The sequence below is a fragment of the Succiniclasticum sp. genome, from assembly GCF_056977735.1.
Genome location: NZ_DBMCWA010000001.1, coordinates 1 through 230686, shown reverse-complemented (window position 1 = coordinate 230686; position 230686 = coordinate 1). Strand labels below are relative to the sequence as shown.

At 49.4% G+C, this 230686-nt stretch carries 215 protein-coding genes, 7 tRNA genes and 2 other annotated features (1 of these 224 cut by a window edge); of the genes, 30 read left to right on the top strand and 192 right to left on the bottom strand.

The genetic code is table 11. The features are described 5' to 3' along the window. From ACZOWY_RS01110 to ACZOWY_RS01080, 7 genes are all read left to right on the top strand, one after another. A protein-coding gene (locus tag ACZOWY_RS01110) for an AIDA repeat-containing protein (RefSeq protein WP_484391842.1) crosses the window boundary here: on the top strand, positions 1–2190 show its 3' portion. It extends 2862 nt beyond the left edge of the window; the window shows 2190 of its 5052 coding nt (coding positions 2863–5052); the start codon falls outside the window, past its left edge; the stop codon is at positions 2188–2190. Between the two features lie 36 nt (positions 2191–2226). Beyond that, a complete protein-coding gene (locus tag ACZOWY_RS01105) occupies positions 2227–3120 on the top strand; it encodes a radical SAM protein (RefSeq protein ID WP_484391837.1) in 894 nt (297 codons plus the stop codon). 502 nt (positions 3121–3622) lie between these two features. Next, a complete protein-coding gene (gene nagB / locus ACZOWY_RS01100) occupies positions 3623–4426 on the top strand; it encodes a glucosamine-6-phosphate deaminase (RefSeq protein ID WP_484391833.1) in 804 nt (267 codons plus the stop codon). A gap of 3 nt (positions 4427–4429) precedes the next feature. Next, positions 4430–5092, top strand: coding sequence for an acyltransferase (locus ACZOWY_RS01095; RefSeq protein WP_484391829.1), 663 nt, complete (start codon positions 4430–4432; stop codon positions 5090–5092). Between the two features lie 2 nt (positions 5093–5094). Beyond that, entirely contained in the window at positions 5095–6441 is a 1347-nt protein-coding gene (gene glmM, locus ACZOWY_RS01090; RefSeq protein ID WP_484391824.1) for a phosphoglucosamine mutase, read from the top strand. A gap of 98 nt (positions 6442–6539) precedes the next feature. Continuing rightward, positions 6540–7649, top strand: coding sequence for an efflux RND transporter periplasmic adaptor subunit (locus tag ACZOWY_RS01085; protein WP_484391819.1), 1110 nt, complete (start codon positions 6540–6542; stop codon positions 7647–7649). Continuing rightward, on the top strand, positions 7646–10750 hold the full coding sequence (locus ACZOWY_RS01080; RefSeq protein ID WP_484391815.1) for an efflux RND transporter permease subunit: 3105 nt from the start codon (positions 7646–7648) through the stop codon (positions 10748–10750). The genes ACZOWY_RS01085 and ACZOWY_RS01080 overlap by 4 nt, the downstream gene beginning before the upstream one ends. A gap of 129 nt (positions 10751–10879) precedes the next feature. On the opposite strand, the gene ACZOWY_RS01075 is transcribed toward ACZOWY_RS01080, so the two are convergent. The 13 genes from ACZOWY_RS01075 to ACZOWY_RS01015 all read right to left on the bottom strand — a co-directional run bounded on the left by ACZOWY_RS01075 (position 10880) and on the right by ACZOWY_RS01015 (position 26348). Further along, positions 10880–12037, bottom strand: coding sequence for a S41 family peptidase (locus ACZOWY_RS01075; protein WP_484391811.1), 1158 nt, complete (start codon positions 12035–12037; stop codon positions 10880–10882). Between the two features lie 122 nt (positions 12038–12159). Next, positions 12160–13296 carry a murein hydrolase activator EnvC family protein gene (locus ACZOWY_RS01070; RefSeq protein WP_484391808.1) on the bottom strand — a complete coding sequence of 379 codons (1137 nt, stop codon included), beginning with the start codon at positions 13294–13296 and terminating at the stop codon, positions 12160–12162. 12 nt (positions 13297–13308) lie between these two features. Next, positions 13309–14196: a permease-like cell division protein FtsX gene (gene ftsX, locus ACZOWY_RS01065; RefSeq protein ID WP_484391803.1), complete on the bottom strand. Its 888-nt coding sequence runs from the start codon at positions 14194–14196 to the stop codon at positions 13309–13311. After that, complete coding sequence (gene ftsE / locus ACZOWY_RS01060) at positions 14180–14872, bottom strand: cell division ATP-binding protein FtsE (protein ID WP_484391799.1); 693 nt, start codon at positions 14870–14872, stop codon at positions 14180–14182. The genes ftsX and ftsE overlap by 17 nt, the downstream gene beginning before the upstream one ends. A 98-nt stretch (positions 14873–14970) precedes the next feature. Further along, positions 14971–16062, bottom strand: a complete 1092-nt coding sequence (gene csaB, locus ACZOWY_RS01055; RefSeq protein ID WP_484391795.1) for a polysaccharide pyruvyl transferase CsaB — start codon at positions 16060–16062, stop codon at positions 14971–14973. Beyond that, the gene (locus ACZOWY_RS01050; RefSeq protein WP_484391791.1) at positions 16055–18199 is read right to left on the bottom strand and encodes a DUF5693 family protein; all 2145 of its coding nucleotides are present in this window, start codon (positions 18197–18199) and stop codon (positions 16055–16057) included. The genes csaB and ACZOWY_RS01050 overlap by 8 nt, the downstream gene beginning before the upstream one ends. 69 nt (positions 18200–18268) lie before the next feature. Beyond that, positions 18269–19394, bottom strand: a protein-coding gene (gene prfB, locus ACZOWY_RS01045; protein WP_484391893.1) for a peptide chain release factor 2 whose coding sequence is annotated in 2 segments (ribosomal slippage) — positions 18269–19324 and positions 19326–19394 — 1125 coding nt in all. Because the reading frame shifts where the segments join, the coding sequence is not laid out codon by codon here. A 34-nt stretch (positions 19395–19428) separates the two neighbouring features. Then, entirely contained in the window at positions 19429–21966 is a 2538-nt protein-coding gene (secA, locus tag ACZOWY_RS01040) for a preprotein translocase subunit SecA (protein WP_484391890.1), read from the bottom strand. Between the two features lie 229 nt (positions 21967–22195). Continuing rightward, the gene (gene hpf, locus ACZOWY_RS01035; RefSeq protein ID WP_484391788.1) at positions 22196–22747 is read right to left on the bottom strand and encodes a ribosome hibernation-promoting factor, HPF/YfiA family; all 552 of its coding nucleotides are present in this window, start codon (positions 22745–22747) and stop codon (positions 22196–22198) included. 245 nt (positions 22748–22992) lie between these two features. Beyond that, entirely contained in the window at positions 22993–23712 is a 720-nt protein-coding gene (locus tag ACZOWY_RS01030) for an amino acid ABC transporter ATP-binding protein (RefSeq protein WP_484391887.1), read from the bottom strand. Positions 23713–23726: 14 nt separating this feature from the next. Further along, positions 23727–24383 carry an amino acid ABC transporter permease gene (locus ACZOWY_RS01025; RefSeq protein ID WP_484391784.1) on the bottom strand — a complete coding sequence of 219 codons (657 nt, stop codon included), beginning with the start codon at positions 24381–24383 and terminating at the stop codon, positions 23727–23729. A 267-nt stretch (positions 24384–24650) separates the two neighbouring features. Next, positions 24651–25427 (bottom strand): basic amino acid ABC transporter substrate-binding protein, encoded by a 777-nt coding sequence (locus ACZOWY_RS01020; protein WP_484391779.1) that lies wholly within the window; start codon positions 25425–25427, stop codon positions 24651–24653. A gap of 105 nt (positions 25428–25532) precedes the next feature. After that, the gene (locus ACZOWY_RS01015; RefSeq protein WP_484391775.1) at positions 25533–26348 is read right to left on the bottom strand and encodes a basic amino acid ABC transporter substrate-binding protein; all 816 of its coding nucleotides are present in this window, start codon (positions 26346–26348) and stop codon (positions 25533–25535) included. Positions 26349–26986: 638 nt separating this feature from the next. On the opposite strand from ACZOWY_RS01015, the gene ACZOWY_RS01010 reads away from it, so the two are divergent. Continuing rightward, positions 26987–27709, top strand: a complete 723-nt coding sequence (locus ACZOWY_RS01010; RefSeq protein ID WP_484391771.1) for an HD-GYP domain-containing protein — start codon at positions 26987–26989, stop codon at positions 27707–27709. 44 nt (positions 27710–27753) lie between these two features. Here ACZOWY_RS01010 and ACZOWY_RS01005 read toward each other — a convergent pair whose 3' ends face one another. Beyond that, positions 27754–28884, bottom strand: coding sequence for a CaiB/BaiF CoA transferase family protein (locus ACZOWY_RS01005; RefSeq protein ID WP_484391767.1), 1131 nt, complete (start codon positions 28882–28884; stop codon positions 27754–27756). A 223-nt stretch (positions 28885–29107) separates the two neighbouring features. Here ACZOWY_RS01005 and ACZOWY_RS01000 point away from each other — a divergent pair, with 223 nt between their 5' ends. Next, a complete protein-coding gene (locus ACZOWY_RS01000; protein WP_484391763.1) occupies positions 29108–29584 on the top strand; it encodes a YbaK/EbsC family protein in 477 nt (158 codons plus the stop codon). A 186-nt stretch (positions 29585–29770) separates the two neighbouring features. Here the strand turns inward: ACZOWY_RS01000 and ACZOWY_RS00995 are convergent, their stop codons facing one another. The 6 genes from ACZOWY_RS00995 to ACZOWY_RS00970 form a co-directional block, all read right to left on the bottom strand. Next, the gene (locus tag ACZOWY_RS00995; protein ID WP_484391760.1) at positions 29771–31246 is read right to left on the bottom strand and encodes a tripartite tricarboxylate transporter permease; all 1476 of its coding nucleotides are present in this window, start codon (positions 31244–31246) and stop codon (positions 29771–29773) included. Positions 31247–31256: 10 nt separating this feature from the next. Then, the gene (locus ACZOWY_RS00990; protein WP_484391757.1) at positions 31257–31727 is read right to left on the bottom strand and encodes a tripartite tricarboxylate transporter TctB family protein; all 471 of its coding nucleotides are present in this window, start codon (positions 31725–31727) and stop codon (positions 31257–31259) included. A gap of 68 nt (positions 31728–31795) precedes the next feature. Then, positions 31796–32758 carry a tripartite tricarboxylate transporter substrate binding protein gene (locus ACZOWY_RS00985; RefSeq protein WP_484391752.1) on the bottom strand — a complete coding sequence of 321 codons (963 nt, stop codon included), beginning with the start codon at positions 32756–32758 and terminating at the stop codon, positions 31796–31798. 70 nt (positions 32759–32828) lie between these two features. After that, positions 32829–33980: an exo-alpha-sialidase gene (locus tag ACZOWY_RS00980; RefSeq protein ID WP_484391750.1), complete on the bottom strand. Its 1152-nt coding sequence runs from the start codon at positions 33978–33980 to the stop codon at positions 32829–32831. A gap of 116 nt (positions 33981–34096) precedes the next feature. Next, on the bottom strand, positions 34097–35182 hold the full coding sequence (serC, locus tag ACZOWY_RS00975) for a 3-phosphoserine/phosphohydroxythreonine transaminase (protein WP_484391745.1): 1086 nt from the start codon (positions 35180–35182) through the stop codon (positions 34097–34099). A gap of 103 nt (positions 35183–35285) precedes the next feature. Further along, positions 35286–36539 (bottom strand): DUF1015 domain-containing protein, encoded by a 1254-nt coding sequence (locus ACZOWY_RS00970; protein WP_484391741.1) that lies wholly within the window; start codon positions 36537–36539, stop codon positions 35286–35288. A gap of 304 nt (positions 36540–36843) precedes the next feature. Between ACZOWY_RS00970 and ACZOWY_RS00965 the strand changes: the two genes are divergently transcribed. After that, entirely contained in the window at positions 36844–37539 is a 696-nt protein-coding gene (locus tag ACZOWY_RS00965) for an AzlC family ABC transporter permease (protein WP_484391737.1), read from the top strand. A 75-nt stretch (positions 37540–37614) separates the two neighbouring features. Next, the gene (locus tag ACZOWY_RS00960; RefSeq protein ID WP_484391732.1) at positions 37615–37944 is read left to right on the top strand and encodes an AzlD domain-containing protein; all 330 of its coding nucleotides are present in this window, start codon (positions 37615–37617) and stop codon (positions 37942–37944) included. 122 nt (positions 37945–38066) lie between these two features. Here ACZOWY_RS00960 and ACZOWY_RS00955 read toward each other — a convergent pair whose 3' ends face one another. Then, entirely contained in the window at positions 38067–38282 is a 216-nt protein-coding gene (locus ACZOWY_RS00955; protein ID WP_484391728.1) for a hypothetical protein, read from the bottom strand. A 38-nt stretch (positions 38283–38320) separates the two neighbouring features. Between ACZOWY_RS00955 and ACZOWY_RS00950 the strand changes: the two genes are divergently transcribed. Then, on the top strand, positions 38321–39592 hold the full coding sequence (locus tag ACZOWY_RS00950) for a serine hydrolase domain-containing protein (RefSeq protein WP_484391724.1): 1272 nt from the start codon (positions 38321–38323) through the stop codon (positions 39590–39592). A gap of 119 nt (positions 39593–39711) precedes the next feature. Here ACZOWY_RS00950 and ACZOWY_RS00945 read toward each other — a convergent pair whose 3' ends face one another. Beyond that, positions 39712–41553, bottom strand: coding sequence for an HAD-IC family P-type ATPase (locus ACZOWY_RS00945; protein ID WP_484391720.1), 1842 nt, complete (start codon positions 41551–41553; stop codon positions 39712–39714). 240 nt (positions 41554–41793) lie between these two features. On the opposite strand from ACZOWY_RS00945, the gene amrA reads away from it, so the two are divergent. Together amrA and amrS are read left to right on the top strand one after the other, a co-directional pair. Next, positions 41794–43185, top strand: a complete 1392-nt coding sequence (gene amrA, locus ACZOWY_RS00940) for an AmmeMemoRadiSam system protein A (RefSeq protein WP_484391716.1) — start codon at positions 41794–41796, stop codon at positions 43183–43185. A gap of 84 nt (positions 43186–43269) precedes the next feature. After that, positions 43270–44097, top strand: a complete 828-nt coding sequence (amrS, locus tag ACZOWY_RS00935) for an AmmeMemoRadiSam system radical SAM enzyme (RefSeq protein ID WP_484391711.1) — start codon at positions 43270–43272, stop codon at positions 44095–44097. A gap of 19 nt (positions 44098–44116) precedes the next feature. On the opposite strand, the gene ACZOWY_RS00930 is transcribed toward amrS, so the two are convergent. The 79 genes from ACZOWY_RS00930 to recD2 form a co-directional block, all read right to left on the bottom strand. Next, positions 44117–46021 carry a fructose-1,6-bisphosphatase gene (locus ACZOWY_RS00930; RefSeq protein WP_484391707.1) on the bottom strand — a complete coding sequence of 635 codons (1905 nt, stop codon included), beginning with the start codon at positions 46019–46021 and terminating at the stop codon, positions 44117–44119. A gap of 292 nt (positions 46022–46313) precedes the next feature. Beyond that, entirely contained in the window at positions 46314–46751 is a 438-nt protein-coding gene (locus ACZOWY_RS00925; RefSeq protein ID WP_484391703.1) for a hypothetical protein, read from the bottom strand. Between the two features lie 145 nt (positions 46752–46896). Beyond that, positions 46897–48081 carry an MFS transporter gene (locus ACZOWY_RS00920; RefSeq protein WP_484391698.1) on the bottom strand — a complete coding sequence of 395 codons (1185 nt, stop codon included), beginning with the start codon at positions 48079–48081 and terminating at the stop codon, positions 46897–46899. Positions 48082–48250: 169 nt separating this feature from the next. Next, a complete protein-coding gene (locus tag ACZOWY_RS00915; protein ID WP_484391694.1) occupies positions 48251–48706 on the bottom strand; it encodes a hypothetical protein in 456 nt (151 codons plus the stop codon). Between the two features lie 107 nt (positions 48707–48813). Further along, positions 48814–48890, bottom strand: a tRNA-Val gene (locus tag ACZOWY_RS00910). 82 nt (positions 48891–48972) lie between these two features. Further along, entirely contained in the window at positions 48973–49365 is a 393-nt protein-coding gene (gene rpsI / locus ACZOWY_RS00905) for a 30S ribosomal protein S9 (RefSeq protein WP_484391690.1), read from the bottom strand. 19 nt (positions 49366–49384) lie between these two features. After that, a complete protein-coding gene (rplM, locus tag ACZOWY_RS00900) occupies positions 49385–49822 on the bottom strand; it encodes a 50S ribosomal protein L13 (protein ID WP_093729224.1) in 438 nt (145 codons plus the stop codon). 188 nt (positions 49823–50010) lie between these two features. Beyond that, positions 50011–50754 (bottom strand): tRNA pseudouridine(38-40) synthase TruA, encoded by a 744-nt coding sequence (truA, locus tag ACZOWY_RS00895; protein WP_484391685.1) that lies wholly within the window; start codon positions 50752–50754, stop codon positions 50011–50013. A 152-nt stretch (positions 50755–50906) separates the two neighbouring features. Next, positions 50907–51716, bottom strand: coding sequence for an energy-coupling factor transporter transmembrane component T family protein (locus ACZOWY_RS00890; protein WP_484391683.1), 810 nt, complete (start codon positions 51714–51716; stop codon positions 50907–50909). Then, on the bottom strand, positions 51717–52574 hold the full coding sequence (locus ACZOWY_RS00885; RefSeq protein WP_484391680.1) for an energy-coupling factor transporter ATPase: 858 nt from the start codon (positions 52572–52574) through the stop codon (positions 51717–51719). It abuts the gene before it with no gap. Between the two features lie 18 nt (positions 52575–52592). Next, positions 52593–53426: an energy-coupling factor transporter ATPase gene (locus ACZOWY_RS00880; RefSeq protein ID WP_484391677.1), complete on the bottom strand. Its 834-nt coding sequence runs from the start codon at positions 53424–53426 to the stop codon at positions 52593–52595. A gap of 213 nt (positions 53427–53639) precedes the next feature. Continuing rightward, positions 53640–53978: a 50S ribosomal protein L17 gene (gene rplQ, locus ACZOWY_RS00875; RefSeq protein ID WP_093729229.1), complete on the bottom strand. Its 339-nt coding sequence runs from the start codon at positions 53976–53978 to the stop codon at positions 53640–53642. A 15-nt stretch (positions 53979–53993) separates the two neighbouring features. Next, a complete protein-coding gene (locus ACZOWY_RS00870; RefSeq protein ID WP_484391672.1) occupies positions 53994–54983 on the bottom strand; it encodes a DNA-directed RNA polymerase subunit alpha in 990 nt (329 codons plus the stop codon). A 69-nt stretch (positions 54984–55052) separates the two neighbouring features. Then, positions 55053–55646: a 30S ribosomal protein S4 gene (rpsD, locus tag ACZOWY_RS00865; RefSeq protein WP_484391668.1), complete on the bottom strand. Its 594-nt coding sequence runs from the start codon at positions 55644–55646 to the stop codon at positions 55053–55055. Between the two features lie 19 nt (positions 55647–55665). Further along, positions 55666–56058, bottom strand: coding sequence for a 30S ribosomal protein S11 (gene rpsK, locus ACZOWY_RS00860; protein ID WP_093729232.1), 393 nt, complete (start codon positions 56056–56058; stop codon positions 55666–55668). A 24-nt stretch (positions 56059–56082) separates the two neighbouring features. Further along, entirely contained in the window at positions 56083–56445 is a 363-nt protein-coding gene (rpsM, locus tag ACZOWY_RS00855; RefSeq protein ID WP_093729233.1) for a 30S ribosomal protein S13, read from the bottom strand. Between the two features lie 17 nt (positions 56446–56462). Then, entirely contained in the window at positions 56463–56576 is a 114-nt protein-coding gene (rpmJ, locus tag ACZOWY_RS00850) for a 50S ribosomal protein L36 (RefSeq protein ID WP_009015366.1), read from the bottom strand. A 28-nt stretch (positions 56577–56604) separates the two neighbouring features. Further along, the gene (gene infA, locus ACZOWY_RS00845) at positions 56605–56823 is read right to left on the bottom strand and encodes a translation initiation factor IF-1 (RefSeq protein ID WP_093729234.1); all 219 of its coding nucleotides are present in this window, start codon (positions 56821–56823) and stop codon (positions 56605–56607) included. 6 nt (positions 56824–56829) lie between these two features. Continuing rightward, on the bottom strand, positions 56830–57486 hold the full coding sequence (locus tag ACZOWY_RS00840; protein ID WP_484391664.1) for an adenylate kinase: 657 nt from the start codon (positions 57484–57486) through the stop codon (positions 56830–56832). Between the two features lie 17 nt (positions 57487–57503). Beyond that, positions 57504–58760, bottom strand: a complete 1257-nt coding sequence (secY, locus tag ACZOWY_RS00835) for a preprotein translocase subunit SecY (protein WP_484391660.1) — start codon at positions 58758–58760, stop codon at positions 57504–57506. A 2-nt stretch (positions 58761–58762) separates the two neighbouring features. After that, entirely contained in the window at positions 58763–59203 is a 441-nt protein-coding gene (rplO, locus tag ACZOWY_RS00830; protein ID WP_093912283.1) for a 50S ribosomal protein L15, read from the bottom strand. 19 nt (positions 59204–59222) lie between these two features. Then, positions 59223–59408, bottom strand: coding sequence for a 50S ribosomal protein L30 (gene rpmD, locus ACZOWY_RS00825; protein WP_321125368.1), 186 nt, complete (start codon positions 59406–59408; stop codon positions 59223–59225). 17 nt (positions 59409–59425) lie between these two features. Continuing rightward, positions 59426–59944, bottom strand: coding sequence for a 30S ribosomal protein S5 (gene rpsE, locus ACZOWY_RS00820; protein ID WP_484391655.1), 519 nt, complete (start codon positions 59942–59944; stop codon positions 59426–59428). Positions 59945–59961: 17 nt separating this feature from the next. After that, positions 59962–60321: a 50S ribosomal protein L18 gene (rplR, locus tag ACZOWY_RS00815; protein WP_484391650.1), complete on the bottom strand. Its 360-nt coding sequence runs from the start codon at positions 60319–60321 to the stop codon at positions 59962–59964. A gap of 21 nt (positions 60322–60342) precedes the next feature. Continuing rightward, positions 60343–60891: a 50S ribosomal protein L6 gene (gene rplF / locus ACZOWY_RS00810; RefSeq protein WP_484391645.1), complete on the bottom strand. Its 549-nt coding sequence runs from the start codon at positions 60889–60891 to the stop codon at positions 60343–60345. Between the two features lie 24 nt (positions 60892–60915). After that, positions 60916–61314, bottom strand: a complete 399-nt coding sequence (rpsH, locus tag ACZOWY_RS00805; RefSeq protein ID WP_093912288.1) for a 30S ribosomal protein S8 — start codon at positions 61312–61314, stop codon at positions 60916–60918. 30 nt (positions 61315–61344) lie between these two features. Further along, on the bottom strand, positions 61345–61530 hold the full coding sequence (locus ACZOWY_RS00800) for a type Z 30S ribosomal protein S14 (protein ID WP_093729243.1): 186 nt from the start codon (positions 61528–61530) through the stop codon (positions 61345–61347). Positions 61531–61547: 17 nt separating this feature from the next. Further along, on the bottom strand, positions 61548–62093 hold the full coding sequence (gene rplE, locus ACZOWY_RS00795) for a 50S ribosomal protein L5 (RefSeq protein WP_484391640.1): 546 nt from the start codon (positions 62091–62093) through the stop codon (positions 61548–61550). A gap of 27 nt (positions 62094–62120) precedes the next feature. Further along, on the bottom strand, positions 62121–62450 hold the full coding sequence (rplX, locus tag ACZOWY_RS00790; protein ID WP_093729245.1) for a 50S ribosomal protein L24: 330 nt from the start codon (positions 62448–62450) through the stop codon (positions 62121–62123). Positions 62451–62487: 37 nt separating this feature from the next. Continuing rightward, entirely contained in the window at positions 62488–62856 is a 369-nt protein-coding gene (rplN, locus tag ACZOWY_RS00785; RefSeq protein WP_484391636.1) for a 50S ribosomal protein L14, read from the bottom strand. 42 nt (positions 62857–62898) lie between these two features. After that, positions 62899–63159: a 30S ribosomal protein S17 gene (rpsQ, locus tag ACZOWY_RS00780; RefSeq protein ID WP_093729247.1), complete on the bottom strand. Its 261-nt coding sequence runs from the start codon at positions 63157–63159 to the stop codon at positions 62899–62901. 32 nt (positions 63160–63191) lie between these two features. Further along, positions 63192–63386 (bottom strand): 50S ribosomal protein L29, encoded by a 195-nt coding sequence (gene rpmC / locus ACZOWY_RS00775; RefSeq protein ID WP_093729248.1) that lies wholly within the window; start codon positions 63384–63386, stop codon positions 63192–63194. Further along, positions 63383–63838, bottom strand: a complete 456-nt coding sequence (rplP, locus tag ACZOWY_RS00770; RefSeq protein ID WP_484391633.1) for a 50S ribosomal protein L16 — start codon at positions 63836–63838, stop codon at positions 63383–63385. Before rplP ends, rpmC begins: the two co-directional genes overlap by 4 nt. Before the next feature lies 1 nt (position 63839). Beyond that, on the bottom strand, positions 63840–64511 hold the full coding sequence (gene rpsC / locus ACZOWY_RS00765) for a 30S ribosomal protein S3 (RefSeq protein WP_484391629.1): 672 nt from the start codon (positions 64509–64511) through the stop codon (positions 63840–63842). 27 nt (positions 64512–64538) lie between these two features. Next, positions 64539–64871, bottom strand: coding sequence for a 50S ribosomal protein L22 (rplV, locus tag ACZOWY_RS00760; RefSeq protein WP_484391624.1), 333 nt, complete (start codon positions 64869–64871; stop codon positions 64539–64541). A 10-nt stretch (positions 64872–64881) separates the two neighbouring features. Continuing rightward, positions 64882–65163 carry a 30S ribosomal protein S19 gene (rpsS, locus tag ACZOWY_RS00755; protein WP_093912292.1) on the bottom strand — a complete coding sequence of 94 codons (282 nt, stop codon included), beginning with the start codon at positions 65161–65163 and terminating at the stop codon, positions 64882–64884. A gap of 25 nt (positions 65164–65188) precedes the next feature. Beyond that, complete coding sequence (gene rplB, locus ACZOWY_RS00750) at positions 65189–66019, bottom strand: 50S ribosomal protein L2 (protein ID WP_484391621.1); 831 nt, start codon at positions 66017–66019, stop codon at positions 65189–65191. 13 nt (positions 66020–66032) lie between these two features. Continuing rightward, positions 66033–66323: a 50S ribosomal protein L23 gene (rplW, locus tag ACZOWY_RS00745; protein ID WP_484391616.1), complete on the bottom strand. Its 291-nt coding sequence runs from the start codon at positions 66321–66323 to the stop codon at positions 66033–66035. Beyond that, the gene (gene rplD, locus ACZOWY_RS00740; RefSeq protein ID WP_484391612.1) at positions 66323–66952 is read right to left on the bottom strand and encodes a 50S ribosomal protein L4; all 630 of its coding nucleotides are present in this window, start codon (positions 66950–66952) and stop codon (positions 66323–66325) included. Before rplD ends, rplW begins: the two co-directional genes overlap by 1 nt. Before the next feature lie 29 nt (positions 66953–66981). Then, on the bottom strand, positions 66982–67620 hold the full coding sequence (gene rplC, locus ACZOWY_RS00735; protein WP_484391609.1) for a 50S ribosomal protein L3: 639 nt from the start codon (positions 67618–67620) through the stop codon (positions 66982–66984). A 13-nt stretch (positions 67621–67633) separates the two neighbouring features. Next, complete coding sequence (gene rpsJ / locus ACZOWY_RS00730; protein WP_484391604.1) at positions 67634–67945, bottom strand: 30S ribosomal protein S10; 312 nt, start codon at positions 67943–67945, stop codon at positions 67634–67636. Positions 67946–68135: 190 nt separating this feature from the next. Further along, the gene (gene tuf, locus ACZOWY_RS00725) at positions 68136–69329 is read right to left on the bottom strand and encodes an elongation factor Tu (RefSeq protein WP_093729258.1); all 1194 of its coding nucleotides are present in this window, start codon (positions 69327–69329) and stop codon (positions 68136–68138) included. Positions 69330–69390: 61 nt separating this feature from the next. Beyond that, on the bottom strand, positions 69391–71499 hold the full coding sequence (gene fusA / locus ACZOWY_RS00720; RefSeq protein WP_484391599.1) for an elongation factor G: 2109 nt from the start codon (positions 71497–71499) through the stop codon (positions 69391–69393). Between the two features lie 38 nt (positions 71500–71537). Then, positions 71538–72008 (bottom strand): 30S ribosomal protein S7, encoded by a 471-nt coding sequence (rpsG, locus tag ACZOWY_RS00715; RefSeq protein WP_484391596.1) that lies wholly within the window; start codon positions 72006–72008, stop codon positions 71538–71540. 60 nt (positions 72009–72068) lie between these two features. Continuing rightward, positions 72069–72449 (bottom strand): 30S ribosomal protein S12, encoded by a 381-nt coding sequence (gene rpsL, locus ACZOWY_RS00710; protein WP_484391593.1) that lies wholly within the window; start codon positions 72447–72449, stop codon positions 72069–72071. Between the two features lie 64 nt (positions 72450–72513). After that, entirely contained in the window at positions 72514–72765 is a 252-nt protein-coding gene (locus ACZOWY_RS00705; protein WP_484391589.1) for a L7Ae/L30e/S12e/Gadd45 family ribosomal protein, read from the bottom strand. A 239-nt stretch (positions 72766–73004) separates the two neighbouring features. Further along, on the bottom strand, positions 73005–77036 hold the full coding sequence (rpoC, locus tag ACZOWY_RS00700) for a DNA-directed RNA polymerase subunit beta' (RefSeq protein ID WP_484391586.1): 4032 nt from the start codon (positions 77034–77036) through the stop codon (positions 73005–73007). A gap of 18 nt (positions 77037–77054) precedes the next feature. Then, a complete protein-coding gene (gene rpoB / locus ACZOWY_RS00695; RefSeq protein ID WP_484391581.1) occupies positions 77055–80819 on the bottom strand; it encodes a DNA-directed RNA polymerase subunit beta in 3765 nt (1254 codons plus the stop codon). Positions 80820–81170: 351 nt separating this feature from the next. Beyond that, on the bottom strand, positions 81171–81545 hold the full coding sequence (gene rplL, locus ACZOWY_RS00690; protein ID WP_484391576.1) for a 50S ribosomal protein L7/L12: 375 nt from the start codon (positions 81543–81545) through the stop codon (positions 81171–81173). 60 nt (positions 81546–81605) lie between these two features. Then, positions 81606–82136 carry a 50S ribosomal protein L10 gene (rplJ, locus tag ACZOWY_RS00685; protein WP_484391573.1) on the bottom strand — a complete coding sequence of 177 codons (531 nt, stop codon included), beginning with the start codon at positions 82134–82136 and terminating at the stop codon, positions 81606–81608. Positions 82137–82174: 38 nt separating this feature from the next. Then, positions 82175–82319 (bottom strand) — a sequence feature (ribosomal protein L10 leader region). Between the two features lie 18 nt (positions 82320–82337). Further along, the gene (gene rplA, locus ACZOWY_RS00680) at positions 82338–83042 is read right to left on the bottom strand and encodes a 50S ribosomal protein L1 (protein WP_484391569.1); all 705 of its coding nucleotides are present in this window, start codon (positions 83040–83042) and stop codon (positions 82338–82340) included. 57 nt (positions 83043–83099) lie between these two features. Beyond that, complete coding sequence (gene rplK, locus ACZOWY_RS00675) at positions 83100–83525, bottom strand: 50S ribosomal protein L11 (protein ID WP_484391565.1); 426 nt, start codon at positions 83523–83525, stop codon at positions 83100–83102. A gap of 18 nt (positions 83526–83543) precedes the next feature. Continuing rightward, positions 83544–84149, bottom strand: coding sequence for a transcription termination/antitermination protein NusG (gene nusG / locus ACZOWY_RS00670; protein ID WP_484391561.1), 606 nt, complete (start codon positions 84147–84149; stop codon positions 83544–83546). Between the two features lie 39 nt (positions 84150–84188). Next, positions 84189–84413: a preprotein translocase subunit SecE gene (gene secE, locus ACZOWY_RS00665; protein ID WP_484391558.1), complete on the bottom strand. Its 225-nt coding sequence runs from the start codon at positions 84411–84413 to the stop codon at positions 84189–84191. A gap of 40 nt (positions 84414–84453) precedes the next feature. Continuing rightward, the gene (rpmG, locus tag ACZOWY_RS00660; RefSeq protein WP_093729277.1) at positions 84454–84603 is read right to left on the bottom strand and encodes a 50S ribosomal protein L33; all 150 of its coding nucleotides are present in this window, start codon (positions 84601–84603) and stop codon (positions 84454–84456) included. 163 nt (positions 84604–84766) lie between these two features. After that, positions 84767–84843 (bottom strand) — tRNA-Met (locus tag ACZOWY_RS00655). Positions 84844–84849: 6 nt separating this feature from the next. Further along, a tRNA-Thr gene (locus ACZOWY_RS00650) sits at positions 84850–84925 on the bottom strand. Between the two features lie 13 nt (positions 84926–84938). Beyond that, positions 84939–85014, bottom strand: a tRNA-Met gene (locus tag ACZOWY_RS00645). A 6-nt stretch (positions 85015–85020) separates the two neighbouring features. Further along, positions 85021–85105, bottom strand: a tRNA-Tyr gene (locus ACZOWY_RS00640). A 12-nt stretch (positions 85106–85117) separates the two neighbouring features. Further along, positions 85118–85193 (bottom strand) — tRNA-Thr (locus tag ACZOWY_RS00635). 128 nt (positions 85194–85321) lie between these two features. Beyond that, positions 85322–86425 (bottom strand): 6-phosphofructokinase, encoded by a 1104-nt coding sequence (locus ACZOWY_RS00630; RefSeq protein ID WP_484391556.1) that lies wholly within the window; start codon positions 86423–86425, stop codon positions 85322–85324. Positions 86426–86440: 15 nt separating this feature from the next. Continuing rightward, on the bottom strand, positions 86441–86899 hold the full coding sequence (brxF, locus tag ACZOWY_RS00625; protein ID WP_484391552.1) for a BREX-3 system P-loop-containing protein BrxF: 459 nt from the start codon (positions 86897–86899) through the stop codon (positions 86441–86443). A 176-nt stretch (positions 86900–87075) separates the two neighbouring features. Further along, complete coding sequence (sigH, locus tag ACZOWY_RS00620) at positions 87076–87816, bottom strand: RNA polymerase sporulation sigma factor SigH (RefSeq protein ID WP_484391547.1); 741 nt, start codon at positions 87814–87816, stop codon at positions 87076–87078. 147 nt (positions 87817–87963) lie between these two features. Further along, positions 87964–88476, bottom strand: a complete 513-nt coding sequence (locus tag ACZOWY_RS00615; RefSeq protein ID WP_484391543.1) for an NYN domain-containing protein — start codon at positions 88474–88476, stop codon at positions 87964–87966. Next, on the bottom strand, positions 88473–89222 hold the full coding sequence (rlmB, locus tag ACZOWY_RS00610) for a 23S rRNA (guanosine(2251)-2'-O)-methyltransferase RlmB (protein WP_484391540.1): 750 nt from the start codon (positions 89220–89222) through the stop codon (positions 88473–88475). The genes ACZOWY_RS00615 and rlmB overlap by 4 nt, the downstream gene beginning before the upstream one ends. A 122-nt stretch (positions 89223–89344) precedes the next feature. Beyond that, a complete protein-coding gene (gene thyX, locus ACZOWY_RS00605) occupies positions 89345–90070 on the bottom strand; it encodes an FAD-dependent thymidylate synthase (RefSeq protein WP_484391536.1) in 726 nt (241 codons plus the stop codon). A gap of 56 nt (positions 90071–90126) precedes the next feature. Continuing rightward, complete coding sequence (locus ACZOWY_RS00600; protein WP_484391532.1) at positions 90127–90606, bottom strand: Mini-ribonuclease 3; 480 nt, start codon at positions 90604–90606, stop codon at positions 90127–90129. Further along, positions 90591–92036, bottom strand: coding sequence for a cysteine--tRNA ligase (cysS, locus tag ACZOWY_RS00595; protein ID WP_484391528.1), 1446 nt, complete (start codon positions 92034–92036; stop codon positions 90591–90593). The genes ACZOWY_RS00600 and cysS overlap by 16 nt, the downstream gene beginning before the upstream one ends. A 20-nt stretch (positions 92037–92056) precedes the next feature. Continuing rightward, complete coding sequence (gene gltX / locus ACZOWY_RS00590; RefSeq protein WP_484391524.1) at positions 92057–93529, bottom strand: glutamate--tRNA ligase; 1473 nt, start codon at positions 93527–93529, stop codon at positions 92057–92059. 141 nt (positions 93530–93670) lie between these two features. Further along, the gene (ispF, locus tag ACZOWY_RS00585; RefSeq protein WP_484391519.1) at positions 93671–94150 is read right to left on the bottom strand and encodes a 2-C-methyl-D-erythritol 2,4-cyclodiphosphate synthase; all 480 of its coding nucleotides are present in this window, start codon (positions 94148–94150) and stop codon (positions 93671–93673) included. A 108-nt stretch (positions 94151–94258) separates the two neighbouring features. Next, complete coding sequence (ispD, locus tag ACZOWY_RS00580; RefSeq protein ID WP_484391515.1) at positions 94259–94975, bottom strand: 2-C-methyl-D-erythritol 4-phosphate cytidylyltransferase; 717 nt, start codon at positions 94973–94975, stop codon at positions 94259–94261. Then, positions 94972–96174, bottom strand: coding sequence for a PIN/TRAM domain-containing protein (locus ACZOWY_RS00575; protein ID WP_484391511.1), 1203 nt, complete (start codon positions 96172–96174; stop codon positions 94972–94974). Before ACZOWY_RS00575 ends, ispD begins: the two co-directional genes overlap by 4 nt. A gap of 188 nt (positions 96175–96362) precedes the next feature. Beyond that, positions 96363–96851 (bottom strand): CarD family transcriptional regulator, encoded by a 489-nt coding sequence (locus ACZOWY_RS00570; RefSeq protein WP_484391507.1) that lies wholly within the window; start codon positions 96849–96851, stop codon positions 96363–96365. 166 nt (positions 96852–97017) lie between these two features. After that, entirely contained in the window at positions 97018–98382 is a 1365-nt protein-coding gene (radA, locus tag ACZOWY_RS00565; RefSeq protein ID WP_484391503.1) for a DNA repair protein RadA, read from the bottom strand. Then, positions 98375–100945, bottom strand: a complete 2571-nt coding sequence (locus ACZOWY_RS00560) for an ATP-dependent Clp protease ATP-binding subunit (protein ID WP_484391499.1) — start codon at positions 100943–100945, stop codon at positions 98375–98377. Before ACZOWY_RS00560 ends, radA begins: the two co-directional genes overlap by 8 nt. Positions 100946–101006: 61 nt before the next feature. Further along, the gene (locus ACZOWY_RS00555) at positions 101007–101414 is read right to left on the bottom strand and encodes a CtsR family transcriptional regulator (RefSeq protein WP_484391496.1); all 408 of its coding nucleotides are present in this window, start codon (positions 101412–101414) and stop codon (positions 101007–101009) included. A 470-nt stretch (positions 101415–101884) separates the two neighbouring features. Further along, entirely contained in the window at positions 101885–103327 is a 1443-nt protein-coding gene (locus ACZOWY_RS00550) for a glucose-6-phosphate isomerase (RefSeq protein ID WP_484391494.1), read from the bottom strand. A gap of 57 nt (positions 103328–103384) precedes the next feature. Next, the gene (locus tag ACZOWY_RS00545; RefSeq protein WP_484391491.1) at positions 103385–103993 is read right to left on the bottom strand and encodes a ComF family protein; all 609 of its coding nucleotides are present in this window, start codon (positions 103991–103993) and stop codon (positions 103385–103387) included. Between the two features lie 168 nt (positions 103994–104161). Beyond that, complete coding sequence (gene recD2 / locus ACZOWY_RS00540) at positions 104162–106312, bottom strand: SF1B family DNA helicase RecD2 (RefSeq protein ID WP_484391487.1); 2151 nt, start codon at positions 106310–106312, stop codon at positions 104162–104164. A 202-nt stretch (positions 106313–106514) separates the two neighbouring features. On the opposite strand from recD2, the gene ACZOWY_RS00535 reads away from it, so the two are divergent. Beyond that, complete coding sequence (locus tag ACZOWY_RS00535; RefSeq protein WP_484391483.1) at positions 106515–106967, top strand: S-adenosylmethionine decarboxylase family protein; 453 nt, start codon at positions 106515–106517, stop codon at positions 106965–106967. A 129-nt stretch (positions 106968–107096) separates the two neighbouring features. Here ACZOWY_RS00535 and ACZOWY_RS00530 read toward each other — a convergent pair whose 3' ends face one another. The 12 genes from ACZOWY_RS00530 to ACZOWY_RS00475 all read right to left on the bottom strand — a co-directional run bounded on the left by ACZOWY_RS00530 (position 107097) and on the right by ACZOWY_RS00475 (position 122102). Then, positions 107097–107552: a hypothetical protein gene (locus tag ACZOWY_RS00530; RefSeq protein ID WP_484391480.1), complete on the bottom strand. Its 456-nt coding sequence runs from the start codon at positions 107550–107552 to the stop codon at positions 107097–107099. Between the two features lie 134 nt (positions 107553–107686). Further along, on the bottom strand, positions 107687–108238 hold the full coding sequence (gene pyrR, locus ACZOWY_RS00525; protein ID WP_484391476.1) for a bifunctional pyr operon transcriptional regulator/uracil phosphoribosyltransferase PyrR: 552 nt from the start codon (positions 108236–108238) through the stop codon (positions 107687–107689). A 123-nt stretch (positions 108239–108361) separates the two neighbouring features. Beyond that, positions 108362–109273 carry an RluA family pseudouridine synthase gene (locus ACZOWY_RS00520; RefSeq protein WP_484391886.1) on the bottom strand — a complete coding sequence of 304 codons (912 nt, stop codon included), beginning with the start codon at positions 109271–109273 and terminating at the stop codon, positions 108362–108364. An 83-nt stretch (positions 109274–109356) separates the two neighbouring features. Beyond that, positions 109357–109800, bottom strand: a complete 444-nt coding sequence (lspA, locus tag ACZOWY_RS00515; RefSeq protein ID WP_484391472.1) for a signal peptidase II — start codon at positions 109798–109800, stop codon at positions 109357–109359. A 120-nt stretch (positions 109801–109920) separates the two neighbouring features. Further along, positions 109921–111060, bottom strand: coding sequence for an acyl-CoA dehydrogenase family protein (locus ACZOWY_RS00510; protein ID WP_484391467.1), 1140 nt, complete (start codon positions 111058–111060; stop codon positions 109921–109923). Positions 111061–111288: 228 nt separating this feature from the next. Further along, positions 111289–113193, bottom strand: a complete 1905-nt coding sequence (locus tag ACZOWY_RS00505; RefSeq protein WP_484391462.1) for a type I glutamate--ammonia ligase — start codon at positions 113191–113193, stop codon at positions 111289–111291. 215 nt (positions 113194–113408) lie between these two features. After that, positions 113409–114509 carry a DNA polymerase III subunit delta gene (holA, locus tag ACZOWY_RS00500; protein ID WP_484391460.1) on the bottom strand — a complete coding sequence of 367 codons (1101 nt, stop codon included), beginning with the start codon at positions 114507–114509 and terminating at the stop codon, positions 113409–113411. 53 nt (positions 114510–114562) lie between these two features. Continuing rightward, positions 114563–116899, bottom strand: coding sequence for a DNA internalization-related competence protein ComEC/Rec2 (locus ACZOWY_RS00495; protein WP_484391458.1), 2337 nt, complete (start codon positions 116897–116899; stop codon positions 114563–114565). 153 nt (positions 116900–117052) lie between these two features. Then, positions 117053–117706, bottom strand: coding sequence for a ComEA family DNA-binding protein (locus tag ACZOWY_RS00490; RefSeq protein WP_484391457.1), 654 nt, complete (start codon positions 117704–117706; stop codon positions 117053–117055). Positions 117707–118214: 508 nt separating this feature from the next. Further along, a complete protein-coding gene (gene leuS, locus ACZOWY_RS00485) occupies positions 118215–120701 on the bottom strand; it encodes a leucine--tRNA ligase (RefSeq protein ID WP_484391455.1) in 2487 nt (828 codons plus the stop codon). Between the two features lie 359 nt (positions 120702–121060). Continuing rightward, complete coding sequence (locus ACZOWY_RS00480; protein WP_484391450.1) at positions 121061–121543, bottom strand: hypothetical protein; 483 nt, start codon at positions 121541–121543, stop codon at positions 121061–121063. A gap of 88 nt (positions 121544–121631) precedes the next feature. Then, positions 121632–122102, bottom strand: coding sequence for a low molecular weight protein-tyrosine-phosphatase (locus tag ACZOWY_RS00475; RefSeq protein WP_484391444.1), 471 nt, complete (start codon positions 122100–122102; stop codon positions 121632–121634). Positions 122103–122393: 291 nt separating this feature from the next. On the opposite strand from ACZOWY_RS00475, the gene ACZOWY_RS00470 reads away from it, so the two are divergent. Next, the gene (locus tag ACZOWY_RS00470; RefSeq protein WP_484391441.1) at positions 122394–122888 is read left to right on the top strand and encodes a hypothetical protein; all 495 of its coding nucleotides are present in this window, start codon (positions 122394–122396) and stop codon (positions 122886–122888) included. Positions 122889–123294: 406 nt separating this feature from the next. On the opposite strand, the gene ACZOWY_RS00465 is transcribed toward ACZOWY_RS00470, so the two are convergent. Beyond that, entirely contained in the window at positions 123295–126261 is a 2967-nt protein-coding gene (locus ACZOWY_RS00465; RefSeq protein ID WP_484391437.1) for a YadA-like family protein, read from the bottom strand. Between the two features lie 358 nt (positions 126262–126619). On the opposite strand from ACZOWY_RS00465, the gene ACZOWY_RS00460 reads away from it, so the two are divergent. The 4 genes from ACZOWY_RS00460 (at position 126620) to ACZOWY_RS00445 (ending at position 131750) form a co-directional block, all read left to right on the top strand. Continuing rightward, on the top strand, positions 126620–127669 hold the full coding sequence (locus ACZOWY_RS00460) for an ABC transporter substrate-binding protein (protein ID WP_484391433.1): 1050 nt from the start codon (positions 126620–126622) through the stop codon (positions 127667–127669). 155 nt (positions 127670–127824) lie between these two features. Beyond that, on the top strand, positions 127825–128916 hold the full coding sequence (locus tag ACZOWY_RS00455; protein ID WP_484391429.1) for an ABC transporter ATP-binding protein: 1092 nt from the start codon (positions 127825–127827) through the stop codon (positions 128914–128916). Beyond that, positions 128913–130637 (top strand): ABC transporter permease, encoded by a 1725-nt coding sequence (locus ACZOWY_RS00450; RefSeq protein WP_484391425.1) that lies wholly within the window; start codon positions 128913–128915, stop codon positions 130635–130637. The genes ACZOWY_RS00455 and ACZOWY_RS00450 overlap by 4 nt, the downstream gene beginning before the upstream one ends. Positions 130638–130640: 3 nt before the next feature. Then, positions 130641–131750, top strand: a complete 1110-nt coding sequence (locus tag ACZOWY_RS00445) for an ABC transporter ATP-binding protein (RefSeq protein ID WP_484391421.1) — start codon at positions 130641–130643, stop codon at positions 131748–131750. Positions 131751–131891: 141 nt separating this feature from the next. Here ACZOWY_RS00445 and ACZOWY_RS00440 read toward each other — a convergent pair whose 3' ends face one another. Further along, positions 131892–133196: an ATP-binding protein gene (locus tag ACZOWY_RS00440; protein WP_484391881.1), complete on the bottom strand. Its 1305-nt coding sequence runs from the start codon at positions 133194–133196 to the stop codon at positions 131892–131894. A gap of 260 nt (positions 133197–133456) precedes the next feature. Here ACZOWY_RS00440 and ACZOWY_RS00435 point away from each other — a divergent pair, with 260 nt between their 5' ends. Both ACZOWY_RS00435 and ACZOWY_RS00430 read left to right on the top strand, forming a co-directional pair. Next, on the top strand, positions 133457–133894 hold the full coding sequence (locus tag ACZOWY_RS00435; protein ID WP_484391417.1) for a hypothetical protein: 438 nt from the start codon (positions 133457–133459) through the stop codon (positions 133892–133894). After that, positions 133873–134091: a type II toxin-antitoxin system HicA family toxin gene (locus ACZOWY_RS00430; RefSeq protein ID WP_484391414.1), complete on the top strand. Its 219-nt coding sequence runs from the start codon at positions 133873–133875 to the stop codon at positions 134089–134091. The genes ACZOWY_RS00435 and ACZOWY_RS00430 overlap by 22 nt, the downstream gene beginning before the upstream one ends. A 353-nt stretch (positions 134092–134444) precedes the next feature. On the opposite strand, the gene tnpA is transcribed toward ACZOWY_RS00430, so the two are convergent. The 9 genes from tnpA to ACZOWY_RS00385 form a co-directional block, all read right to left on the bottom strand. Continuing rightward, on the bottom strand, positions 134445–134603 hold the full coding sequence (tnpA, locus tag ACZOWY_RS00425) for an IS66 family insertion sequence element accessory protein TnpA (protein ID WP_484391409.1): 159 nt from the start codon (positions 134601–134603) through the stop codon (positions 134445–134447). A gap of 661 nt (positions 134604–135264) precedes the next feature. Continuing rightward, positions 135265–135702 (bottom strand): hypothetical protein, encoded by a 438-nt coding sequence (locus tag ACZOWY_RS00420; RefSeq protein WP_484391404.1) that lies wholly within the window; start codon positions 135700–135702, stop codon positions 135265–135267. Between the two features lie 180 nt (positions 135703–135882). Continuing rightward, entirely contained in the window at positions 135883–136545 is a 663-nt protein-coding gene (radC, locus tag ACZOWY_RS00415) for a RadC family protein (protein ID WP_484391400.1), read from the bottom strand. Between the two features lie 65 nt (positions 136546–136610). Further along, positions 136611–137636 carry a YqaJ viral recombinase family nuclease gene (locus tag ACZOWY_RS00410; RefSeq protein WP_484391396.1) on the bottom strand — a complete coding sequence of 342 codons (1026 nt, stop codon included), beginning with the start codon at positions 137634–137636 and terminating at the stop codon, positions 136611–136613. A gap of 69 nt (positions 137637–137705) precedes the next feature. Beyond that, entirely contained in the window at positions 137706–138182 is a 477-nt protein-coding gene (locus ACZOWY_RS00405) for a hypothetical protein (RefSeq protein WP_484391395.1), read from the bottom strand. 35 nt (positions 138183–138217) lie between these two features. Beyond that, the gene (locus ACZOWY_RS00400; RefSeq protein ID WP_484391394.1) at positions 138218–139054 is read right to left on the bottom strand and encodes a hypothetical protein; all 837 of its coding nucleotides are present in this window, start codon (positions 139052–139054) and stop codon (positions 138218–138220) included. Positions 139055–139074: 20 nt separating this feature from the next. Next, entirely contained in the window at positions 139075–139353 is a 279-nt protein-coding gene (locus tag ACZOWY_RS00395; RefSeq protein ID WP_484391393.1) for a hypothetical protein, read from the bottom strand. A 66-nt stretch (positions 139354–139419) separates the two neighbouring features. Next, positions 139420–141228 (bottom strand): ATP-dependent helicase, encoded by a 1809-nt coding sequence (locus ACZOWY_RS00390; protein ID WP_484391392.1) that lies wholly within the window; start codon positions 141226–141228, stop codon positions 139420–139422. Between the two features lie 19 nt (positions 141229–141247). Next, on the bottom strand, positions 141248–141466 hold the full coding sequence (locus ACZOWY_RS00385) for a hypothetical protein (protein WP_484391391.1): 219 nt from the start codon (positions 141464–141466) through the stop codon (positions 141248–141250). 319 nt (positions 141467–141785) lie between these two features. Here ACZOWY_RS00385 and ACZOWY_RS00380 point away from each other — a divergent pair, with 319 nt between their 5' ends. The 4 genes from ACZOWY_RS00380 to ACZOWY_RS00365 all read left to right on the top strand — a co-directional run bounded on the left by ACZOWY_RS00380 (position 141786) and on the right by ACZOWY_RS00365 (position 144809). Further along, a complete protein-coding gene (locus ACZOWY_RS00380; protein WP_484391390.1) occupies positions 141786–142019 on the top strand; it encodes a hypothetical protein in 234 nt (77 codons plus the stop codon). Further along, positions 142006–142608: a hypothetical protein gene (locus ACZOWY_RS00375; RefSeq protein WP_484391389.1), complete on the top strand. Its 603-nt coding sequence runs from the start codon at positions 142006–142008 to the stop codon at positions 142606–142608. The genes ACZOWY_RS00380 and ACZOWY_RS00375 overlap by 14 nt, the downstream gene beginning before the upstream one ends. Next, positions 142589–143086: a hypothetical protein gene (locus ACZOWY_RS00370; protein ID WP_484391388.1), complete on the top strand. Its 498-nt coding sequence runs from the start codon at positions 142589–142591 to the stop codon at positions 143084–143086. The genes ACZOWY_RS00375 and ACZOWY_RS00370 overlap by 20 nt, the downstream gene beginning before the upstream one ends. 424 nt (positions 143087–143510) lie before the next feature. Beyond that, positions 143511–144809, top strand: a complete 1299-nt coding sequence (locus ACZOWY_RS00365) for a hypothetical protein (protein WP_484391387.1) — start codon at positions 143511–143513, stop codon at positions 144807–144809. A 109-nt stretch (positions 144810–144918) separates the two neighbouring features. Here the strand turns inward: ACZOWY_RS00365 and ACZOWY_RS00360 are convergent, their stop codons facing one another. Beyond that, the gene (locus ACZOWY_RS00360; protein ID WP_484391386.1) at positions 144919–145131 is read right to left on the bottom strand and encodes a hypothetical protein; all 213 of its coding nucleotides are present in this window, start codon (positions 145129–145131) and stop codon (positions 144919–144921) included. Positions 145132–145266: 135 nt separating this feature from the next. After that, positions 145267–147663, bottom strand: coding sequence for a YadA-like family protein (locus ACZOWY_RS00355; RefSeq protein ID WP_484391385.1), 2397 nt, complete (start codon positions 147661–147663; stop codon positions 145267–145269). A 1041-nt stretch (positions 147664–148704) separates the two neighbouring features. On the opposite strand from ACZOWY_RS00355, the gene ACZOWY_RS00350 reads away from it, so the two are divergent. Next, positions 148705–148941, top strand: coding sequence for a hypothetical protein (locus tag ACZOWY_RS00350; protein WP_484391384.1), 237 nt, complete (start codon positions 148705–148707; stop codon positions 148939–148941). A 322-nt stretch (positions 148942–149263) separates the two neighbouring features. On the opposite strand, the gene ACZOWY_RS00345 is transcribed toward ACZOWY_RS00350, so the two are convergent. The 6 genes from ACZOWY_RS00345 to ACZOWY_RS00320 form a co-directional block, all read right to left on the bottom strand. Further along, complete coding sequence (locus ACZOWY_RS00345; RefSeq protein WP_484391383.1) at positions 149264–149713, bottom strand: very short patch repair endonuclease; 450 nt, start codon at positions 149711–149713, stop codon at positions 149264–149266. Beyond that, positions 149713–150900: a type II restriction endonuclease gene (locus ACZOWY_RS00340; RefSeq protein ID WP_484391382.1), complete on the bottom strand. Its 1188-nt coding sequence runs from the start codon at positions 150898–150900 to the stop codon at positions 149713–149715. The genes ACZOWY_RS00345 and ACZOWY_RS00340 overlap by 1 nt, the downstream gene beginning before the upstream one ends. Before the next feature lie 24 nt (positions 150901–150924). Then, complete coding sequence (gene dcm, locus ACZOWY_RS00335; protein WP_484391381.1) at positions 150925–152061, bottom strand: DNA (cytosine-5-)-methyltransferase; 1137 nt, start codon at positions 152059–152061, stop codon at positions 150925–150927. 214 nt (positions 152062–152275) lie between these two features. Next, positions 152276–152545 (bottom strand): HIRAN domain-containing protein, encoded by a 270-nt coding sequence (locus ACZOWY_RS00330; protein WP_484391380.1) that lies wholly within the window; start codon positions 152543–152545, stop codon positions 152276–152278. A 121-nt stretch (positions 152546–152666) separates the two neighbouring features. Beyond that, complete coding sequence (locus ACZOWY_RS00325) at positions 152667–153971, bottom strand: tyrosine-type recombinase/integrase (protein ID WP_484391379.1); 1305 nt, start codon at positions 153969–153971, stop codon at positions 152667–152669. Then, positions 153971–154198, bottom strand: a complete 228-nt coding sequence (locus ACZOWY_RS00320) for a helix-turn-helix domain-containing protein (protein WP_484391378.1) — start codon at positions 154196–154198, stop codon at positions 153971–153973. The genes ACZOWY_RS00325 and ACZOWY_RS00320 overlap by 1 nt, the downstream gene beginning before the upstream one ends. A gap of 148 nt (positions 154199–154346) precedes the next feature. On the opposite strand from ACZOWY_RS00320, the gene ACZOWY_RS00315 reads away from it, so the two are divergent. Further along, positions 154347–154901, top strand: coding sequence for a helix-turn-helix domain-containing protein (locus ACZOWY_RS00315; RefSeq protein WP_484391377.1), 555 nt, complete (start codon positions 154347–154349; stop codon positions 154899–154901). Between the two features lie 162 nt (positions 154902–155063). Here ACZOWY_RS00315 and ACZOWY_RS00310 read toward each other — a convergent pair. Both ACZOWY_RS00310 and ACZOWY_RS00305 read right to left on the bottom strand, forming a co-directional pair. Then, positions 155064–155140 (bottom strand) — tRNA-Arg (locus ACZOWY_RS00310). A gap of 151 nt (positions 155141–155291) precedes the next feature. Continuing rightward, positions 155292–156005, bottom strand: coding sequence for a metallophosphoesterase (locus ACZOWY_RS00305; protein ID WP_484391376.1), 714 nt, complete (start codon positions 156003–156005; stop codon positions 155292–155294). A 390-nt stretch (positions 156006–156395) separates the two neighbouring features. Between ACZOWY_RS00305 and ACZOWY_RS00300 the strand changes: the two genes are divergently transcribed. After that, a complete protein-coding gene (locus tag ACZOWY_RS00300) occupies positions 156396–156770 on the top strand; it encodes a TM2 domain-containing protein (protein WP_484391375.1) in 375 nt (124 codons plus the stop codon). 152 nt (positions 156771–156922) lie between these two features. Here ACZOWY_RS00300 and dtd read toward each other — a convergent pair whose 3' ends face one another. The 6 genes from dtd to leuA form a co-directional block, all read right to left on the bottom strand. Then, complete coding sequence (gene dtd, locus ACZOWY_RS00295; RefSeq protein WP_484391374.1) at positions 156923–157366, bottom strand: D-aminoacyl-tRNA deacylase; 444 nt, start codon at positions 157364–157366, stop codon at positions 156923–156925. A gap of 78 nt (positions 157367–157444) precedes the next feature. Then, positions 157445–158275 carry a MetQ/NlpA family ABC transporter substrate-binding protein gene (locus ACZOWY_RS00290; protein WP_484391373.1) on the bottom strand — a complete coding sequence of 277 codons (831 nt, stop codon included), beginning with the start codon at positions 158273–158275 and terminating at the stop codon, positions 157445–157447. Positions 158276–158501: 226 nt separating this feature from the next. Next, the gene (locus ACZOWY_RS00285) at positions 158502–159149 is read right to left on the bottom strand and encodes a histidine phosphatase family protein (protein ID WP_484391372.1); all 648 of its coding nucleotides are present in this window, start codon (positions 159147–159149) and stop codon (positions 158502–158504) included. Positions 159150–159151: 2 nt separating this feature from the next. After that, on the bottom strand, positions 159152–160342 hold the full coding sequence (locus ACZOWY_RS00280) for an anaerobic nitric oxide reductase flavorubredoxin (protein WP_484391371.1): 1191 nt from the start codon (positions 160340–160342) through the stop codon (positions 159152–159154). Positions 160343–160446: 104 nt separating this feature from the next. Further along, positions 160447–161796, bottom strand: coding sequence for a pyruvate carboxylase subunit B (locus tag ACZOWY_RS00275; RefSeq protein ID WP_484391370.1), 1350 nt, complete (start codon positions 161794–161796; stop codon positions 160447–160449). Between the two features lie 192 nt (positions 161797–161988). Beyond that, positions 161989–163686 (bottom strand): 2-isopropylmalate synthase, encoded by a 1698-nt coding sequence (gene leuA / locus ACZOWY_RS00270; protein ID WP_484391369.1) that lies wholly within the window; start codon positions 163684–163686, stop codon positions 161989–161991. Between the two features lie 209 nt (positions 163687–163895). Between leuA and ACZOWY_RS00265 the strand changes: the two genes are divergently transcribed. Then, positions 163896–165179, top strand: a complete 1284-nt coding sequence (locus ACZOWY_RS00265; protein WP_484391368.1) for an HlyC/CorC family transporter — start codon at positions 163896–163898, stop codon at positions 165177–165179. A gap of 13 nt (positions 165180–165192) precedes the next feature. On the opposite strand, the gene ACZOWY_RS00260 is transcribed toward ACZOWY_RS00265, so the two are convergent. From ACZOWY_RS00260 to ACZOWY_RS00005, 52 genes are all read right to left on the bottom strand, one after another. Next, the gene (locus ACZOWY_RS00260) at positions 165193–167835 is read right to left on the bottom strand and encodes a calcium-translocating P-type ATPase, PMCA-type (protein ID WP_484391367.1); all 2643 of its coding nucleotides are present in this window, start codon (positions 167833–167835) and stop codon (positions 165193–165195) included. A gap of 232 nt (positions 167836–168067) precedes the next feature. Next, positions 168068–168604 carry a histidine kinase gene (locus ACZOWY_RS00255; protein ID WP_484391366.1) on the bottom strand — a complete coding sequence of 179 codons (537 nt, stop codon included), beginning with the start codon at positions 168602–168604 and terminating at the stop codon, positions 168068–168070. A 146-nt stretch (positions 168605–168750) separates the two neighbouring features. After that, on the bottom strand, positions 168751–170487 hold the full coding sequence (locus ACZOWY_RS00250; protein WP_484391365.1) for an ABC transporter ATP-binding protein/permease: 1737 nt from the start codon (positions 170485–170487) through the stop codon (positions 168751–168753). Positions 170488–170645: 158 nt separating this feature from the next. Next, entirely contained in the window at positions 170646–173792 is a 3147-nt protein-coding gene (locus ACZOWY_RS00245; protein WP_484391364.1) for an efflux RND transporter permease subunit, read from the bottom strand. A 12-nt stretch (positions 173793–173804) separates the two neighbouring features. After that, positions 173805–174968, bottom strand: a complete 1164-nt coding sequence (locus ACZOWY_RS00240; RefSeq protein WP_484391363.1) for an efflux RND transporter periplasmic adaptor subunit — start codon at positions 174966–174968, stop codon at positions 173805–173807. A gap of 223 nt (positions 174969–175191) precedes the next feature. Then, positions 175192–176691, bottom strand: coding sequence for a hypothetical protein (locus tag ACZOWY_RS00235; protein WP_484391362.1), 1500 nt, complete (start codon positions 176689–176691; stop codon positions 175192–175194). A gap of 115 nt (positions 176692–176806) precedes the next feature. After that, the gene (locus tag ACZOWY_RS00230; RefSeq protein WP_484391361.1) at positions 176807–177562 is read right to left on the bottom strand and encodes a C39 family peptidase; all 756 of its coding nucleotides are present in this window, start codon (positions 177560–177562) and stop codon (positions 176807–176809) included. A gap of 88 nt (positions 177563–177650) precedes the next feature. After that, positions 177651–179459, bottom strand: coding sequence for a CCA tRNA nucleotidyltransferase (locus tag ACZOWY_RS00225; protein ID WP_484391360.1), 1809 nt, complete (start codon positions 179457–179459; stop codon positions 177651–177653). Between the two features lie 141 nt (positions 179460–179600). Beyond that, the gene (gene leuB, locus ACZOWY_RS00220) at positions 179601–180674 is read right to left on the bottom strand and encodes a 3-isopropylmalate dehydrogenase (RefSeq protein ID WP_484391359.1); all 1074 of its coding nucleotides are present in this window, start codon (positions 180672–180674) and stop codon (positions 179601–179603) included. A gap of 100 nt (positions 180675–180774) precedes the next feature. Further along, positions 180775–181257, bottom strand: coding sequence for a 3-isopropylmalate dehydratase small subunit (locus ACZOWY_RS00215; protein ID WP_484391358.1), 483 nt, complete (start codon positions 181255–181257; stop codon positions 180775–180777). Continuing rightward, positions 181254–182516, bottom strand: a complete 1263-nt coding sequence (leuC, locus tag ACZOWY_RS00210; protein ID WP_484391357.1) for a 3-isopropylmalate dehydratase large subunit — start codon at positions 182514–182516, stop codon at positions 181254–181256. Before leuC ends, ACZOWY_RS00215 begins: the two co-directional genes overlap by 4 nt. 57 nt (positions 182517–182573) lie before the next feature. After that, positions 182574–182786: a binding site (T-box leader), on the bottom strand. A gap of 77 nt (positions 182787–182863) precedes the next feature. Continuing rightward, positions 182864–184252, bottom strand: a complete 1389-nt coding sequence (locus tag ACZOWY_RS00205) for an NCS2 family permease (protein ID WP_093912373.1) — start codon at positions 184250–184252, stop codon at positions 182864–182866. A 9-nt stretch (positions 184253–184261) separates the two neighbouring features. Next, positions 184262–184729 (bottom strand): CBS domain-containing protein, encoded by a 468-nt coding sequence (locus tag ACZOWY_RS00200; RefSeq protein ID WP_484391356.1) that lies wholly within the window; start codon positions 184727–184729, stop codon positions 184262–184264. 162 nt (positions 184730–184891) lie between these two features. Then, positions 184892–186109 (bottom strand): cytosine deaminase, encoded by a 1218-nt coding sequence (gene codA / locus ACZOWY_RS00195; protein WP_484391355.1) that lies wholly within the window; start codon positions 186107–186109, stop codon positions 184892–184894. A 27-nt stretch (positions 186110–186136) separates the two neighbouring features. Next, positions 186137–187366 carry a cytosine permease gene (gene codB / locus ACZOWY_RS00190; protein ID WP_484391354.1) on the bottom strand — a complete coding sequence of 410 codons (1230 nt, stop codon included), beginning with the start codon at positions 187364–187366 and terminating at the stop codon, positions 186137–186139. Positions 187367–187612: 246 nt separating this feature from the next. After that, positions 187613–189190: a phosphoglycerate dehydrogenase gene (gene serA / locus ACZOWY_RS00185; RefSeq protein ID WP_484391353.1), complete on the bottom strand. Its 1578-nt coding sequence runs from the start codon at positions 189188–189190 to the stop codon at positions 187613–187615. A gap of 506 nt (positions 189191–189696) precedes the next feature. Next, entirely contained in the window at positions 189697–191016 is a 1320-nt protein-coding gene (locus tag ACZOWY_RS00180; protein WP_484391352.1) for a 3-deoxy-D-manno-octulosonic acid transferase, read from the bottom strand. A gap of 272 nt (positions 191017–191288) precedes the next feature. After that, positions 191289–191717: a type II 3-dehydroquinate dehydratase gene (gene aroQ / locus ACZOWY_RS00175; RefSeq protein ID WP_484391351.1), complete on the bottom strand. Its 429-nt coding sequence runs from the start codon at positions 191715–191717 to the stop codon at positions 191289–191291. A 119-nt stretch (positions 191718–191836) separates the two neighbouring features. Continuing rightward, on the bottom strand, positions 191837–192346 hold the full coding sequence (locus ACZOWY_RS00170; RefSeq protein ID WP_484391350.1) for a shikimate kinase: 510 nt from the start codon (positions 192344–192346) through the stop codon (positions 191837–191839). Beyond that, positions 192343–193146 (bottom strand): shikimate dehydrogenase family protein, encoded by an 804-nt coding sequence (locus ACZOWY_RS00165; protein WP_484391349.1) that lies wholly within the window; start codon positions 193144–193146, stop codon positions 192343–192345. The genes ACZOWY_RS00170 and ACZOWY_RS00165 overlap by 4 nt, the downstream gene beginning before the upstream one ends. Before the next feature lie 75 nt (positions 193147–193221). Next, the gene (locus ACZOWY_RS00160; protein WP_484391348.1) at positions 193222–194361 is read right to left on the bottom strand and encodes a bifunctional chorismate mutase/prephenate dehydratase; all 1140 of its coding nucleotides are present in this window, start codon (positions 194359–194361) and stop codon (positions 193222–193224) included. After that, positions 194343–195464, bottom strand: a complete 1122-nt coding sequence (gene aroC, locus ACZOWY_RS00155; protein WP_484391347.1) for a chorismate synthase — start codon at positions 195462–195464, stop codon at positions 194343–194345. The genes ACZOWY_RS00160 and aroC overlap by 19 nt, the downstream gene beginning before the upstream one ends. A 71-nt stretch (positions 195465–195535) precedes the next feature. Continuing rightward, positions 195536–196846 carry a 3-phosphoshikimate 1-carboxyvinyltransferase gene (aroA, locus tag ACZOWY_RS00150; protein ID WP_484391346.1) on the bottom strand — a complete coding sequence of 437 codons (1311 nt, stop codon included), beginning with the start codon at positions 196844–196846 and terminating at the stop codon, positions 195536–195538. Positions 196847–196868: 22 nt separating this feature from the next. Further along, on the bottom strand, positions 196869–197939 hold the full coding sequence (gene aroB, locus ACZOWY_RS00145) for a 3-dehydroquinate synthase (RefSeq protein ID WP_484391345.1): 1071 nt from the start codon (positions 197937–197939) through the stop codon (positions 196869–196871). Positions 197940–198066: 127 nt separating this feature from the next. Beyond that, positions 198067–198939: a prephenate dehydrogenase gene (locus ACZOWY_RS00140; RefSeq protein ID WP_484391344.1), complete on the bottom strand. Its 873-nt coding sequence runs from the start codon at positions 198937–198939 to the stop codon at positions 198067–198069. A gap of 9 nt (positions 198940–198948) precedes the next feature. Then, positions 198949–199962, bottom strand: a complete 1014-nt coding sequence (gene aroF, locus ACZOWY_RS00135) for a 3-deoxy-7-phosphoheptulonate synthase (protein WP_484391343.1) — start codon at positions 199960–199962, stop codon at positions 198949–198951. Positions 199963–200486: 524 nt separating this feature from the next. Continuing rightward, positions 200487–202544 carry an LTA synthase family protein gene (locus tag ACZOWY_RS00130; protein ID WP_484391342.1) on the bottom strand — a complete coding sequence of 686 codons (2058 nt, stop codon included), beginning with the start codon at positions 202542–202544 and terminating at the stop codon, positions 200487–200489. 22 nt (positions 202545–202566) lie between these two features. Beyond that, on the bottom strand, positions 202567–203514 hold the full coding sequence (locus tag ACZOWY_RS00125; RefSeq protein WP_484391341.1) for a diacylglycerol/lipid kinase family protein: 948 nt from the start codon (positions 203512–203514) through the stop codon (positions 202567–202569). Between the two features lie 77 nt (positions 203515–203591). Next, complete coding sequence (locus ACZOWY_RS00120) at positions 203592–204635, bottom strand: glycosyltransferase family 9 protein (protein WP_484391340.1); 1044 nt, start codon at positions 204633–204635, stop codon at positions 203592–203594. Further along, complete coding sequence (gene waaC, locus ACZOWY_RS00115) at positions 204632–205645, bottom strand: lipopolysaccharide heptosyltransferase I (protein ID WP_484391339.1); 1014 nt, start codon at positions 205643–205645, stop codon at positions 204632–204634. The genes ACZOWY_RS00120 and waaC overlap by 4 nt, the downstream gene beginning before the upstream one ends. A 39-nt stretch (positions 205646–205684) precedes the next feature. Next, positions 205685–206218, bottom strand: a complete 534-nt coding sequence (gene gmhB, locus ACZOWY_RS00110; RefSeq protein ID WP_484391338.1) for a D-glycero-beta-D-manno-heptose 1,7-bisphosphate 7-phosphatase — start codon at positions 206216–206218, stop codon at positions 205685–205687. 39 nt (positions 206219–206257) lie between these two features. Further along, positions 206258–207244 carry an ADP-glyceromanno-heptose 6-epimerase gene (gene rfaD / locus ACZOWY_RS00105; RefSeq protein ID WP_484391337.1) on the bottom strand — a complete coding sequence of 329 codons (987 nt, stop codon included), beginning with the start codon at positions 207242–207244 and terminating at the stop codon, positions 206258–206260. Between the two features lie 61 nt (positions 207245–207305). After that, complete coding sequence (rfaE1, locus tag ACZOWY_RS00100; protein WP_484391336.1) at positions 207306–208787, bottom strand: D-glycero-beta-D-manno-heptose-7-phosphate kinase; 1482 nt, start codon at positions 208785–208787, stop codon at positions 207306–207308. Further along, the gene (gene gmhA, locus ACZOWY_RS00095) at positions 208780–209343 is read right to left on the bottom strand and encodes a D-sedoheptulose 7-phosphate isomerase (RefSeq protein WP_484391335.1); all 564 of its coding nucleotides are present in this window, start codon (positions 209341–209343) and stop codon (positions 208780–208782) included. Before gmhA ends, rfaE1 begins: the two co-directional genes overlap by 8 nt. 45 nt (positions 209344–209388) lie before the next feature. Further along, complete coding sequence (locus tag ACZOWY_RS00090) at positions 209389–211272, bottom strand: hypothetical protein (RefSeq protein WP_484391334.1); 1884 nt, start codon at positions 211270–211272, stop codon at positions 209389–209391. Between the two features lie 192 nt (positions 211273–211464). Next, on the bottom strand, positions 211465–212409 hold the full coding sequence (locus ACZOWY_RS00085; RefSeq protein WP_484391333.1) for a hypothetical protein: 945 nt from the start codon (positions 212407–212409) through the stop codon (positions 211465–211467). 212 nt (positions 212410–212621) lie between these two features. After that, positions 212622–214031, bottom strand: a complete 1410-nt coding sequence (locus ACZOWY_RS00080; RefSeq protein WP_484391332.1) for an Rne/Rng family ribonuclease — start codon at positions 214029–214031, stop codon at positions 212622–212624. Positions 214032–214118: 87 nt separating this feature from the next. Next, positions 214119–214823 carry a TIGR03936 family radical SAM-associated protein gene (locus tag ACZOWY_RS00075; RefSeq protein WP_484391331.1) on the bottom strand — a complete coding sequence of 235 codons (705 nt, stop codon included), beginning with the start codon at positions 214821–214823 and terminating at the stop codon, positions 214119–214121. Next, a complete protein-coding gene (locus ACZOWY_RS00070; protein ID WP_484391330.1) occupies positions 214820–216793 on the bottom strand; it encodes a TIGR03960 family B12-binding radical SAM protein in 1974 nt (657 codons plus the stop codon). Before ACZOWY_RS00070 ends, ACZOWY_RS00075 begins: the two co-directional genes overlap by 4 nt. A gap of 113 nt (positions 216794–216906) precedes the next feature. Further along, entirely contained in the window at positions 216907–218007 is a 1101-nt protein-coding gene (gene rodA / locus ACZOWY_RS00065; RefSeq protein ID WP_484391329.1) for a rod shape-determining protein RodA, read from the bottom strand. A gap of 18 nt (positions 218008–218025) precedes the next feature. Beyond that, positions 218026–219801, bottom strand: coding sequence for a penicillin-binding protein 2 (gene mrdA, locus ACZOWY_RS00060; protein WP_484391328.1), 1776 nt, complete (start codon positions 219799–219801; stop codon positions 218026–218028). A gap of 132 nt (positions 219802–219933) precedes the next feature. After that, on the bottom strand, positions 219934–220434 hold the full coding sequence (gene mreD, locus ACZOWY_RS00055; RefSeq protein WP_484391327.1) for a rod shape-determining protein MreD: 501 nt from the start codon (positions 220432–220434) through the stop codon (positions 219934–219936). Further along, on the bottom strand, positions 220431–221303 hold the full coding sequence (mreC, locus tag ACZOWY_RS00050; RefSeq protein ID WP_484391326.1) for a rod shape-determining protein MreC: 873 nt from the start codon (positions 221301–221303) through the stop codon (positions 220431–220433). The genes mreD and mreC overlap by 4 nt, the downstream gene beginning before the upstream one ends. A gap of 110 nt (positions 221304–221413) precedes the next feature. Beyond that, complete coding sequence (locus ACZOWY_RS00045; RefSeq protein ID WP_484391325.1) at positions 221414–222448, bottom strand: rod shape-determining protein; 1035 nt, start codon at positions 222446–222448, stop codon at positions 221414–221416. A 103-nt stretch (positions 222449–222551) separates the two neighbouring features. After that, positions 222552–223214, bottom strand: coding sequence for a RadC family protein (gene radC / locus ACZOWY_RS00040; protein WP_484391324.1), 663 nt, complete (start codon positions 223212–223214; stop codon positions 222552–222554). Positions 223215–223353: 139 nt separating this feature from the next. Continuing rightward, positions 223354–223824, bottom strand: a complete 471-nt coding sequence (locus ACZOWY_RS00035; protein ID WP_484391323.1) for a SoxR reducing system RseC family protein — start codon at positions 223822–223824, stop codon at positions 223354–223356. A 15-nt stretch (positions 223825–223839) separates the two neighbouring features. Continuing rightward, a complete protein-coding gene (locus ACZOWY_RS00030) occupies positions 223840–224133 on the bottom strand; it encodes a hypothetical protein (RefSeq protein WP_484391322.1) in 294 nt (97 codons plus the stop codon). Between the two features lie 72 nt (positions 224134–224205). Further along, complete coding sequence (locus ACZOWY_RS00025) at positions 224206–224706, bottom strand: hypothetical protein (RefSeq protein ID WP_484391321.1); 501 nt, start codon at positions 224704–224706, stop codon at positions 224206–224208. 265 nt (positions 224707–224971) lie between these two features. Beyond that, a complete protein-coding gene (locus tag ACZOWY_RS00020) occupies positions 224972–226231 on the bottom strand; it encodes an S-layer homology domain-containing protein (RefSeq protein ID WP_484391320.1) in 1260 nt (419 codons plus the stop codon). Between the two features lie 320 nt (positions 226232–226551). Continuing rightward, positions 226552–227121, bottom strand: coding sequence for a hypothetical protein (locus ACZOWY_RS00015; protein WP_484391319.1), 570 nt, complete (start codon positions 227119–227121; stop codon positions 226552–226554). A 279-nt stretch (positions 227122–227400) separates the two neighbouring features. After that, positions 227401–228651, bottom strand: coding sequence for a porin (locus tag ACZOWY_RS00010; RefSeq protein ID WP_484391318.1), 1251 nt, complete (start codon positions 228649–228651; stop codon positions 227401–227403). A 428-nt stretch (positions 228652–229079) separates the two neighbouring features. After that, positions 229080–230315 (bottom strand): porin, encoded by a 1236-nt coding sequence (locus ACZOWY_RS00005; RefSeq protein ID WP_484391317.1) that lies wholly within the window; start codon positions 230313–230315, stop codon positions 229080–229082. Positions 230316–230686 lie beyond the last annotated feature (371 nt).

Sequence of the window (230686 nt, the reverse complement as noted above, 5' to 3'; positions counted from 1 at the left end):
GATAACACGTCCATCAGCGCGGAAAAACTCAGTTTTACGTTTGCAGAGGAAAGCCAAAAGGCTTCCCTTGCCTCCGGCAGTACCATGACACTGTTTGCCAACGCCACGGGTTTACCGGCGGGGATAGCCGTCAATTACGGTGTCGGCAAGACAAGCGTTGTGCAAAGTATTGAATACAAGGCGCCCAACGGCGCAGCACTGACGGGTACCTTAACGGGTACGGCAGCCACAACGGCGGAAGCAGGTGTGGGTGCGGTAAAATACACCGCCGGCAGCATGACCCTGGACAGCGCGGACCTGGCTGGCTGGGACGGCACTGCTTCTTCCACGGTTCCGGATGGCTGGACGGCGAAGAACGGGACGGCGGTCACAGTTTATACTGACAACATGAAAAACCTCCCGACAGATATACCGGCCGGCGAATCCAAGGCGATTCTTACGGCAGCCGCCGGGAACTTTTTCCTTGATAATAGTATCAGTGGCAGCAACAAGTATGGTACTAATCCGGACAGACTATTTACGGAAACCGATACACTGCAGAAAGCTGTCGTCATCAAAGGTATCCAGGACAAGGGCGTTAAGGCTGCCGACACGGGAAAGAGCCTTGTATACGCAGTGGGTACAAAAGACGTGACTGCCGTCAGCCTTGGCGCCGTAACCTGGCAGAAGGATGCCGTGCTTTTAGATAGAAGTGACAAAGCCTATAACTATTCCGCCGTAGCTTCATTGGACGACGGCGGATTTGACGTGGCGTTTGAAGCCGGCGTGCCGGAAACGGTGGCAGCCGGTGATTCCATGACGCTGCTGAAAGCAAATAAAACGCTGCATGATATGGCCGCGGTTGAAAAACAAAAACAGTATAAGGTTACCAGGCAGTCAGACGATTTGCCAATGTATACTGTTGACGCCATTCTTACCGGGAACCTGACTGCCGGCAGCGGCAGGGTTGCTTTTACGGCAGCCGTGAACCAGGCCACGAAACTTACCTTTGAAAATGTGAACTGGCTTGACAGCGGCGCGCTGATTGACCACAAGACAACCCTGGCCAATGTCTCCTTTAATGGTGCAGACGTGGACACGTCGAAGATTAATTTCATCAATAAACAGGGCCTGAAGGCCAATCAGCAGATGACTTTGGTTTCTGATTTCGGCGACAGGCCAGGAACGATTACCGGTACCAGATATAAGGTTGGCACGGCGTTCGAGGGCGAAGGTGCTGCAGAGATGTCCGGCAACGACCTGATCTTTAAAACAAAGACCGGCGCAGGCCATGTATCCGATGAGACCCACCATGCCGTGATGGCCGTAGAAGCCGGCATGGCGCTGCTGGCGGCCGGCGGTGAGCATGTGGGCAGCGTAATGAACGGCATAGGCCTGACGGATAATACTGGTTCTGATGGTACATCCGTCGCAGTTTCCCTGGGCGGCGGCGCGTTCCATTACGAAACGGGCAGCCATGTGAACTCCCACACCTGGAACGCGTTGGTAGCAGCAGGCGCAAAAAAGGAACTGGAAAAAGGCTCCTTGCAATACGGTCTTTTCGGGGAATACGGGAAAGGCAATTACACGCTGCACAGCAAGGCAGGCCGCGGGGATGGCGACGCCCATTACGCGGGCGGTGGCCTGCTGGCCAAGTGGACGAACAAGCATAGCGTATATGCGGAAGCCAGCATCCGTCAGGGCCGCATGAGCGACACCGCGACCGATATCCTGCATGATGGGGCGGGCAACGGGTACGGATATAATGTGCACACCAATTACTTCGGAGTCCACCTGGGCCTTGGCAAAGTGTTCTGTTATAATAGCGGACGCAGCCTTGATGTATACGGAAAGTATTTCTACACAAAACGCAACGGAGCAAGCTTCGAAGCAGGTACCGATCATTACGATCTGGACAGCGTAGCCAGCAGCATTCTGCGGATTGGCGCCAGGTACGGAAACACGGATAAGAAGTGGAACTGGTATGGCGGCCTGGCTTACGAGTACGAATTTGACGGCGAGGCCAACGGTACGGTAAACGGCAAGGCGATCCGTTCTGCCAGCGTGAAAGGCAGCAGCATCCGGGGCGAGATTGGCCTGCGAATGGATGCCACGAAGGACAACCCCTGGAAAGCCGATATTGCGATCTACGGATACGGTGGCAAACACCGGGGCTTCAGCGGCAGCGTGAACGTAGCGTATACGTTCTGATAATAAGGTTTTTTAAGGGAAAGGAAGTCATCCATTATGTTATGTTACGTTTGTCCTCACCGCTGCGGTGTTGACCGCCCCGACAGCATCAACGATACCGGAGGCATGTTCGGCTGCTGCGGCGTGGGAATCCTGCCTGTTGTTTCCCGGGCCGGTGTCCATATGTGGGAAGAACCCTGTCTCAGCGGCACCCGGGGAGCCGGTACCGTGTTCTTCACCGGTTGCAATCTGCACTGTTGTTACTGTCAGAATTACGAGATCAGCTGCCTGAATAAGGGAAAAGAAATCTCCGTGGCAAGGTTAAAAGAAATCTATCACGAACTGATTGCCAAGGGCGTACACAATATTGATCTGGTCACCCCTACACATTTCGCTTATTCCATCCTGCAAAGCCTGGATGAAAAGCTTCCTGTTCCCGTGGTGTATAACACCAGCGGTTTTGAAGCCACGGACACGCTGCTGAAATTCGAAGGAAAGATACAGATCTGGCTGCCGGACTTGAAGTACAGCGACGATATGCTGGCACTGAAATACAGCAACGCATACGATTACTGGAACATCACCCGGAAAGCCATTCTGGAAATGTTCCGGCAGGTCGGCCCCTACAAACTGGACGCGGACGGCATCATGCAGAGCGGCGTAATAATCCGCCATCTGGTATTGCCGGGTTTTATGGACAACACGAAACGCGTCATTGACTGGGTGGCTCAGACCTTTAAGCCCGGAGATGTGATGTTCAGCCTCATGCACCAGTATATACCCTGTGGCCGTGCGTCAGAATACCCGGAGTTAAACCGCAAGGTTACTATGGAAGAGTACAAAGAAGTGGAAGATTATCTCTTTGCCAGCGGCATTGAAGACGGCTTCGTGCAGGAAGAAGAATCTGCCTGCGGCGAGTTTATTCCCTGTTTTGACGGGACCGGAGTGTAATGCTCCGGTTTTTCGCTTCAGAGAGCACCTTCGGAAAGTTTTGAAATGTTTGTAAAAACAGTGATTTTTCATTGACTGCATTGCGATTTCTTACTATAATTAGTAGTGGTTTGTATGTTACCATTCAACATATGGTTTTGGAAACGTTGCAGTGTTTCTGACAGAATCATTGCCTGACCAAGTTCCTTAACAGTAAATGGAATCTCCTATCAGGGAGGCTAACCGGAGATTCTATAGCGCCAGGCCCTTACATGGGTGACGAGGATTGGCAGTTGTCGAAAGACTCGGCGGATGCTGCCACGGCGTAACGTGCGTCGTCAGAGGGAAAGCAAAAAGCGGAATCAACACCGTAACAGAGGTTCCCTCATCACTGCGTCTGTTCGTTTCAGGTTCGCCAGGCTCATATGCGCCCGGCGTTTCACCAAAGAAACATGACAATCAAAAAAACGCGGCGTAAGCCGCAAAGAAAATTTATAGAAAATGTTAAAAGGAGATTTGTAAAATGAGAGTCGTTATTCAGGATAATTATGAAAAAATGTGCCTGTGGGCCGCTAACTATATCGCAAAACGTATTAAAGAGCACAACGCAGGTCCCGAAAAGGACCGTCCCTTTGTACTGGGTCTGCCCACCGGTTCTTCCCCCATCGGCGTGTATAAGGAACTGGCCCGTATGAACAAAGCCGGCGAATTAAGCTTTGCCAATGTGGTGACCTTCAACATGGACGAATACCTGGGCCTGCCCCACGAACATGATCAGTCCTACTGGTACTTCATGCACGACAATTTCTTTAACCATCTGGTGGACATGAAACCGGAAAACATCAACATCCTCAACGGTATGACCAACGATCCGGTGAAAGAATGCGCGGATTACGAAGCTAAAATCGCTTCTTACGGTGGCATCGACCTGTTCATGGGCGGCATCGGCGTTGACGGCCACATCGCATTTAACGAACCCTTCACCAGCCTGGCTTCCCGTACCGGCCTGCGGAACCTGACCACGGACACCCGTATCGTCAACTCCCGGTTCTTTGATAACGATCCGGAAAAAGTACCGTCCCAGGCCCTGTCCGTTGGCGTTGGCACCGTAACCGACTCCAAAGAAGTGCTAATCCTGATCAACGGCCATAACAAAGCGCGGGCTCTGGCCCACACGGTGGAAGGCGGCATGTCCCACAAATGGACCTGCAGCGCCCTGCAGATGCACAACGGAGCCATCATCGCCTGCGATGAAGCAGCCTGCGGCGAACTGACCGTAGACACCTACAAATACTTCCTGGATATCGAAAAGAAAGAGAGACTGTAATTCATGTATACGATTAAAGACTTGTATGACCTGGATCATACCCTGGCTGCCGATTACCTGAAAGGCTTCACCTATCCCTGGGAAGCCCTGAAAGGCATCAAGGAACTGATCCTGCAGCTGGGCCCTGCCCTGGGTGACGACTACGAAGAAGTGAAACCCCAGGTCTGGGTACATAAAACCGCAACCGTGTTCCCGACTGCGTATCTGGGCGCCCCCTGCATCATCGGGCCCAACACGGAAGTCCGTCACGGCGCTTTCATCCGCGGTTCCGCGTTAGTAGGCGCGGACTGCGTGGTAGGCAACTCCGTGGAACTGAAAAATGTAATTTTATTTGATCACGTACAGACGCCCCATTACAACTATGTGGGCGACAGCATTCTTGGCTATTACAGCCATATGGGCGCCGGCAGCATCACCAGCAATGTAAAGGCGGACAAGAAACTGGTCATTGTCCATAACGGGACGGAACAGATTGAAACCGGCATTAAAAAATTCGGAGCCATGCTGGGAGACCATGTGGAAGTAGGCTGCAACGCAGTCATGAATCCGGGTACGGTCATCGGCCGGAACAGCAACGTGTACCCCACCTCCTGTGTGCGGGGCGTTGTGCCTGCAAATTCCATCTACAAGAACAGCGGGGAAATCATCCATAAGGGGGAAATGTAACAATGGGTAAATATTTCGGTACTGACGGTTTCCGGGGCGAAGCCAACAAGGACCTGAACTTTGAACACGCCATGAAGATCGGCCGCTTTTTGGGCTGGTACTATGGCGCCCGGTTGGGCAAAAAAGCCAAAATCGTTATCGGCAAGGATACAAGACGCAGTTCCTACATGTTTGAATCGGCCCTGTGTACGGGCCTGGTAGCTTCCGGCGCGGACGCATACATCATGCACGTGACCACGACCCCTTCCATTTCTTACATTACCCGGGTAGACGACTTCGACTGCGGCATCATGATCTCCGCCTCCCACAACCCGTTTTACGATAACGGCATCAAACTGCTGAACGGCGACGGCGAAAAGATGGACGAAGAGACGATCTTAAAGGTAGAAGATTATATTGACGGCAAACTGGAAGTACCGGTTGCCGAACGGGAAGCTATCGGCCGCACGGTGGATTACGTGGCGGGCCGCAACCGTTACATCGGGTACCTGATTTCCCTGTCCAAATACAGCTTCAAGAACGTGAAGGTCGGCCTGGACGTGGCCAATGGCGCCGCCTGGCAGATCGCCCCGGCGGTGTTTGAAGCCCTGGGAGCCAAGGTTTTTGTGATGAACAACCATCCGGACGGTTACAACATCAACACGGACTGCGGCAGCACCCACATCGAACATCTGCAGAAGTTTGTAGTGGACAACAAGCTGGACATCGGCTTTGCTTTCGACGGCGACGCGGACCGCTGCCTGTGCGTAGACGAAAAGGGCAACGAAGTCACCGGCGACCATACCCTGTACATCTACGGTCTCTATATGAAAGAGCGGGGCAAGCTGATCAACAATAAAGTCGTTACCACCATCATGTCCAACTTCGGCCTCTACAAAGCGCTGGATAAGGTGGGCATCGAATACGAAAAGACCAAAGTAGGCGACAAGTACGTATATGAAAACATGGTACAGACCGGCAACCGCATCGGCGGCGAACAGTCCGGCCATACCATCTTCATCAAGTACGCCAACACCGGCGACGGCATCCTCACTTCCCTGAAACTGATGGAAGTCATGCTGGCCAAGGAAAAACCCATGAGCGAACTGGCAGCTCCCGTCGTGTTCTACCCCCAGGTACTGAAAAATGTACGGGTAAAGAGCAAACCGGACGCACAGAATGATCCGGACGTGCAGGCAGCCGTTGCCAAAGTTGCGGCAGTATTAGGCGACACCGGCCGCATCCTGGTACGGGAAAGCGGCACCGAACCGGTGATCCGCGTCATGGTGGAAGCGGAAAGCGACGAAGTCTGCGAAAAGTATGTGGACGAAGTCATCGAAGTCATTAAAGCCAAAGGACATTTTGCGTAAAAATCTTATTCATATTTTCTTACATAAAGGGCTGGACATTTTTGTCCGGCCCTTATGTTACCCAACAGATACGTTACAATTGAAAGAATGGTGATACCATGAGCCTGCCTGAAATACGCCTGACAAAAACACATTATATACTGCTGGGAGCTGTCGCTGCCGTTTTTATCGGCTGGCGTCTGTATGATGTACTGAAAGCCCCGGTTGTTGAAGATCGTCCCGTACCCGTAGTCCGTACCATGACCATTGGGGAAACGGCTGCCAGCGATACATCCGTTTATCCCGGAGAGGTGCGGGGCAGGTACGAAAGTAATCTGGCGTTCCAGGTCGCCGGCAAAATCACGGCCCGCCATATCAGTCTGGGCGACACAGTCCGTGCAGGCCAGGTGTTGATGGAACTGGACCCGAAGGATGTGCAGCAAAGTTATGACGCCGCCAAAGCTGCGTATGAAGCCGCACGTTCCAATTATGAACTGGCAAGGGATAACTACAAACGTTTCAGCGCGTTATACGAAAAAGGCGCAGTGAGCACCATGGCAAGGGATCAGTATAAGACCCAGCTAGATGCGGCGGAAGCCAGCCTCAAGAGCGCCCAGGCGCAATGGACTGCCAGCCAGAACCAGCTTGGCTACACACAGCTGACAGCCGATCATGACGGAACCGTTGCCGCGATTTCCGGGGAAGTCGGACAGGTCGTGGGCGCCGGAACACCGGTAGCTACTATCGTACAGGACGGCAGCCGGGAGATCCAGATCTTTGTACCGGAAAACCGGCTGGGGCAGATCAAGCCTGACCAGCCTGCCACGATCACCTTCTGGGCGCTGAATGATTTGACAGCTTCCGGTCACATCAGCGAAATCGCCCCTATGGCAGATGCCGTTACCCGCACCTATAAAGTCAGGGTTGCTGTAGATACCATGCCGGCACAGGCAAAACTGGGCATGACTGCAAAGGTCATGCTGCATGCCGGCCAGGAAAATAAAATCACCGTTCCCTCCGGTGCAATCTACCAGACCGGGGATCAGGCACAGGTCTGGGTCATCCGTGATAAAAAAGCAACATTGGTCAATGTAAAAACAGCAGGCTATGAAGGCAGCCATGTCATCATTACCGGCGGTCTCTCGAAAGGCGACGTAATCGTTACCGGCGGCATCAAAAAACTGGCAGAAGGACAGGAAGTCCGTCTGGAAGGCAGTGAAGCAAAATGAACCAGAACTGGGCCGAATGGGCAATCAAACATAAACAGGTCGTTTACTTTTTTGCCGTCCTGCTGACGGTGATGGGTATTTATTCCTATTTTATTCTTGGACGGCAGGAAGATCCCAGCTTTACCGTCAAGCAGATGGTAGTATCCGCCGCCTGGCCGGGCGCTACCGCCAAGCAGATGGAAATGCAGGTGACTGATAAAATAGAAAAAATCGCCCAGACTGTTCCGGATGTGGATTATATCACCAGCTATTCCCGTCCGGGCGTCAGCGTGGTCAACGTATACTTAAAGGAAAACGTTTCTGCAGAAACAACGAAGCTTCGCTGGCAGGAAGTACGTAACCTGGTCAGCGACGGAAGGCGTTCCCTCCCTTCTGATTTGTATGGGCCATACTATAACGACCACTTTGACGACGTATACGGAAACGTATACGCCATAACTTCCGACAGTTTTTCCTATGAGGAGATGCGGAAAGTCGCCAGTAAAATCAAAGACCGGTTTGTGCAGGTGCCCGATGTAAAGAAAGTAGAACTGTTAGGCGTCCAGCCGGAAAAAATCTATATCCAGATCGACAATGCCAAACTGGCCCAGCTGGGGATGAGCGTAGACCAGCTGGCAGCGGTGATCCAGGCTGAGACTTCCGTTACCCCGGCCGCCATGAAACACGATGGCCAGAGTAATATCTATCTTCGGCTTACCGGCATTCCGGATACGGTAAAGAACATTGAAAACCTGCCTGTCAGCGGCAACGGGCGTACACTGCGGCTGGGGGATCTGGCAGCGGTCAAACGCGGGTATGCCGACCCTGCCGAACCCAAAATGTATTTTAACGGTAAGCCTGCTGTGGGTATTGCCATTTCCATGGTGGATGGCGGCAACAATCTGAAGCTTGGCGAGAACCTGGATAAAACCATTCAGGAAATCCGGAAAGACCTCCCCCTGGGATTTGAATTGAATCAGGTACTGAATCAGCCTCAGGTAGTAAAAAATTCCATCAATGAATTTATGGAAAGCCTGATCGAAGCGATCCTGATCGTTCTGGTGGTCAGCCTGATGACGCTGGGCCGGCAGAGCGGTTATGTTATTTCCGTCTGCATCCCGCTGGTACTCATGTGCAGTATGGTAGGCATGTATATGGCAGGCATTGACCTGCACAAGCTGTCCCTGGGCTCCCTGATCGTGGCCCTGGGCATGCTGGTCGATGACTCCGTCGTCGTCGTGGAAATGATTGAAACCAAAATCAACGAAGGCTGGAACCGGATCAAAGCCTGCTCCTTCGCCTTTGAAAGCTGTGCCAAACCGTTGCTGACAGGTACCATGATCACCTGCGTCAGCTTTATGCCCATTGCGTTTGCAAAATCCAATGTGGGCGAATATGCCGGCAGTCTGTTTACCGTGATCACGATCACGTTGATGAGCAGCTGGCTGGTTTCGGCCACGGTGGCTCCGGTTCTGGCCCATGAATGGATCCGTCCAAAGGACGGTGAAGTATCTCCGGCCGCTGCTAAACCGAAAAGCCCGGATCCGGCAGTTCCGTCTTTGGAAAACAACGGAGAAAATCCCATGTACCAAAGCGGTTTCTATGTACTTTTCCGAAAACTGCTGAACTGGTCGTTGCTGCACCGCATTGCGGTAATTCTGATCACGTTGTGTGTGTTTGCCTCGACCCTGCTGTTAGGTAAATTGCTGAAGCAGGAATTTTTCCCTGCCTCCGTGCGTCCGGAACTGCTGGTGGAAATGAACCTGCCGGAAGGCTCCAGCCTGCAGGCCAGCGACGAAGCGGCACGTAAGCTTACAGAAATGATACTGAAAGAAGACGGTGTGGCAAGCATCTCAACCTATGTAGGCGAGAGCAGTCCCCGCTTCGTACTGGTCATCGACCCCGTCCAGCCCCGCAATAATTATGCGCAGCTGGTAGTGGTGGCGAAAGATCTGAAGTCCCGTAAAGATCTGGAAAAGAAAATCAAAGTGTTGGTAGAAGAGCAGCTTCCCAATGTGCAGAGTTACTCCCGGTCCATTCCACTGGGTCCGCCGACACCGTACCCGGTCATGATCCGGATCAGCGCTCCCACCGACGCCCTGGCGAAGGAATATGCGGGAAAGCTGAAACAGGTCATGCTGGAAAACAAAAATGTGACCATGGTACGCTACGACTGGATGGAAAAAGCCCCTGCCGTACGGGTCGAACTGGATGACGACAAACTCCGGCAGATGGGACTGACCCGTAAAACAGTCGCATCCGCTCTGTACGCGGAAATCAGCGGGTACAGCATCAGCCAGTATTATGAAGGCGACCAGGCCATTGATATTGTCTTCCGGCTGGAACCTAAAGATCACCAGAGCATCAGTGATCTGGGAACCATGAGCATACCGACTGCAAAAGGCGCAGTGCAGCTGAACCAGGTGGCTTACCTCAATTATGAAAACGAAGACGGCATGATTTGGCGGCGCAATCTGCTTCCCACCATTACTGTCAACGCGGGGATCGCGGACGGCGTAACCGGCAACGATGTAACCAATCAGATTATGGAAGCTTCCAAAGAAATGCGGAACAAACTGCCCGCCGGCGTAACCATCGAGATAGGCGGCCCTTCGGAAAAAAGCGAAGATTCACTCCGCTCCCTGTTAGGACCTGTCCCTGCGATGCTGGTCATCATGCTGATTTTGCTGATGACTATGTTAAAAGATGTCAGGAAAGTGATCATTGTCGTCTGCACAGCTCCCCTGGGTATCGTGGGTGTAATTCTGGGCCTGTTCCTGTTCAACACGCCGCTGGGCATCATGGCAGAAATCGGTGCACTGGCACTGATTGGCACTATCATCCGGAATTCCACTGTGCTGGTAGACCAGATCGACCAGCATCTGGCCCAGGGCATGCCCCGCCTGAAAGCCGTAACAGAATCCGTCATCGTGCGTTTCCGTCCCATCATGCTGACAGCCCTGACTACGGTGCTGGGGCTGATTCCCATGTTCCCCAGTGATTTCTGGCGGGGACTGGCCATTGCCATCTCCTGCGGGCTGACCGTGGCAACTCTTATTACGCTGATCGTTATGCCGGTTATTTACTGCTTGATATTTAATGTTGGAAACGAAGAAAAATAATCATCTTAAAAAAGTGTACCGGATTTGTCCAATTGGATAAATCCGGTACATTTTTTTCTTCTTATAATTCTTATATTTATGATTCTTTTATTTGATCAGCGTTTCCTTAACTTTGGCTCTGTCTGAATTCTACTTGCTTTTCACTAATTCTTCCCTCAAATATTCTTCCGCCTTTTTCAGCTGCACATCCTCGGTCGCCTTTTCCGGCAATTCAATTTCCACATCGGGTTCCACGCCCACTTTGTGGATAGACCGGCCGGACGGTGTATAATACATGGCTGTCGTCAGCTTGAGCCCGGTGTCTTGCGTAATATGGAACACCGACTGGACACAGCCTTTCCCATAGGTTTTTACACCGAACAGTTTACCGGCTTTGGTATCCTGTACCGCACCGGACACGATTTCCGAAGCACTGGCGCTACCGTGGTCAATCAAAACCGCCAGCGGGTATTTAACTTTTTCCAGTTTCGATTCGTAGACCTGCGTTTTCCCTTTTTTATCTGTAATAGAAACCACCGGGCCTTTGGGTACGATGAAGTTGGCAACTTTAACACATTCGCCTAACAGGCCGCCGGGATTGTGCCTGAGATCCAGCAGGGTGGCCTGCATCCCCTCCTGTTCCAGTTTTTCGTAAGCCTTTTTAAATTCTGTTCCGGTATTTTCATTGAACATGGAAATGCGGATATAACCGATTTTGGAATCCGGCAGCATTTTTCCCGCTACCGACTTAATCTTGATATCGTCACGTACAATATCCGCTGTATACTGTTCGCCATTCTTATGCTCCAGCAACAGCCTGACGCTGGTTCCTTTTTTGCCGCGGATGGTACTCACAACATCTTCCAGGGACCGTCCTTTCGTGTCCTGGTCGTTTACCTTCAGGATCTTGTCGCCGGCTTCAATGCCAGCCTTGGCCCCGGGAGAGCCTTCCATAGGCGAAACTACGACAAACTCTTTATTGCGCTGGCCCAACACCACGCCGATGCCGCCAAAGGTTCCGTCCGTCATCTCGTTCAGCTGGGCAAAGCCTTTTTCATCCAGATACTCGGAATAGGGGTCGTCCAGACTTTCCACCAGCCCGTGCATGGCACCTTCAAATAATTTCTTGTCTGTGTATTCTCCTACATAACTCGACTGGATCTTTCCCAGCGTATACAGGAACTGTAGCGCACCGCCCGTATTACCTGTCAGCTTCTGCAGGCCCCAGGCTATACCGATGACCATCATGGATACGGTAAGTATCACGACCAGAGGAATCACCCATATACTGACCTTTTTGTTAAACACCTGATTCCCTCCACTGCAAAAAAAAATAAAGCGTACTATCAAAAGGAGGACCAGGGCCAAGCCCCTTCCTCCTTTAAACGTATCCGTATAGTCAGAAGCAAATCACCGTTGTAAAGTCCTTCTTAAGGCAGGTAATTCAACGGTTCCGTCACTTCACCGTGCAGGCGTACTTCAAAATGGCAATGAGGACCGGTGGAATAGCCGGTACTGCCTGCATAAGCTACCAACTGGCCCTGAGAAACACGCTGCCCCTCGCTGACCGCCAGGCTGGAATTATGTCCATAAATCGTAACCAGGCCGCCACCGTGGTCAATCATGATGGCATACCCATAACCACCCATCCAGCCGGAATACACCACCACACCGGTGGCTGCCGCATGGATCGGCGTACCGTAATCAACCGCGATGTCCATACCGGAATGATATTTCCGTGTCCCAAAGATAGGATGCACACGCCATCCGTAATACGATGTGATCGGGCCGGAGCAGGGCCATACAAAAGAGCCGTTGCCACCGCCGGAAGGCATCTGGGAAGCGGCTTCCATCCCCTGCAACATGGCTTTGATGTTATCGGAAATCGCAAGCATACGGTCGTATTCTTCGTCCGACTTACGCTTTTCTTCTTCTGCCATGTACAGTTTCTGTGCACGCTGCTGCCTCATGCTTTCTGCATCGCTGCGTTTTTGTTCCAAAGCAGCCCTGTCTTTTTTGATTTCCGCCATCTGGGCATCCAGCTGATCCTGGCGCTTCTGGATTTCCCCTGCTTCCTGTTCAATCACGGCAATCAGATCCAGATCGCTGCGGATGATTTTCTGCAGCAGGTACATACGGGAAGCAAAATCCCCAAAGTCCTTCGCTCCCAGCAATACGTCCAGATAATTGATCTGCCCGTTCTCATAAATATCGCGGAGCCGGTGGCGGTATATTTCCATCCGCCCTTCCATTTCCTCTTTCTTTTTATTCAGTTCAGCCGTATTTTTATCAATATCTTTCTGCAGGGCATCCGCCTTTTTCTGAAGAACATCTATATCCTTCTGCAGGCGGCTTAATTTTGCAACGATTTCCCCCAGGCTTTCTTTCGCTTCAGCGACTTTTTGTTTTGCCTGATCCTTTTTTTCTTCGGCCACCTGCACATTATGCTGGGCCTGATTCAGCTCCTCCTGCTTCTTTTCCATCTCACTGGCAGCAAAAGCAGGCAGCACATTAAGTAAAAAAAGCCATAAGGCAAGGAGCGCCGTTAAAACTTTGCGAGATTTCATTGGACAGCCTCCTTATACCCGAAGGAACTTTTTCAGGGAAAGGTAACTGCCCAGCGCGCCGATCAGCGTGCCGCAGGCCAGGATAAAAAGGTCCGCGTACAACAGGGTCGGCCATGACGGTAACACCGGGAAGAACGCAAAGGTCGTATGCAGACGTCCGCTGAGGCTCACATAAATCAGGTCCACTACAGCACAGGCAATGACACCGCCGCCCAGCCCCAGGGTCATGCCTTCCAGCATGAAAGGCCAGCGGATGAACCAGTCGGTCGCGCCTACATATTTCATGATAACCACCTCGCGCCGCCGGGCAAACACGGTAAGACGTATGGTGTTGATAATAATAAACAGAGTTGCAAAACAAAGGAATACGATCAGGACTGCACCGCCGATACGCATCACCTTGGTCAGGGCGAACAGGTGCTCTACTACCTCCTGCCCGAATTTCGCGGTCTCTACCTTCGGCCAGTGTTCTATCTGGGATACCAGTGCCTTTATTCGCTCCGGCCTGTCTACCTGTACTTCAAAAGAAAAGGGGAACGGGTTGTCCTTGCCCAGCGCCTTCAGCAAAGTGGCCTGATCACCCAGCCGGTTCTTGAATCGCTCCATGGCCATGGCCTTGGTCACTTCTGTAACCTGGACCACGCCTTCCATTTTTTTCAGTTTATCCCGCATTTCGGCTACTTCTTCACCGGTAGCGGTATCCTCCAGGTAGACTGTCATCTCTACCTGGCCTTCCAGATATTTTGCCAGATTATCCGTATTCAGGTACATCAGCAGGAACAGTCCCAGTACCAGAAGGGAAACGGCAACCGTAGAAACAGAAGCAAAACTCATTATGCCGTTTCGTTTAATGGATTTGCCTGTCTCACGGATAAAATATTCTTTACTGCTCAGACTCATATCCGTATACTCCGTTCAATTCGTCGCGAACGATTTCACCGTTTTCGATTGCAATGACCCGCTTGCCCATAGCGTCGACGATTTCCTTGTCATGGGTCGCCATAATAATGGTCGTCCCGGTATTATTGATCTCCTGGAAAATTTCCATAATTTCCATGCTGGTTTCCGGATCCAGGTTCCCTGTGGGTTCGTCCGCGATTACCAGGCTGGGGCTGTTGACAATAGCCCGGGCAATCGCAATTCGCTGCTGTTCACCACCCGACAGCTCATTGGGTTTTGAATAGGCCCGGCGGCGCAGACCTACCAGGTCCAGCACATTCATCACGCGCCGTTTGATTTTGCGGTACGGCGCTTCAATAACCTGCATGGCAAAGGCAACATTATCATACACCGTACGGTCCGGCAACAGGCGGTAATCCTGGAAAATGATTCCCAGCTGCCGCCGCAGGTACGGTACTTCTTTAGCTGTTAAATTCAAAATATCCACATCGTTCAGACGAATACTGCCGGAAGTGGGGAGCACTTCCCGGAACAGTAATTTGATAAATGTGGATTTGCCGGCTCCGCTGGGGCCTACGATAAAAACAAACTCGCCCTGCTCGATCCGGACATTAATATTACGCAGCGCCACATTCCCACCGGGATATGTTTTGCTGACATCTGTCATTTCCAGCACAGATAAAACTCCCTCCAAGATGATTTGGAGACGTAAGTTCTCCACTAATACTATACAACTTTTTACGTACACCGTTTGCAAAATTATTGCGAATTATTTTACCGGCGCAGCAGATCAAACGCTTTTGATACGGTGCTCTGCGCCAGTTCGCGCATTGCGACAAGATGCTCTTCCTGCATCTGCGGTTTTTGTCCCCACAGTTCCCCCGCAGCGTTTTCAACTTTCGCGGCGTTCAACGTTTCCACCGTACCTACTGCCTGGGCGCCTATGGCTTTCAGAAAGCTGTCCACTTTGGGATCATAGGAGATAGCCATCAGGGGCACTTTCATCACGGCGGCAAAAATCAGCGCATGCAGCCGCATACCGATCAACAACCGGAAGCTCCCAATAATGCTGAGGAATTCCTCGGTAGAATAATCTCCCTGCAACAGGGCGACTTTGTTTCGGATATCGGGAAGGTAACTTTGCAACAGCTGGCTGTCTTTCAAATCCATAGAAACCTGCAATGGCAAAATAGCAATTTGGGCATTGTACTTTTCGCTGAGTGTTCCCAATGCTGCCGCAAGCTGTTTCAGGCAGCGCTGGTTGTCCGGCCATACCCGGACAGAAACGCCGATAATCGGTTTGTACGGATCCAGGCCTGCTTCTTTCAGGATTGTTTTTCCTGCCACCCTGGATTCAGGGTTCAACATCAGCACCGGATCTGCCGTAACGTCAACTTTTACTGCAGAAACACCCATGCGCTCCAGTTCTTCTGCCGAATCCCTGTCCCTAACGGTAATCAGGTCCGCCTTGTTCACTACCATGCGGGTCAGCACCCGCATAAACCGGTTTCGGATGGGCCCGATGCCCTGGGCAAACAGCATGACCTTACGGCCTTTCCATTTTGCCGCTGCAATAATGGAAAGATAATACAGCAGGCTCCTCATACTGGTCACATCCTGCAACAGACTGCCGCCGCCGCTGATGACCAGATCCGCTTCGCCGATGGCCCGCAGAAGCCGGACTGCCGCAAAACGGTATAACGATTTTACCTGATGTTTTGCAATTGTATTTCCCGGATTCCCGGAAATTACGGTAATATCCGCCTTCGGCTCAACAGCACGCAACGAGGCAAGGATTGCCGTCAGCAGCGCCTCATCACCGGCATTATTAAATCCGTAATACCCGGAAATAACAATTTTACTCATTAACAGAAAATCTCCTTAGCCACGGCTTTACATATGGCATCAAAATTGAAACTGCGATCACTGCAATAATACCCAGTACAGACCCCAGCAGATAGCCGTCTGCCGCCCGGATATAACTCATCATGGCCGGCGTGCGCATATGACAGAATGTCTGCACCAGGGAACCCTGCCCGATCACCGCCCCCACTACCAGCGCCAGTTTACACCAGTTAGGCGCCATACGGTATGCAGCCAGCACGGCCAGGAAGAAAGCCGGGTGACCAATCATGAACTCTTTTTCTCTGGGGCGGGCGTACATGATTTCTTCCAGGAACAGGCGCAGTTTGATCTCAATCGCAGGCACCGGCACCCCGCCGGTATGTCCGCTGCGTCCAACAAAGATATAGGCAACGAACAGCAACACGCCTAAAATCACAAAATGCCCTAACGTAAGACGGGTCTTACAGATTTTGACAAGCTGGGAAAACAGCTCTGCCGGCCTGGCCCCATCCTGGGAAAAAATGCTGTATTGCCGTAAAAACAAAAGCAACATCAACAGCACAGGCATAATAAATGTCAGCTTTACGCCACGGTAGATATCTGCTTCCAGAAAGAAACGTGTATCCCCCATAATGGCCGCATTCAATGTTGCGCCAACCAGCGAAAGAACAATCGCAAGGGCAAGCTGCCATAAAGCTGTAATAATTACGCCGCCCGTTGATTTTATGTCTGTCTTACTATTTTCCCACAGTGTTAAAATCACACTCATCGAAAGAACAGGATACAGGACAGCCGAAAGGAACGCCAGACCCTGCCGCAACGACAGGCCGCGTCCCATAAACAGGCAAAAAGCAGTTACCAGCATGCCGGCGCCAACCAATGCGTATTGTTTCCAGCCCTTCAGGGAAGGAAGAATCATTCCCAGGTATAACGCCAGCGCAGCCCAGGCCCCCAGCGCAACCAAAAGCAAAGACCAGCGGCCCGGTTCATAGGAACCGGCAAAGCCCGGGGTGCCGTTGGCTGAGGCAGATGCCTTTTCACCCGGTTTCTGGAACACACCGGCCACACCGATCTTGTATCCGCGGGCCTTCACCTGCTGGGTGATCTGCTTCATATAATCCAGGTTCAGATCGATAATATCCACAGCGTTCTGGGGTTTCAGGAACAGGCGGACGTAATTGACACGGATGTTCCGTTCCTCGTCTGCCAGCGCCCAGCGCCGCAGGGCATCCGGCATCATCAGCTTGCTGTTTTCCTGGGCGTCAATATTCAGCACCCGTACCGCATTGTTGTCCACACTGTGAAGCAGGGCATCCAGTCCGTCAAACCTGGCAAATTGCAGCTGGGTCACATGTTCCAGCAACCCCAGCCGGATATTCCGTTCCTCCAGTTTTTTCCCCATATAGCCGATGTCATTGGGAAAACCGATTACATCCGTGCCGCAGGGAATATAGGTTGTCACCTGAACTCCCGACTTGTCAATCCGGGAAAACAGGCTGTCCGTTGCCTTCCGGGAATACGGAAGATAATTCTGTGGACGAATCGCTGTCAAAAAACCGGCGGCTTCCACTTCTTTCAGTTCTTTCACAGAAAGTCCCAACGGAGCCTGCATCATCGGGGTTTTAGCCCGATAATCCGGCTCCAGCAGTAAACGGGAGTCACCTTTAATCTCCAGTATCTCCGGCGTCTGGCTTACCGTACGGAGTCGTTCCGCGCCATACCGCAGAAGCAGGTCTTCTTTTACTTCCGTCCAGGCTTCTTCATCCTCTCCACGGGTTACATAGACAGCATCCGGATTGATCTGTACAGAAGAAAGGACCACATCAAAATCCCCATGATGGATTCCCTTTGCCGCCTTTTGTAACACATCCCCCGGCATAGCAGAAATCCGGCCTTCCCGGTCCAGCCGTTCCAGCGTCGTATCATATACGATCAGCGTGGTAACACCGGCGTCCTTAAACTGTTGCAACAGTTTCTCACTGCTGCAGCCTTCCCGCCGGGCCATCATCAGGATCGCCTGATAATCCAGCGTCTGTTCCACAGTGTCATTCCGCTTTTCAATCTGGATACGAGTCTGTACCAGCCACAGCGCCGCACAAAATGCAACGGCGATGCAAAATATTATAATGGGATTATAACGGTCTTTCCATTTCTTCATATTCATATCATCTCAAAAAAAGCATAAAACACAGCGGCGCATACCAAAAGATATGCGACGCTGCGCATGTTATATCTGTTTTGCAGCCAGTCGTTTGGCTTCATATTCCTGACGCAGGTACGCTTCCACAAAGGGGCGCAGATCCCCGTCCATCACGCCGTCCACATTCGAGGTTTCAAAGGAAGTACGGTGATCCTTTACCATCGTATACGGCTGGAACACATAGGAGCGAATCTGGCTTCCCCATTCAATAGCCTGGTAATCCCCGGCCAGATCACTGATCTTGGCGTCCCGCTTTGCCTTTTCAAACGCATACAGCTTACCGCGTAACATCTGTAACGCTTTTTCACGGTTCTGAATCTGACTGCGTTCATTTTGGCACTGTACCACGATACCGGTAGGAAGGTGGGTCATACGTACGGCGGAAGAAGTCTTGTTGACGTGCTGGCCTCCGGCGCCGCTGGCCCGGTATACATCCACACGCACCTCATCCATGTTGATTTCCACATTGACCGTATCGTCCAGTTCCGGCATCACATCCACCGCAGAGAAAGACGTGTGACGGCGGGCATTGGCGTCAAACGGCGAAATACGGACCAGGCGGTGCACTCCTTTTTCGCTGCGGAAAAAGCCATAGGCATTATGTCCGTTGATCTGTAAGGTCGCACTCTTGACGCCCGCTTCATCCCCGGCCAGATAATCCAGCATTTCTACCTGGTACCCGTTCCGCTCCGCAAAGCGGGTGAACATACGCAGCAGCATAGAGGTCCAGTCCTGGGCTTCCGTCCCGCCGGCACCTGCATGGAGAGTCAGGATGGCGTTGTTGGCGTCATACTCTTCCGACAACAGCATCCCCAGTTCCAGATGGTGGAGATTTTCCCTGATCTGGTTTAACGTTTCGTCCAGTTCCGGGATCAGGGACTCATCCTGTTCCTCGGCCGCCATCTCCTGCAGCACTTCCAGGTCGTCCAGTCCCGTTTCCAGATCTTTGTATTCATCAACTTCTGATTTTAACGCGTCCACCTCTTTGGAAATCCTGGACGCTTTTTCCGGATCATCCCAGAAGGACGGTTCCCCCATAAGATGTTCCAGTTCCCCAATTTTTTCTTCTTTGCTGGGGATGTCAAAGAGATCCCCTCATTTCGTCCAGTTTTTTCTTGAGGCTTACGATCTCAGGTTTGTATTCTTCAAGCAGCAACTTTCTCACATCCTTTACTGGTTATTTTTAATTACTTTCCTTTTCCGCAACAGTTTTTATACTTCTTTCCACTGCCGCAGGGACAGGGATCGTTCCGTCCGATTTCCGGCCCGTTATTGACCACCGGCTGTTTTACCGCTTCCTCCTCCGGCGTATCTACCGTCGGGTTGTTCATCGTGGCATTTTCCAGCGGATCGTCCATTTCCATCATGGGCTGTGAAACCACATTGACCCGGTACATGTATTTGACCACGTCGTCCTCAATCGCTTCAATCATGGCTTCAAACATGTCAAAGGCTTCGAATTTATATTCCACCAGCGGGTCTTTCTGGCCGTACGCCCGCAGACCTACGCCTTCACGCAGCATGTCCATGGCGTCCAGATGTTCCATCCAGTGGTTGTCTACCACCTTCAGCATAACCAGGTTTTCCAGTTCCCGCATGATCTCCGGACTGATTTCTTCCTCCCGGCTGGCATAAATATCATCCGCCAGCTTATGCAGATACTCGCCGATTTCTTCGCGGCTCATATCCGCCAGATGTTCTTCCTTCAATTCTCCGTAAGGTGCAAAGAATTCTTCACAGTATCGCACCATGTTTTTCAGATCCCAGTCTTCGGAATAGGCTTCCGGCGGGCAGTACATGGTCATGGCCCGGTCTACGATCTTGTGGGTGAATTCCATCACGGTAGAACGTAAATCTTCCTGGTCCAGCACCTTACGGCGTTCTTTGTAAATAACCTCGCGCTGCTGGTTCATGACATCGTCATACTCCAGTACCATCTTACGGATGTTGAAGTTGCGTTCTTCCACTTTCTTCTGGGCGTTTTCAATGGAACTGGTGACGATTTTGTTTTCAATCGGTTCATCTTCGTCCATTTCCAGATGATCCATGATTTTCTTGATCCGGTCACCGCCGAACAGGCGCATCAGATCGTCTTCCAGGGACAGGTAGAAGCGGGAAGAACCCGGATCACCCTGGCGGGCGCAGCGCCCACGCAGCTGGTTATCGATACGGCGGCTTTCATGACGCTCCGTACCCAGAATGTGCAGACCGCCCTTCTCAGCCACACCTTCGCCCAACACAATATCGGTACCGCGGCCTGCCATATTGGTAGCGATGGTGACCTGACCCGGCTGACCGGCGTCCGCCACGATCATGGCTTCTTTTTCGTGATACTTGGCATTCAGTACGTTATGGGGGATGCCCTGTTTCTTCAGTAATGCACTCAGGTCTTCCGACTGGGTGATGGACGTGGTACCTACCAGCACCGGCCGGCCGTCCTTATGCAGATTCACGATTTCATTTACGACCGCCCTGTATTTGGCAGCCTTGGTCTTGAAGATTACGTCCGGGTAATCGGTTCGGATCATGGGCTTGTTGGTAGGAATTACAACAACATCCAGACCGTAAATCTTCTGGAATTCCTGTTCTTCCGTCTTGGCTGTACCGGTCATGCCGGCCAGCTTGTTATACATACGGAAATAATTCTGGAAGGTAATGGTGGCCAGCGTCTGGCTTTCACGCTGCACTACCACGCCTTCCTTGGCTTCGATCGCCTGGTGCAGGCCTTCGGAATAACGGCGCCCGTACATCAGTCGTCCGGTAAATTCATCAACGATGATAACCTCTCCGTCTTTCACCACATAGTCACGGTCACGGATCATCAGTTCCTTGGCCTTGATGGCGCACATAATATGGTGGGAGAAGTCCACGCCGTGTTCCGTATCGTACAGGTTGGTAACACCCAGCGCCTTTTCCGCCTTGGCAATACCCGCTTCCGTAGGTGCAACCTGCTTCTGCTTCTCATCAACGGTGTAATCCTCGCCTAATTTCATGTTAGCGACAATGCGGGCGATGACTTTATACAGATCAGCCGATTTTTCACCGGGGCCGGAAATGATCAGCGGGGTACGGGCTTCATCGATCAGGATGGAGTCTACTTCGTCCACGATGCAGTAGTTCAGCTCCCGCTGCACCATCTGGTCCTTATCTACCACCATGTTGTCGCGGAGGTAGTCAAACCCGAACTCGTTATTCGTGCCGTAGGTAATATCAGCCTGATAGGCAGCTTTCCTTTCAGGGAAATCAATGTCATGTACAATCAGCCCGACAGACAGGCCCAGGAAATTATAGATACGTCCCATATCAATGCTGTCACGGCGGGCCAGGTAATCATTGACGGTAACCACATGAACGCCCTTTCCGGTTAATGCGTTCAGATATACCGGCAGCGTTGCTACCAGGGTCTTGCCTTCACCGGTACGCATTTCCGAAATTTTGCCCCGGTGCAGCACCACACCGCCGATCAGCTGCACGTCAAAATGCCGCATCCCGGTCACGCGTTTGGACGCTTCCCTTACTACCGCAAACGCTTCCGGCAAAATGTCGTCCAACGTTTCTCCCTTTTTAAGGCGCAGCTTGAACTCATTTGTCTTGGCCTGCAGGTTGGCAGAACTCATCTGTTCCATTTCGGGTTCCAGGGAATTGATCTTATCTACAATCGGTTTGATATTTTTTAATTCCTTTTCATTGGGATCTCCGAATATTTTCTTTATTAAAGATTCCAGCAAATTCATCACTCCTTAACCTGGGATTTGTCAACTAAAAGTCTGGTCATTCCACTTGTTCTGAACAAACAAATATCCATTATTGTCTATCATAAAATTTTAACAGAAAGAATGGTAAAAGTCAAAGAAACACGGACGTTTCTATGCAATACTTTGTGAAGTTTACGTGAAGAATGCAAAACAAAAAACGCAGGACTTTCATCCTGCGTTTGATAGGTATTTGAGGAAATCACTCCACTTTGGGCTCCAGCAAGCCGTAATTCCCGTCTTTACGCCGGTACACCACACTGACCCCGCCAAAATCCGGATCAAAGAACACGAAGAAATCGTGATTCAGCAGATTCATCTGTAAAATTGCCTCTTCCGGAGTCATGGGATTCATGGTAAAACTCTTGCTGCGGATAATCTTGAAATCTTCCTCGTCATCTGCCTGAACCGGGGCCGGTTCCACAACCGAAGCAGTTTCTGCCGGAATTTCCCGGAAATTACCGTATTTCCGTTTCATCAGTTTGGTCTTGTATTTATGTACCTGCCGCTCAATTTTCTCTACTACAAGATCAATGGAAGAGTACATATCTTTTGTGGATTCCTGGGCACGCAGCAGGATCCCTTTTGCGGGAACGGTAATTTCTGCGATATGGTTCCCGTTTTCTACTTTAAGTACTGCGGTAATATCTCCCACTGCCTTAAACTGCCTGGTAACTTTGTCAATTTTCTTTTCAACATAGGCTTTTACTGCCGGTGATACAACGGTATTTCTTCCTTTTACGATAACTGCCATACAGAGTCCTCCTTGATCGTCCAAGGTCACTTGGTTATTACAGGCTCCGGATCAGGAAACTGCGGCCCGTTCTGCAACTGATCTGTAATGCCTCCTCTTTGTGTAGTCCACAGGATTTCCTACCCGTTGTCCGTTGCTTATTCATTCGACATATCCTGTTTAATTCCTGTATAGGAGACAAGATTTCTCATTTTTGTCACTTTTTACTGCAAAACTGCAAAATTCGTTACATGTTAATACAGTAATTATAAAATCTTGGACAGGAAACTCCGGGTCCGGGGATTCTGCGGATGGTCGAACACCTGCTCCGGCGTCCCTTCTTCCAGAATATACCCTCCGTCCACGAACAGCACCCTGTCGCCCACCTCCCTGGCAAACCCCATCTCATGGGTGACTACCACCATGGTCATGCCGTCCTTTGCCAGCTGCTTCATAACCTCCAGTACTTCGTTGATCATTTCCGGGTCCAGCGCCGAAGTAGGTTCGTCAAACAACATGGCCTTGGGTTTCATGCACAGGGCCCGGGCAATGGCCACGCGCTGCTGCTGCCCGCCGGAAAGCTGGTCCGGGTAATTGTCAGCTTTCATTTCCAGCCCGACTTTTTTCAGATACATCCTGGCCAGTTCTTCCGCTTCCCTGCGGCTGGTCTTACGCACTTTCATAGGGGCCAGCACCAGATTTTCCAATACAGTCATGTGGGGGAACAGGTTGAAACGCTGGAACACCATGCCCACTTCCTTACGGACTTCGTTGATATTCGCTTCCCCGTTTAGAGGGATATTATCGAAAATAATCTCTCCTGCGGTGGGTTCTTCCAGATAATTGATGCAGCGCAGCAGGGTAGACTTGCCGCTGCCGGAAGGGCCGATGATTACGACAACTTCCTTTTCTTTGATCCGCAGGTCAATGCCTTTCAGTACATGCAAATCGCCAAAGCTCTTTTCCAAACCGGTAATTTTAATAATTTCCTGCCGCTCTGTCATTTCGTGTCAAACTTCCTTTCCAGCAGACCGGTAAGCCGGGCTACCGTGAATGTCAAAATCAGGTAGATGATCGCCACAGCCATCCAGATTTCAAAGGACGCATAGGTACGGGCGATAATCAGCTGCCCCCGGCGGGTCAGTTCTTCAAACCCGATAACGGAAACCAGGGAGGAATCTTTCAGCATGGCAATAAATTCGTTACCCAGCGGAGGAATAATACGCTTGAATGCCTGGGGCAAAATAATGTAACGCATGGTCTGCCACCATGTCATACCCAGGCTTCGTCCGGCTTCCATCTGACCGACATCAATCGACTGGATGCCGCCCCGGAATACTTCCGCCACGTACGCGCCGCTGTTGATGGAGCAGGCAGAAATTGCCGCAAAGAACGCATCCACCCGGTGTCCGATGATACTGGGCAACGCGAAATAAACCAGAAAGATCTGAATCAGCAGCGGTGTGCCGCGGATAAAATCCACATACACGTTGCCTATCCAGCGCAACGGTTTAAAATCAGACATGCGCACCAGCGCCACAATGATACCGATCAACATACCAAAGAAAACACTGAGGGCCGTAATTTCAACTGTAATACCGGCGCCCGCCAGCAGAAGCGGGAATGCGCTTTTCATTAACTCAAAATTTACATCCATAAGGCAAATCCTTCTTGCTTTTTGTATTTTTTTTCACAGCTGTAAAACAAGTCCGTCCAAAAGAGCAGCTAACCCCGGAACGTTGTTTGCTTTCAGATATCCTCTATTTCACAGCACAGAATCAATGCGGACTGAATCAGCTTTGCATTCATTATACTACATAAATAAAAAATACAAAAGGGAATTTTATGCAAAACTCCCTTTTGTTAACAATATTCATTAAATTGCCTGTACTGTCCTCACGGTCAGCATCCAAAAATTACCTGTTTATTTTTTTACAGCGCCAAACCATTTCGTATACAGTTTGTCATATTCGCCATTTTTCTTCAGGTCCAGCAGGGCTTTATTGATTTCTTTGGTCAGCGGGCTGTTCTTCTTCATGGACAGGCCGTAGGATTCTGCTTCCATGGTGTCGCCAACGATCTTGGCAGAATCTTTGCCGCCGCCCTGGGCCAGATAATATTCCGCAACCGGTTTGTCGATGATGACCGCGTCAACGCCCTTGTTTTTCAGTTCCAGGAAAACTTCTGCGTTGGTATTAAAGTTTTTCACTTTAGCACCGGGAACCTTGGCCGCTTTTTCCGCACCGGTGGTACCGATCTGCACGGCAATGCCTTTGTTGTTTAATTCATTGATACCCTTCACTTCGGCATTGTCTTTATTTACCACAACAACCAGACCGGATACATAATAGGGATCACTCATGTCTACGGCTTTCTGACGGTCCGGGGTAATGCTCATACCGGCAGCCGCTACATCGATATTGCCCGCATTCAGTGCGGGAATCAATGCATCAAAGCCCATATTCATGATTTCCACTTTCATGTTCAGCTGCTTGCCGATCGCACGGATCAGGTCCATGTCAAAGCCGTCAAATTCCTTACTTCCCTCTTTCTGGAATTCAAAGGGTGCAAAAGTGGGTTCCGTACCTACCCGCAGTACTTTCGGAGCCTGTGCAGCTTTTTTCTCGCCACCGCCGCCGCAGCCTGCCACCATCATAACCGCCATGATCATCGCCATCAACAGCATAAATGTTTTTTTCATTGAATTATAGCCTCCTGAAATATTTAAATACAAACTTAAACTGCCTTGATAAAAGAACCTCCGGGCAGTTAAAAACTGAATAATACTCCGATACGTTGCCGGGAATTATTTTGCAGGCTTACTGCCAAACCATTTCTCATACAGCTTGTCATAAGTTCCGTTCTTTTTCAGGGCATCGAGAGCCTTGTCAACTTCTTTGGCCAGTTCCGGTTTCTTCTTGGAAATTACAATGCCGTAATCTTCCGCAGTCAGGGGTTCGCCTGCCAGCTTGGCATATTCGCTGCCGCCATTCTTCAGGAAATACTGCAATACAGGCAGATCGCTGACAACTGCGTCCGCGCCCTTGTTCTTCAGTTCCATGCAGGCCAGGTCGCTGGTGTTAAATGTCTTGACTGTGGCTCCCTTTTCTTTCAGCTTTTCAGCGTACAGAGCACCGGTGGTACCCATCTGTACGGCTATGGTCTTATTTTTCAGGTCTTCAAATTTCTGAACATCATTTACATCCTTACGCACTACAAAAGCCAGACCGGATTTATAGTACGGCTGGGAGAAGATGACCTGCTGTTTCCGTTCTTCCGTAATACTGAAACCTGCGATGGAAACATCCAGGTTGCCGGCATTGATTGCCGGGATCAGGGCATCAAAGCCCATGTTCTTGATTGTGCATTTCTTATAGCCCATCTCTTTGGCAATGGCACGGATCAGGTCCATGTCAAAACCGGTGAATTCCTTGGAATCCTTTTCAGGAAATTCAAAAGGCGCAAAGGACGGTTCCGTCCCTACGATCAGTTCTTCTTTAGCAGCAGGAGCCGGGGCTGCCGCCTTCTTGCCGTCAGCTTTTTTGTCTCCGCCGCCGCACCCTGCAGCCAGGATCCCCAGAGCCAAAACAAGGATACTTAACAGTACAGTGATCTTTTTCATTTCTTTCTCCTCCAAACCCAATATAAAACAGTTAAACCTGCATGGCATGCACTTTCCCTACAGCCTGTGCCTTCTCCTGACACGTAAGCACATGTCATAATAAAAACGCCCCGGCTGACCTGGTTTTCGCCCCCACACCCGCCTGCTGGAAGGTTCGCTCCTAAGCAACTGCTCCCCACTACTGCTCCTCTCGTACTTTTACGGCAGGACTTACTTCTAAGCTGCACCGTGCTCACAGTAAATTTTACTGCTTACGTGGATCGTTTCGCCTGCAACTGGCATCGACTTTCAACCACAGACCCGGATTGTTTTTATTTTTTTAATATAACACACCAAATTGATTATTTCAAGCATTTCGCAGTGCTATTTATAACTTTTTCATTCTACTTTAAAGATGTTTAATTCGTAACATTTTACGAATCTTTTTTTTGCGAATTTCAGTTTGTCTTGACGTTTTCTTTTAAAATCACTATACTATACTTACCTAAATAAATCGAAACCATAACCGGATGCGTTCCGGTTATATTTATCTGGAAAAGTAACGATACAACCAAGGAAACGCCGATTCCGTCAGTCAGGAGGTTGACAGATGACGAATCGCGGTTCATACAATACATTGAAGTACGGACGTGATTACTATGCTTTCTATCCCTCAGTATCTTGATTTTGCCTATACTGGGAAAACGAAAGAGATTTGTTCTTTTTTCCTGGAGCTGTTAAAGCGGAAGAACGAATTTCTGTATCTGCATTCACAGCAGGTCGCCAATTACTCAGCCAGCGTAGCTGCCAAGCTCGGGCTCTCGCGCAAAGAAATCAGCATCATCCGGACAGCGGCATTAATGCATGATATCGGTTTACTGAGCGTGCCAAACAGCATCCTTAACAAATATCCTTACCTGAGTACCCGTGAACTGGCTCAGTACAAACGGCATTGTATAGCCGGGTGCAGTATGCTGGAAAATATGGAAGAATTCTCCAGCATTATTGATCTGATCCGCAGCCATCATGAAAAATGGAACGGAACCGGTTATCCCAAGCGGCTGAAAGGTGTTAATATCCCGTTAGGCGCACGTATAATCGCAGTGGCAGATTACTATGACAGCGTAATCAATCCCTGCACCACGCAATGGCAAAAAAGCCATCAGGAAGCATTGCAGGAACTGTTAGGAGCCATCGGAACCGATTTCGACCCGGAAATCGTACGGGCCTTTATGGAATCCATCGTTCCCGGCAACAACATCAAGCCGGTTCCGGTTTACAGCAAAAAGGGAGCCAGGGTAAAAACAAAAACAGCTGCCGCAATGTTATCTTCTGTTGCGACGAAAGTAGCTGAGACCGCGGAATCAAAAGATTTTGCATAAAAAACACAACAGGTTACGAATTATTTCGCAGCCTGCTGTTTTTTTTATTTATTCAAAATTTCTTCCAGCACTTCTTCCGTGTTTTCACCCAGACGGGGCGCCCGCCGGTAAAATGCGCAGGGGGTTTTGGAAAACTTGGGTACAAAGCCCATGGTCTTATAATTTCCCAGTTCCGCGTCTTCAATCTCCAGCACCATCTCGTCTGCCTGCGCCTGTTCCGTCGCCAGGGCTTCATCATAATTCAGCACCGGGGCCAGGCAGGCGTCCGAACCTTTGGCCAGCTCCATCCATTCTTTCAGGGGCCGTTCCGCAAATATAGCTGACAGTTCGTGTTTGATATAGATGAATTCACTTTCGTCCTGAATCAGCGGGATCAGATCAGGCCGCTCCAGCAGATTGCACAGGTTTGCCCAGAACTTCTCCTCCAGACAGCCCACACTTACATATCGCCCGTCTTCTGTCTGATAAATATTATAGTTTGGATTGCCGCCGCTCAGCCAGTTGTTGCCACGGACGTTTACAAAGCCGTTCCCGAAATAGGTAGCGCTGACGCCTGGTACCAGGGCCAGGCAGGTATCAAAGAGGGAAATGCTGATCTCCTGTCCTTCCCCGGTCTTTTCCGCATGGTGCAGCGCAGCCAGGATCGACATGCCCGCCATAGCGGAAGCCTGCATGTCCGCAATCAATACGCCGGGAATGGCAGGTCTTCCGTACCGTTTTCCACTTAACGAAACCAGCCCGGCAAGACTCTGGTAACCGATATCGTGATCCGCCTGTTGGACCAGCGGTCCTTTTGTGCCGTAACCGGAAATAGAACAATATACGATTTTCGGATTGATCTGGCTGACCGTAGCAAAGTCAATCCCCAGCTTTTTCAATACGCCGGGGCGGAAGCTTTCTACAACCACGTCCACCTGTCTGACCATTTCCAAAAACACATTTTTATCGGTTTCCTGCTTCAGATCCAGCGCCACACTTCGCTTGTTACGGTTCACTTCCATGAACCAGCAGGCAAAATCGCCCCGGCGGGGCACAAACTCACGGGCGTAATCCCCCTTTACCGGTTCTTCAATTTTTATTACGTCCGCACCCATATCCGCAAACATGCGGGTACAGAACGGTCCGGGCAGCAGCCGGGATAAGTCCAGAACTCTGACACCCTGTAACGGTCCCATGGTATCACTCCTTTTACGTTTAAAAAATAATAACATTATGAAATTGGTAAAAGGTCTCGCAAAACCGTGTACGATATTTTGCTCAATCCTTTTCCCAGTTTATATACTGACTGTCCTTACTCTTATTTTAATCTGTTAAACTGAAGTTGACAAGTGTAACAGAAAAACGTACACTTTAAGAGATACTGATTCAGTAATTTTAAAAGACGAAGGAGCCTTTACCATGTCTGTAGAACGCGTCAGAAACTATCTGTCCCGGTTTGGTATGGCAGATAAGATCATTACTTTCAAAGAGTCCAGCGCTACGGTAGAGCTGGCTGCCAAAGCGGCCGGAACGGAACCGGCCCGCATTGCCAAAACGTTATCTTTTGCCGGGAAGGACCATCCTGTGCTGATTGTAACTGCCGGGGATACAAAAATCGACAATGCGAAATTCAAGCACTTTTTCGGCATCAAGGCCCACATGCTTCCCTTTGCCGAAGTAGAAGCACTGGTCGGCCATGCGCCCGGCGGTGTCTGCCCCTTCGGCGTAAACGAAAATGTCAAAGTGTATCTGGACATTTCCATGAAACGCTTCCCCACCATGTTTCCCGCAGCCGGAGAAGAGAACAACGCTATTGAACTGACTCCGGAGGAACTGGAAAAATATACTGACAATGCAGGCTGGGTCGATCTCTGCAAAGGCTGGCAGGAAAACTGAGACAGCAGCTGCCGGCTTGCCCGAACACAGCTATGGCTGCTCTTTCAGTACATTTCCCTGTCAGCACAAAAGAACATCAGACATCTTGCAAGCTCATATAATCAGCCTTTCCTCATAATCGCATAACGCCGTAAAAAAGCCGTAATGCTTCCGCGTACAGTACGCGGAGCCTTACGGCCTTTTTAATTATTTTTTCTTTTTCATGACCAGGGGCGCAAGCAGGGAAACAGCAGCCGCTGCGAGGAAAAACAGGCAGATGGGACGCGTGAAAAAGATTGCGGGATTCCCGTCGCTCATAATCAGCGAACCCACAAAATTCTGTTCCGCCATGCCGCCTAAAATGATACCGATGATGATGGCGCTCATGGAAAACTTCAGCTTGTTTAAGAAATACCCGATAAATCCGCTGGCCACCATGACGTACACGTCCGTCATAGAGTTTCCGTAGCTGTAGGTACCTACAAAGGTCATCAGCATAATAATAGGCAACAGAATCTCATTCGGTACATTCGTCAGTTTCACAAACAGGCGGATAAGGGAATAACCCATGCAGGCCATGATGATATTGGCCAGTAACAGGCCGATAAAGATCGCATACACATCCGGCGCTTTTTCAATGAACAGAAGCGGGCCGGGCTGCAGGCCCTGCACCATCAGCGCGCCCATCATAATAGCCGTAGCGCCGTCCCCGGGAATGCCCAGGGTCAGTACGGGGATAAAAGCGCCGCCGCTGACTGCGTTATTGCCAGCTTCCGGCGCCGCCACCCCTTCCGGTTCGCCGTGTCCGAAATTCTCGCTGTGTTTGCTCCACCGCTTGGCCTGATCGTAGGAAACAAAACTGGCAATATCCCCGCCGGTGCCGGGGATACAACCAATAAATGTACCTATCGCACTGCTGCGCAGCAGGGTTACAAAACAACGTTTCAGGTCCGCCATGGACGGAAGCACCTTCGTAATCGTAACATGCTGTTTAAGCTGCGATTTCTGCCAGCAGTCCTCCACGCTCTGCAGCATCTGTGCCAGCGCAAACACACCGATCAGGATCGGAATAAAGCTGACACCGCCCAGCAGGTACGTCGTATCTAACGTAAAGCGAATCGCGCCGCTCATGGCGTCAATGCCCACCGTCGCCAGGAAGAGTCCCATAACACCACCCATGATCCCTTTGAGCACATTGCCGCTGGAAACGCTGGTAATAATGGATAACCCGAACACAGCCAGCGCAAAATATTCCGGTTTGGAAAACTGCAGGGAAATTTTGGCCAAAAGAGGCGCGCAGATGATCAGGCAAATGGTGCTGAAGATTCCGCCAAAAGCACTGGCCGTTGTGGAAAGGCCAAGGGCGCGGCCTGGCTGCCGTAATTCCACGGCCATGGGGTAGCCGTCCAGTGTCGTAGCCACACTGGCAGGAGTGCCGGGGGTCTTTAATAAAATCGCGCTGATACTTCCTCCGTAAATCGCGCCGCAGTAAATACCCAACAACATCAGTATGCCGGCCATACCTTTAAACGCAAAAGCCAGCGGCAACAGCAGCGCCAGCCCCATATTCACGGAAAGACCCGGCATGGCGCCGAACATGATTCCCACGCCCACACCAAAGATCAGGCACACAAAATTGAAGGGATCTGCAATCATTCCTAATGCTGCAATAATATCTGCCATCTTTGCCCTCCTATTCTAAAAATACAGAGGACGGCAGCGAAGTATGCAGCAGCTGTCCGAACACCAGGTAAATAAACAACGTCACACAAAGGGCCGTCAGCAGCATCCGTTTTTTATTCCGGCATTCCAGCCGGTACATGATACAGGGAATCAGGAGCAGAACTGCCGGATAAAAACCAATCAGGCGCACCAGCACACAAAATGCCGCTATCATCCCCATTATCACATAAACCTGCCGGTTGGCTGCAGTACCTAAAGCCACTTGTTCCTCCGCCAGTTCCTGCCGGTGGAACAGTGTATAAACGGCCAGGACAACTGCTGCAATCGCCAGAGCCAAACCCAACAGGAACGGCCAGAAACCGGGGCCAGGCCCCTGTTCTGTAATCTCCATGGGAAAGCGGGCAGACGAGCCCATAATGCCGCCGCCCAGGAAAATTCCCACTATAAAAACCACAAAATTACACGCCTTCATGGAAACCATATAATAACTCCCCTGTAAGAAGAAGCCGTAGCGGCATACACCGCTGCGGCATTGTTACAGTTTACAAATTACTTTTTCAGGAATTTTGCGTACATGGCATCGTCATCCGCCATCATCTTATCACAGGCGTCGCCAATAATCGCTGTGGGATCGATCCCCTGCTTTTTGAAGTAGTCTTTAAACTCTTTGCTGTTGCAGACTTTTTCAGCAGCTTTGCGCAGCACATCCATCTTTTCTTTCGGCGTATCTTTCGGAGCCACTAACGCAGCCCAGGCGCGAATCGCCATAGGATGTCCCAGTTCCTTAAAGGTCGGAACATTGGGATAGAATTCGCTGCGGGTATCTGCCATCACGGCCAGGATTTTCAGCGTACCTGCATCAATCTGGCTCTTGAATACACTGGGATCCGCCAGCGTCGCTTCGATGTGTTTGCCGGCCAGCGCGGCTGCAATGTCAGCGCTTCCTTTTGGATACGGAACGTGTTTGAATTTTACGTTGAATTCCTTTTCAAAATTCAGCGCGGCAATATGCCAGATAGCGCCGGTACCGGAGTTCCCCATGGAAACCTTTCCTTCATTCGCTTTTGCATATTTTACAAATTCATCCAGCGTATTATACGGAGCTTCCTTCGTAACGATCAGGGCAGCCGGGGCTGCGATAGGCGCACAGACAGAAACAAATTCCTTATTGGTCACAGCAGCCTTGCCCTGATGAGGGAACATGGCCAGTTCGACCGTCACCATGCCTAATGTATGTCCGTCCGGTTTTGCCTTGGACAATTCCACCATACCGGTAATGCCGCCTCCGTCCGGCTTGTTCACGGGAACGAACTTACTGCCCTTTAACTCCTTCTGTAAAAACGAGATCAGCCCACGGGCACTGGTATCCGTACCGCCACCCGGCGCTTTCGGAATAATAACTGTAATATCACCGTCCGCCGGATACGCCGCTTTCTTTTCTGAAGTGCCGCCGCAGCCAACCATCCCCAGCAACATGGCCGTCAGCATCAATATTGTTAATAATTTTTTCATTGTGTTTCCTCCTATGTTTGCTTTTTGTAGTTTATTTTATCACTTTATAATTCATCCTGCCAACGAAAATTCACAGTTTTTCCCGGTTCCTGAATTTACGGCATTGGGCAATCTCCCGCCAGGACAGAAAAGCGACAGCAATATTCTCCCGGTTATAGGTATAAGAAACCCACAACCCGTGGAACGAATAGGTCAGGGACGGGTAACTGAATTCCCCCTCTCCCTTTTCCAGACGCAGGAACATCTCCCAGTGGCTGCCGTCTTCCCGGCCCATAAACAGGGCCAGCGGCGTACGGGCGCCCCAGTTGCCCCGTACCGGATTACAGGCCAGAAAAAGCCGGCCCCCCGGCGTGCGGATCACATCAAAGCCGCTGTTGTTATTGTAAAGCTCCGTAGGCTGCGGATCGGTCCAGTGTTTTCCCTCATCTTCCGAAACACTGCTGTAAATAAAGCCTTCCGTACTGCGCATATACATGTGCAGCTTACCCTTATCCTGCCAGAGAACCGGCTGGATGACGCCACGGCCGTTAAAGCTTTGGGCGCTGAGAGGCGGCAGGGTCGAAGTATCCGGTGGCGTCTCAGGCAAGTCCCCTCCTGCTTTCGGCAAATTAAGAGCCAGCAGGTTCAGTCCCAGTAACGCGGTACGGTTCCATGTGATGCCGTAATTATCGCTGTAATCACAGAAGCACTGCCAGTCACCACGCTCGATACTGCCACCGGCACAGATACGTCCGGAAGGAAGTATAACCGGTTTTGTCCGCACCGGTCCCCGTCCTCCGGTAGCGTCTCCCGGCACAAGCGGCCGGGGATGTCCCCAGTACACCGGATCGGTACGGCTCAGCATCACCATGGTCTTCCAGTCCGCAATTATATTCCCGGTTTTAAAAAACAGCAGCACATGTTCATGCTGTACCAGCAATACCGGATTCCAGCAGGCCTCCGGCATACTTGTGATGCAGACCGGTTCCGTCCATTCGCAGGAAACCGCTACCGAGTCCTGCACACGTCCGTCATGGATATGCTCCCGGCCACTGTCCTTCTTTTTCTCTTTCACTGCCGTATAACGGGGCCTTCCTACAGAGAAATAAATCTCCGTGTCCGCCGCACCTTCCCGGCTGCCGCCGAACCAGACGCAAAGCAGGGAACCGTTTGGCAGCGCCGTCAGACAGCTGCCGTGGCACATGGCAGTCGGCAGCGTTTTGCATATCATCTGCTTAAACAAAAAAGGTCACACCTTTCCTTGTTTGTTGATAGTTATATTTTATCATTTCCCCGGAAATTACGCAAAAAAAGCAATGAGCTTCCACCAAATGGCAAAAGCCCACCGTTTAATCTTTTCTATTTGTTTTCCTGATAAAACTCTTCCATAAACCGCGCCAGCGTTTCGCAGCCTGCCAGCGGCATAGCGTTGTAAATGGAAGCGCGGATACCGCCCACGCTGCGATGGCCCTTCAGTCCGCCCAGCCCGCGCTGTTTTCCTTCTTCTACAAATCTTGCTTCCAGCTCTTTGGAAGGCAGGTTAAATGTCACGTTCATAATAGAACGGCTTTCCTTTGCCGCCCGCCCTTTATAAAACTCCGGATACTTATCCAGCAGGGCATACAACAGGGCTGCTTTTTTCCGGTTCACGGCTTCCATGGCCGCCAGGCCGCCCTGCTTCTTCAGCCATTTTGCCACCTTGCCTACCATATAGATAGCAAATACCGGCGGCGTATTGTACAGGGAATCCTTGTTCAGGATGGTTTCATAATTCATCATGACAGGCAGCTTTTTGTCACGTCCTGCCACGAAGTCTTTTTTTGCAATAATCAGCACTACACCGGCCGGTCCGATATTCTTCTGCGCCCCACTGTAGATCAGGGAGAATTTCTCTACCGGGAAGGGACGGGACAGGATTTCCGAAGACATATCCGCAATCAGCGGCACATCGCCTGTTTCCGGATACGCAAAGTACTCCGTACCTTCAATGGTATTATTGCCGGTAATGTGCAGGTACGCGCAATGTTCCGGCAGCTTCACCTCTTCCGGACGGGGCACCCGGTCATAGCCCCGGTCTTTGGAACTGAACACCTTCACCGCCTTGCCGACTTTTTCCGCTTCTTCAAAGGCTTTGTCGGAGAAAGAACCGGTGTCGGCATACGCCGCCGTCATTCCTTCTTTTAAAAAGTTGCAGGGCACGCAGCTGAACTGCAGACTGCCGCCGCCTCCCATAAAGAAGATACCGTAATCGTCCGGCAGGTTCAGCAGATCCTTAATATCCTGTTTGGTTTCTTCCAGCACTTTTTCAAAGGCAGGGCTGCGATGGCTGATCTCCAGGATGGACATCCCGGTATTGTTAAAATCCAGCAGTTCTGCCTGTACCTCTTCCAATACTTCCAGGGGCAGGGCCGCAGGGCCCGCGTTAAAATTATAAATCCGGCTCACGTTTTCTACTTCCTTTCGCTAAAAATCGTATGTTGATACCCTGTTGCCAGCTTGCTGTTGCCGGCGCAACTGCCGCAAAGAAAAATATAACACATTTCATGTCTTATTGTAAATCTTCCAGCAGATGCACCACCATGCCGTCCCGCAATTTGGGTTCGAACCAGGTAGACTTAGGCGGCATGATCTGACCCGCATCCGCAATCGCCATAACCTCCTGCATCAGGGTAGGATACATGGAAAAAGCCACGGCGAATTTGCCGCTGTCCACTTTACGTTCCAGTTCTTCCAGCCCCCGGATGCCTCCCACAAAATCAATACGGCCGTCCGTACGGGGATCCCCGATCTTCAAAACAGGAGCCAGCAGATTGTTCTGCAGAATGGAAACATCAAGCGAAGCGATAATATCCTTCGGATCAAAGGTTCCTTCTCTGGCTTTTAACTCATACCAGCGCCCTGCCAGATACATACCAAAGGTATGACGTGACTCGGGATGATACGCCTTCCGTACAGGCTTGATCAGGAATTTTTCTTCTACAGCTCTCATAAACGTGATTTCACTATAGCCTGCCAGGTCTGTCACAAGGCGGTTGTAATCCAGGATCTCCATCATATTATCGGGGAAGATGACCGCCTGGAAATACTCATATTCTGCATTCACATCCTTCGCGCCGGCTTCTTTTTCCAGCTGGTCAGCCACGCGCATGGCGCCAGCGCAGCGGTGATGGCCATCCGCAATGTAAAACGCAGGCACAGCCTTAAACAGGCGGATGATCTCCTGAATCTGTACCGGGTCGTCCACTACATAGAGGGTATTTCGCACACCGTCTTCTGCAATAAAGTTGATGACCGGTTCCCGTTCCGCCATCAGCTTCAGAATATACGAACTGATTTCCGGACGCTGCCGGTACGTCAGAAAGACCGGACCTGTCTGCGCCTTTGTCTCCGTAATGTGACGTACCCGGTCCTGTTCTTTTTCCGTACGGGTCAGCTCATGCTTCCGGATAATCCCGTTCCGGTATTCATCCACAGAAGCCGTGGCCACCAGCCCGATCTGAATGTGCTGGTTCATACGCTGCCGGTAAATATAAAAGCAGGGCTTGGAATCCTGTTTCATTTTTCCGTTTTTTACATAGTTTATCAAATTCTCCCTTGCTTTCGCATAGACTTCATCACTGTAGGCGTCCACCCCTTCCGGCAGGGTAGCTTCCGATTTCGTTACCGTCAAAAAGCTGTATGGGCTTTCCGCGATCTTACCGCGGGCTTCTTCTGTATCCATTACGTCATAGGGCAGCGATGCGATTTTTGCTGCCAGTTCCGATTCGGGTCTTAAGCCCCTGAAAGGTCGTACAACTGCCATAATTAAAACCTCCTGTATAAAAACTATAAACGCTGTTCTGTTCCCGATGTTTTGTTTGTTTCTTTTCCTGATATGCAGTTCTCTATTAACTTAGCTAGTAACTAATTATAGTAGTAAAAAGAAATGATTGTCAATATATGTTGTGTATCTTTCACAATTACATCTGACTTTTTCACAAATCTGTTTTTGTATTTGTAAAAACTTAGACACAATCAAATTTTATTTTCCGTACAGAATTGCAGAAAACAGGAACTCGCTATATAATAATTAAGTATTATTACCATTTTAAAGGATGGTCTTTATCTTGCATTTTAATAAAAAAGTGATTCAGCGGGCCATGCCGATCTATATCGGCTACCTGTTCCTGGGACTGGCCTGCGGTATTCTGGGACAACAGGCGCACATCGCACCCATCGAAGCGTTTGTCATGAGCATTCTCGCCTATTCTGGAAGCGGGCAGTTCATCTGTATCGCCATGCTGATGGATCACGCGTCCCTGTTTTCCATTCTGGTTACTAATTTTATGGTAAGCCTGCGGTACATGTTCTTTTCCACTGCCATGTACCCTCATATTAAGCATTGTTCCCTGCCCTACTCGGTCCTGTTCGCCCAGAATATTACCGACGAGACTTTCGCAGTCAATTTGGACAGTTTCAGTAAGGATAAGGAGTGGGACGTGAATCAGGGTCTGGCGTTGGGATTTTCCCCCTGCCTGGTCTGGGCCAGCGCTAACTTCATCGGCTGCGCCGCAGCTGCATACCTCAATCCGCCAACGGAACTGGTGTCGTATATTTTAGTCGCCATGTTCCTGGGCATCTGGAGCGGTTATCTTCACGACACAGCCCTGCTGATCGCCGGTCTGGCAGGCGGCATCCTGTCCGTCTTGTTATCCTTCATCGTTCCCTTCAAGCTGCATATCGTGCTGGCCACGCTCATCGTATCCTGCATCGCCTGCTGGCTGGAAGTGAAGCACACGAAAAAGCAAAACGCGAATTCCTGACCATAAACGAAACGTCCTTGCAGCTTGCAATACAAATCGCTTGCCGGAATACAGACGGCAGACTGGAGAAGCAAAATGAACAGTGAATCCTTATATATATACGGCGCTACCCTGATGATGGTGATCGGCACTTTTTCCTGCCGGGAACTGCCCCTGCTTTTACTGCGGGGCCGCAAGCTGCCGGACTGGTTCAACATCTGGCTGAAGTACATACCCACCGCCATCTTCGGCGCGCTGATTTTTCCCGATATTTTTCTGAAAGAGAATGTACTGAACTTTTCCCTGCAGAACTACGGCCTGTGGGCCACCGTCTGCGCGTTCCCCATCGTTTACAAGACACAGTCACTGCCGGTGGCGCTTGTCGCGGGAACGATTTTCTTCTGTGTTTTTAAATATGTGATTTAAAAAAAGTCTTTCAAAATTAAAACTCCTTTTTTTCTTGGTTTATTTTGGAGGTCTCATGATGTTTCCTGCAAACAAAAAACGAATCAGTACAATTACCGTTGCACTGATTTTTTCTTTTTATACTATGCTGGCGTCTGCTGCGCCTGTTGCGCCGACGGTACGTACACCCGGCAGCGTGCCAACTGTTCCCCGGCAAACTTCTGCGCAATCCACTGCAACCACCCAACAGCCTTCTGCGGAACCAGTTCAGGCATCGCAAACTGCAACAGAAAAACAGGAAAACGAACCTGTTGCAACAGCACCAGCCGCAACATCACAACCAAAAGAAACCAAAACATCCAAACCTGCCGCAGCTCAAAAACAAAGTGCCGCCGTTGTGCCCGGCCATCCCTTCCGCATCCAGAACAAAGAGGAAAACTATAACTCCCTCTTATCCAAAACCGCAACACGGAAGCTGGACGACGCACTGGCCGGCATGATAGGCGGCTATGGAGAAAAAGTGCCTGGCCTGGCGGTCATCGTGTTCAAAGATGGCAAAGAAGTGTACCGCAACATGATGGGCAACCGCTTCCTCAGCCCCCGGAACAAAAACTGGAACCTGCCCGTCACCTCCGACAGTTTCTTCCGCGTGGCTTCCATTTCCAAAATCTTCACCGCCACCGGATACATGCAACTGGCAGAGCAGGGAAAAATCGATCTGGATGAAGACGTGAGCCGTTACCTGGGCTTCGCCCTGCGTAACCCCAACTACCCCAATCGCGCCATTACGTCCCGGATGCTGTTGTCCCACACTTCATCCATCCGGGACTACCCCACCCCCTATGTTCCCTTTAAGAGTAATGTCAAATCCTTTTTTACCTCTGCTGACTGCTGGACAAAGGGGAAGGCCCCCGGCACGTACTTCAGCTATTGCAACCTGAATTACGTACTGCTGGCTACCATTATAGAAAAAGTATCCGGACAGCGTTTCGACAAGTATATGACAAAGAATGTGCTGAAGCCGCTGGACATCAAAGGCAGCTTCAACCTGCGGGACTTTTCCTCATCAGATTTGCAGAAGATGGGAACCCTGTATCGCAAGACAAAAGGAGAGTCCGGGCGTTACTACGCACAAATCGATGACCGCCCCATCGACCTGCCCAGCACCTCGCTATTGGCCAATTACCGTCCCGGGACCAACGCGGGCATTTTTTCCCCACAGGGCGGCCTGCGGATTTCCCCGGAAGAGCTGTCCCACATGCTGGAGATGATGATCGGCCGCGGTAAATATAAAGGCAAACAGATCCTGAAACCGGAAACGGTACAGCAGATGGAAAAGCAGGTCTGGAGCTACAATCCCTCTCCGCCCAACGGCAATATTGAAAACGATGCCATCGAAAGCTACGGCCTGGCCCTGCAGTATTTCAGCGGCAGCGGTTCCACCAGGCCCGCCCCTGACCGGCCTGACTTTGACCTTTTGGGGCATCTGGGAGAAGCCTACGGTTTCATCGGCGGCCTTATGTGGCAGCCCGGCACGAAGAACGGCTTCCTGTTCCTCCAAAACGGCTTCGCTGCCGGCTACAAACAGAACAAAGGCCGTTACAGCCGCAACTACCGCTGGGAAGAAAACTTCATGAAAACTATAATCGAAAACGTGTTCCCAAAATAAAGGATCCGGTCACAAAAGTGACCGGATTTTTTTCGCAACTTCAGTCGCAGAGCGGTTTTTGCGCCTGCTCTCTGTTAATAAATTTAGACAGTCTCTATGTCTTGTATCCAGGTAACATATCATACCTGCATTTTATTGGTTTGTTCGGGAGAGCTGCCACTGAGCCGACCCGCTAAATCCAGCTTTTTCAGTTTCCATGTATTGTGCGCCACCAGCACCGCCGCCACAAGGGTAGCGGCCAACAGCATCCAGGGCTGCAGCATGGGCCCACCGAACAGCGGGACGATGCCTAAAGCGAAAGGCAGCCATACCAGATTGCAGATACAGACAATGCGCAGATTATGTTTTATCGTGGCCACGCAGGCGCGGCTCAACGTAAAGGTAGCCGCCACATTACACAGATTGTTGTCGGTCAGTACAACCTGGGCAGCTTTCCACACGGTTTTGGTACCGCTGCCCACGGCAAAGCCGAAGTCCGCGCACTCCAGCGCCGGGGCATCGTTGTCCCCGTCGCCAACCACCGCCACCACTTCTCCGCCTTTGCGGAAGGTCTGCACCAGCTGCGCCTTATGGGTAGGCAGCAGCTCCGCCGCCACCCGGTCCGCCCGGGAAAGCCTGCCTAAATACAGCCCGGCCCGCTTGTTATCGCCGGTCATCACCGATGTGGTAATTCCCATGGTTTTTAACCGTTGCATGGTTTCCGGTGTTTCTTCCCGCAGTTCATCGGAAAAACCAAAAATGGCATACAGGGTACGTCCCACCGACAGATACCACACGGTCTTGCCCGCATCGGACATCTGTTCCACGTATCCGTTGGCCTCCGCCGGGATCCGGGCATAGCGTTTTACATATTCCAGAGAACCCAGCCGGATGTTTTCCTTAAAGCAGCGGGCGCTGTGCCAGCCTTCCGGTGTGGACCGGATCTCTGTACAAAGAGGCAGCTTACATCCTTCCGCCGCATCACGCACCGCCGCCGCCTCCGGCAGGTCGCTGTCCTGCAGCATGGCTGCCGCCAGACTCAGAAGCCCCGGTTCAGAGCCGTTGTTGAAGATATGGATGTCCGTCAGTACCGGGTGCCCGATGGTCAGGGTTCCTGTTTTGTCAAAAATAATCAGCGATGTTTCACCGGCATCCCCTAAAATGGTTCCATCCCGCAACAGGATTTTCTGCGCCGCCGCTTTCTGCACCGCTGTAAAGGACGCCGCACTGACAGCAGGCCACAACAGGATGGGGCAACAGCACACAAAAACAGACATGGCAACCTGCCAGATGGGGAATGTTGCTTTCCCGGTAAAAAAGAAGCTGAGACAGGCAACAATGGACAACAAAATGGAACCGCTCACCAGCCACATGGAAGGCAGATCCATAAACTGCGGCAGGGGCGCCTTGCACCAGCGATCCAGATAAACGCTTCCCAACGCTGCCGTCACGCACAGGCCGATGTAAGCCAAAAACAACGGCGGCAAATTCCCGTAAGGCTGCCCCAGTACAAGCCGGACAGCAGTATATAATCCCCCTGCCACGGCAGCAATGGTGCTGATGAGCAGCAATACCTCCGCGGAAGGGATCCGCTCCTGTAAGTCCTGCAGGGCCTGCAGGAAAAACTGACGGCCTGCGTAGAGGATGGGGATTAGCAACACCAGTTGAAGCACGCCGCGCAAGTTGACTGCGTCATATGCTCCCGGCAGATCAAACAGGCTGGCCCGGATACCGGCAGACACCAGTAACGGCGCAACTTCTGTCCAAACCGCAACCACCAGCAGGGGAACCAGACACAGCAATGCCAGTTTCAACCGGGAAATCTGTCCGGCAACCGCACGCCTTTTTTGTTTAGGCCTCTGCCGACGTTTCGGCTGAGGCGCTGCATCCTGTTCCGCAGCATTGATAGAAGCTGTGTCAACTTCCTGGACTGCAGAGACGTCTTTTTTTATTTCATTCTCTGTTACGTTTTCTGATTTCATGCACACAAGGCTCCGAATTTTAGTATGGTGATTCACTTCATATTAATCTTAACAAGGCAAACATTTCTTGTCAATTTTGCTGATACGTTTCTTCGCATTTTGCTGTATAATATATGGTAGAAAGAACAGTTACACAATAATGCCTGTAATGTTTTCCGTTGTTTTAAATTCACCAAATCCTCCACAGATTCAGGCAGAGCATCTGACTGATAAACCGCAATTCAGAAAGGAGTCCTCATCATGGCAATCCTCGGCGCAGTACAGGTCCCCCATCCGCCCCTGATCCTTCCGGAAGTAGGCCACGGAGAAGAAAAACGTATCCAGTCCACCATCGACGCATTTGAAACTGCCGCAAAATTCATAGCGGAACTGCAGCCGGACACGGTCATCATTTCCAGTCCCCATTCCATTTTGTACTCCGATTACTTTCATGTTTCACCGGGTGCCTCCGCAAAAGGGACCATGGCCCAGTTTGGCGCGCCCCAGGTTAAATTTACCGTAGCTTACGATGAAGAACTGGTGAACGCCATTGATGTTGCCGCCAAAAAGGCAGGCATCCCTGCAGGCACCCTGGGCAACCGGCAGCCGGAACTGGACCACGGAACCATGGTACCCCTGTATTTTCTTGCCAAGTACTGCAAAACCTGCAAAATCGTACGGCTGGCCCTTTCCGGTTTCTCTCTGAAAGAGCATTACCGGGTGGGCATGCTCATTGCTGAAACCGCAGAAAAGCTGGGGCGGAAAATCGCCTGGATCGCCAGCGGCGACCTGTCCCATAAACTCACAAAAAGCGGTCCTTACGGTTTTAACCCCGCAGGTCCCGAATATGATAAAAAGATTATGGACGTGATGGGAAACGGTAACTTTGCTGAACTGTTTTCCTTTAACGATACATTTCTGGAAGAAGCCGCCGAATGCGGTCACCGCTCTTTCGTTTTAATGGCCGGCGCTTTGGACGGGCTGGCAGTGAAAGCGGAAAAGTTAAGCTACGAAGGGCCCTTCGGCGTGGGTTACGGCATCACCCTGTTCACCCCGGCCGGTCCGGATGAAAGCCGGCACTTCCTGAATGCCTATGACGTGATCCGGGGCAGGATGAAAGCAGAACGGCTGGCCAGAGAAGACGACTATGTGAAGCTGGCAAGAGAAGTCATTGAACATTACGTAAAAAGCAAAGGCGGCTACCTGCGTTCCCCGCAGCATATTACCCCGGAGATGACAGCGCAGAAAGCCGGCGTGTTTGTTTCGTTAAAGATCCGCGGCGCGTTGCGGGGCTGCATCGGCACCATCGGCCCCATGTACGACAACGTAGCGGAAGAGATCCGGCACAACGCCATTTCCGCCTGCAGCCGCGACCCCCGTTTCACCCCGGTGCTGCCTGACGAACTGGAAGAACTGGAATACAGCGTGGATGTGCTGGGACCCATGGAACCCATCAGTTCCCCGGCCCAGCTGGACGTAAAACGGTACGGTGTGCTGGTGACCAAAGGCAGCCGGAGCGGTCTGCTGCTGCCCAACCTGCCCGGCGTGGATACTATCGAGCAGCAGATTGATATCGCCAGACAGAAAGCAGGCATCCATCCGGAAGAAAGCGGATGTGAACTGAAGCGCTTTGAAGTAATACGGCATTTCTAATTTTTTATAAAGCGGAGAAGCATCCTGCAGATGCCACCTTCACATCGTGATCTTTACCGGTTTTACACACGAGGAGTAACAATCATGTCATACACCTGTCCTTACTGTCATCACCACTGCCAGTTGCAGGAAGGCAAGACGGGCTTCTGCCGCGTCCGCACGCTGAAAGACGGTAAAAATGTCTGCGGCAATTATGGGTTCCTGACCTCACTTGCCCTGGATCCTATCGAAAAGAAACCGTTAAACCGTTTTTATCCCGGCACAACCATTCTCTCTTTGGGCAGTTACGGCTGCAACCTGCGCTGTCCCTTCTGCCAGAATTTTACCATTTCCCAATGTGGGCGCGACGCGTTCCAGCCTGTCATCGCCACGCCGGAACAAATCGCGGCCAAAGCACTGGAACTGAAATTTCGCAACAACATCGGTGTCGCCTTTACTTACAACGAGCCGCTGTTAAGCTGGGAATTTATCCGTGACACCGGTAAGCTTGTACATAGCAATGGGCAGAAAAACGTGGTGGTCACCAACGGGAACTTTTCTGTGGAAATCGCAAAAAATCTTGCAGGCATCGTGGACGCGTACAACATTGACCTGAAAGGTTTCACTCCGGCATGGTACAAAAAGCTGGGCGGTAATCTGGACATGGTGAAAGCATTTATCACCGAAGCGTGCAAAACCGCCCACGTGGAACTGACAACACTGATTGTCCCCAAAGAAAACGACAGCACGGAAGAAATGGAAGCCATCGCCCAATGGATCGCCGGGCTTTCGCCGGACATTCCGTTGCATGTCAGCAAGTTCTTCCCCCGCTGGAATATGGTGGACAGAAATGAAACGCCTGCCGCCCGGGTGTACCGGCTGGCAGACGTAGCGCGCAACTATTTAACATATGTTTATACAGGAAATTGTTAAGGAACCGCTGGTTAATTCCTTATCTTTTCTCCATAATCTTTCCGTCTCTGTATGCCTTCAGCAGATCCGTCAGGTCGGCGATCTGCTGTTTTAAATTCTGTCCGTTATCCGTGTCACCGATCATCACGCGCTTGGGTTCCATCTCCACCTGGGTGGTGACGGAGTCGATGTCCGCGTTGGTAGTGAGAACGTGCTCAATATCCTGGAAGGGATAATGAGCCTTGATGCGGATGCCGTGGGAATTGAAGATCAGCGTATAGCCCGCGATGCCGGTGGATTTCTGGTACGCCTTGCAGAAGCCGCCGTCAATGCAGATTTCCTTGCCGCCTGCCCGTACCGGGGTATCCCCCTGGGCCACCTTCACCGGCGTGTGCCCGTTGATGATGTGGGATTGCGGGGAATCTAACCCAAACTCGTGCAGCACCTTTTCGCAGATTTCCTTCTTCCGGTGCAGCTTGTAATACGGATCCTGAGGTTCCGGCCAGGTACTTTCGTCATCAATGTAACTGCGCTCAAAGGTCTTGATCGTACGCCCGGTCACCGGAGAATCCGGATGGATCCACAGGAACCAGAAGAAGTCCTGGTCCTCCAGCTTACGCCGCCGATAGCAGATACGGCTCAGGTGATCCACCCAGTCCATATAGGCCCGGCCTTTCAGGGTCTTCCCCCGCAGCCGGATCTCCCGGAAGCTGCCGTCTTCGTGCATAGGCAGGCCGCCGTGGAACATCAGGTTGCCGTTCATGACCTTGTACAATGAGCCGTGGCTGAAGAAAAAGTCCATATGCCGCTGCAGGGCCTCGCTATGCAGGAAATCCCACTGCCAGTCTTCAATGATTTTGGCCTCTTCCGGCGAATAGTCATACGGATGTTCCGGGTCGTACGTAGGAAAGTCCGTAGTGTTCATTTCATACTTTTTCCCATCGTACAGGGTAGCGATGCCCTTCACCGGGTCAATTTTATCAAACAGCAGCCGGTCTGCCATCTTAAATTCCGGATGCCGCAGCATGGCCTGGCCTTCCGCCTTAAACAGCATCACGTTGATTGCTTTTACCAGAGCGTTTTTGCTTTCTTTCTTCTGGTAATTCTCCGCTGCGAAGGTCACAAAGTCGCGCATGCTGATGCCGTACCCGTTTTCCAGAATTTCCCAGTTGTTATAGCGTACGTTATTACGGATCACGTTGATGATGCAGGGCACGCTGCCCGCCGCCGCCCCCATCCACAGTACATCGTGGTTGCCCCACTGGATGTCCACGGAATGGTGCTTCATTAACTGGTCCATAATCTTATGGGCATAGGGCCCCCTGTCATAAATGTCGCCAACAATATGCAGGTGATCCACCGCCAGCCGTTTAATCAGAGAGGTGAGCGCATACACAAAAGGACGGAAGCTGCCGGTCTCCCAGATGGTATCCAGGATTTTGGCATGATACACATACCGGTTCTGGTCTTCGTCCGGCTGGGCATGGAGCAACTCATCCAGCACATAACGGAACCCTTCCGGCATGGCCTTACGAACCTTGGACCGGGTGTACTTGGAAGACAGCAGCTTAGCCAGCCGCAGCAGACGGCGGAGGGTAGTCTTGCCCCAGGTCTCCGATATCAGGCCCACTTCCACAAGCATATCCAGTTTTTCTTTGGGATAATAAATAAGGGTACAGAGATTTTTGCGTTCCCGGTCATTCATGCTATCGGTGAACAGCATGTCCACCTTTTCCCGGATGACTCCGGAACTGTTGTTCAAAATGTGGTAAAAGGCTTCGTACTCCCCATGCAGGTCGCTCATGAAATGTTCCGTTCCCTTGGGCAGGTTGATGATGGCCTGCAGATTGATGATCTCCGTTACCGTTGCTTCCTGGGTAGGGAACTGCCTCGCCAGCAATTCCAGACATTTTTTATGTTCCTCAGACCAGTTGTGCATTTCCATAACGTTTCGCCCCACCTTTCGCAAAATGCTCTGCCCTTTCTCCTGCCGCCTTCAAGAACCAGGACACTTATACCGGCGACAATCACAGGGCCGAATAAATAAAGTACAATGCAGCGTCTTATTTGTTATATATATTATACATTAAATCACATTTTTTGTGCACATGTTTTTATAAAAAACACCTTATCAGGAAAAGTATCTGCGAACATCATCCCGTTTATACAAGGAACATATTAATAAAACAATTCCCGAATGCACTTTCATCATGCATCCGGGATTAAAAAAAACTATCTCACTTATCTCCATTCCCTAAGGTCTTCACCCGCTGGGCCAGACGATCCAGCACGGTTCCCTGTTTGATGGGCTGCGGATTGTATTTCAGTTTGTCATAGGACTTAACCGTATTCAGATTCTCATCCTGCACTGCGCCCTTTTCCATATAAGCCGTATAATTATCATAGTTAATACCGTACTTCACGTACACATAGTGCATACCTTTGCCTAAAGCATCATCCACCCACGTGTAAGTGCAGACCCATACTTTTTTTTCATTTTTTCCGGGAACTGTTTCCACAGACGTATAATCAAAAAATGTTCCCTGGTAATCCGTAGAACTGAGCCACAACCACTTGCTCTGATCCAGCTTACAGTAATTTGATACCGGTTCCGCACCGCACACGGATGCAAATAACGTAACAAGCAACGCACAAAGAATAAAAATCTTTTTCATTTTACTTCCCCCAGAATATTTTTGAAATACAAACGTGAATTATATATCTGCATCTAATGACACAACATTTTTGCAGACCATGTCATGAGATTAAATACGCAATTATTATATCAAATCACCCGGAAAATGTAATTGAATTTTACTGTTATGCTTTTGTTCCAATCACTTTATAACACAGTCCCGCACTGGCCAACAGCATGGCAGCCGCCATGAAAAACAAAACAGGGATACCCAAATGTTCCGCAATAAAACCGCCAAAGACAGCGCCAGTACTCATTCCGACAAACTGGAAGGACTGGTTGATACCATACATGCGGCCCAAAAACTCCTGAGGCACAAACTCTTTGATCAGGTGATTCACAGAAGGCATCAGCCCTGCTACCGCAATACCGTGTACAAAACGAAGCAGACCCAGTTGCCATGGAGCTGTCACAAAAGCCTGAGGAACCGAAACCAGACAAGCCGTCAACAGCGAACAGAACAACACCTTCTGAGCACCGATGCGGTCGGAGAGAGAGCCTAATCGTGAGCCAAACAAAGCGCTGGCGAATCCGGCACTGGAGAAGACCGCTCCGGAAATCAAAGCGATGTGGTCCGACTCCGGCACCAGTCCGGCAATATACACAGTAAGGATTGGCTGAATACACATCAGGGAAAACTGAAGGGTAAACGTGGTAACAAAAACACCGTAGAGCGCGTTCGGTTTGGGCAAAGAGCCAAACACGTCCCGGTTTGAAATTTTTACTGCAGCTGTGTTGAAAGACTTTCGGGTCTCATGGATTCCCATGATAGCCAGGCTGCTCAGCAAGCAGAACCCCGCTACTATAAAATAGGTATTGCGAAAACCTACGGTTTCCGACAACCAACCCCCCAGCAGCGGGCCAATCAGCGTACCACTGATCTGTCCTGTATAAAACACCCCCAAAGCCCAACCTGCCCGATGGGTTGGAGACTCTGAGGAAACGAGAGGAATGGCAGTAGCCAGAAAGCCGCTCAGCGCTCCCTGCAGCAGGCGCAGTACCACCAGATGGTATACGTTTTGCGCCATGCCCATGCCGAAGTTGATAACAGCCAGCCAGATGACGGCTCGCAGACACATAACCTTGCGTCCGTACCGGTCAGAAAGCCTTCCCCAGATTGGTGAAAAGATGGCCAGCGTGACGAAATTCATGGCAAAGACTATACCGGCCCATCGTGCTACTTCGCCTGTATCCTCCACACCAAGCGACTGAATATACAGCGGCAGCATAGGCGCCAGCTGGCTCATGCCGACCGACGTGATAAAAGCTGCCAGTGTGCATATATATACGTTACGCTTCCACCGTTCCATACAGCAACACTTCCCAGAAAAACAGGTTGCAAAAATGATTTTTCTGCATTTAAATTATATCACTGAATCTTTCCGTTGTGTACGCTCAGTAACAATACTCATGTAAAAAACATCGGACGTTCCATCGGAAGGAACGTCCGGTGATAATTTACATTTTCAGTTTTTCAAATTATTTTTTGGCAGGTTCGGTTTTCTGCGGTTCAATCGGTGTTACCTGGAACGCTGTTACTTTCGGTGATCCATTTTCTTCCACAAAGGAAATGTAAATTCTTGCGAATTTGTCTTTTGATACAGTACCGAAATATACCAGTTCATCCACTCCGCTATATCCCTTTTGCAAATCGTATTGCTTGTTCAGGAGAACCAGGTTAGTATTTTTAATCGTTCCGATTTGTTTTTTTACTCCGTTTTGGACGGCAGTAAAATTTTCTGCGGTAAGCTTCTCTTTCAACGCCCGACTAAAGCTTTTGCTGACCTGTGCATATGTCGTCTCACCACCGGTAAGAGCAGCTACTAACGCATCCGCGGCCTTTTCTTCTGCATTGAAACGTCCTGCAGCTCCCGCAGCAAAACAGCTTGCACTAATTGTTAATGATAACAGCAACGTCATTAAAAACTTTTTCATCTTAACGTTTCCTCCAATACTAATAATTTGTTATTTTAACATATGTTTAAATTTTTAACATATGTCATTAGACAACTTTGCCATAAGTTCGATGTTCAAATATCAATTGGTGCGCAGAGTGGGGCTCGAACCCACGACCTCCGCCATGTCAAGACGGCACTCTGACCAGCTGAGCTATCCGCGCAATACTATAAATATATTATACAACAAATAAATAATCCCTGCAACCTTTTGATTGCAGGGAATTTTTTTGCAAATCGCAACAATTAACGCTTGCTGTACTGGGAAGCTTTGCGGGCTTTCTTTAAGCCGTATTTGCGACGTTCCTTTTCGCGGGGGTCGCGGGTCATCAGGCCTGCTTTTTTCAGTGCCGGACGGTACTCTTCGTCCACTTTGCACAGGGCACGGCTGATGCCATGACGGATAGCACCGGCCTGGCCGGAGAAGCCACCGCCGATTACGTTTACAAGAATATCATATTTGTCTTTTGTCTCGGTCAGTTCCAACGGCTGGTTTACAATCAGCTTCAGGGTTTCCAGACCAAAATAATCATTCATTTCGCGGCCGTTGATGACCACTTTGCCTTCACCCGGTACCAGGCGGACACGGGCAACGGAAGATTTGCGACGACCAGTCGCGCTGTATACTACTTCTGCCATGATGTTTTCCTCCTCCTGATTACCGTACGTTGATTTCTAATACTTCGGGCTGCTGTGCTGCATGCGGATGTTCCGGACCAGCATATACGTGCAGTTTCTTGTAAATCTGGTCGCCCAGACGGTTTTTCGGAATCATACCGCGTACTGCGATCTCAACCATGCGGACCGGATTGTTGGCCAGCATATCTTTCGCCAATACAAAGCGGTCACCGCCCAGATAACCGGTATGATGGAAGTAGGTCTTCTGGGTCAGCTTTTTGCCGGTCAGAACTACTTTGTCAGCGTTTACAATGATTACATTGTCGCCGGTGTCCATATGCGGGGTAAAGGTCGGTTTGTGTTTACCGCGCAGGACTTTGGCAACTTCCGCGGCCAGACGGCCCAGCGTTTTATCAGTGGCGTCCACTACGAACCATTTCCGTTCGATATTGGACGGGTTTGCCATGAAAGATTTCATTTCAATGTCCCTCCCAGGAATATTTCTTGAAGCATTTACATATTAATAAATAGAAAACGTGAATGTGATGATGAGTCTTTGCATTCCTTTCATCGGGGCTAATCGAATTCAGGGCGCAAAATCACGTAAATATATTTTAATCACTTTTGAAGTGTTTGTCAACATGATTCACAGGTTTTTTGTAAAAATTATTCGTACTCAACTTTTGCCAGGTACAACCCCTGCGCCGGCGCAGGTGCGTTTTCAAATCCCCCCCGCTTTTGCGTCAGTTCTTTTGCCATGGCCTGCGGCGGCTTTTTCCCCAGCCCGATCTGTACCATGGACCAGACTAAGTTGCGCACCATATGATATACGAAGCCGTTGCCTGCAATATGATAGACCAGCGTATTATCTGCTTCCGGTTCCCAGCAGGATGTGTCAATCGTTTTAACCGGAGAAACCTGCGTACTTCGGGTGCTTTGGAAACCGCTGAAGTCATGCGTACCGATAATCAGGGCAGCCGCTTTATTCATTTTCTCCACGTCCGGCATTTCTTTCATCTGCCACACATAGTTGCGCGTAAACGGATCCGGTTCCGGTGTAAAGCGGATGCGGTACTCATATTCTTTCCTGCAGGCATCCTTCCGGGCATTAAATCCCGGTCGTACTTCTTCAGCCCGCAACGCCCGGATGTCTTCCGGCAGGATGCTGTTCAGCGCCCGCGGCATGTTTGCTGTGGGAATCGTTCCCCCTGTTGCAAAGGAAACCACCTGGCAGCGTGCGTGCACTCCCGCATCTGTGCGTCCGCTGCCGGTAACGGTTACAGGCTCACCGCAGATGCGCGCCAGCTTTTCTTCCAGTATCTGTTGTACAGTTATTTCCCTTGTCTGCCTTTGGAAGCCAAAGTAATTGCTTCCGTCGTAGCAGATGGTAAGTTTTATGGTTCGTTTCATTTTATATCCTGATTTGTTGCAATATTTGTCAGAAAACAGTGTGGGTACTTGTGCTGTTACAACCGCAAAACAAAATGTGCAACATTATATTGTTTTAATCGTTGCTCCATTTCCTTTCACACTTCTGCCGCCGGACTAACCGCACAGAACGCCTACACCAGCTTCGGTCCCCAGCGCAGAAACGCCAACAGCCCAATCATGGCAAAAGCAAATATAAAGGCCATCACATCACCGGAGCGGTAGGCCAGCTGATGCATCCGGGTGCGTCCTTCCCCGCCCCGGTAACAGCGGGCTTCCATGGCAACGGCCAGGTCATCCGCACGGCGAAAGGCGCTGATGAACAGCGGCACTAAGATCGGCAGCATGTTTTTGGCCCGGGCCAGCAGGTTGCCTCCGGAAAAATCAGCGCCCCGTGCTGTCTGCGCCTTGATAATGCGGTCCGTTTCTTCCATTAAAGTTGGAATGAAACGCAGCGCGATAGTCATCATCATGGCCAGCTCATGAGCCGGTACGCCAATGACGCGGAACGGACGAAGCAATGCTTCGATGCCATCCGTCAACACAATGGGCGAAGTGGTAAAGGTCAGTATAGAAGAAATCATCAGCAGAAGGATCAGGCGCATGGCCATCTGCACACCCAGCCGCAGCCCTTCTTCCGTAACTTTAACAATTCCCCACTGATACAGTACGTGATCCCCCTGCCCCATCAGCGAGTGCAACACCAGTGTCAGCACGATGATGAACAGCAGCGGTTTTACTGATTTCAGAACCAGCATAAAGGGCAGACCCGATATGGCAATAATGAACAGCACCATAGCGCAGAGCGCGCCGTAGCCGATGGCCGAATTTGCCAGAAAAACCGCTACGACCAAAATCAGGGTCGTCAGAATTTTTGTCCGGGGGTCGAGTCGGTGGATGAAGCTATTGCCCGGGTAATACTGACCCAGTGTAATATCCAGCATCTACTTCAGCCCCTTTCTTCGTTTCACTTCTGCCAGCAGCAGTTTCGCATCTGTAATCTCATACGGAAGACGCAGGCCTTTGGCCCGCAGGGCGTCTGCCAGCTTATACACTTCCGGTATATCCATCCCTGCCTGCGTCAGGCGTTCTTTTTCTTTTAGAAAAATTTCGGCCGGTTTGCCATCCAGGATAATCTCACCTTTATAGATCACCAGCATCCGTTTGGCAAATTTTGCCGCGTCTTCCATGCTGTGGGTCACCATGATGATGCCGATGGACCGCTTTTTATACAGTGCCATGATCTCGGCGAACACCGCGTCCCGGGAACCGGGATCCAGTCCGGCGGATGGTTCGTCCAAAATCAGGTAGTCCGGGTTCATGGCCACCACGCCTGCAATAGCTGCCCGGCGCATCTGGCCACCGGACAACGAAAAGGGAGAGCGACGGGCATACGTCTCATAGTCCAGCCCTACAAATTTCATGGCTTCCCTGACACGCTGATCCACTTCTTCGGGGGCAAGACCAAAGTTCCGGGGACCGAATGCAATGTCCTCATACACGGTCTCCGCAAACAGCTGGTGTTCCGGATACTGGAATACCATACCGATACGACCCCGGGCCGTTTTGGCTTCCTGCGTTTTACCGGTGAGATCCGTACCGTCCAGGGTTGCGGTTCCTTTTGCAGGATGAAGCAGTCCGTTCAGGTTTTGTACCAGGGTGGACTTGCCGCTTCCGGTGTGACCGATGACTGCCACAAACTCACCTTTTTTTATTTCCAGGGAAACATCCTTTAACGCTTTTTTCTCGTAAGGCGTCCCCGGCATATAAGTATAGGAAACATGTTCCAGTTTTATTGACATTTTTTCTTGTTCCCGCCTTTAGTTCGCCAGCGCTTCAGCCAGTTCTTCGTTAGTTATAATACCTTGCGGCAACTTTATTCCGCTTTTGCGCAGTTCAAACGCAAATTTTGCAGCCAGCGGCGCTTCCAGCCCCAGTTTTTCCAGTTCATCCACGCGGGAGAACACTTCTTTGGGCGTACCCTGAAACATAACACGTCCATCGCTCATCACGATGACCCGGTCTGCCCGCATTGCTTCCGTCATGAAATGCGTTATATATACAACAGTGATATGCTGTTCTTTGTTCAACTTCAGAACAGTATTGAGGATTTCTTTCCGTCCTTTCGGGTCAAGCATGGCAGTAGGTTCATCCAAAATGATGCAGTCCGAACCTAACGCCAGCGTGCCGGCAATGGCGACCCGCTGTTTCTGACCGCCAGACAACAGGTGCGGGGCGTGTTCGCGGTATTCCAGCATATCCACTGCCCGCAATGCATCTTCCACGCGTACCCTGAGTTCCTCTGCGGGAACGCCGATATTTTCGGGACCAAACGCTACGTCCTCTTCCACAACCGCAGCGACAATCTGGTTATCAGGATTCTGAAATACCATACCGGTGTTCTGCCGTATCGTCCACAGACTGTTTTCATCCAGCGTATCCAATCCGTGAACCTCCACGTTTCCCTCCGTAGGCAGCAACAGCGCGTTAAAGTGACGCGCCAGCGTACTCTTCCCGCTTCCGTTGGCACCAATTATAGCTACAAATTCACCGGGCATGATCTGTAAATCAATCCCGTCCAGCGCTGTGACCTGGTTGTTGTCGGCATCTATATATACATGTTTAAGCCCCTGGGTTTCAATTACCGGCTCCATAGTTCCCCCTGAAGGTTTCATTGCATTAAATAATGTCTCATCGTATTAAAATGCAAAACCGTAATATAAAATAAGCAGTTATATTATAACTTCACTGCCCGCAAACGTCAACCTTATTTGCAAAAAGAGTTAACAAAATTAGCAGATTATCTTTGCCTGAAAAGGAAAAAACTGCTTACCTTATTGCAGATAAGCAGTTTTGTATTGAAACTTTTACAGAAGTTCAATAATTGCCATTTCGGCTGCATCGCCACGACGAGGACCAACCCGGTAAATACGGGTAAAGCCGCCCTGTCTGTCCTGGTATTTGGGAGCCAGTTCGTCAAACAGCTTTCTGGTAGCAGTTTCATCTACCAGCGTTGCCAGCACCTGACGGCGTGCATGTAAATCACCAACCTTGGCCAGGGTGATCAGCTTTGCAACATTTTTGCTGGTCTCTTTAGCTTTGGTAATCGTGGTTTCAATTCTGCCATTCATAATCAAGGCGCTGGACAGGCTGCGGAACAGAGCTTTACGGTTACCGGACGCGCGGTTTAATTTTCTGTATGCCATTTTCCGTCCCCCTTATTATTCTTCATCGTCCTTACGTAAGGACAGGTCTAAATCAATTAATTTTTTAATAATTTCTTCCAACGATTTGGTACCCAGGTTACGAACCTTCTTTAAATCATCCTCGGACTTGTTGATCAGGTCGCCTACTGTATTGATACCGGCACGGCGCAGGCAGTTGTTGCTGCGGACAGACAGATCCATTTCTTCAATAGACATGGACAGTTTCGGATCCGGCAACGAATCCTGAGGCACATCATTTACTGCCGGTTCAACAATCGGACTGGGCTTAGGTTCTACAATAGTGCCATTTTGGAAGAGGCTCAGATAATCAATCAAAATCCCGGACGCACGGCTTATCGCATCCTCAGGATTGATACTTCCGTCAGTCCATACTTCCAAAGTCAGTTTATCGTAATCGGTCACATTACCTACACGGGTATCGGTTACGCCAAACTTAACACGGGTAATGGGGGAATAGATGCTGTCAACAGGAATCCAGCCAATCCCCATATCGTCCCTCTTATTCTTATCGCTGGGAACATACCCCCGCCCGTTATCGACATAGATATCGATTTTCAGGTTGGCATCTTTGTCCAATGTTGCAATATGCAATTCCGGATTCAGAATTTCTACATCGCTGTCAGGTTCAATATCGGCAGCCGTAACATCCTGCTCTCCTGCAACATTAATATGTAAAACTTTCATCTCATTTTCCGGAGAATGGAGTTTCATGCACAGAGCTTTAATGTTCAGAATGATATCTGCTACGTCTTCACGGACACCGGGAATCGTAGTAAATTCATGCAGGACCTTGGTACCTTCCCCATATTCGATCATAACACCGATTACTGCCGACCCTTTCAGGGAAGATAACAGAACCCGGCGCAAGCTGTTTCCTAACGTAATACCATAGCCACGTTCCAGCGGTTCCCATACAAATTTACCATAACGTTTGTCATCAGAAACCTCAGACGTAACCAATTTCGGATCAATAATTTCAATCATGCGGAAAGCCTCCTTCTCTTGCGTATTACCACAATACGCCAACTGGTTGGTGGCAAAAGATGCTCATCATTACTTGGAGTACAGTTCGACAATGGACTGTTCCACTACCGGAACATCAATTTCCTCACGAGTCGGGAAACGGTCAACCTTTGCACATAACGCTTCAGCATTGATTACAAGCCATGCCGGAGCCGTTACAGCTGCCAGCTTTTCATTCATACCCTTAAAATAATTCTTAGCGCGGCTGTTTTCCATCACAGACACTTCATCACCGACTTTGACCAGTGCGGAAGGAATATCAACGCGTTTTCCGTTTACGGATACATGGCCGTGGGTTACAAGCTGACGAGCCTGACGGCGGGTGGTAGCCAGTCCCATGCGGAACACCACGTTGTCCAGTCTTCTTTCCAGCAATAACAGCAGGTTTTCACCAGTAATGCCGGGCATTTTTTTCGCTTTTTCATAGTACAGGCGGAACTGCTTTTCCAGTACGCCGTAAATGAATTTTGCTTTCTGTTTTTCTTTTAACTGTGCGCCATATTCACTTACCTTATGGTTCGCATGATGGGGCTGGCGGAAAGAACTTTTAGCCAGACCTACAACTGCGGGTTCGATACCCAGTGAACGGCAGCGTTTCAGAGCCGGTACTCTATCAATTGCCATCTGTGTTTTACACCTCCTGTTATACTCTGCGACGTTTCGGCGGACGGCAGCCATTATGCGGAATCGGAGTTACATCTTTAATGGAGTTAACTTCGAGACCGGTAGCCTGTAAAGCGCGGATTGCAGCTTCACGGCCGGCGCCGGGACCTTTTACATATACTTCAACGGTCTTCATGCCATGTTCCATTGCAGCTTTGGTTGCCGTTTCAGCTGCCATCTGCGCAGCAAACGGAGTGCTCTTGCGGCTTCCACGGAAGCCCATTTCACCGGCAGAAGCCCAGCTGATTACGTTGCCATTCAGATCGGTGATCGTAACCAGCGTGTTGTTAAAAGTGGATTTAATATGCGCAGCGCCGGCAACGACGTTTTTGCTTACTTTCTTTTTGTTGCGAACTACTTTTTTTCCTGCCACTTCTTATTTACCCTCCTCTACTGATTACTTTTTGCCCTGGCCCTTTTTGGGACCCTTGCGGGTACGGGCGTTGTTTTTGGTATTCTGGCCGCGAACGGGCAGACCTGCACGATGTCTTCTGCCACGATAGCTGCCAATTTCTACCAGACGTTTGATGTTGAGGGATTCCTCACGACGGAGGTCGCCTTCCACCTTGTAATCTCTGTCCACGACCTCACGGATCTTCGCAACTTCGCCCTCGGTCAGATCGCGAACACGGGTATCAGGATTGATACCGGTCTTTGCCAGGATCTCACGGGATAAGGTAAGACCGATACCGAAAATATAAGGTAACGCGTATTCTACACGTTTGTCATTCGGTAAATCGACACCAGCAATACGTGCCATTCAAGTATACCTCCTTCTTAACCTTGTCTTTGTTTATGCTTCGGATTTTCGCAAATGACCATGACACGGCCCTTGCGTTTGATAATTTTGCATTTTTCGCAAATACGTTTTACAGACGGTCTGACTTTCATTTTCTACCTCCTCAGTGTCTGTGCCGGTTTATTTATACCGGTAGGTAATTCTTCCACGGTTCAAATCATAAGGTGTCAGTTCCACTGTTACTCTGTCACCGGGTAAAATCTTGATGAAGTTCATGCGGATCTTTCCGGAAATATGAGCCAGTATCTCATGATTATTCTGTAATTTCACCTTGAACATTGCGTTGGGAAGCGACTCCAGAATTGTGCCTTCCACTTCGATTACATCCTGCTTTGACACAGATCCTTACCTCCCTGCCCGCTTTTCAAGGCTTGCCTGTACATCGGCATAAACTTTGTCGATAGCCTGCGTTCCGTCAATTTCCAGATAAACACCCTGTTTCTTATAATACTCAATCAGAGGTTCTGTCTGGGAATGATATGCCTTCAGGCGGTTTTTAACAGTCTCTTCTTTATCATCATCTCGCTGATAAAGGCTGCCGCTGCATTTATCGCAGACACCTTCCACTTTCGTGGGATTGAAGGAAACATGGTAGGTTGCGCCACAGGCCTTGCAGATGCGCCGGCCCGTTACACGGGCTACCAGTTCACCATCCGGTACGACAATATTTACTACACCGGTCAGTTTGATACCCAGATCGTTCAGGATCCCATCCAGTGCAACAGCCTGTTCTTCCGTACGGGGAAACCCGTCTAAAATGAAACCTTTTGCACATTCCGGTTTAGACAAACCTTCCCGTACAATTCCGATTGTTACAACGTCCGGTACCAGCCCGCCGGCATCCATATATCTTTTTGCTTCTTTACCCAGTTCCGTGCCCTGCTTCACAGCGGCCCGGAACATATCCCCTGTGGAGATATGGGGAATTTTATACGAATCGACAAGCTTTTCAGCCTGAGTACCTTTTCCGGCACCAGGAGGTCCCATTAAAAGAATATACATCTGTTTATCCTCCTCAATTACTTCATAAAGCCCTGGTAATGACGTACCAAAGCCAGCGACTCAATCTGTTTCATTGTATCTAACGCAACACCGACGACGATCAGAAGAGATGTGCCGCCGATATAGATACCCTCAATACCGGTCAGGTACACGATAACATGCGGCATCATGGCAATCAGGGCCAGGAATATGGCGCCTGACAGCGTAATGCGTGTCATGACCATGTCCAGATAATCGGTAGTCGGTTTGCCGGGCCGCAGCCCCGGGATAAACCCGCCCATCTTCTTGATATTCTCGCTCATGTTCTTGATATCCAGCGTAACCGCGGTGTAGAAGAACGTGAAGAATATAATCAGGATGACATACAATGTCGTTTGCAGCGGCGTACCCCACGCAAAATACCCTGCAATTTTCTGAACCCAGGGTACTTTTACAAACTGTCCGATCGTAGCCGGAAGCATCAGAAGAGACGAGGCAAAAATAATGGGGATAACGCCTGCCTGGTTCACCTTTAAAGGAATGTAACTGCTGTGACCGCCGTACATCTTACGGCCTACGATACGTTTCGAATATTGCACGGGAATCTTGCGGATACCCTGAGAAATTGCAACTACGAAGACAATCATGGCCAGCGCGATGAGCAGGAACAATATAACGTTCAGGATGTTAATCGTACCTACATTCAGATATTTTGCCAATGTGGAGATTCCGTCAGGAAGGCGGGAAACGATACCCGCAAAGATGATCAGGGATATACCATTACCGATGCCTTTCTGGGTAATCTCTTCGCCGATCCACATCAGCAGGCAGGTGCCTGCCGTTAAGGATACGACGATCATCAATACCGAGAACAAATTGGGGTTATTGATGGCAGATCGCAGACCGAACGCCATGCCAAAGCCCTGTATCACTGCAAGGACCACGGTCAGGTAGCGGGTCGTCTTATTGATCTTCTTGTAACCTTCCTGCCCTTCCTTGGACCATTCTTCCAGCGTCGGTATGACCACTTTCAGAAGCTGCAAAATAATCGATGCGTTGATGTACGGTGTGATACTCATCGCAAAAACGGAGAACTTACTGAGAGCGCCGCCGGAGAACAAGTCCAGCAGGCCAAACAGGTTTCCGTTGTTAAATAACTGCTCTATCATCGCGGCATTGACCCCGGGAACCGGGATATGGGTTCCCAGGCGGAACACCGCGAACATTACTAAGGTGAAGATGACCCTCCGCCTCAGTTCGGGGACCCGAAAAACATTAGCCAAAGCAGCTAACATTATCAGATCACCTCTACTTTTCCGCCGGCAGCTGTAATCTTTTCTTCAGCAGTTTTGCTGAAGCCGTTTGCCTGCACTGTCAGCTTTTTAGTCAGCTCGCCGCCGCCTAAAATGCGCAGCCCGTCGCGAATATTCTTGATCAGACCACATTCAATCAGCATTACAGGTTCTACTACAGTACCGTCTTCAAAGCAGTTCAAAGTACCTACGTTAACTTCTACATATTCTTTACCAAATTTGTTATAGAAGCCGCGTTTCGGAAGACGCAGGTATAACGGTCTCTGGCCGCCTTCAAATCCAGGGCGTTTTACACCGCCGGAGCGGGATTTCTGACCCTTCTGGCCTTTACCGGAGGTCTTACCCAAACCGGAACCCAGACCACGGCCTACACGTACGCGGGCTTTATGGGAGCCCGGTGCGGGATGTAATTCATGTAATTCCATTGTGCTGCACCTCCTTGTTTTAAGCTTCTACTTCTTCAACCTTCACAAGATGTTCCACTTTGTGAACCATCCCGCGAATCGTCGGATTATCTTCCTGCACTACAGAAGTGCCGATTTTTCCCAGACCCAGAGCTTTTACGGTCGCGCGTTGATCTTTTTTATAGCCGATCAAGCTGCGGGTCAGCGTGATTTTTAACTTTTTCATCAGGCTTCCTCCTTAGCTTAACCTAAAATTTCCTGCGGGGTCTTGCCGCGCAGGGCAGCTACAGACTGAAGGTTCTTCAGACCTTTTAACCCTTCCAGGGTTGCGCGTACCATGTTATTGGGGTTATGGGAACCCTGGCATTTCGTCAGGATGTCACGGATACCTGCCAGTTCCAGAACGGCACGCACCGGACCGCCGGCGATTACGCCGGTACCTTCGGAAGCCGGACGCAGGAATACGCGGCCTGCACCGTACACACCGATAATTTCATGAGGAATGGTATTGCCTTTCATAGTTACTGTAATCAGATTTTTCTTAGCGTCGTCAACGCCTTTCCGGATTGCTTCCGGAACTTCAGCAGCTTTGCCCAGGCCCATGCCTACATGGCCTTTTCCATCGCCAACCACAACCAGTGCGGCAAAGGTGAAGCGACGGCCGCCTTTAACAACTTTCGCAACGCGATTAATGAATACAACTTTTTCGGTAAAGCCGTCATCCGGTTTCTCGCGTCTGTCGCGCTTATCAAAATTAGCCAAGATACTTCCTCCTTCCGTTAGAATTGCAGTCCAGCTTCACGAGCTGCTTCTGCTAATGCGGCAACACGCCCATGATAGAGGTAACCGCCGCGGTCGAATACAACTTCTTTCACGCCTTTGGCCATTGCTTTTTCAGCAATCGCTTTACCTACAGCTTTGGCAGCTTCCACGTTGCCGCCGTAGTTTTCAAAGGTCTTTTCTACAGTGCTTGCTGCCGCAATGGTCTCGCCGGTCTCATCGTTGATGACCTGTGCATAGATGTTGCTCAGGGAACGATATACATTCAGGCGGGGTCTTTCGGCAGTGCCAATAACATATCTGCGGGAACGAATATGACGTTTCTGACGTTTTTCGTTCTTGTTTGCTTTGTTAAACAAGAGGTTTCACTCCTTCCTTAATTACTTCTTAGCCTTTGCGCCTGCTTTACCTACTTTGCGACGAACATGTTCGCCTTCATAGCGGATGCCTTTTCCTTTATAGGGTTCAGGCGGACGCAGGTTGCGGATGTCAGCTGCCACAGCACCGACTTTTTCCTTATCCGGACCGCTTACGATGATTTTGTTCGGAGACGGTACTTCAAAGGTGATGCCGGCAGGCGGCTCTTTAACAACCGGATGGGAGAAACCCAGTGTGAAGTTAATGTTATTTCCCTGCTTCGCAGCACGGTAGCCTACGCCCTGGATTTCCAGCGTTTTGCTGAATCCTTTGGTTACGCCTTCTACCATATTGTTGATCAGGGTACGGGACAGGCCGTGCATGGCCCGGTTTTCTTTTTCATCATCAGGACGTTCCACGGTCAGTACGCCGTTGTCCATGGTGATCTTCATTGACTGGCTGATCTGGCGCTGCAGTTCGCCTTTAGGGCCTTTTACAGTTACCAGATTGTTTTCAACCGTAACCGTTACGCCAGCGGGAACGGTGATCGGTTTTTTACCAATTCTAGACACTTAAACGGTACCTCCTTTATCGTATTACCAAACGTATGCCAGAACTTCGCCGCCCAGACCAGCTTTGCGGGCTGCTTTATCGGTCATCAGTCCCTGAGAGGTGGAGATGATGGCGATACCCAGGCCGCCGAGAACCTTCGGCAGCTGATCTTTCTGGGAATATACGCGCAGGCCAGGCTTGGAGATACGTTTGAGGCCGGAAATTACTTTTTCGCGGTTAGCGCCGTATTTCAGGCTTACTTTGATAACATTCTGTTTGTTATCTTCGATTACTTCAAAATCTTTAATGAACCCTTCGTCTTTCAAAATCGTGGCAATTGCCTCTTTGATTTTGGAACCGGGGATTTCAACTTTATCATGATGAACCGAGTTTGCGTTACGGATACGGGTAAGCATATCGGCGATCGGATCAGTCATTACCATTATTCAATGGCCTCCTTTCTTAGATGGTTGTTACCAGCTTGCTTTTGTTACACCGGGAATTTCGCCTTTATAGGCATATTCGCGGAAGCAGATACGGCACATACCGAACTTACGTAAGTAAGCATGGGGGCGGCCGCAGATTTTGCAGCGGTTGTAATGACGAACTTTAAATTTCGGTTCTTTACTCCATTTTTCAATCAGTGCTGTCTTAGCCAAAATTCTTTCCTCCTTACTTAAGCTGCGAACGGCATTCCCAGGAGCCGCAGCAATTCGCGGGCTTCTTCGTCGGTCTTGGCAGTAGTTACGATGATAATATCCATACCATGAACTTTGTCGACCCTGTCATATTCGATTTCCGGGAAAATCAGCTGTTCTTTCAGGCCCAAGGCATAGTTGCCGCGGCCGTCAAAGGAAGTTGCGCTGACACCGCGGAAGTCACGTACGCGGGGCAGTGCCACGTTCATCAGTTTGTCAAGGAAATAGTACATACGGTCACCGCGCAGGGTAACTTTTGCGCCGATCGGCATGCCGGCACGCAGTTTAAAAGCAGCGATGGATTTTTTTGCTTTGGTAACAACCGGTTTCTGACCGGCGATGGTTACCAGTTCGGAAACAGCGGTTTCCAGCGCTTTGGCGTTTGCAACTGCTTCGCCTACGCCCATGTTGATAATTACTTTTTCAATCTTAGGAATTTCCATTACGTTTTTATACTGGAATTTATCAGTAAGTCCTTTAACGACTTCAGATAAATACTTTTCTTGCAGTCTGGTCTTGGCCATTTACAATGTTTCCTCCTTTCCCGGATATTATTTATCGATTACTTCGCCGCAGTGCTTGCAGACTCTCTTGGACTTTCCGTCTTCAATCTTATGAGCAATACGGGTCGGTTTCTTGCAGCTGGGGCAAACCAGCATTACCTTGCAGGAAGCAATGGCTGCTTCTTTCGTCACGATACCACCCTGGGGGTTGGTCTGGGACGGTTTGGTATGACGTTTTACTTTATTGACGCCTTCTACAATAACTTTGCCTTTTTTAGGCAGCGCGGTCAGAATTTTCCCTTCCTTGCCTTTATCTTTGCCGGACAGGACCTGAACGGTATCGCCTTTTTTAACATGCAGCTTTACAGCAGTACTCATGTCTTAAGAACACCTCCTAATGTGCTTTTCTGATTTCTTACAGCACTTCCGGTGCCAGAGAAATAATCTTCATAAAGTCTTTTTCACGCAGCTCGCGGGCTACTGGCCCAAAAATACGGGTTCCGCGGGGGCTCTTGTCGTCTTTGATCACTACTGCGGCATTTTCATCAAAGCGGATGTAAGAACCGTCTTTACGATGAAGTCCTTTGGTGGAACGAACAACAACCGCCTTTACAACGTCACCTTTCTTAACAACGCCTCCGGGTGCTGCATCCTTAACAGAACATACGATGATATCGCCAATGTTTGCATATTTGCGGAAAGAGCCACCCATAACGCGGATGCACATAACCTTCTTAGCACCGGTGTTATCGCCGACATTAAGAATCGTCTGTTGTTGAATCATGTTTAACCTCCCTTGCCAGATTCACTGTAATCTGGCAATACATTATTTAGCACGTTCTAAAATTTCAACCAGGCGCCAGCATTTATCTTTGGACAGCGGACGGGTCTGGGTAATTTTTACCAGGTCACCGATATGCGCTTCGTTGTTTTCATCATGTGCCTTGAATTTGATCGTGTTCTTTACGCCTTTTTTGTAGAGCGGATGCTGAACAAAACGTTCAATAGCAACAACGATGGTCTTCTGCATCTTATCGCTGACAACTCTGCCTACACGGCTGACACGTGCGTTTCTTTCTACGGTCACGACTGTTTCCTCCTTAATTAAGCTTCAAAACCTTACGCGTTGATTTCGTTCTGGCGCTGAACAGTTTTGATTCTGGCAATGGATTTCTTAATTTCGTGGATCTTCATGGGATTCTCACATTGTCCGGTTGCCATCTGAAAACGTAAGTTGAACAGTTCTTCTTTCAATTCTGCTAACTTTTTGTCTAAATCTTCAGCAGATAACTCTCTGATTTCATTGATTTTCATTCAGCTTCACCACCCTTTGCTTCTACGGCAGTTTCGGCTTCCAACTGAGCCTTCGTCATGAATTTTGTCTTGATGGGGAGCTTGTGGCCGGCCAGACGCATTGCTTCTTTTGCTTCTGCTTCTCCTACGCCGCCCATTTCAAACAGGACACGGCCGGGTTTTACTACGGCTACCCAATATTCCGGAGAACCTTTACCGGAACCCATACGGGTTTCAGCCGGTTTTGCGGTGATCGGTTTATCCGGGAAAATCTGAATCCATACCTGACCGCCACGTTTGATGTAACGGGTCATGGCAATACGGGCCGCCTCGATCTGGCGGTTGGTGATCCATGCAGGCTCCAATGCAACCAGACCAAAATCGCCATGGCAGATGGTATTGCCGCGCATAGCACGGCCTTTCATACGGCCTCTGTGTTGTTTACGGTGTTTCACTCTGTTCGGTAATAACATGTTACTTTGCCTCCTTTGCGGATGCGGGCTTTGCTGCCGCTTTGGTGCCCGGCAGTACTTCGCCTTTGTAGATCCAGACCTTTACGCCGATACGGCCATACGTGGTATGGGCTTCTGCTGTACCGTAATCGATATCAGCACGTAACGTGTGCAGAGGAATGGAACCTTCACGATAGCTTTCGCTGCGGGCGATTTCTGCACCGCCCAGGCGGCCGCCGACTTTTACTTTGATGCCTTTGGCTCCCATGCGCATGGTACGGCCAACGCACTGTTTCATGGCACGGCGGAATGCGATACGACGTTCCAGCTGGCTGGCAATATTCTCAGCTACCAGCGTGGCATCCATATCCGGCTGTTTGATTTCCTGGATATTGATGTCAACATTGGCGTCGGTCATTTTCTTCAGGTCTTTTTTCAGCAGTTCGATATTGCTGCCCTGACGACCGATAACCATGCCCGGTTTTGCGGTGTAGATCGTAATACGGGCCTTGTTGGAGGCACGTTCGATATCTACCTTGGAAATTCCGGACAGGAATAATTTTTCTTTAATGAACTCACGGATTTTAATATCTTCCAGTAAGAATTTTTCATAGTCTTTGTCAGCGAACCAGTTGGATTCCCAACCTTTGATCACGCCAACACGAAGACCATGCGGATTAACTTTCTGACCCACTATCATTACCCTCCTTATCCGGGATTATTATTTCTCAGAAACACATACGGTCACGTGGCTGGAATGCTTCAAAATTTTGAATGCCTGTCCACGGGAACGCGGATGAATACGTTTCAGTGTAGGACCCTGGTCTACATAGCAAGTAGACACATACAGGTTATCTACATTCATATCGTTATTATGTTCAGCATTGGCAACCGCGCTGCGCAATACCTTTTCCACAACTTCAGAGCCGACTTTCGGGGTAAATTTCAAAATTGCGAAAGCTTCAGACACTTTTTTACCGCGGATCAGGTTCATCACAATGCGCAGTTTGCGAGGAGCAATGCGGATATATTTTGCAGTAGCGTTAACTTCCATTACTTATTCCTCACTTTCCTGTAGTATCTGCTTTCTTATCCTGATGACCCTTAAAAGTACGGGTCGGAGCAAATTCTCCTAATTTATGGCCTACCATATCCTCGGTAATGAATACCGGAACATGTTTGCGTCCGTCATGTACCGCAATGGTATGTCCTACAAACGAAGGTAAAATCATAGAAGCGCGGGACCAGGTCTTTACAACCTTCTTATCATTCGCGGCATTCAGCGCATCGACTTTTTTCAACAGACTGGGATGCACATAAGGTCCTTTTTTAACTGATCTAGACACTGATAAGCCTCCTTTCTCTCAACGATTATTTCGTTCTACGGCTTAAGATTAATTTAGTTGAAGATTTCTTGTTCTTGCGGGTACGAACACCAAACGCAGCTTTGCCCCAGGGGGTAACAGGACGTTTACGTCCTACCGGGCTGTGACCTTCACCGCCGCCATGCGGATGGTCGTTCGGGTTCATAACTACGCCGCGGTTAGCAGGACGGATGCCCAGCCAACGGGAACGGCCGGCTTTACCAATGGTGAGGTTTTCGAATTCCAGATTACCAACCTGGCCTACAGTAGCGCGGCAGTTGATATGTACTTTACGTACTTCGCCGGAAGGCAGGCGCAGCAGTGCGTAGTCGCCTTCTTTAGCCATCAGCTGTACAACAGCGCCGGCAGAGCGTGCCATCTGACCGCCTTTACCGATTTTCAGTTCCACGTTGTGAACCAGGGTACCAACGGGAATGTTTTTTAAAGGCAGGCAGTTGCCAATTTTGATATCGGCATCCGGGCCGCTTTCTACTTTATCGCCAACCTTCAGGTCCAGAGGAGCCAGAATGTAGCGTTTTTCGCCGTCTGCATAGTTCAGCAGGGCAATGCGGGCATTGCGGTTCGGATCGTACTCGATGGTAGCAACTTTAGCAGGAATGCCATCTTTGTTGCGTTTGAAGTCGATGATACGGTACTGTCTCTTTGTGCCGCCGCCCTGATGACGGACAGTCATTTTACCGGTGTTGTTGCGGCCGGCATGTTTGTTCAGCTTCTCAAGAAGCGGACGATAGGGTTTATCAGTCGTAATCTCTTCGAAGGAAGACGTTGTCATGAAACGTCTCGAAGGAGAATACGGATTGTAGCTTTTAATCGCCATTGAGCTTACCTCCTTACATTCCTTCAAATATCGGCAGTGTCTGGCCTTCAGCCAGTCTTACGATTGCCTTTTTATAATCTGACGTCCGGCCAACATTTCTGCCCATCCGTTTCATTTTGCCGCTGACACGGATCGTGGTTACGGACAAAACTTTTACATTCCAGATGGATTCTACAGCCTGACGGATTTCGGTCTTGTTCGCGGTTAATGGAACTTTAAAAGTATATTTGTTGTCCTGCATCATTAAGGAAGTTTTTTCCGTAATGAGCGGGCGGATCAATACGTCGCGAGGATTAGCAGCCATTATGCAAGTACCTCCTCAATCTTTTCTACAGCATTCTTGTCCAGGAACACTTTATTATTGTGCAACAGGTCAAAGCAGTTCAGGCCGCCGTTGTTGATGACGGTAACTTTGCGGATGTTGCGGGCGGACAGTTCAACATTTTCGTTTTCACCGTTGGTGATGATCAGGGTTTTATTATCTGCAGCTTCGAACGCATCCAGCATCTCAACAGTGCGTTTGGTTTTGAAATCATCAAACGCAATATTGTCGATGATAACCAGCTGGCCTTCTGCAACTTTTGCGGATAATGCGCAGCGGATTGCAAGACGGCGTGCCTTACGGGTCATTTCTTTTCTATAGCTGCGCGGCTGCGGTCCAAACGTTACACCGCCGCCTACCCACAGAGGAGAGCGGGTGGAACCTACACGTGCATGGCCGGTTCCTTTCTGTCTCCAGGGTTTCCGGCCGCCGCCGCGTACCATGCCGCGGGTTTTGGTAGCGGAAGTGCCCTGACGCTGGTTAGCCTGCTGCATTACGATTGCCTGATGTACAACAGGTTCATTGAACTCAACGCCAAATACTTCTTCATTTAATTCGATTTCTTCGCCGGTTGTTTTGCCGGCCATGTTATATACAGATAACTTCGGCATATGAAGCATCCTCCTTTCTGTCGTTTACATTACTTACCTTTAACGGCTTCTTTGATTACTACGCAGGTACCGTTGGCACCCGGAATAGAACCGTGTACAAGGATAAGGTTGCGTTCAGTGTCAACCCGGGCAATGGTCAGAGACTGAACAGTAGCATTCTTGCCACCCATACGGCCAGGCAGCTTTTTGCCTTTGATAACCCTGCCGCCAGGGCCGGAATGCATCGGTCCCATAGAACCCGGTTCACGATGCGATTTAGAACCGTGTTTCATAGGGCCACGGCCGAAATTGTGGAGCTTAATGGTGCCTGCAAAGCCTTTGCCGCGGCTGATCCCGCTTACATCTACCAGATCTCCGGCAGCAAAAATGTCGGCTTTGATTACGTCACCCGGTTTTAAGTCGGACGGAGCGTCCAAACGTAATTCCTTAACAAATTCAGCAGGAGCAACACCTGCTTTTGCGAAGTGTCCTTTTTCCGGTTTCGTTACTTTCTTTTCACTTACTTCGCCAAAACCAACCTGGATCGCATTGTATCCGTCGGTTTCTTCCGTTTTATTTTGAATCACTGTGCAAGGGCCTGCTAACACAACCGTAACAGGAATGAACTTGCCATCAGCTTCAAAAATTTGGGTCATGCCCAGTTTTTTGCCAATAATTCCTTTAGCCATCGTTAGCACCTCCTCACAGTTTGATTTCGATGTCTACGCCGGCCGGCAGGTCTAAACGCATCAGCGCGTCAACCGTTTTCGGAGTCGGCTCCAGAATGTCTACCAGACGTTTGTGAGTGCGCATTTCGAACTGCTCACGGGAATCTTTGTTGACATGAGGGGAACGCAGAATCGTATAAATGTTCTTTTCGGTAGGCAGCGGAATCGGACCGGAAACCTGTGCGCCGGTACGTTTCGCAGTGTCCACGATCTTTGCAGCGCTCTGATCCAGAGCGGTGTGGTCATACGCTTTCAGGCGTATTCTGATTTTTTGTGTCTTAGCCATTAATTTTTCCTCCAATCGCCCAGTTTCTAAGAACGGACATACTCCGTGAAAATCTCCCCGTCTGCAAGGCAGGACAGGCAAGCAACCTTTCACATCATCGCAGGTACCAATAAACATAAGAATATGAGGGGCTTATCTTACGCCCCTCATACCGGGATCTAAGATCAATATTATAACACTATTTCAGAAATTAATCAATGATATCGCCAACAACGCCGGCGCCTACGGTATGACCGCCTTCACGAATAGCGAAGCGCAGGCCCTGTTCCATAGCGATCGGGGTGATCAGGGTGATTTCCATGTCTACGTTATCACCAGGCATTACCATCTCGGTGCCTTCCGGCAGTTTTACGGAACCGGTTACGTCGGTGGTACGGAAGTAGAACTGCGGACGGTAGCCGTTAAAGAACGGGGTATGACGGCCGCCTTCTTCTTTCTTCAGTACGTAAACCTGGCCAGTGAAGTGGGTGTGCGGATGTACGCTGCCCGGTTTCGCCAGTACCTGGCCGCGTTCGATTTCCTTGCGGTCAACACCACGCAGCAGAGCGCCTACATTGTCGCCTGCCAGGGCTTCGTCCAGGGTCTTGCGGAACATTTCCAGACCGGTGATTACGGTTGCTTTCTTCTCGTCTTTCATACCAACGATTTCTACGGGGTCGCCTACATGAGCTGCACCGCGTTCGATACGGCCGGTAGCAACAGTGCCGCGGCCGGTGATGGTGAATACGTCTTCTACAGGCATCAGGAACGGTTTGTCAGTCGGGCGTTCCGGAGTCGGAATGTAGTTGTCTACTTCTTCCATCAATTTCAGAATGCTGCCTTCGCCGATTTCGCTCTTGTCGCCTTCCAGCGCTTTCAGAGCGGAACCTACAACGATAGGAATGTCATCGCCGGGGAATTCATAGCTGCTCAGCAGGTCACGAACTTCCATTTCTACCAGTTCGATCAGTTCTGCATCGTCAACCATGTCAGCTTTGTTCAGGTATACTACCATGGCAGGTACGCCTACCTGACGGGACAGCAGGATATGTTCGCGGGTCTGGGGCATCGGGCCGTCAGCTGCGCTTACAACCAGGATCGCGCCGTCCATCTGGGCAGCACCGGTGATCATGTTCTTTACATAGTCAGCGTGGCCCGGGCAGTCAACATGCGCATAGTGACGGTTGGCCGTCTCATATTCTACGTGTGCGGTGTTAATGGTGATACCGCGTTCTCTTTCTTCCGGAGCCTTATCGATCATGCTGTAATCCATGAACTGTGCGCCGCCTCTTTCTGCCAGCACTTTGGTGATAGCAGCGGTCAGGGTGGTTTTGCCATGGTCAACGTGGCCGATGGTGCCGATGTTTACATGCGGTTTTGTTCTTTCAAACTTTGCCTTTGCCATTTTTTCCTTCCTCCTTAGAAGTAAAATATATTTAAAATTTATTTAGGATCAGCATTACTGATTATTCAGCTTTGGTGCCTTTGTTTTTAGCAACGATTTCGTCCGCAATACTCTTGGGTACTTCTTCGTAGTGGTCAACCTGCATAGTGTAGGTGCCGCGGCCCTGGGTCTTGCTGCGCAGGTCCGTTGCGTAACCGAACATGGATGCCAGCGGTACGAAGGAGTGGATAACCTGTGCGCCGTTACGCGCTTCCATACCCTCAATACGTCCGCGGCGGGAGTTCACGTCACCGATAACATCGCCCATGTATTCTTCCGGCACGGTGATATCTACTTTCATGTACGGCTCCAGCAGAACCGGGGAAGCTTTTTCCGCACCTGCCTTGAAGCCCATGGAGCCGGCAATCTTGAATGCCATTTCCGAAGAGTCAACTTCATGGTAAGAACCGTCATATACGGTAACGCCAATGTCTACCATCGGGTATCCGGCTACAACGCCGCTTTCCATCGCTTCCTTGACACCGGCTTCAATCGGAGCAATGTATTCTTTCGGAATCGCACCGCCCACAACCTTGTTGTCAAAGGTAAAGCCCGCGCCCATTTCCAACGGGGTGATTTCCAGCCAGCAATGGCCGTACTGGCCTTTACCGCCGGACTGACGGATGAACTTGCCTTCCGCTTTAACTGCCTTGCGGATCGTCTCACGGTACGCAACCTGCGGATTGCCTACGTTGCAGCCTACCCGGAATTCACGGAGCAGACGGTCAACGATGATATCCAGATGCAGCTCGCCCATACCGGAGATGATGGTCTGCGCGGTCTCGGGATCCGTATGCACCTTGAAGGTCGGATCTTCTTCCGCCAGTTTCTGAAGGGCAATGCCCATCTTTTCCTGGTCTGCTTTTGTCTTCGGCTCTACCGCAACGGAGATAACCGGCTCAGGGAATACCATGGACTCCAGAATAATCGGAGCTTTCTCATCGCAGAGCGTGTCACCGGTCGTTGTAAACTTCAGGCCTACAGCCGCTGCGATATCTCCGGAATATGCTTCCGGGATTTCTTCCCGGTGATTGGCATGCATCAGCAGGATGCGGCCCATGCGTTCGCGTTTATCTTTGGAAGAGTTGTAAACGTAGGAACCGGCAGTAATCATACCGGAATATACACGGAAGAATCCAAGCTTTCCTACAAAGGGGTCGGTTGCAATCTTGAATGCCAGCGCGGAGAACGGCTCGTTGTCGGAAGTCGGACGGAAATCTTCTTCGCCGGTTTCCGGGTTGATGCCCTTAATACTCTCGATATCCGTCGGAGCCGGCATGTAATCCACAACCGCGTCCAGCAGGGGCTGAATACCTTTGTTCTTATAGGAAGAACCGCAGAATACCGGATTCAGTTTACATTCAATCGTTTCTTTGCGGATCGCTGCTTTCAGTTCTTCGTTGGTGATTTCTTCACCTTCCAGATATTTCATCATCAGGTCGTCGTCGCCTTCGGCAACGGTTTCTACCAGGATGCCGCGATATTCTTCAGCCTGTTCTTTCATATCGGCAGGAATCTCAACGAATTCTTCTTCCTTACCCATATCATCGCTGTAAACGATCGCTTTCATCCGGATCAGGTCAACCATGCCCTGGAACTGGTCTTCGCATCCGATAGGAACCTGAAGGGCAACCGGGTTTGCGTTCAGCCGGTCGCGCATCATGTCCATAACATGGAAGAAGTCAGCACCGATGATGTCCATCTTATTGACATATGCCATACGCGGTACTTTGTACTCGTCAGCCTGGCGCCATACGGTTTCAGACTGGGGTTCTACACCGCCCTTGGCAGAAAATACTGCAATTGTTCCGTCCAGCACACGCAGGGAACGTTCAACTTCAACCGTGAAGTCAACGTGACCCGGAGTATCGATGATGTTGATACGGTGCGTATCGTACTGCTTTTCGGAACCGTTCCACATGCAGGTCGTTGCAGCGGAAGTAATGGTGATACCACGTTCCTGTTCCTGAACCATCCAGTCCATGGTGGCTGCGCCGTCATGAACTTCACCGATCTTATGGGTCTTACCGGTGTAGAACAGGATGCGTTCCGTGGTAGTCGTCTTACCGGCATCGATGTGAGCCATAATGCCGATATTTCTTGTTCTTTCCAGCGGAATTAGTCTGCCCACTCTTTTATCCTCCTCAATAATTCAACAGGACCGGGCCATTACCAGCGGTAATGTGCAAACGCTTTGTTTGCTTCTGCCATCTTGTGGGTATCTTCACGCTTTTTAACAGCAGCGCCGGTACCATTGGCGGCATCCATGATTTCGCCGGCAACGCGTTCGCACATGGTTCTTTCACCACGGAGGCGAGCATAATTTACCAGCCAGCGGATACCCAGGGTGGTTTTGCGCTCTGCACGAACTTCTACAGGAACCTGGTAGTTTGCGCCGCCTACACGACGAGCCCGTACTTCCAGCAGGGGCATCACGTTCTTCATAGCGGCATCAAATACTTCCAGCGGATCTTTGCCCGTCTTGGAACGGATTACGTCAAATGCATCATATACGATGCGTTCAGCAACGCCTTTCTTACCGTCCAGCATTACTTTGTTAATAAATCTGGTTAATAATTTGGAACCGTACACCGGATCCGGCAGTACGTCTCTTTTTGGAACTGCGCCTTTTCTCGGCATGCTTTTCACTCCTTTATATCAATTCGTAATTTCTCAATTAATTTTGGTTTTGCGCAAGAATTATTTCTTAGCTTTTGCGCGTTTTGCACCGTACTTGGAACGGCCCTGATTGCGGTTTGCAACGCCGGCAGTATCCAGAGAACCACGAATGATATGATAACGCACGCCAGGCAGGTCCTTTACACGGCCGCCCCTGATCAGAACAACGGAATGTTCCTGCAGATTGTGACCGATACCCGGAATATAAGCTGTTACTTCAATGCCGTTGGTTAAACGTACACGAGCAACTTTACGCAGTGCAGAGTTAGGTTTTTTCGGTGTGGTGGTGTATACACGGGTGCACACACCACGTTTCTGCGGACATTCTTTTAATGCCGGCGCAGTGGATTTGGTTCTCAGCACCTCTCTGCCCTTACGGATCAGCTGATTAATTGTTGGCATATCGGCACCTCCTTTCTGTCAATTAGATTTAGTATTTATAAAAACCCCGTTTCCGGGATCCCTATCAGTTGTTCAGTATCGCCGCTGCAGAAGCACCCGCATGGATGCCGCAGGCCTTGCCTAACACCTGCATGCTTTCCACGATCAGGCAGGATATATTTTGCTTTTCGCATTCCGCCTTGATGGGAGCCGTGATATGTTCCTCCGCATCTGCCGCGATATAAACTTTCGAAGCTGTTTTTTTCTGCAGGGCTTTTGCTGTCTGCTTAACCCCTACAACCTTAGCCCCGGCTGTCTTCAGCTCGTCCAGACTCATTGAATTCACTCCTTCAAAATGAGCGCACTTATCCCGTGAGACTTGTGTATTGTAACATCTTTTACATAGCGTGTCAACACTTTTTTAATAATTTTTATCACGTCAAGCTATGTTTTTAAGCGGTTCTGTTTTTACACGTATCCTGGTGTATCATATCTGCCAATAAAATAACCATGATACTTTTAATCGTACCATGGTTATTTTTTCACTCATTGTGCTTTCTTTTCAGATCGGACTGCTTACTTGTCTCCACTTTCCGGCCCTTCGCCCTGGCCGGCATCAGTCAGGTACTTAACCTTCACGTCACGGTAACGGCTCATGCCGGTACCTGCCGGAATCAGCTTACCGATAATGACATTTTCCTTCAGACCCAGCAGCGGATCAACCTTTCCTTTAATTGCTGCATCAGTCAGAACCCGGGTTGTTTCCTGGAAGGAAGCCGCAGACAGGAAGGAATCCGTAGCAAGGGAAGCTTTGGTGATACCCAGCAGGATCGGTTTCCCTTTTGCCGGTTCCTTGCCTTCAGCCACAGCCGCCGCATTCTGTTCTGTGTACTCACCGATATCAATATATTCACCCGGCAGCATGGATGTATCTCCGGCATCTTCAATGCGGATCTTGCGCATCATCTGACGCACCATAACTTCAATGTGCTTATCATTGATACCTACGCCCTGAGACTTATAGACGCTGAGCACCTGCTGTACGATATACCGCTGTGTTGCCTGGGGTCCCAGAATCCGCAGAATGTCATGAGGATTCAGTGAACCTTCTGTCAGACGGCTGCCTACTTCAACCTCATCGCCTTCCACAACCGAAAGCTTGGCGCCATACGGAATACTATAAGTCTGTTCCACCACTTCATCATCAGGATTTCCTGTAATGATGACCTTGCGCTGTTTCTGACCGGCTTCTTCCACAATATGGACTGTACCTGCATTTTCTGCCAGGATACCCGGATGTTTAGGCTTACGGGCTTCAAACAGTTCCTCTACACGGGGCAGACCCTGTGTAATATCGTCTGCACCGGCAACGCCGCCCGTATGGAAAGTACGCATGGTCAGCTGGGTACCCGGTTCGCCGATAGCCTGGGCAGCAATCGTGCCGACTGCTTCGCCCACGTCCACGTTATGGTCTGTTGCCAGGTTACGGCCGTAACATTTACGGCACACGCCGAATTTGGACTTACAGGTCAGCACCGTACGGATTTTGACTTTATCGCGCATCACAGCGATCTGATCTGCCATATCTTCCGTAATATAATCATTGATGTGGAACAGCACGTTGCCGTCCGCATCTTTGATATCTTCTGCCAGAGTCCGGCCTATGATACGGTCATGCAGTGATTCGATCTCAGTCCCGTTTTCTGTGATTGCTTCAATTTCAATTCCGTCAATTTCATTGTTCCGGACAGAAATCTCACTCACTGTTCCATCTTGGAGAACCCTGTCAATATCCTCCTCTGTCAATGTCGCACCTGCACCGACCAGAACTTCACCGTTGCCGTTGACAACATCTTCCGATACTTCTTTATTTGCATAATGATGCATCAGGAGTTCTTTGATCTTGCTGTTTGCAAACTCTTCCGGTATGTTAATGACAACATCTTCACGTGCTTCTTCAGTACCGTCGCCATCCGGAACATAGATGCTGATGGAAGTAACCTTGGCATCCATCAGACGGTTATAAACTTCATTGGAAATAATCGTATCGGATTCGGCAATAGGAGCGCCCGTCTCTTCATTAATAATCGTTGCGGCAAGCATACGGCCTATCACTTTAGAACGGATCTTTTTCGCACTGGCTCCCAATTCGGCCTTGCACAGACGGTTCCGTTCTTTTACCAGGTTACAGGTATGGATATCACAGTCGTCTTCGCGGACGATGACATCCTGCGCCACGTCTACCAGACGGCGGGTCAGGTAACCGGAGTCAGCCGTACGCAAGGCAGTATCTGCCAGACCTTTACGGGCGCCATGGCTGGAAATAAAGTATTCCAAAATCGTCAGGCCTTCACGGAAGTTGGATTTTACAGGCCGGTCAATGATACGGCCGGAAGGATCCGCCATCAGACCGCGCATACCGGCCAGCTGTTTGATCTGGTCAATACTGCCGCGGGCGCCTGAATCGGCCATCATGGCAATCGGGTTAAATTTATCCGCTGTGTTAGCTTCTTTCAGCAGCTCTGCTACATCATCCGTTGCCTTATTCCAAATGTCAACGACCTTTTTATAACGTTCTTCATCGGTCATCAGGCCGCGGCGGTACATTGCTTCCGTCCGGTCAACCTGTTTTTCAGATGTCTGGATGATCTCCTGCTTACCCTGAGGAACGTGGATGTCGGAAACTGCAATGGAAATACCGGAATTGCAGGCATTGTCGTAACCCATTTTCTTCACAATATCCAGTACATTGGCAGTGCCCAGATTGCCGTAAAGCTTATGCGCTTTGGCAACCAGCTTGCCCAGTTCCTTTTTGGTGATCAGTTGGCCCAGATGCCAGTACTCTTCGCCGGTTTCTTCGTTTTTCCGTTTGCTGAAGAAGCGCAGTTCTTTCGGCAGTTCTTCATTGTAAATCGCATTGCCTATCGTAGTCTCTACCAGACTCTTCCCCTCATTCTGCGGTTCATTCACAATATCTTTGTTGGGGATCAGGATCCAGATTTTTGCCTGCAGGTCAAGATATTTATGATAGTATGCCATTAAAGCTTCATGAAGGCTGCTGTAACGGTTGCCTTCGCCCTTGGCACCGGGCCGTTCGATAGTCATATAATACGCGCCCAGAACCATATCCTGAGTAGGCACGGCTACAGGCTTCCCGTCTTTCGGGGCCAGAATATTATTCACAGACATCATCATCAGGCGCGCTTCTGCCTGTGCCTCTACGGAAAGCGGCAGATGAACCGCCATCTGGTCGCCGTCAAAGTCAGCGTTATAAGCAGTACATACCAGCGGATGCAACGTGATGGCACGGCCTTCGGTCAGAACAGGCTCAAATGCCTGGATGCCCAGGCGGTGAAGCGTCGGTGCACGGTTCAGTAATACCGGATGTTCCTTGATTACTTCTTCCAAAACATCCCAGACTCCCGGGGTAGCCCGTTCCACCATACGTTTTGCCGCACGGATATTAAGGGAAGGATCTTTGTCCTGGAGGCGTTTCATAACGAAAGGCTTGAAAAGTTCCAATGCCATTTCCTTCGGCAGGCCGCACTGGTGCATTTTCATTTCAGGCCCTACCACGATAACGGAACGGCCGGAATAGTCAACGCGTTTGCCCAGCAGGTTCTGACGGAAACGTCCCTGTTTGCCCTTCAGCATATCGGATAACGATTTCAGAGGACGGTTGCCGGGGCCTACGATCGGACGACCGCGACGGCCGTTATCGATCAGCGCGTCTACGGCTTCCTGCAGCATACGCTTTTCATTACGGACAATAATATCCGGCGCATGCAGTTCCAACAACCGTTTCAAACGGTTATTACGGTTGATGACACGACGGTACAAATCATTCAGATCACTGGTAGCAAAACGTCCGCCGTCGAGCTGTACCATGGGACGCAGGTCAGGAGGGATAACCGGAACCACATCCAAAATCATCCAGGACGGTTTGTTACCCGATTTTTGGAACGCTTCCGCAACTTCCAGCCTGCGCACGATACGGACCTTCTTCTGGCCGGTTGCTTCTTTCAGTTCCTCCCGGAGTTCCGCGACCAAAGCATCAACGTCAATTTCCTCCAGCAGTTCTTTAACAGCAGAAGCCCCCATCTCAGCGCGGAACTGATCGCCGTATTTGTCCCGGTTGCTCATGTATTCTGCTTCTGTTAAAAGCTGTTTTTTCTGCAACGGCGTATCGCCCGGATCCAAAACAATGTAGTTCACGAAATACAAAACTCTTTCCAGGCTCCGGGGAGATACATCCAGAATCAGGCCCATCCGGCTGGGAATCCCCTTAAAATACCAGATATGGGAAACAGGCGCCGCCAGTTCAATATGTCCCATACGGTCACGGCGGACCTTGGAACGGGTCACTTCAACGCCGCATTTATCACAGACGATTCCCTTATAACGGATCCGTTTATACTTTCCGCAATGACACTCCCAGTCTTTGATGGGGCCAAAGATTCTTTCACAGAACAGACCGTCTGTTTCGGGTTTTAATGTTCTGTAGTTGATGGTTTCAGGCTTTTTTACTTCCCCATAAGACCATGACCGGATCAGTTCCGGAGAAGCAAGTCCAATGCGCATGGAATTAAAATTGTTAACGTCTAACAAGAACCCCTCGCTCCCTTCTTAATTAAACTCATCATCAGAACCGGACAGTTCTTCCATCGTTGTTTCGCTTAAATTACCTAAATCGGCAATGCTGTCGTCTTCCTGCTCTGTACCGTTATATTGTTCTTCTTCATTATAGGCGGTAGATTCTTTCGAAGCCTCCGGAACGACAACCGGAGCATCCCCCTGCAGTTCTGCCAGGGTTTCCGGAGAAGCTTCCACTGCCTCATCTTCTTCATCCTGCAGGGAAATATCTTCACCGTCTTCGTCCAGCACGCGAATATCCAGCCCGATGCTCTGAAGCTCCTTCACCAAAACTTTGAACGATTCGGGAACGCCCGGTTCCGGAACATTTTCGCCCTTAACGATAGATTCATACGTCTTGACACGTCCAACCACATCGTCAGATTTTACGGTCAGGATTTCCTGCAGCGTGTATGCTGCGCCATAGGCTTCCAGTGCCCAGACTTCCATTTCACCGAAACGCTGTCCGCCAAACTGGGCCTTGCCGCCCAAAGGCTGCTGGGTAACCAGGGAGTACGGACCGGTGGAACGGGCATGGATCTTGTCATCTACCAGGTGGTGCAGTTTCAACATATAAACGCAGCCGACGGTTACGGGGTTGGCAAACGGCTCACCGGTACGTCCGTCGTACAGGATCGTCTTGCCCATCGGGCTTACACCGGATAATTTCACCATGTTCTGAAGATCTTCTTCATTAGCGCTGTCGAATACAGGAACGGCCATCTTAACCGCACTCAGCTTCGCATTGCCTGCATATCCAATGTCTGTCAGCTTGGGCATGCCATATGTGTCTAATTCATAACCGGTTTCTTTCAGCTGTTCCCCAATACCGGGTTCTTTACGCTGTATCTTCATACCAAGAGCCAGAGCGGCCCATCCTAAATGAGTTTCCAGAATCTGGCCAATGTTCATACGGGAGGGAACGCCTAACGGGTTCAGAACGATCTGGACCGGTTCGCCATTGGGCAGGAACGGCATATCTTCCCGGGGTAAAATACGGGATACTACGCCCTTATTGCCGTGACGGCCGGACATCTTATCGCCCGCACGGATCTTACGTTTCTGCGCTATATGGATACGGACCTGTTCGTTTACTCCCGGAGGCAGTTCGTCACCGTTTTCACGGGTAAATACTTTAACACTGACAATAATGCCTGTTTCACCGTGGGGAACACGCAACGAGCTGTCCCGTTCCTCACGGGCTTTCTCATTAAATACTGCCCGTACAAGGCGTTCTTCCGCAGATAATTCGGTTTCACCTTTCGGTGTAACTTTTCCTACAAGAATATCGCCGGGGCGTACTTCCGCACCGATCCGGATGATACCGCGTTCATCCAGGTCTTTACGGGCCGCTTCGGAAACATTGGGAATATCCCTGGTAATCTGTTCCGGTCCCAGTTTGGTGTCGCGGGAATCACAGTTATATTCCTCAATATGGATAGACGTATAGGTATCGTCCCTTACCAGATCTTCTGACAGCAGGATCGCGTCTTCGTAGTTGTAGCCTTCCCAGGGCATATAAGCTACGATAACGTTATGGCCTAACGCCAGTTCCCCGCGGTCCGTAGCAGGACCGTCCGCCAGAACCTGGTTCGCTTTAACATAGTCACCCTTGAAAACGATCGGCTTCTGATTCACACAGGTACTCTGGTTGGAACGTTTGAACTTCAGTACTTCATACGTATCAATATCGCCGTTTTCCGTGCGGATCTGGATCTCATCGCCGGTTACCCGGATGACTTCACCGGCATGCTTTGCCAATATACAGTTACCGGAGTCAGTCGCGACTTTATATTCCATACCGGTGCCGACAACAGGAGCCTGCGGGGTCAGCAGAGGTACTGCCTGACGCTGCATGTTGGCGCCCATCAGCGCGCGGTTGGCGTCATCGTGTTCCAGGAACGGAATAAGGGCTGTTGCAATCGATACTACCTGTTTCGGCGAAACGTCCATATAATCAGCACGTTCCGGCCTTATGCTCAGTACGTCATTCTTGCGGCGGGCCGTAACGCGTTCACCAAGGAAATATCCCTCGTCATCCAGCGGTTCGTTGGCCTGCGCAACAATATATTTATCTTCCTCATCAGCAGTCAGATATTCAATTTCATTGGTAACCCGTTTATGTTCTTTATCTACTTTGCGGTAAGGCGTTTCAATAAAACCAAACCTGTTAATTACCGCAAAGGTAGAAAGGGAACCGATCAAACCGATGTTAGGACCTTCAGGGGTTTCAATGGGGCACATGCGCCCGTAATGGGAGTTGTGTACGTCACGGACTTCATAGCCGGCACGTTCCCTGGACAGGCCGCCGGGTCCCAATGCAGAGAGACGCCGTTTATGCGTCAGTTCCGCCAGCGGATTGTTCTGATCCATAAACTGGGACAGCTGGCTGCTGCCAAAGAATTCCTTGATTGCCGCAACGACCGGGCGGATATTGATCAATGCTTCAGGTTTGATAATGTACACATCCTGAATGGTCATGCGTTCTTTTACCACACGTTCCATACGGGCCAGACCGATACGGAACTGGTTCTGCAGCAGTTCGCCTACGCAGCGGACACGACGGTTGCCTAAATGGTCAATGTCATCTTTTTCACCATGCCCGTCCATCACATTCAGCAAATAGCCAAAGGAAGCGAAAATATCTTCTTTTGTGATCGTACGGAGCGTTTCGGGAATACCGGAGGTAAAGACGATACGGAGTACTTTTCCGCTTAACTCCTTAATTTTCAGCTGGTAAATGCCATATTCTTTATAGACCTGGCTTTCTTCCACCTTGTCCAGTACTTCATCGGTCATCAGGGTTCCTTCCGGAACGATGATCTCGCCGGTTTCCTTATCAACCAGCGGTTCTGCCAGTACGCAATCCTGAAGCCGGTTTCTCCAGCCCAGTTTTTTGTTCAGTTTATAACGGCCCACATAAGCCAGATCGTAGCGCTTGCTGTCAAAGAATGTCTGTTCAATCAGCTGTTTGGCATTTTCAAACGCAGGCGGTTCACCGGGACGAAGCTTTTTATACAGTTCGATCATTGCTTCTTCGCAATTGGTCGTGCTGTCCTTTTCCAGTGTTGCTTTCACTGCTTCAATAATTTCCGTCCCGTCTTCCGTATGGTTTTCAATCTGGGTATCGCCAAAGAATTCCAGAATTTCTTCATTGGTTTCCATACCCATGGCCCGAAGCAGTACTGTAGCCGGCACTTTTCGGGTCCTGTCCACACGCGCATAGATCACATGATTTAAATCTGTTTCAAATTCAATCCAGGCGCCACGGTTCGGGATTACCGTCGTTCCATATAAGAAGATAGCACTGGGATCCATTACTTTATCATAATAAACCCCGGGAGAACGAACCAGCTGACTGACAATGACACGTTCCGCCCCGTTGATCACGAAGGTCCCCGTCGGGGTCATTAAGGGAAAATCACCCATAAATACACGGGATTCCTTGATTTCTCCCGTATCTTTATTCAGCAGCAGAACATTCACATTCAACGGAGCAGAATATGAAGCGTCCCGTTCTTTACATTCTTCGATGGTATATTTAGGTTCGCCGATTTCGAAGCGCTGAAAAGAGAGTTCCAGATTCCCGTTAAAATCTTTAATCGGGGAAATATCACGGAAAATCTCATCTAATCCATCGCTCATGAACCACTCATAGGATTTCCTTTGCAGGTCAATCAAATGAGGCATTGGCAAAACTTCTTTAATTTTGCCAAAGCTATACCGGGTCCTGTCACCTGTCTGAACCGGTTTAAACATGTAGGTCCTCACTCCTTGTTATATAAGTCAGGCAATACAAAACTATGCACGTTGTCTAAAGCCAAAAAAAACAAGGGTCTTACCGCAAGATCACCCTGTTATTCAGATCAGACGAACGTACTTCATCCCTACGATATGGCAGCCGATGTGAACCACTACACTATCTGGCCGTTGTAGTCAAGCCTGCATTTTGGTCACAAACACAAAAAGCATAATTGTGGTAAATAATGATACCACAACACCAGATACTTTGTCAACACTTATTTTGCAATAGCAAAAGTCATTCCGGTGTGTATATAAAAAAATAAGACCGGCCTACTGTAGACCGGTCTTGATATCGCAAAGCGAAAATTATTTAATTTCAACAGTTGCGCCAGCAGCTTCCAGTTTTGCTTTTGCTTCGTCAGCATCAGCTTTGGAAACTTTTTCTTTAACAGCTTTCGGAGCGCCGTCAACCAGAGCTTTAGCTTCTTTCAGGCCCAGACCGGTGATTTCGCGAACAGCTTTGATTACATTGATCTTGCCCTGACCAGCTTCTTTCAGGATTACGTCGAATTCGGTCTGTTCTTCTTCAGCAGCAGCAGCAGCCGGAGCAGCACCAGCAGCAGCAACGGCAACAGGAGCAGCAGCGGATACGCCAAATTTTTCTTCCAGAGCCTTTACCAGTTCAGCCAGCTCTAATACGGTCATTTTCTCAATAGCTTCAATAATCTGATCTTTATTCATTATAATTTCCTCCATATCAGTTAATTTTTTTAATAATTTAAAATCTGTTTCAGCCATGCCTTATGCAGACTGTTTTTCTTTTTGTTCGCGTACAGCGTCCAACGCATATACGATTTTTGCAACGGTTCCGTTGAGAGTACGTACCAGACCGGAAATAGGAGCGTTCAGGCTGCCCAGCATTTTGGCAACCAGCACTTCTTTCGGCGGCAGTGCTGCAACGGCCTTAACTTCATCAACCGTAACAACTTTGCCTTCTACAACGCCGGCTTTCAGCTGCATCTTTTTATGATCTTTAATAAAATCACACATTACTTTGCAGGCTGCTACAGCGTCCTGGGTAGAAGAACAAATTGCAGTATTCTTCTCCAATACGGGAGCCAGGTCATCCAGGCCGTATTCTTTTGCTGCCAGAGCAATTAACGTGTTTTTGTAAACGGTATAAGAAGCACCGGCTTCGCGAACCTTACGACGCAGTTCCGTGTCTTCCGCAACAGTCAGACCGCTAAAATCAACCAGTACGGCTCCTTTAGCTTCAGCAAAAACATTTTTGATCTCAGCTAACTGAGCCTGTTTCTCTGCTTTTGTTTTCAATGAGTTGCACCTCCTTCTTTCAGATTTTTGACTTACTTTTATAAATCAAAAAGACCTCTCGGCCGAAGCAGCCGGAGGTCGTGAAAGAACTAATCTATCTTTAACGTCTCCAGCCTCGGCAGGCGTGCTGTTCTGCACTTGCGCATCCGCACCTGCTGTCTGTGGCCCGATTATCTTCTGATTTAAAATTTGGGTTCCGGATTATTTCGCGCTGTCTGCTTTGAGGACATCAATCTTGATGCCAGGGCCCATGGTGGTAGATAAGGTAACAGACTTAATGTACTGACCTTTTGCTCCGGAGGGCTTAACTTTGATCAACGTAGTAACTAACGCAATATAGTTATCCAGAAGAGCTTCTTCCGAGAAAGAAGATTTGCCGATCATCGCCTGTACGTTACCGGCTTTGTCCGCACGGTATTCAACTTTACCGGCTTTGATCTCATTGAGAGCCTTGGTCACGTCCATGGTTACGGTACCAACCTTCGGGTTCGGCATTAAGCCTTTCGGGCCTAACAGCTTACCAAGACGGCCAACCTTACCCATCATGTTCGGGGTCGCTACGCAGACTTCAAAGTCAAACCAGCCACCCTGGATTTTTGCAACCAGATCGTCTCCGCCAACATAATCCGCACCGGCAGCCTTTGCTTCTTCAGCCTTTGCGCCTTCCGCAAATACCAGGACCTTTTTGGATTTACCGGTTCCATGGGGCAGTACCATCGCACCGCGAACCTGCTGGTCAGCATATTTCGGGTTGATGCCCAGACGGAAAGATGCTTCAACAGAACTGTCAAACTTGGTAACGGTAGTTTTCTTTACCAGTTCTACTGCTTCTTTCGGAGAATACAGTTTGTTTTCTTCAATCAGTTTTAACGCGTCAACATACTTTTTGCCGTGTTTTTTTGCCATAATAAATTCCTCCTTGTGGTACAAACGGCTTCCGCCTCCCACTTCTTACAACTGATATTAATCAGTAATAACAATTCCCATGCTGCGGGCAGTGCCTTCAATCATGCGGGTAGCTGCTTCCACATCCGCTGCGTTCAGATCCTGCATCTTGCTTTCAGCAATCTCGCGTGCTTTCGCCCGGCTCAGGGTAGCAACCTTTTTCTTGTTCGGTTCGCCGGAAGCCTTTTCCAGACCGGCAGCCTTTTTCAGCAGCACTGCTGCAGGCGGGGTCTTGGTAATAAACGTAAAGGAACGATCTTCAAATACCGTAATCTCAACAGGGATGATCAAACCAACCTGCTGCGCAGTACGGGCATTGAAATCCTTTACAAAGGCCATAATGTTAACGCCAGCCTGGCCCAGTGCAGGACCAACCGGAGGTGCCGGAGTAGCTTTACCGCCAGGAACCTGTAACTTAACAACCTTAGCAACTTTCTTTGCCATGTTTCTTACACCTCCTTATCATTCAATTTCTTCCACTTGGGTATAATCAATATCAACAGGAGTTTCGCGCCCAAACATATCAACCAGTACCTTCAATTTGCCGCGTTCTCTGTCAATTGCCGAAACAACGCCTTCAAAATTGGCAAACGGGCCTGTTTTTAGGCGGACTCTCTGTTGTAATTGCAAATTAATCTGAGGCTTCGCCTTCGGCTGAACAGTATCATCCTCTTCCTGCAGCCCCTGACCGTTTACACTGGCAGCCAGGATACGTTTCACCTCTTCGTCGGATAACGGAACCGGCTGTTTGTTATCAGGCCCGACGAACCCGGTAACGCCAGGTGTGTTCCTGACCACATACCAGGTGCGGTCATCTATGATCATCTCAACCAGCACATAACCCGGAAAAACCTTACGGGTTACGATCCGCTTGGTACCATTTTCATCAGCTACAACTTCATTCTCCATGGGGATCATAATATGAAAAATCTTATCACTCAGCCCCAGAGAATCAACCTTGCGTTCCAGATTTGTACTGACCTTATTCTCATAACCGGAATAAGTATGGATGACATACCAATGCCGTTTTCCTTTTTCCAGCGTTTCAGCATTTTTATTTTCGTCCATTTTTTCAGCGGGAGCGGACTCCCTTCCTCCTTATACGCCTTACCGCAAAATGGTTCTGATCAGAACAGAAAAGACTGTGTCGGCTATCCAGATACAAACCGCAACCAATACTACCGCAACCAATACTACAATAGTATTCATGAACAGTTCCTGCTTTGTCGGCCACGTAACTTTCTGCAGTTCTGCTTTCGATTCCTTTATGAATCCCGTAACCTTTCCCACCGTACTTATTTCGTTGGTTGAAGTAGTTTCCGGAACGGTCATTATTTCACATCCTTGCTATCCAGACACCGCCAAACCAAATTTATTTGGTTTCTTTATGAGTAGTATGCTTTTTGCAGAACTTGCAGTACTTTTTAATCTCGATGCGGTCGGGATCGTTCTTTTTGTTTTTGTTGGTCTGATAATTTCTCTGTTTGCATTCAGTGCATGCCAAAGTAATTAACGTACGCATTCTTGCCACCTCTTTCGAACTCTAAAATACAGGTAAACTAAATTGTCACTGAATGATAATACCACAGTTACCTTTTTCTGTCAATAAATTTACGTATTTTTAAAAAATGCAAATACAAATAAAAAACTCATGCAACCGTTTCTGCATGAGTCTTTAAGCAAATTGGTGGCGGCACACGGATTTGAACCGCGGACACAGCGGGTATGAACCGCTTGCTCTGGCCAACTGAGCTATGCCGCCTTATAATGGAGCTGATGACCAGGATTGAACTGGTGACCTCATCCTTACCAAGGATGCGCTCTACCATCTGAGCTACATCAGCATCATTAACAATATGGTTGCGGGGGCCGGATTTGAACCAGCGACCTTCGGGTTATGAGCCCGACGAGCTACCAACTGCTCCACCCCGCGATAAAATGGTGGAGAGGGTTGGATTCGAACCAACGAAGCGAAACGCGGCAGATTTACAGTCTGCTCCCTTTAGCCACTCGGGAACCTCTCCATTAAAATCTTCTGGAGCTGACAATAGGAATCGAACCTACAACCTACGGTTTACAAAACCGTTGCTCTGCCTGTTGAGCTATGTCAGCATGATTTCAGTGACAGTAAGTATAATACATGAAACGGCAGAGTTTGTCAACTGTTTTTTATAATTTATTTGACAAATTTCTCAAAAAATCAGGACGCATCCATTCAGACAGGTGCGTCCTTCGATTTTTTACTTTTCATCGCCAAAGCAAATCCCAATAGCTCTGGCAGCTTTTACGATTTCATTATCCAGCGTAACCGACCTGGGTTTTCTCCCGGCATCCTGCAGCGGAACTGTCACAATGGAATCATTATGCAGGGAAACCATCACATCATAATTACCCGCTATACACGCTTCAATCGCCGCTACCCCGTACCGTGTGCATAACACCCTGTCAAAGGCTGTCGGCGAACCGCCCCTCTGCAGATAACCCAATATTGTGCAACGGGCTTCGATCCCTGTCAGTTCTTCCAACTGCTGTGCCAGTTTATTACCGACCCCGCCTAACCGGATTGGCTCAAAGCTGTCCTTGACAATGCGGGCAACTGTCATTTCACCGCCTTCCGGCTTTGCGCCTTCCGCCACAACAACGATGCTGAACATTTTTCCGTCCTGCTGGCGTTTGAGGATTTTTCTGGCAACCGCATCCAGGTGATAGGGAATTTCCGGAATCAGAATCACATCAGCTCCGCCTGCAACACCAGAATGCAGGGCAATCCAGCCGGCATAGCGTCCCATGACTTCCAGAATCATGATACGGTGATGCGATTCCGCCGTGCTGTGGAGCCGGTCCACCGCTTCCGTCGCCACTGCCATGGCCGTGTCAAATCCGAAGGTCCGTTCCGTGCATGGCAGATCGTTGTCTATCGTTTTGGGCACCCCAATCACTTTTACACCGCATTCCCGGGAAAGCTGTGCTCCAATTGCCAGGCTGCCGTCCCCGCCGATAACAATCAGCGTTTCAATACCGCGTTTTGACAGATTCTTTACGATCGTTTCGCTTTCGTCCGTATACGTGACAGACCCGTCCTTCTCCACGTGCGCGAATTTAAACGGATTGTCACGGTTAGTCGTACCTAAAACTGTACCACCCCGCGGCAATATGCCGGAAACATCATCATAAGTCAGGAGTTTCATCCTGTTCTTTATCAATCCGTTAAAGCCGTTTTCAATGCCGTAAATCTGATACCCATGTCCCAAAGCTGCCTTAACGACAGCGTTCAGTACGGCATTAAGCCCCGGGCAGTCGCCGCCCCCGGTCAGGACAGCCAATGTTCCTCTGACATTTATCATACATTTCCCCAGTAATCAATCAACATTCCAAATGGTAAAACCATCCTGCGGGATCCGGATGGATTCGGTCCCGTCAAATTTATCATAACACAGCATACCGTCTTTTACATATCCGGGCCAGGCGGCAACCAGAACAAACTGCTGCCCCAGTTCTTTAAGCAACGATGCAACATCAAGATTAAATACCGGCACAAATAAAGTCTGTAAACGATCTAATAAGATAACATCTGAATTATAACTGGCAAGCGCTTCTGCCATCATAGCCGGCGCTTTTACATTCCGTTCTTCTTTCGGAACTGCCAGGAACTCTTCACTGATCAGCAAACGGCAATCAACATAATCCCACTTCTTGTCCTCGGCAGCTTCGCGCAGGACCTTGCTTTTACCGCTGCCAGGCTTGCCGGTTACAAAAATAACTCCTTTTGCTTCTTTTGCTGCCTCTACAATCTTTACGAATTCTTCTGTCTGACTCATTTTAATTACCTCCTAAATCTGTTAGCAGATCAATATTTGGAAATGCCGGAACCATTTAATATCTATAACAATCCAATTCGTTGTTTCCGGATAAAATCCTTTAACGCTAATTATATTTTATACTATTCTTCACTTCAATACAACAGTTTGTTTCACATTTATCAGTTTCATTCACTTCAGCTTTTCTTTTTGCCTTCCCGCTTACGGGGTTCTATGGAAAGTATACAGGAACATACCGTCTGTATATCAGAATCTCCCGTATGGGCCTCCTTATATTTTTCCACCTTTCTTTTGACACGCTGCAGCGCATTGTCAATCGATTTAATATGCCGGTGCAGTTCCCTGGCTGTTTCCTGATAGGATTTACCATCCAGATAATTCATGAACACTTCCCATTCCAGACCGCTGAGAACCGTGTTCAGCTTATTCTTAATTTCAAAAAATTCTTCTCTCCGGATAATCATCTCTTCCGGATTCACGACTTTTGTTCCGTTGGATATCACATCCAGAAGGGTCCGGTCCGAATCCTGTTCGTAGATAGGTTTATTCAAAGAAACATACGAATTCAACGGAATATGTTTTTGCCGGGTGGCGGTTTTAATCGCCGTAATGATCTGCCGGGTCACACATAATTCCGCAAAAGAACGAAATGAAGCCTGTTTATCCTTTTTGAAATCGCGGATTGCTTTATATAAACCAATCATGCCTTCCTGAATAATGTCTTCCCGCTCCGCACCGATCAGGAAATAGCTTTTTGCTTTCCCCCGCACAAAATTCCGGTACTTGTGCAACAGGTACTCCTGGGCTAATACATTATTCTCCGTATTTGCCAGCTCAACAATATCTTCATCCGGCATATCGGAAAATCTTGCATAGGGATCGCCGGTTACCCCGTTCATCTGTCTTTCACCTTCCATTAACCTGATAATGATTACTATAATCTTCCCCGGACAGGCAGCAAAACTTTCTTCAGGATATCTTATTATACACGACAGGCTCTGCTAACGTCAACAAAGGGTGATCTGACGTCCGCTATCTTCCATGAAAAATATCCCGAAGCAGGATTATCCCCGCCTTATCTTTTCCAGATGCGAAGCTACTTCGCCGCCAATACGGCCGCCTAATTCCCGACGGCTTGTATTACCCGGCAGTCTGTCTATTTTTTCTTTTATTTCCTTTTTCGTTTTATAATAGATTTCCCGAAACTCACGGGCAGAGATTCGAAATGCCCCGGAACCAAGCACGTTGTCCTGCTCGGCCTTGTCACTGGTCACAACAAAAACCTTCATGCCTTTTCTGGAAATCCGGTATGTTTCCCGTTCAATCCAGCTGTCAGCCGTTTCCTGCTCAGCAGTATAAACTACCGTGCAGCCGCCGGTCTGTTCTGTTGCTTCCGGTCCTTTTGCGTCCATCGCATCAAATACGACTACCGCATCGTACCCATGAAACGCAGCAAACTCCGCCACTTTATCCGTCAGAATTGCACGGGCATGTTCCAGATCTTTTTCCCGTACCCCTGCAAAATCTGGCCAGTTGTTGATGACATTATATCCGTCAACCAGATAATATTCTTTCATTTCGCAGCCTTCTGCATCCGCTGCCTTACAACTTCATACATCAGGATCGCCCCCGCCGCCGAAGCGTTCAGCGAATTTACACCACCCTGCATAGGCATCCGGACCAGCATGTCGCAATTTTCTTTTACCAGGCGTCCCAGTCCTTTTCCTTCCGCGCCAATTACTAACACAACAGGGCGGTACAGATCCGCATCAAAATACAGGCATTCCCCGTCCATATCTGCCCCGGCAACCCAGAACCCCTGTTCTTTAAGACTTTGCAACGTCTGGACAATATTACCGATCTGCACCACAGGCACATAGTTAATTGCCCCGGCTGAAATTTTTGCCACAACTGCATTCAGCGGACAGCTTCGCCGTTTTGGCAATAAGACACCATGTACCCCGGCAGCGTCAGCGCTGCGAATCAGGGCACCCACATTCTGAGGATCCTGCAATTCGTCCAGCAGAAGCAGAAACGGCATTTCGTTCCGGGACGCAGCCCGTTCCAGAACCGTCTCCAAAGAACTAAAAGCTATAGGAGACGCCAGCGCCACAATCCCCTGGTGACGTATGCCCGGAGCCATCCTGTCCAATTTTTCAGGCTGTACATATTCTACCGGAACCGCCGCGTCCTGTGCCGCCGCGATAATTTTTACCAGGGTTCCGCCCTGCGGCCCCGTTTTAATGAAAATCTTATTGACCGGACGTTTGCTGGACAATGCCTCAAACACTGCATTACGCCCGGCAACGATTTCTTCTTTCATAAACGCTCCTTTAAGGGAAAACTGGCTGTTCCATCGGACAAACCGGTTTAATCAGTTTCTCCTTAATCAAACCGGAAGCAGAAATACCGCCGGATAAAAAACATGAACCTGCACTATATTAACTATTTCCCCGGTAAAAACAATTCCGCAACATCTTTGCCTTCCGCCTGAAACTCTTTTACTTTCGGCAAAATACCGCAGCTCATCTTTCCTTCTTTACAGGTACCTTTGGCTACACAGTCAGGGCCCGCTTTTTCAAACAATATGGGGGCCACTTTACGGCATTCCGTCAGCATCTTCCAGGCCAGTTCACGGATTTCCCACTGTGCCCGGTTGCAGCAACGCAGGTTAAAGAAATTATAGAGCGAACGGGCATTGAACGTGCAGACGATCTTGGTTTCCGCCGCATTCGGCAGCACATAACGGGCATCCTCATTGGCGATACCGTAATTGTCAGTCAGATCATTATACAGATCCTGCAGATTCTGCATGCATGCTTCAAATTTAGCCTTCGCTTCCGGAATTGCCGCAACTGCAGGCGGCATAATTGTTTTAAAATTATGTGCTTTTACATATCGCTGGGACTGTTGTGAATAGGAAGCGATCCTGTGGCGGACCAGCTGATGCGTCAGCACGCGGGAAACCCCTTCAATCGCAAAAGTAAAGGTCACATGTTCAATCGGCGAAAAATGTCCCATGCGGACCAGCATGCGCACCAGCCGGGCCGCTTCTTCATCACTCATCTTTTCCTGCAGTTCTGTTACTCCGACAGGAGAATAACATAAGCGTGCGCTTAAAGCCACTGATTTGTCCGGATCCGGAGTATGTCGTATCAATACAACCTTCATGATAGTCCCTCCCCTTACTAATTATTGATTCTGTATTTAAAAATTAAAACTGCGATTCACTTTGTTGTCTGTTCCTGCATTTCCCGGGAAATCACCTGAAATGCCTGTTCCACGAACCCTTTCAGGCGCTCTTCCTGATCTGTCAGGAGAAGCCAGCCGCACAATGCCTCAAATGCAGTAGCCGCGCGGTACTCACTGACACTGGCGCTTTTAGGGACCATCGACTTGGCGTTGCGCCCCCGGTGCACGACCGCCGCTTCCTTCTCAGACAAGCCGGCTTCCAAAACGTGCATTGCTTTAGCCTGCATCACAGCAGATACCATTTTGGCAGCAATCGTGTGGATCACCTGCACATGACTGGACACCGGCAGCAGGCGCATGCGGACATAAAACGTAAACACACTGTCTCCGATCAGCGCCAACACGATGGGATTCATCTGACCTGGGTCAGGCAGCGGTCTTCCTTCTTCCTGACAAATTGCCAAAGCCTGCTGTTTTAATTGTTGAAAGCGGATAAATTTCACTGCTTTTTCCACCGTGCGCCCTGGGGCGTATCTTCAATCACGATGCCCAGCTCGCCCAATTTATTGCGGATGGCATCCGCCTGGGCATAGTTTTTAGCCTTACGGGCATCCTGGCGCAATTCCAGCAGCAGCTGCATCAGCTGTTCCGTCAGTCCGCCATCATCATCATTCCCTGCAGCTTCCGCTTCGCCTTCCAACACGCCGATAATGGAGCAGAATTCCGCAAACACTTTGGTCATCATGTCCACTAATTTTCCGTCCGGGGCCACATCGCCGGAATCGGTCTGCGCTTTATACACATTGATTTCTTTTGCCAGGGCAAACATATGGCTGATGGCAAGCGCCGTGTTAAAATCGTCGCGCATGGCTTCCATGAAATCATTGCGCAGTTGTTCCACCTTGCCGCGAAGCGCCATGCTTTCGTCTGTGGGACCTCCGCTGATCACCTTGCGCAGGGCTGCCAGATTTTCCTTTGCCGTACGCAGGCGCTGTAAGCTTGCATCTGCTTCTTTCAGACGGGCATCGCTGAAGTCCAGCGGGCTGCGGTAATGGGTAGAAACAATAAAGAAGCGTAACGTTTCCGGAGCAAAATGTTCCAGAATATCTTTTACCGTAAAGAAATTGCCAAGGGATTTTGACATTTTTTCTTCATTAACAGTGATAAACCCGTTATGGAGCCAGTAACGCACAAAGGGATGGACACCGGTGGCTCCTTCCGACTGGGCGATTTCATTTTCATGGTGCGGGAAGATCAGATCGCTGCCGCCGCCGTGGAAATCAAAGGAAGAGCCCAGATATTTCATGCTCATGGTAGAGCATTCAATATGCCAGCCGGGCCGCCCTTTACCCCAGGGGGAATCCCAGGCCGGTTCACCGGGTTTGGCCGCTTTCCACAGGGCAAAGTCCATGGGATTCTGTTTCCGGTCGTCCACATCCACCCGGGCCCCTGCCAGCATGTCATTCAGGTCCCGGCCGGAAAGGCAGCCGTAACGCGGGAATTTTTCCACGCTGTAATACACATCGCCGTCCACGACGTAAGCAAACCCGTTGTCGATCAGCGCCTGTACCGTATTGATAATGTCCGGGATATGCCGGGATACCCGGGGATAGATCTGCACACGGCGGACATTCAGCTTGTCCATCACTTCAAAATAGGACTCAATATAACGTCCACAGATATCGCTCCACTGCACGCCTTCCGCATTTGCCGTATTGATGATCTTGTCATCCACATCGGTGAAATTCTGGACATGCAGCACGTCATACCCTTCATGCTCCAGAAAACGGTGAATCACATCCCATGTCACAAAGGGACGGGCATTGCCGATATGGGGATGGTTATACGGAGTTACGCCGCAGACATAAATGCTTGCTTTCCCCGGAACCTTAGGAACAAATTCTTCTTTTTTGCGTGTCATCGTGTTATACACTTTGATTGCCATTCTGTATTACTCCTTGTCAGTTATAAAGAAACTCCTGCTTTTTCCAGACTCTTTAAGATTCGTTTTTCCGTGCGTTCCAGTCCGAACAGGGGGATCATCTCCGCCAGTTCCGGACCGTGCTGGTTCCCTGTCAGGGTAACCCGGATCGGCATATAGACCTGTTGTCCTTTCAGCTTGTTGGCTTTCTGGACTTTCTTAAACGCTGACTTTACCGTATCCCGGTTCAGTTCCGGCAATGCTTTCAATTCTTCCAGCAAAGCCTTCATGACCATGGGCGCCGTTTCTTCCTTCAGTACCGCAGCGGCTTCTTCGTTTTCAAAATCAAAGTCATCACTGAAATACATAGCAACTTTTTCCGGAATCTGGGCGCCGTAATCAACCTGGGTCTGGGCGGTAGCCACAACCTTCTTAAGCCATTCCAGTTTTGCGCCGTCCTCTTCGCCGGTCATATAGTCAGCCTCTTTCATAAACGGCACAGCCAGTTCCCAGAACGCTTCAGGTGTCATTCTGCGGATATGCTGGCCGTTGATCCAGTCCAGCTTCTTAAAGTCGAAAACTGCCGGATTTTTGGCTACGCGGTCCAACGAAAACTCCTGGATCGCCTCTTCCATGGTAAAGATTTCTTTTTCCCCGGGAGGAGCCCAGCCCAGCAGCGCAAGGAAATTATTCAGACCGGCCGGAATATAGCCTTTCTGACGGTACGCATCCAGAGACGTTGCGCCATGCCGTTTGCTCATCTTCGTATGGTCGGTTCCCAGAATCAGGGAAACATGGCCGAATACCGGTTTTTCAAAGCCCAACGCGTCATAGACCAGCAACTGCCTGGGCGTATTGGATAAATGTTCCTCCGCACGGATTACATGGGTCACATGCATGAGGCTGTCATCAATTACCACCGCATAGTTATAGGTAGGAATCCCGTCAGACTTGACAATGACAAAATCCCCGATTCCGTTGGAATCAAATTCCACATCGCCCCGGATCAGATCGTGGACAACGATCTTTTCATTGGGCGGTACACGCAGACGGACGGAAGGCTTGCGGCCTTCCGCTTCATATTTTGCAATCTGTTCCGGCGTCAGTTCCCTGCATTTTCCCATATACCGGGGCATCTTTCCTTCTTTCAGAAGACTTTGCCGCTCTTCCTCCAGTTCTTCCGGCGTACAGTAACAATAGTAGGCTTTCCCTTCCGCCAATAACTGGTCTGTATATTTTTTGTAAATATCCAGCCGTTCCATCTGACGGTACGGGCCGTACGGGCCTCCCACGTCAACGCCTTCATCCCAGTCCATGCCCAGCCATCTTAATGAGTTTTTAATATTTTCCTCAGATTCCGGCGTAGAGCGTTTCCGGTCCGTATCTTCAATACGAAGAACCATCTTGCCGCCCAGTTTTCTGGCCAGCAGCCAGTTAAACAAAGCGCTCCGGGCGCCGCCGATATGGAACGGCCCCGTCGGGCTTGGTGCAAAGCGTACACGAATTTCCTGTGACATTGAAAATCCCTCCAAAAATGATATTCAAACTTTTTCTATATTTATTTACTATATTAGTAATCTGTTATAAGCCTTATGCAGACAGCCTGACAGAAAACGTACCCGGCTGTCGTAACTTACATCGCAAAAGCCACGCAGACCTCAGGCCCTTATGATACTGGCCACTGCCTCGGCAGCAATACCTTCGCCTCTTCCGGTAAAGCCGAGTTTTTCCGTAGTCGTCGCTTTTATATTCACCGCATCTTCCGTTACGCCCAGGTCACTCGCGACCAGTGCCCGCATAGTTGCAATAAACGGCGCCAATTTCGGCCGCTGCGCAATAATGGTTACGTCTACATTATTGACCTGCCAGCCGTCTTTCTTCAGCAGCTCAACAACCGAACGCAAAAGACAGCGGCTGTCAGCGCCTTCAAATCTGACATCGGTATCAGGAAAATGTTTTCCTATATCCCCCTTGCCTGCCGCGCCCAGCAATGCATCCATCAGCGCGTGCAGCGCCACATCCGCATCACTGTGTCCCAACAGGCCCTTTTCATACGGTATCTGTACACCCGCCAGAATCAGAGGCCTGTTCTCCACAAGAGCGTGAACATCAAAACCGGTTCCTATCCGAAACTGCATTAAAAATCACCTTGATTCGAAATTATTTATACAAAGTCCTTTAAACGAAAAGCAAACACTGCAGGAGACACAGCTTAAATGAGTTTGTTTGCTGACAGAGCAGATGAATTAAGCAGTGTTGCCTTTATTCTTTTCCAAAATCTTCTCTGCCAACAGCAGGTCCTCCGGCGTTGTCACCTTAATATTCTCATAATCTCCTTCCGCTACCGCCACCGGATGACCAACAGCCTCTACCAGTGAAGCATCATCTGTTACCGCAAACGGATGCTCTTTTAAAAACGCATAGCCCCTCCGTAACACATTGATCTCAAAAATCTGGGGGGTCTGCACGGCGCATAACGAAGACCTGTCCGGGGTGGAAACAACAAAGCCGCGGGAATCTGTGATCTTTACCGTATCTTTCATGGGTACTGCCGCAATCGCCGCGCCACATTCTTTTGCTTTTGCAAAAGTACGGGAAAAAACTGCCGGTCCCGCAAACGGCCGGGCGCCGTCATGCACAGCCACATAACCTTCTGCATCGGTTATCAGCGCAAGCCCATTGGCAACCGAATCCTGCCGTTCTTTTCCCCCCGCCGTAACCTGACAGGAAAGCCAGGGAAAATAATCAGGCTGGTATTCCCGGAGCATCTTTTCCGTATCTTCAATCTCCCCGGCGCCCACAACAACAATGGCACGTCGTACCAACTGTGTCTCTGACAGCATTTTCAGACACAGAACCAGCAACGGGATCCCACCGACTGTAACAAATGCTTTATTTTTACCCAGCCCCATGCGCCTGCCTGCCCCGGCGGCGGGGACGATCACGGTCAGCAACTCTTTCATTTTCCCTCCGCAGCGGCTAGCACATCACGCACTTCGTGATTCTTTGGTACCTTTGCAAAAATCATCCGCCCGGCAGAAGTCTGCAGCACAGAAGTAACAGCCACGCGAATCTTGTTTCCAATATATTTGCGGCCACCTTCTACGACGATCATCGTGCCGTCCTGCAGATAGGCAATTGCCTGTCCGCTTTCTTTTCCTTCCCGAAGCAGGTACGCCGTCATCTCTTCCCCCGGAATGACTACCGGTTTCACCGCATTGGCCAGATCGTTGATATTCAGCACCTGGATTCCCTGAATAGACGCAACCTTATTCAGGTTAAAATCATTAGTTACAATGACAGAACCCGTGTCCTTTGCAAGGGCAATCAGTTTGCTGTCAACATCCTGATATATTTCATATTCCAAATCCTTAACAATAACAACATGACGGAACATTTCCTGCAGTTCATGGATCAGGTCAAGTCCCCGCCGGCCTTTTGCGCGCTTCAGATTGTCTGAAGAATCCGAAAGACGCTGCAATTCATCCAGAACAAAATGGGGAATTACAAGATTGCCTTCCAAAAAACCTGTTTTCAAAATATCCGCAATGCGTCCGTCAATGATTACACTGGTGTCCAGAAGTTTGTTGGACGACACCAGCGTAGCAGGCACAGAATCCGTACCAACCACGGTCTCTTCCTGCAAAACCTGTTCTGTTTCTTCCCCATTACCGGAAAAATCTGTTCCCGGATGCCGGGAACGGTAAAACAACCCCAGAATATCTTTGCTTTTGTACAAGGCAACTTTCGCGCCCGTTAACGCCAAAACGATACTTAAAATAATCGGGATATAGGAACCTATAATCGGGAGACGCGAAAACGGGGCGCCGATCAGGTTAGCGAGAATCAGACCCACCAATACGCCAATCAGCGAAACAATGATATCAGCAGAAGGTGCTTTGGCAAGTACGGAAGCTACAATTTCCGAATACTTCAAAAGATACTTGATCAGGAAAGGCGTAATAATCCAGCCGATCCAGCTGAAAAACAGTACGCTTAAAATAGCAAAGAACCAGTGAATATAAGAATAACCCAACAACCCTTTGGAATGGACGTTATAGCCGATAAGAATAGAAATTTGCGGAAGCAGCTGTTCCATAAGTATAAGTCCGGTGACAGTTAAAACCACGGCTATAGCGGCAGTGAGTATTCTTCGCAGCATGGTCATCCTCCTTTCTTCAAAAGTCATATACATATGAAAAGATAATACTACTCCATCATACTTATTTTTATATTTTACTACAAATTCCAATTTTATAACAGTATGCAGATGTTTTTTTCACAAAAAAAATGCCAGAATCTCCGTTCTGACATTATAATTGAAGACCTGAATGTATTTTTTGCCGGCGCTCATGCTATATTCAGCGCTTTATCAATCCATTTTTCCGCAGACTCTATATTGCTGTTCCTGACGATCATTATCTCACTGGCCAGAATCTGCCGGGCATTCCCCAGCAGGCGGCGCTCTCCCGTAGAAAGGCGTTTTTCTTTATCCTGACGCGCCAGGATACTGATTACCTCTGCCAAATCCAAAACATCCCCGCTTTTCATTTTATCAATATAAATGGTAAAACGGCGGTTCCATGTAATGCTCTTCAGGTTATTGGCCACTTCCGTTTCCAGTACCTTTTTAATTTCTTTCATCTTTTTTTGAGGAATAATCGGGCGCAAGCCAACCTTTTCCAGATTACAGACGGGAATACGCACTTTCATATTACCCAGGAACATGGTAAGCACTAAATATTTTGTTGGCTGCTCTTCGTACATCCGCTCTTCTATGGCTTCTATCTGCCCCGCACCGTGCATCGGATATACTACTTTGTCACCAATTGAGAACATTGGCAACCTCCATACAGAACACCGGGAAATGCTATAAATACTTTCGTGTATCAAAGCATATTGAATACATATACATTATAGCATGATTTTTTACAGCCGTCAAAGTTTTTTATTATACATCAGTGTCTGTATACTGTCAACACTATTTTACTTTAGAGTGCAAAAATTATTCAAGCATGGCGCGTATCGCCTCTTCAACGCTTTTTACCCTGATTATTTTTCCTTTAAAATCCGCCGGCATATGCAGCCTGGCATCAGGCACTACAAACTTCACAAAGCCCAGCTTTGCCGCATCGGCAATACGGCGTTCCATGGCAGGCACGCGCCGCACTTCCCCGGTAAGTCCAACTTCTCCGAAAATTACCGTTCCGGCAGAAACCGGACGGTTCCGGTAACTGGAAAACAGAGCCGCCAGCACAGGAAGGTCGGCCGCCGGTTCATTTACCCTGATACCGCCTACCACATTCACATAGGCGTCATAGGTGCCAAAATCCAGTCCCATCCGCCGTTCCAGTATAGCTATCAGCATGTTGACCCGGTTATAGTCAAATCCGACAGCAGTCCGGCGGGGCATTCCGTATGGGGTACGGGCCGCCAGCGCCTGGAACTCTACCATGACAGGCCGGTTTCCTTCCAGACAGCCGCCAATCACCGCACCGGTCACTTCCTGCTCCCTCGCTTCCAGAAACAGTCCCGCCGGATTGGGAACTTCTATCAGCCCCCCCTGCTCCATGGAAAAAATACCGCATTCCTCCGTGGAACCAAAGCGGTTTTTCAGCGCGCGCAGCACACGGTAGGCATAACTGCGGTCGCCCTCAAACTGTAAAACCACATCCACCATATGTTCCAGCAAACGGGGACCGGCAATATTCCCGTCTTTTGTCATGTGCCCGATAATCAGAACCGCAGTTCCGGAAGTTTTGGCGTACTTCAGCAGGCGTGCCGTACACTCCCTCACCTGCCCCACGCTGCCGGCCGCTGTTTCCAGATCGCCGGTATACATCGTCTGGATCGAATCGATGACCAGCAGACCCGGCTTTTCATGTTCAGCCTGCAGGAGAATACTGCCGATTTCCGACGCAGTCATGATTAACAGTGCATCAGTACAGTTCCCCAGGCGCCTGGCGCGCATAGCCGTCTGCTCTTCTGATTCTTCCCCCGATACATACAATACTTTTATCTGTTTCTGGCTGAAGCGCATAGCGGCATCCAGAAGAATCGTGGATTTCCCGATACCGGGATCACCGCTCAGTAAGATCAGGCTGCCGGGAACGATTCCGCCCCCCAACACCCTGTCAAATTCATGGATACCCGTTTCCATACGGTGTACCGGCTTTGCTGCCACACTGCTGATGGTCTTAGGCTTACAGCTTTCATTAAAAGATACATATCCCTGTTCCTTCACTTTTGTTTCCAGCTGTTCCGCAAAAGAATTCCAAGTTCCGCATTCCGGGCATTTTCCCAGCCAGGAAGCTGTCACATACCCGCAATTCTGGCAGACATAACTGACTTTTGCCTTTGCTTTAGCCATAATTCTGTTCCTCTTGTACCGGTATCATGTTTTCCGTTTCAGCCTCTTTCAGACGGGAAAAACTGAAGTCCCCGCCCATCACATCAATCAGAATTTCATCTCCGGCGGTAAAGGTTCTTTCCAGATACAGGTCGGCCAGTTTATCCTCAATTTCTTTTTGCAGAGCCCGGCGCAACGGACGGGCCCCATAGCGGACATCCATCCCGGCCTGCAGCAGTTTATCCCTGGCAGCAGCCGTCATACGCAGGTTCATCCCGGTATCCTGCAGCCGTTTCCTTAGTTCATCCAGCATTCTGTCCACGATCAGTGCCAGTTCTTTCTTGCCCAGCGGGTCAAAGACTACGATCTCATCCAGCCGGTTTAAAAACTCCGGACGGAAAATATCTTTAATTCCCTGTAATACATTCTGTTTCTGATTGCTGACAGCGGTGTCCGCGTCTGCTGCAAACCCGAGGCTGTGTTTATCACTCATCAGCTCCGCACAGGCATTGCTGGTCATCAGGATCACACAGTTTCTGAAATCTACCGTCACGCCCTGCCCGTCAGTCAGGCGTCCGTCTTCCATGATCTGCAGAAGCAGGTTAAAGATATCAGGATGGGCTTTTTCAATTTCATCCAGCAGTACGATGGAATAGGGACGGTGTTTCACTGCGGAAGTCAGACGTCCCCCCTCCTCATAGCCTACATAACCCGGAGGCGCTCCGACCAGACGGGAAGCCGTATGTTTTTCCATATATTCGCTCATGTCAAAACGCAGCAGCGCTCTCTCATCCCCAAAGAGATTTTCTGCCAGTGCTTTTGCCAGTTCCGTTTTGCCAACACCTGTAGGGCCAAGGAACAGGAACGACCCAACTGGCCTGCGCGGGTCTTTCAACCCGGCACGGGCACGCCGGACTGCCTGGGCTACGGCCTTTACCGCGGTATTCTGACCGACGATGCGCTCATGAAGGGCCTTTTCCAACTGCAGTAAGCTGCTGGATTCCGCCGCATTCAGCCGGGTAAGCGGTATATTGGTCCACTGGGAAATAATATGGCGTACCGTATCTGAATCCACCACCGGATCCCCTGTCTCCCCGGAATAATCCCTGGTACTGTGCAGCCTGACGGATGCGCAGGCCTCATCCAATATATCAATTGCTTTGTCAGGCAGATTTCTGTCCGTAAGGTACCGGTCTGATAATTTTACAGCGGCTTCCAGCGCTTCTTCCGTCACATGGACATGATGATATCGTTCGTAGCGCCCGCACAGACGACTTAAAATCTTCAGTGCGGTTTCCGTATCCGGCGCGTCTATCCGAACCGGCTGGAACCGCCTTTCCAATGCCGCATCCTTTTCCACGCTCTTGCGGTAATCTTCCAATGTGGTAGCGCCGATTACATGAAGCTCTCCTCTCGCCAGGGCAGGCTTGATGATATTCGCAATATTCATTGTACCGTCGCCGCCGTTCATCAGCATCTGCAGTTCATCCATAAACAGAATGATACGGGGGCAGTGTTTGACAGCCTCAATAATATTCCGCAGCCGTTCTTCCAGTTCCCCCCTGTACTTGGCTCCGGCTACGACGTAGCCCAATTCAAGGGAAAAGATGATTTTATCACGTAAAAACTCCGGTACTTCCTGGTTCGCGATCCGCTGCGCCAGACCTTCGGCAATTGCCGTTTTCCCAACGCCGGACTCCCCGATCAGGACCGGATTATTCTTGGTACGGCGGCATAAGATCCGCATCACATGCTCCAGTTCCCTTTCCCGGCCAAGCATCGGATCCAGTTTATCCTGGGCAGCCAGTTCATTCAGGTTACGCCCGAATCCTTTCAGCAGTTTTAGGGCTTTCTTCATTTCCGCTTCAGCTTTTTCCTTTTTTGCCTGCGATTTGAATTTATTCTTTTCCGGCAGGGAATGAGTCTGGATAAATTCTTCATGCATCATGACCTGCACACGGTTCATATCAATATTAAAACGCGCCAGGACACGGGACGCAACACAGCCTTCCGTTGCCAGAAGTCCCAACAGGATATGCCCTGATCCAATCAGGTACAGACCGTCCGCATCCGAAAACGATTTGGCGTAATGCAGGGCAGTTGACGCATTCTTTGTATAGGTGACAGGGTTCGCACCTTCCGCGGTTTTCCCCATCCAGGTTTCCAATTCCCCTAACAATGTGTATTTGTCTACGCCGCAACGCAGCAAAAGGTGTGCTGCCTGACTATCCGGTTCCTGCAGCATGGCCCATAAAATATGTTCCGTGCCGATTTCTTCCTGCTGGCGCTGGTTCGCCGTACGGCGCGCAGCTGCCAGGACCCTTTCCCCTAACTCGGTATAGAAATGATCTTTTTGCCCGGCTGCATCTTCATAATAATTATTTTCTGCCAGTCTGCGTAACGGCTTGAAAATTTCTTCCAGTATATTGCGGGCTCCTTCTCCTTTTTGTCCGGCTAAAACCCCTTCCGCCGCAAACTCCCGGGCGCAGGATTCACAAAGCCATTTACTGACCCTGGTATCATTGACTACACAGACTACATTTACCGTGGCTTCCCGTTTGCCACACCGTTCACATAACATCATATCCTCCCTGCCGGGAAAAACACTGTCCCGGCACACGATCCTTCACTCTGTTTTCCTTTTGTCAGCCTGCATCCACCATGCGTTGCACCGCCTGGCGGAGAACATGGCGTTTTTCCCGTTCCGGGATATCCATAATTCCCATCAGATAATGCAGCAGTTCAAATTCCCTGTCGGTCAGCATACGGTTTTCATGCCAGTAATGCAGGATTTCATCCACAGTCGGTTCCTCCTGCTGTTCTTCTACCGGCAATATCCTGACGATGCGGATAAAGCCTCCGCTGCCACGGCGTGATTCCACCAGATAACCTTTTTCCGGTGTAAAGCGCGTGCTCAATACATAACTGATCTGGGACGGCGCACATGACAACCGGTCCGCCAGTTCATTGCGCTGTACCAATACTGTATTCTTGCTCGCTGCCAGTAATTGTCCTACAATAAAGCTTTCTATCGCGTCTGCCATGTTTTTCATAATTTAACCTGCTTTCTGATTTACTGCCTGTTTGCATTTCTGGCACAGGGTAACAAATACTTTTTCCGTCCAAAAAAAATCTTTATAATCAAATTCCCAGTATATTGTTATATATGATATTATATTTGACTTTTTGACTTTACGCAAGTATCTTCCTCATAAATTCACAAACTCTTTGCAGAACTATATGAAATGTTACAAAAATGACAGATTAAAACAGACAAATAAAAAACCAGCAGGGGAAAGACTTTGCAAAACCGTGCCCGTTTGCTATTTCATAGACTCATTCGCCTGTGGCTTCGAAACTCGGGGCTTCGCCCCTCAGACAGTCTCGCCACAACGGCGAATTTCATCGTATGAAATTACGCAAACGCTCACGACGTTTTGCGCAGTTCTTCTCCCTGCTGGTTATTTCAACTTATCTTTTACAATATAACTTGTGTATCAAGTCCTTTGTTCTATATTCTAATTTATGCTTTGGCAAGCTCCGCTTTCATGATGCGCTTGTAAGCTTCCACTCCGGGCTGGTCGTAAGCATCAACGTCCGCCAATTCGCCTTCGTACGCGATGCTGTACATCAGGAACATGAGCAGCTGTCCCACATAACGGGGTGCCAGTTCTGGCAGTACATAACGGGCGTTCAACCGTCCGTCTTCCGTCAGGGCCGTTTCGTTGGCCTTCAGCGCAGCCTGCAACAGTACATTCATTTCCTTCCCCGCATACAGCGCAAATGCTTTTTCCTGCGGGAACGGATTCGTTACGGTAATGCTTTCCGCCGGTTTGGCAACTTCCAAAAACTGGATCACTTTATTGCGCTTCCCGTCCTGATGCTGCTGGGTCATGGAATGCATATCGGTCGTTCCTACCGCTACCACCGGCGTCCTTCCGTAAAACGCAGTCTTCCCGTTGCGGTCCAGCCGTTTTCCCAGCGATTCCGCCAGCAACTGCACATACCAGGCTCCCAGGCACTGGAGCGTATCGCCGTACCCCATCAGCACTTCAATATCCGCTCCCAGCTTTTCCGCCGCCAGATATTTCAGAGACGCGTTCAGCAATGCCGGGTTATCCGTGCCCTCTGTGGCAAGGCACAGTTCGGACATTTCCCGGGCACCATCCAGCAACGCGCGGATATCATATCCTAACGCGGCACACATTAAGAGACCCGGATTGCTTAAGATACAGAAACGCCCGCCGATTCCTTCCGGAATGCTGTAAGCCGGCCAGTTGTTTTCCTGCGCCAGCCGGTACAGCAGCGATTCCTTCGCATCCAGGCCAGTCACTGCCGTCACATCTACGGTAAACCATTCCGGATGTGACTTCATATAGTTGAGCAACGCGGCAAAGCTTGTCAGCGGTTCCATCGTAGTACCTGATTTGGAAATCGGCACCAGCTGGATATGGAGCGGATGTTTAACATGCTGTGCCTGTAAGGTCAGCTGGCGCATCAGCCCCTGTAAAGCAACTCCGTCTACATTGTTGCCTGCAAAATATATTTGCGGATACCCGTTCCGTTCTTTTTGGGGAAGCTGGTTCCAGTAAGGCTTGGCCGCCAGATCAAAAATAACCTTATCCCCTAAATACGAACCGCCGATCCCGATAAATACGGCTGCATCTACCGTATCTTTCCAGGAAGCCCCCAATTCTTCCAGACGACGTACCGATGCCTCGTCATTGGGATTGCCTTCTGCCAGATAGGCCTGACGGGGAAAATACACATGCTCTGGTGTTCCGTCTTTGGACAGGTGCGCTTTGGAAAAGCCTTCGCTGCGTATGGCCCGGACCGCCTTCGCCGCCTTGTCCATGGCAGGCTGCAATGCCTGCAGCGCTTCTTCGGTAACCCGGCCTTCTCCCACCAGATACCGATACTGGAACTGGAATCCATCCCTGATTCCGATACTACCAGTCAAATCCATCCTCTCTCCCTCCAATTCTTTCAGACAATTTATCATTATTCCAGATATGATTATTCTTTAACGTAAATTTTCGACCGAACCACAAAACGCCAACCCGGTAACTGTTACAGCACCTGCCTCTTTCAATACAGATGCAGCTGCCGAAAATGTGGCGCCCGTCGTAAAAATGTCATCCACCAGCATGACAGATTTACCACGGACATTTCCCGTCACCGCAAAACAATTCTGCAGATTCCGTCTTCGTTCTTCCGGAGATAACCCATACATCGGCAGCGTTCTCCGTGTACGGCATAGAATCTGCCCCCATTTCCCTCCAAACTCCTGCGCTCTTTCGGAAAATAGTTCTGCAGGCAAATCAAATCCGCGCTCCCGCAGCCGGACCGGGTCTGTCGGTATTCCGCTCCAGAGCCATATGCTATTTCCTTCACGGTCACTCCGTTTTTGTTCTGCTGTCTGAATTATTATTTTATCTTTATATTCTTTTTCTGCACAGGAACAGGATACTCCTGCCTCTGAAATAAATTTTGTAAGCGTTTTCAGTATGCGACCGTCTGAAAAAAGATTTTCCACATCTTCGGATAACAGACCGGCCAGGTCTTTATTATGGGCAAATTTGATTTTATGAATGGCATCCCTTATATGATTTTCATAAGTGAAAAGAAACATTCCGCCGTCCAGACTGTCAACAGGCGGAAACAATTTCATCTGTAAAAGCCCTTTCCTGCATTCACTGCACAGAAAACCTGTTTCGATTTCCGTTCCACAGCCTGCACAGCAACGCGGAAATATAAATTCTTTTATTAGCTCCAGAAACAGTCTGTTCTCCCTCCTTCCTTACAACTCTCCATTCTCCTGCAGCCGTTCCTTTAACAGGGAATACCGGCGGCGGGTGCGGTCATTGGCAACAGCCGTCTGTAAGGCAGCTTTCGTCCCTACAAGCATGACCTTTTCCCGGGCCCGCGTCACTGCCGTATACAGCAGGTTCCGCTGCAGCATGATGTAATGACCGGGCACCAGCGCCAGTACGATCCGGGAATACTCGCTTCCCTGGGACTTGTGCACGCTCATGGCATAGGCCAGCTGCAGTTCATCTGTCTCCCCTTCTTCATACGTTACGTATTCCCCGTCAGCACGTTCCGGATAGCAGACCCTGACCGTTTTCCCCGCAATATGCACTACCTGACCGATATCGCCGTTATACACGTCCTTCTCATAATTGTTGCGGATCTGCATCACCTTGTCCCCCAGACGGAGGACTACACCGCCTGGCTGCTGGATCTCTTCTTTCCCGGAAGCCGGCGGATTGACACGGGCCTGCAGCAGTTTGTTCAGGTTCTGCACACCACAGGCGCCTTTATGCATCGGAGACAAAATCTGCAGGAACTGCCATCCACCCGTTTCCGTTTCACCGGCATACAAATCTGTAATATACGCCGCCGCCTGTTCTTCATCCGTAAACTCTGTCAGGGAAAAATCACTTTCCGGCACACATTCCGGAAGCATGCCGCGGTTGATGCGGTGTGCATTCCGTACGATCGGGCTGACTTCAGCCTGACGGAATACCTCATGCAGCCGGACCACCGGCATCTTACCGCATTGGATGATATCCTTAAGAACGGACCCGGGCCCTACAGAAGGCAGCTGGTCCACATCTCCTACCAGTATCAGTCTGCAGCCCAGAGGCAGTGCATCCAGCAGGTGATAAAACAGCGAAATATCCAGCATGGAGGCCTCGTCCACAATCACTGCCTGTGCTTCCAGCAAGTCCTCCGCATTCTTGCCAAATTCCCCCGTCACCGTATATTCCAGCAGGCGGTGTACCGTCTGCGCCTTTTCCCCTGCCGCCATTTCCAGCCGCCGGGCAGCCCGGCCGGTGGGCGCTGCCAGTAATACCGTACAGCCGGCCCGTTTCAATACCGAAAGAATGCCTTTTATAATAGTAGTCTTGCCGGTACCGGGACCGCCGGTCAGCGCAAAGACACCAAATTTTAAGGAAGAACGGATGGCCTCCTTTTGGGCATCTGCCAGTTCAATCCCGGCTTCCGCTTCCCATTCTGTGATTATTTTTTCCACATTCACTTTGCCCAGACTGTCCGGATTGTCACGCAACGCACGGAGCATACGGGCTGTACCGGTTTCCGAACGGTACAGGTATTCCGGGTAAATGAATCGCTGTCCGCCCCAGTCTTCCGTCCGGAGCAGGTCGTTGGCAATCATTTTCCGGAAAACCGTTTCCACATCCGCGTACCCAACCTGCAAAATCTGTCCTGTATACCGCAACAGTTCTTCTTCCGGCACACAGGTGTGGCCGCCGGACGCAGCCAGTGTCAGCGCATAACCGATGCCTGCCCGGATCCGTTCTTCCGAAGACGGTTCAAATCCCAGTGACAGGCCGATCCGGTCCGCTGTTTTAAATCCGATCCCATCAATATCCATGATCAGCCGGTACGGATTCGCTTTGATCCGGGTAATCGCCGTATCCCCGTAGGCCAGCTGCAATTTAGCTGCATAATTTCCGCTTACCCCATGCTCTTCCAAAAAAAGCATAATCTCCCGTAAATCAGAAATTGCGTGGTAGGCTTCTCCGATACTTTTTGCTTTTTTCGCACCGATACCGGAAATTTCCGCCAGACGCTCCGGCGCTTTCCCGAGTATTTCCAGCGTATCCCTTCCAAAATGTTCCACGATGCGGGCAGCCATCGCTTTACCGATTCCTTTTACGGCTCCGCTGGCCAGAAAACGTTCAACGCCCTCGGCCGAATTCGGCTTAACCGACTGATAACCGGCCATCACAAACTGACGGCCAAAGCGCGGATGCTGTGTCCAGTTGCCGGATGCCTGCACGGTTTCCCCCAGGAACGGAGACGGGCCCCTGTAGACAGCTGTAACAAGACCCAGGGCAGCGCTCCGGATTCGGAAGACAGAAAATTGTTGATTATCACTTTGAAATACAATTGTTTCAACGGTTCCTTCAATTTTTTCCATGCGATCCCTCAGCATTGTTTATTATGGCTGACACTATTATATCACAAATTTCAACAGACTCATTTCCCAGTAAGTCCGGCCTTTTGACAACCTTGTCTGCCTCTGTTATAATAAACCTGCAAATCAGACTACTTCAAAAGTGGTAGAAAACACGGAACGGACAGGTATATCCCTGTCGGCAGTTTTAAAAAGGAGACTTATTTTGAAAACAGGATTGTTGGTTGCCGCCGATCTGTACGGCTGTGCGGAAGACGCACTGGCACAGAGTGCATTAAAAAGCGTGTTGGAAGAATTTGCTAAAGCTGCCCATATGTATATGCAAAGCATACGGACAGAACAGGAAGATGAATCCAATTACGGTATTTACAGTATTTGTAAGGCCGGTCATATTATTTTACATGTAAATTACGAGAAAGGATTTGTATCTATTGACGGTTTTTCCTGCAGCGAAGAGGCCGATCCGGAAAAACTGGTGCGTGAGCTTTGCCGGTTCCTTTCCCCTGACAAAATGAAGCTTACGTATGTTGACCGGGGCGATTTCGGTAAAAAAGCAGACATGAAACCGCGGCACCGGAACAAATCCCGTAAAATCACCCAAATGCGCAACATGACCAAACGGTTTGGCAAACTTTTGATCAAGCCGAAATCGTTATGATTTTTTCTTTAACAATCTGATATAACTATAATGCAACAGAGCCGGACAGCAGTGTCCGGCTCTGATTTTTTTATCCCAGCTACAGGCTTTTTATATTAAGAAAACACCGATTAATTTGTCTGTGTCTCCTTAATTACCGCGGTAACTCATAAACGCCTGGTCCCCATATTTTACGATAACGTTCCATAAAACGGTACCTTTACGCACGTCCAGCTTGTCAATATTATTGACCTGGGCGCTCCCCTGCACCGGCAAAATCTTTTTATCGTAAATTACATGATGGATATAATACAGCTCCGAATTCTTTACATCAAACTGGACGATGCCCTTCTCATCCGCTACACCTTCCAGTCCTCTTTCTTTCGTAGTATTGTACAGCATAATAACTCCCGGTAAAGGCACATTTTCCCGTGTCATAAACTGAAAGACTATTTTTGCCGTCCCCTGTTTACGGATTTCCTGAGCCGCTTTTACATAACGGTTTTTATAAGGGTTTTCGTCCTTGGACGCAGCGAAGGCAACCATTGACAGCGACACAAGAAATACAGTTAATAAACTTAATAACAGCAACGATCTTTTTTTCATGAGAAAACCTCCCCAAAAATAAACTTTTTACAGAATGCCGGCAAACAGTTTCCGTTCTTCATGACAAAAACCTGCAACACGTATTATAACACAGAACCGGCAAAACTTTATGAAATATATGAAAACTCCTGCGATTATTCGGCAATCTCGCCTAAAATAACCTCGTCCTCTTTCCCTTCTTCCTGCAACGCCACTTCAATGGTCTCACGGCGGGAAGTCGGAACATTCTTCCCCGCGTAATCGGCACGGATCGGCAGTTCCCGGTGTCCGCGGTCAATGAGAACGGCCAGCTGGATCGAATTGGGCCTGCCCATATCAATAATGGCATCCAGGGCAGCACGGATCGTACGTCCGGTATAAAGCACGTCATCCACCAGAATAATATGTTTGCCTGTAATATCAAAATCAATTTCCGTCCCGTGGATTACCGGGTTATACCCCATCGTAGTGAGGTCATCACGGTACAGGGTAATATCCAGTGAACCGGTGGGCACCTTAACATTCTCAATCTTCTCAATCTCATCCGCAATCCTGGCTGCCAACGGTACGCCCCGTGTACGGATGCCAACCAGAGCGACATTCTCCACGCCCCTGTTCTTTTCCGTAATTTCATGAGCGATACGGATCAATGCACGGCGGATGCCGTCCGCATCCATAATCGAAGTTTTTTTAATAATACTCTTCATAGTTTTCACCTCATATTTATATTAACCCAAATTTTTGTCTTTTCATAGTCATTTAAAAAAAAACATTCTGTAAATCCTTAATTAAATTACAGCACAGAGCGAAACATGCGTCACGCCCTGCTGTCAAAACTGTCCGTTATGCAGACGGGTTATAATTTTTTGCAGATCCTCCGGCAGGGGCGCTTCAAAATGCATCGGTTTCCCTGTCCGCGGATGGATAAAATCCAGGGTCTGGGAATGCAGCGCCTGCCCTTTTATGGAAAACGGCGTTTTCATAGGGGAATATTTGGGATCGCCCACCAACGGGTAACCCAGATACTCCATATGCAGACGGATCTGATGGGTGCGCCCGGTCTTTAAACTGCACCTGACCACAGTAAACCGTCCAAACCGTTCCAGCACCTCATATCCCGTAATGGCCTCGCGACCGCCTTCTGCCACAACCGCCATCCGTTTCCGGTCATTTTTATCCCTGTCCATCCGGGTTTTTATCTCACCGGAATCCGTTTTTATATTCCCTCTGACCACACACAGATAGGTACGCTTTGCCGTTTTATCCTGGATCTGTTTTGAAAGAGATACATGCGCCTCGTCATTTTTGGCAACGATCATAATTCCGCTGGTATCTTTATCCAGCCGGTGGACAATGCCGGGCCGAATCACCCCGTTGATTCCCGACAGGTTCTTACAGTGGAACAGTAACGCATTGACCAGGGTGCCTGTATAATGTCCCGGCGCCGGATGCACCACCATACCCCTGGGCTTATTCAGCACGATTACGTCGTCATCTTCATAAAGGATGTCCAGCAGAATATTTTCCGGTTCAGCTTCCAGGGGAATAGGCCTGGGCAATGTGATCTGGAACATTTCGCCCGCTTTGATCCGGTAATTCGGCTTAAGCGTTTTTCTCCCTTTGGAAACACGGCCTTCATCCAGCAAAATCCGGACATGGGAGCGGGTACTTTCCAGGACTTCGGCAAAAAACACATCCGCCCGTTTTCCGGAGTCCGCTGCGTCTGCAGTCACTTCCCGCAGATCTTCCGCATCCTGCGCGGCAACATCCGGCTCCTCCCCTGTGTCATTCCAGACACCGTCAGCAACCGGAGCCTCCGTTTCATTTAATTGTCCAGAAATCCGTTCTGTACCATTCCCCATAAAATCAGTCCTACTCCTGCGCATATGGCAATATCCGCCACGTTAAACACCGGCCAGATACGAAAATCAAAAAAATCGATGACCAGCCCTGTCTGTATCCTGTCCCACAAGTTTCCCAGGGTACCTCCCAGAAACAATGCGGTTCCGCTCCGTATCCGCCACCCTTCAGCCAGTATATCTTTCCGCATCCACCAGATGACAGCAACTGCCGCAACACCGATTACCAGAAAAAAAGCACGGTTATGAGGCAGCATGCCAAACGCGGCGCCCGGGTTCAAAACATATGTTACATGAAAAATATTTTCAAAAACCGGAAAGCTTTCTCCTTCCGCCATTTTTGAAACAACAGCCAGCTTGGTGACCCGGTCCAGGAACAGCACCAGCAGCGATAACCATAATATAATCATAGCGGCTCCCAGAACTCTTTTCAGAAACTGCTGCGAAGGGTTTCCGCAACAGATCCTTATACAGTATTATAACAAAAACCCCGCTGCCTGTCAGCAGGCAACGGGGCAGCTTCGCATAAATCAGTACATAACTTTGTTGGCGATGACCAGCCGCTGGATCTGGTTGGTGCCTTCATAAATCTGCATGATCTTGGCATCACGCATGCGTTTTTCCGCCGGATTTTCCTTGGAGTAACCGTAACCACCCATGATCTGTACGGCATTGGTGGTAACTTCCATCGCAGTATCCGCCGCAAAGCATTTGGCCATGGCAGCTTCCTTGGTGAATACAACACCTTCGTCACGCATAGCGCAGGCACGGTACACCAGCAGGCGGGCCGCATCGATCTTCATAGCCATGTCCGCAACCATTTCCTGGATCATTTCAAAAGAAGCAATGGGCTGGCCAAACTGTTTGCGCTCTTTGGCATAGGCAACCGCAACATCCAGAGCAGCCTGAGCCAGGCCTACGGAAACCGCGCCCACGAACGGACGGGCGGAATCCAGCGTCTGCATGGCAATCCGGAATCCCTGGCCTTCCCGGCCTACCCGGTTTGATTCCGGGATCACAACGTTATCCAGAATCAGTTCACAGGTATTGGAAGGACGGATACCCATCTTATCCTCTTTACGGCCCACTTTGAAACCGGGGGTTCCCTTCGGTACGATAAACGCGGTCAGACCGCGGATACCGCCGTCTTTACGGGTGTTGGCAAAAATCAGGTAAATATCCGCAATACCGCCGTTGGTAATAAAAGCCTTGGTACCGTTTAAGGTATAGGTCTTGTCCTCTTTGTTATGTACGGCACGGGTGGAAACACCGCCTGCATCGGAGCCGGCGCCCGGTTCCGTCAGGGCGAAAGCAGCCAGGCCGCCTTCGTTCAGGATATCGCACCACATGCGTTTCTGTTCATCGTTACCTGCAATCAGAACCGGAGCCGTAGCCAGCGCATTAGCCGCCATAGAAGTCGCTACGCCGGCGCAGCCCTTGCCCAGTTCTTCATACATCATGGCAACGGTCACACTGTCCAGACCCAGTCCACCGTATTCTTCAGGAACGATAACATTCAGCAGCCCCATGTCAGCAGCCATCTTAAACAGTTCCGGACGGGTCGCGTTTTCCGCATCCATCTCACCTGCGATAGGGGTTATTTCCTTTTCAACAAACTCGCGCACCATTTCCTGCAATTCGAGCTGTTCTTCCGTAAATCCAAAATTCATTGTCATCCTCCTAAATACGGTGTCTATTTTTTTATAAATAAAATTATCTCAAAACTGAACGTCCAGTCAACACTTGTTGTATTTTACCACATGTCTACTTATAATACAACAACCCTCTGAAGAAAATTTCACAAAGTTCACAATACAAACAGGTCTCAACGGCAAAACGCACCATTTCCGGGTCCTGTTCCGGTGATTACCATGAATTCACTTGAAGGATCACCGCTTTTAATCAATGATGTTCTGTCTGTAATCGTGATACAACCCATAGAGTTCGTCTTTCAGTTTCTGCATCTCCTGGAATTTCGCGGATACCGCATCGTAATCCCCGGCCTCTATGGCATTTTTAATTTCCGTAAACGTGCTTGTCTCTTTTGCGGAATCTTTCGCCAGTTTATTACGCACGGCCTGTATCTTTTTCCATACAGCATTATCATACGCGGTTCCGTTTCCGGCATCATGCAGTTTTTTCGCAGCCACCACATCGGCCCGGACTTCCGGAATCAGCCGGTTCAGCAGTTCCGTCTTCCAGCGGATCATAGCGCCTTCCGCGAAGGAACGGATCACTGCTTCGTCGAAGATGCCGCCTTCCATGATAACCTTCTTCTTTTCCGGATATTTTTCCCAGTTCCGGATATTTTCCCACACGGTAGCAGGCGGCTCGCCAAAGAGCTTGGCACGTTCTTCCGCCGTAAAGTCTTCAAACACATCGGCTTCGGTACGGTATTCCCTGTCTTTTTCCAGATAGAAGCCCTTCTGTCCGGCCTTTTTGGAAATTTCCTTTTCCAGCTGGGCCAGGGATTTCTTACTGGTCACACAGGCTTTGATGCCGTCCAGGGCGCCCAGATAGAACGCCGCGATGGCGATATAGGTATTGGTATAGGGGTTCGGGGAACGCATCTCGATGCGGGTCGCCAGCGGATTGTCCAGATCGCGGATCAGGCCGGCCAGGATGGTACGGTTCCGGGACGGGATGTCCGGGGCAAGGCCCAGGGACGTCACGATGCACACCGGCGCCTCAAAGCCCGGTTTCAGCCGGTTAAAGGCATCTGTGGTGGCAGAGATGAAGGGATTGATGGCTTCATAGTTCTTCATAATGCCCATCACAGCGCCATACCCTACCGCGGACAGGAAATCCTTATGCATATCCGCCGGGGCAAACAGATTGACCACCTTGCCGTTTTTCAGTTTGGCCGCAATGCCCACATGGGTATGTTCGCCGCTGCCGGCCACGCCGGGGATCGGTTTCGCCTGGAAGGAAATGTCCAGACCGTTCTGGCGGAACACTTCCTTGACGACGATGCGGGCCAGTATTTCATTGTCGGCCGTCTGCAGGCCCACATTATATTTCCAGTCCACTTCCATCTGTTCGTTGATATGGGTCATATGGCCGGAGGAATCGATCTGGCCTTTGACGCCGCCGCATTCTTTATGTCCCATTTCCGGTTCCAGTCCGTACAGTTCCAGCATCTCAATGGTCTGTTCCAGTGCCGTACGCACGTTGCCCCGGGTACGCTGCCAGTACATCTCCTGCATCACCTGGGAGGAAGATAAAGCTTCGATGGGAGAATTTTCACGGGGCGATTTCACCCAGAATTCCAATTCGGTAGCCGTAGTGAAAATCAGATGGTCGATCTCGTTTACATCAATATTCTCCAGCCCCGGGATATGCGGATATTTTTTCATCAGGGCCAGCAGTTCAGTTTCCACATACTGCAGGGACTTCTTCAAAATAGAACGAGAATCCACATAGTCCCCGTTATGGGTCAGGAAGCAGGGCATGCGGAGCGTGCCTACCATGCGTCCCTTTTCATCAAAATGTTCGTAGTTGTAATCCACGTACCAGTTTACATCCCGGTCCACTTCCATATCCACACGGGCATCGTTCAGGGTGGCGATGCCGGGCAGCACCACGGAGGAACCGTCTGTTTGGGCAGCGCTGCCGGTGAGGAATTTATCAATGTCATGCAAAAAAATATTGACCGGGATCTTTTCGTCCGTATCGTTTCCTGCCAGGTCCACGCCCATCAGGGAAACAAACTGTACCTCTTTATGGTCGGCCAATAACTGCAGTAAGGTTTCTTTTGTCTGTTGTGAAGGTTTAATCACATAAAGCAATTCATTTTTTCCCATGAAATTCCGGCTGTAAGCCGCTTCCCCCCTTTGTGCTGTCTGATAAAACAATAAAATTCACAATATAATTTATTTTATCAAATACATTCATAAATGTCTATAAAAGCCGGCGGCAAAGCTGTGTATACATTTTTACCGGGCCTACTCTGTTTCAAAGTTCGCAATTATTTCCAAAAACAGCTTTTGAAGCAGAACAAAACAGACCGGCCGCAAACTCATCCCGCGCACAATATGGCAATAATTTCTTCCAGACGGTCATACTGCCGTCCCCCCAGGCTGATTTCTTCCACCATCGTATCCAGCGCCTGAATACCGTTGCGCAGACGGGTCTCGCTGAACCGGGCTCCTTCTTTCTGCCACATGGAAATCAGAAATGGCGCCTTGTGGGATTCCGCCGCGATCTGACTGGCGGAACGCCCCAGCCGTTCCCCTTCCTTTACCATCAGTATGCTGCGCAGATGGGTCAGCAGTTTGGCCGCTAACAGAGGCATATACGTATTTTTCTTTTGTTCCTCTGCCAGCAGCTGCAACGCCAGTACTGTATTTTTGGCCGTGATGGCATTGTATAGAGCAAATACCCCAATCTCCGGCAATGAGGAGAACAGCAGATCCACATCTGCCGCAGTCCAGCTTTTCCGGTCTCCCGCATACACGGCAATCTTTTCCACCTCTGCCGCCAGCAGCTGCAAGGGCGGATTGTCCACGGTCGCCAGATATTCCTGGATGCGCTGCACCGCGCCCCGGTCCAGACGTCCGCCCCGCTGTTCTGCCTGCCGGGCCAGCCAGGCCGGCAGATACCGGGAGTCCACGGGAGAACAGTCCACAAACACCGTTTCCTTCTGTAAGAACTTCGTAAATTTTTGGCGCCCGTCCATCTTTTCCGCCTGCAGGATCACGGTACAGAAGTCCGGCACATCCCCCAGCAGTTTCTGGAACTGTTCCTGCCTGGACAGGCTCGATTCCTTTGCCTTTTCTTTCGCTTTCCCTTTCCCGCCGGACTTTGGTTTTTTCCCTTCCGCTTCCGCCTTGGGAGTCAGCAGCTCTTTATCCGTAACGAGGATGACCGTCCTGCCACTGAAAAACGGATAGGTGTTGATCAGCGTGTCCAGCTTTTTCATATCCGTTTTTTCTTCAAACACCGTGATATCCCGGCTGTCCGGCGGCGTATCCGTGAAGATGGCGTCCAGCAGGGTGCGGCGGACCAGGTCGCGGTAATAGGGTTCTTCCCCCACGATGCAGACCACGTTGGGAATGGTTCCGTTTTCAATTTGTTTTATAAATACGTCCGGGGCCAGGCCGGAGGATTTTGGTTTCATGGTGCAATTCTCCAATGAATAATATGTTTTATTATATCATGAACGTTGCTGAATTAAAATTGGTTTTCGTGATAACGGCAGCTGTACCAGTGCATTTGGTCATTAGTAAAAACAATCTTGATCGCGCCCAGTTCGTCCGTCCGCAGTGGGATGATATTACTGGAAGCCAGGCGTTCCAGCGTGCCCTGTGCCGGATGACCGTAACGGTTGTGTTTTCCACAGGAGATTATACCAAATCGCGGTTTAATATGGTCAAGGAAATGCGGGGAGGATGAGGTTTCCGAACCGTGATGGCTGACTTTCAGCACGTCTGCCGGGCGCAGTAATGACATGGCGTTTTCTTCCGTGTCCCTGTCGGCGTCTCCTGTAAACACCAGGGAATGCCCCTCGCAAAACAGCTGCAGGATTAACGAAGAAGCATTGGTTTCTGTCGCAGCGGCAGAAGATTTTCCCGAAGACGCAGAAGCAACTACGATCCTGCAGTCTCCCACGTTCCACTGTTCGCCTTTTTGCAGTTTGTATACGTTTGCCTTATGGTCCACAATTTTCAGCAACGCCTGCACAGCAACCGATTTTTCTGCGCCGGCGCCTAAAAACACATTCTTTACCGGCATCCTGGCTGCCAAACCGGCCGCGCCCCCGGCATGATCATGGTCGCCGTGGCTCAGGCACAGGGCATCGATCTGTTTCACACCGAGGTAACGCAGATATGGCAGCAGCACCATACGGGAAATATCCGCCCCGCCCTGCAGGCCGCCCGTATCGATCAGGATGTTCTTTCCCGCCGGTGTCCGGATCAGTGCCGCGTCGCCCTGTCCCACATCTATAAAGTGAACAGTTAAATGCTGAGGCAGAAGATAACGTGTAACACTAATCAGGAAGAAGATACAAAACATGACCCCAAGCCAGCGTTTCCGCTGCCGGGAAGACAGGCGGCTGCACAATCCCAGATCAAAAAAGGCTGCGATAAACCCTATATAACAGAAATACTGCACCTTGTTCCACCCGGCAACATCCACTGTAGCAAAGGGTAAGTCCGCTAACAGTTTTCCCGCGGCAACTGCACCCTGCAGCAGATGTTCCGCGACAGCAAAGGGAAAGCCGGCAATCATCGCAAACATAGTACCACCCTGTTGCGTATCACCGGCAAAAGAAACGAAAAGACCATACAACATGCTTCCTGCGGATCCCAAAAATAATACGCAGAGTCCTGCCAGAAATAACAGCACCGCCAGTTCCAGCGCCGGAAGCAAAAGGAGGTTGCTGACCAGCCCGATCAGGGAGACTCGGTGAAAATAATACACGGAAAATGGAAAAGAAAAAATCTGGGCCGTCAGCGTCACGCCCAGCACCGTCCGGAGCCAGTCCGGCAAATTCCCCGGAATGCGCGCAGTCACTTTCGGTCCCGCCAGCAATAATCCCGCAGTGGTCGCGAAGGAAAGCTGAAAGCTGATATCGAACAGCCAGAAAGGATTTGCCAGCAGCAGAATCCAGGCTGTCAGCAATAATAAACGGACACTGTCCGCCTTCAGTTTTTGGCTGCGGCCCCAGAGCAGAACGCAGGCCATGGCCACGGCGCGCAGCACCGCAGGCAGCAAACCGCAGAGCAGCGCATACAATGCCAAAAACAACTGTATAAAAACGATGCCCGTTTTTCCGGCCGGACGCAGCAGGGCCTGCAGTATCAGCACCAACACGGCCACATGGGTTCCGGATACAGCCAGCAGATGCGCTATGCCGTTATCCCGGAACACGTCCGCCTCTTCCGGCGCCACGTCCTGATACCCGCCCAGCACCATCCCCGGCAAAATCGCGCCCGTGCCGGTATGCAGCTGCACAAGAGCTTTTTCCCGTACCTTCTGTGCAAGAGCCGTACACCGGAACCGCAGCGGGAGCGGTTCTCCCAGTTCCTGTATCTGGGTGGGCGAAACGGTCAGATTGCCATGGATTCCTTTAATTATATTAAAAAGATAGCCGTCGTACGTTCCCGGATTGCACAGAAAAACCGGTTCCTGCAAAATACCCTTCACTCCGATTCTTCCGGACCGCAGCTTCCGCATGACCAGGTCAGCATTTTGGGGATCCGTTTTCACAAAAATCCTCACCTTGCCATGCAGGGGATACGCTGCCGCAAATACTGCACTGATGCCCAGCTCTTTTCTGCGTATGCTTTCCGGTTCTACGGCGCCCTGCAGGATGACCTGCTTTCCGGAAAATGCCTGCCATCTCTTTTGTGTTTCCATCTTTCCCGTCCCTGCCAGAAATCCGCCCGACAAAACAAGAACACAGCAAAGCCCGCACAGCAGATACTCTTTCTTACATTTTTTGTACAAACAGCTTACTATAAAAAGAAAAATCATTCCGGAACAACACCAGAACGCTTTTTGCATTTCGTAAAACGATAAAACATCTCCCAGGCAAAACAGGAAAAACGCCAGGAGCAGCCAGTAGGTGAACAAATGCCATCCCCTTTCTGTGTATATAACATATAACTAAATTTATAACTACATTTAGAACTATATGACCTTTCAATGATTACTGTCTTATAACACCAGATAAGGTTTCATCTTCGCGAATTTTGCCGGGCCGATGCCGGGGATTTTCATTACATCTTCCACACACTGAAACCCCTGCCGGTTACGGAAGGAAATGATACGCCGGGCCGTCGCCTCCCCCACTCCGGGAAGCCGGGCAAGCTCCGTTTCCGATGCAGAATTCAGGCTGATCAGCATTTCCCCGGAAATACTCTTGTACGAACCATGATTCTGATTTGAATCCGCCACATTTGTTGGATCGCCCGCCTGATTTGAAACGTTGACCATAGCATTTTCTTCCATTTTCTTTTTCATTCTTGCTTTGGAAAGCCGCGGCACTTTGATATGCCCGCCATCCTTGCACAACTGGGCCAGGTTAACCCTGTCCATGTCCGCTTCTTCTGTCACGCCGCCTGCCAGTTCGATGACCTGCTTAGCCCGACAGCCTTTTGGCACTTCATAAAGCCCCGGTTTCGCCACCGCTCCGCTGACACACACTGTGATTTTAATTTCCTGTACCTGTTCCACGACTGGCTGTTCCGCCAGCTTCTGCACCTGCCGGTCCGCTTCTTCATTATTATTACCGTTCCACCAGGAAGCGGCGCTGCACAGGGCCACGCTGGTACAAAGAAGACCAAGTTTTTGCAACGTTCGTTTTTCCATTATAATCCGTCCTTTCTATAGAAAAATGATGATTAAGTTCAGGAAGAGAAATTGTAAAACCGTACACGATTACTATTCCATTGATTCATTCGCCTGTGGCTTCGAAACTCGGGCTGCGCCCTCAGACAGTCTCGCCACGACGGCGAATTTCATCTAATGGAATTACGTAATCGCTTCCGATGTTTTACTTCTTTCTCTTCCTGAACTTCATACTACAATTTTTTTACAACAAAAAGACGAATGGAATTTCTGCAACATACTGTTTCCGGTATGCCGATACAGAAATTCCATTCGCCTTATTTTATTACGTGAAAAAATATTCAAAACCACTGTGTGCCTCTTTTTCCCTTTACCCATCCTGCCCATGAAGAGAAGGTACTGACGCCACGCAACCGTTTGCGCAGGAATCTGATACCGCTTCCCGTCATCAGCAAAATCGGTAAAGAACAAAAGTGTGCAGGGAGACGCTCCACGACCGGCGTCTCCCTTATTTCATTTTAATTCAAAACTATTTTACAACAATATTTACCAGACGGCCCGGCACCGCGATTACTTTACGGACCGTTCCGTCGCCGATCAGGGATTTGATCCGCTCATCGGCCAGGGCCACTTTTTCCAGTTCCTCTTTGGATGCTTCGGAGGGCACCACCAGACGGCCCCGCACTTTGCCGTTGATCTGCAGCACGATTTCCACATTGTCAACTTTCAGCGCCGCTTCATCGTAAGCCGGCCAGGACTGATCGTGAACGCTGGTGTTCTCATCGATTACGCCATGCCACAGTTCTTCCGCCACATGAGGCACAAAGGGAGCCAGCAGCAGCAGCAGGTCTTTTACGATCTCGTAAACCAGGCCTGCGTTGTATTCCTTCTTGGCGTCTTTATAGGCATACATGGCATTCACCAGTTCCATGAGGGAGCTGATGGCCGTATTGAAATTGAAACGCTGTTCAATATCTTCCGTAACTTTTTTAATAGATGCATTCAGGACACGGCGCAGTTCCTTATCCGCTTCGTCCAGACCTGCAACATCGCAGGAAGCGGCTTTCTGCGCCACAACATCTTTGTAATGCCAGATGATACGCCATACGCGGTTCAGGAAACGGAAGCTGCCTTCCACGCCCTGGTCGCTCCATTCCAGTTCGCGTTCCGGGGGAGCGGCGAACAGGATGAACAGGCGGGCCGTATCGGCGCCGTATTTTTCCAGAATTTCTTCCGGGGAAACCACGTTGCCTAGGGATTTACTCATCTTGGCCCCGTCTTTGATGACCATGCCCTGGGTCAGCAGGTTGGTGAAGGGTTCATCGTAATCCACCATGCCCGCGTCACGCAGCACTTTTAAGAAGAAGCGGGAGTACAGCAGATGGAGAATGGCATGTTCGATGCCGCCGATATACTGATCTACCGGACCCCAGTAAGCATTGGCTTCTTTGGCAAAGGGAGCCTTGTCGTTCTTCGGGTCAGTATAACGCAGATAGTACCAGGAAGAACACAGGAAGGTGTCCATGGTATCCGTTTCCCGGGTAGCATCCGCGCCGCACTTCGGGCACTTGCAATGCAGGAAGCTCTCGCTGGTAGCCAGCGGGGACTTGGCGCCGGCGTCAAATTTTACATCTTCCGGCAGCATGACAGGCAGCTCTTCTTCCGGTACCAGCACTTCGCCGCAGTTAGGGCAGTAAATGATAGGAATGGGAGCGCCCCAGTAACGCTGGCGGGAGATCAGCCAGTCGCGGAGGCGGTAATTGATGCGGCGTTTGCCAGCGCCGATGCGCTCGATCTCATCGCTGACAGCAGACATGGCTTCCGTATTGGTCATGCCGTCGAACTTGCCGCTGTTCACCATGATGCCGTCTTCTTCGTAGGCATCCGTCATATCTTCCAGCTTCAGTTCTTTGTCTTTCGGCTGGATGACCAGGATCTTGGGAATATTGTATTTTGTAGCGAACTGCCAGTCACGGGAATCGTGGGTCGGCACGCCCATAACCGCGCCGGTACCGTAATCAAACAGAACATAGTTGGTGATCCAGATCTGCACCGTGTGTCCGGTCAGGGGATGCACGCAGTCAAAACCCGTGTACATGCCCAGCTTTTCGCTGGTGCTGGAAGTACGCTCGATATCGCTGGTGTTGCGTACTTTATCACAGAACTCACGCAGCTCTGCCTCACGGGGATTGCCCTGCAGCATTTTTTCTACAATGGGATGCTCCGGCGGAACCACCACAAAGGTAACGCCCTGGATGGTGTCCGGACGGGTGGTGTAAACCGGCAGTTTTTCGTTCAGCGCCGGCACGTCAAAGCTGAATTCCAGACCTTCGCTGCGGCCGATCCAGTTTTCCTGCATTACCTTAACGCGTTCCGGCCAGCCGGGAATCTTTTCCAGATCCTTTAGCAGTTCGTCCGCGTAATCGGTAATCTTGAAGAACCACTGGCTCAGCTGTTTCTTGTGCACTTCATGCTTGCAGCGCCAGCATTTTCCGTCTTCTACCTGCTCGTTGGCCAGCACCGTGTTGCAGTGGTCGCACCAGTTTACGGAAGAATTCTTTTTCACCGCCAGGCCGCGTTTGTAGAACAGTTCGAAGAACCATTCCGTCCATTTGTAATAATCAGGCTTACAGGTAATGGCTTCCCGGTTCCAGTCATAGGACAGGCCCAGCTGTTTTAACTGGCGTGTCATGTTTTCAATATTTTCCAGCGTCCATTTCTTGGGAGGGATCCCATGTTCGATGGCCGCATTTTCCGCCGGCATGCCAAAGGAGTCAAAGCCCATGGGGTGCAATACATTAAAGCCCCGCATGGTGCGGAAACGGGCAACCACATCGCCAATGGAATAGTTGCGCACATGGCCCATATGCAGATTGCCGGAGGGATACGGGAACATTTCCAGCACATAGGATTTGGGTTTTGCCGTATCAATCTCGCGTTTAAAGGTGTCGTGCTCTTCCCAGTACTGCTGCCATTTCTTTTCTATGGCATGGGGAGCATATTTTTCTTCCATCATATTTATAACCTCCCGGGTTTAAGTAACTGAATAAAATCTTTTTGTTTTTTCCGTCCCATAGCATTGTTCCATCATATTCGAATGAATATTCCCGAACATTGCTGTAACTATTAAATTATACAACCCAATGCAGTATTCGTCAATTTAATGGAAGAAAAAAGAAAGCCTCCGATTCCAGAAGGCGCAATGACAGCCATTGACGCTTGCCAGTCCGCTTACACCGACCAAAAAAGATACCGGAACCTGGCTGGCTCCGGTACCGTAAATGGTTACACCATATGAATGTGTATTTGTATCATGTCCGCCTGTATCCTTGCATCAGGTATTACCTTGCAATATCCGCTTCAAGCTGAGGCGGTTTATTTATTTTCATACCCGTGGGAAGCATCATAATCCTTATTGGCTTTCAGTGCTTCTTCCTGGGTTGCTTTATCTTTCGCTACAGCTTCTTTCCAGCTTTCATCAGCCGGCGCTGCCTTTTCCACTGCCGGTGCTGCCACCGTTTCAGCCGGAGCCCCGTTGGTATATCCGTGGGCTTTGTCGTAATCTTTGTTTTCCTTCAGCGCTTCTGCCTGGGTCGCCTTATCCTGTTCCCACGCAGCATTCTTTGCAGCAACTGCCTGTTCCGCTTTCTTTTCCGCAACTTCTTCTTTCATTACGGCCGGAGCTTCATTTTTATACCCGTGGGCTGCATCATAATCTTTATTTTCCTGTAACGCCGCGGCCTGGGTCGCCTTATCCTGCTCCGGAGTTGTCGTAACCGTCTGCGCAAAAGCGGAAGAAGCAAATAAGCAGGCCAGAACTCCTGCAACTACTACAGATTTTTTTAATACATGTTTCATAAAGAGCACCCCTTTCTCAATTAATCTGGTACCATAATTATAACACCAAATTGCAATTTTAGTTATAGAATTTTTCCATGTTATGATTTTAACACTGCAAACCGCTTGCCGCTTTCACAACCCGCAGCAGCCCCGCGCACCCTTTCACCACATCTTCATAGGTTTCGTCAAAGTTGCCCGTGTACCAGGGGTCTGCCACTTCCCGGTTTTCCCCGGCAAAGTCCAGCAGCATCGTAATCTTTTTATCCGGATCGCCGCCAAACAGCCGCAGCATGTCGCGCACATTTTCCCCGTCCATGGCAATCAGGTAATCATAGGCGGCATAATCCGTTTTGCTGAGCAGCGTGGCTTTGCGTCTGGCAAACGGAATCCCCATCTGACGCAGCTTGGCTTTTGTGCCGTAATGGGTATCGTTGCCCAGCTCATCCCGCCGGGCCGCTTTGGAGTCAATCACAATCTTTTTTTCCAGACCGGCTTTGCGCACCATATCTTTCATCACAAACTCCGCCATGGGTGAACGGCAGATGTTGCCGTGACAGACAAAAAGTATTTTAACCAAACTCAACCACCTTCCTGAAAAGCCGTACTATGCCCGGTTTTGCTGCCGTCAGAGTAACGAGGCCCTTAAGCCAAAAGCGTTATAACACTATTTGCATTATTATATCACCTTCTGTCAAGGAACGTTTTACCATGTGATTGAAGCGGTGTTCCCAGTCCCCCGATGGATTCCTGGGTTTGTCCCGGAAACGAAAGAATTTTTCAAAGAACCGGAACATACGACGCCTCGTTTTCTGAAATCGTGATATAATTATTTTATAGTTTCAGAAATCTGTTCTCATGGAGGCCCTTTATGAAAAAACTCATTTTATTGGTCACGCTTCTGCTGACCGTCTGTTCTTCCGTTTTTGCCGAAAGCATGGAGGATGTTTTGAAAGACTGTAAGCTGGACAGGAGTCGCTGGAAAATTGTGGAATGGTCCGAAGCAGATAATTTCGTACGGTTCTATGATCCCGGGTCTGTTTCTGTTACGGGCCCCGGTCAGTTCGATGTAACCATCAATGATTATTATTACGGCGCAACCTGCCGTAAAAACAGTTGCTCTCAGCTTGGTTCCAAACACTACCACATCGAAACATGGGGGTTCAATACAACCAAATCAACCGGTACACTACGTTCCTTTTCTTTGGAGGATGCAAATCAGGACACAGTAGATGCCTACGACTATCCTCTCAGCATGCAAATCAAAACAAAAATTAACAAAAAAAGCATCGAAGCAAAGACGATTCTGAAGATAAAGGATTCGCTAAAAAGCGATGAGGAGTTCAACAAAGAAGACCGAGGCTAAATACCCCGGTCTTTTTATATCATCAATATTCTTCTTGCACTTTATTGTACAAAACTCAGGAAAAAAACATGCTATCTACGTTTGCGGAGTTGTTGACCAAACACTAAATAATAGTATCATCAAGCAGAAAATTGATTACACCCATCTCCTTTTTTTGTGTGGATACACAATTTTGTAAGATAATTATAAAAGATTATTCAAGACCTGTCCATAATTTTTTGTAAACGCGCAAAGAATAAAACCTCCTGCTTTACAATGGAGATACCCCATGCCGCTAAAACATCACGATTACCGGGACGTAAGACGATAAGAACTGCAAACTCCCCTGCCTGCCGCTTCTGACGTTGCGACAGACAGGGGTGTTTTTATATTGAACAAATGCAACAGCAATCCTTGTTAAATTTTGTTATTTTCCCAGCTTCGCCTCAAGCGCTGCCAGCCTGGCTTCCAATGTTTCAATCTTTGCTGCCTGCTGCGCGTTTTCTTCCGTAAGAGTGGCAATCTTTCTGGCCATGGCTGCCTTACTGGTGTTCAGTGTGTTTACGCCTTTATCTAAGGCAAAGGTCACGCCAGCGTTGATCATGTTCTCACCGTTGCCCATGGCACCGCCAATATTGACCATCACATTGTCCTGGGGGCGATAGAAAAAGCCTAATGCCATAGCGTTGGCATTCCGGTAATGGCCTAAACTTAATCCCATACTTAACTTTCCGTCCGCTTCAATAGGATGCAGCGCCGCCAATGCAGCCGCACCGGCGCCTACCTTGTTCAACTTTCTGTCCACTTTGTTGATGCGGCCATCCAATGCGCCCAAGCCCGCACCTGTTCCAGCTGCCAACTCTTTCAACTGAGCAACATTCACGGCATCGGTATCCTTCGAGCCTGCCGCCACGCCGGTAATCTGCCGGGTCACAGTATCGTCGTCACCCACGGCAATGGCATTGTGGGTGGATATCCACGCATTGCCAGTGTTGCTTTCTTTCAGATAAGCGTTCGCATCGCCCGCCACCCGGCTCGCCATAGAATCGCTGCCCAGAGCCACTGTATCCGGGACTGTAACTTTGGCTCCGTAACCGATGGCCGCCGAATTTTCCGCTGCCGCTTCCGTAATACCGCCTAAAGCAGCTAAAGAATTCTTACCTGCCGCTTCAGATTCTAAACCAAACGCCGTAGCTGTTTCTCCGCTGGCAGCCGAATCACTGCCCCAGGCCGTAGCTCTTTTGCCGGAGGCCTCTGTCTGAAAGCCCCAAGCCGTGGCCGTGTGGCCGGATGCCGTTGATACGGAGCCAAATGCTGTGGAATTTTTGCCGGTTGCCTTTGTGGATACGCCCCAGGCCGTTGCGTTTTCGCCTTCTGCCGTTGTTTCGTGCCCCCAGGCTGTGGACCGTTTACCCCCCGCCGTCGTGGCTGAGCCCCAGGTCGTGGAATAATCACCTTTCGCTTCTGTTTCATAACCCCAGGCTGTAGATCTTCTGCCGGAGGCCGTGGTCCCTACACCCCAGGCCGTAGCCTCTTCGTTAGACGCCGTCGTGCTGTCACCCCAGGCCGTAGCATCGTAGCCGATTGCATTAGTCCTAAAGCCCCAGGCCGTGCTATAGTCAGTATCGCTCGTTCCATCCCCGGCTGTTGTATAATAGCCCCATGCGGTGGAACCTTCAGATTTGGCTTCTGTTCCAACCCCAAATGCCGTGGACATATCACCACTTGCCGTGCCCCCCACATAGTAATCGTCATCGCCGCTGCTGTAGCCGCCGCCCCAGGCCGTGGCACTGTAGCCACTGGCAACCGAATATTCGCCCCAGGCCGTGGCTCTTCTGGCAGAGGCTTCTGTCTGAAAGCCCCAGGCCGTGGATGTATGACCGGATGCCGTTGTTACGGATCCCCAGGCTGTGGAATTTTTACCTTCGGCCGTTGTTGATACGCCCCAGGCCGTTGCGTTTTCACCTTCTGCCGTTGTTTCGTGCCCCCAGGCTGTGGACCGTTTACCTTCCGCCGCCGTAGCTGAGCCCCAGGTCGTGGAATAATCACCTTTTGCTTCTGTCTCGTAACCCCAGGCCGTAGCTCTTCTGCCGGAAGCCGTAGTACCTACACCCCAGGCGGTCGCCTCTTCGTTAGATGCCGTCGTGCTGTCGCCCCAGGCTGTTGCATCGTAGCCGATTGCATTAGTCCGAAAACCCCAGGCCGTACTAAACTCTGTATCGGCCGTTCCGTCCCCGGCCGTTGTATAATAGCCCCATGCTGTAGATCCTTCAGATTTTGCTTCTGTTCCTACACCGAACGCCGTGGAACCTTTGCCGCTGGCCGTAATTTTACTGTCTTCGCCGGATGCATAGCCAAATGCGGTAGCGCCTTCGGCTTCTGCAGAAATGCTTCCGCCTTTTTCAGCATAGCCAAACGCTGTAGCGCCTCTCCCGCTTGCAGAAATGGCTCCGTCATCATAAGTGCGACCAAAAGCCGTTGCGCCCCACTCTTCTGCTGTAATGGATCCGTCGCTGGCAGAGCCAAAGGCTGTCGCACCCATTTCCGTTGCTAATATCTGACCTTTTTTTCCGTAAGCACGTCCAAAGGCTGTAGCGCCTTCCTTATCATTCGCCCCTCCTCCGGTTCCGGCTGATATCTTTCCGCCCATCGTAGCGCTGCCAAAGGCTGTAGCGCCTCCCCCTTCTGCCGAAATGGCTCCGCCTAACGTAGCATATCCGTAAGCCGTAGTGCCGATCTCGGCTGCTTTTATGCTGGGCGCATCATAACCACTTTCTTTTGTCCCGACATAACCGAACGCCGTGGCAGCCATGCCGCCGGCTTCTGCCCCAACTCCAAATGCCGTAGAAGCTATGCCGCCGGCCATACCGCCAGCATAATATTTCGCATCTTCCCCTGTTCCCTCTATATAACCGCCCCAGGCTGTGGCTCCGTAAGCGCTGGCCGTTGAGCCCTGCCCAAACGCAGTAGCAGCCTTGCCTTGGGCCTCCGTATTCAGTCCAAAGGTCGTGGAATAATCAGCCCTGGCCCTTGTATTGGCTCCAAATGCGGTAGAACCCGAGCCAATAGCATTATTGTTTCTTCCGAAGGCAAGGGAATTCTCGCCCTGGGCTTCCGCGTACCATCCGAAGGCCGTAGCGTCCATGCCGCTGGCAGCGGCAAAATTGCCCCATGCAGTTGCGTGCTCACCGCTAGCTTTGGCATAATGGCCCCAGGCAGAAGACTCCGTCCCGGACGCAGTAACTGAATTGCCTTGAATTTTAGCCCCGTCACCGGCAGGCGCTCCCCACGCCACAGGCAGGCTGTATGCTCCGGTCAGATACGTACTTAACAGCAGCCCACACAATACCCGTGCTGCCAGTTGCTTTTTATTGGTTGTCCGTAATTTTGCCATGGCTGTACCTCCTGTCATTTGAAAAAATATGCTACATAATAATTATGAATATATACTTCAATTTAATTATATTTTATCTTCACAAATATCACAATTTTTTTAACATTTTCCCGGAATTTTATCGATTTCTTTCAAAATTCTGTTTCGTATGTGACAATTCTTTAAGCGGAGCCTTTTTCTTACTGCGCATGATTCAAAGAAAAAGTTTACAGGAAAAGTTTTCCAAACCTCACACAAATTATTGAATCATTTTCGGGCATGCGTTATAATTATAGAGTAAGCTTTCATAAGTTTACATTACCCTTATGATAATTTTAAAATCGTATTAAAATTTTAAAAATCAAGGAGGAGAAGTTTTATGAAAAAAACGTATGTTGCTGGTTCCCTGATGCTGGTTATGGCTCTCATGATGGCCGGTTGCGGCGGCGGGGACAAAAAGGCTGACGCCCCGAAGAAAGACGCTCCGAAAGCGGCAGCTGCCACCGATACCGTAATGCTGTATTCGTCCATGCAGGAAGACCAGCTGAACGCGGTTAAGAAAGCCTTTGAGAAGAAATATCCCAACATTAAGATGGATTATTACTTCGCAGGCACCGGCAAAGTTAAAACCAAAATCTTCACCGAAGCAAAGGGCGGCCAGGTTGCTGCTGACGTAATCTGGGTTGGTGACCCTGCCGACTATATCGGATTCAAAGCCGACGGGAAGATCCTCCAGAAATATGAATCTCCGGAAGCCAAGAACATCGATAAGGCGTTTATCGATCCGGAAGGTTTCTACACCGGCGCCCGTATGATGAACATGGGCATCGCCTACAACACCACCAAAGTAAAGAAGGAAGAAGCCCCCAAGACCTGGAACGATTTACTGGATCCGAAATGGAAAGGCCAGATTGTTATGACCGACCCGGGTACTGCCGGCACCACCAAATACGCTGTTGGCGCATTGATGGCCAGCAAGGAATACGGTCCTGCTTTCTTTGAAAAACTGAAAGCCAACGGTACGGAACTGCAGTCCGGCACCACGGCTTCCCACAACCAGATTGCGGCTGGCGCTTACAAAGTCGGCATGTGCCTGGACTATGTTACCAACAACCTGAAAGCCAAAGGCTCCACCATCGACTTCGTATATCTGGACAAAGATATCGTTTCCATTTTCAGCCCCGTGGCTCTGGTTAAAGGCGCCAAGAATGAAAAGAACGGCAAACTGCTGATTGACTTCATCCTCTCCAAGGAAGGCCAGGAAGTTCTGGTTGCCAACAACCTGCTGTCCGTCCGCAAAGACGTAAAACAGAAGGGCGAAAGCGCCGAAACCATTGCCAAACGCGCTATGAAGGTTGACCTGCAGGCACTGGCAACCGGTTCCAAAGATATGCTGAAACAGTTTGACGGCATCTTCAAGAAAAAATAATCCGTAACGTTAATTGCAAAAGGCAGCAATTTAGTTGACGCCTTTCCGATTCTAAGGAAGCACTGATCTAACAAGTGTCTCCTGAAACCTCATGGTGAAGACAGGGGATAACCTGCCTTCACCATTTTTCTATTTCACCATCAGGAGGAAGACCTATGGCTGATGTCCGTTTTGAAAACATCACGTTCCACTACGGGGATAAATGCATCCTGAAAAATTTTTCCCTCACCGTGGAAGAAAGCCAGATTATGTGCCTGGTAGGTCCTTCCGGCTGCGGCAAGACCACCCTGGTGCGCTGCCTGCTGGGGTTTATCAAACCCGAGACAGGCGCCATCTATGTAGGTGACCGCTGCGTGTTCAGCGCCAAAGACCGGATCGACGTGCCCCCCGAACGCCGCCACATCGGCGTGGTGTTCCAGGATTACGCAGTCTGGCCCCATCTGACCGTTTTGGAAAATATTCTGTATCCTATGAAGAAGATGCGGATGAACCGGGACGAAATGGCCCGCCGGGCCAAACATGCCCTGGAACAAGTCCGCATGGTAGGATATGAAAATCATCTGCCCAGCCAGCTTTCCGGCGGGCAGCAGCAGCGCGTGGCCATCGCCCGTGCGCTGGTAAGCAGCGACGAAGTTATCGTCATGGACGAACCCATCACCAACCTGGACGCCAAACTCCGGGAAGAAATGCTGCAGGAGATCCGGGTGATCCAGCACGATATCGGCACCACCATCCTGTACATCACCCACGACCAGGAAGCGGCGTTGCAGCTCTGCGACAGAATGGCGATCATGGATTACGAAGGCAATCTTTGCCAGCTGGGCGCCGACGAGGATATCATCCTGCGTCCCGCTAACCGTTTTGTCTTTGAGTTTATCGGCGTGTCCAATTTCCTTTCCCTGGTGCAGCAGAACGGCCGCGCCTATATCGACGTAGGCGAAAAGTATCCGCTGGATGACTGCCCCATGGACATTTTCGCCGGCGGGCAGAAAATGGAAATGGGCGTACGTTCCAACGATATCGCCTTCGACAACACGTCCCCCATCCGCGCGAAAGTCCGCAGTTCTGTCTTTCTGGGCAGCGAGTACAACTACTTTATCCAGTTGGGCAACCGGGACCTGCGGGTACAGCAAAACGCCCTGGACGTAATCCAGCACGGCGAAGTGAAGGAAGGACAGGAAGTCGGCCTGCGTTTTCTGCAGCCCCGTTATTATCCGGCTAAAGAGCAGAAAGGAGGCAACGCATGAATATCGGCAAATCACGCAAACCGTCAGACTTGGCTGCTCTGGACGGCGCAACCTTCGGACTGGATAAGGCCATGACCCTGGTCAGCTTTGTCCTGCTGTTCGTCATCGTATTCATCCCCATCTTCATGATCGTGTACAATGCGTTCTTCTTTGAAGGACGGTTCGACATTGAAATGTTCCAGACCGTCGTGTTCAGCAAAGATAATGTGGAGGCCATGACCAACACCGTCATCATCGGCGTTGCTGTGACCGTCTTCGGCACCATCGTGGGCCTGTTCTACGCCTGGCTGCTGGGCCGTAGCGACATCCCCTGCAAAGGCCTCATGCGGGCCCTGTTCATGATCCCTTACATGTTCCCGCCTTTCTTCGGGGCCATGGCCTGGGATATGCTGCTGTCCGGACGCGGCGGCTATGTGAACACCTGGCTGATGAACACCTTCGGTTTTGAAACCGCCCCGCTGAACATCAACTCCCTGTGGGGCATCATCTTCGTGGAAGTTTCCTACTATTTCCCCTTCGTGTTCATGCAGGTGGTTTCCGCGCTGGAACGCATGGACCCCACCCTGGAAGAATCCGCCCGTATCGCCGGCGCCTCGCAGGGTACGGTTATCCGTAAGATCACGATCCCGCTGGTAACCCCGGCCATTTCCGCCGGCGCCCTGCTGATCCTGATTTCTTCTCTTGCACACTTCGGTGTTCCGGCCATCCTGGGCTTCTCCAAACAGATCTACACACTGCCTACCGTAATTTACGCCTGCATCGACCGGGCGGGCGGCAGTTTCGAAGGCATCCGTCAGGGCGCGGCCCTCTCCATCCTGCTGGTATTTGTCGTAGCCATGGCGCTGATTTTGCAGAAGATCGTCCTCAGCTCCGGTTCCTACGACATCATCAAGGGCAAGAGCATGCGTCCTACCCTGATCAAACTGCGCGGCGCAAAATATCCGCTGCTGTTCTTGTCGGTCATCACCCTGATCGTCATCGTACTGGTGCCTCTGGTCATGATCTTCCTGGAAGGCCTGGTCAAAGCCTATGGCCTGCCGCTTATACCGGAAAACTTTACGCTGGAAAACTTCCAGAATCTGGCAACCAGCAAGGCGACCATGGATTCCATCCGCAATTCCCTGTTCCTGTCCATCTCCGCCGGTGTCATCTGTATGTTCCTGGGCGTTATGGTGGCGTATGTTGTTATTAAGATCAAACCCAGAGGGAAAGAAATTCTGGAAATGCTCTCCGTACTTCCGTACTCCATTCCCGGCACCGTACTGGCCATCGGCGTAATCCTGGCCTGGTCCGGCGCGCTGTGGGGCATCAGCCTCTACAACACCATCTGGATCATCCTGGTAGCCTACATGGCCCGTTACCTGTCCTTCTCCATGAAGAGCGCTTCCGCCTCGCTGCAGCAGGTGCATCCTTCCCTGGAAGAAGCGGCAAGGGCCTGCGGCGCGTCCCATACGGAATCCCTGAAAGACGTAACACTGCCGTTGATCCGTCCCGCCATGGTGGCAGGCTTCTTCCTGATTTTCCTGCCCTCCATGCGCGAGCTGACCACGTCCATCCTGTTGTACGGTCCTTACACCCGTACCCTGGGCGTGCAGATCTTCGCACTGCGTGACTCCGGTCAGATTCCCCAGGCATCCGCGCTGGCTGCCATAGCAATCCTTATCATTATCGTCTGCAACTTTATCGTAACCCAGATTACCAAAGACAGAAAGGGTGTGTAAAACATGGCGGAAGATCAGATTATCTTAAAACATGTAACCAAACGTTTTACCACCAAGACCCTGGGCACGGTAACGGCGGTAAACGATTTTAACCTAAACATCCACGAGGGCGAATGCTTCTCGTTCTTAGGCCCCTCCGGCTGCGGCAAGACCACGACCCTTCGTATGATCGCGGGCTTCGAAGACTTGTCGGAAGGTGAGATCCACCTCTGCGGCCAGCCGGTTTCCATCAAAGAAAAGAACCTCTACGTTCCTCCCGAAAAGCGGGGACTGGGCATGGTGTTCCAGGCTTTCGCCGTCTGGCCCCACATGAATATTTTTGACAACGTGGCTTTCCCCCTGCAGATTAAAAAGGTTCCTCACGACGAGATCCGCAAACGGGTAAAGGAAGCGCTGCATCACACCAGCCTGGACAACATGGAAGACGTGTATCCTTCCGACCTGTCCGGCGGACAGCAGCAGCGTATCGCCTTAGCCCGGGCCATCGTCACCAACCCCAAGGTCATGCTGCTGGACGAACCGCTGTCCAACCTGGACCCCAAACTGCGGGAAAGCATGCGTTTCGAAATAAAGGCCCTGCAGCGCAAATTCGGCTTCACCGTTATCTTCGTAACCCATGACCAGAGCGAAGCCATGGCCATCTCCGACCGGATGATGGTCTGCGACATGGGCAACATCATGCAGGTGGACACACCGTCCAATCTGTACAACAAGCCCGTCAACCGTTTCGTCCACAACTTCCTGGGTCAATCCACCTTCCTGCACGTGGTGCTGGATCACGGCCAGGTCTACGCCCGGGGTGACATGCAGAACCCGCTGCCGCTGACCATTCCGGAAAAGGCCGACCGGGAAATGGTGGTTGCCACCCGGCCCAACGCCATCGACCTGAACCGGGATCACGGGTTTAAGACCCACATCTACAGCCGCGTGTTCCTGACCGATACCACCGAATACCTGGTGCCCATCGGGGATCAGCTGCTGAAGATCCAGACCCCGCACCGCATCACCTTCGGCAAAGGGGAAGAATGTTATGTAGACTTCACCCACGTGATGTGGTACCCCGAAGAAGACGAAAGCGCCGAAGCGGAACGGGCGAAACGGCAGCTGGTGTAAGTGCTTGCAACCGTATCCGGCTTCCGCAGCAGCAAACTGTAATTTAAAAACATTAAAAGAATCAGCCGCAGTCAGGTTTAAATTTCCCGACTGCGGCTTTTCTTTAGACTTCTATATTTACTGACATATCGGAGCCCCATATTATTGAATACAAAAAACAGCATATAAAGGAACCGATTTAATATTGTTCTCAAAGCCGAAATTCTTTTCCGATATCCGGATAGAATAACTAGGTTTATAACATTTTACATAATCGTTCAGACTTGCTGCTTTCACCCGCTCGCTGCGTTTCGCCTCCACTGGAATCAGTTTCCCGTTCTGATGGATAATAAAATCGACTTCTTTCGTTCCCGTTTCGTTCCGCCAAAAGTATGGCTTGAACCCGGAACGGACCAACTGGACCAATACATAGTTCTCAATCATACCGCCTTTAAAGTCTGTAAGCTCTTCTTCCATATATAAGATATCTTCTGCCCGGATGTCCTTCTGGGCACAAAGCAGTCCCGTGTCAGACAGATAGATTTTAAAATCATCAATGTCTTTGTAATTATCCAAAGGTTTCATTATCTGCCCGGCCCTGTATATCCTGATGATCAGATTCGCTGAAGCCAGCCATTCAATCGCGTTCTCATACTCTGCCGCCCTTGCGCCGGTTTTGATTATTTTATATTGAAAACGGGTATTCTTTTTGGAAAGCTGTACCGCCACCGTCCCATAAGCAAGACGGGTTTTCTTAATCTCGTTGCTGCTTTCCTGATATTTGCTCATATCGTCCAGATAATCCATCTGTATCGTTTCCAATACGTGCCGGACCTGCGTAAAATCCCCGGTATCTATGTATCGCGCCACAGCCTCCGGCATACCTCCCACCGCAAGGTAGCTGCGATATAATCGCAGCCCCGCTTCATGCAGCGCCACAGGCATAGGCGTATCCGTAGCAAAGCAACTGTGAATCCGCTTTACGAGTTCCGTTTCCCCCATAGCCAGCAGGAACTCTTCCATATCCATGGGATACATGGTATAGCGGTCAACCTTGCCAACCGGAAACGCAAACTTCTTCCGATTGACTGCAACGCCAAGGAGACTCCCGGCAGCAATCACATGATATTCCGGCGCTTCTTCGCAGAAATATTTCAATGAAGTGACCGCCCGCTCGCAAAGCTGGATTTCGTCAAAGACAATCAGCGTATTTCCTTTTGTAATGGTCTGTCCACTGATATGCGACAAAACCGGCAAAAGATAGGAAGGGCTAAGATTCTCTTCAAACGTTGCGGCAAGTGAAGAGCTGGTCTGGAAATTAAAATAGGCAACATTATCGTAATTCTTTTTCCCGAACTCCAAAATCGCATACGTCTTCCCAACCTGGCGGGCACCCTGAACAATCAGTGGCTTTCTATATTTATCGGATTTCCAACGTTCCAGATAATCGGTAATTTTTCGGTACATGAACATGGCCATGCTCCTTTTTCAATTTTAATGTGATTTTATTATATAATATGACATTAAATAATGCAAGTTTTAGAATAAATTCACATCAACTTTGTCTCAATGATTAAAGAATGGGTATGACGAAAATATTACAGCCTTGGTGTATTTAAACTTTAGTTATCCTTAACAACCGTTTCATTAAGTTAACGGTTTACTTTATTTTTTCAATATGATACAATATGTACGGAATGTACATATTGTATTTTAGGAGGTTTATTATGCTTGCAGCGGAACAATTAAGCCGTTCGTCTACTGAAGTCCGTAAGGAATGGAGCAGCGCGATTGACGCTACGGTACGGGTACGGCCGCAGTTCGTACAACGCACGCATGACAATATAACGATGTTGAACACAATTATGCTTGCAGAACTTATGAGCAACTACAAATTACATGCTGTTTTATATCGGGAACCGGACGGGTCGTATACTGCCTCCGTAGATGAAATGGACGTAGTTGAGAACGGAGATACCAAGGAAGAATGCCTGGACAACCTGCTTATCGCATTGAAAGAGTATGCACGTGATTATTATGACGAGTTTGATTATTGGTCTGTAGCGCCAAACCGCCGGGCACACCTGCCATATGTAATTAAGATCTTGACCACGCCGGATAAGGTAATGCGGAGGGATATCTTATGCCACGATGGAAAGAGCTGAAACGCTTTTGCGAGCGGGACGGTTGGGAACTGTATAAGGATACTGACCATTACTACTACCGCAAGATATTACCGGATGGCACAGTGTTACGAACAAAGGTGTCCAGGGGCAGCGGAGAAATCCGTCCACATATGTGGCAGGAGATACTGAAAAAACAGCTGAAGGTCACTCAGGAGTATTTTAATAGCAAGATTTGATAAAAACAGGAAAGACTACGGGCTGTAACACAATAGCCTTTAAATCAGAATCGGTATTCGGATACGGATGCCGATTTTTCGTAAGCGCAAAATAATCCCCCGTTCATAGTAAAACGGGCAACAAAAAACCACCAGGCATCAGCCCGGTGGCAATTTCCCATCAGTTTTATTAGCCATTTTCCTGTATTTCTGGTACCTAAGGAAGAAATCGTTCAAATATGCTGGCCTCGCTTCGGAAATCCAACTGGGAAAGTTTTTCAAAAAGGTATGTTTAATTTGTCGACTGTTGTTGAGCCGACGAGTTGTGCCAGACAAAAATATCGGCAGCTTTACACCATTAAGTATGGCACAATTCAGCCGATGAGAAAATCCGATATTTTATTTTGCGCTTGCGCAAATCCGTTTTGTTTGCACCAGGCTGCCACGGAAAGCCCGCTGGCTTCACGGTCCCGGATGAAGTTCTTCCATTGCTCTTTCCGGAAACGCATCTTGGTTCCTGTTACAATGTCCATGAGTTGTTCACCTCGCAGCATGGAGTAATTTAAAAACTACAAAAACTCTACTCCAAAATATCTACGGTAATTTTCTCATGGGTTCTTGAAATTGATGACTTTGCCGCACAGCAAAAACAGTACGGTTCTCACATGTTTGACTATTTACGAAAAAAACACATGACCGATGATTTCCAACGGCTTGTCTGGAGAACAGTCGAACGGCCAATTTATACCATTCCTTACTAAAAACAGCCCTGCTTCTATGGAGGCAGGGCTGTTTTAACGATTCACGGATATTCGATCTACTATGTTTTAGGACAGATGATTTCGTTGGCTTAGGTTATCTTTTTAAACATTACACAAACAGGACTATCACACAACTATCACAAAAACTATCACAAGATGAAAATCGGCACAAAAAAGAAAAAACGCCATGCAGGCCCAAAACCTGTATGGCGTCTTGATTTTTAATTGGTGGCCCCGGAGGGATTCGAACCCCCGACCTTTTGGTTCGTAGCTTCAACCGAAGATTTTTACCCTGTTTATGGTTTACACATTTTACAAAACGAACAGCTAAAAACATATATTTTTGGGAAAATGTTTACAGAATTAACAGGGTAAAAACCATTGAAAATATTGAATTAGAAAATAAGCAACGTTTTAAGCAACGTTATAGGTATCAGGAAATAAACATTTTTACCGCCGATCGCACAGCCCTAAGCATGGCAATCTGTAAAATTGTATTGTTGCAATTGATGCCACCAGCTTTCAAAAATCTGTTTTCAGAACTGCAGCCAGCTCCTGCAGATTCGCAAGCGACCCGACCGTCGCTGTCAATAAGAGAAGCCTTGACTACATAACTGACAGCCTGTTTTTCAGGTTCAAAAGTTGAACTGATTACCTGTATCCGGGCGCGCAAATTCAAAAAACGCAATACTTTAATAATTCCCGGTTTTTGAAGTACTACTGCCTTATTTGGAAGTATGCAATAATCCAAATCTTTACGGAAAGTTTTACGCATATACATATGTAAAGCTTGAATCTTTTCTTCCTGCAAATCTTTTGCCGGCATAGTTTGTGTCTGTTGTACGGTCGGGGACGTTGTTGCCGATGCCATGTTCTGGTTAAGGCTGGGCGTAGCGGTTGGCAGAGGAATGACCGGTTCCGCTACCTTTAACGCGTTGTTCCCGTATGATGCCGTCGGTACGTTATTCTTCTGTGCAGCTGCCGCCTGAGCCTGGATTAAATTTTTAATATCATTTATGCGTGCCATAGTATTTTACCTACCTTTCCTTTTTTATAAATCGCCATGTTCTTTAAAACTGTAATAACGGTCGTCTCCGATTACAAGATGATCCAACAATGGGATTCCCAGTACGTTGCCAGCTTCTTCCAGCGCACGCGTCAGGTTACGATCTTCTTGGGAGGGGTACGGATCACCTGATGGGTGATTGTGAGCTACCAATATTGCCGCTGCGTGAAGAGCTACCCCCGGCGCAAAAATTTCTCTGGGATGTGTTACGGCCGAGGACAGTGAGCCCTTTGCAATGGTTACCGTTTTCATAATCCGGTTCTTTGTATTCAGTAAGACCACAACGAAGATTTCAGTCGGGCAGTATCGGAGTTTTTTCAGGTAACGGAATCCGTCGCCCGGGCTTGCAATATGCACTGCTGATGTAGTAGTCGCGGCTGCTGCGCGCTTTGCCAGTTCCAGACCGGCGACCAGCTTGATTGCAGAAGCTTTTCCCATACCCAAATACATCAACCCGTCTACATCCATCCTGGCCAGGCAGCTTAATTCTCCGGTCTCTCCACTGAATAGATCGATTTCAGGAGTAATCAGCTTTTCTGCCTTATCTTTGGAGCCAATGAATACCGATAACAGTTCTTCTGAACTTAAATACTCTGTTTTCCCCTCCAAAATATTATTCATACTTTCTGCTACACGATAATCTTTCATTTTTCTTCCTCCTGTTTTTATAAAAAATAGCCCGGCCATTTAGGCGCGGGCCTTGATAAAACGTTCTATTTCGCTTTGTTTTTGATGGTACTGATGGAGAACCTTCTGCTGGACGTTACGCTGGTACACTGGGCAACCTGGTCTTCGGAAAGGAATCGACGGGCAATTGTGGCAGATAATTTTTTGGTTTCCACCGGCTTCCAACTGATTCTCTGATTACCAACAATGGCTGTATCGCCATTATCTTTCATCATTTCCTTGATATGAGCTTCTGCAAGGTCTTTCTGTTCCTGCCAGCGTTTGATTTCCTGAGCGGCTACCAGATAGTCTGCAACCAGTTTTTCCGCACTTTCTGGCAGCTTAATCTCCTTGGATTCTGGTTTACTATATATGCTTGAAAGAAGGGATGCATCCTGTCCAGTTACCGACGGCGCGATATTTTTCTGCAGATAGTTGTAATAAAAATCGTGTTCAAGTTCTATTAGCGCGTTTGCAGTTGCATCATCATATTCTATAATCTGATGGATCAGCTTCTGGCCCGAAATACACGCGCAGAGCACCATCTTGCGACAGCCCACCAAGATTGCATAATGATAACACTGCAAAACATGACTGGGGCTCGCATAGCCGGCTGCGTCACCATTGGCATACTCTGTAGAACCGGTGTATGGGCCAAGATTTTTGATTTCCAGCACAGCCCATTCTCCTGACGGGAGACGAACCGCGCCGTCCAAATTCCCGGCCATCCATGGATATTTTGTAGAAGCCAGCATATACGGAATTTCCTTAACTTCATAGCCAGTTTCTTCGACGTAGGCCTGGCGAATTACTGATTCCATTCGCTTTCCCCAGATCATAGCGCTGGTCGCTGGTTCACGTTTTACGAGACCTTTCTTTTCCATGTAGAGCTGATACGGTGTCTGATACTTGTTAACGCCGGCAATCGTCCCGGCGTCCGTACCCGTAATATATCTGGTGCGACATTCTAACCAAGATTCGAAAGAAGCCTCTTTGACCCTGAAGAGCGGCCGCCAGGCCTTCTCCTTTGTTTTCTGTTTTGTAATAGTTGCCGTTGTTGAATTTTGTAACATAATTATTCCTCCCTAGAATTAAAATCCGGAACAGTCTGTATGACTGCTCCGGTTATTAATATGGTTTAATCAAAATAAAGATACCTGTTCAAACTGCGTCATCGGCTCAAACGCCATCTCAATTTCAACCTGCTTATAATTATTCCGCTGTGCCTGTAAAGCCTGTAGTACAAACGGCTTCCGGTCTTTATCTTGTAATGCTTTCTCAATACGATCTAACTCTGCCGTGATTGCTTCCTCTTTCGTGTCGAATTGGGGATCCCATATGGAACAGGCGCTGCCGTATCCGTGCATTGGGCATGTTAAATCAGAGGCCGCAACCCATCTTTTGTTGGGGAGCTGACAAAACTCAATACTGGCTCTGTAGCCCTTTTTATCAAATACGGTCAGTGTTTCCACTGGATGATGCAGTCGCAAAACAGGGACGAACCAACCATATTCATTTACAGGAATCTCGCCCTTCTCGCCCTTAAATCCACAGGCCAGCCATTTCCTGAAATATTCTTCATTTTCTCTTTTCTGCCGATCTTCAAAAGTCTCGTCCATTTTTTTCGCCTCCAGTTCCTTAAAAAAAATTAAGCCTAGTCCTGGATATCAGGAACAGGCAGTGTTTCTTTAACTGAAATGATTTTGCGCACGATTGCCTCTGTGTCGGCTAAAATTTCGCCAATCTTCCTCAGGGCTTCCTTCGGTTCTGCTTTCCGGACATGGAGGAACGCTTTGACATATTGAACAGATTGCTCTTCCGTTCCTGTAAACCCATAGATTTGGCAAAGCACCTGGGCAGATAACTCCGCACTGGCTTCCAGTACGTCGTTGGAGCGGGAGCCTTCCATGCTAAGCAGATGCTGTGCATGGTGCGAGAGCTCGTGAGTTATAGTAACAACCGCACCGGCGCCTTCATTCACTCCTAACACTATTTCGTGTCTGCCTGGGCTATAGTAGCCATAGCATCCGTTTAAGGGTCTGTACCTGACATCCAGGCCCATCTTCCGACAGACATCTTCAAAGGGAACGACTTCTTTTGGGGAATAATCCCGCATTTCCAGTTCAGGCGGATTATCCAAATCTTCATACCGGTACACATTAACCCATCTAAACCCGTGAAGAATCCTACGTTTTTCCTCTATTCCGGTATCAGGGTCTGTAACCGTTCTGATTTTTACCAGCGGCGCCAATATCTTTACGGCATGGCTTCCGGGCCTAATCTTAGCGCCCATTTTATTCCATGTTTTCATACCCCGTACGTCCTGACTTCCGGCAAAAGCTACAAGCATTCGGTTCAACAGGGAGTACGACCAACAGGGCGGTGCCTCGTCATCCGGTGCCCTCCGGATACATTCAATGGCCAGCTGATTTCCAAAATTTTCGGATTCGATCATCTTCATAATTTTCTCTACTGCTTCACTAAAGTTCATAATATATGCCTCCCTTTTATTTAATATTTGATCTGGTCTAAAATGGCGTACCAGTCAGTGTTGGCTTTTGCAGCAGCTGTGCTTTTTATTGCCTGGATCTCCCTGAACGGAACGCCAGCGATTTCAGCTGCGTCACATATCCCACTGAGGTAGCCATAGCGCTCTCGTGCATAGCCTTCCAGCACGTCATCCCCGGTATACGGATCGACCGGGGTAGGATCGTTAAGCGCCTCCGCCAGTTTTACTACCTCTTCCTCGATGATTTTTTTCAGTTCTTTTTTAATTGTTGCGATTGTCATTGCCAATTTCTCCTTTCTTTGATTGAATAATAAAAAATTTCCGGCAGCAGTTTCCTGCATGCCGGATTATTTTGTTTCTGCTACCCTGGTTGCTTCCATGAATGTGTTTTTTTCATAACCTTGGAAATATCTCTCGAAAAACCGGGAAGGCTTTTGCGGCTCCCGTGACCGTTCTGACCGAGCCGCATATGAGATATAAACTCGTTCACGTCCGCGGGTGATCGCAGTATAGCTCAGATTCCGCTCCTCGGTAAGGTTGATTTCCTCGTGGCTGGTATCAGGGAGAATCCCGTCAGCACATCCGCAGAGGAAAACATAACGGTACTCCAGGCCTTTTGCGGTATGTATAGATTCCATACTGAGATAATTGCTGTTCGGTTTCGCTACCAGCTTCGCCATCGCTGCCATCTGCTTTTCCATCTTCCTTATATGGATCAGCAGATCATCCAGCCCTGAAAATTTTTGCGTTGCCGACAGGCAGCTGTCCAGTATGCTGTCATCGTCCGCTTCAAAATAAGTACGCAAAAGAAGATCCCAAACCCGGCAGATTGTTTCCCGTAACGGTATGGTCTTCACGTTCAGCTTCAGCAATTCAGTCAGCCTGTGCAGTTTGTCCCGCGTTCCTTCTGCATCATCCTGATCAAAGTCGTTCTGGATTAGGAACGCAAGAAGATTGGACAGGCCAGCTTCTTTAAATTCAGGCTGCCGGGCGATGTTGCGGATGATGGCAGCGTCGATACCGAACAGTCTGCTGCAATATTGGAACTCCCGGATGGACGGGGCTGCCAGCAGATTCAGTAATGACCGTAGTTCCCGGAATGGACTGTTTCCCCAGCGGTAGAAGGAATAACCGACCTTGACCACGGGCAGCCCTGAATCCAGCAGTTTTTCAAAAACCGTTACAGCTGCTGGCATGGATCGATAGAGAACAGCAATATCCTTCGGGCGGGCGCCGCTATTAATAAGGCCGCGAATCTCCTGTACGATAAAATCTCCTTCTGCTTCTGGGTCAGGAGCCGTATGGAACACAGGGCGAAGATCCATGGAAGGCCTGGTTGCAATAAGCGGCGTGTATTCCGACTGCACCTCATTGGCCAGACTGATAATTTCCGGGGATGATCTGTAGTTCAATTCCAATTCATAGACATCGGCTTTGTAGTCTTCCTGGAATTTTTCGAGTACATTACCGACGGCCCCCCTCCACGACATTATCGCCTGGCGCGGATCGCCCAGAAAATCCACGTTTGTGCGGTTCCCCGGGAACAGCAGACGGATGATTCCGTACATAATTTCATTCAGATCCTGTGCCTCATCTACAATCACATACTTATACATTGCCTGGTACTTACGGCAGATTGCCGGATTGTTCTTCAGCATTGACAGCGCAAAATAGCTGACAGCATTAAAGTCCAGTTGCCTGGATTGTTTAAGCATGCGGAAATATTCGGCGGCCGCCTTCTTTACATCACCGGTAAGCTTACATGTATCCATTGCGTCCAGCAGAGCTGTTTCATCAATCTTCTTTGTCAGGCCGGTTCCGGCAATAGCAAGTGACGCCAGCGTCATCCGGGCCCTTTCGTCCGTTATGATCTGATAGCTTTTAAAACCATGCTGCCTGAGAATACTCAAAAAGAAAGCACATAGATTGGTTACCCGCACATGGGTATGATCCCGGATACGTGATTCAATCTCCTTAACAGCCCGTTTCGTAAATGACAGTGCCAGTATGCCGGGATAGTTGCAGTGCTGCTGAAGAAAAGCAATTTTTTCTGCTACACAGGCCGTTTTTCCTGTCCCTGCCGGAGCAATTATCAGGCTGCTGTTCTGGATTCCCTGTACTGCCTTCAACTGTTTTTCGTTCAATTTTACTTCCATTTCCATCAATCCTTTCCCTTTAATTTTTCAGCAGAGCCATCATCGCTCCAGCCATACCAATCAGAAAAACAGACGAAGCCATCAGCAGCAAAAATACTGCTATACTTATGGGTTCTCCGTCGTCACCGAGCATGGATCGCGCCTCGTCTGTAAAGGACACGGCTACATCTTTGACTGTCAGTAACAGCAGCCATGCCATAGCCACCAACAATAAAACTGTGCTTCTGAATAATCTCATTTCTTTTCGCTCCTTTCTTTCTTTACCGGTTTCCGCCGGAAATAAAAAATGGCCCGCCTGCAAATGCAGACGGGCAAAGTCAAAGTACCGTGGCCTCCATTATTTTTCATAAGAGAGACCCATTGCAATTAGGTATCGTCGGCGGGTCGAAGAGGTTTTGTTCCCTAAGTGATCGATTCTCTGATTCAGATATATACATACATAAAAAATATTTAGATGGTCGGAAAAATGAATATATCGGAAGACTGAACGTAATACGAAGATAGCAGACGCGAAGCATGGTGTTCCGCGGCTGACTTTTACTGATGAGGTACAGCGAATGACAAAGAGTATAGAAGAACGCCGTCAGGCGTTAGGTATCAGTATCCGAGAACTCTCCAGAGCAACCGGTTTGGGGTACGGTACATGCTGGGCGTACTCTAGACGGACTGATGACACAGAAGCTGGTTTTATTTTCCAAAAGTATATCCGGGTATTGGATTATCTGTCAAAAAAGGAAAAGGAAAAAGAAGAAAAAGAAAGACAGGAGAAAAAGAACCATGCTGAATCCTGAAGCAACAGCATTATCGCATCAGGCCCTGCCTCTGCAGCTTGAAAATCTGAAAAGGGCTTACCCGTACTTCCGGGTGATCCATGTCACGGACTCCAGCTATGACGGCAAGTTTGCCGAATGCGTAAAGATGGACTATTACAATTTTATAGATGCTGTTGGCCTTGATGTCGAAGGCCGTTCTGTCAATATCCAGTTTAAGGTAAGAGAGCCCGGCAACAATGATTTGGTCTTTATCTGCCGTAGGATCACTGATGAAGATATAGTACGAAACCCCCATATCGGCTTTATATTTGGCGGCAAAAAATATTCATTCATTTTGAACAGCGTGGATATTTTCTGCGAAATGGTTAACGGAAAGATATACAACGTGCGGGCTACGGATCTGATGGCTCTGGAGTTTGATACAGAAGGCGCAGACAATCCATTTATTACAAACATCTGCCCTCAGGAGTATATTGATTCCTGCGGGAAGAAGTTCCTTTCCGGAAATTACTATGCCTTTATTTCCGTCGATAATATTATTGAACTGAAAAGGCGTCTGCTGATAGCAGAGAACCGGGAGTATTACGATGAGCATCCGTACCAGTAAAAATTCAAAACAGCAGATCCTGTCAGGCCGGTCGCCTGTCAGGACATTATTGGAAAGCATGCTGGCGGCAGCCATGGCATGGGTCGCCCGCAAGAAAGATAAAAATACCGGTAAAAGGATCGGAAAGGTCACCCAGGTTGAAGATATCGTGAAGTACGGCAAAGATACATTCAGTCTGTACGGCCGCTGCGGGGAAAAGACAATCAGCATAAACGATATTCGCGGGAAGGCAGTCTACCTCCGGGTCCTTCCTTCCGGCAGACTGGATACTGCAGACTATTTCATTTTCTGCATCGGCGTCGGCAGATACATCCTGACTGACTGGATGACAGTTTGGCGTACATTGAGCCAGATGTATCATCATAAAGGTACGGTCATATATAAGGATTGCTGGAGACTGGATCGAATCAGGTTTGTAACCTTGCTGCAAAAGGAAACATCTGATAAAATACATAGTATACATAAGGGCGATTTATAGGTCGAAAAACAAAAGGAAGAACTGGCGCGAAGCGTAAGCGGAGTGCCAGTTCGGACTACCTGAAAGGTTGTCCTAGGAATGAAATGACATTTGTTTTTTGTCCCAGAAATCGCCCGTTCTACCACTTCCCGGGATCAGACACCGGCGGGTGCATCGGGAAGGATCGGAGGAAGCTATGGTTCACACCTTTGAAATACTATACATACTTAACAGAAGAGAAGCAGCATATTGCGCCTTGAGGCTGAACCAACGCGTCAACGATGCAGAAAAGATCAGCAGAGAAGAGATACAGACATTCCTGCGTCCGATCCAGCTACGCAGAAAGAGTACAGGTATAAATTTCAAGGGACTCCGCATTCCTGGTATACACCAGATTAGTCTCGTAAAATATAAGGATGCCCCCGGTTGCTTCTTTTTATACATTATGATCGAACCGGAAGTTCTGCTAACAGGCGAGAATACGCTGGACGTTTTCTATTGTTCAATCCCCAACCTGAAAGAGTTACAGCAAAAATATGCCCAGGCTATTTTTCTGCTCTGGCCAAAAGCTTTCGAGGGCAGACCCCATCTGTCCCAGGTACGTTACCACGATCAGAAGCATGTACAGCCTGTGGAATGGAGCCTTGGCAGACTGTTTATGACCCCTTACCTGGGTCTTGCCTTACTGAGCCGCATCGACTTCTGCATTAATTGCAAACTGGATAATGCCAATCTGTACGTAGAAATGGTTAAGAGTTCCTACTACCATTCCCGGAAGAAAAACAAAAAATACAAAAATCTGAATCCGTTTTCGGAAGATAAAAGTTACGACGCTCTCTTTTACGATAAGACGTCCGGCTTCTGCATCTACAATAAGTTTAATAAGATGATGGATCCGGCAAAAGACAACATGCATAACATTGACCAGATCAGGGAAGATGCCAGAGATGTGATCCGGATTGAGCGGCCATTTTATAAGATTACAAAAGAAAAACTGTACAGGATGAGCGGTCTGATCGTGCCCAAAGCCCAGGATGGACAGGAGGCGCCATTAAAAATGGGCCCGCTGCCCCTGTTATGGAATGAGCGGATTGGCCTTTACAGCATTTTCAAAGAGTACCAGCAATGTGTCCTCGGAATCAAACGAAAACAATGGCACGATATTGTTGACCGTCCGTCTTTCAAATGGGTATCGACAAAAAGCAAAAAATTTAACCGCAAGCTGGATTCCCTCCTGGAAGAAGGACGGATAACGCGCCACCAGCACGATACCTTACTGAAAATGGCCTATGCCACGTCAGAAGCCCGCTCCGTAAAAAGAGCCGTCCATAACTGTAACGCCGGCACCGAAATCTGGTGGGAACACGACGAAGAAGGGAATAAAATACGGATTCCATTCCACCGGTCGGCTGGCAGCTTTATTGATACCTGGCACGACATGCACGAATTGGGTATGATGCTTTTCCGGATTCCGGGCGAACAGCCCCCGGTTGATGAACTGGATGCCAATTTTATCTTTGATACGGACAACTGGACCGGTATCGGAACAATGCTGGAAAAAGAATATTCCTCGCATTATGATTTCCTTCCGTACAAGGTCATCCGTGCATATGACAGCCCGGATCCGCTGGAGTTGCAGTACAATTATGAGGAAATAACCCGCATCATATACCAGCGCTTTCTTAAATATATTGAAGACAGCGAAAAAGCATATCAGGAACGCATGCGCAGAAGAAGAACGTAATTAAAAACGCCACTGTCACTTCCCATGACAGTGGCTGTTTTAGTATCTGGGTTATCTGTTCTACATTTTATCCGGCGGCGCTTATTATGTTTTTACGGTCATTCCTTTTTTACATATGCGGATTTCCTGTACCGTGCCAGTGATATCCATCTTCGTGACTGCTGCTGCCTCCTCCGCTGCCTCCAGAACTGCCTGTAATGCCTTTAAAAAGCATGTAAAGGAAAATATATATACCAGCCGTTAAAACGGCGCCTAAAATCAATTGCGGTGCTATGGAAAGGAATATCAGTCCGGCGATAATGTAAATAATCGTTTTCATCATGCTAGTTCTCCTTCTGGCTTAATTATATAATTTAAATAGTTATCCGTTTAATAAAATAGCCGCGCGCCGGATTTTGACGTTCCGACACGCGGCATTGCTTATTATAAGATATTCATATTATTAGGGTACGGTATTTTATTTTCCCAGTTTCGCTTCAATACGGGCCAGCGCAGCTTTCAATTCCTGTATTTCTGCTTTTTGCTCAGCGTTTTCTGCTCGAATGGCTTTGTTTTCTTCCAAAAGATTTGTAATCTGTTTCGCCATGGCTGCCTTGCTGGTGGTCACGCCTTTATCCAGCGCGAAGGAAACGCCGACATTCAGCAAATTTTCTCCGTTACCCAGGCTGCCGCCCATGCTGAACATCACCTTATCCGTAGGACGGTAGAACATGCCCAGTGCCATAGCGTTGGCGTTACGGTAATTGCCGAAGCCCGCCGCCATGGTGAACTTGTTATCCGTATCCATCGGATGGAGCGCTGCCAGTGCCGCCGCGCCGGCGCCCACTTTGTTGATCTTGCTGTCCACGTTGTCGATGCGGTGGTTGACTTCAGCTAGGCCTGTGCCGGTACCGGCTGTCAGTGCAGCCAATTCCGCATCCAGCGCCCCCAGGTTTTCACCTACGCTGTCAGATGCTTTCACATAGTTACCATCTGCAGTGGTACCGACAGCGGTATCCAACGCCTCCAGATTCTTTGCCGCGCTGTCAGCTGACTTAATATAATTGCCGTCAGCACTTACCCGGGTCTCCGTAAATACCTTGCCGCCGGTCATAATCCCCTCATCACCGGATTCCACTTTGCCGTCTGTCTTAACCGAAACAGTGTATGTGTCGACACCGCTGACATCCGATTTCGCAACGCTTACCGGACCGTCACCAACCACGTTGACAGCGCCTTTAGCAAGGTCTTTTATAACCGTTTTGCCGTCTTCTTTAATATTATCTAACGCTACATTTGCCTTGCCGGCCAACGCGGCCTTTGTATCCGCTTTATCCGCTTCATAAACGGCTTTGTCAAGTTTGTTGGTTTGTAAATCGCTAATATCATCCGCATTCTGTGTAATTGCGTCTTGCATCAGGCCAAGTGTTACAGCGGTTGCGGCTTTGTAGTCATTGAATACAGTTTTGTCAAGCTTCGCATCTGCCGCCGCTTTCAGCTGGGCCACATTGACAGCGTCGGTATCTTTGGATCCTGCCGCCACGCCGGTGATCTGGCGGGTAACAGAACCGTCCGCCGTGCCGATGGAAATCGCCGCATGGGTGGATGTCCACGCACCGGAACTATCTGAGGTAGTTGCGCCCGTTGCCGGATCGTAACCAGCCACGCCTTTGTCAACCGAAGCTACGGCTTCGCTGCCCAAGGCCACGCCGCCTACTGCTGTCACCAAAGTGTCGTTACCAATAGCAATGGCATTTTCCGTTTTGGCATCCAACACCTTGGCGTTTTTACCGATGGCATAGGTATAGGACGCTTCGGCAGTAGCGCCTTCACCGATTGCAACAGCACCTTCACCGGTACCAGGCACAAAGTTGACCCAAGTCACACCGTCAATGCTCGCTATGCTACCGACGCCTGTAATTCCGCCCAAGGCCGCCAGCGAATTATCGCCGAAAGCCCGGCTCTTTTTACCGAATGCAGTTGAAGATTCACCATGCGCCAGGGTGATGCCGACGCCTTTTTCTCCTACACCCCAGGCAACAGCACCCTTACCAGTAGCCTCCGTATAAATACCAAACGCTGTAGAAGCATCGCCGCTGGCCGTTGTCCCACTGCCAAACGCAGTGGAAGCGAACCCGCTGGCTGCTGTCTCAATACCAAACGCCGTGGAAGCAGTACCGCTGGCCGTGCCGCCTTTATAAGCTTTAGCTTTACCGCCATCGAAATACCCGCCCCAGGCGGTAGCAGATTCGCCGCTGGCTTCCGACTTCTGACCGAACGCCGTTGACCTTTTGCCGCTGGCAATTGTTCCATAACCGAACGCCGTAGCATGCCAGTCAGTAGCTTTTGAACCGCTGCCCCAGGCTGTAGCCTGGTCTGCCTCTTTCACATCGCATTCTTTGTAAGCTTCCCCGTATGAACTAAAGCCGTCTTTTAGCGTCGTTTCCGGGTTATTCAAATCTACAATCTTATATTTTTTTGTTCCTCCTTCTGTATAGTCGACGATGTATGCCACTGTTTTATCCGATCCGTAAAGAAGTTGTCCCGCCTGTGTCTCATAACCCCAGGCCGTGCTGTAGAATCCGAGGGCCATGGCTCTTCCCCCGAAGGCCGTAGCCCCGTTGCCGCCAGCTAATGTATTATATCCGAACGCCGTGGAATTTTGCCCATACGCTCTGGATGAACTGCCCCAGGCAGAAATATTGGTTGCTGTCCCAAAATCATTACTGGTTCCTGAAACTTTGGCAGTACCTTCATTATCTGCCCCCCACGCTACCGGTTCGCCATATCCCCCTACAAGATACGTGCCCAGCAATAACGTGCACAACACCCGCGCCGCCAAATACTTTTTGTTGGTTGTCCGGAATTTTGCCATGTCTATACCTCCTGTCCTTTAAAAAAATAACTATGCTACATTATAATTCAGAATATAATACTTCAATTTTATTATATATTATCTTCGCAAGTTGTACAAATTTTATTAACATCGATTTATTTCATTATAACAAAACAGCCGCAGAATAATCTACGGCTGTATCATTCTGTTCGTAATCATTTGGGACAACTCATATATGCTTATGAACTCGTTTCTGATTTTCATGATTGTCTATTCTATTCCCGCTATTAAGGCTGACGTTAAACCATAAAAAGATAACCGCGGCCGGCCCTCTGCCGCGGTTATCATGTATTATCTATACCCTCGTTGTATCAATTTTTGGTATATAAATATATCGTATAGTTGTATTTTGTTAAAGTCACCTGAATATAAATAAGGCCGGGTCCAGGAGTTTACCCTCTTGGCCCGGTCTTTTATAATACCCGCGCGCCGGACATATATGTTTCGACTTTTCTTTTCTGATTCCCTATGTTATAATGAACATAAGTTTTATATAATATAATGAAGGTGATATCACTGAAAGCGACATACAAACCCGGCCAGCAAGTTTACTTTCTTATCTGTGGACGATACGTCACGAAAGCGTCCGTAGTTACGGCGTCACCATCGTTCGTCACGATCAGGTTCAGCAAGAGGACGGAGGACTGTATTATCCGGTTGCCATACAGCCGGATTTTTACTACGGAAGAAGAAGCACGTAAACATATCCACCCAGATCTGCCGCCGACGCAGCCAGCAGTACGGGAAGAAAACGGCGAGTATATCTGTACCCGACGATGGGACCTGTGGGAATAAAAAATGGCCGCGCGCCGGACATATATGTTCCGAACTGCGGCAGTATTGAAAATGTTCAGACAGCATGGTATAATATGTAAAAGTAGTGCTTCGCATAAGTACTACCTTCCGTGTGTGCCGCCGGTCCCGCCAGTTCCGGCGGCATTTTATTTCCGGTATTCTCTTACATATCCATTTCCCTTATGATATAATACCCAAAACAATAACAGAGGAGATATCAGCTATATGAATAATCCCAAATTTTTAAACCTGTTTAATTCGGAAGAAAATGAAGTATTCGAATTTGATATGGATACGGTCGATCGTATTATTATAGCGCCCGCGCGCGAACTTATAAGTCCGGACATTAGAAAATCCGAAGATATAGACGCTACGGATATGGCTGTACGTATCCAATTCAAAGAAGACAGCTCCAGGGAATATTCACTCCGGCGCTATGAAATGGAATTCATCTATCCGTAACACATAAAAAAAGAGTACCCAGGGCGGCGTACCAGCTGCTCTGGGTATTTTTACTATCCTAATATCGAAGTCTCGATATTGTTCCCAACAGAACCCGTACAGGGGTGGTGGCGCACGGAAAAGCAGACATAACGTACTATCTGATAAACGAATATTTCGCCGTACTGATTGATGCAGAAGCCCTGTATTTATGTGGTTTTCAGAATTAACTTGTATGGGAAATGACGATAGTTTTATGATTGTCGAATATTTGTTCGTAATAAATCATGTCTGTAGAAATCCGGTTAATAAAAACTCAGGATTTTTTGAATCCGGAGGAAGGTTACAGCTCACAGTAAAGCTGCTCTGAATTAAGAAACTGAATACAGTCTCTGAAGACCTGGCCTGCAATTGCCGCAGAGCGGGCCATTTTTTTTACCGTACATTCCCAGACAACGAGGCATTTAATGTTATTTTCCGCCAGCATTTCCGCAACAGTACGATCGCGGACAATGTTACTTTCAAACTTTTTGTTCCAGAATTCCTGTCTGCTTTTCGGAACGTAAGCGTATTTGCATCCGCTGTGCCGGTGCCAGAAACAGCCGTGTACAAAGATTGCGGTATGGTATTTCGCCAGGTACAAATCAGGATGCCCCGGAATGTTGCCGACGTTCTTTCTGTACCGCAGACCTTTTGCAAACAGGAGCTTCCGGAAGAAGATTTCAGGTTTTGTGTCTTTACTACGTATGGCGGCCATGTTACGGCTTCGTTCTTCGCTGGATTTGATGTCCATTATTCCGTTTCTTTCTCCCGCACATAATCAATAAACTTCTTCACGCTCCAGATATGTTCGCGCCATTCACTGGGATATGTCGCCAAGTACTCGCCCGGTACTACCAGCGTAACCTTTTCCGCTGTCATTTCTTCCATTTGTTTGGAAGATATTCCCTGTTGCAACGTACACAGGTACTTTGTTTCGTCTCGCAGACGATCGGCTTCATTCAATATCTGCCGCCAGCGGTCTTTACAGGTGGTTTTTGCTGCCAAAGATGTCAGGTTTCCGGTTGAAAACGACGGGTTATGATAAGCGGCGCCTGATGGAAATATAAAATCCGGTGTCTTATTTCCTTCGGTCACGACTTGACCTTCATATGATATGCCGTTGCCATCAAAGAGGGCTGCCAAATGGTGTTCCAGGCTCTTTCCTGCACGGCTTTTGCGCCGGTTAATCAATGATTTAGCAAGGTCAATAAACTCGTCTATACTGCTGAATCCTCGCTCAATTGAGGGCCATTCCAAAGCGTGTTCTACTGCTTTGAACAATCTGTATTCTTCATTCGTCCAGTCAATCAGTTTGCTGTCTGGATTGGTACGGATGTATTCATCGTGATCGTATACCTCGCCTTGGATTCGCCTGGCCGCCTGTGCCATGACCTTTGTCTCTGGGAATTTTGCATCCGGCCCCAGACCGGCAATAAACCGGTTGATGGCAGCTTCCTCCCTGGCTTCAAACTGCATGGAGCCGGTTTCGATCAGGGCATTGGTCTGGGTAGGACTCATACCAAAAGCATCCAGGAACTGATCAATCAGGTCTGCGTTATCAAGGACAAACGCCTCGTAATCTTCTTCGGAATATTTCACCAATACAAACAGGGAACCGGTGTATTCAGGCCGCAAAAATTCAAAGCCACGTCCAAAGTTTGTAATCCGGTATTCGTTACGCGTTCCACGCCCATAATATATGAACCGGGTATCCGTTACCTTGCCGTCTTGCCAGGCAATCTTTACCCAGCGTTCCTGATTCTGTCCTTTATCAAAATACTGATTAAACAGTATTGGAACAGCTGGCTTGGATATGTACAGACCGGCCTGATGGGCCCCGGTCTTACCGGTATCGTTGGCTGCCAGAAACTTGCAGAAAGCCATTTTGCCGCCTATTACTGAAATTATCGCCTGCGATGCCAGATTCTGCATATCCATAATGGTATCCTTTCCTGAAAACAACTACGATTCAACAAGTGCTGATGCTGATTCCAGTTCGTTCAGCTTCGCTACAATCAGCTGTGCAACATTACTCATCAGCGGAACGACGACAGAATTGCCAAACTGTTTATAAGCCTGTGTGTCAGATACAGGTATCTTAAATGTATCCGGGAAGCCCTGTAGCCTTGCACATTCTCTGGGGGTCAGTTTACGTGGATTACGTCCTTTCTGTTCGATCAGCACCTCGGATCCGTCTTTATAGTATCTGGCGCTGAGCGTCCTTGCTATGCCGTTTACTGGCGCTATGCCGTAGCCAAAACCATTACCGGCTGCCTTATGCTTGGCGGCATAATCCTGAAGGTACTGCCACAGCTTGTCTGACAGCGTGTACTTATCGGAGACGTTATCCTGAAGTATGTCCGCAATTACCGGCTTTGGAGATACGGGAGTAATAGCGAAATCAAAATTAACGTTATCGCCGAAGCGTTTTTTATCAAAGCCAACGATAATAATACGTTCCCGGTGCTGCGGAACGTAATGCTGGCCGTCGATCACCTGGTAAAAAATATTATATCCCAGTTCAATCAGTGATTCCCTGATGACTTGGAATGTGTGGCCCTTATCGTGGCTGCAAAGATTCTTTACGTTTTCCAGCATAAATGCTTTCGGCCGTTTCTCTTTCAGAATCCTGCATACATCAAAAAACAGCGTGCCCTGTGTTTTGTCTTCAAATCCTGTAGCCCGGCCCAGGCTGTTCTTCTTCGATACGCCAGCAATCGAAAACGGCTGGCATGGAAATCCAGCTACCAAGATATCGTGATCCGGAATGTTATTCGCATCCACCTTAGTTATATCTCCGTCAGGTACTTCGCCAAAGTTGGAAAAATAAGTACGCTGACAGTATTTGTTCCATTCATTGGAATACACACAACGTCCGCCGGCCGTTTCAAAGGCAATACGCATACCTCCAATACCGGCAAACAGGTCAATAAAAGTAAAATTGCCGTTTTTCAGGCTGCGTTTCTGCTTCTGCTGTTCAAAAAGATCCATGAGGGCAAAAGATATGCATTCCTGAACGCTCTGCCCAGAGTATTTTGCATATTCGCCCAGTTCTTCATAAAGGACATCATCTAATCGTATATGTATCTGTTTAGCCATTATAACGCCTTTCGTTAATATAATTTCCTATCTGAAAGTATAGCACTTCCAAATGGAAATTACAACGAAAAGGGACATAAATGGTATATTATTTTTCCCGCTGGTTGGATCCGCCGGCATTACATTTTAAAGCCGGTGATTTGAGACTCCTGCCAAATAGTTAAAATCCCGGAAGTTTTTTATGATTCCTTCCGGGATAATTTATCGAAATGACTTACCTGCTAACAGTTTTCACCCAAAAATACATGCCGACGTTTTGGCCTTCATCAACATTGCCGTACAATGTTGTACTGGTAATTGTAGCCGTCCCTCCTTGATCCATACAGGAAGCTATCCTCGGTGCGTTTTCTTTATTTACGTTGCCGATCTTGGCATTGATGCCGCCGTGCCTGTATCGCACCTGTACACAGTTCTTATCCTGCTTACAACTGTGATCACGTACCAGAATTAAATCTGACGGCTGCATGTCCATATTGCCTGACATGATTCTTCGCAGTATTATCTGCCCGTCGCAAAATGTACTTCCTTTAAGCTGACAGTTTATATTCATCAGGTTATCCTTTCTCCCCGTATAGCCGATAGGTCAGCTGTAATTAAAACCGTTTTTATGACACTGATTTACGTATCTTCTTGCCTGCAAGTATGGCGCCCATGGTATCTGCCGCAGCCCGTTCAACATCTTCTACCACATGAACGTAAGTTTCCAGGGTAAACGCCACAGACGCGTGACCAAGGCGGTAGCTTACAGTTTTTGCATCCACACCGGCGGCCAACAGCTGCGTAGCATGGGTATGTCTTAACGAATGCATCGTAACGGTATCTGCAAGCCCAGCCTCAGCAACCATACGGTCAAAGACCCGTTCTCTGAAATTATCTAGCTGAACCGGATTCCCATATATTCCTGTAAACACAGTATTTAATCTGTTATGGAATAAATCGCCCAGGTCAAACCCATATTGTTCCTGGTAGTTTTTCCACTCCTGCAATTTTCCCATACTGTCGGGATCAACACTGATTGTACGAACGCTGTTTTTAGTCTTGGGCGGTTCCAGCTTTCCGTTCCGCAATTTATGCCTGATGCTTATAGTTTTGTCACTGAAATTAACTGAATCCCAAGTAAGGCCGAATACTTCTCCACGCCGCATGCCCGTTGCCAGTGTAAGCCTGATAACCGTAGCCCACTGCCTGATCAGATACTGCATGTCTTCATTTTCCAGGCCTTGCTCATCAAGTTTATAGTATTTACCGCTGTCTGCTACAGCCAGCAGCCGCTGGATTTCATCATCATTAAGAAAACTGATTTCACGGCGTCCGTTATAACGTGGCGGTTTCGTCTTCTTTGCAATATTGTCGGTCAGAAGTCCGTTATCAACTGCAGACTGCAAGCAAGATATGAGCGTTCCTCTGATGTTACGCACCGACTTTACTGACAAGCCCTGTCCGTCCGACTTCCGGCCATGCTCCCTGAGATGTGTAATTATCTGCTGTACATCTACAGGAGTAAGGCTGGAAAGTTTTTTCCGGCGGAATTCTTCCGGGATATAACTCAGTAAGAATTTATAGTTGTTAACCGTTGAATCAACAACAGTTTCAGGTATGACTGCGGTGCCCCACCTTTCACACCATTGACCAACAGTAACTGCATCACCGCAATTATCAGTGTTTGCACGCATCTGTTCAACACGTTTTTCCAGCGCTTTGCGGGTTTTTGCCTGCAGAATTTTCCGAACCGATTCGCCATCAATACCCCGCACGTGGTACTGGTACTTCCAACATTCCTTCCGGTCACGCTTGCTGCATTTAGAAGCGGGGTCCAGTCTTTTAGTACAGCTTTTAAATTCCTTGCACTTTTCGCATTTTACAGGTACAATGTGAAGGTAGGAACCTTCACCCTTTGATCTTCTTGCCATTAGGTTTCCTCCTTGATTTTATGAACTTTTTTTACTAAGATGCACGGCTGGTCAATGAAAGCCTGAGCCCAGGAAGCCGGGATGGCAATTTTTCTGCCAATCTTACGGGTTGGGATTTCGCCGCCTGCTATCATCTTATACACCATGCCCTTGCTGACGATACCGCCTAACTCGGCGTGAAATTCTTTAACGGTATAGAACCGTCTGGTTAAACTTGCTTCGTTCATTGTTTTTCTCCTAGTTATTGATTCCTGTCTTTTTTCTTTTTAATTATTAGGATCAGCGACAGATGACCTCGTTTCTCTGTCCATAGATATAATACATCTCTTTTTGTAGATTTGTCAACCCCTTTTTTGGGCTTTTAGGTGATTTTTTATGAATTTTTTTATGAAAACATTACAAAACCGTTTACAATGCCTTCGCCTAGCCTATTCTTTGCCTGTATTGGATGCAGAGTGGGTATGCGGTATCAGTCATTCTTCCATCAATTTCTGGGAGCGTGGCAAGCGTATTCCGTCTGCAGACGGTTTATTGCAGATTGCTTCTTCTTTTGGTGTGTCTACTGACTGGCTCTTTGGCATTAGCGATACTGCCTATACGTCTGATTCAATCCGGTGCAGTGAAAGCTTACACCTGGTTAAGAACAACCTGCTCCACCAAACTCTTGCCAGCATTTTCGATGATGACAAATACGCCGCAGAATTGTTTTTTCAATACGGCAATAATGTTGAAGCGTTCTCTCTTCAGGCCAGAGCAGACGTAATTGTTTCCTGTTTATATTTGCGGGGCTATGATAACTACTTTGCCGCTGATGCAAAACGTACTCCTGTTGCCCAGCAGAAGGCCAGAATGTATGAGATGCGTGATGGACTGCTAAAGGTACTGAAAACAAAGGAACCATTTAGTACCTTACGGTCACCGTTAAATTAAAATAGCTGCTCCGACAGTCTTGTCGATGCAGCTTTAGCATTTAATGGTTCGTTTATATTCATTTTTAGCATAAGCAACGTATAAGCAACGTCTTGAATAAATTAACAAAAAACAAAAACAGCCATGTGGGCTTCAAACCCGCATGGCTGCTTGATTTTTAATTGGTGGCCCCGGAGGGATTCGAACCCCCGACCTTTTGGTTCGTAGCCAAACGCTCTATCCAGCTGAGCTACGGAGTCACATCATCGCTGTTTTCAACAGCAAAGCTATTATAACTAAAACGGAATGGATTGTCAATACTTTTCGTTGAAATTTAACGGATTTTTATCAATTATTCTATTTGTCCTTTGGCCTCCTGATTCTTTTCCAGGCAAATCGTACCGTCAAAGGTTATCGCAGCAATACCGGTGTAAAATCCTGTGTATCGCAGGAGACCAGTTTATACTTACAACCGTCCCGTTCCCCTTCAAAAATGGATGCAGCTCCTTCTGCTCCGTGGATATGCCCGAACACACAGGTTTTTATCCCGTATTCCTCAATCATCTGTTTAAACACAGAATTTTCTTCCTGTGAATAAAAAGGCGGATAATGCAGCGCTAAGATGATGTCTTCAAAGCCTTCCTTCTTCGCCGCGTCCAAAGAAGCCCTGATCCGCAGCTCTTCGTGGCGGAGAATGCTGTCGTCCGTTTCCGGCTTATAGCCTTCGCACGCAGGCGTCAGCCATCCCCGGGAACCGCAGATGGCAAGTTTCATATCTACAGTGTTTACAGGATAAAAATTATTTTGCAGAAAAAAGAACGCGTTGTCTGTCGCCTTCTTCATTTTGGCCAGCGTGGTCCACCAGTAATCGTGATTCCCCCGGAGCATAACTTTCTGTCCCGGCAACGCAGCAATTTCCTGTAAATCGTCTTCGGCAGCCGCCTGCAGTTTCATTGCCCAGGAAATATCACCGCACAGGATCACAAGGTCTTCGGGCGATACTGTCTGTTTCCAGTTTTCTATCACGCGCTGCCGGTGCTTCAGCCAGTGTTCACCGAACACCGTCATGGGTTTTGTTTCAGGGACGCCGGAAAAATGCAGGTCCCCGATGGCATAAATGTGCACGTTTCTCGCCTCCGCTAATAAGATTGATCCGCGTTTCCCCTGCCTCATAAAATCCTTTGTACAGATAAAATCCCGAGATTCTATCAGCAGTATTATTGTATCACAAACCGGTTCGAAACAAAAATACTTTGCAGTTGCTGAACGTGTTTTCTTCCGGCATCGCAACGGTTACATTTTTTTCACATTTTTGCCTGACTTTTGTTACAAACTTTTTCACACATTCCTTATAATAAACTTGGTCCGGCAGAAATGCTTGTCCGGTCCCTCTCGATAACACATTGCAGTATGCGCTCTCACACGGAAAGCGGTTGCAGCCCGCAGCATCTTCGCAGCCGGATATCCTGTCACAGCCGGCTTTCCGCTCATTGTAACGATTCAGGAGGAACAACAATGGACGCTCAGACCAGAATGGAAATTCAGAACCTGACGGAACAGCAGCAGCAGTATGTAATACAGACATTGCCAGCAAAAGAAAAATCCCTTTCCTCTGCTTACATTTTCTGGGTACTGTTCGGGGCACATTATTTCTATTTGAACAAACCGTTTAAAAATCTCTTTTTGTGGGCACTATGTTATATTTACATCGGCTTTGTCTGGTGGTTTTTCGATCTTTTCCGTATGAAAAGCCTGGTTGCCGACTGCAACCGTGAAATTGCCAGAAAAGTAATCCACGACGCAATCCTGCTGTATCCGAAACCGAAGAAGGTACACGGCGAAACGATTGACGCGGAATTTGAAGAAAGCACAAAAGAAAATGCATCCTGAAAAATTGAAACAGAACGGTACACTTACGACAAACCGGCATCAGCTTTGGGCTGATGCCGGTTTTCATTGGTTTTGCAACAGACATTGGTTTTGTACCAGACATTGGTCTTGCAGCAGAAACAATAGGTTATCTGTCTGCAGCCGCCTGCCGGTCACATTTCCGCACTGTCAAACAGCAGGGTTACCGGTCCGTCGTTTATGGAATGTACCTGCATATCGGCGCCGAATTCCCCGTGTTCCACGGCAAAGCCTCTGGCACGGCAGGTCTCCATAAATTTTTCATACAGGGGGATGGCCAGTTCCGGTTTGGCCGCGTGGGAAAAGCCGGGACGGCGCTTTTTCAGATCAGCATACAGAGTAAACTGAGAAATGACTAACAAAGCCCCGCCCACCTGATCCAGGCTCAGGTTCATCTTGCCGTTCTCATCCTCAAACACCCGACAGTTACAGATTTTTTCCGCCAGCTTATCCGCTATGGCGTCCGTATCTTCGGGACCGATGCCCAACAGGATCAGAAATCCCTGTCCGATTTTACCTGCTGTTTTTCCTTCAATCACTACTGACGCTTCTTTTACTCTGGTTACTACTGCCCGCATAAATACACTCCTGAATAGTATGTTTAGTTTAGAAAAAAGAGCTTTTGTCCTGCTTGTCAGACAAAAGCTCTGTCCTGATTACCATGCGCTGAGAATGCTGCCTTTGAAGTGGTCCAGGATAAATTTCTTGTTTTCTTCCGAACGGTACACTTTCTCAATCTGTTTGATCCGTGGATCGTTAACATTCTTTTCCGTTGTAACAAAAATGTTTACATAGGGATTGTCCGCACCTTCCACAATGATGGCGTCCTTTAACGGATTCAGCCCTGCAGGCAGCGCGTAATTCACATTGATGCAGGCGATGGTCACGTCTTTGATGCTTCTGGGAATACCGGCTGCGTCCAGTTCCTGAAATTTAAAATTGTGTTTGTTTTCAACAACATCTGTTAATGCGGTCACCGAATTGGTTTTATCTTTTACTTTGATCAGCCCCGCATTATCCAGCATCAGCAGCGCGCGGCCGCCGTTGGACGGATCGTTGGGAATCGCTACCGTAGCGCCGTCGGGAATCGCCTCACCTTTTTTCACTTTGGTGGAATACACAGCCATCGGGAAAATAACGGTCTTAAAGCATTCTTTTAATTTAAAGCTGGGTTCTTTTTTCAGGGTAGCTGCCAGATAGGGCGCATGCTGCATGCTGTTGGCAAACAGTTCCCCCTGGTTCAGGGCTACGTTGGGCGTTACGAAGTCGTTAAACTCCACAACTTCGATTTTCAGGCCCTGCTTTTCCGCCAGTTTCTTTACGTTATCCATGATTTCAGCATGGGGCCCTGCAGTTACGCCGATTTTAATCGGTTTCTCTGCCACCGGCGCCTTCTTTTCTTCTTTCTTATCTCCGCCGCCGCAGCCCGTCAGGCTGAACGCCAGAAGAGCCGTTGCCAGAATCAGTGAAACTTTTTTCAAAAACATGCTAAATCCCCCTCTGTTATCCTATTTTTCTCATATCATATTTAAAAAGTATGATATAGAACTATTATTTCAAATTATAACCAACTTTGCCTTTCTGTCAATAAAATTTAATATTTCGTATACGGTTTTTCTGCAACAAAGCAGAATTTCGGAACAGAATGTACAGTAAGTTACACTAAAAAGGCTTCCTTGCTGGAAGCCTTTTATTTTGCACGATTCGTTATCCTCAGACTCTGCCAAACGGCTGCTTTAACCGGAACTTTTCCGGGATGTGGTCATCCTTACTCCAGGCTGCAATGACCGCATGACCATTTTCATCGATCTCCACAATGTTCAGGGCGCCGTTGCTGATGGGATGCTGCCAGATTTCATCCAGCGGGATTCCCGCAACCGTCAGCAGGATGCTGCTGATACACATCATGTGGGATACGATCAACACAGTTTTTCCCTCATGCTTTTTTACGATTTCCCAGAATGTTTTCCAGGCCCTGCGCTGTGTTTCCGTAAACGGTTCCCCGCCTTTAAGGCGGATCTTCGTGGGAGCGGTACGCCAGACATCATACCAGCCCGGATATTTTTCGTCAATTTCCGAGACCAGCAGTCCTTCCCACTCTCCTACGCCCATTTCCTTTAGCCCGTCTGTGGGACAGATGGGGATATCTCTGTCGCCCCGGATGATCTCCGCTGTTTCCACCGCACGCTGCAAAGGGCTGGTATAAATCGCATCCAGCTTCATATCCCGCAGTCCGTTTCTGGCAAAACCGGCCTGCTGTCTTCCCGTATCATTCAGGGGTATATCTGAAAGTCCCTGGAAACGATGCAGCACATTCCATTCTGTTTCCCCGTGACGAATTAAGATCACTGTTGTCTTCATGGTCACTTTACTGTTTCCGCAAAAGCCCGGCCATACTGACGGCATTCTTCCATGTGCGCTTCATCAGGCACCCACTGGCAGCGGATGCCGTCATTGACAATGGCAAAACCTGCGCCCTGCAGCAGTTCCGTCATCTGCTTTACCGCCTCGCCGCTCCAGCCGTAACTGCCAAAGGCCGCCGCTTTTTTGTTTTTAAACTTCAGGCCCCGGATCAGTTCCAGCATGCCGCCGATGGAGTACGCAAACCCGTAATTGATCGTAGGCGAACCAACCAGGATCGCTTTGGACTTAAACACTTCCGTGGCAATATCGCTTTTGTCTTCTTTGGCCGCGTTCATCAGCTTAATGACAACATCCGGATCTGCCTGGCGGATTCCCTCAGCGATGCACTCCGCCATACGGCGGGTGGACTCCCACATGGTGTCGTATACAAAGGTAATCTGGTTTTCCTGATAATTGGCCGCCCATTTCTGATAGGTCTCCACGATCTGCATGGGGTTATCCCGCCAGATGATGCCGTGGCTGGGGCAGATCATATCCACCGGCACGTTCATGGCCAGGATCTCTTTGATCTTCCGGGTCACCATGGGACTGTAGGGATTTAAAATATTCACGTAGTACTTCATGGCTTCGCTGTACATTTCATGGGCATCCACCTTATCGTTGTACAGCTCTTCACTGGCAAAGTGCTGGCCGAAGCCGTCGTTGCTGAACAGAATGTTTTCCCCGGTCATGTAGGTGAACATGGTGTCCGGCCAGTGCAGCATTGGCGCTTCGATGAAGATAAGTTTGGAATCGCCCAGGTCCAGGGTGTCTCCAGTCTTTACGTTTACAAAGTTCCAGTCCTGATGATAGTGCCCCCGGATAATGCCCTCGCCCTTTTTGGTACAGTAAATGGGAACATCCGGAATCTCCCGCATCAGAGCAGGCAAGGCGCCGCTGTGATCTATCTCGTTGTGGTTCATGATTACATAATCGATCTTCGTCAGGTCGATTACTTCTTTTAAATTGTTCACATACTCTTCATCATAGGGCTTCCAGCAGGTATCGATCAGTGCGGTCTTTTTGTCCTGCACCAGATATGAGTTATAAGAAGACCCTTTATAGGTAGACAGTTCATGCCCATGGAAATACACTAATTCCCAGTCGATCTTTCCTACCCAGGTCACTTTATCGGTAATTTTTTTAGCCATGCAACGTCTCCTTTCAGACTTATCCGCCGGCTATCGATAAAATCAGTCCGGTTGTTTTTCTTAGGGAAGCACTGTTTAAATGCGAAACCGTGTTGGCTTCCCGATTATCTGTGACTGCGGAAATAATTTAAGGCTACATCCGGGAACAGGGCGTAAGACAGTACGTCTTCCACGCTGAGACCGGGATATCCCGCCTCATCCAGACGGTCCCGCATCGTCGAAAGCTGCGGCTTAATGTCATCGGCAGGACGGTGGTCGATAACCGGTTCGTCGCCGATGGCCAGCCTCTTAACTTCCGGGTCGATGGGGCCTGCCGTTTTGCCGTAGCGGCCCCGGATCAGTTCTTTTACTTCACGGGGGATCATCTTGTAGCGGCCCATTGCCACGTTCATAACCGCCATGGAACCTACGATCTGGCTGGTCGGCGTAACCAGGGGCGGATAACCCAGATCTTTCCGCACCTTGGGCATTTCCTTCAGCACTTCATCCAGTTTGTCGCCGATTCCCATGCCTGCCATCTGGCTGCGCAGGTTGGAGAGCATACCGCCGGGAATCTGGTACAACAAAACTTTTGGATTTACGTTAAAGTTCGGGTTCACATGGAACTCATTGACTATTTTGCTCTTTACGCCGGTAAAATATTCCGCCAGGTCATTCAGGACTTCCAGATCCAGTCCGGTATCCCGTGGGCTTTCCTTCAAGGTCGCCACCATGGCTTCCGTACAGGGCTGGCTCGTCGTTCCGGAGAAGGGGGCCAGCGCCGTATCCAGAATATCCACACCGGCTTCCGCCGCTTTCATGGCCGTCATGTGGCCCAGACCGGTGGTGCAGTGGTTATGCAGTTCCAGCGGAACCGTAATTTCCTTTTTTAACGCTTTGATCAGCTTTTCTGCGCCATAGGGGCTCAGCAGGCCGGCCATGTCTTTAATGCAGATGGAATCCGCCCCCATCTGTACCATTTCTTTTGCCAGCCGCACAAAGTCTTCCGGTTTATGGTAAGGACTGGTGGTATAGACCAGCGCGCCCTGCATATGGGCTCCCGCCTGCTTTCCTGCTCTGAAGGATGTTTCCAGATTTCTCGTATCGTTAAGGGCATCGAACACACGGATAATGGACACGCCATTCTCCACGCTCTTCTTGATAAACTCTGTTACCACATCGTCTGCGTAATGATTATAGCCTAATAAATTTTGTCCGCGCAGCAGCATCTGGATTGGTGTTTTCGGCATACGGTGCCGTAAAATGCGCAGGCGTCCCCAGGGATCTTCGTCCAGAAAACGCAGGCAGGCATCAAAGGTAGCGCCGCCCCAGGCTTCAATGGCATGATAACCGACATTGTCAAGTTTTTCCAGAACCGGAATCATATCCTGCACCCGCATCCGGGTCGCAACCAACGACTGCGGACCGTCCCGCAATACAGTTTCTGTAATTTTTAACGGTTTTACTTCTGTCATCGTAACACTCCTTTACCGAACTATTTAAAATGAATCGTATTGCCTGTGAAAGATTGTTATGCAGAATCTTACTCCCATATTATAACACAGAAAGACCTGTATGTATACAAAATACAATGCGAATCAGTCCTGATTAAAACGCAAAAAGACTGCGGGATCACCACAGTCTTTTTTATAAAAAATATTGAAATATTATGCCTTTTGCTTTTCCGCCCGGTTGATGGCGCAAAGGATTCCCAACAGAGAAGCCACAACGATACCGCTGTGGATACCTACGCCGAAAATGTGATTCCCATCCGGTTTCTGGAGCTCAATATAGCAGATTGCTTTCGCATTGGAGCCGACGCTGATTGCATGTTCGTCGTAGTTAATAAACTTGTAGCCGGTAACGCCTACTTTAGCCAGCGCATTAAAGAACGCATCGATGGGGCCGTTCCCCCGGCCCATCATGTCCATGTGTTCGCCGTCCACGGAAATGACGCCGGTAAAAATCGTCGGATTATCGTTATCCTTTTCTTTATGCTTTTCGTAAATAAAATGGCGTTCGATCAGTTCGTATTTGCCTTTCAGCTCAATAAACTCTTTATTGAACAGGGAAACGATCTGCACCTCATTCAGTTCATCGCCGTAGGCATCGGCTGCGGCTTTGACAATATCTCCGAATTCCGGCTGCATGGCCTTGGGCATGCGGTACCCTTTTGCCTGCTCCAGCACAAAGGCCGCGCCGCCCTTGCCGGACTGGCTGTTAATACGGATGATCGGCTCGTACTGCCGGTTAATGTCTTCCGGATTGATGGGCAGGTACGGAACCTCCCAGTAGTCCGTCCCCGTATTCTTCATATAATCAAAGCCCTTTTTAATGGCATCCTGATGGGAGCCGGAAAAAGCGGTGAAGGCCAGACTCCCCACATAAGGCTGCCGGGGCGGTATTTCCATCTTGGTACACTCTTCATATACTCTGCCGACGGATAAAATATCGTGGAAATCCAGCTTCGGATCCACGCCCTGGGTGTACATGTTCAGCGCCACCGTCACGATATCCAGATTGCCGGTACGTTCCCCGTTGCCAAACAGGCAACCTTCGATCCGGTCCGCGCCGGCCAGCAGCCCCAGTTCCGCGCAGGCCACGCCCGTGCCCCGGTCGTTATGGGGATGCAGGCTGATGATGGCCGCTTCCCGGTTGGGCAGGTGCTTGATAAAATATTCGATCTGGTCCGCATAGGTGTTGGGCGTACACATTTCAACCGTCGCCGGCAGATTGATGATGACCGGATTTTCTTTCGTAGCGCCCAGCGCTTCCATCACTTCATGGCAGATACGAACAGCAAAATCCTGTTCCGTTCCCGTATAGCTTTCCGGAGAATATTCGTAGCGGATGTTCATGCCGCTGCGGGCTATTTCCTCTTCCGTCAGCTGGCGGATCAGCTTCGCGCCCTGCACGGCAATGTCCACAATGCCGTCCATGTCTTTCTGGAAGACGATTTTGCGCTGCAGGGTAGATGTGGAATTATAAAAATGAATGATAACATTTTTTGCGCCTTTGACAGACTCAAATGTTTTTCTGATCAACTCCGGTCTTGCCTGCACGAGAACCTGCAGCGTCACATCATCCGGCACCATGTCCTGTTCGATCAGGGTACGGATAATTTCATATTCGGTTTCGGAAGCAGAAGGAAATCCGATTTCAATTTCCTTAAAACCTATATCTATCAGAGTACGGAACATGCGCAGCTTTTCATGCAGCTGCATAGGCGTAACCAGCGCCTGGTTGCCGTCCCGCAGATCTACGCTGCACCAAACGGGTGCTTTGTCAATAATATGGTCAGGCCATTCACGGTGTTCCAATGGAATCTGCGCAAAGGGAATATATTTCTTTGCCGGTGCTTTCATTTTCGACTCCCCTCTTCCTGCTTGCTTATTATACAATAATATAATACTGTAATTGTGTCGATAATTATAACAACAAGCTACTAATAAGTCAAACCGATTTATTTGACCTGATACATTTTTTTTCATATAATTTATAGAAACAATATTACAGTGCGCGCAACATTTGCACGGCCACTGCCAATCACTGTATTAAGGAAGTGTTACGTTTTATGGTGGATGAAAACGAACTTTATCAATATCTGATAATCCTTTTCATTTTTCTCTGCGGTTCTGCTTTTTATTCTGCTTCAGAAACCGCTCTCAGCACTGTCAATAAGATACGCATCAAGAACCTGGCCCGTAACGGAGACAGGAACGCAGCCGGAATTTTGAAACTGGTGGAGCATTTCGACGAGGTCCTGTCAACCATTTTAGTTGGCAACAATCTCGTGAACATCGGCACGGCATCCATCGCCACCCTGCTTTGTATCAAGCTGGTAGGAGATGAAAACAGCGTTTCCGTCGCTACTGCCGTCACCACGATCGTCATCCTGATCGTAGGGGAAATTTCCCCAAAAAGCCTGGCCAAGGAATATCCTGAAGCCTTCCTGTTATCGTTCCATAAGTTGTTATGGTGGAATACCCGGTTGTTTACGCCGCTGAATCTGTTCTTCAAAAAGCTGAAGGACGGGCTCAGTCATATCGTTTCCGGCAAGAAGGAAGCAAAGCCGACCATCACGGAAGCAGAATTGAAAGTCATGGTAGACGAAGTAGAAAACGAGGGAACCATCAGCGAAGATGAAAGCGACCTTATCAAATCGGCAATTGAATTCAACGATATCCGGGTCAGGGAAATCTACACGCCCCGGGTAGATATGGTCGCCTGCAACATCACTGACAGCAACGCGGAAATCTACCGGCAGTTTACCACAAATCATTTCACCCGCTTACCGGTCTATGACGCGGAAGAAAACACCATCATCGGCCTGTTGCACGCCAAGGACTTTTACAATTCGTATTTAAAGAATCCGAAATTCAACCTGAAAACCATTATTAAGAATATTGCGTATGTACACCGTTCCACCAAAATATCCCTCTTGCTGAAAAACCTGCAGCGCAACAAACTGCAGATGGCTGCTGTCATTGACAGTTACGGCAGCGTGGCCGGTATTGTTACGATTGAAGATATCATGGAAGAACTGGTAGGCGAAATCTGGGACGAACACGATGATGCTGTTTCCGTTTTCCACAAGCTGGGAAACAACAAATATCTGGTTTCCTGCGACAGCAACTCCCGAAATGCCAACCTCCGGGATCTTTTTGATTACATTCAGCTGGATTTCGATCTGTACAATCTGGAAAACCAGTCTATCAGCGGCTGGGTCATCGACTCATTGGGTGAAATTCCCAAAAAGGGAGACTCTTTCACCTATCAGGACCTGCATGTAGAAGTTACGAAAGTGGAACAGCATCGGCTAAAGAAAATTATCGTAACACATATGGTGAATAGCTAGAATAAAGAAATTTTTACTTATTGGTTGGCGTCTTATACCCAAAATGCTGACGGAACAGTTTCCGCAGCCCGTCCACAACAAGGATGGATACGGCACAAAGCAGAACGAAGCTCCATTCCTGCCCATTCAGCGGAGCCGTCCGGAGTACGCTGCCGCCAAACAGCGTCAGCAGGAACTGGATCAGGATGATACCGCCCATGACCTGCAGAAATCCCGGATTCTTCCCTATATGGTCCAACAGGTCCAGACCTTCCACCCTTACATTGAACCCGTTGGCAACCGCCATGAAAATATAGGCACAGAAAAATCCCGTATAAGTATAAATGTGATCCGGGGCATCACGGAAAATGGAATCCACCCAGCTGCATTTATAAAAGGCAACCGCCACGAGGGTCATCCACAGACCGCTCAGCACAATGGTTGACATCATGCCCCTGGATACCAGCGGCGCGCTGCGTTTCTTCGGTTCTTCCCTCATGTAACGGTCCAGGGCCGGCTCCCCGCCGAAGGCCAGCGCAGCCAGCGTATCCATCACCAGGTTGATCCAAAGAATCTGAATGATGGTCAGGGGCTTTTCCACACCGATAAAAGGCGCGATAAAATTGATCAGTACCGCAGAAAAGTTAATGGAAAGCTGGAACGCGATAAACTTGCAGATAGAATTGTAAATCGTCCGTCCGTACAGGATCGCCTGTTTGATGGACAGGAAGTTATCGTCCAGAATGACAATATCGCCTGCCTCCTTGGCCACCTCTGTTCCGCTGCCCATGGCAAAGCCTACATCGGCCCGCTTCAGAGCGGGGGAATCATTTACGCCGTCACCGGTCATGCCCGTTACCAGGTTCATTTCCTGGGCAATACTGACAAGACGCAGTTTGTCCAGAGGCAGTGCCCGGGATACCACCCGAAGATCCGGCAGATTTAATTTTACCTCTTCATCGGACATGGCCGCCAGTTCCTGACTGGTCCAGACCTGATCCTGAGGATTCCGTAAAAGTCCGGCGTCTCTGGCAATGGCCACCGCGGTTTCTTTCCGGTCCCCGGTGATCATGACAATCTGCACACCGGCTTCATGCACTCTTTTAATAGCTTCCACCGCTTCCGGACGCACCTCGTCCCGGATTGCCAGGATTCCCGTCAGGGCCATTCCCTTTTGCGGAAGTTCCGGCCCGTACACGGCTTTTGGGAAGGTACATAAGGCCAGCATGCGGATGGCCCGTCCTGCCAGTTCCACCATCTTCTCATCCAGAGATTGCTTCATGTCCTCCGTGAAAGGAAGGCAGTGCCCCTTATCATCCCAGTAATAATCGCAGTACTGCAGCAGTTTTTCCGGCGCGCCTTTGGCCAGGGTATATTCACTGGCGCCCTGCACTCCCGCAAAGGAGTATTTTGTGGCGCTGTTAAAAGGAACAAATGTATTCCGTAACGGCATCTGCAGCTTGCGGTAGTCGCCAATATACCGGGTCAGGGCCCGTTCCGTAATATTGCCGCCCACAATGGCGCCTTCAGCAACGGCGGCCGAGGTATTGAGGACCACGTTTTCATAGGCCATTTCCCGGATTGGGACAGGCAGCTGGTCAAAGGCTGCGTATTCCTTCAGGTCGCCGGTGATAAAGTCCACAACCTCCAGCTGCCCTTTGGTAATGGTACCGGTTTTATCTGTAAACAGCAGGTTCAAACTGCCCGCCGTCTCAATCCCTGTCAGTTTGCGAACCAGCACGTGATCGTTCAGCATCTTCCGCATGTTCAGGGAAGAAACGATGGCAATCATCAGAGGCAATCCTTCCGGCACTGCCATCACGATGATGATGACAGCCAGGATCAGCGCCTGTACCACATCGCTGAGGACCTGGGCAGTGTTTGCAGCATAGGCAGCCCAGCCTCCGGCCATGAACAGTTTGTGCAAAAGCACCGCAAAAAATATCAGAATGCCTCCGGCATAACCGAAGCAACTGATTTTGTCTGCCAGGTGCTTCAGTTTCAGTTTCAGCGGACTGTCCCGGTCCACTTCTTTCAGTTCCTGGGTCAGCTGGCCGTATACGGAAGCGTCTCCAATCTTTTCCGCCCGCATCAGACCCTGCCCCTCCACTACGACAGAACCACGGTACAGGCAATACGGATTCAGAAAATCCGTTTCCCCGCCCCAGGAAAAATCAGGAGGAGCCGGTTTTTTTCCTGCTTCTTCACTTTCCCCGTTCAACGCCGCCTGATCCAGCTTCAGGGATCCATCTAGCAGCACACCGTCAACCGGGACCTTATCCCCGCTCTCCAGCTGCACCGCGTCCCCGACTACGATGTCATCGATGTGCAGTTCCACAGGCTGCCCGTCACGCCACACTTTACAGGTAATACGGCTGGCTTCTTCCTGCAGTTTCTGAAAGGCGTTCTCATTGTTATATTCAGACAACGTAGACACAAAAGTTGCTAATAGAATTGCCACAAAAATGCCCGCTGTCTCGATCCAGTCCGCATGCCCCATGTAAACAAAGACCACATTGACGAGCAGTGCCACAATGAGGATCCGGATGATGGGATCCTGAAAATTATCCCAGAGTTTTTCCCAAAATGTCTGGCGGGGTGGCTGGCTTAATGCATTGTTGCCGTATTTTTTTAATGACTGTGCAGCTTCTTCGCTGGTCAGGCCAATTTTCGTCATGAAATCTCCTAATAGTTAAGACAAATTGTTACTGTGCATAAAAATAATGCGGAAAGGATAAGACATCGCAAAACCGTCCGCGATTGCTATTCCATGGATTCATTCGCCTGTGGCTTCGGAACTCGGGACTTCGTCCCTCAAACAGCCTCGCCACGACGGCAAATTTCATCTCATGGAATAGCGCAATCGCTTCCGATGTTTTGCTCATGTCTTGTCCTTTTCCGCATCATTATTAATGTACAAGATGAATCGGGCTTTCATCTTTTGCTTCTTCTTCCACATTTACACCTACCGGGCCGCCAACTACGGCAGGCAGACGAAGCAACTCGCTTTCCAGATGGGGTTGGATCACATTCAGCAGCATGACCATGATCACTTCCGGATCAAAGGTTTCATCGTTGGCGATCAGGCTGCAGTCCAATTCCAGGTTCCCGTCCGGGGTCACGATATATTTGAAGGCACCGAAGCGGTGATTGAGCTGGTTCAGATATTCCAGGACTTTAGCCTGGTTCTGCTCATTCACGACTTTATGACCCACCAGCACTTTGATCATACCGTAAATCGAATCGTTCAGCACTACCTGGACGAACTGCTGCTGTCCTGCAGTCTGCAATCCGCTGAAATACACCACCGTACGGAACTGATCGTCGTATGCTTCTTTATGGAAGCCGCTTACCTCACGCTCCTGCATAAACTTATCAAATTTTTCCGCTTTCACTCTGGGCGGATTTGCGTTTCCCATCTGATCCTGTAAACTTTCCAATGCCATGTTAAACACCTCTCAACATATTAAATAGTTTTAATAAAAATTTATTGTCCGGCTGCCACAACTGTCATCCGGTTTAAAGGAACCGCCGATCCGCAGCAGTTTCTTATAAAGCATGATCTGTACCACATACAGTAATATTTATTATATCATAAAGAAGCTTTTTCCTGCCAGTACAGGGAATGGATTTCCTTATCCAGATACAGTACTTTCTGATGATATTTGTTAAGGGTACTGCGGTGACCTACGCTCACCAGCGTAGTCCGCTGCGCCTCTTCCATCAACAGCGTGTAGACCTTTGCTTCTGTTTCTTCATCCAACGCGGATGAGGCCTCATCCAGGAACAGCCACACCGGTTTGTAGATCAGCGCCCGGACAAAGGCCAGCCGCTGCTGTTCGCCTACGGAGAGCACGTGGCTCCAGTCCGCCTCAATATACAGTTTATCGTACAGGTAACCGATACAACAGTCTTCCATCAGCTGTTTCAGTTCTTCGTCAGTGCGGGTTTCCGTTCCGGGATACAGGAGGGATTCCTTCAATGTACCCAGGGGAAGATAGGGCCGCTGGGGGATAAACATCAGCTTGTTCTCCGCCGGGATTTCCAACGTGCCTTTTACATAAGGCCAGATTCCCGCCAGCGCCCGCAGCAGCGTACTCTTTCCGCTGCCGGACACACCCTTGATCAACACATTGGTTCCGGGCTCCAGCGTGAAAGAAACGTTGTGCAAAACAGCAGATCCGTCAGGCAGGGTCACATCCATGTCCGCAGCTGTAATCGCATCAGTTGCGCCGGTTCTGCGTTGCAGGTCCTGCTGCGCGTTTTCCTGCTTCACCTGCCGCATATGGAGACCGAAGCCGGTGAGACGTTCTACCACAGCCTGCCACTCCGCTATGGAGGAATACATATCCACGAAATAGGAGAGGCTGTCCTGCACCCGCCCAAATGCACTGGATATCTGCATCAGGCCGCCCAGGGTGATCTCTTTGGCCAGATAACGGGGCATGGCCACTACCAGCGGGAAAATGATGGCGATCTGGGAATACCAGCTGTTCAACCAGGTCAGCTGCTTCTGTTTCCTGATGATGTTCCAGAAATTGTTCAGCAATAACGTAAAACGTTTTTTAAAGACACTGCCTTCATGGCCTTCCCCGCTGTAAAAGGCCACGCTTTCCGCGTTCTCACGCATGCGCATCATGGCAAAACGGAAGTCCGCTTCGTATTTCTGCTGCACAAAGTTAAGGCCTACCAGCTTATTGCCCACTTTATAGGTCAGCCAGGTCCCGACCATGGAATACAACAGCGCCGTCCACACCAGATAACCGGGAATGTGGATATCCATTCCGGCAAGCTTAAACTGCAGGGGACCCGATAAATTATACAGGATGACTACAAAAGATGCAAATGTAGTAAATGCCTTTAAAATACCGATGCCAAAACGCAGGGTATATTCCACAAACATGCGGACGTCCTCACTGATACGCTGGTCCGGGTTATCCGTCGCCGTACCGAACATCTGCAGACGGTAATAGGTTTTATGGTTCAGCCATTCATCAATATACTCATTGGTCAGCCAGCGGCGCCAGTTGATGATCAGCACCTGCTGCAGATAAAAAGCATAAACAGCCAGTATAATATAAATGAAGGCCAGCCAGCTGAAATGGAACAGTTCCGAAAAGATTTTTTCCTTTTCGTAATTCTGCAATGCGCTGTAAAAAACATTATACCACTGGTTGAGCTGCACAAGCATAAACACCACGCCCAACGTCAGGGCAATGATGGCCAGCAACAGCAGATAAGCCTTTTTCTTTTCTTCGCTCTGCCAGTACGATTTGGTCAGCGCCCAGACGTTTTTTACAAAGCGGACGCTTTCATCCATTTTTTTCATCCAAAAAACACCTTACCACGTTACAATTTATGAATTTATTTTAATAAATAAACTACATTCCTATTTTATAAGAAAGAAAAACGTCTGGCAAGTATTTCATACCTGCCAGACAACATAAATTTTCAAGTTTTTACAATTTTTCATAAATGATTCACAAATCATGCTTCCATTGTTTCTTCCTTATGCTTTCCGCGGCTGAAGAAGCGTTCCACCACAACAAACAGCACCGGGATCAGGAATATGCCGACAAAGGTGTTGAAGGTCATACCGCCGACAACGGCATTACCCATGGACACACGGGAACCGGCGCCGGGGCCGGTAGCAATTGCCAGAGGCAGACAGCCCAGAATAAACGCGAAGGATGTCATCAGGATGGGACGCAGACGGAGATGGGCCGCATTGATGGCTGCCGTCACCACGTCCTGCCCGTTCTCCAGATTCATCTTGGCGTATTCTACAATCAGGATCGCGTTCTTGGCTGCCAGACCAATCAGCATGATCATGGCGACCTGCATATAAATATCGTTCTGCTGGCCCCGCAGGAACTGGGATCCCAGGCAGCCCATGACCGCCGGCGGAACCGACAGCAGTACGGCGATGGGGATGGTCCAGCTTTCGTACAGGGCGCACAGCACCAGGAATACGAACACCAGGGAAATCGCGTATAAGCCATAGGCCTGGTTGCCCGCTTCCCGTTCGTCGCGGCTCTGGTCGGTCCATTCATACGTATACGTGGTAGGCAGTACTTCGTGTGCCACTTCTTCCAGCGCCGCCATTGCCTGACCGGTGGAGTACCCGTCTGCCGGGGAACCGGCAATCTTGAACGCGCTGGCGCCGTTGAACCGGGTAATGGAAGGTACCGTCATCTCCGGTTCTACGGAAACCAGGGAATCCAGCGGAACCATTTCGCCGTTGTTGCTGCGCACAAAGAAGAACCGCATATTCTTCACGTCATCGCGATACTGGGGCTGGGCCTGCATAACTACTTTCCAGGTACGGCCGAAGTTATTAAAGTCGTTCACTTCCATACCGCCCAGGAATGTCTGCAGCGTCGTAAAGACGCTGGCGACAGGCACGTTAAGGGATTCTGCTTTTTCACGGTTCACATTGAATTTGTAACCGGGCGTATCCGTATTAAATGTCGTGTACGCTACGCCGATTTCCGGACGCTGGTTGGCTTTCATAACAAACTGGCGGGCGTATTCATTCATCTGGTTAATAGAGTCGCCGCCCAGATTCATAATGTACATACTCAGAGAACCTGTACTGGACAGGCCCGGCAGCGCCGGTTCGTTAAAGGCCATGATATTCATTTCCGGCGTTTCGGCAGCCATGGCATAGGTCCGTCCGATCAGCTCAAAGGTGCTGGTGGAACGTTTGTCATACTCTTCCATCATAACCGGAATGATACCGGCGCTGGATTTCGGTGCCATACTCAGCACGTCGAACCCATTTACAGGCATAACATATTTTACGCCTGGTAATTTAGCCAGTTTCCGTGAAAAGTCTTCCATCTGCTTCATACCGCGGTTGGAAGACGCGCCTTCCGGGAGATTGTAGGATACCAGGTACATGCCCTGGTCTTCGTCTGGCACGTAACCGGTGGGCGTAACCTTAAACAGGAAACCGGTGAGGATACAGATCACCAGCAGCCCGCACATCATCAGCTTGGAATAGCGGATGCATTTTCCCACCTGGTTTGTATATTTGGCCAGGGTATTGGCATACCACACGTTAAAGCGGTAAATGATCTTACCGATAAAACCCTTATTGGCTTCCTCGCTGGCTGCGCTGGCGTGGGGCTTCAGCAGCTTGGCGCAGAGGGCCGGCGTCAGAGACAGGGCAACGACAGCCGACAGCATCATGGATACGGAAATGGTCAGCGCAAACTGCTTATACAACTGGCCGGTGGAACCGCTCATAAAAGAAATGGGTACAAATACCGCCGCCAGCACGCAGGCAATCGCTACGACAGGCCCGGATACTTCCTTCATGGCCCGGTAGGTTGCTTCCTTCGGACTCAGTCCCGTTTCCTGAATGTGATGCTCTACGGCTTCCACCACAACGATGGCGTCATCGACAACCAGGCCGATGGCCAGGATCATGGCGAACATGGACAGGGTATTGATGGAAAAGCCCAGCAATACAAAGGCGCCAAAGGTACCGATCAGGGAAACGGGGACCGCCAGCATGGGAACCAGCGTGGCCCGCATATTGCCTAAGAAAATATACACTACGATCAATACCAGAACCAGCGCTTCAAAGAAGGTATGGGCCACTTTTTCCAGCGATTCACGGATGAACTGTGTCTTATCCGAAGCAATTACCAGCTTCATATCCGGCGGGAAACGGGTTTCCGCATCTTCCAGAACCTTACGTATTTCCGCTACGGTTTCAATCGCGTTAGCATCGGTAGTCAGAGAGATTGGATAAATAACGGATTCGCCGCCCTCGCCCTGATCCAAAAACAGGGAAGAAGGCGTATCCATACGTTCGCCTTCGTAAATCCTGGCAATGTCTTTCAGTTTCATAATCTGCCCGTTCGCAGCCCGGACAATAATGTTGCCAAATTCTTCCGGGGTTTTCAGACGACCCTGGGCGCTGGCGGAATATTTGAACTCCTGATCTTCCGCCGTAGGTTTGGCACCAATGGAACCAACCGGCGCCTGAATGTTCTGGCTCTGGATCGCGGCCGCAATATCGGCAGCCGTCAGTCCCAGCTGGGCCATCAGGTCCGGCTTCACCTCCACACGCATGGAGTATTCCGGGCCGTATTCGCCAACGGAAGAAACGCCCTTAACACGCTTGACAGGATCGACTACGTTGGATGCGCCATAGGCTTTCAGGAACATACCATCGTAGGTCTTGTTGGGAGACGTCAGCGCAAAATACATGATTGTCTGGGAAGACATCTTGGCCGTCGTGATACCGTACTGGGCAACCTCGGTAGGCATGGAAGCCTTGGCCTGGTCTACACGGTTCTGCACTTCTACAGAGGCAATGTCGCCGTTCTTTTCCAGATTGAAGTTTACGTCCAGCACGTAACGGCCGGTATTGGTAGAGGTAGAGCGCATGTCGCGCATGTTCTCAACGCCGTTGACCTTCTGTTCAATGGCCTGGGCGATGGATTCTTCTACCGTGGAAGCATTGGCACCTACATAGTTGGTCTCCACTTCGATCTGCGGTTTGGTAATATTGGGATACTGTGCAATCGGCAGGCTGAACCCTGCAATAACGCCGGCAAAGACGATAATCAGGGACAGGGCGATTGCAAATATCGGTCTGTCGATAAAGAACTTAGCCACTTGGGTTACCTCCTACTGCTTGCTTTCGTTGCTCAGGTCGGCTTCCGTCATGGCGGCCGGTTTTACTTCGGATCCTTTGTTTACTTTCTGGACGCCTTCCACTACCAGCGTCTCATCACCGTTCAGGCCCTTTTCTACCAGCCACAGTTTACCCACGCGGGCACCCAGGGTAACTTCTTTCATATCAACCTTATTGTCGCTGCCCACCGTGAAGACAAATTTCTTGTACAGCATTTCTTTCACCGCGCGCTGGGGGATCAGCATGGCATTCTTAATCGTTCCCGCATTGGCCTGCAGACGGGCGAACATGCCCGGCATCAGCACATTGTTGTCATTGCTGAATTTCGCTTTTAATGTTAACGCGCCGGTACCGCTGCCAATTTCCCGGTCAACCTGGTCTACGGTGCCTGCGCCGGTATAAACGCTGCCGTCAGACAGAACCAGTTTCAAATTTTCCAGCGCTTTGGCGCCGGAATCAGAATGGGCTTTGGAAAGCTGCAGATATTCATTTTCAGACATACTGAACTTGATCCGTACCGGATTGGTGTTGCTCATGGTGGCCAGTACGGTCTGCCCGGCTGCCACAAAGTTACCTACGGACAGGTCGCTGGTGCTGATCCTGCCGGAGAAGGGAGCCTTTACTTCCGTATCGCCCATATTGATCTGCGCGTTTTCCAAAATCGCTTCATGGGCCGCTACCTGTGCTTTGGCAGAATCCCGCTGGGCGACTGCCAGATCAAACTGCTGCTTGGATACGGCATTCTGCTCGTACAGCTTTGCATACCGCTCCGCGTCCGCGTTCAAGCGGTTATATTCCGTCCGTGCTGCCGCAAGACCGGCCTGCGCATTCAGCAGGTTTGCCTGGTAGGTGCGCTGGTCAATCGTAAACAGTACCTGACCCGCTTCCACCCAGTCTCCGCCGTTAAAGTTCTTGCTGGTAATTTTACCGGACACGTTGGCCGTCAGCTTCGCTTCCTGCTGGGCTTCCACAAAACCGGTAAACTCGTGCACATTCGGTGTATCCCTCTTTATGACCTGCATGGTCTTGACCGGCACAACCGCCGCCGCCTTCTGCTGGGCCTGCTTATTTCCGCAGCCGGCAAAAGCCAGCAGTCCGGAAACCGCCAGCGCAACAGCAAAACTTTTTCCCCATTTCCCATGGAAATTACGTAACATAAAATATATCCTCCCTGAACCCGATTGTTTGCATCTTCTTAAAAATAATAACCGGTATAACTGTTGAATACATCTATATTTAAAGAGACTATCCAATTTTCAGCATGTGTTTTATTATAATTGAAAATACGCCAAAATGCAAATCTGATCAGGCCGATTTATTTCACAATTTCTTTGTTTTTCTCCAATTTATTCCGATTTTCTTTAAAAACTGACCAATCAGTCAGTTTATTTGTTCTTCTATTATTCTTTTATCCTTCAAAAACGGAAGCAGGTCAGCTTTTTCTACGACTGCCAAATGGATAGCCTCTTCATCCTGGAACCCTTCCCCAAGCAGCCGGTCCTGCAGTACAAAGTGTTTTCCGGTAAAATGCCAGAAAACCGGTTTAGCAGCAAGAAAGCAGTCCTTTGGCCTTCCTGTCAGATTAATCACTTTAAGAAAATCAGTATTTTTGGTATCAAATAAATCATTTAATTGAATCAGTTCACCGTTCCGCATATCAAAATTGTACAGCGTACGGATCACTTCCCCGTTTTTATTCCGATGGCCCAGTTCCAGACTCAGCAGGTTCGGACCGGCAAACTTGACCTGAAAAGCTCTTTCATCCTCTTCCGGTGCTTTAGCATACCAGGCATACAATTTTTCATTTATCTTGTTCTGGAGCTCCGGCTTTTCTTCAACAGCCACCACCGGGCGCCCGATGACCCGGTCTCCGATAAATGCCCTGCGGGAGAACAGCTTCCAGTTTCCTGCCCCTGACGGCTGGTTGGGATCATCTGCAGACAGCAATTCGCCCAATGTATCGGTCAGCACAGCTTCCTCCGGTATCCACCTGTCTTCTTTCTGTACCCACCTTACGGCAAGATGCCCCAGCAGATCCCGGCCGTTGGCTGCCAGCACATTTTGCTCCGTAAACAGCCGTCCCCCCAGTTTGGTAAGAGACGCAACCTCTGTTACCAGGGGATGCAGATGCGGTTTTGCAATACTGCCGTCGTCATTATAAAGTCGCAAAACATTTTTTGCTTTTCCGGAAAAAGATACGGTTCTTGAGGAACCGTCCGCTTCAGGAAGGTTGCTTTCCACCGTAAACTGGTTGTCCGGTTTATATTCCGCCCTGGCCGGCAACCCCATACTGTCCGCGCCGGAAAAAACTTCCAGAACCTGTTTCCGGTTGGAAAAGTCCAGTATCCTCCAGTTGGACGCAGCATTTTTTCCGCCTTTGTCTGCCATAAGAACAATCTGGTCATGGGGCTTATTGGAAATTATACTGTCGTCCCTGGATTTTCCGTTATTATCTTCGCTCTTTAATGCTTCCAAAAGCTCTTTGAAGCGTCTTTCTGATTCCTCTTCATTTTTGGCGGTTTCCTTTTCGACTTTTCCCGCGCTTTCTCCTGTTTTGGTTTTTTTCTGCTCTGACTTTTCAGTTTTCTGTTCCGGTACGGCATTGACCGGCATTTTTTCCAGCAGGCAGTAATAGCCGCCGTCCAGATCCGCTTTCCATGCCGTCAGCATCTTCCCGTCTGCATTTTTTACCATAATCCACAGGTTGGAATAATAATTGCTGCCCGGTATCTTCTTTTCCCCGGTCAGCTCTACTGTTTCTTTCTGACCGCTTCCATCCACATCTGCTTCCACTTTGGCCAAAAGCGCAGCCTGTACAGAAGATACCGGTGCTGTCAGCAGCAACAGTACACCTAATCCCCCCAAAACACGTTTTAACATTGCCATCCTCCGTCTATCGCTTCTACATCTAAAGGTGTCTTGCACTTCGATCCGGGTATCTGTCCGCCCGGTTTTTATGTCGTATACAAGCATAATATATTAATTATATCATATTTTACTTTTCCTGTTTATTCATAAAATCCGGCGGCACTGCCGTCAGCCATTGCCGTTCCTTTTCATTTTCCCGGAACAGGTGGGCGTCGAACCACATATAGTAAAACCTTTGCGCCGAAATAACGTTATATCCGTCCTGGTCATGGTCTGTGGTATCGTAGGGATCTGCCAGAATCAGCACATCGTTCATCCCGATGGTATCACCCAGAGTGTCATGGCCAATGATAACGCGCCAGTGTCCGCCCCAGTCCACGTTCTCCACCATAATGGGAATACCCATTTTCAGGTTATCATCAACGAATTCAATAAACTTTTCATAGGTTTCGGGAGAGCCATCTTTCAGGGCGTTTCGGACCTTCCAGCCTTTTTGTTCAAAATAACGGCTCATGCCCCGGGTATTGGTTCCCGGATCTTTTACCCCGGCAGGATGAGTTCCCATGATTTTGGCCATTTCCATTTCAGAATCAGGAGCATTGCCAAGGAAATACTGCACAACCGTCAGCGCAGCTGCCGGGCCGCAGGTATAGTACGCATGCTGTTGGTATGTCCTGTATTTTTCCAGCAGCAGTAAATTCCCGCCGGATTTCATGTTGTAAAAATCAACCCTTTTGAAATACGGAGATTCTTTTACATCTGCCTGACCCTGAACTGAAGCGGACCCACCGTCTTTTTTCAGCATAAGAACAAGTTTGGCTGCCAGATTGCCGACCGGTTCCGCCTGCCCGTCAGATGATTTATCTGTATAAAAGTTTAACATTGCTACTGCAAAAACTGCAATTGCTATCAGTATAGCTTTCTTTACCACAATATTATCATTCCTTTACCCTGTCATCAGAATATGGATATCATTCTATATTCTCCGTTTTCAACTTTTCCAGCTTTTTCCCTAACGCCTGCAACAATGCGCCTCTTTCGTTGGGAATACTGCCGCTCTGCACGCGGGCCAGCAGATATTTCATAGCCTCACCCACGGTCAGCGGTGGTAAATCCCGTATCGTTGGCAACGTCTGTGCTGCAGAGCCTCTTTTTTCTTCAGCACATGTTTCCGAAAAAGTTTCTTTCTCTTCCGTCAAACCGCATACATTTTTCTGTGCCAGCAGTTTCTGTATTTCGCTGCCACGCACTTTTAAATCCGAAGTATGTACCGGCATCTGGTCGCGGGCAATCCGGATCGCCTCTTCTCCCAGCCTGCGCCCTTCTTCCATCACAGGCTCCTGCAGCACACCGGCCCAGGTCGCCCCCATATCTGCAAGAAAAATCTCTACCAGCCGGGAAAAAGCCTCCGCCATTTCCTGTTCCGTACGAAACGCCCCACTTGTCGCTTCACTGCGGATCCAGCGCAGCAACGTATTGTTTTTATGGATCAGCATGGGTGCAAACCGCATGTGCTTGGCCACCAGCCAGCGGACCTTCCGCACAAAAGTCCGGGGATAGTGCAGCCGCATCAGGATTGCTTCCGCCATTACCGCACTCTCTTTCTCATGCCCGTGATCGTTAGGATAACCGTCCGGCGTCGTACCCCGGACTCCCGGCAATCCCTTAGCCACATCATGGAGCAGAAGCGCCCACCGTAAGACCAGGTCACGGGGACCGTTATCCACCGCTGCCAGGATATGTTCCCACACATTATAACAGTGAAACCGGATGTTTTGAGGCAAGCCGGGCAGATGGGTCAGTTCCGGCAACACATCCACGAACATATCGCTTCCCTTGTCCCGTACCTTGCACTGTGCATTCGCCAGCCCACTGGAAAGAAACAGGGCCAGCCCTTTGCCGGCAGCTTTTCCCAGCAGCATTTTATCCAGTTCCGTTTTGACACGTTCCAGAGAAAGATAACGGCACCGACTGATATCAAAGAGATAACGCTTCTTCCGATAATACTTCGTCCCCGGCTGGCCAAAAGACAGACCGGTTCCTCTGCCGGTTTCCTGCGGTCCGCATTCTGAAGTATTCACTGCCAGGCCACAGGTCAGTTGGGCATCCGGCCCCATGGTTTTCATATCGTCCGGCACTGTTTTTCCTGCATTACCCATTGCGATGCGCAGGTTTTGTTCTACCGTCAGCATTTCATCGTAATCACCCAGCACATCTTCCGCGGTATCATTACCTTCCACGTAAGTAAAATCTAACTGCGCCACAAAACGGCAGGCCCGGTACATGCGCAGGGCATCTTCCGCAAACCGTTTCCGGGGATCTCCGACGGTGCGCAGCAATCCGGATTTCAAATCTTCCCTGCCGCCATAAAAATCATATAGCTTCCCGGAACCGTCCATCGCCATGGCGTTCACCGTAAAATCACGCCTCGACAAGTCTTCTTCCAGCGTATCGCAATACCATACTTCTTCCGGACGGTGGGCATCCTGCCCGTAGACGTAACGTTCGTTGCGGAAGGTTGCAATTTCCAGCGAATGTCCTTCTGTCACAGCAACCGTCACCCCATAATTTTCCCCCAGGTTTTCCGCCAGCACATAACCGGCAGCCCGAAGCGCGGAAGCGATCTGTTCCGGACGGGCATTGGTCGCAATATCGTAATCACCGGGCTCGGCGCCCAGCAACAGATCCCGCACTGCGCCGCCTACCACATAGGCCTCATACCCGGCATCGTTTAAAATATATAAAGTTTTGGAAACATAATCCGGAAAACGTATTTGCATGACAGTTTTTTCCTTATTAACTATTATCGTTTAATTATAACACAAAAACGGGACTGCAAAACAATTTTGCAGTCCCATTCATATTTTTACTCATTTTTACATAGTATTCATTTATACTGATGATTCATTCCCTGTTCAGGTTCAGGCTTCCAACAGGGCTTTTGCTACCAGCTCGCCCATTTCCTGTGTATTGACTTTCGTCATGCCTTCCCCGTACAGGTCGGGCGTGCGATATCCGGCTTCGTACACCTTATCCACAGCCGCTTCCACCGCATCTGCCGCCGCCTGCTGGTCCAGGGAATACCGGAACAGCATAGCAGCGGAAAGGATGGTGCCCGTGGGATTGGCAATACCCTGCCCCGCAATGTCCGGTGCGCTGCCGTGGATGGGCTCATAGAGGCCGGTGCCGTCGCCCAGGCTGGCGCTGGGCAAAAGGCCGATGGAACCACCCAGGACGGACGCTTCGTCCGACAGGATGTCACCGAAAATGTTATTGGTCAGCACCACGTCAAACTGGCCGGGATTCAGCACCAGCTGCATGGCACAGTTATCTACATATAAATGGTTCAGTTCGATCTCGGGATAATCCTTCGCCTGCATTTCCGTAACAATACGGCGCCACATGCGGGATTCCGCCAGCACGTTGGCCTTGTCCACCGAAGTCACCTTACCCCGGCGCACTTTGGCCGCTTCAAAGGCTTTTCGTGCGATCCGTTCCACTTCCGGACGGGTGTAGAGGTCAATGTCCGATGCAGTTTCCACACCGTCCACCATAGCCGCTTCGTTATGGGTGCCGAAGTAAATGCCGCCGGTGAGTTCCCGGACGATCAGCAGATCCGTATTGGCTGCCCGTTCCGGTTTCAAGGGGGACAGATGTGCCGTAAACTTGCTTACCTTCATGGGGCGCAGGTTGCAGTACAGGCCTAAATCTTTACGGATGCGCAGCAGGCCTTTCTCCGGACGGATGGCCGGATCCACGTTGTCCCACTTGGGGCCGCCTACCGCGCCTAACAGCACGGCGTCCGCCGCCTTGGCGGATTTTTCCGTAACTTCCGGATAGGGATCATTATACGCGTCAATTGCACAGCCGCCCAGCAGCTGGTGGTCGTATTCCAACGCAAAGCCGAATTTTTTGGCCGCCGCGTCCATGACTTTTACAGTAGCAGTTACAATTTCCGGGCCGATGCCGTCGCCCGGCAATAAGGTGATTTTCATGCTAGACAGTCTCCTTGTCTTTGTACTTTATGTATTCGGATAAACAGCGTAAGGCGAAGCCGGGACGGCTTTACCTAAACCTTCCGCTGTGTCTTTACTTTCATTGCGCCTGTGTTTTTGCGTAATTGACCAGGCCGCCGCAGTCCGCGATTTTCTGGCAGAAATCCGGCAGCGGTTTTGTTTTGATGACCAGGTTTTTATTCACAATTCTGATTTCGCCGGTCTTCAGGTCCACTTCCACATCGTCGCCCTTTTTAATCTTTTCCACCTCTGCGCCAATCTCCAGAACCGGCAGGCCGATGTTGATGGCATTGCGGTAGAAGATACGGGCGAAACTGTCCGCGATGATGCACTTGATGCCTTTTACTTTGATCACCACGGGTGCGTGCTCACGGGAAGAGCCGCAGCCGAAGTTCTTGCCTGCCACCATGATTTCATCTTTTTTCACATTGGGGGCAAAAGTTGTGTCAATATCTTCCATGGCGTGTTCCGCCAGTTCGTTGAAATCAGAAATATTCAGGTAACGGGCCGGGATAATAACGTCCGTATCCACATGATCCCCATAACGCCAGATCTTGCTCATCCTAATACCTCCTCTGCCGAAGCAATGTAACCTTTTACCGCGCTGGCTGCCGCCGTGTAGGGACTGGCCAGATACACTTCACTGTCCACATGACCCATACGCCCGCGGAAATTCCGGTTGGTGGTGGAAACACAGCGTTCGCCTGCCGCCAGGATTCCCATATAGCCTCCCAGGCAGGGACCGCAGGTCGGTGTGGAAACCGCCGCGCCTGCATTGATGAAAATATCCACGTAGCCTAAGCGGATGGCTTCCTGGTAAATTTCCTGGGTCGCCGGGATGATGATGCAGCGGACGTTCTCGTTCACTTTATGGTCTTTCAGCACTTCCGCAGCCTGGGCGATGTCTTCCAGCCGCCCGTTGGTACAGGAGCCTACAACCACCTGATCGATCTTGATATGGTGGGATTCACTGACGGGATGGGTATTTTCCGGCAGGTGCGGATACGAAGTTACGGGTACCAGTTTGGACAGGTCAATCTGTACGACCCGGTCATATACTGCATCCGGATCCGGTTCTACCGCAGTCCAGGGGCGGGTCACCCTGCCTTTCAGGAAGGCTTCCGTCTTGGCATCCACCGGGAAGATGCCGTTCTTGCCACCGGCTTCGATGGCCATATTGCAGATAGTAAAACGGTCTGACATATCCAGTTCCGCTACACCGGGACCGGTAAATTCCAGGCTCTGGTACCGGGCCCCGTCTACACCGATCATGCCGATAAGGGTCAGGATCAGGTCCTTACCCTTTACATATTTCGGCAGCTTGCCGGTAAGTTCTACTTTAATGGCAGCAGGAACCTTGAACCAGGTAGTACCGCTGGCCATGGCGCAGCCGATATCCGTCTGGCCCATGCCGGTAGACAGAGCATTCAACGCGCCGTAGGTGCAGGTGTGGGAATCCGCGCCGATGACGATCTCGCCGGGAGCCACCAGACCCTTGTCCGGCAGCAGCGCATGTTCGATGCCCATGCGTCCTACTTCAAAGTAATTGGTAATATTATGCTTTCTGGCAAAATCACGCATCTGTTTGCACAAGGTAGCGGATTTGATATCCTTGCAGGGAGAAAAATGATCCGGCACCAGCGCGATTTTGTCTTTATCAAACACCGGGCGCCCGATCTTTTCAAACTCATTGATCGCCGGCGGGCCGGTAATGTCGTTTGCCAGAATCAGATCAACCTGGGAAACCAGCAGGTCCCCGGCCTCCACAAATTCCCGTCCAACATGCATGGCGAGAATTTTCTGTGTCATTGTCATGCCCATAAGAAACCCCTCCTCAAAAATTATAATTAAAAATTGAAAAGCCCCTGCCTGTTTCCAGACAGGGGCGAATTGTATCGCGGTACCACCCTGATTTATCACTCATTAGGTTCCGGTCTTTTCAACCGGGCGGTTAACGCACGCTGACGTTGCCCGCTACTTTTTTCACAGGCACAGCTCCCGGACGAGATGGTCTTTATCCGGGAAAAGCTCGCACCAGCCGCTTTTTCTCTGAACGCCTTCCAAAAACCAATTTCCGTTCATCGCATTTAACACATTATTCATGTTAATGTACTATTTCATTATCCTAAAAATGTAATAATAAGTCAAGGCTTTTTTAGCAACGCCGGTTAAATCAGCACATATTTCGCGATAAAGATAACAGCCAGTATATACAGCAGCGGGCTGACACGGCTGGTATGACCGGTCAGCGTATTCACGATTACGTACGAAACAATGCCAAAGGAAATGCCCTCCGAGATGCTGTATGCAAAGGGCATGGCGATGATACACATGTAAGCAGGGATTGCTTCCGGCAGATTACCGAAATCAATCTGGGCAATGGAGGAAACCATCAGGAACCCTACCATGACCAGAGCCGGAGCTGTCGCAAACGCGGGGATCGCCATAAAGAAAGGAGCCAGGAACAGCGACAGGAAGAACAGCACAGCCGTGGTAACGGCTGTCAGTCCGGTACGCCCGCCTTCGCTGACACCGGAAGCGGATTCCACAAACGTCGTAACGGTACTGGTGCCCATCAGCGCGCCGGCCACCGTGCCCAGAGAGTCAGCCATTAAAGCGCCTTTAATGTTGGGCAGCGTGCCGTCTTTGCGCAGCATATTCGCTTTGGACGCAACACCCATCAGGGTACCGAGGGTATCAAAAAAGTCCACAAACAGGAAGGACATGACGATAACCAGGAAATCAACGGAAGCTACCTTACTGAAATCCAGTTTCAGGAATATGGGGGACGGATCCGCCGGCAGGAAAGAAGCCAGGCCTGCTGAAAAATCCGGCAGTACACTGAAGGCCCCCACTTTGGGATCCGGCACGTACAGACCGGTCACTTCACAGAGTATGCCCAGAATCCAGGTAGCCAGGATACCCCACAGAATACCGCCTTTCACGTCCCTCGCCAGCATGATGCCGGTGATGACGATACCGATCAACGCCAGCACTACAGTAATACCTACCGTATGGAAGGTTCCTCCCAGGACAGACTGTTTAAAGTTAAACAGGGCAATTTTGGTTGCCGGGTTGCCCACGATGATCTGCGCATTGAACAGGCCGATCAGGGCGATGAACAGACCGATGCCTACGGATACAGCCCGTTTCAGGCTGAGGGGAATGACATCAAATACCGCCTGCCGTATATTTGTCAGGGACAGGACAATAAAGATGATGCCTTCCACGCAGACGGCAGCCAGCGCCATCTCCCAGGAATAACCCATCTGTTTGACCACTGTAAAGGCAAAAAAGGCATTCAGACCCATGCCTGCGGATAACGCAAAGGGATAGTTGGCAAATGCGGCCATCAAAAGCGTTGCAAAACAGGAGGCCAGCGCCGTAACTGTCAGCAGCGCCCCCTTGTCCATACCAGTCACGCTCAGAATCGACGGGTTAACAGCCAGAATGTAAGCCATCGTCATAAACGTAGTAATACCGGCCATGATCTCTGTTTTTACCGTGGTGCCGTTTTCCCGCAGATGAAATAGCTTTTCCAATGTTCCGTCCTGCATAATGACCTCCTATTCCCGCAAAAGCAGTTCCACAAAAACAGAACGGCTGATTACTCCCAGAAGATGCCCTTCTTCCGCCACAAAAACACGCTTCACCTTATCGTCAAGCATAATCCGTCCAACGTTTTCAATCGTATCCTCGGGACTTACACAAATAGCGGGAGCCGTCATGGCGTCCTCTGCAGTTTGCGCATTCCAGCGGGCCAGCGCCTGCCGGTATTCCAGGACTTTATCGCTTGACGCAAGGGCCGCATGGTACAGTAAGGTCATGATTCCCGGTTCATGGGGTTTGACAATCTTATTGATCAGATCGTTTTCACTTACTACGCCCACGATTTCATTATACTTGGTAACCACAGGAATGGCTGAAATTTTATTGTCAATCATAAGACGGGCAACTTCCTTTACCGGTGTCTCCGGCAACACGGAAATAAGTTCGGTTTCCATTACGTCTTTTGCTAAAGTATTTGAGTCCATAAAAAAGAACCTCCTTTTAATATAAAAGACAGCATTGAAAGCAAAAAGATATGAATCGAAATCCTGGTTTATTATAACATTTTATAAAAATCCTGTGAACTGCATTTTTCAGTTATAAAGACAGTAATAAAATGGTATCGCAAGTCAATAAAAACGTTGCCTTTACCACCTTGCGACCTTCCTAATACAATTGCCATTTTTATATGAAAGAATTACAGGCGAATTGTAATTCAGCGCCTCGTAATAATTTTTGGCATCCAGTACAATAAAGCTGGCCGGTTTTCCTGGCTCAAGGCCATAACGGTCTTGCACATGCAGCGTTTTTGCCGCATTTGTCGTAATCAACCGGAAACTGTCCATGATATCCTGATACCCCATCATCTGGCACACATGCAGTCCCATGAACACCACATCCCGCAAATTGCCGTTACCCATCGGATACCAGGGATCGCAGATATCATCGTGACCGAAAGATACGTTGATACCTTCCGACAGCAGTTCTTTTACGCGGGTAATCCCCCGCCGTTTCGGATACGAGTCTGCCCTTCCCTGCAAATGCGTATTCACCAGCGGATTCGCCACAAAGTTGATGCGGCTCATTTTCAGCAGCCGCATCAGCCGCAACACATAGGCGTTGTTATACGAATGCATGGCGGTGGTATGGCTGGCCGTAACACGGTCATATAGTTCCAGCTCCAGGGCGCGGGCAGCCAGCGTTTCCAGCCCCCGTGAAGCCTCATCGTCAATTTCATCACAGTGTACATCCACCAATAGTCCATGTTCCTCAGCCAGCTGCAATGCGAAATTAAGGGATTCCACGCTGTATTCCCGGGTAAACTCAAAATGCGGAATGGCACCTACCGCATCGGCTCCCATGCGCACCGCGTCCTGCATCAGCTGTTTGCCGTTGGGATAACTGAGGATTCCCTCCTGAGGAAACGCCACTATCTGGATTTCCATTAAGTCCTTTAAGTCTTCCCTGAGTTCCAGCAACGTTTCCAAAGCCATAAGCGAAGGATCGGTCACGTCAACATGGGTGCGTATATACTGGACTCCGTGATCCGCGTACATGTGAACCGCACGGCTGACCCGCTCCCGTATATCTGTCTTATTCAGCCTGCTTTTCCGCTTCGCCCAGCATTCAATCCCTTCAAACAGGGTGCCTGACCGGTTCCAGACCGGATCGCCCGCAGTCAGGCAGGTATCCAGATGGACATGGGATTCGATAAACGGAGGCAATACCAGCCTCCCCTGCAGGTCCGTCACGTCTTCGCCCGCCTCCGGCCGCAACTTTGTTCCTATTTCCGCAAACAGTCCGGTTTTAACCCGAATATCCTGTAATGTTGTTTTGTTTTCAATACACGCATTGATAAATAGCATGGCAGTCTCCTGTTTTATCAAATCACCTCATCGTCCTGCGATCTTATCATACGCAAGGTAGCAAAAACATCCTGCAATCATAGCATTGATACTGGCAATGCCGGCATGTAAAAAATTCCCGGTCAATGCGCCGGCAATAACGCCTGCCACTGCGCCCCAGTGAACGCCCGGTGCCGCTTCCGCCCCTTCTTTGTAATGCTGCGGATGTCCAAAATAGTCAACGATGATAATAGCGCCTATCGGCGGCAGCGTTGCATTTAAAAAGCTGAGCCAGCTCACAAAGTTATTGTAAAGATAGATGGAAGCCAACGTACCAATCACGCCGCTTACAATTACCAAAGGGCGTTTACGGATCCCTGTTATATTCGAAAGACTGAGGCCCCCGCTGTACAGTGCGTTGTCATTCGTCGTCCAGATGTTAGCTCCCAGCACAATAAGGGCCGGAAACAGAAGCCCCTGGGCCATCATCACATAAAAAATATCGTCTTTACCGGTAAAGGCTCCGCCCACGGCGCCGAAAGCAAACATCAGCGAGTTACCAATCAGAAACGCAACAACCGTAGTGAACACGGCTGTTCTTTTATCTTTGGCAAAACGGGTAAAATTCGGCGTCGTCGTTCCGCCGCTGACAAAAGAACCCACCACCATCCCGATAGCGTTAAACACAGTGATACCGCCTACACTTCTGGCAAAAACCGCCGCAAGTCCGCCGCCATCATGAGTAGCCGTAATCATTGAGTAAGTACCCAGAACAAGAATCAATGGAACGGAAACCCAGCTGACAATTTCCATACCCCGAATACCAAAATACGCGGAAGCTGTCATACAGAAGCCTCCGACAGCAATCAGCAGCAACGGATTTACATGGAGCGCTTCGGCAGCAGGAAACGCAAACATGGCAACCCCCACGCCGAACCATCCGATCTGCGTAAGACTGATCAACAGGGACGGGAGGCGGGAACCGGTCACGCCAAAGGAACGCCGGGCCAGCAAGTCAAACGAAAGGCCGGTGCCGCAGCCGATATATCCTAAAACGCCAGTGTACACAGCAAGAATAATGCCACCGGAAAGGATAGAAAAAATAAATTCATAAAAATCCAGTCCGTTGCCCATCGTGGCGCCTACCGACATGCTGGCAGAAAAAAAAGTGAAGCCCAGCATGATAAAAAACATGGACCAAAAGGCTTTTCTGGCATATAACGGAACCGGTCCAAAGCTGTAATCCTTGTCTATATGTACCTGCTTATTTGATGACATGGCAAGCTTCCCCCTCAAATCCTCTTGTTTATCTCATCTTTTGCCTGTCTTGTGTTCTAATATTTTACCAATTTGCATTCATTATAACAAAACAGCCGTAAAAAAATCTACGGGTATAAGAAAAATTCGTAGTTATATACAAACGAGCATATACAATAATCCTGCTCCCCGTATTAAGAAAACATTGATTAAAAAAAGGAAACGCAGATTTCCCCACGTTTCCTCTTAATATCGTACGGATACAAATCAAATTTTAATCAGCCGTACCTTGCTGATGCCGTCCAGCCCCTGTAACAGACGGATGGTTTCCTTGCCCACTTCGCTGTCTACAGTAAGGAACATCATGGCCACGCCGTTCTGCTGGTTGCGGCTTACCTGCATGGTCGCAATATTGACCTTGGAAGCACCCAGCAGCGTTCCGATCTGACCGATCATACCAGGCTTATCTTCGTTGTTAACTGCCAGCATGAAAGCAGCAGGTTCTATGTCAAACTGATAGCCGTTGATATCTTTGATACGCACTTCCCCTTCCGGATTTACATTTCCGGCCGCCGTAAAAATGCCTTTCTTTGTATGCACTTTTACTTTCAGCAGATTCACAGGACTGTTTTCCTTGCTTTCCACAACTTCAACGCCGCGGCCTTCCGCTGTCAGCTCCGCATTGACATAATTGACACGTTCTTTCAGGACAGGCTCAAACAGTCCTTTCAGGAAGGCGCGGGTCACCATATCGGTTTCGATTTCCGCTAAAGCGCCGCTGTAGATCACTTCCACCTTTTCTACAGCGTCATGCTCCAGCTGGTAGTACAACTTGCCGAGGTCTTCGGCCAGGACCATGATTTTCTTCACTTCATCCAGTTCGCTGGCCTGCAGTGCCGGCAGATTTACCGCATTGGGCACCATTTCGCCCCGCAACGCGGCAATAACTTCTTCCGCAATGGCAATACCCACGTTATCCTGCGCTTCCTGGGTGTCAGCGCCCAGATGGGGGGTCAGCACGCACTGAGGCAGGTCAATCAGCGGGGAGATGGGCTTCGGTTCATCTACCAGCACATCGATACCGGCGCTGGCTACAATCCCTTCCCGAATTGCGCGGGCCAGATCCTGTTCATTGTACAGACCGCCCCGGGCGCAGTTTACGACGCGAACACCCTTTTTGCATTTCTGCCATTCTTTATAGGTGATCATGTTCATCGTTTCTTCGGTTTTCGGGGTATGGATGGAGATTACGTCGGACTCTTTCAGCAGTTCGTCCAGGGTCTCGCATTTTTTTACATTATATTTTTTGAAACGTGCATCCGCAATGTACGGATCGTACGCAATAACCTTCATACCGAAAGCCTGCATACGGGTAGTCAGCAGCCCGCCGATACGGCCCAGGCCGATAATACCCAGGGTCTTGCCCAGCAGTTCCATGCCTTTCAGCCCGTCCCGGTTCCAGACACGGCTTTCAATCATCTTATGGGCTTTTACCGTATTCCGGCAGGAGGCCAGCAGCAAGCCTACCGTATGCTCGCAGGCAGAAACGATATTGGATTCCGGTGTATTTACTACAATGATACCGCGTTTCGTAGCCCCTTCCATCTGGATGTTATCCACACCGTTGCCGGCGCGGCCTACCACCTTCAGGTTAGTGGCGTGTTCATAAAACTCTTCATTGATTTTCGTTACGCTGCGAACGATGATGGCATCGTATTCGGGAATGCGTTTCAGCAGTTCTTCCCGGGGCAGATTCATCTCCACATCGACCTGCAGATCTTTCTGCGCTTTTAACAGGGCAACGCCTTTGTCCGAAATTTTCTCCGTAACAATAATTTTTTTCATTTTCTTTTCCTCCTTTTCGTTTGCGGCGCATGGCAATCATATTGTGCCGCCGGTAAGGAACTGCCATGAAACAGTTCCGAAGGACCGAAGCAAAAGCAATTAAAAACTCCCGTCCCTTCGTAAGGACGGGAGTTCGTATTTTGTCGTATGAGCTCGCGTGGTGCCACCTTAGTTCACTGCAACCGTACATAAAAGCCGGTTCACCTGCATCTGCGCAGCCTCTTCCCTGCCTTCACTGTAACATATTACAGCCTCATTCCCGGGATATCGGCCGGAACCGGACAGGTTGCAACCCCTGCCTTCTCCAGAGCGGAATTCAATCTTCGACAGGACGGTTCGCACTGACCACCGTCTCTCTGGACAGTCTGGGATTTACTTTTCTCTTTCATAAAATTGCATTTTGCTTTTATAAATGAGATTATAGGCGTTTCATCGCAAAAAGTCAAATAGAAGTTTTGTAATATTTGAAACAAAAACAGCATCTGCCTGATGCTGTTTTGCTATTATTACTTCCCAGCCAAATCTTTCTGATTCAAAAGATCTGTCAGATAGTGTATGGTCTTCAGGGCAGCGCCGCGGTTCTCCCGGATGATATTGATGGAGGCTTCCCCCATTTTTTTACGCAGGTCATCATCCCCGGCAATTTCCAGAAAAGCTTCTGTCAGGCCGCCTGTATCAGATACCATGCGGCAGGCGCCTGCCTTACTTAACAGGGAATAGGAATCTTTAAAATCTTCCATGCTGGGACCTACAAGAATAGGTTTGGCATGGGCCGCCGGCTCCAGCACATTGTGACCACCGTAACGCACAAGGCTGCCGCCGACGAATACAATGTCCCCTACGGCATATATGCGCCCCAGTTCGCCAATGGTATCAAGCATGAGGACAGGAAACTCTGGCCGCTGCCCTTCCATCTCCTTCAGTTTGGAACGAAAGCCCATCTCATAACCGAATTTGGCATTCACCTTTTTGATTTCTTCAATCCGGTTCAGTTTACGGGGCGCAATGATCAGACGGGCATGGGGATATTTTTTGCGCACGGCCGCAAAGGCAGTCAGCACGGCTTCTTCTTCCGTACGGTGGGTGGAACCTGCCACAATGACCGGCCAGGCATCTTTTCCCAGTCCCAGTTCTTTTTTATAGGCTGCCATGTTCTCCGGGGAAACTTCTGCATAGGTCTGGTCAAATTTCGTATTGCCGGTCACAATGATCTTTTCAGGATCCGCGCCCAGCTGGGTAATATATTTGGCGTCAATGCTGGACTGCATACAGAAAAGGTTTATAGTATCCAGCATATCGCGAAGAAGACCGGACAGATACCGGTAACTTTTTGCGGATTTTTCCGAGATACGGCCATTCATCATCATCGCAGGGATATTCCGCTCCCGGATGGCGCGCAGAAAGTTAGGCCATAATTCCGTTTCTACCATTATAAAGATACCCGGACGGATGCGGCTTACCATGGATGACGCCACAAATGGAAGATCCAGCGGGAAATTGATGATGGCATCTGCCTCCGGCATAATCTGCCTGGCCATATCGTAACCGCCCACAGTAACGGCGGAAGCCAGCACTTTCCGTTCCGGCATCAGGTTTTTGATTTCTTTTACCAGAGGGCTGATGGCCACCATTTCACCTACCGAAGCACCATGAAGCCAAATGCAGTCAGTATCCGCCACAGGAGCGATTTCTTCTTGGCGAACCAGCCCCATGCTTTGCCGGAAACGGTTTCCGAATCCCTTTTCCTTGACCAGCCGGTACAGGAAGTAAGGCAGCACCAGGATGATAAATACTAACGTAACTAAAATATTGTAAAGAATATACATAGATGATGATTAACTCTCTTCCCTGTTATTTGGTACTGAAATCACTTGCTTTTCATTTTATCATGCTGTATTTTACTTTGCAACACGATAAACTAAAAAAGGGAGAAACGCATGTGCCACTTACCTCACATGGTTTTCTCCCCTTTGAGTTATTTAAATTAAAGCATAAAATAATGGAAATTGCAAGTGAAATAAGCAGGTGCTGATTCAATGATTGTGTACAATGACAGTGGGCTTTTTGCGACTATGACGACAATACATTCTAAATCGCGCTACTTTCCTGCCAGATATTCTATTGCCAGCAAATATCCCTGCAGTCCCAGGCCGCAGATCTGACCGGTACAGCCTGCCGTGGTCACACAACGGTGACGGAATTCTTCCCGCTGGTGGATGTTGCTGATGTGCACTTCCACTGCAGGTATATTCACAGACTTCAACGCATCCAAAACCGCCACACTGTAATGGGTGTAAGCACCGGGGTTGATTACAATACCATCCACTTTCCCATAACATTCCTGGATCCAGTCAACCATCTTTCCTTCAGAGTTAGTTTGCCTGATCTCCACTTCGATTTGGAGCGCATCCGCTTTTTCCCGGATCATTTTGCAAAGATCCTGATAGGTCAGCGTTCCATATACATTCTTTTCACGGATACCCAGCATATTAATGTTAGGTCCGTTCAGCACTATAATTTTCTTCATCTTTGTACTACTCCTTCAAACTTCTCAGTCAGTCACAAAAAGCACCGGTCAGCGTGCATACAAATTATTCAGTATTTCCTTAAGTGTGTCCCGGCAGGGTTATTCCGCCAGATCATCAATTAAACTAATTCATACTGCTTTTTCTTTACGGCTTCTGTCAATTGCAGCAGTACATCCTTCATGCTGCCTTTATTCCTCACAGTTACATCTGCCGCAGCACGGTACAGCGCTTCCCGCTGTGCATATAACTCATAGACACGCTGCCGGCCTTCCGTCAGCAACGGACGCGTTTCCGTATCCACATCGCCCACGATATCCCCGGGAGAACGGTCTAAAAAAATGATTACTCCGTTTTCTTTTAAGCAGGCTATATTCTCCTGTCGCAGTACTACGCCGCCGCCCATAGCCAGCACTTTACCCTGCAACTTTGCCAGACGTTTGGTGGTTTCGGTCTCCTGATTACGGAAACAGTCTTCACTTACAGCAAACAGCTCCGGTATCGTTTTCCCGGCATCTTTTTCAATTTCCGAATCGGCATCGATAAAATCCCTGTTCAGTATTTCCGCCAGATAACGTCCCAGCGTACTTTTCCCACTGCCGGGCATGCCAATCAGCACAATGTTTTTCATAATAGTTTCCTGACTTTTTCTGTTACATCTGCAATAATTCCAACGTTTAGTTTACGCTCCAGCCAAATCTCATCGGCCGCCACCGCCTGAGCCACCAGCATAAACAGACCGTTCACCGCCGGTTTCCCCTGCAACCGCGCCAATTTCATAAACTGCGTTTCCGCCGGATTATATACAATATCCACTGCCGCCGCAAAATGTTCCATTACCGCGCCGTTTACCGGTGAAGCATCTGTTTTCGGGAACATCCCCACCGGTGTGCAGTTGATCAGCAAATCGCCGTCCATTGTTTTTAAATCTTCATACGTTTTGACAAGATAATGCGACCGGATATCCTCCGGTGCGGTTTCGATTGCCCTGGAAATGACCGTGATCGTGTCCGCCTTCATATCCTTCACACATTGCATAACCGCCCGGCTGGCCCCGCCGGTACCCAGAATGCAGACTTTCTTACCTTCCGGGACCAGCCCATTGTGTTCCAGCAGGCGGGCAAAGCCGAAATAGTCTGTATTAAAGCCTTCTGCCCTTCCATCTTTAAAGGAAATCGTATTTACCGCCCCGATGGCTTCCGCTTCCGCTGCAATCCGGTCAAGACTTCCCATTACTGCCACTTTATGAGGTATCGTCACATTCAGGCCCCGGTGTGTGTGCCGCAGTTCCACGACTTTTTCCGCCAGCCGTTCCGCAGAAACTTCAACCAGTTCATAGCTGGCAGAAAGACCAAGCTGCCGGAACACTTCCTGATGAATCTGAGGCGACAGGCTGTGCCCCAGTTTCTCGCCTAACAATCCAAATTTCATGTTCATCCTCTTTTTCCTGTTTCCAACTGAAACGTTGTTCAGCCTTCCCGTAAGGCAATATCTTTAATATAACACTTATTTTGCTTTATCTCCGTCTGCCACATAGTTGCCTAAAATCTTGCAGTAGGCACTGTATTCCGCCACATCCTGCAGCCCCCTCCGCACGTTGGGATCCTCTAAATTTCCTGTCAGGTCAATATGGAAAAAATATTCCCAGGAACGTCCTTCCATAGGCCGTGACTCCAGGTTCAGCATGTTCAGGCCGCCTTTATAGAAATGCTGCAGCACCTTGTACAGAGAACCCGGTTCATGCTGTGTTGCGATAACTACCGTAATTTTATCCGCATCCGGCCGGTGTTCCGGCTGGTCAGCAATAATAATGAACCGGGTGTGGTTAGCGGTATTGAAGTTAATGTTCTCCGCCAGGATTTCCAGACCGTATAATTTGGCTGCCTGGCGGGATGCTACCGCACCTTTGCACAGATCTTTACTTTCACTGACCATCTGGGCGCTGCGCGCCGTATTAAAAAAGGGAATCAGTTCAATTTCAGGATGCTTCTTAAAGAATTCACGGCTCTGTTCCAGCCCCTGGGGATGGGAATAAACCTGTTTAAGGTCCTCTATTTTAGTACCGGGAAGTCCCAGCAGGTTCTGATCCACTTTAATGATTTTTTCCCCAACGATATGGCAGTCATACTTCCGCACCAGATCGTATACCTCAGTAATGCCACCGGTAGACGAGTTTTCAATCGGAAGTACGCCGTATTTGATTTCATGGTTCTTGACTGCAACTACGACATCTTCAAAATGGACAAAATTCATTTCCACTTTAGCCACATCAGAAAAATAATCTTCCAACGCCTGATGACTGAATGAACCTTTCACTCCCTGGTATCCTACGCGGATTGGATCTGCGCTTTGTTTTTTCTTTTTAATATTGGCCGCCAGGATGTCAATCTGCAGATTACGGCTGGTTTCCATGATTTTTTCCATAATCTGTTTTATATGCGGCGCATACGCGGGATTCTTCAACAGCCCCACTACTTTAGCGATCACCTGATCTTCCCGCTCCCGATCCAGCACCTGCATATTACGGTTATCCTTGTAAGCCGCTACCCGTTGCACCACGTCCATCCGCTTTTCCAGTGTATCTGTCAGGATTGCGTCCAGCCTGTCGATCTCCTGCCGCAATTTTTCTAATTCCGGTTCTGCCACGTTCTTACATCCTTTCCTCTTGATTTATCCTCTGTAAGCATATCCAGCAATACCCATGCTGTAACCGCCTCGACTACAGGAATCGCCCTTGGTACAATACATGGATCATGCCGTCCCTGTATCTCCAGTACCGTATCTGTACCTTCCGCTACATTCACCGTATGCTGCGGCTTTCCAATAGACGGTGTCGGTTTGATTGCTACCCGGAACAGTACCGGCATCCCATTGGTAATGCCCCCCGTAATTCCTCCGTTATTGTTTCGGGTCGTCCTGACCCTGTCTCCGTCAAAAGTCATAGGGTCATTGGCTTCACTGCCTCGTAACGCAGCCACAGAAAAGCCTGCACCGAACTCAATGCCTTTTACCGCCGGCACAGAGAACAGTGCATGGCTCAGGCAGCTCTCCAGGGAATCAAAAAACGGGTCACCGACACCTGCGGGCATACCAATTGCCATGACCTCAATGATACCCCCTACGCTGTCCATCTGTTCCCGGGCATCCATAATTTCTGTTTCCATCAAAGATACCCTGCTTTCCTCCAGCACAGGCAGGGTATGCTTACGCAATTCCTGCAAACGTTCTGCCGGTTCCCCCAACGGATTGAACAGACGGTCCGTTACCCGGCCTATACGGGCAACATGCGAACCTACAATAATCCCCTGTTGCGCCAGTACACTCTTTGCTACAGCACCGGTAAATACCAGAGGTGCTGTCAGCCTGCCGGAAAAATGACCACCGCCCCGGTAATCGTTAAAGCTTTTGTATTTAATCTTTCCTGCATAATCTGCATGGCCGGGCCGCATCACATCCTTCAGCAGACTATAGTCTTTGGAATGTTGATCATTATTAGGTATAAGAACACAAAGCGGAGTTCCCGTTGCCTTTCCTTCAAATATCCCGCTTTCAATAATAAAAGTATCCGTTTCCTGGCGTTGGGTACTCATTTTGTTCTTCCCGGGAGCGCGCCTCGCCATCTCTTCTTTAACAAATGTCTCGTCTATCACGGTTCCCGGCGGCAATCCGTCCAGGACCAGACCGATTCCCCTTCCGTGTGACTCACCGAATATCGTCATACGCAAACTGCGTCCAAATGTTGCGCCCATTTGCTTCACCTCAAACAAAAAGCTTAATCTCACAACTTTATTTACTATTATCTCATGCAGCTTTCAGCATTTCAATCGATTCTTTCTGCCTTGCCGCCGACAGATGCGTAATCATTCCAGAATTCCGGATAGGATTTACTTACACTTTCACCACCTGTCAGGGTAATCGGTTCTTTGCATACCAGCGCAACCACAGCCATGCTCATGGCAATCCGGTGGTCGTTCCAGGCATCCACAGAAGCGCCGCCGGGAAGACCGTCCGGCTTTCCTTTTATTAACAGTCCTTCCGGCTCTTCCGTGATCTCTGCTCCCAGCTTCATCAACTCTGAATGCATGGCCGCCAGCCGGTCGCATTCTTTGATCCGCAGCCGTCCCGCGTTGATAATATGGGTCGTCCCTTCTGCTACTGCCGCTGCCACCGAGAGGACCGGCACCAGATCCGGACAGTCCGCCGCATCAATTACGCATCCATTCAGGCGGGACCGGGTTACCGTAAAACAATCATTTTGTACAGTAATCTTAGCACCCATACTGCGTAAAATTTTCAGAACCGCCTTATCCCCCTGTAAAGAAGCTTCACTTAAACCGCAGCAGCATAATCCTTCCCGGCAGCCAATGGCTCCGGCCACCAGCCAGAACGCCGCCTGAGACCAGTCCCCTTCTACAAGTACCCGGCTTACCGGTGTCTGATACTGCTGATTGCCGGGAATTATATAATGCAGATCATCTGTCTGTATGATATTTATACCAAACTGCCGCAGGCTGCTCAGGGTCAGCTCAATGTAACTGGCAGATTCCAGCGGCGGCAAAATTTCCAACGTGGAATCGCCTTCCAGCAACGGTAATGCAAATAACAGCCCGGAAACAAACTGGGAACTTATATCTCCCGGCACCACATAGGTTCCCGGTCTCAGTCTGCCGGCTACCGTCAGCGGAAGATTCCCATTTTCAGCTGTACGGTAACGCAGTTCCTGTTTGTCAAAAATATCGTAATAAGGCTGCAGGGGACGGGAAACCAATTTTCCGTGTCCTTCAAACGAAAACGGTACATTGCACAGGGCACCTAACGGAATAAAAAAGCGCAGGGTGGAACCGGACTCCCCACAATCGGCAGTAACAGGCTCCGAAGGGAATTTATGATTCCAACTGTACTGAAACGCTGTCCGACCCCTGTACCGCGATGACACGTTTTTCACAGTAACGCCCAGCCCCGTCAGACAACGGTTCGTTGCCTCAATGTCTTTGGATATGGCAATATTATCCACGGTACAACCGTTACCGGAAAGACCTGCGCAGATACACATACGGTGACCCATGCTCTTGGATGACGGGACAAGCACGCTGCCATGGATGAATGCTTGCGAAATCCGATTTATCGTCATGACTGAACTCCTTGTAAATCAACTACTTTTCCGGGATATAACGTTTCAGTTCGCCAAACTCCACTTTCTGTAAAACGCTTTCCCCTATCTTTTTGAGCAGGATCAGCGTAATGCTTGAACCCCGCTTCTTTTTATCAAGAGAAATGGCCTGCAGGAAATCTTCCTGCCGCATAGCAACAGTAACCGGAAGCTGAAACTTGTGCAACAGCCCGGCAATTTTGTCAGCTGTCCCCGGTTCTGTAAAACCCAGCTTTTCAGACTGCCGTGTTAACAGCACCATACCGATCCCCACGCCTTCCCCGTGACTGTACCGGTCAAAACAGAAAGATTTTTCCACTGCATGTCCCAGGGTATGTCCGAAATTCAGCAGCATCCGTTCTCCCGTATCAAACTCATCCTGTTCCACAATACGGGCTTTGATATTGCAGCATATTTCTATTATTATATCTGCATTCTCCAGCAGCTCTGTGTCATTTTGGATCTTTTCCAGCATCTGAAACAATTCTTTATCCCGGATACAGCCGTATTTGACCACTTCCGCCAGCCCGTCATGCAGATAGCGTACAGGCAATGTCTGTAGTAAATCCGGATCGATATAAACCGCCCTGGGCTGGTAAAACGCGCCTACCAGATTTTTCCCACTTGGGAGATCAATGGCTACCTTGCCGCCCACACTGCTGTCTACTGTCGCAAGGAGCGAAGTCGGAATCTGGATAAACGCAACGCCCCGTAAAAAGGTTGCCGCTGCCAGCCCGCCCATATCGCCGGTCACTCCGCCTCCCAGTGCAATCACCGCATCGCTGCGGGTCAGTCCGGCTTCCGCCAGCCCGTCATACAGATTTCCCAACGTCTTCAGGTTTTTTCTTTCTTCCCCTGCTTTAAAGGTAAGTACCGTAACTGTAAAACCTTCTTTTGCCAAAGCGTCCCGTAAAATAGAAGCATACAGCGGTCCTACGTTACTATCTGTAATAACTGCGATTTTTTCCACTTTGGGCAAAAGTCTCCTGACTTTGCTGCCAACATGATATAACAGTCCTTTTTCAATTTCTATATCATAACTTTTAGGACCCAGGTCCACATGAACATTCCGCATGGTTTTCCTCAACTTATTCCTGTCACATCTGTTAAGGATACGCTGATTAAATGAGCTTGTGCAACGCCTGTTGCATACGAATGAATCAGCGTTTCCTTACTTCACAACATACTTCATGGACTGCTGTTTAATATAGCATCCGTCTCCTCGGCCCGGCTTCCCGCATAATCGCCTTCAACGCATCCCTGTCATTTTCTGCAATGGCCTTCTTCCAGCGTTCCAGCTGTTTCTGGTAATTCTCAATTTCCGCAATTACATTATCCCGGTTGGAAAGAAACAGGTCGCTCCACAGTTCCGGATTGATATCAGCCACGCGGGTAGCATCCCGGAAACCGCCAGCTATAAAATATTGCGTGTTTTCATTATAGGACGCACTGTTTACCAATGCCACTGCCGTAATATGGGGAAGGTCGCTGGTATAGGCGATGATTTTATCATGCTCTTCCATAGAAACCGTAACGGAACGGGCACAGCCCAGCGCCGCAGCAAAACCTTCCAGCCAACAGACAGCTTCTGCTGAATTCTTCTCTGTAGGCACAATAATATAATTGGAGTTATTGAATATCGCTGCATCCGACATACCCAGGCCGCTGCCCTGCCGCCCGGCCATAGGATGGCCGGATATAAACTCGCAGCCTGCCGGCAGCAGTTCCTGAATCTCGAGAGGCATCAATCCTTTGACCCCGGTAGCATCCGTCATCAGCATGCCTTCCGAAAAGTTCTGCACATTGTTTCGCACAAAATCAACAATAGCTTCCGGATAGACGCTGCAAATAATTACATCAGCCTCTTTCAGGTTGCTGCCGTCCTCCTCTACTACTTCATCGATCATATTGGCATTCAGACAGGCCCGGGCAATTCCGTGACTGATATCCATGCCCAGAATCTTCCTTACCTTTAAATTGCGAAGCGCTTTTGCATAAGAACCGCCGATCAGCCCCAGACCGATGATGGCAAAGGTTAACTCCCGTATTGGCTTTTCCTGATATTGTTTCGACATGACCGCTCCTTATAAATCCCGTCCGATAATACGGGCAATCCCTTTTAATTCACCCATCAGTTCCGCAAAGCGCTCCGGTTTCAAGGACTGGGCCCCATCGCACAATGCCCGCTCCGGATCGTTATGGACTTCGATGAGAAGCCCGTCCGCCCCAACGGCAACCGCCGCCTTGGCCAGGGCAGGAACCATCCACCACAGACCCGCCGCATGGCTGGGATCTACGATGACCGGCAGGTGACTCAGCTTCTTTGCGGCACATACAGCGCTCAGGTCCAGCGTATTGCGCGTATACGTCTCATACGTACGGATACCCCGCTCGCACAAAATGACATTGGGATTTCCTTCCGCCATAATGTATTCCGCGCTCATGATCCATTCCTGTACCGTAGCGGCTAAACCGCGTTTCAGCAGAATCGGCTTCTTTGTTTTTCCCAGTTCCTTTAAAAGAGAATAATTCTGCATATTACGGGCACCTACCTGGATCAGGTCTACATCTTCCACAAAGCGGTCCAGCACATCAACACTCATAATCTCAGTTACAATAGGAAGTCCGGTTTCCGCTTTCGCTTCTTTAAGCAGTTCCAGCCCGGGCATTCCCATGCCCTGGAACGAATACGGAGATGTGCGGGGTTTGAAGGCGCCGCCCCGCATCAGGTGCGCTCCGGCCATCTTTACGGACTTGGCCACCCCGATAATCTGCTCCCGGGTCTCCACGCTGCAGGGGCCGGCAATGACCTGCATCTGCCTGCCACCAATCTTCACACCGCCTACGTCAATGACACTGTCATCCGGATGGAATGCCCGGTTCGCACGTTTAAAAGGTTCCTGGACCCGCAGCACCTTTTCAATCCAGTCATTGACCATGATGTCATGGGGATTGAGGATACTGGTGTCGCCTACCACACCTAAAATGGCAGCCTGGTTACCGGTACTCAGATCAATTTTAAACCCTTTTGCTTCCAGGCCGGCAATAATCTTATTTCTCTCTTCAATCGGGGCATTAGGCTTCATTACGATAATCATGGTGTACACACTCTCCTTATTAATACAATTATATTTTTTACGTAATATCTTGTATATTCTGCAACCCTTATGACCTTCCAGATGCACAGCTTGCCAACACAAACGAGGTTCTAGTGGTTTGTTTTCAGGTTTGCGTTTATATAGTAAAAAAGCGGGCTCGTAAAAGAGCCCGCCTGCATTTGGTTGGCAGCCTTTGAAGTTCAGTTCCTTCACCGGCCTTTTCTGTTTACGATTCTATGCCTTCTTCTCTTTTTCCCACACAAAATAGCCATAGCCGTAATAATAGCTATAGCTAAAGGAAAAAACATAATTTGCCGCAAACATAGAATTCGATTTCATCATTACACCTGCAAAACAAACATGTAACCACTGCTAACGTTTACATATTGTCAGTGTAAACCCATTTGATTTTCCCGTCAAGCAGCATTTGTGTAACGCTTTTTACAGTTTTACAGATTTGGACAAAGTTTGCTAAAACCGTTCCCGATATTTTGCTTCAGCCTTTCCAGAATCAGCAAATTTTTCTACTTATTATCTCCCGGCAGCTCGCTTATATAATACGTATACATAACGTAATTCGCCAACGCGTCTTCATACTCATGCTGGGGATACGGCTCATCAATCTTATCTACAAACTGCATTTCCCGGCTGAAATAATAGGCCTTATCCCCAAAAAAACCCAAAGCGCATTCCGGTTCCGGATACTGTTGCAGCAGGTTCCGGCCGATAAACCGTTCCGGCGGCTGAATGCCCTGCAGACACAGCAGCGTAGGCGCTATATCGATCTGGGAAGCGTAGGCACTGCTGTCCAGATTTTCCAATGGCGCCAGATTTTTAGAAATAAAAATGAGAGGAATGGGCGCGATGCTCTGCCTGTCTTTCTCATTTTTCACCAGTTCCGTATATTCCCCTCCGGAATGGGGATTGTGATCGCTTGTGATGACGTACAGCGTACGGTCATCCAGCAATCCCGCTTCTTCCGCTGCTTTAAAAAACGCCTTCAGTGTGCAGTCCACCCAGTACATCCCGTGAATGGTAACTGTCTGGTTATCCCGGAAAGACGCCGGTGTATCACTCCATTGCGTTGCGTAATAGGGATACGGCTGGTGCATGTCCAGGGTTTTGGTAACATAAAAAAACTTCTGCTCTTTCAGCTTTTTCAGTTGCTCCAGCGTTCTCCGGTACATTTCGTCATTATGGAAGCCCCAGCCGGAAGCCCCGGTATAACCGGCCTTCTCCATATCTTCCCTGGCTTCGTAATGAGCCATGCCAAACTGTTCCGTATATTGCCGGAACTCACTGTTGTAATAACGGCTGGAAGCACTTTGGAAATATCCGTCAAAGCCGTTTTCCTGCATACTGCGGAACAGGGACGGTTTATCGGTGCCCTCAACATCCCCGTCAAACAACAGCTGGGAACGGAACGTGGCGTTCAGCCCTTCCGTAGTAGGTACGGCGGAAGAATAGTAATTGTCAATACGAGGGTATTTTTTTGCAAGGGAATCCAAAAACGGCGTAGCTTCTGCCGGTATCTCTTTATTATAAAAATGGATATAGTCCCGGTGCACCGATTCCAGGATCAGCATCACAATACGGTCGTAGGCCGGTGCCGGCAGCGGACTTGCGGACTTCCTCCGCATGACCCCCAGTTTGTACATCCACTCTTTGTCTTTTTCTGTCAGTTCTTTTTTCTTGTGCTGACCGACCAGCACCGCTTTCTCTTTTTTAAAAGCAGCCTTGCTGACGACATTCACAGCAATCGGCGTAACCAGCATATCGCGGTATTCCTGCCTGCTCTTTTCAATTTGCTCCTCGCTCCATAAACCGGATTCATGCAGCGCATATAATCCCAGTTGGCTTCCTGTAAAATACAACAGGTTGAAAAGAAGCGTGCAGCCTGACACTGCCAGCAACGCCCAGGCAATATTCGGCTTGTGCCTTCTCGGCTTCGTCACCCGGAACAAAAGGAAGACGGCCAGGATACAACCGGCAATTTGCATAAGCTGCACCTTCGAAAAGGAAGACATGACGCCCTGGATCGCATAGATATTAAAATTGCGGAAGAACACCGCCTGAACATGCATGGACGTCTGCCAGAAATAGATCACATCCAGCAGCATAAGGGAGGCACAGCAGAAATAAACAACAAAATATATAAATTTGTTAATCCTTGTCGGCGCGTGATGATACCAGACGGCTGCCAGGATCGCCAGCACAATATTATTCAACAGGCCGGCCAGAATGGCCAGTGTCGTTAAAAAGTAGGGATCCAGCGCCAGCTTTTGCTGCATATACCAGGCAAAACCCAGATATGCCACACCCAGCACCACAGCAGGAAAATACCGTTGCAGACGGTCAGGAATCCGTTTACGGCGCAAAAAAAGAAGGTACCCTGTTACCAGAAGCACCACGTCACGCAACAGTGCGTTAACCAGCGCCAGCCAGTAATCGCCTAAAGGAAAAGGAGTGATTCCGGCATAAAGCATCCGGGCATGTTCTTCTTCCCTGAAGTAAATGGCGCCTGCAATTATAACAAAAAACAGCAGGACGCGAATACGTTTTCTATTCCTTAGCCAGTCCATAAGGATACCTGCCTGTTAATTTCTACGGAATAAACAACAATGGTTCTTCCATCATTTCAAGTGTCAACGGAGTAGAGGCAACCACATCCCCGTCCAGTTCTACCGGGAAATCCTCTACCAGATTTACAGATTCAATCTCGATTTTTTTCGCCTTCCTGCAGATAATTCCTTTATCCATTTCCAGTCCCTCCAGCGCAATGAGGGACGCATATTTTAAAATATCAGCCCGCTTATTGCCCGGGAAAACCGCTGCATGGAGATACGGCGAAGACAGGGCGGCATCCCGAAACAGGTTATACCGTCCGGCATAGTAACGGCTTTTTCCGACTATTACAGACGAACCGGTATACCACTCGTTCTCATCATTAAAACGTACCTGAAATGCGTAACGCCAGTTGCTGAAGACCAGTTCCTGACGAACCAGCTGTGTACTTTGCAGCACATAGGCAAATTTATTCAGCAAACGCTTCTGCACGGCCCCTACGCCATCTACCACCAGAGAATCAAAGCCAACGCTGGCTACCGTTAAAAACAGGTTCCCGTTTGCCCGGGCAGTATAAAGCGGATACACGTATCCTTTCAGCGTACGGTGCACCCATCGAACCGGTTCATTCCGCAAAGACATCTCTTTGGCTATCAGATTTACTGTTCCAGCCGGAAACACACTGATATACGGGCGGTAATCCAGCCGCAGCATATCTTCCACAAAAGCGCGAACGGTTCCGTCTCCGCCAGCAATGATCACCCAGTCGCATTTCTCATCCGCAGCCCGTTTAGCCAGTTCCGGCATCTGTTCAAAAAGTTTAACATCCAACAGCTCTATTTCCGCATCCAATTCCTGTTTTAATAATTTATAAACCTCATTGATGCGGGAGATCATGCTGGCAAACAGTTGCCGGCCCGAATAGCGGTTATAGAGAATAAAAACTCTTTTAAATTGTTTTACATTAACCTGGTTACATGGCTGCATCAGCAGTCCTCCCCGCGCAAAGCTTCCGATATTGTATATTTAACCTTTTTTTGCAAACTGCCACTTTTCCTGTCATTTCATTCCAGCCACGTTTCACAGGCATCCAGTACCTGCTTTACCGTCAGCTCTTTCATGCATCGCATATTGTATTTTGAATCGCGGCAATGGTGTTTCATCCCTGCTGCGCAGCCGGGGCAGGGAGGCTGTGCCGTGACAATTGTCGCCAGCCGCGTATAGGGCCCGTACAAATCCGGATGGCTTGGCCCGTACATGGCTACAACGGGTACCCGCTGGCTGATTGCCACATGCATGGGACCACTGTCATTGGTAACAATGAGAGTGCAACGGCGCATAGCGGCAGCCAGCTGCCCAATGGAAAACTGTCCGGTAGCTATCACCGGCTTTGATTTCATATGCTTAACGGCCTCCTGTACCATATCCTCATCCATGGTACCGCCAAAAAATACTGTCCTGTACCCTTTCGCAGCCAGTGTGTCTGCCACTTCCGCAAACCGTTCCGGCGCCCAGCGTTTTGTTTCTACTGCACTGCCAATATTAAAACCCACCAGCTTATCTGAGGAAGCCACACCCTGTTCTGTCCAAAACTTTTCAGCAAAAGCCCTGTTCTCATTTCCCGGAAAAATTTCCAGGCCGCGATGATGCAGCTCTTTCACTCCAAGCTGTGACAAAACATCCAAATACATATCCGCCGCATGCTTTTTCCGGTCCAGCGGAGTCAGTATATCAAACCAGGGTTTGAACAGCCAGTTGGTACAGCCGGTACGTTTTCCAACTTTTGTCATAGCGCAGATAAAAGAACAACGCTCATTGGGATGCAGATTGATCAGGATATCAAACTGCATCTTCCCTAAATTATGGGCACAGCTCAACAAAGCAAGAAGACTGTTGTCCCTGCCCTTTTTATCAATGGTAATGACCTCGTCCAGACAGGGATTGTGCAGCACCACGTCTTTCAGTTTTTCATCTACCAGCATCGTAATATGGGAATCCGGCGCTGCTTCCCGCAGTGCCCGGATAAACGGCGTGGTCAGGGTCAGATCCCCGAGGTGCATCAAAAACGTCACCAGAATTTTTTTACGGTTCAATTCCACGCCTTTCACTTCACTTTCCTCTTATATTCTTCAAACGCCATTTCCGGCGTAATTGCGTTCATACAAATCCAGTTGTTGCAATGTTTTTTCAGACAGCCTGCACAAGCCACCGGTGCAGTTAAAACGGTTGCTTCCGTGCTTCCGTAAGGACCCGTACGATCTGGCCTGGTGGGGCCGTACATTGCAACTAACGGCCGCTTCATGGCTGCCGCAATAAACAACGGACCGGTATCTACGCTGATATAAGCTGTACAATGCTGAATCAGCGCGCCTAACTCCCGCAGACTGGTCTTACCGGTCAGATCAGTGACCCCAGGAACCATTTCTGTAATCTGTCTGCCCAGAGGCGCGTCTTCCGGACCTCCGGCAAGAACAACCTGCTTCCCGTCCTTCAAAATCATACCCGCCAGTCTGGCAAAGTATTCTGCAGGCCACTTTTTTGTCTCCCAGCGGGCGCCGGGAACCAGTACAACATAGGTTTTTTTTACAGAATCTGCCTTTTCCCTGACAGCCTGCCATTCTTTTTGCAAATCCGGCATGGGAAACTGTATCTCGTTCACTTCGCAGCCTAAATACCTGGCTACGTCCAGATAACGCTCTATCACATGGTCTCTGGCATGCGCGCCGGTAATCGCCTTACTGACAAGACCGCTTCCTTCACGCATCTCACAATAGCCAATACGGTTATTACAGCCGCTTATAGCGGCCAGCACAGCACTTTTAAACAGCCCCTGCATATCAATCACAAGGTCAAAATTCCTGCTGTGAAGCAATTCCCGCATTTCTTTGAAATACGACCACTTGTCGCAGACACCCATCTTTGTAAATTTAACTTTATCAAAAAAGAGTACTTCGTCCACTACCGGCGGGTCCGGCACAAACGCGCCGAACTGGGGGTGCACCAGCCAGGTCAGCCGTGCACCGGGGAAACGTTCCCGCAATACCGCAACAAAGGGCAACGTATGTAATACGTCGCCCAGTGAGCTCATTTTGATAATGAGGATATTCTTATATTCCATACAAATCCCCAAACACGAATCATCGTTACAAACGAACACTTAGCTCTTAACAATTTTCTTAACAAAATCCGACAGGTTTCCGCCGGTATAAAGAAATCCCTTCACCCCGGCGGCTTCCGCCGCTTCCACGTCGCGGGGACTGTCCCCGATCAGAAACGCGTCGGCAGGCTTCATATTAAAATCACGTAACGCCTGCAATATCATACCCGGCTTGGGCTTACGGCAGTCGCAATTCACATCATACTGTTTCACAACCGCCCCCGGAAGATGAGGGCAGTAATAAAAGGCTGCTATCTCGCCACCAGTTTTTTTTACCTCTGATGCCATCCAGCTATGCAGCTTCCTGACAGTTTCTTCCGTAAAATATCCCCTGGCCACACCGCTCTGATTCGTCACCACGACGACAAGGTACCCCTGCCGGTTCAGCCAGGCTATCGCCTCCAGACTGCCGGGAACCCATTCCACCTCTTCCGGTTTATGCAGATAATCCTTGTCAATATTCAGAACGCCGTCACGATCCAGCAAACACAACTTCTTTTCTGTCATATGATTCTTCATAAATCCTGTAATCATGTACCCGGATGTTTCCGGTAAAAACGGATACAAAAGTTTTCAGGCATGATCCTGCCGTGTATAATACCCGCCAGTCTTATCCAATACACGGCAATACTCTTCCACAGCTTTTTCAATATCGGTAAAACCGCCTTCATACCCGACAGACAGTAATTTTGTTTCATCGGCCTGGGTGTAGCTTTGATATTTTCCTTTCAGCACTTCCGGGAAGGGGATATACTCCAATTTATCCATTGATGCGCCAAAATGCTTCAGTATCGCTTTTGCTACCGTATTAAAAGGATGGGCGTGCCCGGTACCGCAGTTGAAGATTCCTTTCAGTTCCGGATGCTCCCAGAAGAAGAAGTTTACCTTCACCACGTCTTTGACATACACAAAATCGCGGGTCTGTTCCCCCGGGCCGTACCCGTCATAGCCTTCAAACAGTTTAACCTTACCTTCAGCTTTGAATTGGTTATACATCTGGAAGGCCATCGAAGCCATCTTCTCCTTATGGTTTTCCTGCGGGCCATACACATTAAAGTAGCGCAGCCCTACCACCTGGCTCTCCAGCCCATCCAGATACCGGCGGATATAATTATCCATAAACAATTTGGAAAACGCATACACATTTAACGCTTCTTCACATTCCGGTTTTTCCGTAAAGCCGTGCTTTCCGCTGCCATAGGTAGATGCGGAAGACGCATACATAAACTGGATTTTACGGTCTGCAGCAAAATGGAACAGGTTCTTCGTATATTCGAAGTTATTTTCCATCATATACTTGCCGTTATATTCCATGGTGTCGGAACAGGCCCCTTCATGGAAAATGACGTCAATCTTTTCATGATTGAACATCCCCTCCAGAATTGCATCGCCGAAATCAATTTTGTCCATGTAATCCATGACCTTCAGGCCCTGGATATTTTTGAATTTTACCATGTTGGTCAGGTTATCCACCACAAGGATATCATCCCGGCCCCGGTCGTTCAGACCCTTTACAATATTACTGCCGATAAACCCGGCACCTCCGGTAACAATAATCATACTGATACTCCGCCTTTCCGGAACCTACATTGCCTGCACTTTTAAGCACAAGCCCCGAATCTTACATCTTTCCTTCCCGCACCAGACCGGCAATCCGTTGCACCAATCCGGTAGTGGAATATCCTTCTTCGAATTCAATGATTTCCACTTTTCCGGCATATTCGCGTCCGGCCACCTGCTCCGGGCGGTAATCTCCACCCTTCACCAGAATATCCGGATGAATTATTTTTATTAATTTTGCAGGCGTATCCTCATGAAAGATGACCACTGCGTCAACACAGGCAAGGGAAGCCATGATCCGCGCCCGGTCCAGTTCATGGACCAATGGACGGGTATCGCCCTTCAGGCGGCGCACCGAGGTGTCTGAATTCAGGCCTACAATCAGATGTTTCCCCAGTTTGGCCGCTTTTTCCAGATAGGATACATGCCCGACATGCAGAATATCAAAGCACCCGTTGGTAAAGACGATCTTCTCTCCGCCTTTATGCCAGATCTGTGCCAGCTCCGCAATTTCCTTCCAGGATAAAGGACGGAATCCGTACCCCAGTTTCCTCTCTTCGCTGAGCAGATCTTTCAGCAATTCATCCCGGTGCACAGGGTATGTACCCACCTTGCCAACCACAATGCCGGCTGCCCGGTTTGCTATATAAACAGCTTCCGGCAACGGCAATTCGCCAGCTGCGGCAGCAATCAGGGCTGCAGCTGCAGTATCACCGGCGCCGGAAACATCAAATACTTCTAACGCGGAAGCGGGACTGTGGATAACCGTCCGTTTTTCCCCTACCAGTGTCATCCCCTTTTCACTGCGGGTGACTACCACGTTCCGGATCCGGTACCGTTCCCGTGCCATCTGGGCAATCTGCAATACGGGACCGTCTTCATTGGGGACCGTCTGCCCGGCCGCCTCACACATTTCTTTCAGGTTCGGGGTAATAAAAGTACAGCCTTCATATTTTTCCCAATGAGGTCCTTTGGGATCAACGAGTACCGGAATCTGATGCGCATTTGCCATACGGATCACCCACTGACAGAATGCATCAGAGCAGACGCCTTTGGCATAATCAGATACAGCAATACCATCCAGTCCTTTTTCTATCAGGTCCAGCAGCCACTGTTTGATCTGGTCCGCCTCTTCCGGGTACAAGTCGCCCACTTCTTCAAAATCCAATCGCAGCATCTGCTGACGGGCGCCCAGAATCCGCATTTTCGTAATTGTGGAACGGCGGCGGGATTTTACCAGACCGCTGAAGTCGATCCCTTCTTTTACAAGCAGTCCTTCCAGGATTTTACGGTTATCATCGTCTCCGGTCACGCCGCCCACATACACCTTGCAATCCAGATTTGCCAGGTTGGCAGCTACATTTGCGGCTCCACCCAATACCGAATCAATTTTCTTTACACGGTTTACCGGCACAGGCGCTTCCGGGGAAATACGGTTTACCTCCCCGTAAAAATACCGGTCCACCATCACATCGCCAATGACCGCAATACGCAGACTTTGTATCTTCTCAGCTAAAAATGAAGTACATTTCATATCATTCATGATCCACCAGTTCGCATAAAATATGTCCCATCAGTATATGCATTTCCTGAACGCGGGCGGTCACCCTGGCCGGAACTGCCAGGCAGATATCACAGGCAGCAGCCATTTTTCCGCCGCCTTCCGCCGTCATGCCGATACAGACGATACCTTTTTGCTTTGCTTCCTCAATGGCCAGCAAAACATTTTTGCTGTTTCCAGAGGTCGATATCCCAATCAGCACATCTCCCGGTCCGCCCAATGCCTGGATCTGACGGGCAAAGACGGTATCATACCCGTAATCATTCGCCACAGCAGTCAGTATGGAAGTGTCTACCGTTAAAGCAATAGCCGGAAGCCCTTTCCGTTCCTTTTGAAAACGCCCCACGAATTCCGCTGCCAGATGCTGGCTGTCCGCCGCACTGCCGCCGTTACCGCAAAAAAGAACCTTATGCCCTTCTGCCAGTGCCGTTTCAACATACTTAGCACATTGCTCCAGCTTCTGGGGTAAATCAGACGCCATTATCTTTTGCAGAACGTCCAGATGATCCGTTAAACGTTGTTCAATAATCCGGTTCATATGTCCTCCACTTTCCTGAATTTAAACCTTTACTAAATAATTTGTTTACCAGTTAAAGATATCAAACTTTACCGTCCATTCATTATCATTCTTATAGTGCTTTCGTTCATAAGAGATGGTAAGACCTTCACAGCAGAACCTGTGCAACCAGGTAAATGTTGTTGAATAATTGCCGTGATACAAGGAACTGCTGTCTGAATTATGCCGGTTCACAATCGAAACCGTATTATGTTCATCCGGGGTCCAGGAGACTCCCGTTCTCCATTCCCGTGAAAAATCAGGCTGTCCCAAACTGAAAAGATAACTGGTCTTATTCTCATAATGGAATGTTTCCCAGATATTCCATTTATCGGAAAAACGGTATCCAACAGTCCCGGTATAAATATCCGTATCCAGGGTTTTACCGTGTTCCCGGGTAACTTCATTATCCAGGCTTTCCTTTACCCATTTGTGCCCCAGCATCAAATCAAGGTACATCTTTTTCCCACCCAGCAGATGGATTCTGTCATGGCGCAAATTAACAGTCGTTTCCGTATGCCAGCTTGACCAGTTTGCATTGGTATATTTCCAAAGACCATGCGTAATACCGGCGTCAATAGTTAACGGTATGCCTTTTGCAATCCGATGGGGTTTTAAAAACAGACCCCAGTCCGTTTTCTTATGCAGCCAGATCCCGTCATCCAGCAGGTCATTGTCAGAATCATAAACATACCCATCGTTAAAACGTACATAAAAATCCTTTTGATCATGCCGGATGCTGTAGAAAGGCTTATAGTGGGATTTTGAATAATAAGCCTGGCGCATGGAAAAGATGGTGGGGTTTTTCAACAGAGGATTGCCAATCGGATGCTTATAATCCAAAGCCACATACCATCCACGATCTTCCTTCCACCCAATCCGGGGCGCAATCGTGTTTTTCTTATTCTTTAAATCATTGATCCATACGTCCCGGGAATAAATATGTTTATCTTTGACATATACCTTCACGTTTCTTGCAATAATACGATCGTTAGGTATTATCGTAATCGTTTTCGCCTTAACCGAAAGACAGGGAGAATGATTTACTGCAGGGCACCTCGTTGTCATCCCACCCTGATCGATGATAAATTTCCCGTTTTCAATAATGGCATGAGGCGCTTCATAGTAATCATGGTCATTCTTTTCCGGGTCCGGAGTAGAAACGCCTTTTAACTGCAATAATTCACCGGTCTTATTGTTAAAATTATAATGGGCCCAGCGTACGTTCGCCTGATTTTCCGGTTCCTGCAGGGTTCCGCCTTCCAGCAGCCACACATCCCCTGTTTTGGCATTTCCGACAGCCCTGGCAGAGACCAGTTGCATCGTTCCCTGTTCCAGCCGGACATTTCCCTCAATAATAAAGTCCCCGCTCTCATTTGCATACTGGGCATCATCGCCGGTTATCACCAGGGGAATGGCTTCTGCTTTTCCTTTTTTCTTTTTACCATCCTCAACAGCATTGTCTTTAACTAAAGAGGATTCCTCTTTTACCGGTAGCTTGTCAGAATTTTCCATCCCACCCTGAGGGACACGATCTGACAAAGAAGAGGTATTCGGCATGGCCGCAATCTGTTTTCGGGCCTGATATTCATATCCGCGGATTTCTTTTTCTGACTCAGGTTCAAAATTTTCATCCGTTTCCGATAAAAGCTCTTCTGCCTGTTCCTCCGCTTTCTTCAATGCCGTGTTCCGGGCCATCAACTCTGCAGCAGCTTTTGCAAACGATTCGTTCCCGTCTTTAGTCCTGACCGCCCGGGAATCATTCACTGCCGGCCCATAAGACTGATTTAACGGCGACTCATATTTCGCATCCGGGTCATATTCGTCTGGCGTCCGATCCGCTGCTGCATAAGCAGGAACGGCAACAGCCATGCCGGCCAGCAGAACGGAAACCATCAGTTTTCTTTTCATGAAGTCCTCCAACTATTATAAATATCCAGCTAACATTATATCACAAAACTGCAATAAAAAAAACACCGGCGTAACCTGAATACGCCGGTGTTTCACACCAAATTCCAGAAAGTATGTCTGAAATAACGCTGCGTCCTTACTTTTACATATATCTATTACTCTGCATTGGCTGTATTATCATCTACAACTACTTCAGTTCGTTGCTGCGGCTTCTGCCTCCTGATACACGATACCGCTGATTTTCTGGTCCTCTACCACCTGTACATAAGTCGTAGTGCCTATTTCGATTACTTTGGACTTGCCGGTCACAAACGCACCGCCCACGGCGCCGATAGGACCTAATACGATCATGCCGCCAATGGTGGCACCTGCCGCACCAATCGCAGTTTTTGCTTCCTGCTGGGCCAGTTTGCCAATATAAATGGGAACCTTACTGCCGTCAACTGCGAATACATGACTGAATTTTACATCAATACGGGCATCTCGGCCAAACGCCCCGGGCTGTTTTACCTTGGAAACTTCACCAAGACCGTCAGCGCCTTTTGACAGCACCAATACGTCATTTACATACAGATTATCCGCTACCCGGAAATGAACCGGATCGCCAGGCTGGGCAGTTTTGCTGTTCAGCTGAGACGTAAATTCAATCTTAATCAGAGAATCTTTAGGCAATACCACCGCTTCTACGGGAACCTGCCCGCCGGCATATGTGGTTTCCACCAGACGATCCAGACGCTGGTTCAGAGATCCACCCTGAATCTGTCCGAAAAGTGTATTCTCCAGTTCTTCAATCCTTGTCTTTGCCGGGCCGGCAGTAACTCTTGCATTCAGGCGGCTGTCCGCACCGTTCAGTTTCTGCAGAAAACTGCCGTTTCCGCCATTGGTACCACATATATATTCATACGTAGTTTGAATACGGTCCAGAATATTACGGCCGGAATCAGGCGCGCCGTAAATATCATCTTCCAGGCTTTCCATGCGCTCCATCATGGAACTGCTCTGATGGGTTCCGTACAAAGCGGTTTCAATCGCGTCCAGCTGTTCCGAAGCAACCGGCGCGGGCCCTTCCGCAAAGGCAAAAGAGGTCAGTCCCAGACACAGAGCCAGACCGACAATCAAAGAAACAAGCTTTTTCATCTGTCATCCCTCCGAAATCATTCTTCTGATACCAAAAACAACTATAGATAGAGTCCTTGTAATTGTATTATAGCATATTTAGTGGAAAGTCAACAAAAAAAATCATGATTTTTAACAATTTTTACAGAAAAAACAAAAATATGCCTCATTCTGCGGTTTGTCCAGATAAAACAGTTTTATTACGTCACGGACAGTATCAGGGAAAAAACAGACTAACTGCCACTGTTATCCAAAATCATAAAGGCTTCCACATGTAATACTGCATCTGCTTCCACCGTAATATGGCAGGACAGTTCCCGGTTCCAGTCCCGTAACAGATGCTGTTGCAGGTACTCTGCTTCCAGCGGATGTGCCACAAGCAGAATCTCTTTTGTACTTCCCTGTTTTTTCAACAGACCCCGGATACGCCGCTTGATTTCCAGCGCGATCGCCTCCTTGGACTGAACCCGGCCGCTGCCACTGCACACAGGACAGTCTGCAAACAGTACCGCTTCCAGATTCTGCCTCGACTTTTTCCTGGTTATCTCCACCAGGTTCAGGGCTGTTATATCCTGTACCCGCGGCCGCATCTTATCCCCGGTAAACGAAGCCTCCAATACGGCCAGTATCTCCTGCCGGTTTTCCTCACTGTGCATATCAATGAAATCTACGACGATAATTCCGCCAATGTCCCGCAGGCGCAGCTGATGGGCAATCTCCCGGGCGGCCTGCCGGTTGATCTCCATAATGGTCTCTTCCAGATTATTTTTGCCGCTGTAGCTGCCGCTGTTCACATCAATCACTGTCATGGCCTCTGTGTGATCTATGACCAGATAGCCTCCGCTGGGCAGTTCCACCCGGCGGTCCGCCAGGGAAGCCAGCGTTTCGCCCACGCCAAGACCGGAAAACACATCTTCCCCGCTGTCCCACAGCCGAAGTTTCGTGTCCTCTGCAACCTGCATTCCTGCAAGCAATGCCTGTATGCGCTGAAATGTTTCCCGGTCATCAACAATGACCTCTTTAACATCCCTGGTAAAATAGTCGCGTACCATACGAACTGACAAATCCAGTTCGCGGTGCAGGAAAGCCGGGGCTTTCGCCCGTTTCGACCGTGCTTCCACCACATTCCATTCCGCAACAAGGCTTGTAATATCCGATTCCAATATGTCTGCCTCAACGCCTTCCGCTTCTGTACGGATTACAATGCCCATCCCGGCCGGCTTCCATTTTTCTGCCAGCTTGCGAAGCCGGATCCGTTCCGGCTCGTCTGTTATCCTCCGGGAGATACCAATGGTATCCGAAAAAGGGAACAATACGGCATAGTGGCCCGGGAAGGTAATCTCCCGGCTGGCTGTCGGACCCTTAGTACCCCTTGGATCTTTGATAATCTGGATCATCACCGACGCGCCTTCTGTCAGATCCTGAGAGTCACCCAGATACAAAAACGCATTCTGATCCAGCCCGATATCAATAAAAGCAGCCTGTATCCCCTTCACCACATTGCTGACGCGGCCCAGGAAGATACTTCCCACCAGATGGGCAGACATGGCCCGTTCTACCATATACTCACGCAATACCCCATCCTGTACCAGTCCCATGCGGACTTCCTCCGGGGTACTGCTGATAATAATCTGCTGCGGCATCGGTCTTCCTTCCTTTCCGTCAGTCTTAACACATTTTTCATTACCGGATCATAACAACGATTCAGGCAGCTTTATCCTGTCGTTTCCTTACTCATGCGTAAACAATGTGTCCAGCATGGGCCACATATTTCCCTTCTCATCCACCCGGTACAGATCCAGCCGTTCGATATCTGCCTTTTCCACTGGCAGCTGCAGTCCATACTGTTCATTCAGCGTATTCACCAGATCCACTGCTTTCATACTGCCATTATGGGTGATCCGGCAGTGGAAGTGCAGTATAGTTTCCGTTTCATTCTGTACAGCGTCAATTTTTGGTATATAAAACTTAACATCAACTTTCTTTACTTTCTCTTTAGCTTTCGGCGCCTGCTTGGTAAAAATTACCTCCTCCGCCTGATTAAATCTTTCAACAGCAGAGGCTATGTCTCCCGTCCAGGGCAGGGTCACCCGGTATTCCGCACCGCCTGCCACGCTCATGAGGGCCGGCGCGCTGTTTTCCACCGCGTCCACGGCCAGCACCCGGATACCCCGGGGCAAGGCGTTCTTTAACGCTTCTGCCGCTTCCAGAGGATGGACCGGCTCCGTCAGTTCCAGTTCCACAAACTCTGCATAGCTGACCACGCCAACCCCTAATGCGGAAGCCAGGGAATATTTCATATGAGGATTAAAGCCCTGCGAGTAGGCTGCCGGTAACCCGGCCCGCCGTATAGCCCTGCCAATAGTGCGCACATATTCCAGATGGGAAATGAAACGGATCTCTTTCTCTTTGGTAATCTGAAAACGCAGCTTCATTCCGCATCACCTCCCTGCGGCCGCAGACCGGGCCGTTGTGTTGCAGCACTGTAGCTGATATTGTCTCCGCCCGCCATCTTTTCCGTAAGAAACGCAAAGCCCATTTCTTCCGACGCATCGTAGGCCCTGCCGCTCCAGTCCATGACCGGAACCCCCAGCCGCTGACACACTCCGCAGCCGTTGCAACGACCCTGCCGGCAATCCGGTGTCAGCATCTGCTGCTGTGCTTTCTTGTACTCACTGGCCAGGAACGCCCGGTTCACCGCAGGCTGCAGATGCTCCCAGGGGAACACTTCCTTTTCGCCCCGCACACGGTGATTATAAAAATCAGGATCCAGCCCGCAGTCCTGCAACGCCTGCTGCCAGCGGTCATAGTCAAACACATCTGCCCACCCGTCAAAGCGCTGGCCGCGCTGCCAGGCCAGATATAAAGCCCTGCCTAACCGGCGGTCCCCTCTGGCAAATATGCCTTCCATGATGCTGGTCTTGCCGTCATGATACTGGAATGTTATGTTTTTAACACGTGTCGCTTCAATCAGAAGCCCCTGCTTCCGGTGAATTTCCTCCAGGGTATCCTGTGGCGCCCACTGGAATGCTGTGTAAGGTTTCGGTACAAAAGAAGAAGCGCTGATAGTCACCTGACAGCCGCCCTTGCCTGTGATCTCTTTAAACTTCCACTGTACCTTCTTTGCCAGCTGGGCAATCGCCAGCACGTCTTCATCGGTTTCACCGGGAAGCCCGATCATAAAATACAGTTTTACTTTTTTCCAGCCGTTTTCAAACGCCGCGCTCACCGCATGCAGCAGATCCTCTTCCGTAACGCCTTTGTTGATCACGTCACGCATCCGCTGGCTGCCCGCTTCCGGCGCAAAGGTGAGCCCGCTCTTCCGCACTGCCTGCACCTTTTTGGCCACATCCACGCTGAACGCGTCAATACGCAGACTGGGCAGGGACACGCTGACCTTTTTGTCTTTAAAGTCTGCAATCATCGTATCCAGAAAAGGCCCCAGGCAGGAATAATCTGCCGTGCTGAGGGATACCAGGGAAATTTCTTCATATCCCGTATTCTCCACCTGCTTATGGGCGATTTCCCGCAGCACTTCCGGCCGGCGTTCCCGCACCGGACGGTACACCATCCCCGCATGGCAGAAACGGCAGCCCCGGCTGCAGCCCCGGAACACTTCCAGCATGATCCGGTCATGGACGATCTCCCCAAAGGGCACCACCGGCGCCGTAGGAAAATCCACGGTATTCAGATCCGCCACCACCCGCTTCGTCACCGTGGCCGGCGCATCCGGTGTATTGGAAGTCACTGTCTGAATCGTATTATCTTCATTATAGGTAACATCATAAAAGGAAGGAACATACACGCCCGGAATCCGCACCACCCGGTGCAGGAACCCCTGCCTGCCTCCGGGCTTTCCGTCCCGTTTCCAGGTCTGGTAACAGGCCAGCACCTCCGGCAGGGCCTCCTCCCCTTCTCCCAAAATTGCAAAATCAAAAAAATCGGCCAGGGGTTCCGGGTTGAACACACAGGGGCCGCCTACCACCACAAAGGGTTCCTCTTCACCCCGTTCCGCTGCCAGCACAGAAACCCCGCCCAGGTCCAGCATATTCAGGATATTGGTATAGCTCAGCTCATACTGCAGGGTAAAACCCACCAGGTCGCATTCACAAAGAGCCTTTTTTGTCTCCAGCGTGGTCAGCACAATTTTGCGTTCCCGCATCAGCTGTTCCATATCCACCCAGGGAGCATAGACCCGTTCAGCCGCAACGCCTTCCATCTTGTTCACAAGATGATATAAAATTTTAAAGCCCAGATAGCTCATGCCCACTTCGTATACATCGGGAAAGGCCAGTGCGATCCGCACCTCTGCTTCTTCTTTAAAAATACTGCCAAACTCCCCGCCGGTATACCGGGCCGGTTTCTTCACCGCTGCCAGCATGTCTATGGCCAGTTCTTTGTTCATGTGAGAGCCTCCAACCAGTCTTAACTACCTATAAATAATATAACATATGCTTACGCCATCCGTTCGCAATTTACAACCTGGCATATACGGATACCAATGTAAGGAGACGCTGCTTAAAATTGCAGCCTTGTGTGCCGGACATTAATGTTAAGCAGCACGCCTGCCATCAGCATATTCGTAGTGAGGGAACTGACCCCGTAGCTGAGAAACGGCAGCGGCACCCCCGTCACCGGCATAATACCAATGGTCATGCCAATATTTACCAGCACGTGGAACAGATACATGCCGGTAATGCCGGCAGCCAGCAACGTTCCAAAACGGTCTTCCGCGTTCAGGGCGATGGTCAGACCACGCCAGATCAGTACCATATATAATAGCAGGATCAGAACTGCGCCCACAAACCCGAACTCTTCCCCCGCCACCGCAAAGATAAAATCCGTGTGGTTTTCCGGCAAGAAATCGAGCTGGCTCTGGGTTCCCTGCATCCAGCCCTTGCCCCACAGCATGCCGCTGCCGATGGCGATCTTGGACTGGATCACATGATACCCGGCCCCGAACGGATCCAGTTCCGGATCCAGAAAAACGCGGATCCGGTTCCGCTGGTATTCATGCAGAAACTGCCACAACACCGGCGCTATACAAACAAACACACCCGTCAGGGCAGCAATCCATTTCAGTTTAAACCCGCAGACCCAGAACATAGAAAAGGCAATTGCCCCGAAAACCAGGGCTGTACCAAGATCCGGCTGCCGCAGCACCAGTACAAACGGTACCAGCATAAACACACAGGCGGGCAGATAATCCTTCCACTGTTCCAAATATTCACTCCGTTCATCTAAAAAAGCAGCCAGACAGACGATCATGAACGCCTTGGAAAACTCACTGGGCTGGAATGTCACCGGACCAATCTGGATCCAGCGCTGGGCTCCCAGGGATGCATGGCCGAAAAACATAACTCCCAGCAGCAGCAAGACCGTAAAGCCGTATAAGGGCAGGGCAATCCGTTTCAGCGAATGGTAATCCATGGAAATGATTCCCACGGCCAGCAGAACATCAACCAGCAGAAACAGCCCCTGCCGCTGCACAAACCGGTTGCTTCCCGTCACCAGCGCATCCCCATGGGTGGCGCTGGCGATCAGCACCATGCCGATCCCCGTCAGCAATAGCAGAGTCAATATTAAAATCCAGTCCAGATTGCGTATGTAACGACGCAATGTATTCGTTCCTCTCTATTATTCCTTATGCAATGTCTCTTTTTCCGTTTTCAGCCTGCCCGTCAGATAATCCTCCAGAACCTCATACACAACAGGCCCGGAAGCCGTAGCCCCATACGTTCCCTGCTCCACGATGCAGGCGATGGCCAGATCCGGTTTTTCCGCAGGAGCATAGGCAATGAACCAGCCATGGTCCTGCCCATGCGGATTTTCCGCGGTACCTGTCTTGCCTGCCACCGGCACCGGCAGATTCGCAAACCAGGCGCCGGTCCCGCCCGGCTGGGTCACACCCTTCAGGCCTTTCTGAATCAGTTGAAGGGTACGGTCTTCCAAATCCAGTTTGCGGCTGGCAGGGCGTTTCGGTATTTCATGCACGCTGCCATCCGCATTGACGATCTTTTCCACCAGATACGGAGGATGGATTACCCCGTCCGCCGCAACAGCGGCCAGCATCTGGCAGATCTGCAAGGGGGTCACCAGGGTCAGCCCCTGTCCGATGGACGCATTAAACGTATCCCCCAGTGTCCACTCTTCGTTAAATACTTTCTTCTTGGCTGCAGGCCCCGCAATCATCCCGGCAGACTCTCCCGCCAGTTCAATGCCGGTCGGTTTGCCAAGCCCATACTTTTCCGCATAGGCATTCAGGTTCTCAATACCGGCCCGACGTCCCATTTCATAAAAGTATACATTATCCGACATGGCAAAGGCCGTCTGGAAATTAATCCAGCCCAGCGCTTCCCCGCCGGCGTTTCCCATATCGGCCAGCCAGTGCCTGCCGGAGTCAAAAATCAGTTCTTCCGGCGTCACTTTATGTTTGTCCAGAGCCGCCGAGCCGGTTACTACTTTAAATGTGGAACCGGCCGGATATTCCCCGTTGATGACTTTATTCGTCAGCGGATGGAATACATTTTCATTGATCAGTTTCCAATGGGCTGTGGAAATACCGCCTACAAACCAGTTGGGATCGTATCCCGGGCGGGAAACCAGGGCCCGCACCGCACCGGTGTTGGGATCCATGGCAACCGCCGCCGCCCCATACGCATTCGGCGCGATCCCGCTGGTGCGCAATGCATTCAGCTGTTTATCCAGCACCCGCTCCAGATCCTGCTGCAGGGCAAAATCGATCGTCAGCACCAGCCCTTTACCGGAAACCGGCGCCTGTCCCGCCAGTTCGCGGACGACCTTGCCCCGTACGTCCACTTCTTCGGTTTTGCGTCCGGTCTTACCGCGCAGCACACTGTCATAGACAAACTCCAAGCCTTCCTTACCCACAATGCTGCCCGGTGGAAGCCCCTGATATTTTCCCTGCTTTAACTGCTCCTCCGAAACCTCGCCTACATAGCCCAGCACATGCGCTGCCGTTTCCTTATACAGATAATGCCGCATGGGCTGCAGGTCCAGCGAAATCCCGGGGAGGTCTTTCATGTGTTCTTCCAGCAAGGTAATCTCCCGGGATGTCAATTCACTCTTCAAGACAGTCTGTTCATAGCTGCCTGACGCCCGGTCTGCCTTTTTCCGGACCACGTCCGGCTGCATTTCCAACAGACGGGCCAGCAGCGCCACTTCCTCATCAGAGAACGTATAACCTGCCTGCAGACTGAGCACATACCCCGGAGAACTGTCCGCCAGCACCTTGCCATGCACATCCAGGATCCGGCCCCGGGGCGCCATGATGACCGCACTGCGCATCCGGTTACCGTCGGCCTGCTTTCCGTAATACATTCCTTTATACAGCTGCAGCCAGGCCAGCCGCCCGCCTAACAGCACAAACACAGCAAGCGCCACTGCAAGCATCTTTTTTAACCGATCCGCAGAGGTTTGGTTCAGCAATGCAAAAATCCTTTCCGTCTCAGTCTGTCAATCTGGTTCCGCACACAGTACAACCAACCGGCAACCATCGTACCTTATCAAATCACACCGGCTTGTCTAATACGTCAGGTCCTCCTCGGCCACCCACCGGTATACCGCTAGCAGGATCCGGGTGACCGGCAATGTGAGCAACATATTTCCCAGGCAATACAACAACGTGTCCTGCATATACAGCGATACAACCGTTTTGCCAAAGCCTCCCAGCCACAGTACCGGTATCGCATATAAAATACGCAGCAGCAAACTGAGGCCCCCGACGATCAGCACATGATAACCGTAATTGTTTTTGAAGATCATTTCCTTGATGCTTCCGATGCCGTATCCAGCCAGACCCCGGGTCAGCAGATAAAAACCGAACACAGCCGGCGAAGAAATATCCTGCAACAGCCCAAAGGCAAGCCCGCAGAACAAGCCAGCCCGGGCGCCGTAAAACAACCCGATACTATAAATAAAAAGCAAGGGCAAATCAAAAAACAAATTGCCCCCGAAACACCCCAAAGAAGTCGTCTGCAACACCAGTACAACAAACGCTGCGGCGATCCACGACCACGCCCTCATGGTTTTGCCTCCCCGGCTTCTTCCGCTATTTCCTTTTCGATACGCCGCTTCACATCTTCCTGTAAAATCACAAACACCCTGTCCGGATGCGCTAAGTCCGCTGCCGGTTCAATCTGTGCCAGTTGCTGCAAACCGGTCACGTCCGCTTCCACCCGGCTGACCGTACCGATAAACAACCCTGCCGGATACTTACCGCCAAGGCCACTGGTCACCAGCATGTCTCCGGCTTTCACATCGTCATCCCGGCCAAAATACTCCGCCTGCAGCAGGGAACGGTTCGGCCCCAGGCCCGTCAGCACACCCACTGCCCGGGATTCCTTTCGCAGTACCTTAACCCCCATTCGGGACCGGTTTGCCGAGATCAGCATAAACCGGCTATAGTTCCGGTACACCTGGTCTACCACGCCTGCCACGCCTTCGCTGGTGGTCACCACCATATCGGGGCGGACCCCGTCAGTACTGCCTTTATCCAAAAAGAAAAACTCGTGCAGATCACCCAGACCCATGCCCACAACGCGGGCCGGCAGCAAGGTCAGTTCCTTCCGCTGCTGTTTATAGCCTGCCATGGCCTGCAGTTCCTTGTTTTCTGTTTCCAGCAGCTTCAACCGGTATTCCGCGCTGCGAAGGTTGTCCAGTTCTTTTTTCAGCCGGGCATTCTCCTCCTGCAGCGTAGCATTCAGCCGTTGGCTGTCACGGAAAGACGAAACCCCGTCGCTGATCTGGCGAACAATTGCATTCACAGGCAGCAATACCGTATTAACGACCGCATTCACCAGAGGAAAGCGCCACCGCTGATGCACCGCCAGGATCATGCAGGCACACAGGCCCAGTACCGCCAGTACCGTCACAAACTGCTGTTTTTTCATCATGTATCATTTCAACCAGCACACAACTTTGTAAATCCATCACGGTTCTGTGTATACGCATAGTTACACAGCCAACGCATGCTTCGGGAACTGTGCCATTATTTCACAGTTCCTTACAGCTTGCTGCTGGAAGCCATAAAACCTTTCTTATAAGTATCAATATTTTCTACGCAGATACCGGTGCCCAATACCACGCAGGCCAGTGCTTCATCGCTGACAAACACGGGCATGCCGGTCTCTTTGCTGATCAGCTTGTCAAGGTTCCGCAGCAACGAAGATCCGCCCGTCATGATAATGCCATGATCAATAATATCAGAAGCCAGTTCCGGCGGTGTCCGCTCCAGCGTATTACGCACCGCATCCACAATATTCGCCACCGGTTCCGCAATACCGGTGCAGACCTGATTGGCATTGATCATCAGATTCTTAGGCAGGCCGCTGATCAGATCCCGGCCCCGGATTTCCATCGTATCCGGATTATCCACAAACATGGCTGTACCTAACGTGATCTTGATCTGCTCTGCTGTCCGTTCGCCAATCAGCAGGCTGAAGGTCTTGCGGATATAGCGGGAAATCGCATCGTCAATGGCATCCCCGCCGGTACGGATGGAACGGGAAACTACAATACCGCCCAATGAGATGACAGCCACTTCACAGGTACCGCCGCCAATATCTACGACCATGCTTCCGGTCGCTTCCTGTACCGGAAGCCCGGCACCGATTGCCGCTGCCATGGGTTCCTCGATCAGATAAGCCTCCCTGGCCCCTGCCTGAATCGCCGCATCCACAACGGCTCGCTTCTCCACTTCCGTCACCCCGCTGGGAACCCCAACAACGATACGGGGGCGAATCAGCGAATGAAACCCGATTGCCTTATGGATAAAATATTTCAGCATAGACTGGGTAATGTCAAAGTCTGCAATAACGCCATCCTTCATGGGACGGATCGCAATAATAGTACCCGGCGTACGGCCGATCATCTGCTTGGCCTCTGCGCCAATTTCCAGTACCTCATTTGTTTCACTGTCTACCGCCACTACCGAAGGCTCGCGGATAATGATGCCTTTCCCTTTACAATGCACCAGCGTATTGGCGGTGCCAAGATCGATCCCCAGATCGTGGGAAAATCTGCCAAATATGCTAAACATGCTGCTTTCACCCCATACAATCTTCCAAAAACCGTACAGTTCTCTGCCTTTGCGGAAAAACTGCCCGGGAACAAGTGTTATTCCGAAATGTTAACAGACCAGACTACAGATCGCCATGTTCCTTGAAACTGTAATATCTGCCGTCGCCGATCACAAGATGATCCAGCAACGGAATGCCCAGAACGATTCCTGCTTCCTCCAGTGCATTCGTAAGCTTACGGTCCTCCATACTTGGATAGGGATCGCCTGAAGGATGGTTGTGGGCTACCAGAATGCTGGCCGCGTGGGCCGTCACGGCAGGTGCGAACACTTCCCGGGGATGTACCACGGCGCTGGTCAGCGACCCTTCCGCAATCTGTTCCGTTTTTATGATCCGGTTCTTCGTATTTAACAGCAGGACCAGGAATTTCTCATGTGTTTCATTCCGTAGTCTGCCCATCAGGTATTGCGCTCCGTCACCCGGTGAGGCGATATGTTCGGATTCAATCGCTGATGCGCAGGCTATCCGCCTTCCCAGCTCCATGGCAGCTAATATGCGGGCCGCCCGGGCATTGCCAAGTCCTTTGATGTGCTGGAATTCCTGCACCCTCTGCCAGCGTGCCACCTGTCGGTACAGTCCTTCGTTACGGGTCATCTCTTCCGCAATGCGCAGCGCGGAATGCTCTTTCGTCCCGCTGCCAATCAGGACCGCCAGCAGTTCCGCATTGGATAATGCTTCCGCTCCTTTGGTACAAAGCCGCTCTCTCGGGCGATCCTCCTCGCTCATCTCTTTAATTTTAAAATCCGGCAAACTATCCACTCCTTTTATAAAAATAATATTTTAAATTGTCTGTGCAGGAACCGTTTTCATCGCGACCAGGTATCGTTTCACTTATTTAAACGGTTTTCCCGCACAGGTAACTCCCTTATCTCCCGCTATACAGGAACGATTTCGGTTTCTCCGCCATCTCTTTTGCTTCTTCTTCCACATTGATCTGGTATTCTACCGGCTCAATTTCCGCAACCGTCAGCTGTTCCTTTTTGCTGATGGCGTCGCGGCGGAAAATCTTGATATAGTTATAGGCAATAAACAGCCAGGCAAGCACACTGCCGCCCACAAAGGGCCAGAACCAGAAGTCCATATGGAAATATCCGGCCAGGGCATACCCAAAGATGCCGCCCGCCGCAAGGCACAAAATGGGAAGGGCTGCCTGGAACAGCTTGGCCTTCTTCTCGTCCACCTTGCGGTATTCAATGATTACATTGTCCCCGGGGTGGGCACTGATCGGGTTCCAGCAGTCAATATAAGCCCGCAACCCACGCTCCGTAGTCTCTTTAAAATTAACGCGAACCTTGGCGCGCTCGCCATGCGTCTCCGTTACCGTTCCTTTAATCACGTGAAAACTCCTCTCTTATGCGTACGGGTAAAAACAAAGGTATCCGATAGCAATGGCAAAAATCAGGCCATACATGGCCAGAGCCACCAACAGCCCCTGCCAGGTACGGGGATAACCGAAATTCATATATTCACCGAAAATCCCACGCCGGTTCAGCAGCGTGTAATTGGTACGGCGCTTGAACCACAACGCTTTCCGCTCACTGCCAAGAAGCTTTGCCGTAATTATGAAAATGAAAAATGAAAGAAAAAACACGGTAAACAGCCGGTTTGCAAACGCCTGGGTCGGCACCGTGGAAAGATCAACCATACAGAAAACTCCCATCCGCTGCCAGACTCTGGCAGCACACTATCATTTACACCTGCAAAATCCAGTAAAACATTAAAACTCAAGATACTTGTCCGGCATTAACCGCACCAGTTCTTTCAAGAACTCATCACTGCAGCAGAAGATGACCGCTGCAAGCCCTTTTCCTTCCTTAAACGCCAAAATACGGGTAGGATTCGCATCCGCCATATTGTACCGGTGGATGTAATGCTTGATCCGGGTCCGGCGGAAAAAGTCGTGCCGGTAATGCTTGGCAAAGCTTTCCGTCCTGGTCAGGTCCACTTTGTAGCTTCCCTGCTTCCATAAACCGATGGTCACAATCTCCAGTTCATTCTGGCGCAGGATGATCTCATAACGGTAATATACCTTCCAGATCCAGAGCCCCAGCCAGAGAAAATTCAGCCCCATACCGATGGGACTGATCATGCCGGTACTGTTAAAACGGAACCCTTCATAGGCCCAGCTGCAGCAGATTGCCAGCAACGCCATATACGCCAGCCCCATTTTGCCGCTGCCCCGGGTCGTGGTTTCCCGACAGATTTCCTTATTCTTCAAAAAACTCCCTCCAATACGTGTGAACGTTTCAGCGAGACACACTGATTCATCTTAAAATTTGCCATATTATTATAACAGAAATGAAATAAAAAAGATAGAGGAAGAAGCAGAATTCATTTTATATTTTACAACTCCGTAAACATTTAAACCAAAAAACTTAAAAGGGACTGCAACAATTGTTACAGCCCCTTAAATATCAATTACTATTCAGTTAAATCCTAACTGCTGACCAGTTAAATCTGTCAGCCAACGTTACAGGATTCAATTAGAACGTTACAGCCAGCTGGCTCCACAGGGTCTTGGCTTTAATGTCGGTTTCCTTGCCCTTCAGGTCAAAGTATTCAACAGTAGCAACCATGTTCTTGGCAATGGTTACATCGCCTGCAATGCTCCAGCCTTTGAAACCTTCGTCAAGAAATGCCATTGCGTCGCCATCCATGGTATGGGCAACAAAGGTGCCTACACCCTGGTTATAATATTTACCGGTTAAGCCCCAGGAACCTACTTTATCTGCAGCCGCTCCGCCGTAAGTTGCCGTAACAACAAGGCCTTTCGTAGAAGCATCAGGGTTAACAGCATAGCCATCTACATCAGATTTCAGGAAAATTGCGCCCAGGGATGCATTGCCGAAATCATATTTTGCCTGAATGCTCCAAACTCCATTGTCATCAAGCGCATCGCTGAAATCCGCCATTTTGGCGTTCTTGGAATCATAAATGGTTGCATCTTTGAATTTATCATAGGCTGCATTCAGAGATAACTTACCCACTTCGTAACCAATGTTTGCGCCATAGAACTTATCATAACTTATCCAATCCGGATTAAGTAATCCGCTTGCAAGGTCTATTCCGTCAGCCGGTTTGCCGTAGTAAGCGCCAAATTTCAGTTTTTTGCCATATTCAATCTTAACGCCATCCATACGGGTATCATACAGGTTGGCATCGCCCAGCTGGAAGTCATGACGGCCGGCAGTAACCTGCAATCCGCCCAGACGGCCTTCGATGTATGCACGCTGGAAATTGGTACCTTCGTCGCCGGCATTATTGGACAGGTCCTGCCAGTTCTGCAGCATGCCAACATAATTCCAGTTGTCATTTACCTTGCCGGTAAACCAGATACGGCTACGCAGTGCAGTGCCGTAAGATTTATACCCGTCAAACTTATCAGACGCATAATGATAACGGAACTGACCGGTGATCTTTACGTTGTCAGCTTTCTTTTCCAGAGCAGCTACGCGAACGCCCAGCGCATCCAGTTCGTCTGCAAATTCAGCAGCCAGTTTGTCGGTGTTGGCGCCTTTTGCCATAGCTTTCGCTACGATCTGGGCCATTTCATAACGGGTCATCAGACGGTCGCCACGGAAGGTGTCGTCGCCATAGCCTTCGATTACGCCGGCAGCCGCTAATTTAGCGATGCTGTCATAAGCCCAGTGTCCAGCCGGAACGTCGCTGAACGGATTTGCGGCATAAGCAGAAGCGGTTACGCCTAATGCCATTGCCATTGCCAGTACTAAAGATTTCTTCATTTTGTTTTCCTCCTTCTCAGAAAAACCTTTAAAATTTATTATAAGGTGCTTTCGGAGAAAAGGCATTATCCGTGTCCGCTCGAGTGACCGTGTTTCCTCTGCATCACAGATACATCGTTTCTCCTGTTCACACCGTATAACCTTTTATGATAACAATCCAAATTACAGTTTGTAAATTTCTTTGCTTATTATAACAAATAACATTAAATTTTGTAAAGTCCTAATTTGAAAACTATCAAAGCTTTCAACAATAACTATATAACCAAATGACCGGAGCGATTTACACCCCGGTCACGAAAATATCACTATTGCTGTCAGGCTCAATAACGATTCTTCTTTTTGTTGTTATCTTTAAGGGTACGGTAGATGTACCGTTTCAGTTCCCTGGCAAACGCCTCCTGCTGCCAGTCCGTACGTAAGGTCAGAACTTCCTCAATTTCATCCTTGTAATACATTTTTTCATGCGTATATTTGCCCGTTAAACGGTTATAGGCAGCATATTCGCCCTTCATAAAAATCTCCAAAGTCGGTTCCCTGCGGAAATTCAGCCCTCTTTCTTTCACTTCGTCCACCCGCATGGCAAGTGCGATTTCCGCATCAGTTTTCTCGCAGAGGTCTTTCAGTGTGGCCTGGTCAAAGTTTTTCAGCCCCTCGTCAGGAATGACAGCGGCAACTTTTTCGTCATCCAGCAACTCATATTCCGGATACTGGAACTTATCGATTATAATGTCCCAATAATAGCCGTTAAAATCAGCTGCCCGTTCCACCAGCTCGTCATTCGTCTGGAGCGGCACAACGGCAACCCGTGCCGCTTCCGCCGTACCGGTAAACGGAACCTGCATAAACATGACAGCTAAAATGACAGCCAAAAGCGAAAATATTTTTTTCATTTTCTTTCCTCCTCCATCAAAAAAGATCTAATGACAGCAATGCTAAAACGCTAAAATCCAATTAACCGATCCATGATTCAAGTGCTGCAAACATAACGAACTGCAAATGAAATTCATTGCTTCATATGTTACCACATTTCTTAAAATAGTTCCAGTCATTTTTGTGTCTTTTCTTCGAATCTTTTTTGAATCTTAATAAAAAAACAGGACCGCCGAAGCGATCCTGTTTCATTTTAAACTCTCACTGTATTTTTAGCTGGAAGTTACTCTTTTCCCGTATTAGAACCTAACCTGCAGTTCACTCCAGGTCGTGCGTGCTTTAATGTTGGAATTGCTATAACCTTTCAGGTCGTAGTATTCAACACCGAGTCTCATGTTCTTTGCAATGGTGTAGTAACCGCCGACTTTGTAGCCTTTAAAGCCGCCGCCAGTAGCATCCTTGTATGTTTCTGTAAACATCCAGGCATCGCCACCCATGGTGTGAATGATATTCACGCCGTCGCCCAGTTTATAATATTTTGCTTCCAGACCCCAGCTGCCGGGTTTATTGTATTTAGCGCCGCCGTAACGAAGCGTTGCTACAATGCCGTCGTCATTCTTAACTGTATCAGAATTAGATTTCAGATATGCGCCATCAATAGTGAAATCGCCGAATTTGAACGTTGCGCCAACGTCAAAGATAGCATTGTCATCACGGGTCTTATCATCATTATCTTTAAATTCATCATAACCTGCGTACAGGGTTACCGCCTTGCCTAAATCTGCAGCCGCATTAACGCCCCAGGTCTTCGTCCAGCCTTCACCGCCGCAAACAGTACCGGCGCCGGTACGCCATTTCGTAGTAGCAGGTTTTCCGTAATAACCGCCAATCCTTACATTTTTACCATACGATACTTCAATACCGTCCATCTTGTCATCATAGATATCGCCTTCCGCGGTACGGGTATGATACATTCTGCCTGCGGTAATATTCAGCCCGCCTAAACGGCCAAACAGGCAAGCGGTGGTAAAACGGGTGAGTTCATTGCCCACATTATCATCCAGAGGCTGTCTGTTTTCCAAAACGCCGAAATAGCTCCAGTTGTCGTTTACCTTCCCGCTGAAGTTAAGACGGGAACGCAACTGCTGAGTATAGCTTGCGCCGTTGTAGTCAACATTATCGCCTTTGCTATGAGCATAATGCCAGCGAACCTGGCCGGTAATCTTTACGTTGTCAGCTTTCTTTTCCAGAGCCGCTACGCGAACGCCCAGCGCATCCAGTTCATCTGCAAATTCAGCAGCCAGTTTGTCGGTGTTGGCGCCTTTTGCCATAGCTTTCGCTACGATCTGGGCCATTTCATAACGGGTCATCAGACGGTCGCCACGGAAGGTGTCGTCGCCATAGCCTTCGATTACGCCGGCAGCCGCTAATTTAGCGATGCTGTCATAGGCCCAGTGGCCGGCCGGTACATCGGAGAACGGGTTGGCAGCATAAGCAGAAGCGGTTACGCCTAATGCCATTGCCATTGCCAGTACTAAAGATTTTTTCATTGCGTTTTCCTCCTTTTAGAAAAACTTTTTGTGATTTATTACAAAACGTTTTTCTGCTCCGGAGTCTTGCGTTTCCTGCGCGAGTGGCCATGTTTCCTCTGCATCCCGCAATCAATCCTTCACAGAATCACATTTGCAACCCAATTGAAAACCATTTTAATATGCAATCGGAAGTTATTGAGAATTATTTTTATTAGCTATGATATCATGATTATCTTTTCTTGTCAAGATTATATCTGAAAAATGCTTTCTATATATACTAGTCATAATTTATCATTATATCTTTATGATTTTGAATAATGTAAGCCATAATTAAAAACGGAGCCGCCGAAGCGACTCCGTTCACAATTTTTGTTGCTTATTTAACTACTGGCATGATGCGTTCCATCTTGTATGCAACACTATCATATCCTCTGGCTCTCGTCAGATTAGAAAGTTACTACCAGTTCGCTCCACAGGGTCTTGGCTTTTTCGCCGTCCATGTATCCGCGACCCTCGAAGTCCCAATACTCAACGCCGGCAACCATGTTCTTCGCTACAGTGTATTTAGCAACTGCATACCAGCCTTTGAAACCGCTGTCATAGAACGGGGCAACTGACCTGCTGGTATCCCAACCGTTAGCAACGCTGATACCGGCCGGAGCATGATAGTACTTAACGCCTAATCCCCAAGTGCCGGGTTTGGCTGCTTTGGCGCCCTTAATATCAAGGCCGACTAAAAAGCCGTTATCGGGCTGATCATAGTATTTGGTATTATCATTACTGGTATGTAAGTAGGTCGCTGCCAGGCTAATATCTTTGCCAAATTTGAACTTGGCGCCTGCATGGATAATTTTGTCGTCTTTATAATAAGAATCGGGAGAATCAAACTGGTCATAACCAGCATATACATTTACGCCTTTAAAATCGCCGGCCAGGCTGGCGCCATACATTTTATCCGGTTTAATTCCCATAGCTTTGGCATTTGCATTGGTCGGTTTGCCATAGTACGCATTCAGTTTAACGGCTTTGCCATAGGTAAAATCCACACCATCCATACGGCTTCCGTAAATCATGTTGTCAAACAGGCCTTTCTGCATACGGCCGGCAACTACTTTCATGCCGCCCAGACGGCCCTGCAAGTATGCGCGCTGGAAATTGGTATCCTCATTGCCGGCATTATCGGTCAGATCCTGCTGATTTTCCAGCATACCTACATAGGTCCAGCTGTCATTTACCTTGCCGTTGAACCAGATACGGCTACGCAGTTTGCTTTCGTAGCCGTCTGCTTTAGCAGAGGGTGCATTAACGGCCAGATTTTTAAAATGTGCATAATGATAACGGAACTGACCGTTGATCTTTACATTGTCAGCTTTCTTTTCCAGAGCGGCTACGCGAACGCCCAGGGCATCCAGTTCGTCTGCAAATTCAGCAGCCAGTTTGTCGGTGTTGGCACCTTTGGCCATTGCTTTCGCAACAATCTGAGCCATTTCATAACGGGTCATCAGGCGGTCGCCACGGAAGGTGTCGTCGCCATAGCCTTCGATTACGCCGGCAGCTGCTAATTTAGCGATGCTGTCATAAGCCCAGTGGCCGGCCGGTACATCGGAGAACGGATTGGCAGCATAAGCAGAAGCGGTTACGCCTAATGCCATAGCCATTGCCAGTACTAAAGATTTTTTCATAGTGTTTTCCTCCTTCTTAGAAAAACAAATTTGTATTTATTACAAAACGTTTTTCCTTCCGGATTCCCTGCACGCTTCCTGCTCGAGTGACCTTGTTTCCTCTGCATCACATGCATTCAATCTTTCCGGAACAACGTCTGTAATCCACAAAAGGCAGACTATAAGAATCTTATAATCCAAATAGACTGTACCACTTTGTTGAAATTTTGTCAAGTTTTTTTATAAAATTTTTAAGCTATTCTCAATAACAGGAAGTTTTATATAGACTGTCAAATCCCGATTCTTAATATATGAGTAGAGGCTTTCACAGTCTCTGCTCTTTCTTTATGATGAAGGTGATTGGCCTGACGTAATTCCCGATTGGGACACCA

Bases quoted from the DNA above. Each gene is read 5' to 3' on its own strand.
- ACZOWY_RS00510 (WP_484391467.1), bottom strand. From the start codon at position 111,060: ATGAATTTTGGATTTACGGAAGAACAGCTCGAATTGCAGGAAATGGTG.
- ACZOWY_RS00450 (WP_484391425.1), top strand. From the start codon at position 128,913: ATGAATATCGGCAAATCACGCAAACCGTCAGACTTGGCTGCTCTGGAC.
- truA (WP_484391685.1), bottom strand. From the start codon at position 50,754: ATGAAACGAACCATAAAACTTACCATCTGCTACGACGGAAGCAATTAC.
- serA (WP_484391353.1), bottom strand. From the start codon at position 189,190: ATGAAAAAAATTATTGTTACGGAGAAAATTTCGGACAAAGGCGTTGCC.
- nagB (WP_484391833.1), top strand. From the start codon at position 3,623: ATGAGAGTCGTTATTCAGGATAATTATGAAAAAATGTGCCTGTGGGCC.
- ACZOWY_RS00260 (WP_484391367.1), bottom strand. From the start codon at position 167,835: ATGACGAAAATTGGCCTGACCAGCGAAGAAGCTGCACAGTCATTAAAA.
- ACZOWY_RS00405 (WP_484391395.1), bottom strand. From the start codon at position 138,182: ATGGACGAGACTTTTGAAGATCGGCAGAAAAGAGAAAATGAAGAATAT.
- ACZOWY_RS00360 (WP_484391386.1), bottom strand. From the start codon at position 145,131: ATGATGAAAACGATTATTTACATTATCGCCGGACTGATATTCCTTTCC.
- ACZOWY_RS00125 (WP_484391341.1), bottom strand. From the start codon at position 203,514: ATGCAGCCATGTAACCAGGTTAATGTAAAACAATTTAAAAGAGTTTTT.
- ACZOWY_RS00170 (WP_484391350.1), bottom strand. From the start codon at position 192,346: ATGAAAAACATTGTGCTGATTGGCATGCCCGGCAGTGGGAAAAGTACG.
- rpsL (WP_484391593.1), bottom strand. From the start codon at position 72,449: ATGCCAACAATTAATCAGCTGATCCGTAAGGGCAGAGAGGTGCTGAGA.
- rplC (WP_484391609.1), bottom strand. From the start codon at position 67,620: ATGGCTAAAGGAATTATTGGCAAAAAACTGGGCATGACCCAAATTTTT.
- ACZOWY_RS00215 (WP_484391358.1), bottom strand. From the start codon at position 181,257: ATGAGCAAGATCTGGCGTTATGGGGATCATGTGGATACGGACGTTATT.
- ACZOWY_RS01050 (WP_484391791.1), bottom strand. From the start codon at position 18,199: ATGAAGAAATGGAAAGACCGTTATAATCCCATTATAATATTTTGCATC.
- ACZOWY_RS00345 (WP_484391383.1), bottom strand. From the start codon at position 149,713: ATGGACATCAAATCCAGCGAAGAACGAAGCCGTAACATGGCCGCCATA.
- rfaD (WP_484391337.1), bottom strand. From the start codon at position 207,244: ATGATTATTGTTACCGGAGGTGCCGGGTTTATCGGCAGTAATATTGTA.
- ACZOWY_RS00460 (WP_484391433.1), top strand. From the start codon at position 126,620: ATGAAAAAAACGTATGTTGCTGGTTCCCTGATGCTGGTTATGGCTCTC.
- ACZOWY_RS00570 (WP_484391507.1), bottom strand. From the start codon at position 96,851: ATGTTCTCAATTGGTGACAAAGTAGTATATCCGATGCACGGTGCGGGG.
- ACZOWY_RS01095 (WP_484391829.1), top strand. From the start codon at position 4,430: ATGTATACGATTAAAGACTTGTATGACCTGGATCATACCCTGGCTGCC.
- rplL (WP_484391576.1), bottom strand. From the start codon at position 81,545: ATGAATAAAGATCAGATTATTGAAGCTATTGAGAAAATGACCGTATTA.
- waaC (WP_484391339.1), bottom strand. From the start codon at position 205,645: ATGGAATATAAGAATATCCTCATTATCAAAATGAGCTCACTGGGCGAC.
- ACZOWY_RS00885 (WP_484391680.1), bottom strand. From the start codon at position 52,574: ATGTCAATAAAACTGGAACATGTTTCCTATACTTATATGCCGGGGACG.
- ACZOWY_RS01020 (WP_484391779.1), bottom strand. From the start codon at position 25,427: ATGAAAAAAACATTTATGCTGTTGATGGCGATGATCATGGCGGTTATG.
- ACZOWY_RS00870 (WP_484391672.1), bottom strand. From the start codon at position 54,983: ATGATTGAAATTATTGATCCGAAATTGGTTACGTCTGAGGTTTCTGAT.
- rplX (WP_093729245.1), bottom strand. From the start codon at position 62,450: ATGAGTACTGCTGTAAAGCTGCATGTTAAAAAAGGCGATACCGTTCAG.
- mreD (WP_484391327.1), bottom strand. From the start codon at position 220,434: ATGAGGGCGTGGTCGTGGATCGCCGCAGCGTTTGTTGTACTGGTGTTG.
- ACZOWY_RS00075 (WP_484391331.1), bottom strand. From the start codon at position 214,823: ATGAAGCTGCGTTTTCAGATTACCAAAGAGAAAGAGATCCGTTTCATT.
- ftsX (WP_484391803.1), bottom strand. From the start codon at position 14,196: ATGAGTCTGAGCAGTAAAGAATATTTTATCCGTGAGACAGGCAAATCC.
- ACZOWY_RS00930 (WP_484391707.1), bottom strand. From the start codon at position 46,021: ATGGAAATGCACAACTGGTCTGAGGAACATAAAAAATGTCTGGAATTG.
- gltX (WP_484391524.1), bottom strand. From the start codon at position 93,529: ATGTCACAGGAAATTCGTGTACGCTTTGCACCAAGCCCGACGGGGCCG.
- ACZOWY_RS00455 (WP_484391429.1), top strand. From the start codon at position 127,825: ATGGCTGATGTCCGTTTTGAAAACATCACGTTCCACTACGGGGATAAA.
- tnpA (WP_484391409.1), bottom strand. From the start codon at position 134,603: ATGGACATTGTAACAGGAACCAAGATGCGTTTCCGGAAAGAGCAATGG.
- brxF (WP_484391552.1), bottom strand. From the start codon at position 86,899: ATGAGTCAGACAGAAGAATTCGTAAAGATTGTAGAGGCAGCAAAAGAA.
- ACZOWY_RS01080 (WP_484391815.1), top strand. From the start codon at position 7,646: ATGAACCAGAACTGGGCCGAATGGGCAATCAAACATAAACAGGTCGTT.
- ACZOWY_RS00355 (WP_484391385.1), bottom strand. From the start codon at position 147,663: ATGGCAAAATTCCGGACAACCAACAAAAAGTATTTGGCGGCGCGGGTG.
- ACZOWY_RS00290 (WP_484391373.1), bottom strand. From the start codon at position 158,275: ATGTTTTTGAAAAAAGTTTCACTGATTCTGGCAACGGCTCTTCTGGCG.
- ACZOWY_RS00985 (WP_484391752.1), bottom strand. From the start codon at position 32,758: ATGAAAAAATTATTAACAATATTGATGCTGACGGCCATGTTGCTGGGG.
- ACZOWY_RS00130 (WP_484391342.1), bottom strand. From the start codon at position 202,544: ATGGACTGGCTAAGGAATAGAAAACGTATTCGCGTCCTGCTGTTTTTT.
- aroB (WP_484391345.1), bottom strand. From the start codon at position 197,939: ATGCGGAATGTTCATGTGGACCTGGGTCCTAAAAGTTATGATATAGAA.
- ACZOWY_RS01085 (WP_484391819.1), top strand. From the start codon at position 6,540: ATGAGCCTGCCTGAAATACGCCTGACAAAAACACATTATATACTGCTG.
- rpsH (WP_093912288.1), bottom strand. From the start codon at position 61,314: ATGGTAATGACTGATCCGATCGCCGATATGCTTACCCGTATCCGTAAC.
- rpsG (WP_484391596.1), bottom strand. From the start codon at position 72,008: ATGCCGAGAAAAGGCGCAGTTCCAAAAAGAGACGTACTGCCGGATCCG.
- recD2 (WP_484391487.1), bottom strand. From the start codon at position 106,312: ATGGAAAAAATTGAAGGAACCGTTGAAACAATTGTATTTCAAAGTGAT.
- ACZOWY_RS00920 (WP_484391698.1), bottom strand. From the start codon at position 48,081: ATGGAACGGTGGAAGCGTAACGTATATATATGCACACTGGCAGCTTTT.
- ACZOWY_RS00575 (WP_484391511.1), bottom strand. From the start codon at position 96,174: ATGCTGCGAAGAATACTCACTGCCGCTATAGCCGTGGTTTTAACTGTC.
- hpf (WP_484391788.1), bottom strand. From the start codon at position 22,747: ATGGCAGTTATCGTAAAAGGAAGAAATACCGTTGTATCACCGGCAGTA.
- mrdA (WP_484391328.1), bottom strand. From the start codon at position 219,801: ATGCTTGCAGTGGCGCTTGCTGTGTTTGTGCTGTTAGGCGGGCGGCTG.
- rpmC (WP_093729248.1), bottom strand. From the start codon at position 63,386: ATGAAAATCAATGAAATCAGAGAGTTATCTGCTGAAGATTTAGACAAA.
- rplE (WP_484391640.1), bottom strand. From the start codon at position 62,093: ATGGCCAAGACCAGACTGCAAGAAAAGTATTTATCTGAAGTCGTTAAA.
- ACZOWY_RS00435 (WP_484391417.1), top strand. From the start codon at position 133,457: ATGCTTGCAGCGGAACAATTAAGCCGTTCGTCTACTGAAGTCCGTAAG.
- ACZOWY_RS00325 (WP_484391379.1), bottom strand. From the start codon at position 153,971: ATGGCAAGAAGATCAAAGGGTGAAGGTTCCTACCTTCACATTGTACCT.
- ACZOWY_RS00090 (WP_484391334.1), bottom strand. From the start codon at position 211,272: ATGAAAAGAAAACTGATGGTTTCCGTTCTGCTGGCCGGCATGGCTGTT.
- rpoB (WP_484391581.1), bottom strand. From the start codon at position 80,819: ATGTTTAAACCGGTTCAGACAGGTGACAGGACCCGGTATAGCTTTGGC.
- ACZOWY_RS00560 (WP_484391499.1), bottom strand. From the start codon at position 100,945: ATGATGTTATGTGAACGGTGTGGCAAACGGGAAGCCACGGTAAATGTA.
- ACZOWY_RS00490 (WP_484391457.1), bottom strand. From the start codon at position 117,706: ATGGAAAAACGAACGTTGCAAAAACTTGGTCTTCTTTGTACCAGCGTG.
- mreC (WP_484391326.1), bottom strand. From the start codon at position 221,303: ATGATGAAAAAACAGCAGTTTGTGACGGTACTGGCGGTACTGGGCCTG.
- rpmG (WP_093729277.1), bottom strand. From the start codon at position 84,603: ATGCGTACGTTAATTACTTTGGCATGCACTGAATGCAAACAGAGAAAT.
- rplA (WP_484391569.1), bottom strand. From the start codon at position 83,042: ATGGCAAAAAAACACGGCAAAAAGTATGTTGACGCGTTAAAACTGATT.
- ACZOWY_RS00925 (WP_484391703.1), bottom strand. From the start codon at position 46,751: ATGAAAAAGATTTTTATTCTTTGTGCGTTGCTTGTTACGTTATTTGCA.
- radC (WP_484391324.1), bottom strand. From the start codon at position 223,214: ATGAGCGAGGAGGATCGCCCGAGAGAGCGGCTTTGTACCAAAGGAGCG.
- ACZOWY_RS00445 (WP_484391421.1), top strand. From the start codon at position 130,641: ATGGCGGAAGATCAGATTATCTTAAAACATGTAACCAAACGTTTTACC.
- leuS (WP_484391455.1), bottom strand. From the start codon at position 120,701: ATGATGGAAGAAAAATATGCTCCCCATGCCATAGAAAAGAAATGGCAG.
- ACZOWY_RS00205 (WP_093912373.1), bottom strand. From the start codon at position 184,252: ATGCAGGACGGAACATTGGAAAAGCTATTTCATCTGCGGGAAAACGGC.
- rplP (WP_484391633.1), bottom strand. From the start codon at position 63,838: ATGTTATTACCGAACAGAGTGAAACACCGTAAACAACACAGAGGCCGT.
- ACZOWY_RS00550 (WP_484391494.1), bottom strand. From the start codon at position 103,327: ATGGATTTGACTGGTAGTATCGGAATCAGGGATGGATTCCAGTTCCAG.
- ACZOWY_RS00420 (WP_484391404.1), bottom strand. From the start codon at position 135,702: ATGGCATCGGCAACAACGTCCCCGACCGTACAACAGACACAAACTATG.
- ACZOWY_RS00235 (WP_484391362.1), bottom strand. From the start codon at position 176,691: ATGTTAAAACGTGTTTTGGGGGGATTAGGTGTACTGTTGCTGCTGACA.
- ACZOWY_RS00470 (WP_484391441.1), top strand. From the start codon at position 122,394: ATGAAAAAACTCATTTTATTGGTCACGCTTCTGCTGACCGTCTGTTCT.
- ACZOWY_RS00385 (WP_484391391.1), bottom strand. From the start codon at position 141,466: ATGAGATTATTCAGAAGCACAGTTTTATTGTTGGTGGCTATGGCATGG.
- ACZOWY_RS00915 (WP_484391694.1), bottom strand. From the start codon at position 48,706: ATGAAAAAGTTTTTAATGACGTTGCTGTTATCATTAACAATTAGTGCA.
- ACZOWY_RS00495 (WP_484391458.1), bottom strand. From the start codon at position 116,899: ATGCAAAAAGCGTTCTGGTGTTGTTCCGGAATGATTTTTCTTTTTATA.
- ACZOWY_RS01015 (WP_484391775.1), bottom strand. From the start codon at position 26,348: ATGAAAAAGATCACTGTACTGTTAAGTATCCTTGTTTTGGCTCTGGGG.
- secE (WP_484391558.1), bottom strand. From the start codon at position 84,413: ATGACCGTTCCGGAAACTACTTCAACCAACGAAATAAGTACGGTGGGA.
- ACZOWY_RS00140 (WP_484391344.1), bottom strand. From the start codon at position 198,939: ATGTCGAAACAATATCAGGAAAAGCCAATACGGGAGTTAACCTTTGCC.
- secY (WP_484391660.1), bottom strand. From the start codon at position 58,760: ATGTTAGCTGCTTTGGCTAATGTTTTTCGGGTCCCCGAACTGAGGCGG.
- tuf (WP_093729258.1), bottom strand. From the start codon at position 69,329: ATGGCAAAGGCAAAGTTTGAAAGAACAAAACCGCATGTAAACATCGGC.
- ACZOWY_RS00945 (WP_484391720.1), bottom strand. From the start codon at position 41,553: ATGAAATCAGAAAACGTAACAGAGAATGAAATAAAAAAAGACGTCTCT.
- ACZOWY_RS00045 (WP_484391325.1), bottom strand. From the start codon at position 222,448: ATGTTTAGCATATTTGGCAGATTTTCCCACGATCTGGGGATCGATCTT.
- aroQ (WP_484391351.1), bottom strand. From the start codon at position 191,717: ATGAAGAAAATTATAGTGCTGAACGGACCTAACATTAATATGCTGGGT.
- ACZOWY_RS00300 (WP_484391375.1), top strand. From the start codon at position 156,396: ATGGACGCTCAGACCAGAATGGAAATTCAGAACCTGACGGAACAGCAG.
- holA (WP_484391460.1), bottom strand. From the start codon at position 114,509: ATGAAACCAAAATCCTCCGGCCTGGCCCCGGACGTATTTATAAAACAA.
- ACZOWY_RS00340 (WP_484391382.1), bottom strand. From the start codon at position 150,900: ATGGATATGCAGAATCTGGCATCGCAGGCGATAATTTCAGTAATAGGC.
- ACZOWY_RS00990 (WP_484391757.1), bottom strand. From the start codon at position 31,727: ATGGTTTCCATGAAGGCGTGTAATTTTGTGGTTTTTATAGTGGGAATT.
- ACZOWY_RS00465 (WP_484391437.1), bottom strand. From the start codon at position 126,261: ATGGCAAAATTACGGACAACCAATAAAAAGCAACTGGCAGCACGGGTA.
- amrA (WP_484391716.1), top strand. From the start codon at position 41,794: ATGGCAATCCTCGGCGCAGTACAGGTCCCCCATCCGCCCCTGATCCTT.
- ACZOWY_RS00005 (WP_484391317.1), bottom strand. From the start codon at position 230,315: ATGAAAAAATCTTTAGTACTGGCAATGGCTATGGCATTAGGCGTAACC.
- ACZOWY_RS00070 (WP_484391330.1), bottom strand. From the start codon at position 216,793: ATGAACAAAGAACTGGCCATAGACATGCTGGCAGCGGTGAAGAAACCG.
- ACZOWY_RS00265 (WP_484391368.1), top strand. From the start codon at position 163,896: ATGGTGGATGAAAACGAACTTTATCAATATCTGATAATCCTTTTCATT.
- pyrR (WP_484391476.1), bottom strand. From the start codon at position 108,238: ATGAAGAGTATTATTAAAAAAACTTCGATTATGGATGCGGACGGCATC.
- aroC (WP_484391347.1), bottom strand. From the start codon at position 195,464: ATGGGCGCAACATTTGGACGCAGTTTGCGTATGACGATATTCGGTGAG.
- codB (WP_484391354.1), bottom strand. From the start codon at position 187,366: ATGTCATCAAATAAGCAGGTACATATAGACAAGGATTACAGCTTTGGA.
- rplV (WP_484391624.1), bottom strand. From the start codon at position 64,871: ATGGAAGTTAACGCTACTGCAAAATATATCCGCATTGCTCCTCGCAAA.
- rplQ (WP_093729229.1), bottom strand. From the start codon at position 53,978: ATGGCATACAGAAAATTAAACCGCGCGTCCGGTAACCGTAAAGCTCTG.
- ACZOWY_RS00530 (WP_484391480.1), bottom strand. From the start codon at position 107,552: ATGAAAAAAAGATCGTTGCTGTTATTAAGTTTATTAACTGTATTTCTT.
- rplB (WP_484391621.1), bottom strand. From the start codon at position 66,019: ATGGCGATTAAAAGCTACAATCCGTATTCTCCTTCGAGACGTTTCATG.
- ACZOWY_RS00630 (WP_484391556.1), bottom strand. From the start codon at position 86,425: ATGATAAATGTCAGAGGAACATTGGCTGTCCTGACCGGGGGCGGCGAC.
- ACZOWY_RS00330 (WP_484391380.1), bottom strand. From the start codon at position 152,545: ATGTCAGGCAATATGGACATGCAGCCGTCAGATTTAATTCTGGTACGT.
- ACZOWY_RS00315 (WP_484391377.1), top strand. From the start codon at position 154,347: ATGAATTTTTTTATGAAAACATTACAAAACCGTTTACAATGCCTTCGC.
- leuB (WP_484391359.1), bottom strand. From the start codon at position 180,674: ATGAAAATCACCTTATTGCCGGGCGACGGCATCGGCCCGGAAATTGTA.
- cysS (WP_484391528.1), bottom strand. From the start codon at position 92,036: ATGGCAATCAAAGTGTATAACACGATGACACGCAAAAAAGAAGAATTT.
- rpsJ (WP_484391604.1), bottom strand. From the start codon at position 67,945: ATGGCTAAGACACAAAAAATCAGAATACGCCTGAAAGCGTATGACCAC.
- rpsD (WP_484391668.1), bottom strand. From the start codon at position 55,646: ATGGCAATTGATAGAGTACCGGCTCTGAAACGCTGCCGTTCACTGGGT.
- ACZOWY_RS00225 (WP_484391360.1), bottom strand. From the start codon at position 179,459: ATGCAAATACGTTTTCCGGATTATGTTTCCAAAACTTTATATATTTTA.
- rpsI (WP_484391690.1), bottom strand. From the start codon at position 49,365: ATGGCAGAAGTAGTATACAGCGCGACTGGTCGTCGCAAATCTTCCGTT.
- leuA (WP_484391369.1), bottom strand. From the start codon at position 163,686: ATGAAAGCACCGGCAAAGAAATATATTCCCTTTGCGCAGATTCCATTG.
- ACZOWY_RS01105 (WP_484391837.1), top strand. From the start codon at position 2,227: ATGTTATGTTACGTTTGTCCTCACCGCTGCGGTGTTGACCGCCCCGAC.
- leuC (WP_484391357.1), bottom strand. From the start codon at position 182,516: ATGGGCATGACAATGACACAGAAAATTCTCGCCATGCATGTTGGACGG.
- ACZOWY_RS00380 (WP_484391390.1), top strand. From the start codon at position 141,786: ATGACAAAGAGTATAGAAGAACGCCGTCAGGCGTTAGGTATCAGTATC.
- ACZOWY_RS00480 (WP_484391450.1), bottom strand. From the start codon at position 121,543: ATGAAACATGTATTAAAAAAATCTGTAGTAGTTGCAGGAGTTCTGGCC.
- ACZOWY_RS00165 (WP_484391349.1), bottom strand. From the start codon at position 193,146: ATGAAATTTGGATTGTTAGGCGAGAAACTGGGGCACAGCCTGTCGCCT.
- aroF (WP_484391343.1), bottom strand. From the start codon at position 199,962: ATGATTATCGTAATGAAGCCTAATGCCCCGATTGAAGAGAGAAATAAG.
- ACZOWY_RS00395 (WP_484391393.1), bottom strand. From the start codon at position 139,353: ATGACAATCGCAACAATTAAAAAAGAACTGAAAAAAATCATCGAGGAA.
- gmhA (WP_484391335.1), bottom strand. From the start codon at position 209,343: ATGAACCGGATTATTGAACAACGTTTAACGGATCATCTGGACGTTCTG.
- ACZOWY_RS00180 (WP_484391352.1), bottom strand. From the start codon at position 191,016: ATGTATATTCTTTACAATATTTTAGTTACGTTAGTATTTATCATCCTG.
- dtd (WP_484391374.1), bottom strand. From the start codon at position 157,366: ATGCGGGCAGTAGTAACCAGAGTAAAAGAAGCGTCAGTAGTGATTGAA.
- ACZOWY_RS00705 (WP_484391589.1), bottom strand. From the start codon at position 72,765: ATGAGTCTGGACGAGCTGAAGACAGCCGGGGCTAAGGTTGTAGGGGTT.
- ACZOWY_RS00440 (WP_484391881.1), bottom strand. From the start codon at position 133,196: ATGTACCGAAAAATTACCGATTATCTGGAACGTTGGAAATCCGATAAA.
- ACZOWY_RS00030 (WP_484391322.1), bottom strand. From the start codon at position 224,133: ATGGTTGATCTTTCCACGGTGCCGACCCAGGCGTTTGCAAACCGGCTG.
- ACZOWY_RS00350 (WP_484391384.1), top strand. From the start codon at position 148,705: ATGAATAATCCCAAATTTTTAAACCTGTTTAATTCGGAAGAAAATGAA.
- codA (WP_484391355.1), bottom strand. From the start codon at position 186,109: ATGCTATTTATCAATGCGTGTATTGAAAACAAAACAACATTACAGGAT.
- ACZOWY_RS00230 (WP_484391361.1), bottom strand. From the start codon at position 177,562: ATGTTAAACTTTTATACAGATAAATCATCTGACGGGCAGGCGGAACCG.
- ACZOWY_RS00400 (WP_484391394.1), bottom strand. From the start codon at position 139,054: ATGAACTTTAGTGAAGCAGTAGAGAAAATTATGAAGATGATCGAATCC.
- ACZOWY_RS00410 (WP_484391396.1), bottom strand. From the start codon at position 137,636: ATGTTACAAAATTCAACAACGGCAACTATTACAAAACAGAAAACAAAG.
- rplO (WP_093912283.1), bottom strand. From the start codon at position 59,203: ATGGAATTACATGAATTACATCCCGCACCGGGCTCCCATAAAGCCCGC.
- ACZOWY_RS00285 (WP_484391372.1), bottom strand. From the start codon at position 159,149: ATGAAGACAACAGTGATCTTAATTCGTCACGGGGAAACAGAATGGAAT.
- glmM (WP_484391824.1), top strand. From the start codon at position 5,095: ATGGGTAAATATTTCGGTACTGACGGTTTCCGGGGCGAAGCCAACAAG.
- ACZOWY_RS00255 (WP_484391366.1), bottom strand. From the start codon at position 168,604: ATGGCATTGGAAAGTTTACAGGATCAGATGGGAAACGCAAATCCGCCC.
- sigH (WP_484391547.1), bottom strand. From the start codon at position 87,816: ATGGAAGGTGAAAGACAGATGAACGGGGTAACCGGCGATCCCTATGCA.
- csaB (WP_484391795.1), bottom strand. From the start codon at position 16,062: ATGAGTAAAATTGTTATTTCCGGGTATTACGGATTTAATAATGCCGGT.
- ACZOWY_RS01070 (WP_484391808.1), bottom strand. From the start codon at position 13,296: ATGAAATCTCGCAAAGTTTTAACGGCGCTCCTTGCCTTATGGCTTTTT.
- ACZOWY_RS00370 (WP_484391388.1), top strand. From the start codon at position 142,589: ATGAGCATCCGTACCAGTAAAAATTCAAAACAGCAGATCCTGTCAGGC.
- ACZOWY_RS00955 (WP_484391728.1), bottom strand. From the start codon at position 38,282: ATGTTTTGGTTTCTTTTGGTTGTGATGTTGCGGCTGGTGCTGTTGCAA.
- ACZOWY_RS00545 (WP_484391491.1), bottom strand. From the start codon at position 103,993: ATGTTTCTTTTCACTTATGAAAATCATATAAGGGATGCCATTCATAAA.
- ACZOWY_RS00015 (WP_484391319.1), bottom strand. From the start codon at position 227,121: ATGAAAAAAATATTTTCGCTTTTGGCTGTCATTTTAGCTGTCATGTTT.
- ACZOWY_RS00505 (WP_484391462.1), bottom strand. From the start codon at position 113,193: ATGGGAAAAAATGAATTGCTTTATGTGATTAAACCTTCACAACAGACA.
- radC (WP_484391400.1), bottom strand. From the start codon at position 136,545: ATGAAAGATTATCGTGTAGCAGAAAGTATGAATAATATTTTGGAGGGG.
- ispD (WP_484391515.1), bottom strand. From the start codon at position 94,975: ATGAAAGAGTTGCTGACCGTGATCGTCCCCGCCGCCGGGGCAGGCAGG.
- ACZOWY_RS00890 (WP_484391683.1), bottom strand. From the start codon at position 51,716: ATGCTGGATATTACACTGGGTCAGTATTACCCGGGCAATAGCTTCATC.
- ACZOWY_RS00320 (WP_484391378.1), bottom strand. From the start codon at position 154,198: ATGAACGAAGCAAGTTTAACCAGACGGTTCTATACCGTTAAAGAATTT.
- ACZOWY_RS00880 (WP_484391677.1), bottom strand. From the start codon at position 53,426: ATGGAGCCGGTAATTGAAACCCAGGGGCTTAAACATGTATATATAGAT.
- ACZOWY_RS00200 (WP_484391356.1), bottom strand. From the start codon at position 184,729: ATGGACTCAAATACTTTAGCAAAAGACGTAATGGAAACCGAACTTATT.
- rplD (WP_484391612.1), bottom strand. From the start codon at position 66,952: ATGCCGAAGTTATCTGTATATAACATGGCCGGCAAAACAACCGGCGAA.
- gmhB (WP_484391338.1), bottom strand. From the start codon at position 206,218: ATGATTACAGGATTTATGAAGAATCATATGACAGAAAAGAAGTTGTGT.
- ACZOWY_RS00430 (WP_484391414.1), top strand. From the start codon at position 133,873: ATGCCACGATGGAAAGAGCTGAAACGCTTTTGCGAGCGGGACGGTTGG.
- ACZOWY_RS01000 (WP_484391763.1), top strand. From the start codon at position 29,108: ATGTCTGTAGAACGCGTCAGAAACTATCTGTCCCGGTTTGGTATGGCA.
- radA (WP_484391503.1), bottom strand. From the start codon at position 98,382: ATGGCTAAAGCAAAGGCAAAAGTCAGTTATGTCTGCCAGAATTGCGGG.
- rplM (WP_093729224.1), bottom strand. From the start codon at position 49,822: ATGAAATCTTTCATGGCAAACCCGTCCAATATCGAACGGAAATGGTTC.
- ACZOWY_RS00080 (WP_484391332.1), bottom strand. From the start codon at position 214,031: ATGCCGCAGCAGATTATTATCAGCAGTACCCCGGAGGAAGTCCGCATG.
- rplW (WP_484391616.1), bottom strand. From the start codon at position 66,323: ATGGCTGCTAATCCTCGCGACGTATTGATCCGCCCGCTCATTACGGAA.
- ACZOWY_RS00020 (WP_484391320.1), bottom strand. From the start codon at position 226,231: ATGAAGAAATCTTTAGTACTGGCAATGGCAATGGCATTAGGCGTAACC.
- ACZOWY_RS00365 (WP_484391387.1), top strand. From the start codon at position 143,511: ATGATCGAACCGGAAGTTCTGCTAACAGGCGAGAATACGCTGGACGTT.
- ACZOWY_RS00010 (WP_484391318.1), bottom strand. From the start codon at position 228,651: ATGAAAAAATCTTTAGTACTGGCAATGGCAATGGCATTAGGCGTAACC.
- rpsM (WP_093729233.1), bottom strand. From the start codon at position 56,445: ATGGCACGTATTGCTGGTGTCGATTTACCGAATGACAAACGTGTAGAA.
- ispF (WP_484391519.1), bottom strand. From the start codon at position 94,150: ATGCAGTTTCGGATAGGAACCGGTTTTGATGTTCACGCTCTTGTGGAG.
- ACZOWY_RS00840 (WP_484391664.1), bottom strand. From the start codon at position 57,486: ATGTATATTCTTTTAATGGGACCTCCTGGTGCCGGAAAAGGTACTCAG.
- ACZOWY_RS00280 (WP_484391371.1), bottom strand. From the start codon at position 160,342: ATGGCTAAAAAAATTACCGATAAAGTGACCTGGGTAGGAAAGATCGAC.
- rplN (WP_484391636.1), bottom strand. From the start codon at position 62,856: ATGATTCAACAACAGACGATTCTTAATGTCGGCGATAACACCGGTGCT.
- rplK (WP_484391565.1), bottom strand. From the start codon at position 83,525: ATGGCAAAGAAAGTTGCTAAGGTTGTTAAGTTACAGGTTCCTGGCGGT.
- amrS (WP_484391711.1), top strand. From the start codon at position 43,270: ATGTCATACACCTGTCCTTACTGTCATCACCACTGCCAGTTGCAGGAA.
- ACZOWY_RS01010 (WP_484391771.1), top strand. From the start codon at position 26,987: ATGCTTTCTATCCCTCAGTATCTTGATTTTGCCTATACTGGGAAAACG.
- ACZOWY_RS00250 (WP_484391365.1), bottom strand. From the start codon at position 170,487: ATGAAAAAAATGGATGAAAGCGTCCGCTTTGTAAAAAACGTCTGGGCG.
- ACZOWY_RS00970 (WP_484391741.1), bottom strand. From the start codon at position 36,539: ATGGCAGTTGTACGACCTTTCAGGGGCTTAAGACCCGAATCGGAACTG.
- ACZOWY_RS00085 (WP_484391333.1), bottom strand. From the start codon at position 212,409: ATGAAAAAGCTTGTTTCTTTGATTGTCGGTCTGGCTCTGTGTCTGGGA.
- aroA (WP_484391346.1), bottom strand. From the start codon at position 196,846: ATGACGATAAATCGGATTTCGCAAGCATTCATCCATGGCAGCGTGCTT.
- ACZOWY_RS00615 (WP_484391543.1), bottom strand. From the start codon at position 88,476: ATGAAAGAATATTATCTGGTTGACGGATATAATGTCATCAACAACTGG.
- rpmJ (WP_009015366.1), bottom strand. From the start codon at position 56,576: ATGAAAGTCAGACCGTCTGTAAAACGTATTTGCGAAAAATGCAAAATT.
- ACZOWY_RS00555 (WP_484391496.1), bottom strand. From the start codon at position 101,414: ATGAAAAACATGGCAGACGCGATAGAAAGCTTTATTGTAGGACAATTA.
- ACZOWY_RS00390 (WP_484391392.1), bottom strand. From the start codon at position 141,228: ATGGAAGTAAAATTGAACGAAAAACAGTTGAAGGCAGTACAGGGAATC.
- ACZOWY_RS01025 (WP_484391784.1), bottom strand. From the start codon at position 24,383: ATGGATGTAAATTTTGAGTTAATGAAAAGCGCATTCCCGCTTCTGCTG.
- rfaE1 (WP_484391336.1), bottom strand. From the start codon at position 208,787: ATGAATGATATGAAATGTACTTCATTTTTAGCTGAGAAGATACAAAGT.
- rlmB (WP_484391540.1), bottom strand. From the start codon at position 89,222: ATGAAAGAAGAAATCGTTGCCGGGCGTAATGCAGTGTTTGAGGCATTG.
- ACZOWY_RS00995 (WP_484391760.1), bottom strand. From the start codon at position 31,246: ATGGCAGATATTATTGCAGCATTAGGAATGATTGCAGATCCCTTCAAT.
- thyX (WP_484391536.1), bottom strand. From the start codon at position 90,070: ATGAAGGTTGTATTGATACGACATACTCCGGATCCGGACAAATCAGTG.
- ACZOWY_RS00375 (WP_484391389.1), top strand. From the start codon at position 142,006: ATGCTGAATCCTGAAGCAACAGCATTATCGCATCAGGCCCTGCCTCTG.
- nusG (WP_484391561.1), bottom strand. From the start codon at position 84,149: ATGGACGAAAATAAAAATGCTGAAACGCTGGAAAAAGGAAAACGGCAT.
- ACZOWY_RS00960 (WP_484391732.1), top strand. From the start codon at position 37,615: ATGAACAGTGAATCCTTATATATATACGGCGCTACCCTGATGATGGTG.
- ACZOWY_RS00275 (WP_484391370.1), bottom strand. From the start codon at position 161,796: ATGACAGAAGTAAAACCGTTAAAAATTACAGAAACTGTATTGCGGGAC.
- rpmD (WP_321125368.1), bottom strand. From the start codon at position 59,408: ATGAAAAAGTTAAAAATCACGCTGACCCGCAGCTTGATCGGCTATAAA.
- ACZOWY_RS01005 (WP_484391767.1), bottom strand. From the start codon at position 28,884: ATGGGACCGTTACAGGGTGTCAGAGTTCTGGACTTATCCCGGCTGCTG.
- ACZOWY_RS00240 (WP_484391363.1), bottom strand. From the start codon at position 174,968: ATGTTACGTAATTTCCATGGGAAATGGGGAAAAAGTTTTGCTGTTGCG.
- dcm (WP_484391381.1), bottom strand. From the start codon at position 152,061: ATGGCTAAACAGATACATATACGATTAGATGATGTCCTTTATGAAGAA.
- lspA (WP_484391472.1), bottom strand. From the start codon at position 109,800: ATGATTATATTATGGTTATCGCTGCTGGTGCTGTTCCTGGACCGGGTC.